This is a genomic window from Planococcus sp. ANT_H30 (genome assembly GCF_008369335.1).
Lineage (GTDB): Bacteria > Bacillota > Bacilli > Bacillales_A > Planococcaceae > Planococcus > Planococcus kocurii.
In genome coordinates, this window is sequence record NZ_VOBJ01000002.1 from 171,502 (window position 1) to 402,187 (window position 230,686).

Here is a 230,686-nt window from a genome sequence, read left to right on the forward strand (position 1 = left end):
GATATTGATGGAACCGTGACTTCTCCAACGTCATTACTTCCTCATATAAACGAACAATTTAACAGTGCGCTGACGTTGGACGATATTAAAGAGTACGATTTGACTGCGGCTCTCCCCCATTTGACACAGGGTGAATTCTATTCCTGGTTCCGTAGTTCTGAGCCAAAAATCTATGCAGCTTCTCCTGTTTCTGAAAATGCCAAGCAGATTTTAAATGACTGGAAAGACCAATACGAACTGTATTATATTTCTGCTAGGGGCGATAATGTTCGCGACGTTACTGTTGATTGGTTTGCAGAGCACGCGATTGCTTACGATCACATTGAATTGATTGGTTCACATAAGAAAATCGAAACTGCAAGACGCCATAATGTTCACTTGTTCTTCGAAGACAAACACGATAATGCTGTCGAAATCGCTGAAGAGCTAAGCATTCCTGTTTTGCTGTTTGATACACCTTATAATCGTCAAGCGATTCCGAGCAATGTTATACGGGTTACTAACTGGCTCGAGGCAAATGAATGGGTCAAAAATGAATTCAGCACTCAAAAAGTCTTGAGTGGCAAATAATTTGTTGATACGAATAAAAGCGAGAGTGGAAAATCCACTCTCGCTTTTATTTACATTCCGGACATTTTCCGTATATTTCAAACTTATGATTGGCAATCTCATATGCCGGTAAAGCCGCTCCAACCAAATCCATTGGGCAGATTGGAATTTCTTTTATTTTTCCGCAATCCATGCAGATAAAATGATGGTGGTGGTGATCGCTTTCACATTGCATGCGAAAATGGCGTTCACCCGATAGTTCTGTTTCTTCTAATATGCCAAGTGACACAAATGTCGCTAGATTGCGATATACCGTATCGTAGCTCATGCTCGGATAGTCTTTTTGCATGACGTCTAGCAAATCTCGTGCCGTCAAATAACGTTCATCATTAGCAAACAATTCCAGAATCTGGTTACGCTTAGAAGTTTCTTTAAAGCCTTTTTCTTTAAGAACCTGCCATGCAGTCGTTAAGTTCATGCAATCGCTCCTTTTTTATATAAAACCATGATTTTTTTATAAGCAAGAACTAGTAGCAACAGGAAAATAGAAGTTACGACAATCGTGCCGCCTGGTGCCAAATCAAAATAAAAGGCTGTTACTAGACCTGTGATGACTGAAATCTCACCAAAAACGATAGATAGAATGATTGTCTGTTTAAAGCTTTTCGTTACACGCATTGCCGTAGCCACCGGAATCGTCATTAGAGATGAGACAAGTAAAATCCCGACAATACGCATAGATCCCGCAATGACCAATGCCGTAACAATCATAAACATAAAATGAATCCATTTTGCAGGTAACCCGGAAGCTCTAGCATATTCGTCATCGAAAGACAAAACAAATAATTCCTTAAAGAAAAGATAAATAAAGGCTAATACAACTAGTGCAACTCCTGCTACAATCAACAAATCTTCTCTGCTAACTGCTGAAACTGAGCCAAATAAATAACCAAACAAATCATTTGAGAAACCTTGTGCTAACGAGATGAAGATGGCACCAAAGCCAATACCAGCCGATAAAATAATGGGAATTGCTAATTCTTCATAATGCTTATAGAGACTTCTCAAGCGTTCAATCAGTACCGAACCGGCGACTGAAGCTGCAATACCGAGAAATAAAGGATTTAACAAGGCGAGTGAAGCGACACTTTGACTCAAATATAAGCTTCCTGCGATGCCAGCTAGTGTTACATGGCTTAAAGCGTCTGCAATGAGCGATAATCTACGGACAACAATAAAGACACCAAGAAGAGGTGCGATTACTCCGATAATTAATCCAGCCGCAAAGGCATTTTGTAAGAATTCGTAGGACAATATGGCTTCAATCATGCGTGACTTCCTCCGATATGGTGAATTTTGCGAACAGAATGACCGTACCATGCTTCACGCTGTTCATCACTCATCGTGTGTAGCTGTTCTTTAAAGCCATGGAAATGGATGGTTTGATTCAAACAAGCGACATGGGTAATGCGATCTGTTACCGTATCTACATCATGGGTAACCAAAACCATTGTAATATGTTTGTCACGGTTGAGTTTAGCCAACATGTCATAAAATGATTGGACATTCTGGTGATCTACACCAACAGTTGGTTCATCGAGGATTAGAATTTTCGGCTTTGCTACTAGCGCTCGTGCGATAAAAATCCGCTGCTGCTGGCCACCCGATAATTCACTGATGCTTCTATCAATAAAATCAGCCATACCAACCGCCTCTAATGCTTCTGCGACTTGTTCATGAGTGGATTTTGGTAACCGGTGAAACAAACCGGTCTTCTTTGCAAGTCCACCTGCCACAACTTCTTTTACAATTGCCGGAAATCCTGAATTAAACGAATTGGACTTCTGAGATACGTATCCGATCCATTCACGTTTCTTAAATTTTTTTGCATCTTCACCGAAAAGTTCAATTTTCCCTGCAGTCGGCTTGATTAGCCCTAGCATGATTTTCAATAATGTCGACTTACCTGAGCCGTTAGGACCCAAAATCGCCAAAAAATCGCCTTCTTCTACTGTCATAGAAATATTATGAAGTGCTTTTGTTTGCTCATATTCAAAACTGATATTTTTAATGTCAATTAATGGCGCAGCCATTGTGCCGCCTCTTTTCTAATTAATAATGATTACGATTTACATTAGAAAAGTATAGTAGAGTTCACTACTAATGTAAATGGATTAGACTTAAATAACTTGAGTGCAACCGTACAAATAAAGCTTCTCCTATGTAGTAAATATGATTTTTAAATTTACGAGTCATCGATTTTGCAAAAATCACATGACTCGTTTAGTTAGCTGACCGTCATTTCGCATACTTTCATCATAAAAAATGAAGACAGTCCCCGATTGCAGGGACTGCCTTCAACTATAACTGATTTCCTTATAAAGGAGATTTCAATTCCTCGATCACGCCTGGTGAAAAGATACCCGCCCTAAACATTTCAATTTCAAATGCATATGGCGCTTTTTTATTTTTAGCATCTAATCCGACGTAAGGCGTTTCAAGGATTTTAGGAACGTGCATCAAATCAGGATGATGAACAATGCCATTTAACGCATCGAATCCGATTTCACCAAAGCCAATGTTTTCGTGGCGGTCTTTACTTGCGCCGCGAATATTTTTACTGTCATTGATGTGCAGTACTTGAAGGCGGTCGATCCCAACAATACGGTCGAACTCTTCTAATACGCCGTTAAAATCTTCTTTGATGTTATACCCGGCATCATGTGTATGACACGTATCAAAGCATACAGATAGGCGTTCGTTATGTGTCACACCATTAATGATTGCAGCAATTTCCTCAAAACTGCGACCACATTCTGTGCCTTTTCCAGCCATCGTCTCAAGTGCGATATTGACTGGATAATCCTGCGTTAATACCTCATTCAAACCTTCGATAATTTTAGCAATACCGGCATCTGCTCCAGCTCCGACGTGAGCACCTGGGTGCAAGACAATTTGTTTTGCACCCAGTGCTGCAGTGCGTTCAATTTCTTTTTGAAGAAATTCCACGCCCAGTTCGAAGGTTTCAGGCTTTTGGGTATTGCCTAAATTGATAATATACGGGGCATGAACCACAATATTCGTTAAATTATTGGCAGCCATATGCGCAAAACCTGCGTCGATATTCAATTCTTCAATTGGCTTGCGACGTGTGTTTTGAGGTGCACCGGTATAAATCATAAAAGTTGTAGCTCCGTAAGAAGCCGCTTCTTCGCTTGCGCCAAGTAGCATTTTCTTACCGCTCATCGAGACGTGAGATCCTAGTAACATGAAACTATCTCCTTACTTTTTGCGATTTTTACGTCGTTCCATTTTTTTGATTTCGTCCATTTTCCACTTCATCTTCTTCTTGTACATCGGTCTTACTTTTTTCGGCTTATGAACCATTGTTTTTGCTTTGGCATCGGCTGCGTCTGTCTTTTTAATGCGCGTTGTCCGGCTGTGACGTTCTTTTAAATCAACGAATTCGCCTTTCACAATATCTTTTTGTTGGAACGGAATGCCCATTTTCTCAATACGAACAATCGCATCGTCTTCCTCTGGCTTGAATAGCGTAATTGCTAGCCCCTTCATCCCAGCGCGAGCTGTACGGCCCACACGATGAATAAAGAACTCCAGGTCTTCCGGCAATTCGTAGTTGATTACGTGGCTGACGCCTTGAATATCAATTCCACGTGCAGCAAGATCTGTCGCTACGATGTATTGATACTCCAAGTCGCGAATTTGACGCATCATTTTGACGCGTTCACGCGGTGCCAAGTCGCCGTGTACACGCCCAACACGAATGCCTTCTTTTGCTAATTGATCGGCAACATAATCGGCGTTTGTACGAGTATTAACAAAGATGATCGCTAAATAAGGGTTGATGACTTTCATCACATCTTGCAAGCGCTCCATTTTCTTCTTACTACGAACGGGGACCAAGTAAAAGTCTAACCCTTCTGCAGTTGGACGTTTATCGCCAATTTTGACATGAACTGGTGATTCCATGTATTTTTTTAAGAACGGTTTTAACTTTTCTGGAATTGTTGCTGAAAAGACATACATTTCCAGGTCTTCTTTCATCTTTCCAGCAACTTGGTCAATTTCTTCGATAAAGCCAAGATCAAAAGCTAAGTCTGCTTCATCAATTACAAGGATTTTACCTGTGTGTACCAACAATGCGTTTTCTTTCACCAAGTCTCTTAACCGACCAGGAGTTCCGACTACGATATGGGGCTGTGTTTTTAATTTGTTAATTGAACGCTGCTTGTCTGTCCCACCGATAAACGATTTTACTTCTATGCCAGATCCAATAACTAGTTTTTGCAACTCATTAAAGATCTGCATTGCAAGTTCACGCGTCGGTGCTGAGATTACCGCCTGCACTTCCTGTTTGCTGACGTCGATACGTTCTACAATTGGGATAATAAAACTATGCGTTTTTCCAGTTCCTGTATGGGATTGGCCAATTGCACTTGTGCCTTTCAATATATGGGGCATCATTTCCTGTTGAATCTTAGTCGGTTCTGTAAACCCGAGTTTTTCTACCGCTTCTAATAGGAACGGTTTGAATGGATATTCGTTGAATTTTGTCATGGGATTAAATTCCCTCCTTACGCTCTAGACATTATAGCATAAAACCGTCTGTTTACGCGATGCAACTTTTGTAAAGCTGTGCCGTCTCCGTTATAATGAATATATGATTTTGAAAGGAGCGCGGTACTTGATGAAAGTTATGAAAATATCGCCAAGAGGATATTGTTACGGAGTGGTCGATGCCATGGTTATCGCAAAGAACGCTGCGATGGATGAAAGTTTACCACGTCCCATTTATATACTAGGAATGATTGTTCACAATAAACATGTCACAGACGCTTTCGAACAAGATGGCATCATTACTTTAGATGGTACTAATCGTCTTGAAATTTTAGAAAAAGTAGAAAGCGGTACGGTTATTTTTACAGCACATGGTGTTTCTCCACAAGTACGTGAGTTAGCAAGACGGAAAGGCTTGGTCTCGATCGATGCGACTTGCCCAGACGTGACTGTTACACACGACTTGATTCGTGAGAAAACGGCTGATGGCTACCAAATCGTTTATATCGGAAAAAGTGGACATCCTGAACCAGAAGGCGCCATTGGTGTTGCACCTGACATGGTTCACTTAGTTGAAAGTGTCGAAGACGTTAATCGTCTAGAACTCGATTCCGAAAAAATTATCGTCACGAACCAAACAACGATGAGTCAATGGGATGTTGTGGACATGATGGAACGCTTAAAAGAAAAATTCCCGCACTCTGAAGTTCACAAGGAAATTTGCTTGGCCACGCAAGTTCGCCAAGAAGCAGTCGCACAACAAGCTGGCGATACCGATTTGTTAATCGTCATTGGGGATCCAATGAGCAATAACTCAAATCGTTTAGCGCAAGTATCACAAGATATTGCTGGAACTCCTGCATACCGTATTTCCGATATCTCTGAACTCAAATTGGAATGGCTAGAAGGTGTTGAAACGGTAGGTATCACAGCAGGTGCTTCCACGCCAACACCAATCGTTAAAGAAGTGATGAAGTTCTTGGATCTCTATGACCCAGCAGACCCAAGTACGCATGAACTAACTCGTTCTGTACCGCTCAATAAAATTTTACCGAAAATTAAGCATCCAAAACCATCGGATCGCATTGAGCCTTATCCAGTGGGCGAATAAGTAAAAGCTGTCACAAAAGTTAAAACCTAACTTTTGTGACAGCTTTTCTTTATGTCTTGCAGTATTCAATTCTAAAGGCATGCGCCAAATACTTTACTCCACTTATCATTTATGGTTATTACAGACGAAAAAACGATTTGAATCGGTTCTTTGTTTCACTTTCCTGTCCAAATAGCTTTCTTTATTCTTATTTATTCAGTTATACATATTTTTATCTTTGATATATAATCAAATCATTACAGTTAGAACAAGTAGATAATTCAGGAGGCAGAGGAATTGATGAATTATTTCGCTATTGCATTAGCAACTTTAGGGTTGAGCATCATTATTTTCTTTATCTTAGGAGGACTTGGCTTTACAGACTATGTGGATGGTCTAATCATGGCCGTAGGATTAATTATCGTCATTTTACTATCCATCATTATTAGTTTATTAATAAAGGTTGATCGAAAACTCAAGAATTGATAACCAAAAATCTCAATTAACCTTACGTCTTTGATGAAAGGTATTTCAACGCTTTGTCCAAGTCTACATCAATTCTTACATGCTCCGATGTCCAAGGAATATGTGTATGAGGTGGTATGCCGACTCCGGTCATGCCTTCATTGGCATCAACTCTAGAGAGACGGGAAGTCGGGTACAGCAATTCAAAACCTTCTTCCCAATCTTTACAGACAAGGTTCGCATAATCATTCAGCCCCATGGTGGGTCTTCCCATCACATGAACCTTTCTAGATTTTTTGCAGGTCTCTACAAACGATTCGCCCGCACTTCCGCAACTATTTTCTGTCAGTACGACAATCGATTTGGGTTGAGTGGTTCCTTTGATGACAGTTTCCGGCATAATATCCTCAAAATTGAATTCCACAAACCCCTTGCCTTTATTTTTCGTCCACTCTCGTTCGAATACGCTTAAAAATTGCTGGGCATTGTCATCTTCTGTTTCTGCACGTTGTTTAACAATCATCGCTAATTCCCGTTCCGTATTTGCAAGGGTACAATTGAAATGCATCTGTTCGTCACCTGCTGCCAGATCTACTCCTTCTTCTGGCATGATAAATGGTAAGAAAGGGAAATAGCTCCCATCGCTCCCCCCGTAATTGACGCGCACATCAATAATCCAAGCATCCGCATTTTCCAGAAGACTTTGATTTTCTTTGATCATCTTAACAATGGCGTCGGGATTCATAAAATCTGTCATCGTCAGTAAAATCGCCTTGTCTAATTGCTGGACCGAATAGGTGGCCACATAGCCCTCTTTAGCATAAGTTTCAAATGAAAACCTTTGCTTCTCGCCTATTTCAGTTTCAATTTCACCAAAATCATAAAGAGAAAAAATCAAATTCCAGTTTTCACGTTCTGGATGATTTTCATTCAGCAGACGCGAATGCTTTTCCTTTAGTTCCGGGATTGTATAGCCCCCGATTGACGTAAAAGCCATTCCTTTCAAAACCCGATTCTCCTGGAATACTGTAGTCACGTATAGCTGATCCTCAAAGCGCCTAACCCGAAATCCCCTATCTTTTCTAATCTCCTCATTTATCCCCTTACTAGCAAAATGAATATGCTGATCCTTAAAATCTAGCAAGTACTCTTTGACCAGTTCTGTGAATTGAGCTTTGTTCAGCCTTCCCTGATTTTCTAAATCTCTCAAGTTCCCAAGGTAATAATCGGGGTTGTCCCAACCTTGTTTATCTTTCCATCCCGCATAGTCGTGCTGCATAATATGGACGATTTCAGTAAATAGGCGTTCCATAATTTTCCCCCTTGTAATTTTCATCACGGATTGAGGTTCCATGAAGTCAGCTCGTTATTTGGTAACTCTTTCTTTTATCCTCTATTTAAGCGTTCCTCTAACAAATTCTTGGAACTTAATTTCTTCTTCCGAAAAGGGATTGTGATTGCTTTCTTCAAAAATCGTGAACTTGGCATTTGGAATCAATTCGGCAATTTCCTCTCCGAACTTTAACGGACATTGTGCATCGTATTTTCCTAAGTAAATATAACTTGGAATATGTATTTCTTTCAGTTCTTCTCTGATATCGAATGTCGGATATTCCATCTTGCTGAAATAATCCAAACGTGAACCGACAATTTTACCGCTATTTGGTTTTTTCATCGATTCTTTCAATTTTTCTTCTGATTGGTATGACATCAAGGCCCATTCGTAACTGATTGCCTGGCGTACTTCAACTGGAGTTGATGGTGCATTCAATAGGTCCATAATTTCAACAATTCGATTGAAATTTGGATTCTTTCTACAATAGATGCTGTTTTCATCTTTTCCGTATTCGTAACTTGCTGCAGCTCCCCCTGCAATTATTTTTGTCAGCGATGCTTGATGGATAATGGCGTATTTTAATGCCAGCATCCCGCCTGTTGAATGCCCGGCAAACGCCCACTTTTTATCGCCTAAGGCTTTTCTGATGGCCTCTAAATCGCTCACTGTTTCCTCCATGCCATATTCATCAGGTGTTGCTGCTTTTACAGAATGTCCAGCTCCACGAAGGTTAATCAAATAGACATGATAATAGTCGGTAAAGGGATCAGCCAGCAAATTTCCCTTCTGATTGAACTCGCTGTAAAGGTGAGTAATGGCTAACGGCTCACCCTCCCCTTTTTCAAAGATTTCAAAGCTTCCCCGATCTGTTTCGACGATGCGCTCTTTCCACATTTCCCATCTCCTACTTTCTGATTTTTCTTTATACACTCATCCAATCATACAATATATGTAAAATAAAAAATACGATAATTACGAATATTCCACTTTTAAATTCAATTTATCACGTGTGTCGATTAATCAACAAATGACAGACTATTCCTGCTGAGCGCAAAATGCTCGTGCAGAAATGTCGTCAGGGCATCCCGCCAAATCAGCGGCAGCGTACCGGTCAATCGCGTATGCTGAAAGGCCAGAAGTGACAAAGCTGGCAATTGAATTGTCGATTTTGTCTTTTGATAGAGCCACCGCATGAGCACATAAGCAATCAATGCCGTAAACAATTGGTTGTAGACGGCGTTGAGTGTTGTGGCTTATATGATTAAAATCAAAATGGAAGATATCGGCTTGCTTCTCATTTGAGAATATGAGAAAATTTTTGATAGTGAATATTCAAAAAACAGTTTATTAAGGAGACTTAAATGTTATCAACAAGACAACTGAACGAGATAGAACAACTTCAAAAAGAAGTCGAAGCATATGATGTACTCGAATTAAAGTTAAATTGGGAAATGCTTCGATCAAGAGATTCTAAACAACTTGATTTTTTCCATTATGAAAGTAATAAACTAATCGCTTTTATCGGATTGTATTCGTTTGGTTCGACTGTTGAAGTAACGGGAATGGTAAAACCGACAGAGCGTCGCAAAGGACATTTCACAAAGCTATTTGAAGAAGCGATGACTTCAGTACAGCAAATTGGTTATAAGAAAGTTTTGTTGAATACACCAGCCCGTGCTAAAGCAGCTCAGGATTTCCTGAAGAATCAAGGAGCCCTCTACAAATTTTCAGAACATCAAATGCAATGGGAACCACAGCCTCTTACTGCTTCAACCGGTTTCATATTACGTCAAGCTGAAAGTACAGATTTAAAAATGAGAATCCGGCTGGATGTGGAGGCATTCGATATATCCTTAGAGGATGCTACGGCAATGGAGAGCAGACTCAACGGAGAGCAAGATACAGAAATGCTGATGATTGATGTAAACAACGAGACCATCGGAAAAATCCGGATACAAAGAAGAGATAGCCAAGCATGGATTTATGGATTTTCAATTCTTCCCGAGTATCAAGGTAGAGGAATAGGACGCAAAGTACTACAACACACTGTTAAACAACAAAGTGAAGCAGGCTACTCGATTCATCTTGACGTGGAAACAAAGAATGCTCATGCCTTAAGATTGTACGAAGCAATCGGCTTTGTAGTTAAGCATGCACAAGATTACTATGTGTATCAAAAGTAATTACCAGAGTGCTCTAAACATGTTATGTTTTGGAGTATTCTTTTTTGTGTAGTAAAACTTCAGAAGTTAAAGGATAGGTAAAGAGTAAGCAGCGGAAAAGGTGGAGCGCTTGAGATATTCAAGTGTTTTTTGATTACCCATAGTTAGTCTTAGTAGAATCAGTTTTCTAATGTAATTATTAAAAGGCGTTCGTAAAATTAGAAAAACATTTAACGAATGAACGCAATTCAACTAAACTTATAAGGCAACTCTATCTTTAGGTATAAATTTTAAAAAGAGACCTATATAAAAAAAGCAGTGGCCGCGGCCACTGCTTTTTAGATGAATCGAAAAGGTTCTGTATTTATTTGTGACGACAAAAACTCACATTGCCAAGTAGGTTGCTGTTTAGACATATGGTCGACAACGCCTTGAATCATCACTTTTTCTACGTGATGGCCAGGATCGACAATATTTAGTCCGATGGCTTGTGCGTCTTGAGCCGTATGGAAATACATATCACCTGTGACATAGACATCCGCTCCAGCACGCTTAGCTTGTTGGAAGTATTTATTGCCATCTCCGCCGAGTACCGCCACCTTTTTAATAACAGCGTCTGGGTCTCCCACGATGCGTAGAGACGAAACATCCAATTGCTGTTTTGTCCAATTGGCGAATTCTACTAAAGTCATAGGTGCTACAAGCGTTCCTACACGTCCAAGTCCCATTACAGCTCTTTTGTTTTCTAAAACAAAGACATCATATGCCACTTCTTCATACGGATGTGCAGAAAGCATTGCTTTGATGACACGGTCTTTTTCGTTTTTGCGAACCACGACTTCTACTTTCGATTCCGCGGTTACTTCCATTTCACCTGCTTCTCCAATAAATGGCTTCGCTTTAGCAGTCGGACGAAAGCGCCCTGTCCCAGATAAGGTATAACTGCATCCTTCGTAATCGCCAATCGTTCCAGCTCCAGCTTTAATAAAGGCTTCACGAACAGTTTCTTCGTGAGTTTCCGGGACGAACACTGCAATTTTCACCAATTCTTCTTCATAAGTTGGCACTAATACTTTCGTGTTTTGTAAACCGAGTGATGCCGCCAATAAATCATTAACGCCGCCAATAGCCACATCCAGATTTGTATGTGCTGCGTATACGGCAATATCCGATTTTATTAGTTTTTCCATTAAACGCCCTTGCGGAAAATCTGTCTGCAAGTTTTTCATTGGTCGAAATATGGGAGGGTGATGTGCAATAATCAATCCTGCGCCTTTGGCTATTGCCTCGTCTACGACCTCTTCGTTCACATCTAACGTTACTAACACACGGTCGATTTTTTTGTTTAACGTTCCTACATGCAAACCAATCGGATCGTTTTCCATGGCCAAATATTTAGGAGACCATTTCTCAAACTCCTCAATAATTTGGTGACCGTTAGGAATTTTCACGTTGCAACACCTCTTCTACCAATTGTATTTTTTTCACTAATTCCTGTTTCTTTTCAATAATTTCGAGTGTTTGTGCAGTGGCTTCCATTGATGCTACGATTTTTTTCCATTGTGCACTTTCACGCATCCATTTTTCTTCAAAAATCACGGTTTGATTTTTTAGTAGCTCAGGACCCATCAATAATTGCTGTGGCGTCCAAAAAATGACGGCTTCCGTTTTTTCAAGCACCACTATTTCGTAAATTTTTTCATTTTCTTTTAGTATTTCTTCTTCTACAATGTCCCATCCATTTACTATAGCCCAATCACGTATTGCTTTCGCGTGAACATTTGGTTGTAAGATTAATCTTTCGATACCTACTAGTTTTTCTTTGCCTTGTTCTAATATCGAACAAATTAACGGGCCGCCCATACCTGCAATGGTGACGGTTGTAATGCCATCTTCTACATCGATTGCATCAAGACCACTTGCTAGCCGGACGTCAATTTGTTCCGCTAATTGTTCTTGCTGAACTTGTTTTTGTGCCGATTCAAAGGGACCTTTGACGACTTCTCCTGCAACGGCTTTATTCACTACGCCAGTTAGTACTAAATAACAAGGTAAGTATGCATGATCGCTGCCAATATCGGCTACGACTGCATTTTGAGGTACATAATGGGCAACTCTTGTTAACCGATGCGATAATTGTTGTGCATTCATCCAGATCCTCCTAATGTAACAGAAAAACCCTTAGCTCTAAAAGAACTAAGGGTTTTTCAGATGCTATTCGAGTGACAATACCCACTCAGCCATTGCCGCTGCGTTCGCCTCTTCAATGAGACCCGCTGGCATAGTGCCTTTACCGTTGACTAAAATATTTTCGATGTCTTCTTGTGGAAGTTCAGTAGCCACTAGTGATGGACCTACTCCGCCTTCATAGCTTGAACCGTGACAAGCGATACAGTTAGCTTGTGCAGTTGCTTCAGGATCGAAATCTCCTTCAGCTGTTTCTCCGCCTTCGCCTTCAGCAGCTTCTCCGCCACTTTCTTCTGTTGCATTTTCTTCTGCGATTTCAGCTTCGTCACTTACTCCTTGTACTGACAAGAAGAAAATTAAACCAATACCGAACGCCATGATTAAGATATAAGGTACAATTGCATTTTTTTGCATCCGTTACCCCTCCCTCTACTAAGTTCTGCTTGATGATATTATTCGTATCATTCATTATTGTACTGTATTATCAATGAAACGAAAAGTCTTAACAGATAACTTTTCCTCGTTTGTGACAAAAACGGTAATTTAATTTTTGCTTGTTGCTGTTAGAGATAGATTTGTCATGAATTTTCGAGAAATTCTTATTTCACAAAATCTTTAAAAGTAGTTTCTTATTAAGAAAAAAAGCCCCGTACGGAACAGGACTCAAAAATTGTTCTTTAGCACCCAATTTGACGCGCAATGACCATACGTTGAATTTCTGAAGTCCCTTCGCCGATTTCTAATAACTTCGCATCACGCATATAGCGTTCAACTTCATATTCCTTCATGTAGCCGTAGCCCCCATGAATTTGAATGGCTTCATCAGCCACTTCCATCGAAATTTCAGAAGCATACAATTTTGCCATCGAAGCTTCTTTAGTAAATGGACGTCCTTGATCTTTTAACCAGGCCGCTTTATAGACCATATTACGTGCCAATTCAATTTTCATTGCCATGTCGGCGAGTTTAAACTGAGTTACTTGGAACTCAGATAAGGTTTTACCAAACTGTTTGCGTTCTTTTGAGTAAGCCAGCGCTTTATTAAAGGCCGCTTGCGCAATGCCTACAGCCATAGCTGCAATACCGATACGTCCGCCATCTAATGTTACTAAAAACTGTTTAAAGCCCTCTCCACGCTTGCCTAATAGATTCTCTTTCGGTACGCGGACGTTATCTAACACTAGTTCTGTTGTATTAGAAGAATGCAGACCCATTTTTTCGTAATTATCGATAATGGTAAATCCTTCTGCGTCTGTGGGTACGATAATAGCACTAATTTCTTTTTTGCCATCAGTCATCCCCGTAATGGCTGTTATGGCTAAATGTTTCGCATGACTGGCATTGGTGATATAAACTTTGGAACCACTAATTAACCAGTCGTCGCCATCTTCTACTGCACGAGTTTCTGTTCCTCCAGCATCGGATCCCGCATTTGGTTCAGTCAATCCAAAAGCGCCAAATGACTCACCCGTACAAATGGGCGTCAAGTATTTTTCTTTCTGGTCTTCTGTTCCAAATAAATTCAGTGGTGCACCACCAAGTGAAATGTGCGCAGAATAAGTAATTCCGGTAGATGCACAGGCACGACTTAATTCTTCTGTCACAATAGCAAAGCTAGTAGTATCCGCTCCAGATCCGCCGTATTCCTCATCAAACGGTAAGCCCATCATCCCCATGTCGGACAGCTGTTTAAAGATTTCAGTCGGAAACGCTTTTGAACGGTCACGATCAATAGCGCCTGGTGCTACTACCTTATCAGCAAATTCCTTGATTGTCTTTTTGATCATCTGTTGTTCTTGTGTCAAATCGAAATTCATTTGTGTACATCCCCTTTGTTTTGAATACGCTTACATCTTTCATTATATAGGGAAAATTAAGACAAGTTCAAGCGTTAACCTTAATTCCTTTTTTAGTATCAACAAAAGAGTCACATTCCGAAAAAATTGGAATGTGACTCTAGCTGTTTTATTTATTCAAGAAAATCTTTTAACCGCTTGCTGCGCGATGGGTGGCGCAGTTTGCGCAAAGCTTTTGCTTCGATTTGACGAATTCGCTCACGCGTTACGCCAAATACTTTGCCTACCTCTTCTAACGTCCGTGTACGACCGTCATCTAAGCCGAAGCGAAGACGTAAGACGTTTTCTTCTCGATCCGTTAATGTGTCTAAAACATCCTCTAACTGCTCTTTTAATAATTCATAAGCTGCATGATCAGAAGGCGATTGGGCATCTGAATCCTCGATAAAGTCACCTAAATGCGAATCATCTTCTTCACCGATTGGTGTTTCTAATGATACCGGTTCTTGAGCAATTTTCAAGATTTCCCGAACTTTTTCTGGTAATAAATCCATTTCTTCGCCGATTTCTTCTGGAGAAGGATCACGACCAAGATCTTGCAACAATTGACGTTGAACACGAATCAATTTGTTAATGGTTTCAACCATATGAACCGGAATACGAATGGTCCGCGCTTGGTCCGCGATGGCACGGGTAATAGCCTGACGAATCCACCACGTTGCATACGTACTGAACTTAAATCCTTTAGAGTAATCAAATTTTTCTACTGCTTTGATCAAGCCCATGTTACCTTCTTGAATCAAGTCTAAAAACAACATGCCGCGACCAACATAGCGTTTTGCGATACTCACAACTAGACGCAAGTTGGCTTCAGCAAGACGTTTTTTTGCTTCTTCGTCACCTTGTTCAATCAATTTCGCTAAGCGAACTTCTTCTTCTGCTTTTAGCAGATCAACGCGTCCGATTTCTTTCAAATACATGCGGACAGGGTCATTGATTTTAACACCAGGTGGTACGCTTAAATCATTTAAATCGAATTTATCTTCTGTCGGTTTCATCAAACGATCCAAATGTTCTTCATCATCAGATTTACGTTCTAATTCGATACCGTGACCTTCTAGTTGGTCAATAAACTCTTCTACTGCATCGGATTCCATTTCGAAAACCGCTAATTTATCAGCAATTTGTTCGTAATTGAGTTCTCCGGTTTTTTTACCTGTTTCGATTAGCTGTTTTTTTGCTTCTTCCACAGTCGCTTCCGGACCTTCAGTAGTCAATGGAACATTGCTTGCTTCAACTTCAGTTTGGCGTTCAGATTTCTCGGCCATTTGACTTCCTCCTTTAAAAAAACCGGAATTAACTTATAGTGATTTGCGTAAAGCAATCACTTCTTGAGCAAGAAGTAAAGCGCGCTTTAAGTCATGCTGTTTTTCCGCTTCTTTTGATTGCTGGATTTTCAGATTAATTTGCTGTTCGACCCGATGTTTGTGCAGATGCTTTAAACAATCGGAAATTTCTTCATCCGCGTGTTCCGGATCGCGTTCAGATAAGGCCGTTTCCATAACTAGTTTACGGAGTTCTGTATCTTGAAGCGTCTCTAAAAACTTGTGAAAATCTGCTTTATCCCATTCCTCATAAAAACCGAGCAATTGAACATACAGCGCCCGGAATTCTTCACTGATAAATGGAATGTCATTGTCTTCAACTACTAATTTCTCCATAACTGATGGATCTGCTAGAGCATGTGACAACAACATCCGTTCTGCTCTGTGCAGTGATGTAACCTGTTTGGGTGCTTTTTTAGCAGTTTTTACTACCGGCGGTTCAGGCCGGTTACGCTCAATTGTTTTGTTTTCTAACTTTCGGTAATGCTGCAGGATAGCTTCCTGAGATAATCCAGTTTCTACTGATAATTGCTTTATATATAAATCTCGCTCTAAAGGCGAAGATCTACCAGCCAATAGTTGTAGCACTTCCTGAATGTATTGCAATAAGTCATTTTCATATTGAAAATTTTTATGTCTTCGGGCATGCATCATCGCAAATGCAATAAATGCATGAGGCTTTCCAATAATCTGTTCTTTAAAGGCTTCTGCACCATTTTCACGAACAAAATCATCAGGGTCCATTTTACCTGGCAGAACAGCTACTTCCACTTTGAAGTTTTCTTCATTCAAGGAAATTGCTGCTCTTTTGGCAGCTTCCCAGCCTGCGTCATCGCCATCAAAACAAATGACCACTTCTTGTGCAAAGCGTTTCATTTGCCGAATATGCTGGGCAGTAAGTGAAGTACCCATAGTTGCTAAAGCATTATCGACTCCTGCTTTACCCGCTGCAATAACATCCATAAACCCTTCAAACAAAATGATTTTCCGATTTTTACGGATGGCACTTCTTGCATGATGCACATTATAGAGCACTTGGCTTTTTTGGAAAATCGGAGATTCTGGGCTGTTCATGTATTTGGCTTCTTGTTTGGTGTGCTCAAGAACCCTTCCCGAAAAGGCAATCACTTTACCTGTTTCGTTCATGATAGGGAACATAATTCTACCACGGAATCGATCGAAATAGCCGCTTGACTGCTCACGAGGAATGCCTAATCCACTTGCTTCTAGCTCTTCTTCGCTAAAGCCTTTTCGCTTTAAGGCAGATGCCATGTAATTCCATTCCGGAAGCGACCAGCCAATTTTGTTTTTCTCAATAATTTCTCGAGTAAAGCCCCTATTTTCCAAATAGTCCAGTGCTGCTTGGCCTTCTTCTGTATTCAATAGAATATGGTGGTACATGTCCGCAGCAAACTCGTGCATCAGAACCAATTGGTGATCGCTTTTTGATTGCACGGGACCCGATTCAGCAGACGACTGTATATCGACATCTATACCTGAGCGACTTCCCAGTCTCGATAAAGCTTCCTGAAACGTTAAATTTTCAATATCCATCAAAAAAGTGATGACATTGCCACCAGCTCCACAACCAAAACAATGAAAAATCTGCTTATCGGCAGTAACAGAAAAAGATGGTGTACTTTCTCCATGGAAAGGGCAAAGGCCGAACCAATTTCTGCCCCTTTTTGTTAGCTGAACATACTCACCGACGACATCCACAATATCTGTGCTAGATCGGATTTTTTCGATCACTTCTTCAGGAACTCGATTGGACATTATTTTCACCATCTTTGTTTGCTTAACTACTTTAATTCGTGATGTAAAGACAAAATCCTTCATTTTTCGACAAAAAGATAAAGCAAACTATTTTATCCACTAGTAAGCTTTAGCCACAATTCTTCATTATAAAACGTTTTTATTAAAAAATCCACAAAAAAAGAAAGAAAAACCGCCCATGAAGGGAGTTTTTCCAAAATCATTTTTGGCGTTTGCTTAATATCAAATTAGCCGTTTCTTCGACAGCCCGATTTGTTACGTCTACTATTTCACAGCCAATGCGATCGACCACTTTATGAAAATGATCGATTTCTTCGTGAATTCGATCGATTTTCGCATAATTAGCGTCATCATTTAACCCAAGAGCAATCAATCGTTCTTTACGAATGTGGTTAAGCTTATCCGGTGAGATAATCAAACCAAAGCATTTTTTTGGATCTACGTGGTAAAGTTCTTCCGGTGGGTCAACTTCTGGCACCAATGGTACGTTTGCAACTTTCAGCCGCTTGTGCGCCAAGTACTGGGATAACGGCGTCTTAGAAGTTCTAGATATCCCGACCAAAACGATATCGGCCATTAAAATGCCTCGCGGATCTCGTCCGTCGTCATATTTAACTGCAAACTCAATAGCTTCGACTTTTTTGAAGTAGTCATCGTCTAGTTTCCGAACCAAACCGGCTTCTTGTAGAGGTCTTGCATTTAGTTCTTGTGCTAGCGCATCCAAGAGAGGACCCATAAGATCGACTGCTGTTACACGAAATTTAGCAGTTTCTACCTGCATATAGTCTCTCAAATCTTGTGAAACTAACGTATAAACGATAAAAGCTTGTTGGGCGACAGCCAATTTAATAATCTCTTGCAAATGCTCGATCGAATCAATGTAAGGAAATCGTTTCAATACCGCATTTTGATCTGCATTTAAGTATTGGCTGATTGCCGCTTTTGCGACGAGTTCGCCTGTTTCACCGACCGAATCGGAAACAATGAACAATCGGAGTGAATTCATAATTGACACCTCACAAATCGTGGTTTTCAGATAGTGATAAAAACGCACGAGTAATATTCGTTTTTGTTAATCTGCCGACAACTTTAAAGCCATCTGGCTGTTCTTCTACTACTGGCAAGGCATCAATCTGCTGATTAATCAACCGATGTGCTGCTTGGATTAAAGACTCATTTTTTGCACAATAAGTGATGTTGGGCATACGCGTCATAATAATATGTACAGGAATACTCGTGAGATTTTGACTACCCAAACTTGCACGCAGTAGATCTTTTCTCGACAGCACACCAGACAAATACGATTTTTTATCTACCACAAAAAGTGTTCCAACATCATCCAAGAACATTTGGCTAATGGCATCGTAAACACTAACATCTTCTCGAACAACAACCGGAATCGACTGAAAATCCTTGACCTTCATGTTGTTCATCGTATCTGTTACGTCTTGCCCTGGTTTTTTACCCGAATAAAAATAGCCAACACGCGGACGGGCATCTAAAAAGCCTGCCATAGTCAGGATGGCTAAATCAGGTCGTAACGTCGATCTAGTTAAACTCAAGCGATCCGCTATTTGTTCGCCAGTAATCGGTCCGTTGCCTTTAACGATTTGCAATATTTCCTCTTGTCGTTTATTGAGTTCGATTGGACTCACCGCCTCAAAATATATATATGTTATACTCAATATCAATTATTATATACTAATGAACGTGATATTGCGAAGAAAACATTGCCGTGGTACAATATGAACGAACTCATATAGAGGCAATGACGGATAGATAAGTACTGTAACTTAAAGCGAGCAGGGATAGTGGAAGCCTGCATCTACAGGAAACGGTGATCCAGAGCCAATGTTATTTTAAAGTGGACTGTCTTTTGCAGTCAATCGAGGTGGAACCGCGGGTCTTAACGTACTCGTCCTCGGACATGGAGACATGTCCGAGGACGAGTGCGATTTTTTATTTTATGGAGGTAATTTTATGTCAATGGAAGATGTAGTAGCATTAGCAAAACACAGAGGCTTTGTATTCCCGGGCTCTGAAATTTACGGAGGATTGGCGAACACGTGGGATTATGGGCCACTTGGCGTTGAACTGAAAAACAATATTAAAAAAGCATGGTGGAAAAAATTCGTTCAAGAATCTCCTTATAACGTAGGACTTGACGCTGCTATTTTGATGAACCCGAAAACGTGGGTAGCTTCTGGGCATGTCGGTAACTTTAACGACCCAATGATCGACTGTAAGAGCTGTAAAACTCGCCACCGTGCGGACAAATTAATCGAAGATGCATTAGATGCTAAAGGCATTGAATTGATCGTGGATGGATTATCTTTTGATCGCATGGCAGAATTAATTCAAGAACATGAAGTAAAATGCCCAACATGTGGTAAACAAGATTATACGGACATCCGCCAATTCAATTTGATGTTCAAAACTTTCCAAGGCGTTACTGAAGCTTCAACAAATGAAATCTTTTTACGTCCAGAAACAGCTCAAGGAATTTTCGTTAACTACAAAAACGTTCAACGTTCAATGCGCAAAAAAATGCCGTTTGGTATTGCACAAATCGGTAAAAGTTTCCGGAACGAAATCACACCTGGTAACTTTACGTTCCGGACACGTGAATTTGAACAAATGGAACTTGAATTTTTCTGCAAGCCTGGTGAAGATTTGGAGTGGTACGCTTACTGGCGCGATTTCTGCAAAAACTGGTTGCTGAACTTGGATATGACTGAAGACAATATGCGCCTGCGTGAGCATGACGAAGATGAACTTTCACATTACTCAAACGCAACTGTGGATATCGAATACAAATTCCCATTTGGCTGGGGCGAGCTTTGGGGAATCGCAGATCGTACCGATTTTGACTTGAAACGCCATATGGAACATTCAGGAGAAGATTTTAATTACATCGATCCTGTAACTAACGAACGTTTTGTGCCTTATTGCATCGAGCCATCTCTTGGAGCTGACCGCGTTACACTCGCTTTCTTAGTAGATGCTTACACAGAGGAAGCACTTGAAAACGACGACAAACGCACAGTATTGAAGTTCCACCCAGCTTTAGCTCCTTACAAAGCGGCAATTCTTCCGTTATCTAAAAAATTAGCAGAAGGCGCAACAGGCGTGTTTGCTGACCTAGCTAAGCACTTTATGGTAGACTACGACGAGTCGCAATCGATCGGTAAACGTTACCGCCGCCAAGACGAAATCGGTACACCCTTCTGTATCACATACGACTTTGATTCCGTAGAAGACGGTCAAGTTACAGTACGTCACCGTGATTCAATGGAGCAAACACGTATGCCAATTGCTGAAGTACAAGCATATATCGAAAAACATATTCAGTTTTAAGTAAGAAAGGCGGAAACGGCCGCTTAGCTCTGACAGGCATAAGACGATCTGGTGAAGCGGCGTCTTTTCAGCCGCACAACCTGATTGGCTTATGACCCGAAGAGCTGGCCGGTGAAGCTAGACACTGAAAAGCGGAAACGGCCGTTTAGCTCTGACAGGCATAAGACGATCTGGTGAAGCGGCGTCTTTTCAGCCGCACAACCTGATTGGCTTATGACCCGAAGAGCTGGCCGGTGAAGCTAGACACTGAAAAGCGGAAGTTCCAAAAGAAGTGGTGGACTGAGTCTATTCCACCACTTCTTTATTTTTTTTAATAGCCGACGTGACTTATTCCTTTCAAAAAAGAGCTGCTCAAAAGACTATTCGTCTTTTGGCAGCTCTTCTTTTTTAGGTAAAAATCCTGGTGTTCGCTCTAATTGTTCGAGAAATTTTCGTGACTTTAAGCGAATCCCTGCTTTTTCCTCATAAATTGTACGAACAATTTGTTTCAGCAAGCTCTTGGATTCTTTTTTCAACGTTAAGGAGCCTACACGGTCAATTGGCACAAAGTAAAAGGTGCGAATCAACTTCACTAACGCTGGACTCAAACGAATAATGTAGCGATCGATATGAAAACAACGATGACAAAGAAATCCGAGTTCTTGAAATGAAAATGCAAATTCTCCTTCTGTCGCTCCACAATTAGCACATTGATGAAGCGTCGGCGTTAAGCCTGCTGTCTGGAGCATTTTCCATTCCACAAACAAAGTAATAGCTTCAGGGTCGTAGCCTTCATCAATTGCATGAAGCGCCTGGAACAGCATATCAAAAATTGCAGGCTGTGGCTCGTCTTGTTCAGTTAGTCGATCAATCAATTCAGTAACGTAACTAGCGTACGCAGTCGACATAATGTCTTCTCGAATATGCCGCAACGATTCTAGCGGATCCCCTGCTTGCAAGGTACCCATGCCTCTTCCTTTGTAAACAGAAAATGTTCCATGAGTAAAAACCTGCGTAATGGCCGCTAAGCGACTAGCGGGTTTTTTTGCACCTCTTGCCATACAAGTAATTTTCCCTGCTTCTCTCGTAAACAAAGTGACGATTTTATTAGTTTCGCCGTAAGGCATCGTACGAATGACAATTCCCTCTACTTGGCTTTGCATGGGAAGGACTCCTTAGTATTCGTCTTCTCTAAAGCCAAAATCACGTAAATGCATGGCTTTGTTACGCCAATCTTTTTGCACTTTAACCCAAAGTTCTAAATACACCTTTGACCCAAGCAAGTTTTCGATATCTTGACGGGCACGTGTACCAATTTGTTTGAGCAAAACACCTTTTTTACCGATAACGATGCCTTTTTGAGAATCACGCTCAACCATAATTGTTGCTTGTATACGAATCATGTCTTTATTTTCGGAATCGGGTGCGATTTTTTCAATGACCACAGCAATCGAATGCGGAATTTCTTCGCGCGTTAAATGCAAAGCCTTTTCACGGATAAGCTCAGAAATGATAAAGCGTTCTGGATGATCTGTAATTTGATCTGCTGGATAATATTGCGGTCCTTCTGGAAGACGTTCGCTAATTTTTGCCAACAAAGTCTCCACATTATTGCCTTCTAGCGCTGAAATCGGAATTGCTTCAGCGAAGTCAAATTCTTTGCTGTACGACTCGATAATTTTCGGTAAATTATCAGGGTGTACTTGGTCGATTTTATTAAGAACTAGAAACACCGGTACATCAATGCCTTTTAACATATCCAGTACATAGCGATCTTCTTTACCAACGCGGTCGACACCACTTGCTACAAACAATAAAACGTCAACTTCTCGGAACGTATTTTTTGCTACTTTCAGCATAAAATCGCCTAATTTATGACGCGGTTCGTTAATGCCTGGTGTATCAATAAAAATCATTTGGTTGTCATTCGTCGTCACAACGCCTTGCACTTTGTTTCTGGTCGTTTGAGGCTTGTCACTCATAATGGCAATTTTTTGACCTACAACGCGGTTAAGGAATGTCGACTTGCCGACGTTCGGACGACCGATGATTGAAATAAATCCTGATTTGAAACCGTTATTCTCTGGCTGCATATTTTAAATCCTCCGTTGAAAATGCGCCGGGAAGCAATTCGCTAATTGTTGTTTCCTGGACGTCACCTTTTAAATTTGTTAAGTAAACTGGCATATCTGGCGGACAGAACTCAGCTAACACTTGTCTACACGCGCCACACGGCGATACAGGACCTGAAGTGTCGGCTGAAACAGCTAATGCCACAAAGCTCTTGTCGCCTTCAGACACCGCTTTAAAAACCGCTGTGCGCTCTGCACAGTTCGTTAACGAATAACCGGCATTTTCAATATTACAACCTAGATATACTTTGCCTTCAGCTGTCAGTAATGCTGCGCCGACAGGAAACTTCGAATAAGGTACGTAGGCATTGCCGCGTGCTTTTATCGCTTGCTCCATCAATTGTTCTTTTTCCATTTTAATCACCTCTGCGAATTTAAAACCATTTGGGTAGAAATATTAGTAAACCAATTATAGCACTTGCCACGGCAAATACCAAAACTGCACCTGCCGCCATATCCTTGGCCTGCTTAGCAAGTGGCTGGAAATCGGTTGTCGCTAAGTCAACTACGCGTTCAATGGCTGAATTCACCATTTCTAATGCCAGCATCCCTGCGATTAATAAAATAACAACGAACCATTCCACATGAGATATTCTTGTCAAGCAGCCAGCAAGTACCACGATGATCGCTGCGATCAAATGAAATCTGATGTTTTGTTCTCGCTTGAAAGCAGTCACTATGCCTGCTGTTGCAAATCGAAAAGAGCGTAAAAACTTACGCATCATCATTCGAATCACGCGTAATTCCAAGTGACAGCAAAATGGCATCTTGACGAGAAAACATTTTCTTTTCATCTTCTTCTGTCAAATGATCATAGCCGAGCAAATGCAAGAAGCCATGAACCGCCAAAAAGCCAAGCTCTCGTTCAAACGAATGGCCATAATCTGTTGCTTGTTTTTTAGTACGATCGAGTGAAATAATAATATCTCCAAGCATACGCGGCTCTGATGAACCAATGATGGCCGTTTCACCTTCACCTAATTCCTCCATAGCAAAAGAAATGACATCCGTCGGTTGGTCTTTCCCCCGGTATTCACGGTTAATATCGCGAATCATTTCATCAGTAACAAATGTTACCGATACCTCAGATTCTCCTACCGCTTCTTCTTTAGCTGCATGCTCCAGTATGTTTTGCACAAAATCCAATTCTGGTTGTTTCAGTGTTTCTGTTTCATCCATAAAATCAATCGCTATCATAATAGTCCTCCTATCAATTAGGTTCTTTCGGATACTCAATACGAGAATGGAAAATGCCATTCAGCGTTTCACACATCACTTTTTTTACCGTTTTCAGTTCTTTTAGCGATAAATCACATTCTTCAAATTGCCCATCTTTTAGTTTATCTTCTACTATGGCATCTACCAATTTTTTTATCTTTTCTGATGTTGGCTCTTTCATTGAGCGAACTGCTGCTTCTAAGCTGTCTGCTATGCAAATAATGGCAATTTCTTTTGTTTGGGGTTTTGGCCCTACGTATCGGTACGACTCTTCTTCAACATCTGAATCGATGTCTTTGGCCTTATAATAGAAAAACTTCAAAAGACTCGTGCCATGGTGTTGCGCTGCCACATCAACGATTTCTTTCGGCATTTTGTACTTCTTCAATATTTGAGCTCCTTGCACACCGTGCGCTAGAATAATATCTCGACTTTTTTCCGGTGGCAAACGATCGTGTGGATTTTCGATATTCACTTGATTTTCGATAAAAAATTGCGGATATTTTGTTTTACCGATATCGTGGTAATAACAACCAACTCTCGCAAGCAATCCATTAGCTCCAATCGCTTCACAAGAAGCGTCCGCCAAATTGGCAACCATAAGGCTATGATGATACGTACCCGGTGTTTCCGTCAAAATTTTCTTTAGTAACGGATGATTCGGATTTGACAACTCGATCAAACGCATCGTTGATAACATACCAAATACCGATTCAAAAAAGGGCAAGAAACCAATGGCTAGTGCACCCGATAATAACCCCGATACAATCGCTGCGGTAAAATAAAAGCCGATCTCTGTCCAATTATACTGTGTTTGGCCAATCAATAGGTAAAAAGCGACAAAAAGCACATTAGCTCCAGCTACCGCTAAACTAACTTGCAACAGACGCCCTCTGCCACCATCTCGTTCAATTAAATAAATCGCAGTTAATCCTCCAAATAAAATATAAAAAGCAATGTCCACTTGCAACGAAGACGAATAGCCGCTTGGCAACATAATTCCTGCTGCTGCACTGACCAAAATCGTGATAAAAACAGCGGCCCGTTCGTTAACGAGCAAACGAACAAGAATACCAGCTAATGCCGTAGGAAAAATAAACGAAATCACTAAATCGAAATTTTCACTGACTGCTGATAATAATTTCATCAACAGCAACGAGATGGTAACAGCTATTAGTATGACAAGCATCTCAGTGACCTTGCCTTTATCATCCCTTTGCGACCGAAAGATAACGGACAGCAAGAGACCCGTAGTAATGATGACAAAAACCAACAAACCAAGCAACGGTTTATAGTTCTGTTGTTCTTCTGTCATGCCCGCTAGTTCTAATTGTCGATAAACTTCTCGATCTACTATTTGACCTTCTTGAACAAGAACTTGTCCTTGTAAAATACGAGTGGGCTCCACGCTGTTGCGCACCTGTTCTATTTGACTCGCTGTGAGCTCTTCATTAACCAATTCATTGGCAATTATACCAAATCGTCCAATGGTTACTGCCGCTTGAACAACCTCATCTGGAATTTGCTGATTCCGGCGAATTTCCTGCTCAATTTCAGTACGACTACGTGCCACTTCTTCTATTCGTATTGGTTCGTTTAAATAGGATGTTAACACCTCATCTAACTGTTCTTGAATGCCAATAAGACTATCGTCTGAAAGAGACACCAAAGACTCCAACATGTCATCTGTTAAACGCAGACCATTTTCACTAGTTTCCAGTAAGCGCAGATCTTCCGTGAGTTTCGCAATCATAGCGTCACGAGAAAGTTTCTCTTGTCCTTTTTCAGGCGCAGCTTTTACGTCTAACAAATAACCAAACAGCGAATCGATTAAGGCTATTTGATTATCGACGATCTCATCCATAAATTGATAGCTTGGCGCTACTTCTTCAGTAAGTCGTTGCCGTTCAATTTCCGTCTTAACCGGGTCCTCGACTGTTTTCTCCGAACGAATGGTTTCAGTCGATAGTTGAAACAGTTGGATATCGTATGTATCGCTTTGGACAGAGTCCATCAAACAAGCATATAGGATTATGCCAGTCAACAAGATGCCAGCCATCATTATTTTCCGGTAACCCAATTTCTCAAAGATTTCTTGTACTCTTTGACGCATGCCAGTACACCCCACATTTCCTATTTCCATCATAACAAGTAAAGAAATAGATTTCACGGTGTTTTTCTAAAAATTTGAAATTATCCCCATATTTATGAGAAATAAGAGGTTGTGAGTCCTTTTTAAAAAAATGCTAAAAAAGATGCAGGGATTTTCGCCCCTGCATCTTTTACATTTAATTAAATCGACTGTTTTTCGTAGGCATCTATGATCTTTGCTACAAGTGGATGACGAACCACATCTCCGCTTTCAAGATACTGAAAATGAATAGTTGGAACATCTTTTAAAATGGTTTCTGCTGCAATCAACCCCGACTCAGCCCCACGCGGCAAATCAATCTGTGTTTTGTCACCGGTAATGATCATTTTCGAGTCAAAACCTAGCCGCGTCAAAAACATTTTCATTTGTGCCTTTGTGGTATTTTGCGCTTCATCGAGAATAACAAAAGCTGCGTCAAGTGTACGACCTCTCATATAAGCAAGAGGAGCAATTTCAATCGTTCCGCGTTCGATAAAGCGATTTGTTTGCTCAAGACCCAACACATCGTGTAAAGAGTCATAGAGTGGTCTCAAATAAGGATCTACTTTTTCTTTTAAATCTCCTGGTAAAAAACCAAGACTTTCCCCTGCTTCCACAGCAGGCCGTGTCAAAATAATTTTCTTTACTTGACCATTTTTAAGCGCCTGAACTGCCATGACGACGGCTAAATACGTTTTACCTGTCCCAGCAGGACCAATTCCAAAAACTAAATCCTTGCTACGCATAGCTTGAATATAATGACGCTGACCTATTGTTTTTGCCCGAATAGACTTGCCATTAGCGTTGCGCGCCACTTCTTCGTCGTAAAGTTCGGCAAAATATTCGATTGTGCCGCTTTTAGCCATTTCAATAGCAGAGATAATATCTCGCTGATTGATGTTAATATTTTTGCGTATAACCCGCAATAATTGTTCTATTAATAGTTTCCCCGTTTGCTTGTCTTCTTCAGAACCTGATAACTTGATGACCTCACCGCGGGTAATAATTTGAATGTTAAAAGCTTCTTCGATTAATGTTAAATGACTATCTGAGATCCCGAGCAGTTGAACCGCTTCATTTGGGTCTTTCACATGTAGTTCTAGTAAGTTGTTTTCTGTCATGTGGACGCTCCTTAGAATCGAGTATTTACTGCTAATTTCACTCTATCATTAAAGATAATCACTTGTAAAATTTTTGTTCTGGATAAATTGATTGAAAAAACTAAATAACAAAAATCGAACAAGAAGAGCAGCTAATAAACGATGTTTCGCTTACGAAATAGCAGTAACTCAAAAACAGTAGTTTAACTTACAACTTTTAAATCTGCTATGTAAATCAATAAGCAGTTTAAACGCCATATAACTTTACATAATATTATTATTAATAAAAAACAGCAACTAGCGGGAACTAGTTGCTGTTTTTTATCTTTTGGATTTGGGCGGTAGTAAAATCTCTGCCATAATAATGCCTCTTCTTACATCTTCACTACTCAACGGCAAAAATTCATGCGATATTTCTTCAGGACTTTGACTAACAGGCTGATCGCGTAGCGGCTTTGATCTATGCGTAGAAATGCGATCTTGGATTTCATGTTGTGCATCTCTAGACGAAACACGACGCTGCACTTCTTGTCGTGCTTCACGAAGAGGTGCACGGTTTACCATTTCTTCCGCTTTTTTCTTTGCCTGCCCTACACGCTCAGAACCTTGATTTTTTTGATTTTGTAGTTCCCCATAAATTTCTTTAGCGTAATCTTCCACCCGTTTGAACCTCCCTTGGTCAGAGCGACCGTCTCGATCAGTTGACGCTTTTGTTGAGACGGGCTTAGCAGGAACATCTCCATCGGGTGAATCTTTTTTGCTTTTATTAAAAAAAGCACTTACCGCCATGATAACAAGTCCAAATATGAGAGCTTCCATACGACAAACCTCCCTTATGACTGCTGCCGATTATTTATCGTCGGATTTGTCCATGCCCGTTTTTGAGATAGACTCTCTCATACCTGTATCTGCTTGGACATTTTTGTAATTGACGTAATCCATAATGCCAATATTGCCGTTGCGTAGCGCTTCCGACATAGCAAGTGGTACTTCAGCTTCAGCTTCTACAACTTTTGCTCTCATTTCAACAACTTTGGCTTTCATTTCTTGTTCACTTGCTACAGCCATTGCACGACGTTCTTCTGCTTTTGCTTGAGCAATTTTCTTATCTGCTTCTGCTTGTTCTGTCTGCAACTCTGCGCCAATGTTTTTACCAATATCAACGTCTGCAATATCAATCGACAGAATTTCAAACGCTGTTCCGGAATCCAGGCCTTTAGATAAAACGGTTTGAGAAATCAAGTCCGGATTTTCTAGAACTTTTTTATGACTAGTGCTCGAACCTAAAGTAGAGACAATCCCTTCACCTACACGAGCAACAATTGTTTCTTCTCCTGCACCACCGACTAAACGGTCAATATTAGCACGAACTGTAATACGAGCTTTTGCTTTCACTTCGATTCCGTCCATTGCAACACCTGCAATAAATGGTGTTTCAATCACTTTCGGGTTAACCGACATTTGAACTGCTTCTAATACGTCACGACCTGCAAGGTCAATCGCTGCTGCACGTTCAAACGGCAATTCGATATTAGCACGATGCGCCGCAATCAACGCATTAACGACACGGTCAACGTTACCACCAGCTAAATAGTGACTTTCTAATTGATTGATGGTTACTGTTAATCCTGCTTTTGATGCTTTAATTAATGGATTGACGATACGTGACGGAATAACGCGACGTAATCTCATTCCGATTAGCGTAAAGATACTGATTTTGACCCCTGCAGCTAATGCTGAAATCCATAATGTAATTGGTACGAATGTGAAGAAAATTGCCAAAACGACGATAATACCAATTATCGCAGCACCTAAACCAATTGTTTCAATTCCCATTTCTCTATTCCTCCTCTTGTTTTTCAAGTTCACGAACGACGATACGTGAACCTTCTACCTTGATTATCTTAACATCTTTACCACTGTCGATAAATCTGCCTTCTGATACAGCGTCAATGCGCTCATCTTCTAATTTAATGGTACCGGAAGGACGGAGCGCTGTCACTGTTTGGGCAATTTTACCGACAAGTTCTGGGCGATTTGTAGTCGATACATAACCACCTGCCGTATCGGTAGCATCCGTCAAGATAATCCGTTTGAACAAATCAAGCCGCTTACCAAAGAATTTCACTACAATCACCATCCCTATTGTTGCTACTATCATTGCAATAAGTACTGCTATGGCGGTGGTTTTAAGATCTCCTCCCGCGAGTAAAACACTTCCTAGGATCGCTGCAATTCCCAGGAATCCAGCAACACCTCCAGGAATAATAAACTCAGCTATTAATAGACCAAAACCAATAACTAATAAAACAATGGACTCATAACCAGCTAACCCTGCTACCAAATGTCCGTAGAAAAACAGCATAAGGAACGTCAAACCAATAAATCCAGGAACTCCAACTCCAGGTGTAAATAGCTCCAGAAGTAATCCAAGACCTGCAATTGATAGAAGAATTGGCACGACAATCGGGTTGGTCAAAAAACGAGCGAGGCTTTCTGAGAACGTTTCATCGACTGTCACGACTGTGGCATCTTCAAGTCCTTTCAAACTAAGTAGCTCGTCTAAGGTAGATACCGTCCCTTGCGAATAGTTCACCTGTTCAGCTTCAGCCGCACCCAAAGTTAACAACTTCCCTTCAGCCGCACCAAGTTCAGGCAAATCTATGGAAGCATCAGCCATCGCTAAGGCAATCTGAGGATTACGACTTGCTGTCTGAGCCGCGTTCTTCATGGATGCCAGCCAAGCGCTATTGGCTTTGTCAGCAGCTGCGTTACCGGCTTGATCAATTACCTGTGCTGCACCCATACGACCATTCGGATGCATATAGATTTCATCATTGTGCAAAGCTAAAAAAGCACCTGCAGACAAAGCATCTTGATTGATGAAAGCTATTTTTTCCAATGACGTTTTGTCCAATAGACGGGCAATGCCATCTGCTGCTGCGACAAATCCACCTGGTGTATCTATCTCGAATATGATTGCTTCGGCTCCAGCGTCTTCTGCTTCTTCAATGCCCCGTTCAATAAAAGCCTGCAGTCCTCTTTCGACCTCATCTTCAATAGGTATCACGTACACAGTCGAAGTATCAGCCTGTATGGCCGGGAGCATGAGCAAAAACGATAGTAGCAAAAGCCCAAAACCAATACAGACTTTGACTCTGCTCAACAGGATCTCTCCTTTCGCATTTCAAATTTACTGTTTGTATCTATACGGATGAACAGGAAATAAGTTTCAAGGTACGTCTCCTATTATAAAGTAAATCTTCAGTAATAACGAAAGAACGCGCTTACAAATAGAATAAATAGAAAAACCACCATCACGATACTCGTGATGGTGGTTTAGGCTGGTCGTTCATATTTTTTAAAAGTCATTATACTGCTTAAGGTCAATTAAAATTTACGTTTACGCGCAGCTTCTGATTTTAGTTTACGTTTCACGCTCGGCTTATCATAGTACTCGCGCTTTCTTACCTCTTGCATTGTTCCAGATTTAGAAACAGTGCGTTTGAAGCGGCGAAGAGCATCTTCAATCGATTCGTTTTTACGAACTGTAGTTTTTGACATCTCTTTTTCCCTCCCTCCGAACACACGTTGAAGCGAAGAACAACAAGTGTTATATACTCAAAAATTATATCGTATTCTAGATGAAAGGTCAATAGTTAATAATCAGAATCAGAAGTTAACCCTTGCATGATTTTGACGCCTGAACTTGCACCGATACGCGTAGCTCCTGCTTTGATCATGGCTTCTACATCTTCAAGGCTACGAACGCCACCAGAAGCTTTAACGCCCAAATCTGGACCTACTGTCTGACGCATTAGTTTGACGTCTTCAACTGTAGCTCCAGCAGTTGAAAAGCCCGTAGAAGTTTTGACAAAGTCAGCTCCTGCTTCTTTGGATAAACGTGAAGCAGTCACTTTTTCTTCGTCAGTCAATAAACAAGTTTCTAAAATCACTTTGACAATCGCCTTGCCTTTTGCTGCATTGACAACCGCTTCGATATCTTTTTTCACATGGTCAGTATTGCCACTTTTAAGTGCTCCAATATTCACGACCATATCGATTTCACCAGCGCCTTTTAGAATAGCATCCGTCGTTTCAAAAGCCTTCGTTTCAGACGTTGACGCACCTAATGGAAATCCGATAACTGTGCAAACTTTCACGTCGCTCTCTGCCAACTCAGCTGCTGCCGTTTCAACCCAAGCCGGATTAACACATACAGAAGCAAATTTGTATTCAGCCGCTTCTTGACAAAGCTGAACAACTTGGCTTTCTGTAGATTCAGGTTTTAATAAAGTATGATCAATGTATGATGCAATTGTTGTCATGACTAAAAATCCCCATTCTTTTTTTAAAATTATTATGCAGTGTTATTCAAATTCATAAGAAATCGCAGATAATGCATACAAAGGTGCCGTTTCTGTCCGTAAAATCCGTGGACCGAGAGCAGTAAAACTCGCTCCAGCGTTTTTTAGAGACGCCACTTCTGCTTGTGAAATTCCACCTTCTGGACCAAAGATGATCAGCACTGAATCTTTATCATACAATGCTTTTAAAATTTCAGCAAACCGAGTCCTATCCTCTTGCCGCGCCTCTTCTTCGTAAGCTACAATGACCGCGTCATACGAGTTGGCTTTATCTAGCAATTGTTTAAAACTGTGAATGCCATGTATTTCCGGGACATGCGTTCTATGTGATTGCTCAGCTGCTTCTTTGGCAATTTTTTGGAGACGTCCAATCTTCTTTTCACTTTTAGCACTGTCCCATTTTACAATAGAGCGTTCTGCCGAAAATGGTACTAATGCATACATTCCGAGCTCTGTCGCTTTTTGCGTGATCAAATCCAGCTTGTCACCTTTTGGCAATCCACAAGCGATGGTCACTTTTTTCGGCAATTCGACTTCCATTCCCAAATCGCTACCGATTTTTACCTCTACGTCAAAATCTGCACTGACTATTTTTGCCTGATACGCTTGATCTTCCATAACTACAATCAAATCGTCCCCAATAGTTTGGCGCATAACTTTGGCGATGTGCTTTGCATCATCGCCAGTTATCGCCACTATTTGATTTTCAGGAATTTTGCCTTCTATAAAATATCGTTGCATTGTGGCACCTCATTACTCAGGTTTTTTTGAAATAATCGTAACCCAATCTTCCATCATCATGACATCTTCAATGACAAACCCAGAAGCTTCAAGCGAGGCTTTAACGTCGTTCTTTTTCGCTTCTATGATACCTGAAGTGATATAGCTACCGCCTGGTTTAACGATATTGAAAGCATCATCTGTAAACGACATGATAACTTCCGCCAAAATATTAGCTACAACTACATCAGCCGGTTGATCTACTTTATCAGTTAGATTGCCTTTTTCAACTGTCACAATGCCTTGAACTTTGTTTAGTTCCACATTATCAATCGCCGCTTTTACAGCAATTTCATCCAAATCCAGTGCATACACTTCTTTAGCAGACAATAATGCAGCACCAATTGCCAATACCCCAGAACCTGTACCAATATCGATGACACGATCAGATGGTCGTACTACTTTTTCTAACGCTTGAAGACTCATAACAGTAGTAGGATGGGTACCCGTTCCAAAAGCCATTCCTGGATCTAACTCAATAATTAATTCGTCACTTGATACCGGATTGTAAACTTCCCAAGTTGGAACAATCGTGAAACGTTCGGAAATCTTTACAGGGTGGTAGTACTTCTTCCAAGCTGTGGCCCAATCTTCTTCGTCCACTTCACTAATTGTCACTTCGTTTTTGCCAAGGTTGATATCAAAAGCAGCTAGATTATTAATCGCCACTTTAATCGCATCGACCGTTTCTCCCAAAAAACTATTGACGGGGAGATAAGCTTTCAAAATCACTCCATCTACTGGAAAATCTTCAGGATCTAGTGAATAAATTTCTCCAAAGCGATATTCTCTTTCTTTCGTTAAGTCTTCCGAGTCTTCAATGACAACCCCGCTGGCTCCTGCTTCATGCATGATGTTAGAGACCGCTTCAATTGCTTCATTTGTCGTATGAAACGACAGTTCTGACCATTTCACTTCCACTCAGCTCCTTTTCGACTTCACAGTCAGTAAGACTCTCGCTTTTCGCCAGAGTCTTCTGTTTGTAAAAATCCAGTTGCTTTAACTATTCATAAAAAGAAAATTTTAACCCCGTAGCTCTTATTAATCGCCTTTAATTGTACGTTTGATTTTTTCAAAAAGAGAACTGCTATGCTCTTCTGGAATATCGCCGCTAATTTCAGCAAATTCACGTAATAGCTGCTTTTGCTTTTCGCTGAGGTTTGTTTGTGTTTTTATTCGAACAATAACATGTTGATCGCCCGTTCCGTAACCATGGACATTTTTAACACCTTTGCCTTTTAGACGGAAACGCGCACCACTTTGTGTGCCGGCCGGAATTTTTAATTTCACTTTCCCTGAAGTTGTCGGCACTTCAATTTCGTCACCCAATGCTGCTTGCGGATAGGTGATGGCAATATCTAAATAAATGTCATCGCCTTCACGTTGGAATTGTTTATGTGATTTCACACGGAAAACAACATATAAATCTCCTGAAGGTCCTCCGTTAACACCTGGTCCACCTTGTCCAGTGACACGCAATTGCTGGCCATCATCGACCCCTGCCGGAATAGTCACTTTGATTTTATTAACTTTGCGAACCTTGCCTTGACCACGGCAAGTTGAACATTTTTCTTCGATAATTTGACCAGAGCCTTCACAATGCTGGCAAGCACGACGATTGACCATACGGCCGAAAGGTGTGTCTTGCGTTACATTTGTTTGACCAGAACCATCACAATATGGACACGTTTTTTTCTTTGTGCCAGGCTTTGCACCGGAACCGTCACAAGTATCACATGTTTCATCTTTAGGAATTTCAATTTCTGTTTCTTTCCCGAACACAGCATCCATGAAATCGATGGTCATCGAATACTGTAGATCGTCACCCTTACGCGGAGCACTTGGATCGCGGCGTCTTGAACCGCCACCAAAGAACGTGCTGAAAATATCGTCGAAACCAAAGCCATCAGCTCCGCCGCCACCAAATCCTTGATTGGGATCTTGGTGCCCAAATTGATCGTATTGTGCCCGTTTTTGTTGGTCACTCAGTACTTCATAGGCATCTTTTACTTCTTGGAATTTCTCCGATGCATAGGCATCTTTATTAATATCTGGGTGGAATTTTTTCGATAAAGTCCGGTATGCTTTTTTAAGCTCTTCTTTAGAAGCAGTCTTAGATACACCCAGTACTTCATAATAATCTCGTTTATTCATGAGTCACTCTCCCTCTAACAATCAACTGTAATTGTACACGGTTTAAATCGCTGTTGCAAAGACATTGAAAGAGCCAAAGCATGTTGCTTTGCTTTGACTCTTCAAGGTCTTACTTATTATCGTCGTTTACTTCTTCAAATTCTGCATCAACGACATCGTCATTTCCCGACGCAGCATTTTCTTCTTCTCCAGCTTGTTGAGCTGCTGCTGCTTGCTCATAAGCTTTCATTGACAATCCTTGCAAGATTTCCTGAAGTTTGTCTTTTTTCTCACGAATGTCGTCGATGTTATCCGACTCCAATGCCGCTTTTAGTTCATCGCGTGCATCTTCCGCTTGTTTTTTCTCTTCTTCTGTAACAACTTCGCCTAGGTCTGCAATTGTCTTATCTGTTTGGAAGACTGCTTGGTCCGCTTCATTGCGAACTTCTACTTCTTCTTTTACTTTTGCATCTGCTTCAGCATTTTCTTCTGCTTCTTTGATCATGCGTTCAACTTCTTCGTCAGTTAAAGACGAATTCGATTGAATTGTAATTGTTTGCTCTTTTTGCGTTCCAAGATCTTTCGCTTTAACGCTAACGATACCGTTCTTATCGATATCAAAGCTTACTTCGATTTGTGGTACACCGCGTTGTGCTGGCGGAATATCCGTTAATTGGAAACGGCCAAGTGTTTTGTTAGCTGCTGCCATTGGACGTTCGCCTTGTAATACATGAATATCTACGGCTGGCTGGTTATCAGCAGCAGTCGAGAATGTTTGCGATTTCGAAGTTGGGATCGTTGTGTTACGCTCGATCAATTTCGTGAATACGCCGCCCATTGTTTCGATACCAAGTGATAATGGCGTTACGTCTAGTAAGACCACATCTTTTACGTCTCCAGTTAATACGCCACCTTGTACAGCTGCACCCATTGCTACAACTTCATCCGGGTTAACACCTTTATATGGCTCTTTGCCTGTTTCTTTTTTCACAGCTTCTTGTACAGCTGGAATTCGAGTAGATCCACCAACAAGAATAACGCGATCAAGATCAGAAGCTGAAATACCAGCATCTTTTAATGCTTGGCGTGTAGGTCCCATTGTGCGTTCAACTAATGAAGAAGTTAACTCGTCAAATTTTGCACGGCTCATTGTAACTTCCAAATGAAGCGGTCCTTCTGCTCCAGCAGTGATAAATGGCAATGAAACTTGAGTTGAAGAAACACCTGACAAGTCTTTTTTCGCTTTTTCAGCAGCATCTTTCAAGCGCTGAGTAGCCATTTTGTCTTTAGACAAGTCAACACCATTGTCTTTTTTGAATTCTTGTACCAAATAATCGATAATCAATTTATCAAAATCATCTCCACCTAGACGGTTATCGCCGGCAGTTGATTTTACTTCAAAAACGCCATCGCCAAGTTCAAGAATCGATACGTCGAATGTACCGCCACCAAGGTCATAAACAAGGATAGTTTCGTCTGTTTCCGTTTTATCAAGACCGTATGCTAATGCTGCTGCAGTTGGCTCGTTAATAATACGTTCTACTTCAAGACCTGCAATACGTCCCGCATCTTTTGTTGCTTGGCGCTCTGCGTCATTGAAGTAAGCTGGAACTGTAATAACCGCTCTTGTTACTTTTTCGCCTAAATATTCTTCAGCGTACCCTTTAAGGTATTGTAAAATCATTGCAGAAACTTCTTGAGGCGTATAATCTTTGCCTTCAGCTGTTACTTTTTCCTGCGTACCCATTAAACGTTTAACGGATTGAATGGTATTCGGGTTAGTGATTGATTGGCGTTTAGCTACTTCGCCGACTTGACGTTCGCCATTTTTAAAAGCGACAACAGAAGGAGTTGTACGGTTGCCTTCTGGGTTTGGAATAATTTTTGGCTCGCCGCCTTCTAATACTGCGACTGCTGAGTTTGTTGTTCCTAAGTCAATACCGATAATTTTGCTCATTGTTAAATTCCTCCAATATTTTTATTCGTTTACTTTTACCATTGCCGGGCGAATAACCCGATCTTTTAACATATAGCCTTTTTGTAATTCTTGTAACACAATTCCCGCTTCTGCAGCTTCGTCTTTTTCTTGCATAACTGCTTGATGGAAATTCGGATCAAATGGTTCGCCGACCGCTTTAATTTCTGCTAGGCCTTCACGGTTCACAGCTTCAATTAACGATTTCTGTACCATTTCCACGCCCTTTAGCAAGGACGCTGACTCTTCACTGCTTGTCGTAAGAGACAAAGCACGTTCAAAATTGTCTAGTACTGGCAGAATATCCGCTAATAGTGATTGTGAACGGAATTTATTGGCGATTTCTTTGTCTTTTTGAGTACGTCTTTTGAAATTATCAAAGTCAGCCAGTAACCGCAAATATTTGTTTTGCTCAGCTTCAAGTTGCGCACGAAGCTCTTCAGTTTCATCCGTTATTGACGACTCTTCCTCACTAGAAGATTCGTCAGGCGCTTCTGCATCTACTAATTCTGGTGACTGTTCAGCTTCAGCGTCTTTTACTTCAACAGCTTCTGGTGCTACATGTTCTTCTGCTTTTAATGAATCATTTTTTTTCGACAAATCTGTTCCTCCTTTGTTCACGTTCCATTAAACAACCGGTTCAGTTCTTTCGATAAATCACCGCTTAGCAAATCCAATATAGAAACGATGCGTTTATAATCCATTCGTTTTGGACCTATTATAGCGATGGAACCGGTCTGTTCTTCTCCGATATCATAAGATACCGTAATGACACTACAATCTTCCATTGCTGTAAGCACATTTTCCGAGCCAATGCGAATATGGAGGCCTTGGCTTCCAACTGGCAAGATCATCGGAATGTGCTTTACTTCTTCCATGACATCCATTAAATTTCTGATTTTTTGAAGATCATGAAAATCTGGTTGTCTTAAGATGTTCAGCTTACCGCCGTAATAAATATTTTCATCCGTATGTGGCAATAAAACGGCTTGCCTAAACGTATGAAACAATTCACCATAGCGTTCAACATGCTGCTGTAAAATCGTCAATGTCTCTTGTTCTAACCGCAGGTGCAGATTGTTTAGCGATACACCAACGAGCCGTTCATTTAGGATATTCGTCATTTTTTCAATATCCGATGGATCGAGTCCAGGCGGAATGGGAAAAATCCGATTTTCCACATGACCAGAATCGGTCACAATAATCGCCACAGCTGTGTCTAAAGTTAAAGGAACAATCGACAATTTCCTAACGATGTGTCTACGTACATCAGGACCCAATAAAATAGAAGTGTAATTGGTCAATTCCGAAAGAATCATGGCAGAGCGTTTGATAATTTCTTCTGTCTCTGTCAGCTTTTCTTCAAAAATTGAACGCAACTGTAAAATGTCCTGTTGTGGTAGTGGTCTTGGTGTCAGCAAGTGATCGACGTAATAGCGGTATCCTTTCTCCGAAGGAATGCGTCCGGAAGACGTATGTGTTTTTTCTAAAAACCCCATCCCCTCTAAATCCGCCATTTCGTTGCGTATAGTGGCAGGACTAAACGGAATATCAGGTCTTCTGGAGAGTTGGTTCGATCCTACCGGCTGAGCTGATTGAATGTAATCATCTACTGTCACCTTTAAAATGAGCAGTTGCCGTTCTGTTAACATGATCATCACCTCTGTTAGCACTCTAAGTACCCGAGTGCTAATACTACATTAAAATTAACAAATAAAATGATCAATGTCAACGGAAGAGCTTTAAGCTAATAAAAATTGCTCAAAAACTTCATTGCCAACAAATCGTCCTTTACGGGTCAGTCTAACAAAATCGCTAGCAACTTCTAAATTTCCTTTAGCCATTTCTTTTTTCAAGATATCTCCGTAAACATCTTGAATCGGTTTTTGAAATTTAATTTGGAAATGAGACAGCGACACCCCGCCTGTTTTTCGTAGCCCTAGAAACATCTCTTCTTCCATTTTTTCATGGAGCGGCACTTGGTGTGTACTCAAAATTGGACGCTCACCTGCATCTAATGGAGACATGTATTTTTTTAAAGGTCCGGCATTGGAATAGCGAATACCATCTACATAACCGTGCGCACCGGCACCAACGCCAATATATTCAACATTGTCCCAGTACAGTAAGTTGTGTCGTGATTCATGACCAGGACGCGCAAAATTGGAAATTTCGTATTGTTTTAATCCACGTTTGTCCATTTCATTCATCAACTTATCGTACATATCGGCTTCTAAATCTTCTGTTACCGTATTTAACTTACCTTTTGTCATTAAGTTATAAAATACTGTTTTCGGCTCAATGATCAAGGAATAGGCTGAGAAATGCGGCATATCAAATGCAAAAGCTCGCTCCAGTGTATCGTCCCATTGTTGCATCGTTTGGCCAGGTAATCCGTACATCAAGTCGAAACTCAAGTTTTTAAAGCCTACTTTGCGAGCAGCATTAACTGCACGTGTAACATCTGAGTTGCTGTGAGTTCGGCCAAGTCGTTTTAAAAGATCTTCATCGAATGACTGAACGCCCATGCTTAGACGGTTGACACCTCCGTCAAATAGCACTTGCATTTTATCTTGTGTCAATTCATCTGGGTTGGCTTCTGATGTCCATTCCAAATTAGCAGCCATTGGGACATAGCGATGAATATGTGCCAGCAATTTCTCTAATTGAACAGGTGTTAACGATGTAGGAGTCCCTCCACCAAGGAAGATTGTTTCCAAAGGATGATCGAGTGCTCCTTGTTCTTTCCATAACGCCAACTCTTTTCCTACGGAATCAATGTAAGCATCCACCGGCTGGTCTTTGAAATATACTTTATTGAAATCGCAGTAAAAACAAATTTGGTGGCAGAATGGAATATGGATATACAATCCTTTTACCATTTTATTTCCTCTTTTCTAATAAGAAAAGGAGGCTAAAATTCCGCCTCCTTTTTTTCGTTTTATTTTGATTGGTCGTCCATTTTTAAAATAGCCATGAATGCTTCTTGTGGAACTTCTACAGATCCAACTTGCTTCATGCGTTTTTTACCTTCTTTTTGCTTATCGAGAAGTTTCCGTTTACGGGAAATATCGCCACCATAACATTTAGCAAGAACGTTTTTGCGTATCGCACTAATCGTTTGACGTGCCACAATTTTTTGACCGATAGCCGCTTGAATTGGCACTTCAAATTGTTGGCGTGGAATTAGATTCTTCAACTTATCGACAATGGCTTTTCCACGTTCATAGGCAAAGTCACGGTGAACGATAAAACTCAAAGCGTCTACTTGTTCAGCATTTAACAAAATGTCCATCTTGACCAATTTAGATTCTTTGTAGCCAATTAATTCGTAATCAAAAGAGGCATAGCCTTTTGTCCCTGATTTTAATTGGTCGAAGAAATCATAAACGATTTCAGCCAATGGCAACTCATAAATAATGCTAACACGTGTATCATCAACGTAATCCATTGTTAAGAAATTACCGCGTTTGCGTTGGCAAATTTCCATAACCGCGCCTACGTAATCATTGGGTACCATAACTGTTGCTTTCACATAAGGTTCTTCAACTAGTTGAATTTTTTGTGCGTCAGGCATCATAGCCGGGTTGTCGATTTTCAAAACTTCCCCGTCTGTCATATGAACTTCATAAATTACACTTGGTGCAGTTGTGATCAAGTCAATATTAAATTCGCGTTCGATTCGTTCTTGAACGATTTCCATGTGCAACAAGCCAAGGAATCCACAACGGTACCCAAAGCCCAGTGCTTGAGAAGATTCAGGCTCGAATTGCAAAGCTGCATCATTCAATTCCAATTTCTCTAGCGCGTCACGCAAATCATTGTATTTAGAAGTATCAATTGGGTACAACCCACAATAAACCATTGGATTTAATCGACGGTAACCAGGCAACGCTGAGCTTGCTGGATTATTAGCAAGTGTAATTGTATCACCGACTGTCGAATCACCCACGTTTTTAATAGCAGCTGTTAAAAAGCCAACATCGCCAACTGTTAATTCTTCGCGAAGAGTTGCATGAGGAGTGAAAACACCTGCTTCAATCACTTCAAATTCTTTTCCAGAAGCCATCATTTTTATACGATCTCCAGGTTTTACAGTTCCTTGAACAATCCGAATATACGCTACAACACCACGATAAGGATCGTAAAGAGAATCAAAAATCAACGCTTGTAACGGCGCACTTGGATCTCCAGTTGGAGCTGGAACTTTCTCAACGATTTGTTCGAGAATTTCTTCAATTCCAATTCCGGCTTTTGCTGATGCCAATACCGCTTCAGAAGCATCCAAACCGATTACTTCTTCGATTTCCTGGCGAACACGTTCTGGGTCAGCGGCAGGCAAATCGATTTTATTGATAACTGGTAGAATTTCTAATTCATTATCTAGCGCCAAGTAAACGTTTGCTAATGTTTGGGCTTCAATTCCTTGTGCCGCATCGACAACAAGTACAGCGCCTTCACAAGCTGCTAAACTGCGTGATACTTCATAGGTAAAGTCGACGTGCCCTGGAGTGTCAATCAAATGCATAATATAAATTTCGCCATCTTTGGCTTTATAATTAAGCTGAACAGCGTTCAATTTAATGGTAATGCCACGTTCCCGTTCAAGATCCATAGAATCGAGGGACTGTGCTTTCATTTCTCGGGAAGTCAGTGCTTCCGTCTTTTCTAAAATTCGGTCTGCAAGCGTAGATTTACCGTGATCGATGTGCGCAATAATCGAGAAGTTGCGAATTCTGCTTTGCCGAGATAATCTTTCCTCATTATTCATTCTCTTCACTCCTATATAAACTACTATGAATTATAGCAGTACAACAAGCATTGAGCAATAAAAGCTCGTGAATTCATTTTTGCTGTCAAGGAAAACTTCTTTGCACGTAACTATTGCAATCCTTCCGCTGATTTGATAAAATAACTCATGTTGTATAGAGACATTAAAGAGTTGGGATGATTTCCTCTCTTTCATATTGTCTAGGAGGTGAAAGATATGCCAAACATTAAATCTGCAATCAAACGCGTGCGTACGAACGAAAGCAAAAACGTTCAAAACTCGCATACGAAATCAGCAATGCGTTCTTCTATTAAGAAAGCTGAAACAGCTTTGACTAACAAAGACGATAACGCTAGCGATACTGTAAAAGCGGCGATTAAACAGGTGGAAAAAGCGGCTTCTAAAGGCTTGATCCATAAAAACACTGCAGCTCGTAAAAAAGCTCGCTTGATGAAACAAGCGTAAAACATAAAAAAAGCCAGATCCTTTAAAAGGATCTGGCTTTTTTTATTCATTTTAACGTTGTTGTTTGATCGCGCGCTTCATCAAGAAAAATTCCAAAATGCGCTCACGATTGCCACTAAGTGTTTTTAGCTGAAGATCGATGTCTGCTAAATCACCAAGTACCTGCAACAGTCGCTTTTCAGAAATCTGTTGGCGTTTTTCCACTAGTAGCTTAACGCGATAGGGATGCGCCTTTAGTTGTTTAGAAATTTGTTGCGCATGATACCCTTTTTTCTGCAAATAATACACTTGAATCATAAAGCGTATTTGCGAAGCCAGTAAAGCCGCTAATGCTACCGGCTCTTCTTTTTGACGCAACAAGTCGTAGTAAACACTTAGGGCGCCGCTAACATCGCCGTCAAGATACGACTGAAGCATTTTAAATGCATCTTGCTCAAGCGTCCGTGCTGTCATTTGTTCTACAAGGTCTACCGTAATGTCTCCTTCTGCTGCCCCGAGATACAGCGACATCTTCTCAATTTCTGAAGACAATAATGTCAGGTCGGTACCTGCCATCTCCATTAATCGCTGAGCCGCTTTCAAATCGATGCCTTTACCAAAATTTTTCGCTTCGTGCATTAGAAAACTTTCTAAGTCATTAGTCTGGAGTGACTTGGCTTCTATTAGTACGGTATGTTGCTTCATCAGCTTGGTTACTTTTTTGCGCTCGTCTACTTTTTCATAAGGCGCTACAAAAATTGTCACCGAACTACTTGGTGGATGTTCTAACCAGGCTTCGAGTGCCTTTAGATCATGATTGATTTTTTCTTTGCCACGCTCTGCTGCTTTTAAAAACGTTGCATTGCGTGCAATAATCAGCTTGCGGTCACTGAAAAAAGGAATGGTGTCTGCCTCATCAATAACGTGGTCAACCGGTACTTCGTCCAAATCAAAAAAAGTTAGTTCTAATTCTCCGCCGTCCGTCAATTTATCTTTTAGCAAATCCAAGGTTTTTTCAATAAAATAGCTTTCTGTTCCCACAATGAGATAAACAGGGTCTATTTGTCCGCTGCGTATGGATTTCCACACGGAAGTAATCATCTTATCAGCCTCCCCTTCTTCTACTATATCGGATTTATACGACTTTGGGTATTTGACAGTTATGTGTCAGTAAAGAATTTCATCCTTTAAACTTTACTTCAATCTAGATTTTTACTTTGTCTTCGCTTATAATTAGAAGGAATTAGGAGGGATTTCAATGAATGAATTTGAACAGAATGTACAGTCCAAACGTAACGATGCAATCGACGCGGGAATGGGCTTTGTCGTATCCTTTGGATTTTTTGCCCTTATCTTCATTATCGCCGGAGTTGTAGAATTCGCTGCACGGTAATTAAATCAAAAAAAGGTTTCGGTTTTCATAACCGGAACCTTTTTTTGTTGCATAGAAATGAGCCACTTCGCCGATTTGCTTTATGCCTGTCAGAGCTATACGGGCGCCTGCGCTTTTCTTTGTCTAGACTCCGGCGCCCAGCTCTTCGGGTCATAAGGCCACTCTGCTGTGTGGCAAAGAACGCCACTTCGCCGACTTGCCTTATGCCGGTCAGAGCTACACGGGCGCCTGCGCTTTTCTTTGTCTAGACTCCGGCGCCCAGCTCTTCGGGTCATAAGGCCACTCTGCTGTGTGGCAAAGAACGCCACTTCTCCGATTTGCTTTATGCCTGTCAGAGCTATACGGGCGCCTGCGCTTTTCTTTGTCTAGACTCCGGCGCCCAGCTCTTCGGGTCATAAGGCCACTCTGCTGTGTGGCAAAGAACGCCACTTCGCCGACTTGCCTTATGCCGGTCAGAGCTACACGGGCGCCTGCGCTTTTCTGAGATCAGCGCATTGTTTCGAGCTTTAACTCTCCTTTATTATAAAGTAATCGGATGGTGCCGTTTTCTGCGGTGTTTAACGTATCAAGTTCCAATTCATCGAACCGGTCAACTACTTCTGGACTCGGGTGACCGTACCGATTATCAACGCCGGTCGAAAAAATTGATACAGCCGGATTGAGTAGCGTTAAAAATTCCTCGCTGCTGGACGTTTTACTGCCGTGATGTCCTACTTTTAATACCGTCAGACCAGCGAGTTCGCTGCTGTAAGTTTCTATTAATGCCTTTTCCCCTGCAGCTTCTAAATCTCCTGTAAATAAGACACGGTAATCACCCGTTTTCATAAATAGCACAAGTGAATCGTTGTTGCCTTCGTAAGTAGCATCTGTTGGAGAAAAATAGCTGAATTGCGTGTCCGCAACGCCCCAATTTGATCCAGCTCCCGGAAACACGATATTGGTTTGCTTTGTATAAGGAGCTAATTGAAGCATCAATGCGTTTGTAGCAGATCCCGGTGTTAGATGGAGCTCTTTAACTGGAAACAACTCGAAAATCTCATCTGCCCCTTCTGCATGGTCAGCGTCTGGATGCGAAAGTACAAAAACATCAATTGAAGAAATGCCATTGCCTTTTAAATAAGGTGCTACAACTTGCCGCCCAATTTCATAAGGCCGTTTCTTCTCTTTAAAAGCTTCTGTGTCAAAGCGCAGCAAGCCACCACTATCGACTAAATACACAGCTTGCCGAAAAGGCAATTCTATTACAGCACTATCGCCTTGACCTATATCGAGAAAAGTTACTTTCAAACGCGGATCGACATAAGGCACAGCCGTAAACAGGAGTGCAGGAACTACTAAAATCAACAACTGACTAAATTGAAATTTTCGCTCAGCGGCGCAGTAAAACAAATAAACACTGGCTGCTAAAAGAAACACGATAAAAAGAGTGGGCTTTCCTGGATTCCAAAGCTGATAAGGCAATTTGACCAGACGGTTCATGAATTGATCGATCAGTCCGCGCAAAGGTTCATAACCATTAAAAACAACATCTGCTACTGGCTGAGATAAAACAGTCAGAAACAATAACAGAAAATTGGCCGGTAAGACCAGCAAAGTAAACAAAGGAACAAAAAGGCTATTGACCACAAATGCAGACAACGACAATTCATAAAAATGAAAAAGAAGTAACGGATATAGTGTCACCTGAGAAATGAATGTTAAGACAAAGCCTGTTTTTATAGCAGACCGGATTTCACTTAGGAACTTTAAAGAGTATATAATGCCAAAGGTTGCACCATAGGACAACTGAAAACCAATTTTGTACAGGACGTATGGATTCCATAGAATAAAAAAGATCATACTAGTTAACATAATACTCGCAATAGGTAACCGGAAGCCAAAAAGCTTGCCTGCTAGTACAGCGCATACCATACTAACTGCTCGCCAAACTGAAGGCGCACCACCAGCTAGAACCGCGTAAAGCGGCAATACAACTAACAAAATGACGAGCGCCATCTCTTTTCGAACATGCAAACGGACAAGAATGCCATAAAGCAGGCCCGATGCAATTCCAACATGCAATCCTGAAATAGCAAACAAATGAGAAATGCCTAAGGTTTGATAGACACGTTGATCTTCAGGATCCATGTTTTCTCGCTCACCAATCAGTAAAGCTTCCGCTTCTGCAACTAGACTTTCTGGGAAATGCTCGCGTATATGATGCTTTAAAGCCTCTCTCCTGCTAAGTAGCCGATTTGTCCACGTATCGTTCTCTGTCACCCCATCTATTGACTGGATGACCAATAACGTGTTTGCTCCATTATGCCGCAAATATTTACTCATATCAAAAGAATAGCGATGCGAGGGAGATGATGGTTGTTCAAAAACACCGCTAACTTGAAATATTGAGTCGTCAACTAGACTTTCTAATTGAAGTTTTTGTTCAGCGGAACTTAAGCGGTGTCGTGCGTAAACGACTGTACGATCTTCTAGTACTGCAAATCCTCTAAGACTATCGCCATCGATGACTGCACCCGTATGAAATATCAGTGTTCCTGAATAAGGATGTAGCTTATTAACTAGCTGCTGACTTCTAAAATCCTGCACCAAATACACCGCACAAGTAAATAAAAAAACTGCGACAATAAGAACTCGCCCTTCTTTTTTCCAACACATCCAACTAAAAAGCAGCGCCATGAACACGAGTTGAACCGCTGTTTCATGCGCTGCATATGTAGCAAGAATGGTAGCTGCTGCTAAATATAGAAAAGGAGTAGTTGTTACACTTCGATTTCTCCGAATAATTGATTCACCCGTTCAGTATAATGGGCCAATTCTTCATCACTTCCACCTTTTTCACGCAACTTTTCCAGGAGTTCCATATAAAGAGCAGATTTTTCGACACTCAAAAAATCAATCTTCCGCTCGTCAAATACTACTTGCACGACTTCTACACCTGCCTGCTCTAATAATTCAATGGCATATTCATGATTTTTGTAGTCTGTCGCGTAATAAAGTCGAGCAATTCCGGACTGGATAATCGACTTAGTACATGGCAAACAAGGAAAATGGCTGACATACATATCCGCGCCACTGACGCTAATGCCGTATTTCGCACATTGCAGTAGCGCATTCATTTCTGCATGGATTGTCCGCACGCAATGTCCATCAACCACATAGCAGCCCTTATCGATGCAATGGTCTCCTCCTGAAATTGATCCATTGTAGCCACCTGCCATAATTCTTCGGTCACGCACAATGGTTGCGCCGACAGACAGTCGTGTACAAGTGCTTCTAAGTGCGAGCAAATGGCTTTGCGCCATAAAAAATTGGTCCCAAGTTATTCGCTTCATTTAATTGCCTCCTGCTCATGTAGTTAAAATAATTGTAGCAGAGGCATCTATTTCGTCAACCGTCTTTTCTTGTACGGCTTTCTATTTGGCAGTAATAAGATCTTTTAGTTGTTCAAAGGTTTTGTCGCCAATCCCAGTAACCTCAGTTAATTCTTCCGGTGTTTTAAATCGCCCTACCTCTTCCCGATAAGCAAGGATAGCAGCGGCCTTAGAAGGACCGATTCCCGGTAGTTCCATCAATTCGGTTTCACTCGCCAAGTTGATATCAATCAAACCGCTACCACTAGCTGAAGCTGTCTGAGACGATGCCGCTGGCAAACTGATTTCTTCGCCCACTACTGGTACGTAAACACTGGTTTCATCCACAATTACGAGCGCCAAATTAATAGCACGACTATCGGCTTTTGTTGTGAAACCACCTGCAGCTTGAACAGCATCTTGCATACGGGATCCTGCCGGTAGCTCGTATACACCTGGATTAACCACTTGCCCTTTCATATCAATCATTAAGGTAGTCTCTATTACGGGAACTTCATTTTCTGGGGGTTCTGTCTGCTGAGGGGATTCAGCGTTGATTAGTTCAAGAGAAGTAGCAGGAGCTGTTTCTGACTTACTTTGAGGAAACAAGAAGTAAATTAGTAGCAGCACAATGACAGCTGTGGGGATCAGCAGCCATGCAAATTTGTTCTGAAGCTCGGAAAATTTCAGTTCGCATTCCTCATTTCTTCAGAAGACAATTAAATAGAAGCTGTTTGAATTATATAATAATTCGGTTGCTGCTGTCTAGCTTTTTTGAATAGACAAAAAGCCACCTGCACGTTGCAGATGGCTCCATCAATTCGCCTCAAACTTTTCTAGCATAGAAGAAAATACGTTCACTTTCTTCATCCGGCACCTGATCTGAAAAATCGGCTGTCACCGACTCTACAGAAAATCCAGCCGCTTCCAACCATTTTGTGTAAGCATCGACAGAAAACGTTCGCTGTTCATGCGTTTCTTCAAAACGTTCGAATAACTCATTGTGACGAACGAAAAAAGTCATGTCGTGAATCACGCTATGTTCTGCTTCTCCAGGCTCAGTATGCCAAATGTACGCAATTTCTTCTGCATCATAAACAAATGGACTGGCCATGTAGACTTTATCCACTTTGACAATGGAATGCACGTCAAAGAAAAAATGACCACCCACATTTAAGGCTTCATAAACTTCTTTAAATGTTTGCTGAACCTGTTGCTCATCCTGCAAATAATTAACCGAATCAATAGCGATCGTCACGATATCAAAATCGGTCAATCCTTCTAAATTATCCATCGACAATTGAAGTACCGGAATTGACTGGTTTGCATCTTGAAAGCGTTGATTGGCAATCGTCAACATGTCTTCAGACAAATCACTCGCTGTTACGTTATAGCCCATTTCAGCAAAAAGCTGTGACAATGTGCCAGTTCCACATGCTACATCCAGCAACTTGCCGGATGCAACATGGGAAGCGACCCACTCCACATACTTTTCGTAAGGAATATCTTCCATCAGTCCATCATAGACTGCGGCAAATTTTCCGTATTTCATATTTCCATTTGCGGAGCTTCTCTCCACAGACGTTCAAGGTTGTAGTATGAGCGCTCGTCTTTATGGAAAACGTGTGCGACTACATCACCAAGATCGACAAGAATCCATCGTGCAGAGTCGAATCCTTCAATGCTTTTCACTTCATGGCCTTCTTCGTGGGCTTTATCCATAATTTCTCTTGCAATTGATTGAACTTGACGATCTGAATTCCCTGTACAGATGACGAAATAGTCAGCTAGCAACGAAATTCCCTCCATATTTAAAACAACGATATCTTCTGCTTTTTTATCTTCTGCTGCGTTATACGCTACTTGTAGTAAAGTTTCTTTAGTCATTCTTTCACTTTCCCTTTCTGTTGCACGAAGTAATTGTAACACTTCAGTGAATCCGGAAATACCGGTTGATTTTTTGATTCTAAAAATTCGATGGAATGTTTGATCGCGGCTTCCATCATAACATCCAATCCTTGATTTTTTAATTGTCGCAATTCTTCAACACCTGAAAATTTGCGGTTTGGTTCGATTAAATCAGCAATATAGACGATTTTTTCCAAATCAGACATCGCTTCACGTCCCGTCGTATGGTAACGAATGGCGTTAAGTACGTCTTCATCGGTAACTCCAAATTCGCTTTTCGCTAAATGAGCGCCTACAGGAGCATGCCAAAGTTCTGCGTGGTATTCGAGTAGTAAAGGATCCATGTTTTCAGAAACGATGACAGATTTCATCCATTCTCGATCTGAAAATTTTGCAACATCATGCAAAATTGCTGCTGTTTGCGCATTGGATTCGGACACTTTAAATGCTTTAGCGAGTTCAGTTGCGGTATCCACTACACCAAGCACATGAGTAAATCGGTTTTCTGGAAGTCGTTCTTTAACGGTCTGAAGCATGTGGTTGTGATCCATACAAGCGCTCCTTTCGAATAAAAGCTTCCACTTTCTCCGGCACCAGAAAAGCGAGGGGTCCGCGTGCAGCAACCCGTTCCCTCAATAATGTGGATGACAATCGCAATTCCGGAGAATCAATCAGCATCACCGGATAAGGTGTCTCTGTAGTATACCCCGGCCGCTTAACACCAATAAAGCGAATCAACTTTACCAACTCATCAATTCGGTGCCAAGAAGACAAACCTTCTACCATGTCGGCTCCAATAATAAAATGGAATTCGACGTCAGGTTCTTGTTCAGACAGTTTTGTTAAGGTATCAAAAGAATAAGAAACTCCACCCTGTTTGATTTCGAAGTCTTCTACTTTAAATTGGTCGTGATCAGAAATCGCGAGCCTAGTCATCGCGAGCCGCTGCTCGGCACTAGCACCTGCAACTTCTTTATGAGGCGCAATATAATTGGGCATAAAACGGACTTCAGCCAATTCGGCCGCGAAAAGCGCTTCACTCGCCATGATTAAATGACCGAGATGAGGCGGATTAAATGTTCCGCCTAGAATCCCAACTTTTTTCATCTTTTAACCGGTAGCTCGATTCGTTTATTATGAACCGATTGTTTGTAAAGTACGACAGTATGACCAATCAATTGAACCAACTGTGATTTTGTGCCTTTAGCAAGAGCTACTGCTACTTCATCTTTGCCATCTTCATTATTTTGAAGAATGCTAATTTTGACCAATTCGCGCTTTTCTAATGCTTCTTTGATTTGAACGAGCATGGCATCACTGACGCCGCCTTTACCTACCTGGAAAATGGGTGCAAGATGATGTGCTTCGCTTTTCAAAAAGCTTTTTTGTTTAGTTGTTAACATAAGTGCCTCCTAGTTTTTCTGTGATCATTTGGATCATTTTTTCAGTATTTGGCTGTATCCCTGTCCATTTTTCAAAAGCAATTGCTCCTTGATAAACGAACATACCAACGCCATTTGAGATAATGCAATTTTTTTCTCGTGCTTTTTTCAAGAAAGGTGTTTCCAGTGGATTATAAATAATATCCGCTACTAAAGTTCCTGATTTTACTCGGTCCAGTGAAATCGGCAACGCTTCACCTGTCGCTAATCCAACAGAAGTCGTTTGAATCACAATTGCAAATTCAGCCAATTGTTGTTCAGATTCAATGAGCGTCATGGCAGAAGCATTTGTTTCTGCCGCTAGCTCTTCTGCACGCCGGTAGGTTCGGTTGGTAATGGTCACATTCGTAAAGCCAGCGCGCTTCAAAGCAAAAGCAATTCCTCTTGCCGCACCACCTGCGCCAATCAGTAACACTTTTGATGTCTTATCGATGGCATGAACAAATAGCGAGCGAACAAAACCGTCACCATCTGTATTCGATCCAACATAATGAGTTCCATCAAAATTCACCGTATTGACAGCATTCATTTGCGAAGCACTTTCTTCTAGTTTTCCTAAAAGCGGAACAATGGATTGCTTGTGCGGAAGTGTAATATTAAAACCACTGATGCCCAATGTTTTCATAGCTTCCAATGACTTTTTCAATTGCGACGGTTCCACATGAATCGGCAGGTAAGCAGCTTCTATGCCATGTTCATCAAACCACGATTCATGCATAAATGGGGATAAGGAATGAGCAATTGGATCACCAATTACTGCGTACCATTTCTTCATCTAAAAACCTCCTAAATCAACGATGGGCGCAAGAGAACTTCCACACCCTTAGGCGCGTGAGCAGCAATAACGGCGTTGCCGTGCTGTATAGTAATCCAACCAAGTCCAGAAAACACAATATCCATTTTTGCATCTTTGACACTAAATTCGTGGCGCACCAACTCCGGAAAATCGTCTTTGTACTCAGCTGACGGTGGTGCTAGCATATCGCCTAGATGTTGCGCGTACAAAGCATCCGCGTTCTCTAGTTTAGTTCGGTGAATCCCTAAGTCATTAGCAATGTGGACAGTGAATGATGAACGCTCACCTTGAATAAAGTCAAATCGTGCCAATCCGCCAACAAATAATGTTTGCCCTGCATTCAATTGGAACACACGAGGCTTAATTTCTTTTTTTGGCATAATTTGTTTGAGATCTGCTGTTTTTAAATGATGAGCCAATTGATGATGATTGATAATTCCTGGTGTATCAAATAATGAACGTTTATCATCCAAAGGAATTTCAATCATATCCAATGTCGTTCCAGGGAAATGTGAAGTCGTAATGACATCTGCTTGCCCTGTCGCTTGCTTAATCACGCGGTTGATGAATGTCGATTTCCCAACATTCGTACACCCTACCACATAGACGTCTTTGCCTTTACGGTATTTTTCGATTGCTTCCATCGCTTCTGGAACTCCGGTTCCTCTGTGAGCACTTACCGTTAATACGTCAATCGGTTTCAATCCTAATTTTTTAGCTTCTTGTTTCATCCAGTTGATTAATTTAGGCTGTTTCACTGACTTCGGTAACAAATCCGCTTTATTGGCAATCAGTAAAATATCATTATTCCCAACAAAACGGTGAAGACCAGGAAGCCAGCTGCCATTAAAATCAAAAATATCGACGATTTTGACGATCAACCCATCGCGTTCGCCCAAGCCGTTTAAAATCTTCAGAAAGTCATCATCCGTTAATGAAACAGGCTGAAGTTCATTGTAATTTTTCAGGCGAAAACAGCGTTGACAAATAATTTCTTCTTTTTCTAACGAAGACGGTGGTGCATAGCCTACCTCTTCTTTATGTTCAGTTTGAATCTGCACACCGCATCCGATGCAAGTTGGCATTTCGCTCACTTTTCTTCCTCCCACATCAATTGTCCTTTTTCTTTCAACTTCTTCATGATTTTACGCTCGACTCTTCGGTTAAAACGAGTAAAAAAGCCATCTGACTGCGCTACTGGCAATACTAGTATGGTATGCATCTTGTTCAAATTGCCTCCGAAGATATCCGTTAACATTTGATCTCCAATAACCACGACTTGATCGCGTTTTGCTTCCATAATGCGCAGTGCTTTTCTAAAAGCGCGGCCCATCGGCTTACGAGCTTGATAAATAAATGGAATTCCTAAAGGATCCGCAAACGACTTGACGCGCAATTCCTTATTATTGGAAACGATTACTACTTGAATACCGGCATCTTTCATCGATTTCAGCCATTCAATCAATTTCGGGGTAGCATCTGGACGATCCCATTCTACAAGTGTATTATCTAAATCCGTAATTATCCCTTTAATATTCTTTTCAATTAATATTTCTGGCTTAATGTCAAAAACGTCTTTTACATACTCACTAGGTACAAAATTTTGATACACTCTAACTCACTCCTGTTTTCCGAACTTAATTCTATTGATTATACCATATTTCCTAGTGCTTCTCCCACCTTGATCCGTTGTCCAGAAGACATATCTTCGACAAATCTAACGGAATTGTTCTCAAAAAACAACACAACCGTTGAACCAAAGCTGAAATAGCCCACTTCGCTGCCTTTTTCCCAGTCACTACCGGTCTCTGTGAGTTTAATAGAATTTACAAACATGGCACCGACTTTGACGACCAACATCTTGCCAAACTCAGTTTCTAACTCCGTAATCATCCGGTAGTTGCCACTGATCGGCGCTTTGCCGTATTGCAATCCAGCTGCGTTAACCGGATATGATTTTTTGCCAAGCACATATTGTCTCTTCACTGTGCCATCAGCCGGACTGTGGATACGGTGATAGTCAGCTGGCGATAAATACAGCACTGCGTATTTCCCGTTTTGGTAGCAATCAGCTAAATCGCTATCCCCTAACAAGTCGGCTAATGAATAGTTGTGTCCTTTCACAAAAAAACGACTATCTTTTCGTAGGTCCCCAATGATTTCAATTTTCCCATCCACTGGAGACACGACAGAAACTTCAGCAATTGGCCGACTACTGCCAGTAAGTTTACGAACAAAAAAATCATGAAGTGTCTGAAAGCTTTCTAAAGGTTTTTCGATTTCATCCGTTGCGATTTGATATGTTTTTATATAGCTCGGTATAAATCTGCGGCTTTTTTGAGAACCGGCAAATTGGCGAATTAAATTAGAAGTAAAAGCTCCGTTCGTTAGTTCTATTGAACGCTGGTACAAATATTTTTTCATCGAGATGCCTCCGTTGCTAAAATAGTCTACCATTATTTTACCTTTCGCAGTATAATAGATTGAACAAGTTTACAAAAAAAGAAGGAGTGTTTTCCATTGTTAATAATCGAAAGAATGGATCACACCATAAAAAAGCTGAAGTCACAGGCCGCAAACTCCATTACGATCGGTAATATGTTGTTTGGCGGGGCTTCTCTTATGGCCACTTTAAATGGATCTTATAGCTATAGCGTGCTATTTATATTTATTGCAGCTTTTTTAGACCGCTTTGACGGTATGGTGGCAAGAAAGTTTAATCAAGAATCTGATTTAGGCAAACAACTCGATTCAATGAGCGATTTGTTGTCCTTTGGTGTTGCACCCGCAATTTTAATTTATCAACTTGTCTTGTCAGACTTCGGTTTTATTGGAATGGTTTTTACTGTACTTTATCTGTCATGTGGCGCTTTTCGCTTGGCGCGTTTTAACATTTCAGACTCGACTGGATACTTTACTGGGTTGCCTATTACAGCTGCAGGTACAGTTATCACTTTATCGTATTTTGCGTTGTCGGTATTTTCACCGGTCGTCTATATGTTTTTATTTGTTCTTTGTTCTTTGTTAATGATTAGTACCTTTACCTTGAAAAAAGTTTAAAAAAAGCTGAGTGACGTTAAGAAAACGTCCCCAGCTTTTTTATTTTGTCTTCACAAAATCAGATACGTGCGGCTAGCTGGCTGATGACACTGAAAACAATTTCTGTTGAATGCTTAGCCGCTACAGGCAAGAATTCTTCAAACGATACCGATGATTCTTTTCCGGCAATATCTGACAATGCACGAATGACAATAAAAGCAACATCAAATTGATAGCACACCTGCGCAACTGCCGCCGCTTCCATTTCAGCTGCTTTCATCGACGGGAAATGTTCCCGCACTTTTGCGACACGCTCTGGATCGTTCATAAATGAATCTCCTGTAGCGATCAATCCAACCGCATAATCGTGCTGTCCCATTTCCTTAACTGCTTTAACGGCTAGCTCAATCAATTCTTTATTAGAAGTAAAAGCTGCTGGCAATTGAGGTACTTGGCCCATTTCATAACCAAAGACAGTTACATCTACATCATGGTGACGAACTTCGTCTGAAATCACGACTGCACCGACTTCTAGTTCCTCATCAAAACCGCCTGCTGAGCCAATATTGATAACAATATCAGGTTTATATTGTTGAAGTAAAATCGTCGTTGACATGGCCGCATTTACTTTACCAATCCCGCTTTTTAACAATATAATTTCCTGTTCTTCGTATGTACCTAAAGTAAATTCGCATTTTGCAATTTCTTCCGTTTGCGGATTTTCCAGTCTACTTCTTAATAATTGAACTTCTTCTTCCATTGCACCGATTACACCGATTCTCATCTTGCCATTCCTCATTTCATCTTAATTTCATTACAATTTCACTTGATAAAAGAAAAAGACGCCTTTATTAATAGGCGCCTTTAAGCGTTTTTAAGACGTCCATTTTTACTGGTTTCCAGCCTTCGCCATCGACCCATTCCATATGGACGCGGTATTTTTCAGATTCATCTTTCGACTGAACAGTCGCTATCGATTTCTGCGGACCACCGCCATTTTTTATCATCATGACATACATATTATTCGGATCAAGGCCCGTCGCATAAGAAACGGCTTGAACTTTTTCGTTCCAGTCAGCTGAATTTTTTTGATAGACAGAAACATGATCGCCTTTTTGCTTCGTGCCAATCGGCTCCCAGCTGGTGTTAATCACGGTTTCTTCGACAATTGGATCGCTCGAGTCTTCCCGTGTAATTGTTCCACCTTTAATGGCAGACTCTTCTTTTTCTTTTTCTTCTTCCGCTTTTTTAGCGGCCTCTTTTTCTTTTTCAGCAGCTTCTTTTTCTTTAGCTGTTTCTTCAGTGCCTTCGCTGTCTTCAGTGCCACTCGTTTGTTCGTCGATTTCAGGCGAACTCGCTACTTGATCCGGATCTTGAGCTTGTTCGTTCCCTCCGCCAAAAAGCATGGAAACTCCAATTATGAGAATCAATGCAAATACCAAGCCAATCAAAATGTTCAAAATCGAATTTGATCGGTTTTTCTTTTTCTTCAAACGAGAGGGATACGGCTTTTCTTCGCTATTCATTGAATGTCCCCCTTTCTTAATAGTTTACCATTAATACACTATGACAAATTTGACGTTTCAGCGTTAAATACGTTTCATTTACAGTTCAACTAATGAGAAACGACCATCCTTTTTAAAGAATGGCCGCTTGATCACGTGATTGAAAGAATCTTGATTTCCATTTCTCCGCCTGGTGTTAATACTTTAACATTTTCACCAATCGTGCGGCCAATCATGCTTTTCGCAATTGGAGAATCGTTTGAAATGCGACCTTCTAAAGGATCTGCTTCTGCTGATCCAACAATTGTATAAGACTCTTTATCGCCATCTGGAACTTCTATGAATGTTACAGTCGTCCCTAAGCGAACGACATCTTTGTTTGATTCATTTTCATTTATGATAACTGCGTTACGGATCATCGATTCAAGTGTTGAGATGCGACCTTCTACAAAAGCCTGATCTTCTTTCGCAGAGTCATACTCAGCGTTCTCAGATAAATCACCAAAATCACGAGCGATTTTGATTCGTTCGACTACTTCTTTACGTTTAATTGTTTTTAAAAAATCCAGTTCATCTTCCAACTTCTGCTTTCCTGCAGCTGTCATTGGAAATTGTTTTTCGTTAGCCATTGTTCCCACTCCTTCAACTGCTGACCTGGATGCCTACATCCGTCAGTCTCGTATCATCATATTATAGTTTCACTATCTATTCAAGAATAGTTTTAATTTTTGTAACCATTAAATCGATTGCCACTTCATTTTGGCCACCTTCAGGAATAATTACATCGGCATACCGTTTTGTCGGTTCAATAAATTGATTATGCATCGGTCGAACAACCGTTAAATACTGTTCAATAACAGAATCGATTGTCCGCCCGCGTTCATTAATGTCACGCAATAGACGACGAATAATGCGCAAATCACCATCTGTATCGACGAATAATTTAATATCCATTAATTCACGCAAACGCGGATCTTCAAGTACTAATATGCCTTCCAGTATAATAACATCTTTTGGCTCGATTACTACAGTTTCTTCTGCACGTGTATGTAAAGCATAATTGTAAACCGGTTTTTCGATTGCACGACGCTCAAGCAATTCGTTGATATGATCAATTAACAAATCCGTATCAAATGCTAATGGATGGTCGTAATTTGTTTCCAAGCGCTCATCAAAAGCCAAATGACTTTGGTCTTTGTAATAATAGTCCTGCTCGATGACGACGACTGAGTTTTCTTTAAAGACTTCATAAATTGAATTCGTTACACTCGTTTTTCCCGAGCCCGAACCCCCTGCGATTCCAATAACGACCGGCCGTTTAGTAGACATATTAGTTAGCTCCCTGTAAATCTCTTTTTAGTGTATTTATTTCTTTCTGCAAATCAGTATGCCATCACCTGAGGATAATAATTCTGTATCATAGCACGGGTGATTGAGCATATGTTCTTTAAAAGTCGCCAAATTGCGAATCATCGTCCGTTTCCTTCTCGGAACGTCCGACAATGGCATATCTGAAAGACCATGCATGGTCATGTTATCGCAATAGATAATACCACCTGTTGGCAATAATGTTTCGTATTTGTCGAAAAAGCGCTCGTATTGACCTTTGGCAGCATCTATAAAAATTGCATCATACTGCGGTTTCAGTTGGGATAGTTCCAGTTCTAGTGCATCTGCATGATAAATACGGATGCGACTCGCTAACTCTGTTTGAGCAATAAATTCCAACGCCTTTTGATACCGTGAGTCATCGCGTTCTACAGTATCCACTGTGCAAGCAGGTAACGCCTCAGCCATTTTAATCGCTGAAAAACCAATCGCTGCACCAATTTCAAGAATCTGTTTAGGCTGTTGAATTTTTAAAAGTTCAACCAGCTCTCCGATACCTTGATCCTCCATGATGGGAATGTGATGCAGAGCAGCATACGTCTGAATCGCTTTAAGCGTCGTTGATAATTGATTGGTCACCATACAAATAAGCTCCTTTTCGACTCAGCAAAAATTACTTCAAATCTTACCATAAAAAGAGAAGGAAAGCGAGGACGCTTCCTTCTAAGTGGTTTACTCTCCAATATACTCGTCTCGATTCTTCAAATGCTCTTCGTAAGTTTTAGCAAAGTGATTCTTGCCTTCCTTGTCCGCTAAGAAATAGAGGTAATCGGTTTTTGCAGGGTCTAGTACTGCTTGAATCGAAGAGCCTCCTGCATTTGCGATAGGTCCCGGTGGCAACCCTTTGTTTTGGTATGTGCTGTACGGGTGTTCAAATTCGTAATCCTTGTTAAACAAACGCTCTTTGTGTTTGCCCATTGCGTAAATTACAGTTGGATCTGTCTGCAATGGCATATCGTCTTCTAAGCGATTGTAAAAAACACTAGCAATCGTTTGGCGATCAGATTGTGCTGTGGCTTCTTCTTCTAAAAGAGAAGCAAAAGTCAATAACCAATGAGGCGACTTTTCGAGTTCTTCTAAGACACCTTGGTATGGTACAACGTTGGATTGTGTCGCATTGAGCATTTGCTCAATAATTAACGTTAACGATGGCTCTTCTTCATACATAGGATAAGTTGCCGGGAATAGATATCCTTCAAGAGGGTGACGAATATTATCACCTCGTATTTCGTCAGTCAATAAATCTGGATATTTAACCATCAACTCTTCAATATATGCAGGGTCATCAATTTGTTTCAGAAATTCTTCTGCCGTATACGATGTTTTTTTAGCGATAACATTTTCAGCGATTTCTTCAATCGTTAAACCTTCTGGAACATTAATGGTAAACAACGGTTCATGATAAACCTTACCCGTTTTCAAACTTTCCGTAATTTCATCCAGCGTCATCGACTGCACCAAATCATAGGTTCCTGCTTGAAACTCAGATTCATTTTTAAATTTGACATAATATTTATAGATGCGCGCGTCTTCAATCACATTATTTTCTTCAAGCAGTGCCGCAATGCTGTCCAGACTCGAACCGATTGGGACTTCAACGGTAATCACTTTTTCTGAGTCGGCATCTACCGGCTCTAAGGCATCAGTGACATAGCTATAGGTTTTAAAACCTGCAATCCCAATGATAATTACTAGGATCAGTGCGACTATTAATACGATGCGTCGGACGACTCTCACTTCCTTCTTTTTTTCTTTCATACGTTCAAACATAATTTCTTTTTTTGATGGTTTCCCCACGGGTTTTCCCCCCAGCTTTTCTGTACTGCAAAAGTTGAGCTAGTTATAGCTCACTTCTACCAGTATACAAGAAAAGTGCACAAAAGAAAAAGGCGGAATCAGCAATCAATTCCGCCCTCATCTTTTTAAAGCTCTTCGTTTTCTTCTTCTTCGTCAAGGAACGTGTTCAACATTTCTTCAATCATGTCCCACTCTTCGTCAGTTTCAACTGGGCGAAGCTCTCCGCCACCTTCAGTTTCATCTGATTCAGGGTTTTCTGTGAATGAAGATGCGTGAATTTCAATTTCGCCTTCTTCATCTTCTTCAGCGCCAATTGGGAAATACAAAACATATGATTTTCCGAAATCTGCTGATTCAAATGTAAACAATACTTCAAATAATTGCTCGTTGCCGTTTTCATCAACGACTGTAATGTGTTCTTGTCCGTGTTCCATTTGCGTCACCTCATTATTTTTTAAAATCAAGATAGCCCTGCAAAATCATGACTGCTGCCATCTTGTCGATCACTTTTTTGCGATTTTTGCGACTGACATCCGCGGAGATTAACATCTTCTCTGCTGCAGACGTTGTAAGCCGTTCATCCCATAGGACCACCGGTATACTATACGCTTCTTTCAGCAAATCTGCAAATCTTTCGGATGCTTGAGCACGTGGCCCAATTGAATTGTTCATGTTTTTCGGGTACCCCACAACTGCTTCAGTCACTTCATATTGTTTGATTAGTTCACCGAGACGGACCATGCCAAATTCCTCGATGGCTTCATTTATTTTGATGGTTTCGATTCCCTGAGCTGTCCAGCCCATCGGATCACTAATCGCGACTCCAATTGTTTTCGAACCAACATCAAGTCCAATTATGCGCATCCTTATTCTCCGTTATTCTTCTTAATATAGAACTTTACAAGTTCCTCTAGAATTTCATCCCGTTCTAGTTTGCGAATCATATTTCGCGCATCCTGATGGCGAGGAATATAAGCCGGATCACCTGATAATAAATATCCGACGATCTGATTGATCGGGTTATAGCCTTTTTCTTCAAGTGCAGCATGGACCTGTAGCATCACTTGCTTCACTTCTTGCTCCATCGACTCATCAGACGAATCGAATTTCATAGTTCGATCAAATGAACTCACGACAAGCACCTCGCTTTCGGATTTTAAATAGGAATAATTGCTCCTGCTGTCTGCTTCTTATTATAACCGATAGCGGCCATTTATTAAACCTATTTCACTAAGCTATAAACGGATTCGAGTGCCGACTCTAACTTGTCGACATCTTTTGCACCTGCCATTGCCATATCTGGCCGGCCGCCACCTTTGCCACCACATTGTTCTGCTACGTGTTTAACGATTTGTCCCGCATGGTAATCTCCACCCGCCAAATCTTTTGTCACGCCTGCTGCAAGCATTACTTTATCTCCGTCTGTCGCACCAAGAACGATTACTGCTTTATCCATTTTCGTTTTCAAGTCATCCATCATTTGACGCAATTGGTTATTGTCTTTTGCTTCGACTTTAACGGACAGTACGGTAATGTCTCCAATTTTTTGAGCTGCATCTAAAATGCCCGCAGATTGAGCGTTAGAGATTTTCGCAAGCAAGGATTCATTTTCACGTTGCAAGGCTTTTATTTCAGCTTGAACCGATTGCGCTTTTTGAATCATCTCTTTCGGAGAAGATTTTAATAATCCTGCCGCCTGTTCTAATACGTGCTCACTGTCTTTCAAGTTTTCATAGGCACCTTTACCTGTTAGCGCTTCGATTCTGCGTACCCCAGCACCTATGCCGCCTTCAGAAACAATTTTAAACAAGCCAATTTCCGATGTATTGAATACGTGAACGCCACCACATAACTCTAGTGAATAGTCGCCAATTTCAACGACGCGTACAACATCCCCGTATTTCTCACCGAACAATGCCATTGCACCCATATCTTTTGCTTCTTGCAAGTTATGGTATCCAGTTTGAACTGCGATTCCTTCCCATACTTTTTCGTTAACGATTTTCTCAATGGTCTCTAACTCTTCTTTCATGACTTGGCCAAAATGAGAAAAATCAAAACGTAAACGATCTGGACCTACATAAGATCCCGCTTGGTTAACATGCGTTCCTAACGTATCTTTTAGCGCTTGGTGCAAAAGGTGTGTCGCTGTATGGTTTTTCACCGTATGACGACGATCTGCTGCGTCTACTTGTGCTGTTACAGACGCCAGTGTTAATTCTCCCGTGTTAATACGAACAGAATGTAAATTTTGGCCATTTGGTGCTTTTTTAACGTTTAATACAGTCGCTTGAACCAAATCATTGCTCAAGGTTCCGCGATCTGCTATTTGTCCGCCACTTTCTGCATAAAATGGTGTTTGATCTAGAATAACTTGAACTTCTTCGCCTTCATGTGCACGGTCAGCAAGTTCACCATCCTTAATAATAACTACTACTTTAGCATCTGAAATAGTCTGGCTATAGCCAATAAATTCACTGGCTGTTTTAATATTACCCAAAACTTCAGATTGAGTTTGCATCGAATTAACGTTTTGACGCGCGTTTCTTGCACGATCACGCTGCGCTTGCATCGCTGCTTCAAAGCCATTATGGTCGATGGTCATGCCTTCTTCTTCCGCATATTCCTCAGTCAATTCAACCGGGAACCCGTATGTGTCATAAAGACGGAATGCATCTTCACCAGGAATTTCTGTTTGTCCGTTCGCTTTTTGTTTTTCCACAACCGAAGACAAAATTGCTAAGCCGTCATGAAGTGTTTCGTGGAAACGCTGTTCTTCTAGTTTCATCACACGAATGATAAAGTCTTGTTTGTTGTTAACTTCTGGGTAAAAGCTCTTCATAATGTCTCCAACCACTGGTACTAGCTCAAACAAGAATGGCTGTTCAACGCCTAATTTTTTCGCATAACGTACGGCACGACGTAATAAGCGACGTAATACATATCCACGGCCTTCGTTAGATGGAAGGGCTCCGTCACCAATCGCAAATGCAACCGTACGGATGTGGTCAGCAATCACTTTAAACGCCATATCCATATCCGCGTCTTCGCCATATGTTTTCCCCGAAATTTCTTCCGTTTTTCGGATAATCGGTACGAATAAATCCGTATCGTAGTTGGTTGCTACATCTTGAGCCACACAAGCCATGCGCTCTAAGCCCATTCCTGTATCAATGTTTTGTTTAGGCAGTAATGTGTAGGTGTGATCCGCGTTGTGGTTGAATTGTGAGAACACCAAGTTCCAAATTTCCAAATAACGATCATTTTCGCCACCAGGATATAATTCAGGGTCAGTCAAATCGTTGCCGTAGCTTTCGCCGCGATCGTAGAAAATTTCAGAGTTCGGACCACTTGGGCCTTCACCGATATCCCAGAAATTCCCTTCCAAACGAATAATGCGCTCCGCAGGTACACCCACTTCATTTAACCAAATTGCATATGCTTCTTCGTCTTCTGGATGAACTGTTATAGAAAGTTTTTCAGCGTCAAAACCGATCCATTTGTCGTCCGTTAAAAATTCCCAAGCCCAGTGAATCGCTTCAGTTTTAAAGTATTCGCCGATTGAAAAGTTCCCAAGCATTTCAAAGAATGTATGGTGACGCGCTGTTTTACCAACGTTTTCAATATCGTTCGTACGAATTGATTTTTGTGCATTTACGATTCTAGGATTGTTTGGAATGACACGGCCATCAAAGTATTTCTTTAAGGTAGCGACGCCACTGTTAATCCACAACAAGGAAGGATCTTCAAAAGGAACAAGCGGTGCACTTGGCTCCTGATCGTGGCCCTTTTCTTTAAAGAAATCAATATACATTTGTCTAATGTCTTCTGCTTTTAAATTTTTCATCTATTTTTCCTCCTTAACATAATAAAAAGCCTTCATCCCAAAAAAGGGACGAAGGCTTTATTTCGCGGTACCACCCTAGTTACACAAAGCAGCATGCTCTGTGTCTCTCGAACACCTTAACGCGGTTCAACGGCAGGAATTAGCTGCACTCCGGAGTAGCTTTCTAAAATCGACTGTCGTCGGAGCCTTTCAGCCTAGGGTCCCGTTTCTTTTCGAATCCGATTTTATACTGTCTCCATCAATGTGTTTGTCTATCAATCTAATTTGAATTATAGAAAAAGCTTTGCGTGATGTCAATAGTGATACTTTAATTGGGCAGTGTTACTGCGTAAACCAACTCCGCTTTCCTGCGGGCTTGCGCCGAACTAACTCGGCCTTAACGCCCGAGTAGATTTCGGCACTTCGCTATCCCGCGGGAGTCTCCGTTGGTTTACTTCGTAACTTACATAACAAGTATTTATATGAAATTTAGTTTCAACACAAACAGGAAACCGCATTCTAAATTACGGTTTCCTTTGCATGTTGTGTAAATTTTAAAGATCTACTCAAGCTTCCATAAACTTTTGCGGAGTAATGCCTTCCATGCCAATCATTGGATGGATGGCGTGGACATTTTCGGCAGTTAAACTGACGGGACCGCATTGTTCTGTCTCGACTTGTTGCTTTGTTTGTTGTTCGGTTTTTGGTTGTTCGGTTGTGACCGCTAGACGGCTTTTTAATGTGGTCATGCGCTGTGCGTCGTCCGTGCGTTCAACTCCGTAACGGAAGACGCTTGGATCTCCACAGAGAATAAGAAAATCCCTACTCCGGGTAATGCCCGTGTAAAGCAAATTGCGGCGCAACATTTTCATGTAGCCCCGAACTACTGGCATGATGACGGTTGGAAATTCAGATCCTTGTGACTTATGGATTGAACAACAGTATGCTAGCGTGAGTTGGTTTAAATCGCTGCGTTCATAAGTTACTTCAATGCCGTCAAAAGATGCCACTAACATGTCTTGTTTTTCAACGGTTTCTTTGGCTTTCATAATAGCGACAATTTCACCCATGTCACCATTAAAGACATTGCTTTCTGGTTGATTGACGAGCTGCAACACTTTATCGCCGATGCGGTACGTAATGTCACCAAATGCTAATTCTTTTCGTTTGCCATCCGGATTCGGGTTGACCATTTCTTGAATCAGACGGTTCAAAGCATCGATTCCGGCTGGTCCTTTATACATCGGAGCAAGCACTTGGATGTCTTTAATCGAATGACCTTTCGACAAGGCACTCCTCACAACTTTTTCAACAACAGCAGGAATTTGGTCGGCTCCCGCTTTGATAAATGAACGATCGGCCGTCTTTACAGTGATGTCTTCAGGCAATTGTCCATTTTTCATTTGATGGGCGAGTTCAATGATGGAGGAACCTGACGCTTGTCGGTAAATATCGGTTAGCTCTACAGTCGGAATCCGTTTTGATTCGAGTAAATCTCTTAGCACTTGTCCGGGACCAACCGGCGGCAATTGATCTTGGTCTCCAACGAAAATTAGCTGTGCGTCTTCTGGTACTGCTTTTAGCAGTTGATGAGCAAGCCACGTATCAACCATCGACATTTCATCGATAATAATTAATTTGCCTTCGATTTCTTTTTCGGTTTCTTCGTCTTTTTCTTGGCCATTAAAGCCTAATAAACGGTGGATTGTCATTGCCGGTAGGTCAGTGGATTCACTCAAGCGCTTGGCCGCACGTCCCGTTGGTGCTGCTAGGATAATGGGAAACGGCTCTTTTTTCTTGGCGTATTCTTTCGGATCGAGTGACAACCCGTGCAGTTCTGCATAGATTTCCACCAATCCGCGGACAACCGTGGTCTTACCGGTACCCGGTCCACCCGTTAAAATCATGACCGATGAATTAATACTGTTTTCAATCGCGTCAACTTGCGTTTCTGCATAATTCACACCAAGACGTTCCTCTGCTTCACCAAGCGCTTTACGAACTTCTGAACTTGGAAACTTTGTGCGATTTTCTTGTTCGGCCAGTAAAGTTTCCAGTTTCGTCGCAATTCCAACTTCTGAATAATACAGCGATGGCAAATAAAGCCGCGTTTCTTCGCCTGCGACTTTACTTTCTTCATTTAATTCGATAGCAGCTTTCGAAATCGCTTCAATCGCAATTTCTCCTTGCTGACGTGATTCGAGCATTTCCTTAACTAGCGGAATCAAGGTTTTAGCGTCTACATAGACATGGCCTTCAGACAGAGAAGCTTGGTTTAGAATGTGCAAAATTGCCGCTTTGATTCGGTCCGGATGACTGCCAGTGATGCCAAGCTTGGTTCCGAGTTCGTCGGCACGTTGAAAACCGATTCCTTCGATTTCTTCAATCAGCTGAAAAGGATTTTTCGTCAAAATTTCAATGGTTTCTTCGCGATAAGATTGATAAATTCGCATGCCCACTTGAGGGCCAAAGCCCCAGTCGTTGAGCTGAATCATCACACGCTCCAGACCGAGATTCATCTGTAAAGTCGCGCGAATGGTGTCTTTTTTATCATCTGACAACCGCGGCACTTTATCTAATGCATCAGGGTCTTCAAGAATTTTCTTGATCGCATCTTTGCCGAGTTTTTTGACGATTGTTTCTGCTGTTTTCCGGCCAATGCCGTTAAACATATCACTGGACAAGTAATGAATAATTCCTTGTTCGGTTTCTGGTACTTCTTTCGTAAACGTTTCTACTTGGAATTGAACACCATAACGCGGATGATTTTTCACGACGCCTGTAAAACGATACTGTTCTTCGAGCGTTAACATCGGAAAATAGCCAGATACAATAATTTCTTTTTCAGTGTACGGGGTGTTGGTTTCTTGAATTTTCACTTTGGCTATGGAGAATAAGTTTTGAGGATTGTGAAAAATCGAGACGACAGGACGCCCTAATACAAACTGTTTTTCTTCTTGAAATAAATCGATTTGTCCGGTCATTTCTGTCGTCTCCTCTTCACGTAGCTATTGTAATGTCGTTGCAATCATATCGTAAGCATATCGTGCCATTTCATTGCGCTCATCTAGCGTATACGCCTGTTTCAAATGATACATAGCGTCTTCTGTACGATTTGTCGAGACTGCGTAAAGAACACCCACATTATAATGAGCATCCGAATGATCTGGTTCGCTGTCGATTACTTGTAGAAATTGAGGTTCTGCTAGTTCAAATAATTCCATAGATGCCAAACAGATGCCATAGCTCAAGCGGGCTTGAACATCCTGTTCATCCAGTTCTACCGCGCGTTGAAAATACGGCAACGCTAGTTTCGGCTGCTCTAGTTTTTCAAAGCATTTACCGATCATAAAATGCGCATCTGCGCCTTCAAGTTCGTATTGCAATGCTTTTTCATATAGCTTTAATGCTTCTGAATAACGCTCTGAATTAAAATACAAATTAGCCAAACCATAGAAAGCCGTCGCTGATGTTTCATCAAGCGTAATGGCTTTTTGGAAAAATCTTTCCGCACGGTCAATTTCGTCCATCGACGTTAAGACATGCCCAAAATTGATATAGCCTAGCGGGTTGTCCGGTTGTTCATCGATTGCTTGTGTGAAAGCTTCAACGGCTTTTTCAGTATTGCCTTCTTGTAATGCTTGTATCCCGATTTCGTTGTAATTCATTGTTGTCTCTCCCATTAACCGACATATTCCAAACGTGCGCCATTTTTAAAGACACGATCGATCGTTCCACCGCCTAGGCATTCTTCACCATCATAAAACACGACAGCTTGACCAGGCGTAATCGCGCGGACCGGCTCTGCAAATGTCACGATGGCTCTTTCGCCTTTGAATTCAACAGTTACACCGACATCTTGCTGACGGTAACGGAATTTTGCTGTGCATTCTAGTATCCCGCTTGGTGCTGTATTTGATGTGAAGCTTAAGTTTACCGCAGTTAAGCTATCTGAGAAAAGCGCATCGTGATGAATGTTTTGTCCCACGTACAAAATGTTCTTTTTCAAATTTTTGCCGATGACAAACCACGGGTCTCCCGCGCCACCAATTCCGAGACCTTGTCGCTGTCCGATTGTATAGTACATCAACCCGTCATGTGAACCCATTTTAACGCCTTCTAACGTTTCCATTTGACCCGGTTGTGCTGGCAAGTATTGACCCAAAAATTCTTTGAAATTCCGTTCTCCAATAAAACAAATACCCGTGGAATCCTTTTTCGTCGCTGTTGCAAGCCCCGCTTCTAGCGCGATTTCACGGACTTTCTTTTTCTCCATATGGCCGATTGGGAACATCACTTTCGACAATTGATGTTGGTCTAGTTGATTTAAAAAGTAAGTTTGATCTTTGTTGTTGTCTTTGCCACGCAACATTTTTGTTTCGCCGTTTTCTGCGTGTTCAACTTGTGCGTAATGACCAGTTGCCAAATAATCGGCCCCCAGACTTAAAGCGTGCTCTAAAAAGGCTTTGAATTTAATTTCTTTATTGCACATAACATCTGGGTTTGGCGTACGTCCTGCTTTGTATTCTTCCAAAAAATACGTGAAAACTTTGTCCCAGTATTGCTTTTCGAAATTTACCGCATAATACGGAATACCAATTTGGTTACAGACGCGAATGACGTCTTCGTAATCTTCTGTCGCAGTGCAGACGCCATTTTCATCGGTGTCATCCCAATTTTTCATAAAGATGCCGATAACATCGTAACCTTGTTCTTTCAATAAATACGCAGCAACCGAAGAGTCAACCCCTCCGGACATGCCGACGACAATACGTGTATCTTGTAATGATTTTGTCATTTTATTCACCTTTTCATTTTAATGCCAAACGCTGGCTGATTTGAGCTGTCTTTTCGGCAGCTTGCTTAATTGTTTCAGACGTCAATCCTAAGCCGAAGCTAAATCGAATAGAATTACGGCTTTCAACAGCCTTATCGCCGTACATGGCAACAAGCACATGAGATGGATCAATTGAACCTGCTGTGCACGCTGATCCGCTTGAAGCTGATATCCCCGCTAAATCCAAGTTGATTAAAAACGACTCAATTTCTATACCTGAAATACTGAGATTTAAAATATGCGGCATAGAATGACTGCCATTTTCTTTATAGTTGACGTTTTGTTTATCCAAAACGTCTTTAAACATCGTTTTGTATTGCTCGTAAGCTGTTGTTTTTTCTTCCATCGTTGCTAACGCAATTTCTGCTGCTTTAGCAAATGCGGAAATCGCCGGTACGTTTTCCGTTCCTGCCCGGCGCTTACGTTCTTGTTCTCCTCCGTACAACAATGGAGTTACCGCCGTTCCTTTGCGTTGGTATAAAAAGCCAACACCTTTAGGTCCGTTTAGCTTATGCGCAGAGACCGATAATAAATCAACGTTTAATACGTTAACATCGATTGGCAATATACCAAATGCTTGAACCGCGTCGGTGTGGAATGTCACATCTGTATCTTTTAACAATTCACCGATTTCGGCAATCGGTTGAATGGTTCCAACCTCATTATTGCCCATCATGACCGATACTAGAATTGTATCCTCACGCAGCGCATTTTTCACGTCTTCTGCTCGCACGCGTCCATTTTCACCCACTGGCAAATAAGTTACGTCGTAGCCTTGTCGCTCTAATTCCTCACAAGCATGCAAAATGGCATGGTGTTCAATCATTGTAGTGATGATATGCTTTCCTTCTTTTTTTGCAGCCGTGCCAAAAATTGCCGTATTGTCCGCTTCAGTACCCCCGCTAGTAAAAATAATTTCATGGTCATGAGCCTGTATGCTGTCAGCTAGCAATTTGCGTGCATCGTCCAGTTTTTTACGTGCCGCTCTACCGGTACCATGGATACTTGAAGGATTGCCGTAAACCGTTCCGAGTGCTTCAGAAAAAGTCGCCACCACTTCGGGATGCATGGGCGAAGTCGCCGCATGATCTAAATAAATTCGATTCATAGTTTGTTGACCCCTTTATATATAGTACATGTAATTTTCAGTTTCACCGTTTTCGGCGTTTGCCAAATCTTCAATCGTTGTGGTATCGAGAACATTTTTTACTGCATCACGAATGCGTACCCATAGCTCACGCTGCGGTTGCTTTTCGTCTTCAATGCCTTCAACAGGTTGGATGGGACCTTCTAAAACACGAATCACATCTCCTGCTGAAATTTCTTTTGGGTGGCGCGTCAACATATAACCGCCATATGCCCCGCGGACACTTTTAACAAGCCCTGAGTTGCGTAGTGGTCCCACTAGTTGCTCTAAGTAAGCTTCAGAAAGGTCATTTTCTGCCGCAATTTTACGCAATGGAATCGGACCTTCTCCGTATTGTTTGCCAAGTTCAATCATAATTGTCAGACCGTAACGGCCTTTGGTTGAAATTTTCATGAGTACACCTCTAAGTTTGATAATTTTCATAAGGTTGGTATTCCGTAAACTAGCTGCGCTTTCCCGCGGGAGTCTCCGCTAGTTTACTCCATACTTGTTTAAAACAAATTATTCTCGATAAAAAATCGAATTTACTCTTCTCGAATACTTCCCTACGTGCGACTAGTTTTATTAACAGAATAATGCTAATAATACATCATAAAATCGCCGTTTTAACTACGTTTATTCTTCAAAACAGTATATCATAATTTGACTTGAATGGACTTGCAATGACTTTTGAAACCTCAAACGCTATACTGATAGAACGAATATCCGAAAGGAGTTTTTTCTATGCACAACGAACCTTTAGCTTTTCGTATGCGTCCTCGAACGATTGATGAAGTCGTCGGACAAAAAGACGTCATCGGACCACATACGGCTTTATATAAAATGATTAGTAATGGACATGTACCTTCTATGCTGCTGTACGGCGAGCCTGGCATCGGCAAAACTTCCATCGCTCACGCTATCGCAGGGACATCGAATTTACCTTTTATCGTGCTGAACGCCACAACTTCTGGCAAGAAAGACGTTGAAGAAGTCGTGACCGAATCACGAATGACCGGTAAAGTATTGTTGTTTCTGGATGAAATTCACCGTTTTAACAAGTTGCAGCAAGATGCTTTGCTGCCGCATGTCGAAAGCGGTTCGATTGTTTTGATTGGTGCGACTACGGAAAATCCATTTCATGACGTTAATCCGGCAATCCGTTCGCGTTGCGGTGAAATTAAGCAATTAAAGCGGCTGTCTCAAGAAGATATTGTGCAGTTGCTAAATAGCGCATTGGCCGAACCCAAACGTGGACTCGGCAGCGAACACATTGCGATTTCCAAAAAACAAGTCGAACGCATTGCAGAAGGTACCAATGGTGACGCCCGTAAAGCATTAACGATGCTTGAATCGATTGTCATTGCTTCTGATGAAATCGATGGTAAATACATTGTGGAAGATCAGATGGTCGAACAAATGATCAAGCGTGTCGGCGTGTTCGGTGATAAAAAAGGATCGCATTTTTTTAATTTATTGTCTGCATTACAAAAATCAGTGCGCGGAAGTGATGTCAATGCAGCAATGTATTATTTGGCGCATTTATTAGAAAATGGCGACTTAACTGCTGTTACACGCCGTTTACTCGTTATGGCTTATGAGGACATTGGACTTGCCAATCCTGCTGTTGGCGGACACGTTCTCTCCGCTTGCCAAGCAGCTGATCGTCTCGGTTTACCGGAAGCCCGCATCCCGCTCGCTCAAGCAGTCGCTGAAATGTGCTTGTCCGAAAAATCCAATTCTGCCTATAAAGCCATTGATGCTGCAACTGCAGCTATTAATAAAGGCGATGTTGGCGACATTCCATTGCATTTGCGCGATACACATTACGCAGGAAGCGCCGAACTGGGGCACGGCGGATACCGCTATCCACACGACACGCCCGTCGGCTCGTTCGGTGGTTGGGCAGATCAAGATTATTTGCCAAAAGAAATAAGGTCAGCCGAGTTTTATAAGCCCATCATTGCTGGTGAGGAAAAGAAATTTGCAGGCATTTACGAAAAACTGAAAAGCTTTCGAAAAAACAAAAAATGATATGAATATCGAGCAAAGGGGCTGTCTTAAAAGTCATAAAAGTGACTTTTAAGACAGCCCCTATTTCTACAAAATTATCCGTTATAACAACAGAAAAAACCGGCTCATAAAAAGAGCCGGTTTTTTGATTAATTCATACGTACCCGTGTAATCGGAATGGATTTGGTAATATCGTTAACTACCCAACTCGCAGCAATCAAGCCCACAGTTGATGGCGTAAAGGCATTTGATGAAGGCGGCATTTGAGCTTTTCGAATGGTTGCATCCGGCTTCCCAACGGTTTCTACTACGTCTTCACGAACAATGATTGGACTTTCATCTGAAAAAATTACCGGAATGCCTTTGTAAATTCCGTTTTTGCGTAATTTTTTGCGAATGATTTTCGCTAATGGATCCGTATGGGTTTTTGAAAAATCCGCAATTTTGAAACGCGTGGGATCAGTTTTATTGGCCGCTCCCATACTGGCAATGATTTTTATGTCACGACGATAACATTCTTCCATCAAATGGACTTTGTAAATCATTGTATCGGACGCATCGATCACGTAATCAGGAGTGTAACTAAAAAATTCTTCGCACGTTTCTTCCGTATAAAACATATGCAATGAAATTACTTTGCATTCTGTATTAATGTCAGCAATCCGAGTTTTCATAACCTCTGCTTTCGATTGTCCAACCGTTGATAAATTCGCAACAAGTTGACGATTGATATTGGTGATGTCTACATTGTCTTTATCAACGAGTATAATCGTACCCACGCCGCTCCGCGCACAAGCTTCTGCTGCAAACGATCCGACACCTCCGACGCCAAGTATCGCGACAGTCGCATTTTTTAATAAATTGATTCCTTCTTTTCCTACAGCTAATTCATTTCTGGAAAATTGGTGTAGCATTCCGTCACTGCCCTTCAAAGTTGATACGCATAATAGGGATTATACACATTAAAAATCCCTCCGACAATAAATTGTCAAAGGGATAAAAATGATTTTTTAATTAAGAATCCCAATCGTGCCGTCTTTGTTGGTGCGCATCGTTTGAACCCGCTGAAAGCAGGTGGGTGACCTCTTCACCACTTATAACTTCCCGTTAAGGCATGTTAGCCATGGTGAAATTCGATCTCCCGACGACATAATGTTGGGTCAAAATCGAATTGCTTAAAACGAACACATCAGGATTCTCTATAGACTTATGTTAGCACACCTTTTTTATTTAAACAAGCTTTTTACTCTGTTACTTTTTTATTATTCTGAATGTTCAAAGATAGGCTCAATTCCTCAAGTTGCGCACCTGATACTTGACTCGGCGCATCTGTCAGCAAGTCGCTAGCGCTGGCAGTTTTGGGGAACGCAATTGTGTCACGCAAGTTCGTGCGACCTGCAAGTAGCATAACAAGACGATCCAAACCAAATGCAATTCCACCGTGTGGAGGTGTTCCATATTCGAATGCTTCCATCAAGAACCCAAATTGCGCGTTCGCTTCTTCTTTGCTAAAGCCAAGCACTTCAAACATTTTCTCTTGAATGTCGCGACGATAAATACGCGACGATCCTCCACCAAGCTCATAGCCGTTTAAGACAAGGTCATAAGCTTGTGCGCGAACGTTTTGTGGCTCAGTTGCCAGTTTGTCTAAGTCTTCTTCGAACGGCATGGTGAAGGGATGGTGAGCTGCATAGTAGCGTCCATCTTTTTCATCGTACTCAAGTAACGGCCAATCGGTAATCCATAAGAATTTATAAACTGAGTTGTCGATTAACGCTAATTCTTTGCCAAATTTTAAGCGAAGTGCGCCTAACGCATCTGCGACTACCGATTTTTTATCTGCAACAAATAATAATAAGTCGCCTGCTTCTGCTTGCGCTCGTTCTGTTAAAGCAGTTGCGGCTTGACCTTCAAAGAATTTAGCAATTGGTCCTTTCACGCCTTCTTCTTCCACTTTCAACCAGGCAAGTCCTTTTGCTCCGTAAACTGCGGCAAAAGCACCTAGCGCGTCAATATCTTTACGAGAATAATTTGCCGCTTGCCCTTTAACATTAATCAGTTTTACTTGACCGCCGTTTTCGATAGCGCCAGTAAAGACTTTGAACGCTGAATCTTTTACTAGATCCGAAACATCCGTCAACTCTAAACCAAAGCGTACATCTGGTTTGTCTGAACCAAAACGGTCCATTGCTTCTGTGTAGCTCATGCGCTGGAAAGTTGGTTTGATGTCGATTTTTTTCACATCTTTCATCATCTGAACCATTAAGCGTTCATTCATACTGATGATATCTTCCATTGACTGGAAACTCATTTCCATATCGATTTGTGTAAATTCAGGTTGACGATCCGCGCGAAGATCTTCATCACGGAAGCAACGTGCAATTTGGTAATATTTATCAAAGCCAGATACCATCAACATTTGTTTGAATAATTGCGGAGATTGAGGCAAAGCGTAAAATTCGCCATCATGAACTCGGCTTGGTACTAAATAATCACGTGCGCCTTCAGGTGTAGATTTTGTCAAAATCGGTGTTTCCACTTCGATAAAACCTTCTTCGTCCAAAAAGCGACGAATCGATTTTGTCACGTCTGAACGCATTTTGAATGTTTCGTACATCGCAGGACGACGCAAATCCAAGTAACGATATTTCAAGCGTAAATCTTCATTAACATCTGTATTGTCTTCGATGGCAAATGGGGGATTTTTCGCAGCGTTTATTACAGCTGCATGATCTACTTGCACTTCAATTTCGCCAGTTTTCATCGCAGTATTAACTTGGCCTTCTGCTCTTTTGACAACCAGTCCGTCAATATGAACGACAAATTCATTACGTAACGATTCGCCAATGGCAGCGGCTTCTTTTGAAATTTCCGGATTAAACACAACTTGCACAATTCCAGAACGGTCACGGACGTCCACAAAGATTAATCCACCAAGGTCGCGACGTTTTTGTACCCACCCTTTTAATGTGACACGTTGTCCAATAGCCGTTTCGTTCACTTCTCCACAATAATGCGTTCTTGACATATTTATTCCTCCAGTGATTTCTTTTTCAATAAGCTTGGTGCGATTTCTTCGAATGCCATTTCCTGTTGCTCACCCGTCGCCATTTCTTTTAATGCCACTTTGCCGCTCTCAAGTTCCGTTTCACCAATAACGACAACAAATGCAGCTCCTTTACGGTCAGCTGATTTCATTTGCGCTTTTACTTTGCGCCCGGCGAAATCCATGTCAGCCGAAATGCCGTTCAAGCGTAAATCACGAACAACAGCAAAGGCTTTTTTCTTCGTCGTTTCGTCCATCGCTACTACGTAAACTTCTAAATTATTGGATTGACCAATTTCGACTTTTTCCATTTCAAGCGCTAGTAACAGTCGCTCAATACTCATCGCAAAACCAATTCCAGGTGACTCGGGTCCGCCAAGGTCTTCAACAAGTCCGTTGTAACGTCCTCCACCAGCTAAAGTGGTAATGGCACCAAAGCCTTCCGCATCGCTCATAATTTCAAAAGCGGTATGGTTATAATAATCAAGTCCGCGCACTAAATTCGGATCCACGACAAATTCAATATCCATGCTTGAAAGGTAAGCTTGCACTTCATCAAAATAAGCTTGTGATTCTTCATTTAAATAATCGGCCAGTGACGGCGCTGTTGCCATTAACGGATGTTGACGGTCTACTTTGCAGTCTAGAATACGTAACGGATTTTTCTCGAGACGCGTCTGGCAATCGCTACAAAATTCATTGATACTCGGTTCGAAATGGGTAACCAAGGCTTTTTTGTGTGCTACGCGACTTTCCGTATCACCAAGTGAGTTGATGACTAAGCGTAATTGCTTAAGCCCGACAGCACGGTATACTTCCATTGCCAGTGAAATTACTTCAGCATCGATTGCTGGATCTTTGGAACCAATTGCTTCTACTCCAAATTGGACAAACTGGCGCATGCGCCCTGCTTGTGGACGTTCGTAGCGAAACATTGGACCGGTATAAAATAGTTTTACCGGCTGGTCCGGCATACCAAATAATTTATTCTCAACATAAGAACGAACGACTGAAGCTGTGCCTTCTGGGCGCAATGTTAACGAACGTTCGCCACGATCTTGGAATGTGTACATTTCTTTTTGAACGATATCTGTCGTGTCACCGACACCGCGCTGGAATAATTCCGTGTGTTCAAAAATTGGCGTGCGTATTTCTTTGTATTGGTAAAGTCTGCAGAGGTTATTTATTTTTTGTTCAACTTCTTGCCATTTAGCAGATTGATCGGGCAGCACATCATATGTGCCGCGTGGCGCTTGAATATTCATCTGTTAGTTCACTCCTTTATTTTTCCATACAAAAAAGCTCTCGCCCCTTGCTTTACGCAAGGGACGAGAGCTCGTATTAGCTTCCGCGGTTCCACCCTAGTTGATGCAAAAAATGCATCCTCTCATTCCGGGTAACGGCCGGTTCCGTTTTTTCCTAATAAGCGGCAAGCGCAGTTCAGAAAAAAGCCTCAAAAGTGTTTTTCGTCGCACTTGTCTGCAGGAAAGTTTACAGCCCGAGACTTCCCCTCTCTTTTCAGCCAAATCATGCAATTACTTTCTTTGTCGTCAGCAAATATATAAGGATAATAAATCAATCTTAATAATTTGCCCGTAGCTTGTCAACCTTTTTGACACAAGCGCTGTAATATTTGATACTATTGAAGAGAAGTTCTCTTAGGGGGTAACGCATGAAACACAAGGGCTTAATTGCAATTATTCTATTCTTTTTATTCATAGCCAGCAGCTTTCCGTTGCTAGATAACAATCATGTTTCGGCCGATGCAGGCACAGTTGAAATTACCGGAACTATGGTCAACGTTCGTTCAGGTCCTGGTTTGTCCTACAGCGTCACGGGTGATTTAGAACAAGGACAGACAGCTTCCGTTATTTCCAAACAAGGTGACTGGTTACAAGTACAGGTCGACCGGCAAGAAGGATGGATTGCTTCGTGGCTAACTGCAGCGTCTGACGAAGACCAAACAGCCACTGGGCAAACAGCCGTCTCTTCTGTCAATGGTCTCAACGTACGTGCGCAAGCTGATTTATCGGCAGCTGTGCTCACCAAAATGGATGCCGGCGATACCGCTGAAATCATTGGCGTGGCGGATGACTGGCTTGAGATTAGTTTCCGTAATACACGCGGATTTGTTTCCAAACAGTATATTGTCTCTAGCGACAAAGACACAACGTCAGAAAAACCGGCAGATTCAGCTGAATCTGAACAAAAGAAAGAACCTATCTCCAAAGTTTCTTCTTTTGAAATCGCAGTCAACACATTAAATATTCGCTCAAAGCCTGACCTCAGTTCAAAAATTCAACAGACTGGCACGAAAGGCGAAGTCTTTCCTGTAATTTCCATGGAAGGCCATTGGGTAGAAATCGAATTGGCAAAAGGAAAAAAAGGCTGGGTTTATGCTTTTCACGGTCAATTATCAGATCAGACAGCAGAGACTGTTACAAGTGACGCCAAAGAAGCTGTCACGATTTTAACGGATGGCACCAATTTGCGGAGCCAAGCTTCGACTGATTCTGAAGTAGTCAGCCGGGCAGATGCTGGAAATCAGCTAGCCGTCGTTGATAAGCAAGAAGAATGGTATCAAGTTCTTCTCGCGGACGGTCAGACTGCTTTTGTAGCAGAGTGGGTCGTATCTACAGAAGAAACATTTTCCCAAAAAGAACAAGTTGATTCTCCTGATCGCAGAAAAGGAACATTGGACGGTCTGACTATCGTTCTAGATCCGGGTCACGGTGGCAATGACGGTGGCACAGTGGGCGTGCGCAAAACACAAGAAAAAGAATTAACCTTAAAAACAGCAGAGATTTTATCGCGTCATTTAAATGCAGCAGGTGCAGAAGTTGTTATGACGCGGCAATCAGATACTTACGTCGACCTTCGCACGCGCGTCGCTGGAAGTCACCAAGCTGGAGCAGACGCTTTTGTCAGCATCCACTATGATGCGACCGACGACAGCAGCGTCTCCGGATTCACATCGTACTACCAACACGATTTCCAAAAAGAACTAGCCGCCTATTTAAATGAAGAACTTGGCAAAAAATTGACCTTGCAAGACCGTGGCGTTCAGCATGGCAATTACTTGGTATTGCGCGAAAACAAACAGCCTGCCGTTCTAGTCGAACTTGGCTTTTTGAGCAATTTTAACGAAGAACGCGTGTTGACTAGCAGTCAATTCCGCGAACAGGCGGCGCTCGGCCTCTATACTGGCCTAATCAACTATTTCGATGCACAGCTTGTTGAGTAATAAAAGCACGGTGGACATGTCCTCCGTGCTTTTTTCTGTGTATGTTTGGCGACCTCCCACTAGACTGCGCGTATCCTGCTCGATCGCGCGTTTTTCCGCTGGACCGCTCTTATCGCGCAAACACCGCCACAGCAAAAAAAGAAGCGCAGGCATATTCCGCCTGCACTTCTCTCAACTGCCTATTTAGATTCAACTAAAATCGTTACGGGGCCATCATTCACTAGCTGAACGTCCATCATGGCGCCAAAAACACCTGTTTCGACAACCAGGCCGTACCTTTGTAACGCTTTGTTAAAAGCTAACCAAAGAGGTTCAGCCGTTTCTGGTCGTGCCGCCGCGATAAAACTTGGGCGACGCCCTTTTTTCACATCACCATACAGCGTAAACTGAGAAATCGACAGGATTTCACCGCCGTGATCGAGAATTGATCGGTTCATCTTGCCTTCTTCATCTTCAAACAGACGAAGTTGTGCAATCTTGCCCGCCAAATAATCCGCGTCTTTTTCGGTATCTTCGTGGGTGATGCCAACGAGTAACACATAACCCGATCGGATCGCGCCAGTTACCGCGCCGTCGACTGTCACCGATGCACTTTTAGATCGTTGCAGAACTACTCTCATTAATTTGTCACCCGTAAAACGGAATAAACATCTGGAATCGATTTGATGCGTTCAACAACACGGTTTAGATGCTTGATGTGAGGAATCATGATCGACAAATTGATCGTCGCGATTTTGTCTTTGTCTGCTCGACCGCTGACCGCTGTAATCGTCGTTTTCGTTTCACTGACCATGTGCATCACTTCATTAATCAATCCGTTACGGTCGTATGCTTGAACTTCAATATCAATTTGGTAGGATTTGTTATCAGGCGATCCTTCATTTTCCCACTCGACGGGAATAAGTCGGTCGTTTTCTCCAGAGTGGACATTTGGACAATCCGTGCGGTGAACCGAAACGCCACGCCCTTTTGTAATAAACCCGATAATATCGTCACCCGGTACCGGGTTGCAACACTTAGACAAGCGAATCATCATATTATCGATTCCTCTAACAATGACACCGGAATCGGTTTGTTTTTTAGGCACGTTGGATTTCATTTCAACAGTGATTTTTTCAATTGCCTCTTCTTGCTCGCGTTTTTTACGCATTTTTTCAGCTAATCGGTTTACAACTTGTTGAGCCGTAATCCCGTTAAAGCCAACAGCTGCATACATATCGTCTTCGCCTGCAAAATTGAATTTTTCACAAACACGTTTGATGTTTTCATTACTCAGTACTTCTTTTAGAACAAATTCTTGCGCTTTTATTTCTTTTTCAATCAAATCTCGACCTTTTTGGACATTGTCTTCACGCAATTGCTTTTTGAAAAATTGCTTGATTTTATTTTTGGTTTGCGTGGATTTCGCGATTTTCAACCAATCGCGACTTGGACCAAAAGATTGCTTCGAAGTTAAAATTTCCACAATATTACCGGTGTGTAACTCCGTATCGAGGGGCGCCATCTTGCCGTTTATTTTTGCGCCAATGGTTTTATTGCCAATTTCCGAATGCACACGATAAGCAAAATCGATTGGACAAGAGCCTGCTGGCATTTCAATGACATCGCCTTTTGGTGAAAATACATAAACCATGTCAGAAAACAAATCGTATTTTAACGATTCCATAAATTCTTCAGCATTATCCGATTCGTTCTGGAAATCCAGAATTTCACGGAACCACGACAATCGTGAATCGACAGAACTTTTCGGCTTGTCGATAATCTTGCCTTCTTTATAGGCCCAATGCGCTGCCACACCATACTCCGCAATGCGGTGCATTTCTTCCGTGCGAATTTGTACTTCAAGCGGATCGCCTTGAGGACCAATAACCGTCGTGTGAAGCGACTGGTATAAATTTTGCTTTGGCATGGCGATATAATCTTTAAAACGCCCTGGCATCGGCTTCCAAGTAGAATGAATAATTCCTAGTACCGCGTAGCAATCTTTAATGCTTTCCACTGTTATGCGGACTGCCAGCAAATCATAGATTTCATTAAACTGCTTGTTTTGAATTGCCATTTTCCGGTAAATGCTGTAAATGTGTTTGGGCCGACCGAAAAGATCCGCTTTAATATCGACTTCGTCGAGTTGTACGCGAATCTCACTCATGACCTTATTCAAATAATCTTCTCGTTCGGTGCGTTTCTTTTTCATCAAATTGACAATCCGGTAATACTGTTGCGGATTCAAATAACGCAACGCTGTATCTTCCAGTTCCCATTTAATGGTATTGATACCGAGACGGTGCGCAATCGGGGCAAAGATTTCCAGCGTCTCATTAGCTTTAATGCGTTGCTTTTCGACGGTCTGGTATTTCAACGTACGAAGATTGTGCAAACGATCTGCCAGTTTAATCAAAATAACACGAATGTCTTGTGCCATTGCGACAAACATTTTGCGGTGATTTTCTGCTTGTTGCTCTTCTTTTGATAAATACTTGATTTTGCTTAACTTCGTCACGCCGTCAACGAGCATGGCAACTTCTTCATCGAAATCACGAACGATGTCTTCACGGCTGACTTCCGTGTCTTCGACTACATCGTGCAAAAAGCCTGCCGCTACTGTAGCCGGGTCCATTTGTAATTCTGCCAGAATCCCTGCCACTTGCACCGGATGCACAATATACGGTTCGCCTGATTTGCGAAACTGACCCATATGGGCGTCGTACGCAACTTGATAGGCCCTCTTGATTGTTTTCACATGTTCGGCATTCATATAAGACGCAACCATCTCGAATACATCTTCAGCTGTTCTCACTAGATCTTTCGCCATAATTGCCCACCTTGCTTTAAATTTTTCCAAAAGTATATCTTTCTATTATAAAAAACAATGGGGTTAAAAGTAAAGCTTTGTTAGCTGTTCTCTAGCACTTTAATAAATTCCCTGAGATAATCTGGTAAATCAGGCGGACGGCGGCTCGATACTAAGTGCCCATCGACCACCACTGATTCATCAAACCACTCGGCGCCCGCGTTGATCATGTCATCTTTTATTCCTGGTGTACTGGTCACTTTTCGATCGGTTAAAATATTGGCGGAAATAAGTACCCAACCAGCGTGACAAATTTGACCAATCGGTTTTTGCTGATCGTCCATACGGCGAACCAACTGTAAAACGTCAGGAAACCTTCGTATTTTGTCTGGTGCCCAACCGCCAGGAACGAGAACGGCATCGTATTCATTGCCAAGCGCTTGTGCATAAGTCAAATCAGATGTCGCTGGGACGCCATATTTACCAATATATTCAACGCCTGATTCTTCTCCTGCAATGTCCACTTGTGCCCCTTCTTCTCGCAACCTTAAAATCGGATACCATAGTTCCAAATCTTCAAAGTCATGATGAATAAAACTCAGCACTTTTTTTCCTGTCAGTCTCATGTAATTGCCTCCTTGTTGATGTATGTTAAAGCAGATGAGAACTCCGCTTTCTAATATTTTCTAAGTAAACCAACTCGCTACCTGCTCCAACAACGACTGCTTGTTCAGCTGAACCGGTGCTGACCAAATTTTGAACGCTTACACTGCTGGCGTGTTGTTCACCGCCAGCTATTGAAAGATCCGTCTCCGCTGTCGTAAACCCTTGAATCTTACCATTACTCAAAGACACACACGCGGCACGGTATTGAACGGCGGAAGCTGGCTGAAGCTTGTAATCATAGTCTGGATCTCCGACAAACAAAAACCGGTTGATCGCCACATTGCGGTAAGCTGAAATGACTAAACTGCGCGGTGCAGAACCTTCGTATAAAGTTGTTTCGATTGGATCAATTGACACTAACCGTTGTGCACGAATAGCAAACGCCGAACGCGATTCGGGATCCTCTTTTTTATGATGACCAATGTGGCGGAAATTAAACGACCGGTTATCGTGAACCGATAAATGTCCCGAAATAAAGACATTTGAGGCTGCTGAAGAATTGGCATGCGCTTTAATCTCAATTCCACCAAAACAACGCGCACTCGAATTATTAACTAACCAAACGTAACGAGATCCATCATCTATTTCAAAGCCATTGGAGTTTGAAAACCCTTGCTGATGCGCGCGTCCACTCGGATCACTAAAATGTGAGTTGGTGACAAAAATATAGTCACTATGATGCGTTGTCAATCCGTCGTCGCCAAAACCAGAACCGCTAACGCCATCAAGCCAGACAAAACGACTGCCACTTTTGCCTCGCAATCCATCTCCTGCGTAATTATAAAGCGGTGACGTAATATCAAAACAATGCAGACCTGGATTTAATGCCTCCACATCTTTGACCCACCCAAATGTTACGTGGGCATAAGTTAAACAGCTGGAATAATTTCCGCCTGCACTGGTTTTTTCGACATCTCCCAAACGTTCTACATGCCAATCAAGCGTCAGCCCTTCTACAGAAATATTGCGGTTACCCATTAAGTAATTGCGGTTGGTCAATAACCGGGTCTTGCGAGAGACTTTAGGATGCAACTTTAAAACAGTTGCTCCTTTTCCAGCACCCGTCAAACGTGTCCATGAAGGCAAACGCAGTCCCTTTACGAGATAAACACCTTTTGGAACCTCTACTTGTACTCGACCTTTGCCAAGTGCTCGTTTAAAAGCATCTGTGCAGTCGGTCTTTCCGTCACCTATCGCGCCATAATCAGTAACGTTGACGCACTGTACAATCGTCGACTCAAGTTTTCGGTACTCGCTGTCTAGTTGCGTTTTCCATGCTGGGTATAGCTCATTGTCAGAAACACAGGTCTCCGAAGAACGTTCATCTTCTACCGAATACTTTTCAGCTACTAAAGACCACATTTTTTCAGTCATGCTTTTTTTAGGCCTCGCATACTTGCTAAAGACGAACTCTTTTCGGATGGCTTGAAAGAATTGTTCCGTTTCGCAGGTGATTTTTTCAAGAGGGGTGCGGTCGTCTAGTAATTGATCTATCCACGTAGCGTTTAATCGGGGGTTGTGTTGTTTGCTCAGCTTCATTTAGTCACCTCCAATTTATGGCCTTACCTTTGTCCATACCCTGATTCAAGAAAAAAATCCCTTCACCTTAAAAAGGCGAAGAGATCCGGTATTAATATTGCATTAAAGTCGTGACATCATAGCCGCCTAAGTTTTTGCGTCCATCTAAATAAGTCAATTCAATCAAAAATGCGCAGCCAACGACAATTCCGCCAAGCTGTTCTACTAAATTAATCGTCGCACCGATTGTGCCACCTGTTGCAAGCAAATCATCCGTGATCAAGACACGTTGCCCCGGTTTGATTGCGTCTTTATGCATCGTTAACACATCTGTCCCGTATTCAAGACCGTATTCGGCTGTGATCACTTCGCGCGGCAACTTGCCTTCTTTACGAACGGGTGCAAAGCCAAGTTCAAGCGCATAAGCGACTGGGCAGCCGATGATAAATCCACGCGCTTCAGGTCCTACAATGACTTCAGCATTTACTGTTTTTGCGTATTCAACGATTTTGTCTGTTGCATACTTATAGGCAGTTCCGTTGTCCATCAATGACGTGATGTCCTTAAAACGAATTCCAGGTTTTGGCCAATCTTCAACAATGGTGATGTACTGTTTTAAATCCATATTTGTTCCTCCTTGGCAGACACTGTCGCATCGAACCACTCTTTTAAATCTTTATAAGACGCATACAAAAGCTTCTGCTCCAGAGCAATCTGCTGCTCACGACGTTTGTAAATCGGCGCTTCTGACAAATCCTGTTTGCTTGGCGATTGCGCAATCTCGGTAATGCCATTGTTAAGTGTAACAAAACCGAGTTCAAAAAACACCTGCAGCATGAAAAATAATGACTCCCGCGTCCAACCTTTGTGTTTGGCCAGTTCGTCACAATGTTTAGTAAAGTCAAAAGTCCCGCGTTTTTTAATAAACGAAAACAGCCATTTAAATTGTTCACGTGTGGGAATCTGTTCAAAATACTGAGAATCTTTCGCATGGAAATGAGCATACACCCGCTTTGGCTTCATATTTGCTAAAACAGATACCAATTGCTCTTCTGATTCCGGTAAATCCAATAACACCAAGTGGTCTTTACTTCCTGACATGGCTTTTACTTGAGCAACAGTGCAAATGGGTTGAGCCAATAGGGACTGGAATAATGCGGGTGTTTCTTCTTTAAACGCTAGGAATACTTGATTTTCTTTCGGGATCAACTTTGACCAACGCGATACTTGGCGAATGCCGCGAATATCAAATAATTGCCATTGATCTGTACGAACATCTTCCACCATCAATTGCGGTTTTTTCCGACCATTCCATTCATTGACCTGTAAATCACCGATAACATCTATTTTGACATCCGGTGTTAATTCATCACCAACCGAACCGAGACCAAAACCAACAGCGTCTATAGAAGCTGCTTGCTGTGTCAGTTCCATCTTCAAGTGATTTTGGGCAGCTCCAATTTTGCGAATGGATGCCACATGGACCCCTTCAAGATAAAATTTCGGCTTAGCAAATCCCATTCCAAAAGGAGCAAGTAAGCGCATGGACTCGATTGCCGTTATGTCGATTTCGTCAAGACGGAGCGGAATATCGATATTGACAACAGGCAATAACTCTTCTTCAGTTAAGCTAATTTCCGCTTGTTTGTTTAAGCGCTCACGCAAATCATCGACGTCACTTGCCGCAAGCGTCATACCCGCCGCCATTGGATGGCCTCCGAAATGAGGCAAAATGTCGCGGTTTTTAGCAAGTTCGTTATACAAATGAAAGCCTTCAATACTGCGAGCAGAACCTTTTGCTTTGTTGGTTTCAGGATCTACCGACAAAACAATAGACGGGCGATAAAATTTTTCTGTTAGTTTCGAGGCAACGATTCCAACAACACCCGGGTTCCAGCCTTCTTGAGCGACCACTAACACATGCGGCACACCGTCCGGATAACGCTGTTCGACTTGCTGCATCGCTTCTTCTGAAATTTTCTTCACAATCGCTTGCCGCTCTTTGTTTAACACGTCTAACCCTGAAGCCAGTGAACGTGCTTCTGCTGGGTCTTCTGTTAAGAACATGCGAACAGCTGGGTCAGCATCTTGCAAACGTCCAATGGCATTAATGCGCGGTCCAAACATAAAGCCGATTGTTTCTTCTGTAATGTCTTGCTGTTTAACGCCTGATACTTCGCACAATGCAGCAATCGCAGGACTCGGTGAATCGATAAGTGCAGCTAGTCCTTCTTTAACAAAAATTCGGTTTTCCCCGTGAAGCGGAACAAGATCGGCCACCGTACCGATCGCGGTTAGTTCAATCAAGTGGTCTGGAATTTCCTCGTACAGTGCGTGTGCTATTTTAAACGCTACACCAACTCCAGCCAGTTCACCAAACGGATAGTGGCCTTGTGGATGACGCGGGTGAACAACCGCTAGTGCATTTGGTAATTGGTCACCGATATCGTGATGATCACTAATAATAACGTCCATCCCTAAAGCGTTAGCAAAATCAACTTGTTCGATTCCTGAAATGCCATTATCTACCGTGACAATTAGTTTCGTACCCTGATCAAATGCTTGTTGAAACAGTTCACTATTCGGTCCGTACCCATGCTTAGAGCGGTTCGGTATCATAAAGGACACATCGGCCCCTAGATCTTGTAATACGGTCATCATGACGGTTGTACTGGTGACACCATATAGTGATAGGTAAGCCTTTGAGTCTATCGCCAGCTTTTCCCCCACTTCACACCGTGCGTGAGACTTTCACCTCACACGGCGTTCCATCGAAAAATTTCAAAACTTTGGTACTCTACATAACTTAACAGAATTCACTTGTTCGTTTGTCTGTCTAATCGTCCAATTGGATACTTTGAGATTATTTCTTCATCGCATTCTTTCTTAAGAAATCAGGTGTTATCACACCTGTTTTCTTAATTCGCCTTTTCATACGATGGTCTTTCATGCATGCATTCACTTCGTATGCAATGTTCCCCATATCTTCGGAAATCATTGTAGCGGTACGGAAATATTGATGAAGTCCTATTACAGTCGAGTTGTAGAGTGCTATTTTTCTTGCTTGGTCGTTAACACCGCTATCATATCGAATCCCGTTTATGATTTGCTTCAAGTTTTTCTTTGTGCGTTGAACTGCTTTGTCGCACATATGACTTTTCACAACCCATTTCTCACCTTTTGGCATTAACTTCATCTTAAACCCTAAGAATTCTGAGTAGTCCTTGTCTGTTATGCATTTATAAGTCTTTGAAATTTCCGACTAGAGCCTATTCCTCCACCAATTATTATCATGGTTTCAAAGGTACTATGGCTCCACTCTCACGAATGGTAAATCAGTTTTAATAGGTTGCCCCTTTATATACCGAACTGCTTCGTAGGTAGATTAATACCTCCACATCCTTCGCTTTCCACGTTCCAATTTCTTTATCCTTACATATATCCTTAGGTTTCTCCTATGGTCCTGTATGCTTGAACTTGCCTATAACAAGTTATGGGGTTTCATAACGCCAGATTTTTACTCGCCCACACATACGATGGCACTGCCACCTGTCACATTTCTGTGACAACTACGTCTAGACCCGTACATTCAGAGATTCGTCAGTGCTTCTGCAGCACATTCTAACCATAGATACTTTATGGACTCCCGGCATATAGGAAACACCGTCCACCTCTGGACAGCTTTCGTTTCAGGTACTCGCTATGCTTTCCCTAACTTACGGTCTCTCTCTGCCGACTTCACCGAGCTTCATACCTTTCAATTTAACCATTGAGAAGGCATGTCGGAAGATCAGAGTAGGCGTTTCAAGGCGTTACCCTATCATTCCACCTATCAAGAAATCAGTTCTCCCAGGGATTTTAATCGACTCCCTAGTGTCTAACCTTTTCAGTTAGAAACGTGTCGCACCTGCGTCGTAATCGCCATAGACAACAATTTTCTCTTGATTATCAATCGCCTGTCGAATACGCTCGACAGCTAGATCCATGTCTTTCATTAAATACGGATCGTGCATGCAAGTTGCGTCCATTTGCATAAATGTCCGAGCCGCGTCAGCTGTATTCAAGCCCCGTGTCACCAAAATTTTAGCCAGCACTGACGATAGGTTTAATTCTTTTTGGATTTCTTGAACTGTTTGTTCATCTGGCGTCGTCAAGCGCCATCTTTTTCTAGATTCAATCATTGGTATCACTTCCTCACCGATCTATTATACAGCAAAAAATCACAGACAAAAACCTTTCGGCGTCTCTACCGAAAGGTTCCTTTTTTAGATTTCATCTTTTCTTGTATCAACTACTGGTTCTTCTCGTAAATCATCGACTACTGGTTCGTTTGTAACAATTTGGGGTTCTGGTTGGATGCCGACTTTTTGGTATGCACCAATTTCGTTTTGTTGTGTAGCGATTAACGTTTCTTTTACCGCCACTTCTTTTTGAAGCGCTTTGATTTTACGTTGCAGCTGGTAATTGCGCATAATAGCTAGCACGCTGCTGAGTAAGAATCCAAGTAATGCTGATGCCAGAATTACCAAGATCAACGGCCATTCGGCTTCGCCAAATACGTAATTGACGGGTACATCCTCCACATTGACAACTGCAAACACGGCGATAATTACTGCGAAAATAAGTCCGATTAAAAGTAGCCATTGTAATTTCATTGCCATTCCCCCTTTAAATTTAAAAAAATGGAACAAGGTCATTGTCATTATACCCTGTTCCATTGCTATTTTAAACTTATACTACAGGCTCATCAGAACCCCATTTAGATTCTTGTTCTTTCTTCTCGATATCAATCGGTCCTTTTTTCTTCAACTCCCCTTTTTTCAGCACTAGCCATAGCTGCGCTGCAATAAAGATCGAAGAATAGGTACCGGCAATCAAACCGATTAATAACGCGATGGAGAAGTTTGTAATCGATGGCGCACCAAAAATTAATAGCGCGATTACGACTAATAATACCGTTAATACCGTATTTACCGATCGACCAAGCGTTTGACGAAGCGATACGTTAACGATTTTTTCCAATTGTTCTACTGAATCAATTTTTTTCATGCGTTTCATGTTTTCACGGATCCGGTCAAATGTCACAATCGTATCATTGATCGAGTAACCGATAATGGTCAATACCGCTGCGATAAAGGTAATGTCTACTTCTAGTCGGAGCATACTGAAAATAGCAACGATAAAGAATGCATCGTGAATTAATGCAACAACCGATGCCACACCCATACGCCATTCAAAACGGAAAGCTACATATATAATTATGCCAAGCGCAGCAATGGACAATGCATACAATGCATTTTTTGCCAATTCCTGACCGACTGTGGCTGACACCGTTGAAACGTTTGGTTCAGAACCAAATTCTTCAATAGCTGTCGCTTTCAAGCTATTGATTTCTTCTTGACTAAATTCTTCATTGTAACGAGCTACACCGATATTCGATTCATCACCTGAAATGACGATATCGTCTGTTTCAAAGCCCGCACCATCTAAGAAGCTTTGTACTTCTTCTTTCGTCAATGCTGCTTCTGAAGCAATTTCAACACGTGTTCCACTCGAGAAATCGATTCCTAAGTTCAAACGGAACACACCAAGAACAGCCATTCCAGCAACGATTAAAACAATCGAAGCCAAGAAGAATTTATTGCGATTGCCTGCAAAATCAAAACGGTCAAAACGAGTTGAAAGATCGGTAATTTCTAAACCTTCTTCTGGTGAGTGGATAACTGATTTTTTTAACCCAAACAATCCGGGTTTGTGGTCGAGTGCTCCGCTGTTGACCCATAGACCAAGCAATAGACGTGATCCCCAAACAGCTGTTAAAAAGCTGACCAAAATAGAGATAATCAATAGCGTCGCAAACCCTTTGACGGAACTTGTTCCGAAATAGAACAAAACAATCGCTGCCAATAAGGTCGTCACGTTGGCATCAATAATTGCCGAGAATGACGAACGTGCCCCGACTTTGAAAGCTTCTTTTACTGACTTGCCGACACGCATTTCTTCACGAATTCGCTCATACGTGATGATGTTGGCATCTACTGCCATCCCGACACCGAGCATGATTGCCGCGATACCTGGTAATGTCAGAACGCCGCCAATCCATTCAAATACCAACAGAATTAAGTACACATACGCTGACAACGTAACCACTGCGACCATTCCTGGTAAGCGGTAATAAATAAGCATAAATAGTAACACTAATGCTATACCGACAGCAGCTGCAACCATCGTCTGATCAAGTGCTTGTTCACCAAACTGAGCACCAACAGAAGTCGAGTAGATTTCTGTCAAACTTACCGGCAAAGCACCTGCATTCAAGATCCCTGATAGATTTTGTGTTTCTTCTACAGTAAACGATCCTGAAATTTCAACAGATGGTGATGAAATACGCTGACTAACACTCGGTGCTGAAACAAATTTCGGATCTGCTTTTAAGCGTTCTTCTGCGAACGAATCGACACCTTCTTCAAAATCAAGCCAGATGACCAAGACATTGTCAGGTGCTGGCATTTGCGAAATACTTTCTGTCACTTCGGCAAATTTTCCTGGGTCATTTAATTCCAATGTGACAATAGGATTGCCATTCGAATCAAAAGTTCCCGTTGCGCCACCTTGCTTCAAGTCATTTCCAGCAAGCAGCAAATTATCTTCCGCATCACGGAACGTTAAATTTGCTTCAGTCGACAGCAATTCACGCGCTGACGATTGATCTTCGACTCCCGCTAATTGAACACGAATGCGGTTGTCTCCTTCAATCTGAATAACGGGCTCACTGACACCGAGTACGTTGATTCGGTTCATCAATGCATCGGTTGTGTCCGTCAACACACTTTCTGTAATTTCTTGGCCGTCTTCAAGTGCTGTCACTTCGTAAAGCACTTCAAAACCACCTTGTAAATCCAACCCTAATTTAATGTCTTTTGCGATGGGTAAACTCGTAGTGCCAATAATTCCTATCAGTGCAATGACTAGTAAGAAAAAGGCAATAATACGACCTCTTGCTTTCATATGTAAATTTCCTCCTCAGGTGTGTAAAACACAGCACTATCATTATGAAACAGCTGCCGAATACTGTCAAATTGCACTTCATGAATTGAAGTTTGTTTCTCTAGTTAGACTGGGTTGATGAAATCACTCAAGCTAGTACTTTGCGGCTAAGCTTGCGCATCGATGCAGGAGCATCCCTTTGCCATTTGCCGCCTTAGGTTCTTGTAAATGTATTTGTACATTTTCAAGCGTCGGCACTTAAAACGATAGACGCAGCAAGAAAATATACATGCTAAAACTGGTTTATTTTTTCGGAGACGGTCTTAAAAGGTGTTCGATATTTTCAAGTGTGCTGACGTCATTCCAACGCGCTTTTTTTAGCGCTTCTACTTGGTGGTAAGCTAAAAAATCCGAAGCAGTCATATCCATAATGTCATTAATCATTTCGTAAAGGTGCATCGTCTCTATATCTTTTTTTCGCCATTTTTTCTTAACACAAAATTCCCATAAATCGGCTTCTGTAAATGTATCGTATTGAAAGTGGTGGAATTCACTGCATTTGCTTTCGAGTGCCGGCAAAACGAATTCAAATTGATGGGGATAACTCGTCATGCGTATACTCCTTTCCGATGTACTGTACCCATTGTACCTTGTAACTGGAAAATTTAGAATAAGGACAGAATGTTTAATTAAAAAAATCGCCTTCAAAATCGAAGGCGAGCTTTTATTTGGTTTAGATTGTTGCTTTTGCTGAATCCACTACACGTGCGATTGCTTGACGCTCAAACTGCAAGCGCGTGCCATCCGCTACGGTGATGAAGATTGTCGCATCATCAACTGCATCCACAAGGCCGTGTAAGCCGCCGATTGTGACAATGCGGTCGCCACGTCTTAGTTCTGTCTGCATGTTCTTTGTTGCTTTTTGGCGTTTTTGGGCAGGACGGATGATGAAAAACCACATTAGCAAGAACATTAATAGTAAAGGTGATAACGCAATTAACGTTTCCATTATTCAATTTCCCCCTTTCACTTTCTCTATTCTCGTACAAACTCAGAAATTTTTAGCATTGGGTTTGTTGAAACCGTACGCTTCGAAAAATTCTTCGCGGAAATCTCCCAGGCGGTCTTCACGAATTGCTTGACGCACCTGTCCCATTAAGTTTAACAGAAATTGCAGATTATGATAACTAGTAAGCCTAATTCCGAATGTTTCGTCTGCGCGAATCAAGTGATGAACATAGGCACGCGAATAATTTGTGCATGTGTAACAATCGCATTTGTCATCAATTGGACCAAAATCACGCTTAAACGCCGCGTTTTTAATGTTCAAACGACCGGTGCTTGTCATCAATGTACCGTTTCGAGCAATCCGTGTCGGTAAGACACAATCAAACATATCAATGCCGCGAATGGCACCGTCGATAAGTGAATCGGGTGAACCAACCCCCATTAAATAACGCGGCTTATCAGCTGGCATTAGCGGTGTTGTATATTCTAACGCACGGTTCATGACGTCTTTTGGTTCACCAACTGACAATCCGCCAATTGCGTAACCCGGGAAATCCAGTGACACAAGGTCTTGTGCACTTTGCTTACGCAAGTCTTCAAATTCGCCGCCTTGGATAATGCCAAATAACGCTTGGTCTTGTGGACGCTGATGCGCTTCAAGGCAACGTTCTGCCCAGCGCGACGTACGCTCTACACTGGATTTCATGTATTCGTGTGTTGCTGGGAAGGGCGGACATTCGTCAAAGGCCATCATGATGTCAGATCCCAAATCGTTTTGAATATGCATAGCCTTTTCAGGACTTAAAAATAATTTATCGCCGTTCATGTGGTTACGGAAATGAACGCCTTCTTCTTTAATGTTGCGGAATTCACTTAGTGAAAATACTTGAAAACCACCAGAATCCGTCAAAATCGGGCGATCCCAGTTCATGAATTTATGCAATCCACCCGCTTCTTTAATGACGTCATTCCCGGGACGCAACCATAAATGATACGTATTGCTTAAAATAATCCCAGCGTTCATGGCTTTTAATTCTTCTGGTGACATGGTTTTAACGGTCGCTTGCGTTCCGACTGGCATAAATGCCGGTGTTTCGAAAGAACCGTGCGGTGTATGGACGATTCCAAGTCGTGCACCTGTTTGTTTACAGGTTTTGATGTGTTCGTACGTAACTGCTGCTGTCATGGGTGAGTCTCCTTTTTCTGTGGTTCAATAAACATCGCATCACCAAAGCTGAAAAAGCGGTAACGTTCATCTACTGCTTGGTTGTAGGCGTTTAAGATATAATCGCGGCTCGACAATGCGCTAACGAGCATGACCAATGTCGATTTCGGCAAATGGAAATTGGTAATTAAGCCGTCTACCGCTTTGAATTCATAACCCGGAAAAATAAAAATATCTGTCCAGCCACTATCTTCTTGTAATTTGCCGTCAAATTTTTGAGCGACCGATTCAAGCGTCCGTGTCGACGTGGTGCCAACCGACACAATTCGTCCACCATTCTGTTTGGTTTTATTGATCATATCGGCTGTTTCTTTTGGTATTCGGTAAAATTCCGAATGCATTTCGTGGTCTTCGATCGAATCGACCGACACCGGACGGAAAGTTCCGAGTCCCACATGAAGTGTGATAAATGCGATGTTCACGCCTTTATCACGAATTTGTTCCAACAACTCGTCGGTAAAATGAAGTCCAGCAGTTGGAGCTGCAGCACTTCCTCGCTCTTTTGCAAAAACAGTTTGATAACGGTCTTGGTCTTCTAATTTTTCGCGGATATAAGGCGGCAACGGCATTTCGCCGAGCTGATCCAAAATTTCGTAAAAAATTCCGTCGTAAATCATTTTAAAATGACGGCCCCCGTGATCTAATATGCCGGTACATTCAGCACGCAACAAGCCATCGCCAAAAGAAACAACCGTTCCGACTTTCACTTTTTTCGCAGGCTTCGTCAGCGTTTCCCACACATCGTCCTCCACTTGCTTTAATAGCAATAATTCGATGTTGGCACCTGTGTCTTCTTTGACGCCCATTAACCGTGCAGGTAACACGCGCGTATCGTTTAATACGAGTGTATCGCCTTTATGCAAATAGTCGATAATGTCACGGAAATGGCGGTGCGACGTCTGTCCTGTTTCTTTATTCATCACCAATAGACGACTTGACGTCCGGTCAAGTAACGGTGTTTGTGCAATCAATTCTTCAGGCAAGTCAAAATCATAATCTTGTATGTTTAATGTTGTGTTTGGTGTAATTAGTTTTGTCATTCAGGCATCTCCATTTTAAAGTGTTCATAGGCAAGTTGGGTGACAGTGCGTCCTCTTGGTGTCCGTTGAATAAAACCAATCTGCAGCAAATACGGTTCGTAGACGTCTTCAATGGTCGTCGACTCTTCTCCAATACTTGCAGCGATGGTATCCAGTCCAACCGGACCGCCGCGAAAGCGTTCAATCATGCCTGTTAATAATTTGTGATCAATGTGATCGAGTCCGAGTGGGTCCACTTGCAGCATTTCAAGTGCTTGTTCCGCCATGTCCATCGTAATCGAACCCGTTCCGCGAACTTGTGCATAATCACGCACACGCTTAAGTAAGCGGTTGGCAATACGCGGTGTCCCACGAGATCGACGCGCAATCTCAACAGCCGCATTCGGATCGATATCGGCTTCAAACAGTTTCGAACTACGGACAACAATTTCAGTCAATGCTTCTGTGTCGTAATACTCAAGACGAGACAATACTCCGAAACGGTCACGAAGTGGAGCTGATAAAGCACCAGCACGTGTCGTCGCACCGATTAACGTAAAGGGTGGTAAATCTAAACGCACCGATCTCGCAGTAGGTCCTTTACCAACGACAATATCGATACAAAAGTCTTCCATCGCCGGGTACAACACTTCTTCAATTGCTCGGTTTAACCGGTGGATTTCGTCAATAAACAAGACGTCTCCGGGCTCGAGTGACGACACAATCGCTGCTAAATCGCCGGGGCGTTCGATTGCGGGCCCACTCGTCATTTTCACATTTACTTCCATTTCATTGGCGATAACAGCAGCCAATGTCGTTTTGCCAAGTCCAGGAGGCCCGTATAACAAGACATGGTCCAAACTTTCTTGACGCATTTTCGCAGCTTCAATGAAAATCTGCAAATTGTGTTTTACTTTATGCTGCCCAATATACTGAGACAAGTATTGGGGACGCAGCGATTGCTCGAAGCGGTCATCAAACTCTGTTACTTCACTGTCTATAATGCGGTCTTCCATGCCGTCCGCCTCCTTTCATCAGTTTTGTTTAAGCAATAGCTGCAGTGCTTTTTTCATAAAGCCTTCGGTATCTAAATCCAACTCGCGCAATTGTGGTTTCACTTTATTGATTTCACGTTCTGAATACCCGAGAGCTCCAAGTGCTAGCATCGCTTCTTCAAGCTCAACCAGGTCGTTTGATAAGAGCGTGGTAGTTTCTTCTGAATCGAATGGATCACCGAAAAACTCAGTCAACTTGCCTTTCAAATCCAAAATCATTTGACGAGCTGTTTTTTTGCCGACTCCAGGGAATTTTACTAAATACGATTCATCTTCGCGTTCGATCGCTTCGATGACGTGTTGCGGTTGTCCACTGGCCAAAATAGCGAGCGCACCTTTTGGACCAATACCCGATACCGAAATTAGCTTACGAAACAATTCACGTTGCTCAAATGTCGGAAAGCCAAATAACAACTGCGCGTCTTCACGCACGTGGTGATGCAAGAACACTTGCAAATCTTCTGTGCCAAACGAATACGGATTGGGTGCGAAAATCTGCCAGCCGATTCCTTGCTGTTCTATCACTAAATATTCAGGCGTTACGCGTGTAACTTTGCCTTTTATGTAATCGTACATGGACAGTCTCTCCTCCAATTCAACTCACTAATTATAGCATATTCGCACACTTAAACGAAATAAACCCACTGTTGTTCAGCACATGTTAAGATGTTCTTAACAAGTTGATAAGCGAGGGATCTTTATGAAAAAACTATTCGGGGAACAACGGCGCCAGTTTCTGTTGGAAAAAATAAAATCGTCAAACGAACCCATGACGGGCAGTGATTTGGCTGCATTGGCAAACGTGTCACGACAAGTGATCGTTGGTGACATGACCTTGCTCAAAGCAAAAGGCGAGCCAATTATCGCCACTAGCCAAGGCTATTTGTTCCTAGCGGAGCGCGTGACTGAACTAGCTACCCGGCGCATCGCTTGCCGCCACCAAGGTGAAGACACCGAACGCGAGTTAAAACTTTTGGTCCGAGCAGGCGTTACCGTAAAAGATGTGTCGATTGAGCATCCGGTATACGGTGAACTAACCGCTGGTATTCACGTAGCAACAGTCGAACAAGTCGAGGCCTTTATGCAACGCGTCCATGACACCGGTGCTAGTTATTTGCTGGAGCTAACAGACGGCACACATCTTCATACTATTACAGCAGCAAATCACGTGACACTTGAAAAAGCCATCAGTGATATGCGAGACAATGGATTTTTGCTAGAGGAAAGCGAATAAAATTTAGTGACAACCCGTCCACCTGAACATAGGTAGACGGGTTTTGCCATAAAAAAGCCCTGCAGCATTTTCCGCTACAGGGCTTGTCGTTGATCATTTGTACGTGTAGTACGATCCGAGTGTTTTAACGGTGCACCCAAGAGCGGCAAGCTCTTCAAAAGCCCCACGCATCATCGCATCTTTTTCTTCTGCTAAGACGTCCGCAATAAAGAAATAATCACCTAGCCCCGTTTTCAATGGACGTGACTCGATTTTACTCAAGTTTAGGCGGCGCCATGCAAAAACAGACAAAATTTGGTGCAAGACACCCGAACGGTCATCATCTGGTGGCGTAATCATTAACGTTGTTTTGATTTGATCGTCATGCGCCGGGTCTGTCAGTTTGTGATCAGACTTTGACAACACGAAAAAGCGGGTATGGTTAAAATGGAAATCGTGAATATCCCGTTGCAAAATATCCAACCCGTATTTATGCGCAGAGAATTCATTGCCAATCGCTGCGATGTTGCGTTCCGGTAATTCCGAAACCATTTTAGCTGCAGCCGCTGTTGAACTGTATTGTTCTAACGGCGTATTTTTGTATGTATAAAAAAGGAATTTGTGGCATTGCGCCAAAGCGTGTGGATGCGAATAAATCGCTTCAAACGATTCCGCGTTGCGGTTTTCAGGGTGCACCAACAAATGTTGTTCGATTGAAGATAATACTTCAGCCGTCACATACAATTGCGCTTCGTGGAATAAATAATCCACAGTCAGTGGAACCGATCCTTCTAACGCATTTTCCAGCGGCACGACAGCGTAATCTACGCTGCCTTCTGCCACTGCTTCTATGCATTCAGGAATGGTTGTAAAAGGTACCAGTGTCTCTCCGGGGAAAACTTTTGTTGCCGCAAGGTGTGTAAATGACGCTTCCGGCCCTAAATATGAAATTCGTTTACTTACAGCGTGTCCAGTCATTTAAACATTCCTCCATTAAGATGCTCCACTTGATACCACATCAGCCGACTCGACAAAATCGAGTTTTTTTAGCTGGTGCAAAAATACGTCCAAATCCCCATCCATTGCTGTTACGTCCAGAGACAAAGTGACGTTTGCCCGTCCTTGAATTGGAATCGTTTGGTGGATGGTCAAAATATTACAGCCATTTTCAGCAACTGCCTGCAAAAGTGTCGCGAGGGTTCCTGAGCGGTCTTCTAATTGTAAGAAAACCGTCAAGATCCGTTCTTTGACAATCGAATGGAACGGAAAAACAGCGTCCCGATATTTATAAAACGCAGAGCGTGAAAGACCTGTTTTGTTGACTGCGTCCATAATGGACATGCGATCGTTTTGCAGCATTTTTTTCACTTCGAGCGTTTTTTGCATCGCTTCTGTCAAAACATCTTCACGCACTAAATAATACCGTTGCTCCGAAATGTCCTTCATTCAAGCTACCTCCGCATCAATCCATAAATTCAAATTCGAATTCAAGCAAGCGAACCGTGTCGCCATTTTCTGCTCCACGTTCACGAAGAGCGTCATCAATTCCCATACCGCGCATTTGGCGAGAAAAACGGCGAATTGAATCTTCACGAGAAAAGTCCGTCATCTTGAACATCCGTTCAATGGCATAGCCAGTCAAGATGAACGCACCATCAGGACCACGCGTGATGTCAAAGCCATCTGCATCCGTTTCGTGTTTGTAAAGAACAGTGCTTTCTGAATCGGCTTCTTCTTCGTCGATCAATGGGAACTCCGGCGTTACTTCAATAACGTCAGCAATAGCGAACAATAAGTTATTCAACCCTTTGCGTGACAATGCAGAGATTGGGAAAATGCGTGCATCTTCCGGTAATTTCTCACGGAATTTCGCTAAGTTCTCTTCAGAATCGGGCATATCCATTTTGTTGGCAACAATCAATTGCGGACGTTCCGTCAAGCGCATGTTGTATTGTTTTAATTCTTCGTTAATCGTTACATAATCGTCGTAAGCGTCGCGACCTTCAAGACCGGACATGTCAATCACGTGAATAATCACACGCGTACGTTCGATATGACGCAAGAATTGATGACCAAGACCAACTCCTTGGTGAGCGCCTTCGATTAATCCAGGAAGATCGGCCATAACAAAGCTGCGTTGATCTTCTGTTTCAACCATGCCCAAGTTTGGAACAATTGTTGTAAAATGGTATTCAGCAATTTTCGGCTTTGCTGCCGAAACGACTGACAAAAGAGTCGATTTCCCGACACTCGGGAATCCAACTAGTCCAGCATCTGCCAATACTTTCAATTCCAAAATAACGTTACGCTCATAACCCGGTTCGCCTTTTTCAGACAATTCTGGTGCAGGGTTTGCAGGCGTCGCAAAACGTGAGTTCCCACGTCCGCCGCGTCCGCCTTTAGCGATAACAGCCGTTTGGCCATGTTCGACTAAATCCGCAATGGTTTCACCCGAATCGACGTCTTTTACTACTGTGCCTGGTGGAACTTTAATAAACGTGTCTTCTGCTTTAGCACCGTGCTGGTTTTTGCTCATGCCGTGTGTTCCACGTTCCGCTTTAAAAATCCGTTTGTAACGGAAATCCATTAGCGTACGAAGTCCCTCTTCAACGATAAAAACGATATTTCCGCCTTTACCACCATCTCCGCCGGCAGGTCCGCCATTTGGTACATATTTTTCGCGACGGAATGCAACCATGCCATCTCCGCCGTCGCCACCTCTAACATAAACTTTTACGTGATCGACAAACATATTATCCCTCCATCTGTGCGCGAACAACAATCATAACGCTGTCTTCGCTGCACTCTTTTGTTACTGTGAATCCAGCTGATTCCACTAGTTCTAAATCTAGCCAACTCCCTGGACCTGTAATGCTTATTTCAAAAAACGAGCTACTGGATGTCAATAAAATTTCGCTACTGTACACCTCATATGGAGTCAGGTGTAGTTTTGCTGATTGAACGAAATCTTCCAGAAAACGCCGCAATTCGGCGTCTTTTTGTGCAGGTGCCTGAACCGCCAAACACATTACCTGAAAATCAAATTCCAGAAAGCGCCAATTTGCCGTCAACAGCCATTCTTCTGTCAGCGGCAGACCGATGTCGGCCAGCCGACTGGCATGCATAGACGCTTCGGCATGCGAACGAATTTTCGCTTGCGCCTCTTGTAGACGGCCAAGATCCAAATTCATTTTGATTAATTGAAGGTCGTTTAAAAAATCATGGCGCGCATGCCGAAGCGATTGTGCCACTGTCATTGGTTTTCCCATACGTCACGTCCCGATTCAGCTTCTTATTTCAGTATACCAACAATTCGCAGCAAACTCCTAAAATAATGTGTTCTGCTCGTCTCGCAGACGGTGCCTATTATTTTCAAAAGAAAAAGGACTGCGAAAGCAGCCCTTTTCGTTTTGTATTAAGCTTCTTGTGCAACTGGATATACGCTAACTTTTTTCTTATCGCGTCCGTAACGTTCAAAACGTACGATTCCGTCGATTTTAGCAAAAAGTGTATCGTCTCCGCCGCGTCCAACGTTCTCGCCCGGATAAATTCTAGTACCGCGTTGACGGTATAAAATTGAACCACCAGTAACTTCTTGGCCGTCTGCACGTTTTGCGCCAAGGCGTTTAGATTCAGAGTCACGTCCGTTTCTCGTTGAACCTACACCTTTTTTGGATGCAAAAAACTGAAGATCTAATCTTAACATTCTGTCCCACCTCCTAAGCTGTGAAGGTTATTTTAATATATTCTTCATAGTCTTGTTCAATCGTTTTTAACGAAACAATCATTGCGCGTACCAGCAGTTGAACCTGCTCGTCCGTCTTGTCATTCAGGTTGTTCGGAAAACTGACTTTTAAAAAGCCGTTGTTTGCCTGCTGAATTTCTGGTTCGATTCCCGTCAGCTCCATGATGGCGTTCACCGCTCCAAAAGAGACAGCAGACGCTCCAGCACATACGAGGTCTTGCCCATGTTCAGCATAATCCGCATGACCTGACATTTCAAAAGACGAAATGCGTTTTAACGTTTCCTTTACAGTTACAAGTATCATTCTTACAGGTTAATCGCATCGATAGTCAATTTCGTGTATGGCTGACGATGACCTTTTTTTCTATGGTAGTTCTTTTTCGCTTTATAAGTGAAAACTGTGATCTTTTTAGCGCGGCCGTTTTTAACAACTTTAGCCGTAACAGTAGCTCCTTCAACAAAAGGAACACCCACTTTAGTATCATCTCCACCTACAAATAGAACTTTATCAAAAGTGATCACGTCACCAGCTTCTCCAGTTAATTTCTCAACGTAGATTTCTTGGCCCGCTTCAACTTTGATTTGTTTTCCACCAGTTTCAATAATTGCGTACATATCCTTGCACCTCCTCTAAGATTAAGACTCGCCTATTCAGGTGACTTGCCGAAGCAACTTCTTAATGTAACCTGATTCGAGCGGTTGCAGCACGGTGCGCTACAAACATAACATTAGAATAATACCATGCGGCAACTAGTCGAGTCAATAGACAATGTTAGTTTTCATGAAATTGCTTGTGCGGCTCGGAGTTTTTATTTGTGTGAGGTGCGGTTATCTCGGCGCGAGGTGCGCTCTTTCGCGTTTGAGGTGCGGTTACCCCGGCGCGAGGTGCGGTCTTTCGCGTTTGAGGTGCGGTCATCCCGGCGCGAGGTGCGCTCTTTCGCGTTTGAGGTGCGGTCATCCCGGCGCGAGGTGCGGTCACTTATAAACGCGACCAAAATAAGCTCTTAGTAAATCACGATTTTCAATAATCTGTCGCTTGCCTCGTACATTACTCTTGGGTGCTGATTTTTCGAGTAGCCGGTACAACACGTATTTGTCTTTGACACCAAGCAGCTGGTACGCAACCCGCGTGTCGAGTTTATTGCCAAACAGCACTGCGTATTCTTGCAGCGTGACTTCGTGTGCATCGCGCGAAGTAAACTCACATCCGTCGCAATGCCATTTACGTTCTTGCCAGACGAGTGGACAGTTGCGGCATGTTGGACAAGTCACACCAAGACGCAGTGAATCGAGCGTGATTTTCTGGCGCTCGAGCCAGTGGCGATTGGTATTGCGCATGGGCAATCCCTACAGCTTTGCTGTTATTGTCGCGACATTAAAAAGTTTCGCTCCGTGCGCTAGTTGCTCTAAATGAAACGGCAAATAATCGAGCGATACGACCGGATACTGTTTTGGCGCCTCCACTACTTTTCCTGAGCGACTCGCCAAAACGATGACGCCGTGTACGGGAACGCCGAGAAATCCAGAAGCTGCCTTTACCGCCCGGTGCAATTGTGCTTCTGGATTACGCATTCCTTCTCTGCGTCCATCAATCATTCGGTGAAACTGAAAATTCACTGAGTCAAAATAAAATTCGCCGATCATGTTCTTTACTTCCAGCACACAAATAAAATCCGCGTGTACGAGCAATAAGTCAATTTGCGCATTTCCTTCTTTATATGGCATATGCACATCACTCAGAAAAATTGCTCCTGGTAAATCCAACTCTCTTTTCAATAAACTTGCCGTACGCTGTTCACCACTTGCACCTGCTAAAGAATTTTTCAGTTCAGACAACACGACTTGCTTTGATTCATGCGCTACACACAAACGTTCCGCCGCGACCATTTGCATCAGTAAAAATTCGTTCATTCGACACCTCCCAAAAGTTTTAAAAAAAGCCTTCGCTCCAATAGCGAAGGCTCAGAATATGTTATTTTGTGAAAACGGCTTTGATTTTTGTAAACAAGCTTGGTGGCGCTTTTTCCATGCTCATTAATGGCACTGATTCTCCGAGTAAGCGGCGCGCAATGTTGCGGTAGCCAAGTGCTGCGGTGTTTGACGGATCCATTACGATCGGTTCGCCTTTGTTTGAGCTCGAAATAACGCGCTCGTCATCTGCGATAATCCCCAAAAGGTCAATCGATAAATGCGTTGTAATTTCATTGACATCTAACGCTTCTCCCGCTTTCATCAAATGTGGACGAATTCGGTTGATAATTAGACGCGGCGCATCAATGTTTTCTTCAAGTTCCAACAAGCCGATGATGCGATCTGCGTCACGAACAGCTGAAATTTCAGGTGTGGTCACGACAATTGCATGATCAGCTCCAGCGACCGCATTTTTATAGCCTTGCTCAATTCCAGCTGGGCAATCAATAATGACGAAATCATAATCGCTTTTCAATTCAGTTACTAATTCTTTCATTTGTTCGGGATTGACGTCATTTTTGTCAGCCGTTTGTGCAGCTGGCAATAAATACAGCATGTCTTCAAACCGTTTGTCTTTAACAAGCGCTTGATGCACTTTGCAGCGACCTTCGAGTACATCAATCAAATCATAAATGATGCGATTTTCAAGTCCTAAAATTACATCAAGGTTACGCAATCCAATATCGGTATCAATCAAACAAACTTTCTTTCCTTGAAGAGCCAATGCAGTGCCGAGGTTGGCGGTTGTCGTCGTTTTACCGACGCCTCCCTTGCCTGATGTTATTACGATAGCTTCTCCCACACTAGCTTCCTCCTTTAAACGTTGAAATTTGCGGACGAATAAACCGCAATTCCTGCAAACGGTCAATGATGATTGTGCCATTTGTATGTAAATAAGCGCATTCCATTTCCGGTTGTTCCGAAAGACTAGACAATTCGTCTGTCATCGTTTCCAATTCGTCGTGAATTTTCAATTGCGTTGCTTCTAACCACGATGCCGCAATAACTGCGTCACGATTGCCCTTTGTTCCTGCATGCGCCGCGCCTTTTAGTCGGCCCAGTACATAGACACTGCCGCCTGCTTCTACCCGACCATTGGGGTTAACATCTCCAATAACGACCAAATCGCCTTCAGCTTTAATCACTTGACCCGACCGAACAATGCCGACATAGGTTTCCGACTGACTTTCAAGAATTTTTTGTTCACTTTCTTGAACTGTCAAGATATCACTTGTCGTTGCGATTACCTTTAAATGAGGATTTGTTGACACCACTTTGCTTAGTTCTTGAATCTGGCTGTCTGTGCAATAGCGTTTGTTCAAATGCACCGTGACTTCGGTATCGCTGTCAAGCGCAGGATCCGATACTTTCGCTGCTACTTCAACCAATAAATCCGCATACGCACATTGATCGTCAAGATACAGCACAAGTCCTTTATTTTTCCCTTTAATCGTAACGAGATTTTTCAAAAAAATGTCACCTGCGCTTTCATTAATATAACCCTATCTTATTGTCACGCTCAGATAATTGCGTGACCATTACCGACTTGAAAACCCAGCCGAGCATCACCAAGAAAATGGAGTTGGCGATCATCGTTGGCCATAACCGCGTCGTGATAAATGTACCAAGCGGCATTCCTGTTAATGAAATAAGCAGGAAGAATTGGTAAAGCAAAAATTCGAACAATGCCAATAAAACAAGTGTCAGCAAGGTTGCCGTCAATAAATTCCGGGGGATTCTTTTGAATGCGAACGCCGCAACCAGACAAATAGCTGGATACAAAAAAGAATATAACCCAATAATATCAATGTAAAAGACATCATACAAGAGCCCGAAAAATAATCCGTAAAACATCGCATGCTTTAAATCATAATAAAGCGTCAAGAAAATCAAGAACATAATTAAAAAACGTGGCACGATGTAATTCAATTCACCGTCAATATTGAGCGGCGAAAAAAGACCGAAAACCGGTTCCATGAAAAACAGGACGAGGCAGATCAACGGGATAAGAAAACGGATCATGATTCATCGTCTCCTGTCACGCCATTGTCTTCACCGTCCACTTCCGGCATCAATCGGTCTGCGATAATTACATGGTTTAAAAGAGAAAAATCCGCAGCGGGCTTAACATAAGCAAGCTTTGTCAACCCAAACTCATCAATCGTCACTTCTGTAATGGTGCCGATTAAAATACCTTTTGGAAAAATACCACCAAGTCCACTCGATATCACTTGATCGCCTTTTTTCAATTCAATATTGGCGTCAATCCGCTTTAACAGAAGTTCACGACGTTCTGCGTCGTATCCTTCAATTAAGCCGAAAACGTCTTTTGCACCACCAACGACCATTGCAGAAACACGGTAATTTGGATTGATCGTAGAAATCAACTCGACAGTTGACGTCGTCGGTGTGGTCAATGTGACTTTTCCAATCAAACCGCTCGCCGTCATAACGGCCATATTTACTCCGACGCCTTGATTTGAACCTTGGTTAAGAATAATTTTTTCTTCCCATTGATCGGGATTTCGCGCGATGACCGTAGCCTGAATTGGATTGTAATCACGCAGCGATTGTTCTTTGCCGGTAATTTTTTTCAATTCTTCGTTTTCAGAACGCAAGTCCTTAACTTCAGCCTGCACTCCTGCAAATTCTTCTAAACGCGTTTTTAGATGCTGGTTTTCTTCAAATGTATTTAATAAAGAATCCACATTTTCAAAAATTCCAGTGACAAAATGAGCAGGGCGTGAAAACACCGACTGCCCCGCTCCAACAGCATCTTTTATAAGTTGTTCCGGAAGCGACACATTGTCACGATCACGGAGCGAAAAAGAAATCAGGGCAACGAGCAGGATGACACCCAACAGCAGCAATATGAGCCGCTTGTTCGTAAAAAGCTGTGGCATATTGCCATCCTCCTTATTTAATTGATAACTGACGTCGGAATTTCTCGATATTTTCCAACGCCTTGCCTGTGCCGAGCGCGACACAATCCAGTGGATATTCGGCAATCGATACGGGCATCAGCGTCTCAGCCGAAATAACACGGTCGAGATTTTTCAAAAGTGCGCCTCCGCCTGTTAACACAATACCATTTTCTAACACATCTGCGCTCAACTCAGGCGGTGTTTTTTCTAAAGTCGCTTTAATACCTGCGACAATAGCGGCTACTGGTTCACTCAAGGCTCCGGCAATTTCTTCGGAAGTTACTTGCAAAGTTTTTGGAAAACCGGTCAACAAGTCACGTCCACGAATTTCCATCGAAGCATCCTTGTCATCGTTTTCCATGATGCGTGCAGAACCGATACCAACTTTAAGTGCTTCCGCTGTTCTTTCACCTATCAACACATTATAGGTTTTTCGGATATACTGCGTGATTTCCATATCTAAGGCATCTCCTGCTACACGAATCGATTCGCTCGAAACAATGCCGCCTAAAGAAATAACCGCCACTTCAGTCGTTCCGCCTCCAATATCGACGACCATACTGCCAACAGGTTCCCAAACTGGCAAATCTGCGCCAATCGCTGCTGCAAAAGGTTCTTCAATCGTGAACGCTTCACGCGCTCCCGCTCCGTGAGCAGCATTTAACACAGCGCGCTGTTCCACTGACGTAATGCCGTAGGGCACACAAATCAGTACCACACCGCTTTTCCATTTACCGCCTGCTGCTTTAAACGCTTCAGCTAAACAATGCTTGATCATCGTCAACGTGGTATCGTAATCGGCGATCACGCCGTCACGCATTGGACGAATCGCGACAATTGAGTTTGCGGTACGGCCCATCATGTTTTTAGCTTGGTTGCCGACTGCCACGATTTCGCCGTTTTTTTTATTTTTAATGACTACAGAAGGCTCGCGAAGAACGATTCCTTTGCCTTTAATATAGACCAATGTATTTGCAGTACCTAAATCAATTCCAACATCTTTTAGACCAAATCCAAACACGTTTTTTCTTCCCTTCCATTACAAGCCGTATTTCGGCAATTGTGTTGACACAATACCACTCATTATAGACGAAAAGAAAAAAAATAAACAGTGCTACATGAACCCCTTTTCTTTCAACGAAATGAATTGGTGGTCACCGATAATGACGTGATCAAGAAGTTCAATGCCGATGATGCTACCGGCTTCGACGAGTCGTTTCGTCACATTGATATCTTCTGGAGAAGGCGCTGGATTTCCTGAAGGATGGTTGTGCGCACAGACAATAGAAGCTGAAGAACGGCGCACCGCTTCACGAAAAATTTCACGAGGATGAACAATAGAGGCGTTTAGGCTCCCAACAAATATAGTTTGGCGATGCATCACTTGGTTTTTAATATTGAGGAATAAGACGACAAAATGTTCTTGCTTGAGGGAAGTCATATCAGCCATCAAATAAGAAGCCGCATCTTTTGGAGAACGAATGGTGAATTTTGTATCCGTTTGTTTCGAAGACAAACGGCGGCCCAGTTCTACCGCGGCAAGCAGTTGAACGGCTTTTGCTTGGCCGATGCCATTGATCGCCACCATCTCTTCGATGGTGGCATTTTTCAATTCTTGAATTTGTTCAAAATGAGTGAGAATCCGATTAGCCAAATGCAATACCGATTCTTGTTTGCTGCCTGTGCGCAGCAAAATCGCAATCAGTTCTTGATTCGACAAAGCCGCTGCACCTTGATTGATGAGTCGTTCACGCGGACGGTCAGAAACATGGACGTCGCGGATCATTAACGATGTTTCGTTTAGCATCTGACACTGCTCCCTTCTAAGTAGATAAATCCGGCACTGACAAGTTTCTGTGTTAATGCAGCAATGGGCAAACCGACGACTGCGTTGTAGTCCCCTTGAATTTCTTTAACGAACAAGCCAGAAAGCGTTTGTATGCCATATGCACCTGCTTTGTCATACGGATCTTCCGTATCGGTATAGGCGTCAATCCATGCCTCTGGCAAATCAAAAAACGTCACTTTAACTGTTTCGTGAAATGTGTGCTCACTGGTATCTTGCACAACCGTAACGGCCGTAATCACTTGATGTGTACGACCCGATAATTTCTGCAAGTAGCCTGTTGCTTGTTCTTTATTTTTGGGTTTCAATAAAACCTCATCACCTAAAACGACAATGGTATCCGACCCGATCACGATGGCGTCCGTGCGTCTGGCCGCAACTTCCTGTGCTTTTTGCGCAGCGCATGCTAAAACATAACCAAGTGCCGTTTGAAACTGCTGCGGATCCGGTTCATCTTTGGTGCTTGGGATAACCTCAAAATCAACACCAAGCATCCTTAAAAGCTCCTGACGACGCGGTGATTGTGATGCAAGAACAACTGGGAAATCAGTTTTAAACTTCATGATGAGAATCGCTCCTTTTTCAAGAATCATATCACCTAACGAATCTCCAAAACAAATGAAGAAAAATGAATTTTGGCCGTATTAAGCGGTTGAAAAATGAGATTTGATCGATTGGATTTGCAAAAAGCGCTGTCTGTAGCTGTTTATAATTGAGATTTACGAGAAACAGAAATTCCCAAGCGCCGGTGTGTCCAGTCGTTAAGCAAAACCGGACGTTCGTTCGCTTACCTCGCTTGTTGCAGGAGCCAAGCGATCGGTGAAGGAGAACTGCCTATTTACGTTTCAAAATAGAAAAGGATGAAGCCTCAGCTTCACCCTAGAAAATTCATATACCACGCAAGCAACCCGTCTCCCCAAAAACAAACGATGACAGCCGCCAACGCGATCGACGGCCCAAACGGAATCGGTGTCTTGCGTCCTTTTTTCGTGACGCGCAATTGGATGATGCCTACGATGGCGCCAATAAACGAAGCGAAAAACAAGGTCATGAGCGTTCCGACGGTCCCGAGCACTAAGCCAATAACGAAGAACAATTTAATGTCGCCACCACCCATGCCGCCTTTCGAAACAACCGCAATCAAAAACAGTAAGCCGAATCCAACAACGGCTCCAAGTAAACTATCCCACCACGGATCTAACGGAACAAACAAACGAAGACCGAGCAACACGACTGCGAACGGCAAGAGCACTTTATCCGGAATGAGCATATACGCGATGTCTGACACGGTGATGATGACCAGTAGCGACACAAACAGGATCGCAACGACAAATTCTGGCGTAAAGCCAAATACCAAAAATGATGCGACGAATAAAACCGCAGTCACGGCTTCCATTAACGGATAAACCCAGTGAATCTTAGCACCACACGTTCGGCATTGACCTCTTAAAAACAGATAGGAAAACACCGGTACCAAATCAATTGCCGTTAAGCGCCGGTCGCAATTGGTGCAATGCGAAGGCGGGTAAGCAATCGATTGTTTTTTCGGCACACGTAAGCCGACAACATTAAAAAAGGAACCAAAAACAAGACCAAACAAGCCAATAAAAACAGAATAAGTCAGTACCATAGAAACCCTCTTTGCTTTAGTTTTTTGGGGGATAGTTAGTGATAGAGTTGAAGAAATCACTGCAGGCGGACGCTTTCCGCGGACGAAGCGCTGAGCCTCCTCGTCGCAGGCTCCTGTGGGGTCTCACCACTCCGTTTTTCCGCAGGAGTCGCCGCCTTACGTTCTTTCTTCTAAGGTTTTCATTCAAAAGTTCGTATTCCACGCTACAAAAAAGACAGCTTGAATTTGGCTGATCATAAATTTTTCTTAGAGTAGATACAAACTTATATTTAAGAGTCCACATTAGAGATATGGAGCAAAACAGCGTAGACTCCCGCAAGCCCACAGGAAAGCGAAGTTGCTTTGCGGAATATCTAGAAGTGAAACTACATAACTCGACTTATACACAAATCTTCAAACCACCTCTACCAAAAAAAGAGAAATCGCAATGATTTCTCTGATTTTTCTTTTTCTTTATTACCGATTTACAGCTTCTGCATTTTCTTGCACTTCTACTTCTACCTTTACTTCGGTTTCAGAATCGTCGGTTGAAACTCCGGTTTCTTCTTGCGTGGTTTCCAGCGCTTCTTCTTCAGGTGCAACTAAGCTAGTGCCGTCATTCTGAGGCAAAGGGTTTACTTTTTTTGCTGGTGCTGGAGAATCAACTTTCAACGATCCATCTGCAAGTTCTATCAAATCCGGTCGGTAAAATGCTGAAAAGGATACGGAAACTGTTAGTGGTTCGCTTATTTGATCGGCTTTTGTCAATTCTGGATTTGCAGTGAAATCAATAGCTCCTACAACCATAATTCGTTCCATCTGCTCGATTTCTTTGATGAAAGTTGCAATACTTTTATAATCTCTGGCATTAAATTCAACAGCCGTAACAATTTCTTGCACGTTCTCTAATCCTTCTACCGGCTGAAGTAATGTCAAAGGTGCCTCCACAAAGTTTACAGACGTCACAAAAGTCTGCGAGATCAATTCAGCTTGCTCAATTTGCAAAAGGATTAAGTCTGTTAATGGCTCAACAGAAACTTTTTGTTGCAAATCCCTTACACTAATTTTCTCAGTTGGAGGTGCTGCTTTTTGCTGCACCTCTAAAGCCATCAACACTTCTTTTTCCGCAGTTAATAATTGCTCGGACTGAAGACGTGCACCTTTCGCTGGTATATACAAAGAAAAATAGGAATACGCTGCACTTCCTGCTAAAAAAATTGCCGCTAACACGATCAAGGCTAGTTCTTTTTGTCGTTTAGTCCAGTTGCTCATTGAACATCCCCCTCAGATTCTTCAGGAACCTTTTCTTCTACCGGCGGGGTGTCTGTAACAGGCGGTTCTTCTACAACAGGAACCTCTTCTGTTTTTGGGGCTTCCGTTATCGTTCCATCAGCATTGACCGTGCCCTCGGCGGCTGGTAAACGTTCATCTATGTAAACCAAACTATACGTAGCTAAATAACGTGGATTTTCTATTAACGCTTCTGGATCCTCAATAGATCCTTCTTCTTCCTCGATCAAATCCAATTCTTCGTTCGTTACAGAATCCAGTGTAGCTGACTCTAAAAATTCAGAAGCCTTTAACTGAGTCAAGTAATAAGCGGCTTCACGAGACGTATCGAATTGAATGGTTAACGTACCTAAGTTCGGTTTAACAAATGAAAACGAATCAAAAAATCCACGTTTGGGTAAACGGGAAACAAGGTCACCAAGCAATGGCACAGTATCAAATTGATAGCCTTCTGCCCACACAACCGTTGCTTGCAATTGCTGCTCATCATTTAACCCAATAGACGCTTCTAATTGTGCACGAATTGCTTCACTTTGACTCGTGACCAATGTGTATTCTGCATCTGTTGCGACTTGCTGCTTGCTCTGTGACTGTGCCATAAAGAAAAAAGTCGCCCATATTAAAACAGCCGCCAATATAATGCCAAGCACCGCAAAAAGGGCGACGGGACGTTCCCGTTCTTTTTGCGGCAATAAATTAATATCTACTAACATGCTTACACCTCTTTCAGGGCTAAACCGATGGCACGGTTAAAACGTTCGGGAACGCTATCGTTTAATTCGGACGGGATGGGTTTCATGACGATCGGATAAACAGGCACGGATAGTCGGTTTTCAAGTCTAGCTTGAAGTTCTGGCCAATTGTCCAATCCATTAAAAATGACTTTCGTAATCCCCGCTTCGCCAGCATTCATACTATAACGATAAAAATTGCCCAATTTTTCAGCTTCTGTTTCTATCTCTTCTATCAATATAGCGGAGTCCAAGAAATCTTCTTCAGCCAACTGGAATTCAACGGGACGCATGAACAGCGGATAATGTTCATGAAAAATTGACACCGTCATTTTTTTTGATTGAAGATCAATCATCATAATATGTTCTTCTTCGGCAAAATCGTGTTGCACGTACGCCAAGCGATATAAAGCGAGCGGCGTAATGTCCGCCACTGCTGCTTTCATCTTCGCTCCGTCAAACAGCTGTTCATAGGAACGGATTACGGATTCTTTTGAAGCGATGATCAACACTTCAGCATTGTCGTTGTAAGGTACAACATCGAACACCGGGTCTTCAAAAGGCAGATACAGCGTCGAACCAATTTCAATAAAGAAATGGCCTTTCAGCTCATCTACTTTAACACCTTGGGGAAACGTAACTTTGCGGATGATAACGAATTCGTCAGGGGCGAGGAATCGGACTGACTTCTTAGAGAGACCCCACTGATGAACAGCCTCATCGAGTAACGAACCAAGCGCTTTCACGTCGACAATTTCACCATCCTTGATAATCCCAGGCGGAAGAGCCATCTCTTCCGCTTGGCTTATATGGAGCGGTTGTGTGGTTTTGAACTCCACATAGCGGATGGCATCTTCTTCTATTGTCATTGTCACCACACGCGCTTTTTTCGTTAAAAACGATAAGGCCATTTTTTCAGCTCCTAAATAAATTGCAACTTTATGATTATTGGTTAATGGTATGTGGTCCCGCTTCACTACCCTTACCAGGATGTGCATTAATTCCATTAACAGATGCTCCTGTAAAAGTTAACTTTTTAGTTCCTGAATATTCTATAGCTGTTGTAGTGATTTTCAAACCTGTAGTAGTTTTTTCAACAAAGTTATTAGTAGGTGCCGTTTCGGTTCCAACTACTGTTACAGGTATTTTCCCTGCATTGTCTAAGAATCCTTGACTTTGCAAAACTGATACTGGCACTTTCGTTTTTTCTCCATTTTCTGTGAAATAAATATTAGCAGCAGATATAACATTTGTAGCATCGGCTTTAACCGCACTATAACGACTATTCTCAATAATATTCCCAATCGACGGAATAGCAATTGCAGCAATAATGGCGATAATAACGATAACAGCTAATAGCTCGATTAAGGTCATCCCTTTTTCGTTATTCAATTTTTTTTGTAAATAGTTCTTCATTTTCTTTTCCCCCTATTTTTTTACTTTTATATACTACTTTGAGTACGTCTCAATTATAACAATAGAACCAATTATAGCAATAGCTTTTTCTTGCTATTTTACAATTATTTTAAAAATAAATGTAAATATTACACTACATACTGTCTACATTATTAAACATTTCAAACATCGGCAGCATAATAGATAGCACTATAGTACCAACTAATGCAGCAAGTAATACAATCATTAAAGGCTCAATTAGCGCTTTCAGTCGATCTGTTTCTGCATCTACTTCACTTTCATAGAACTCAGCCACTTTTAATAACATGTGATCCAGCGAACCCGTTTGTTCTCCGATTGAAATCATATGTGGAATCAGTGGTGGAAATGCCCAGTGATTGCGCATCGGTTCTGTTAAAGAACCACCACGTTCGAGCGAGTCACGTGAAGCGATCAACACTTTAGACATCACCGCATTGCCGACTACTTTTTCGACCATTGTCATCGCTTGCAAAATTGGAACAGAACTTGAAAACATTGAACTCAGCGTTCGAGTCAAACGTGCCAATGCCGATTTTTTGAAAATTTTACCGAATATCGGCATTCGAAGCAACATCGTATCAAGCAGCATTCTGCCTTTTGTGCTTCGTTTCATCGCCCAAAACAAAACACCGATCAATAGCGCGACGATAATGATTACATACCAATATTGAATAACCAGGTTACTTGCTTGCATCACCACTTGCGTTAATAACGGAAGTTCACCACCAAATCCTTCAAACATTTCAACAAACATCGGGACAATTGTTGCTAACAAAAAGATCACAACACCGATAGCAATAACACCAACAACCGCTGGATAAGACATAGCGGAAACCACCTTTTGTCTCGTCTGGTATGCTTTGTCGTAATGAGTCGCCAAACGGTCTAACGATTCGTCGATATTTCCGGACATTTCACCTGCTTTGATCAAATTAATCGTTAGAGGCTCAAAAATTTTTGGGTGTTTTGCTAAACTATCCGATAAGCTATTCCCTTTTCGCAACTCATCTTCTATCATTGCGAGCGTCTTTGCTAATGCTTTTGATTCGACTTGTTGAGACAGAATACGAATGGTATCCACAATCGTCACTCCAGCACGCATCAATGTAGAAAACTGACGCAAGAACATAATAAATTGATCGCGTTTCACCGGATTTCCAATACTAATATCCTTTTGGAGAGTCGTGGTTTCAATTTCTTTAATATCAATTACTTTGATGCCGTCATCACGTAATTTAATAATCGCTTCTCTGCGGTTTCCGGCAGTAATCATTCCAGTTCTTACTTTCTTGGTATCGCGTCCTTCGTATTTGAAGCGTGCCATATTAGTCTTCCCCTCTTAAATAAGGGTGAGCCACTTGACGCGTGATTTTCCCACTCGTTAACAGTTCTTGAATCGACGTTGACATCATGTGCATGCCCGCTGCACGATTGGTCAAAATGACGTTTGGTATTTGGTGTACTTTTTCGGTACGGATTAAGTTCGCAACGGCCGTATTATTAATCATGACTTCTGTTGCAGCGATACGGCCTTTACCATCTGCTTTTGGTAACAAACGCTGTGAAACAACGGCTTTTAATACACCACCCAGTTGCGTGCGGATTTGCGCTTGTTGACCCGCTGGAAACACATCGATAATTCGCTCGATTGTAGATGACGCGCTAGATGTATGAAGTGTTGCCATCACCAAATGTCCTGTTTCAGCCGCCGTAATGGCGGTAGTGATCGTTTCCAAGTCACGCATTTCTCCAACTAAAATAACATCTGGATCTTGGCGCAAAGCCGCTCTCAAGCCATTTGAAAACGAATTGGTGTCAAAGCCAATTTCTCGTTGGTTAATAATTGATGTACCGTGTCTGTGTAAGTATTCAATTGGATCTTCTAACGTAATAATATGCTTCGTCATTGCTTCATTAATATGGCGAATCATTGCAGCCAAGGTCGTCGATTTACCAGAGCCTGTTGGTCCAGTGACTAATATCAAACCTTGATGAGTTTCGGCAAGTGTTTTTAGTATGGCTGGCATTTTTAATTGGTCAATTGTTGGAATTCCTGAAGCAATGGCTCTAAAAGCATGCGATACAGAGCCTCGCTGCTGAAACGAATTGACACGATATCTTGCAACACCAGGTAACGAATAGGCATAATCCATTTCTCCTTTTAACACAAACGTGTCCCATGCTTTTTTGGGAATCAACGCTTCACTGATTTCTCTCGACTGATCTGGCGTTACGATTTGCTCGCCGTATCGCTGAAGTTCTCCATTCATCCGAAAGACCGGTGGGATACCTGCTGTTAAGTGAATGTCTGACACATCTAACTTACTGGCTGCTGTTAATATTTCATCTATATAGGTAGTAGGCATAGGCTTAATCCATCATGGCAACGCGCAGAACTTCTTCTGTTGTTGTCATGCCCTCCTTCACTTTTGATAGGCCATCGTCAATCAAGAAAATCGTTTTGTTTTGCAGTGCAATTTCGCGAATTTCTCCAGCTGTTCCGTTGCGATTGATAATATCTTTTATTTCTTCGTTGACAACAAGCACTTCATGAATCGCCATGCGACCACGGTAGCCCGTCATGTTGCATTGTGAACAACCACTCCCACGCGCAATTGTTTCAATTGTTAAACCTCTTTTTTCAAAAATATGCTTTTCGCGTTCCGTCGCTTGATGGATTTCACGGCAATCTCGACAGACACGACGGATTAACCGTTGTGCAACTACCGCATTTAGAGAAGCCGTTACAAGAAACGGTTCTATGCCCATGTCCATTAAACGCGTAATCGAAGCAATTGAATCATTCGTGTGAATCGTACTCAGCACTAAATGACCTGTAAGTGATGCCCGTATCGAAATATCAGCTGTTTCTTTGTCGCGAATTTCCCCTACCATGACGATATCGGGATCTTGGCGCAGGATAGAACGAAGTCCAGCCGCAAAAGTCAAGCCGACATTGGTATTTACTTGAATTTGGTTAATGCCTTCTAGTTGGTACTCAACCGGGTCTTCTACCGTTATAATATTAACCTCTTCACTATTTAACTTGTTCAAGGCTGCATAAAGAGTCGATGATTTACCTGAACCGGTAGGACCAGAAATCAAAATGATACCATTTGGTTTGTCAATTTCACGCATAAAGCGCTCCATATTCAGTTCACTAAAGCCAAGCTTGGAAATATCAGTTAAGTTTGCACTTAAATCTAAAATTCGCATGACAACTTTTTCTCCGTAGACAGTCGGCAATGAAGAAACCCGCAAGTCGATAGGTCGCATATCTACATTTGTTTTAATCCGACCATCTTGTGGAATCCGGCTTTCTGTAATGTCAAGATTCGCCAAGATTTTAATGCGCGCTGTGATCATCCCTTGCATCGCTTTTGGCAATATACGTTCCGTTCGGAGGGACCCATCAATTCGGTAACGAATCAATACTCGGTTTTCTTGAGGATCCATGTGAACGTCACTTGCTTTTAGCGATACAGCCGTTGAAAGAATCTGACTGACTAAACGGACAATCGGTGCATCTAAGTCTCCCATATCTTCTTGTTGTCCTTGCTCTTTTTCAGGCAAATCAACAATAAACTCATCAAACGATTCTTCGTCATAATACTTAGAAATTGTTTTAGTAACATCTTCTTTTGAGGCGATTACTGGCGCTATCTGAAACCCCGTTGTCAATCGAAGATCATCAATCGTAATATAATCCATCGGGTTTGTCATAGCAATAAATAATTTATCACCTTCTATTTTTAGCGGCACTAGCTGATTGCGCTTTGCCATTTCCTTTGGCACCATATTAAACAAGTTTTTATCGAAAGGATAACGGAACAATGAAACGTGTGGAATGCCTAATTGCACTTCAAGAGTTTCAATCAGCTGTTGTTCTGTAATCAATCCTCGTTGTAATAGCGCATCTCCTATTTTTTGTTCTGGTTTTTTGGTGTTGAGGGCTTCATCAAAGTCTGACTGTGTTAACAAGCCATGGTCGACTAGAATATCCCCCAGTCGCTTACGTATTTTTGCCAAGCTTTTTCCTCCCTCACATCGATTAAGGATTAACTAAATTTCCACCCTTATCATATATAGGTTTATCGGTTTCCGAATTCTTGTCTGAATTTGGAGTTGAATTATTTGTTTCTTTGTCTGTAGAACTACCTGTCTTACCAGAATCAGCTTCAGTTTTACCGTTTTCAGCCGCTTGCTCTTTTCCTGATTCAGAATCAGCTTCGCTCTTTTCGTCTACTGATTCACCCGGTACCTGTTCTTCTTCTGGAGATCCATCTAATCCTGTTTCTGGAACTGCTTCTGCAGGAGGAGCTGTTAATGGATAAAGTTCTATACGATTAATAGGTGGATAGAAGTCAGTAGAGATGGCTTCAACTTTTAGCTCGTCTCCGTTACCCATAATCGACCTGACTATTTCAACACGAACACCTTCGCTCCCTTCTTCTTCTACTGCTTTTCCAGTCGTAACAAAAGCACTGTACTGCTTAATCAATCGAGGATTGACAGTTTCTTTACTAGAAGTTGAAACAGTATAGTCATATACAAAGGGAAAGCCTTCTAATGACGCAGTTAACGAATCACCCGTAAATGCTGTATTTAATGTAAAGGAACTAGCATTTGGATTAGAAAAAACCAAGTCAATGCCAAGCGAACGATTAATGGTTGCTTCTTCGCCAATAGCAATCTTTTCTGGAATTCGATTTCCAATACTACGTTCTTCTATTTTGAAATTTGTCTTGAGTACTACCGCATAAATTGCCGAAGCGATTTCAGTAAGTTCGGAATCTGATAATCCAATAGGTTTTAGTTCATTGATAAAGGTTAAAAAGGAAATTTTTTCACCAGGAGCAATCTGCATACCATTGATGGCTGCCACAACAGCTACTGTGTTTTCATTGATTGATACTTGTGGGAAAGCTACTTTTGATACGGTCTCTTGTTCAACATCAAGAGAATCATCACTAATTGTTACGGTTGTTTTTTCAAGACCTGCTTCAAGCGCTTCTTCTAATTTTACGTTAATTTTTTGTACTTCTGCTTCAGAAAATGCCACTCGCGGGAAATTCTCAGTTAAAAAGCGCTCAGTGGTCTTTTCTGGAAGGTTGTATAAGAAACTATTTTGCATACCGGACTGTGCCTGCTGAGCTGTTTCTTCTAACAGAATTTCTGCATTATCTAACGGATAATTTGCAGTAGCATCTTGATACCTTACTAGTAATTCGGAAGACTGATGCCAATTTTCGAGCGTTCCAGAAAATTGAGCCATAGCTCCAGCTACTTCCATGTTTGAAACATTCGTTGTGCCTATATACGTATCGTCACCAAATTGTTCTTTGGGAAATAACCATTTGTCTACGGCTGCAGCTCCTGCATTGGAAACGCCAAAAAACAACAACCCTGATAAAAAAATTGTTAAAAACGTCTTACCGAAAACTTGATTATTCAACTTTCTGTTCCTCCTTAATCACAGCGATTGTCTGCATACCAAATGGCTTCTCAACTATCGGTTCATGCACTGATTGCTGAATCGGTTCCACATGTTTAGGTTGTTTCAATGACGTGCTACTTTTTTTGTTCCTGCGCTCTTGAATAAGTTGCTGATTTTTTAGTTGTTCTTTTTCAAGGAATTTCGTATAACTCAATGCAACTAGTAAAGAAACTCCAAGTATGCCAGCTATCGAAAGAATTAGTGAAAATGTACTTTGCATAAAAAGTCCAATGGCAGCCACGAATATACCTCCACCTAGTAAGATCATCCTATTTTTTCTAATATCACCTTTTGTAAAAAAATACAAAATAGACAACGTACTTGCAGCAAAAATTATGAATAGTAAAATGCGAATCATTAAAACTCCCCCTGTATAGTCAGTACTTGATACTGCAGTGTTAAAAATGATATTTCCTTTTAATTTGTAAATTAAAGTAATAAGATAGGTTAAAGTATCTCATCTGATATAGCTATAATACAAGATAAATGGTATAAATAGTAGTGAATTGTAAAAATAGTTATCAACACTTATTTCCTATTTAACGTATAATTTATTACATTTTTATGTGGTCAAGTTACAAGTAAAATGATATACATAACAAGATGGTTAAACTTCCTAAGTTATTACTACTACTTTTTACATAAGCGGGTGAAAATACAATGAGGTTTTATATGAATAACGATAGAGGGTTTACACTAGTCGAGGTACTTGCTTCCCTAGTCATTCTTTCTATTGTATTGACGAGTTTCACAGTAGTTTTTGCGAATACAAATCGGTTGGCAGTGACAAACAGTGAGAAACTAGTTGTTATTAATTTAGCTGATTCTTATTTAGAACGAGTCAAATTAACTCCTAACGAATTTATTGATAGTTATCCACCTCTTAAAAATATTGATAGTAAACAAAAGCCTTCTTTTATCCATACAATAAACGAAAAAAATTATGATGTTCTTATAAAGATAAAAAAAGAAACTTCCGCTCCTTTGCTAAGTGTCGTGGTTGTTGTAAAGGCGGTAGATTCTAATGTATCAAGTTCAGTTGAAGGGTTTGTTCCATATGTTATGTCGATCAAATAAACTGAATAACAATAAAGGTGTTACATTAGTTGAGTTGTTGGCAACAATTATACTCGTTAGTATAATAGCTACTCTTGCATATACAGTACTTTTTCAAGGCTATTCCAACTATCAGCGTACGAAAGTTGAAACCGAATTGCGTGATGAGGCAGATTTGATTATGGCTAGTTTAATTTCTGATTTATTTGTCTCCAAAAAATCCGACTTAAAATTAACTGAAACCTGCAAAAACGGGATAGTTGAGTCGCATGTAAAAGTAACCAAAAAAGATGGTTCTAGCTATGAAACTGGGTTTAAAAATAAACAAATACTTATAAAAAATCAGTCTGTACAATTTTTCAATCAATCAGTTTCGTTAGTAAATCCTACTTGTACTGGTAGTTCATCTGAAATTCTAAATTCTAATCTTACTTCAATAGATGGCGTTGCATATACTGTTTCATTCACACTAGAAATAGTAAAAAAACAAAAAAAAATTCAAAAGGAATTTATAAACACTATTGTAGTTATTAATGACTGATTATTTTTTCAATAAGTGTAAAAAATTTATATTCTTTTAAGAATTGGAGGAAGTTCATTTGAACCACATAAAAAAACAGCAGGGCTATGCCTTGTTGTTAACACTTGGGTTAATCGTAATACTTACTATTCTTGGAGCAAGTCTGCTCATGTTAACAAATAATGGTTCCTCTAAGAATGAAGTAAGACAAGATATCACTCGGTCTTCCGACTTATCTCAAAAGGGTATTGATTTAGTTACTACTCAAGTTAATTCTGAGCTTATCACTTTTTTAGGTGACAATGGACGTCCTAGAACTGAATTTATTTTTCAACTAGAAAGAATTTTAGATAGGTATCTCTGTACGGGGAATTCGAGCATCCCAATCAAAGGTGAAACCGGAACATATAAAGCTTGTATTGTATCTTACGTCGATACTGTTGACAAAGACAATCAATCTAATCCTTTAAAAAAACTAGTATCCTTTAAAAGTATTGGGACAGCTGGTGATGCAAATAGAGAAATGATCAGCAAAATTGAAATTGGTGCAGCTACTGCTCCGGAAGCTTTGCGCTATGCTATTGGAACAAATATCGATACAGCCGATGGTCTTCAAAACGGAGAGGGTAATCTTTTGATGCACGGTGGCGTCGAGATTAAAGGAGACTTAAAAGTTGATGGCAATATTGTAACCAGTACCAATGGATACGCACTTTTAGGAGGAGACCGTTGGATTCCAAGCTTAGCTCCTTCTACTCTGCCACTCGAGGGAGCAAAAACAGCAAGGTTATTTTTAGGAAAAAATCCTTATACTTTTAATACAACTTCCAGCTATACAAGCCATATTGCAAGATCAAACTTTGCTACTTCTCCTTACAATTTGAGAACCAATATTTCAGATTTGTTTAGATCTGGTTATGCTCCAACCTTGGTGTCAAGAGAGCCAGTTCAAAGTCCAATAGCAATTACAGAGCAAAAGCAAAACTTTGAATATACAATAAATGGGAGTAGTGTAACCAGTTTATATACAGGTTCAAATAGAATAATTAATAATCAAACATATACAACATCAAAAATTTTTCCAGTCTTTCGTTATAGTCAAGATGAATGCATCGAGTATTATACTTCTGGGAAAAATAAGGGTGAATGCAAGAGAAGTGAAGAAAAATATTACTATGTCGAAACTGGTACTTATACTGTTACAGGTACTAATACATTCAAGCAATTTTCAACAAAGGGAAATGTCGTTATGGCCGGAACAGATACTAAGTTTACAAATGGGCTATATGTCAACGGAGACCTGTCAATCGGAAACAATAGCACGTCTTATGATGTTGATAGATACTCTTCAGTAACCTTAGATGGCCCGATATATGTAAATGGAGATCTTAATATCCAAGGTGCAGATTTACGAAGCAATGCTTTAATCTATGTCAATGGTTCTGTAAACATCTCTCATTCCAGAATGAATGGAAAAATCTTAACAAATAAAAAGCAAGGTTCTTTAATTGTTCTCTCGAAAGGCAATATAAAAATTTCCAATAACTCCGTCAATTATGATGAGCCAAGTTATATCAAAGGATTCTTTTACTCCGAAAAGGATTTTGAAATGTTTGGAGTTGGTTCTAACATGAAAATTGATGGTGGCATTTCAGCAAGAAAAATTGTTCTTAACGCCATACGTGGACGAGCAAAAGACGATCCTTTCAGCGGATCTTACAAAATTCCAGGTAGAAGTGATTATTTTGAGGGTGTCGAAGAACAAAGTAAGCGTAATTCTCGTCTCCAAGTTGTATACGACTTAGAAATTATTTCGACTTATTCAGACTTAAAACAGCAAGAACCTGTTATTTACTCAGTTGACCCACCTACCGAAAAAGAAAGGTCCTATTAAAAAGAGTTAGCAAAAAGGCAGTTGCCTCTTGCTAACTCTTTTTATTTTACATACGCCGCAACCTTGTTCCGTCCTGCCTGCTTTGCGCCAATATACAACGCCCTGTCCGCATTTCGAATGAGCGTCATTCCTTCATCACTGTCGTCAGGTGCAGTTGATACACCCATGCTCATCGTAATGTGGACAATTTGTTGCTGACGATCTGCTCCTAGATCGTTTTCGATTAGAAAATCATGATTTTCAATGCGCTTGCGCAAATTTTCAGCAAGTAACATAGCGAGCTCTTTGCTGTAATTTTGAAGCAATACGACGAATTCTTCGCCGCCGTAACGAGCAATCGTTCCTTCGTCGCCAATCTCTTCTCTTAATATGTCCGCTAGCTGCATGAGGATATCGTTGCCGCTTTGGTGTCCATACCGATCGTTTATGCTCTTGAAGTAATCGATGTCCATCATGACTAAGGACAATTGATCCAGTCGTCCTTCTTTCAGTTCTTTTATGCAGCTTTCTAAGCTTTCATCTAGAAAGCGGTAATTATACAATTTGGTTAAGCCACAGCGTTCGCTTTTGGCAATAACTTTTTGCATATAGCCGGCTTTTTCCAGTGACACGGCAAAATACGTACTGAGGATTTCTAAAATTTGCAGTTGGTGCTTGGCGAAGGCGTATTTCTTTTTAGATGCCAGTACAAGCACCCCTTCTATTTTGTTGTTGCGTGCGATAGGTGTCGCCATGATGCTTTCTGTATCTGCTGGAAAATTGCCTGTCACCAATTTTCCCCAATCTGCTTTTTCATTGTAGATAGAAGATTCACCGGTCAGGATAGCTTGTCCCGCGACTCCCTTTTTATAGGGGACTGGGGCAATGTTACGCGACTCAAATTGATCGTTTTCATAAATTCGCAAAAATTGCTGCAACTCGTTACGGTAATCGATGACATAAGTGTATTCAACTTTAAACATTTTGGCGACTTGTGCGACAAATAAGTCGAGTATTTCGTCTGTCTCTAAACGCGCAGCAAGTTGATGACCGATTACGCCCGCTTTTTTTAAGTCGCTATTAATTTGCTCTGAATGGTTGTACATTTTCATGACCACAGTCATTGTCAAAAACGGTACTCCTAGTAAAACCAGTGCGGCGATACCAATATAGGCTTCGAATAGATACAACGCAATGGCATACGGAAAAACCAGCAGCATTAAAGCGAAGTCCCATATGGCGTCTATCGAAAAGAACTTGCTGCGATTGCCTGTCGTATAATCATATAAGTAATAAATGATTTGATTGCTCAATACGGAAGCTACTTGGAAGATCAGTCCGAAGATGATAACAGTTGTCAGGTTGAGCGAATTAAACTCACCCCCTACTGCGATATATGTTAGGCCAGCAATGAGCGAAACAGCTAAAAACATCATGGAGTTAAAAGGAATTCGCACCGACTGCTCCTCATCTGTCCGACTGCGATACAAAACTATGAGCATGGTCAATTGTGAAACCAGTATTTCAATAAAAATTCCATACTTTAAGAACAGTGCAACTGTCACCCATTGCACTAAAAAAGTCGACGCCCCGTTAATATTCATCGGCATCAAACTCATTAATACAAAAAACAACACATAAGCAAACAAGTTCCAAGGATCCTCTATGGTCGGTGGGAACAACTGATAAGCAATGATTAAACTTATCGGCACCAACAATACCCACAGCATCCAAAGAATTTTTTTCCGTTTATTGTTACCGGCCATAACTTCCTTCCCTTCCTTATGCAGCTATCTATTATTTAACCTATGCCTATGACTGATAACATTGAAAAAATGGAGAAGTAGAATTTCTCAGAACAGTAAGCAGGTAAATCGAACCAGTGACTATAGTCACTTCCTCATTATCTTGTACAGGTAATATATCATACCAATTTAGAATTGTCTTCCTTTTGCTAAAGTTTTCTGAAAATAATATTTCTGCTGGTAACGCTCTGCTGTCATCAAAGTCAACAAAGGTAAAATGATCGCTAACCGTTTCTAATTGACGCAGCACACTCGCGTAGTCTTTCCCTTTCAGTACTCCCATAACAATGTGAATCGTCCGATTCGGAAACAGTTGTTTGATCGTCTCAACCAATGCTTCGGCACTCGCTTTATTGTGGGCACCGTCAAAGAAAACTTCAGGAAAAACTTCTTCAAACCGGTAAGCGATATGTGCAGACGTCAAGCTTTGTAGAGCTTTTTGTTCGCTAAACCTAACGCCAAGCAGTTCTCTCGCAGCTTCTAATGCCAAACTCGCATTTACTAACTGATGCGGTCCTTTAAGTTTTAGTTGAACAGTAGCTAACTCTTGTGGTTGGATTACTTCAGCATGCAAATCGTTCGCAGTGGCTTGAACGATTTCCAATGCTTCACGTGGCAGTTTACCCACTACGACAGGCTTCCACTTTTTAATAATTCCTGCCTTATGCCAAGCGATTTCTTCTATTGTAGTACCAAGAAAGTTCGTGTGGTCCATGGAGATGGATGGGATGATCGCAATTTCTGGATGGATCACATTTGTGCTATCCAATCCTCCCCCCATTCCCGCTTCAATAATGGTAAAGTCAAGTGCATGATTTCGAAAAATCATAAATGCGGCTGCTGTTAACAGTTCAAAATCCGTTAATGGTGTTGTTACCATACTTAACTGTTTCATCACCAGATCAAGTTCATCTGAACTAACCGGATTTCCATCGATTTGAATTTGATCATGAAGATTTTCAATGCAAGGCGAGTAAAAGTTACCGACACTGCGTTCGTGTGCTTGTAAGATCGCTGACAGAAACGTTGCGGTGGATCCTTTGCCATTTGTTCCAGCCAGATGAACAAACTTGCCTACTTTATGTGGATTGCCTAATTCCTCCAGAGCAGACGTGATGGCCTCTAATCCAGGGTGAATGGCTGAGTCTGTCTGTATGTTCCATTTTGTTTTGTATTGTTCTAGTCCGATGATCATAAAGAGCCTCTTTTCTTAGTAAACATGATACACTTTTTAAGTAGGATATTAGCCCGAAGGTGGAATGGATATGACAAGTTGTTGGGTTATTTATAACGGAAGTTTAGTTTCCGATAAGTTTGAAGACCAAGCTAGGCTGGTTGCCGAGGCAGCAGAAAGAGCCAGCATAGATGTAAAAATTATGAAAAATTTTGAGGTTATAATGGATTTATCAGTCAATTTAAGTATACCCGATTTTGCCGTGTTATTGGATAAAGATATCTTACTTGGCTACTTTTTAAAAAGTCGAGGGGTGCCCGTTTACAACGACCCCGCAGTGATTGATTTATGCGACAACAAAGCGACTCAATATGTCCAACTAGCAGCGCACGATTTGCCCATGCCACGGACGATTGTTGCCCCAAAAGTTTATCCGAACTTCTCCATAATGAAATCTGGTTATTTCGAGAAAATTATCAATCAGTTGAAATTGCCAATGATCATTAAAGAAGGTCACGGCTCTTTTGGCATGAAAGTCTATTTAATTGAAACCGAAGCGCAATTTTACGAAAAAGTCGATAGCCTACGAGGTGTCGATTTTGTATTCCAGGAATTTATCGCATCGAGCCGCGGTCGCGACATTCGCGTTAATATTGTAGGAGATCAAATTGTGGCAGCGATGTATCGTCATTCTGAAACAGATTTCCGCGCGAATATAACAAATGGCGGTGTGGCGTCGCCAATCCAACTAACTGCCGTTCAAGAAAAACTAGCGTTGGAAGCTGCTGATGCCGTTGGTGCCACCTTTGCTGGAGTCGATTTGTTGTTTGGTGACAACGATCAGCCATTAGTATGCGAAGTCAATGCCGCCGCGCACATTCGCAATATTTTAAATGTCACAGGCATTAATGTCGCGGACGCCATGATTGCCTATATAGTGGAGGACTTAGCATGAAACTTCTCTATGAAACAGCGGACGCAAAACGCAACCACGAATTTATAGAAGAACTGCAGCGTTTTGGTGATGTTCGTTTGATCCAGTGGGACGATTGGAGTTCAAACGGACTCCAGCTACTCGCGGAAACCGTTAAAAGTGAAACCGTGGTGTTTCGTGCGCGGCGCCCGCAAGCTGCACGATTTCTAGAAGACCAACAGGTTCGACTGGTAAACCGTGCCGAAGTCAACCGTATTGCCAATGACAAATGGCAAAGTTATCAATTGTTTCTATTCCTTGGAGTGCCTGTTATTCCTAGCTACCAAACAGCAACTGAATTTCCGTGTGTGGCAAAAACCGCAGACGGGCACGGAGGTTCCGAAGTTTGGCTGCTCCAAGCCGTTCAAGACATGCCCGTTACCTCTTCGCCACTGATTTTCCAGCCGGTCATTCAGCATCAAGCGGACGTCCGTGCTTATGTAATCGGCAATAAAGTCGTTGGTGCTGTCAAACGCTGCTCTAAAGACTCTTTTAAAGTGAACTATTCTCTCGGTGGTACTGTTGAGAAATACATCCTCACTGCCGCTCAAGAAAAGGATGTCTTACGTATTGCCCGCGCTTTAAAAAGCGACTATGTCGGAATCGATTTTTTGCTATTAGAAGACGGTCAGCACCTGTTCAATGAAATCGAAGATCCTGTTGGGGCCCGGTCATTTTATAAAACACACGAAGAAAACATCGCTGAATTGTTAGTAGAATACCTGCGAACACTGGAACAACATGCACCGTTTGGGCGGGAAGATCGACCGAAATGATTTCTAGTTAAGTTGAACTATTTTTTACCTCTGAATATTCTGCCGGAGTCTGCTTTATTTTTATGTAAACACCGAAAAAATTCGACATTTCTGATTTAGTGAATTTCTTAGCGTTGGCGTGTTCAGGGGCTAAGCGAAGCGAGAGCTATGCCAAAAACGATATGTGAAATGTCCATTCCTAAGTCTAATTTATTAGCTTGTTAACCACAAAAAACCGCTCTCCCATTGGGAAAACGGTTTTTTTCGTTTTACAAGTTCTTTAATTCTTCGATACGTTTTTCAACTGTTGCGTGTTTTTCTAGGTAATCGGCTTGTTTCGCACGTTCTTCGGCGACAACTGCTTCTGGCGCTTTAGACACAAAACGTTCGTTCGACAATTTGCCGCTCACGAGCTTGACTTCTTTTGCCCATTTTTCACGTTCTTTACCGAGACGCGCAAGTTCTGCATCAATGTCGATCAAGCCTTCAAGTGGCATAAACAATTCAGCACCGGATACTACTGCAGACATCGATTTTTCAGGAGCTACCATGTTTTCGCCGATCGTTAAGGTTTCCGGGTTACAGAAACGTTCGATATACGCGGCATTTGCTTCTAGCACGGCATGCGTATTAGCGTCTTTTGCCGAAATCGTCAACGGCACTTTTTTGCTCATTGGCGACTGTACTTCTGCACGGATCGTACGTACAGAACGAATCACATCCATTAACAGCTTCATGCTTGAAGACTGACTTTGGTCTGTTAATGAGTTATCTACTGTCGGCCACGCCGCAATGGTAATCGATTCACCTTCATGCGGCAAGTTCTGCCAAATTTCTTCTGTAATAAATGGCATGAACGGGTGCAATAAACGCATCGTGTTGTCGAGTACGTAAGCAAGAACTGAACGCGTCATTTTCTTCGCTCTTTCGTCCTCACCGTATAATGGCAATTTCGACATTTCGATATACCAGTCACAGAAATCATCCCATATAAAGTTGTAAAGTGAACGGCCCACTTCGCCAAATTCATAGCGTTCTGCAAGTTCCGTTACTTGTTCGATGGTTTCATTCAAACGCGTCAGAATCCATGAATCCGCAACGGACTTTTTGCCTGACAAGTCGATTTGGTCGTACGTCATGCCTTCCATGTTCATCAACGCAAAACGAGACGCATTCCAGATTTTATTGGCAAAGTTCCAAACGGACTCGACTTTGTCGTTTGCGTACCGAAGATCTTGTCCTGGAGACGAAGCTGTTGCGAGGAAATAACGCAGCGAATCGGCTCCGTACTCAGAAATAACGTCCATCGGGTCAACGCCGTTGCCGAGTGATTTGGACATTTTACGCCCTTCAGCATCGCGCACAAGTCCGTGAATCAAGACATCTTTAAACGGTTTTTCACCCGTGAATTCTAAAGCTTGGAAAATCATCCGTGACACCCAAAAGTTAATGATGTCGTAGCCTGTCACTAATACGTCCGTCGGGTAGTAACGGCTAAGATCATCGTTTTCTTCTGGCCAGCCAAGTGTCGAGAACGGCCATAAAGCAGATGAGAACCACGTGTCTAATACGTCTTCGTCTTGTGTCCAGTTTTCAGCGTCTGCCGGTGCTTCGTGACCTACATAGATTTCGCCTGTTTCGTTATGATACCAAGCTGGAATTTGATGTCCCCACCAAAGTTGGCGCGAAATACACCAGTCGCGAATATTTTCCATCCAGTGCAAATAGGTTTTCTCAAAACGATCCGGCACAAAGTTAACACCCGCATCGTTTTTTTGTGCCTCAACTGAAGCAGCAGCAAGTGGTTTCATATCGACAAACCATTGTGTTGATAGGTAAGGCTCAACCACTGCTCCGCTACGCTCAGAATGGCCTACTGAATGCAAATGCTCTTCAATTTTAAATAACACATCCAGGTCTTGCAGATCTTTGACAATTTGCTTCCGACATTCAAAACGATCCAGTCCTTCATACTTGCCAGCGTTTTCGTTCATCGAACCGTCTTCATGCATAACTAGTACGCGTTCTAAATGATGACGGTTTCCAATTTCAAAGTCATTCGGGTCGTGAGCCGGTGTAATTTTTACAGCACCACTTCCAAATTCTCTATCCACGTAATCATCCGCTACAATTTCAATTTCTCGGCCAATAATTGGCAAAATTACTTTCTTGCCGATCAAGTGCTGGTAACGCTCGTCTTTCGGGTGAACGGCAACGGCTGTATCGCCAAGCATTGTTTCGGGACGTGTCGTGGCGATTTCAATATGACCACTACCATCTGCAAGTGGGTAACGCATATGATAAAACGCACCTTGTACGTCTTTGTAAATAACTTCAATATCGGAAATCGCTGTTTTTGTGTTCGGGTCCCAGTTGATGATGTATTTGCCGCGGTAAATGAGTTTTTTCTCATACAGCTTAACAAATACTTCTCTTACTGCTTTTGATAAGCCGTCATCTAATGTAAAACGCTCACGCGAATAATCAAGACCTAGCCCTAGTTTTGCCCATTGCTCGCGAATGTGCCCTGCGTATTGATCTTTCCATTTCCATGATTCTTCAAGAAACGCTTCGCGTCCTAAGTCATAGCGTGAACGTCCTTCTTCTTTCAGCTTGCCTTCCACTTTTGCTTGCGTTGCAATACCGGCATGGTCCATTCCTGGAAGCCATAACGCATCAAAGCCTTGCATGCGTTTCATGCGTGTCATGATGTCTTGTAATGTGGTATCCCACGCGTGGCCTAAGTGCAACTTGCCGGTAACGTTTGGTGGTGGAATCACAATGGTATACGGCGTTTTGCCGCTTTCAGGTTTTGCTTCGAAGAATTTGTTGTTGACCCACCAATCGTAACGCCCTTTTTCAATCGATTGTGGATCGTACTTGGTGGACATTTGTTCAGTCATCGGAATTCCTCCTTTAATTTCTGGTAGAACGCAAAAAACTCCCGTCGTCTGTAAAGGACGAAGGAGTTTTTCGCGGTACCACCTTTATACACAGGTCCACTTGCACACCTGGCTCTCAAGTTTCATAACGGATGTTCAGTCCGGTTCCCGCTACTCGTTTCACGGCAACTGCTCGGAGGTGACATTCAACTGGACGCTCATGAAAACCTCTCACCAACTGGTCTTCTCTCTGAAATGTAACGCACAATTTACTATCCTCTTCAACGCATGAATATCTAATTACTCTTATTGTACTCAATACTTGGTTTTAGCGTCAAGTTTATTTTGTAAGGTTTGATTGAGGTGGTAGTTATTTCTGCTTTCTTATGTCGCTTCAGTCGCTTTGGGCATGGCTCTCGCAATAAGCCCGGAAGTGCGCCGGTCTTTTTGCTTCGCCTAGCCCGTGATCGCTCCTTGCTTAGTTAATGGACATGGCTTTGGTGGTGTAGGGTAGGTAGTTGGTGTTGTTTTCTCACTTCGCTTAACAAATAAATATAGATTTTTTGGTATGAGGTAAGTTAGGCAGCTTCGCTTTCTTATGCCGCTTCGGTCGCTTTGGGCATGGCTCCCGCAATAAGCCCGGAAGTTCACCGGTCTTTTTGCTTCGCCTAGCCCTTGGACGCGCCTCGCTTAGTCAATGGACATAGCTTTGGTAGTGTGGGTAGATAGTTGGTGTTGTTTTCTCACTTCGCTTAACGAATGAATTTCGGCTTTGTAGTGTGATGTAAATAAGGTAGCCTCACTTTCTTATGCCGCTTCGGTCGCTTTTGGCATGGCTCCCGCAATAAGCCCGGAAGTTCACCGGTCTTTTTGCTTCGCCTAGCCCGTGCTCGCTCCTTGCTTAGTCAATGGACATGGCTTTGGTGGTGTAGGGTGGGTAGTTGGTGTTGTTTTGTTACTTCGCCTAGTGAATGAAGATTGATGTGGGGGTGCAAGTTCGATAAAGTAGCTTCGCTTTCTTATGCCGCTTCGGTCGCTTTGGGCATGGCTCTCGCAATAAGCCCGGAAGTTCACCGGTCTTTTTGCTTCGCCTAGCCCGCGACGCGCCTCAGCTAGGGAGTGGTGGTTGCATAAGTGCACCTATTTTATGTGGGAGTAGAGGGTGTAAAGTTCTGGAGACGCTCGGCCGCGGTGGTGCACGCGCCGTCGCTAAGTAAGGTTGCATTGAACTGGGATAATCGTTTTTCTTAGGTTCTATACATCGCTTCGGTCGTGTGGGGTAGGTAGTTGATGTTGTTTTCTTACTTTGTTTAACAAATAAATATAGATTTTTAAGGTAGCTTTGCTTTTTTATGTTGCTTCGGTCGTTTTGAGCGTAACAATGTGAGACGAGATGAATAACTTGGAGCGAGCTTTGGAACAGCAATGCCGATTTTCTATATCTTGCTAATTTTTCACTACTAACTATTGAGATAAAAGCGACTACCTAAACAGATCAAAATCATTCTAAAAAAAGGGCTATCCCAAAGGGTCATTTTTATGACCTTTTAGGATAGCCCTGTCTATTTTTAGCGTGCCAATTTAGCAAATACGGTATGGAATGCTTCTACGGTTTTTGCGATATGCTCTTCCGTGTGGGCAGTCGATAGGAACATGCCTTCAAATTGAGACGGCGGCAAGTAAATACCTTCTGCCGCCATTAAACGGTAATAGTCAGCGAACAAATCGGTATCCGAAGTTTTCGCTGTTGCAAAGTCGATCACGTTTTCGTTTGTGAAGAAAAAACCAATCATCGATCCTGCACGGTTGACTGTGTGCGGGATGTTGTATTTGGTTGCAGCTTCTCGGAATCCTTTTTCAAGCTGGTCGCCGCGTTCGATAAAAGTGTTGTAGCTTTCTTCTGTTAAACGAGACAACGTTTCAAAGCCTGCGCGCATTGCGAGTGGATTTCCAGAGAGTGTGCCTGCTTGATAAATAGAACCACTTGGTGCGACTTGCTGCATAATTTCACGCTTACCACCGAATGCACCGACTGGTAAACCGCCGCCGATTACTTTACCGAGACACGTCATGTCGGGTGTAACGCCGTAATGACCTTGTGCACAATGATAGCCAACACGGAATCCGGTCATGACTTCGTCAAAAATAAGAAGCGTGCCGTTTTCGTGCGTTAAGTTGCGCAGCTCCATTAAGAAGCCTTCGTTTGGCGGAACCACGCCCATGTTTCCAGCAACCGGTTCTACGATAACTGCCGCTAGTTCACTGCCGTATTCTTGGAAAGCCATACGAACGCTTTCTAAGTCATTAAATGGCACTGTAATGGTATTTTTAGCAACTGATTCAGGTACACCTGGTGAATCTGGCAAACCTAAAGTTGCGACACCTGAACCTGCTTTGATTAATAGACTGTCACCGTGACCGTGGTAGCAGCCTTCGAATTTCAAAATTTTATCGCGGCCCGTATAGCCACGTGCTACACGCAATGCACTCATCGTTGCTTCTGTTCCAGAAGATACCATACGAATCATTTCAATCGATGGAACGCGTTCCATAACTAGTTTCGCCATCGTGTTTTCAAGTTCAGTTGGCGCACCGAATGACGTTCCAAGCGCTGCTGTTTCTTGAATTGCGTTGACGACTGCTGGTTCAGCATGGCCTAAAATTAATGGGCCGTATGACAAAACGTAGTCAATATACGAATTGCCGTCAATATCTGTAATTGTGGCACCGCTGCCTGACTTCATGAAAATCGGATCCATATTGACCGATTTAAAGGCACGGACTGGGCTATTAACGCCACCTGGCATTAAAGTTTTTGCTTCAGTAAATGCGGCTAATGATTTTTCGTATGTCATTCTTTTCCCTCCAACCAGCGTGCTGCGTCTTTCGCGTGATAAGTCATAACAATATCTGCTCCCGCGCGTTTCATGCTCAATAAAGTTTCTAAAACAATTTTCTTTTCATCAATCCAGCCATTTGCGGCAGCCGCTTTGACCATCGCGTATTCACCCGATACGTTATAAGCGACAATCGGTACATCAAAATTATCGCGAACTTCACGGATAATGTCTAAGTACGACAAAGCTGGCTTAACAATCATGAAATCTGCACCTTCTTGAATATCAGAAGTTGCTTCACGTAACGCTTCCATACGGTTTGCTGGATCCATTTGGTACGTTTTACGATCCCCAAATTGTGGTGTACTGTGAGCCGCTTCACGGAAAGGTCCGTAATAAGCAGACGAATATTTAACACCGTACGACATAATGGGTGTGTTTTCGAATCCCGCTTGGTCAAGTCCGTAGCGAATTGCAGCAACAAAACCGTCCATCATATTTGATGGTGCAATAATGTCAGCTCCAGCTTTTGCTTGAGAAACCGCAGTGCGTGCTAGTAAATCTAGTGATTCGTCATTTAAAATCACACCATTTTCGATTACGCCACAATGGCCATGATCGGTATATTGGCACAGACAGGTATCTGCAATAACGACTAACTCAGGATGACGATTTTTCGCAAAACGGATGGCTTCTTGAGTGATGCCATGGTCGTGATAAGCTTGTGTGCCAACCGCATCTTTTTCGTTCGGTACGCCAAAAAGAATAACAGAAGGAATTCCAAGGCCCACCACTTCATCTAATTCTTCACCTAATTTGTCCAATGAAAAATGGAAAACGCCTGGCATTGAAGAAATTTCTGTTTTAATGTTTTCGCCTTCTACAACAAAAATCGGATAAATAAAGTCCTCTTTATGTAAGCTCGTTTCGCGAACCATTGAACGGATATTAGCAGAACCGCGCAAACGACGGTGACGGTTAAAATTTAATTCTTTCATTTCGACAAACTTCCTTTCGCTATTTCATTGATAACTTCTATATACGTATATTTTTTAGGCGTGTAATCCACTGTTCCGCCGCTTTTTAGTATCGCCTTTTTCGTAACGTGGCCAATCGCAGCGGTGCGGATATTCGACCAATCTCCACCTGCTTGTCGGTACGCCGACACAGCAGAAGGACTGGCGAAAAGAATAATAACGTCTTTTAGTTGAACGACCAACTTAGCGTTTTCGATATTGAGAATGGTATCGTAAACAACCCACTCATCCACTTGCATCCACATAGAGGCGATGGTGTTTTTCGCCATTTGACCTTTAATAAACAAGCATTTGGCGACGCCAGAAACAGGTGGGAATTCTTCGATAAAATGATCGGCACTAAAAACTTTCGGTATAAAATCAACGCTGTGGCCATGCTGTTGCAACACAGCAGCCGTTTGATCACCTACTGCTGCAATTTTAGCGCTAACGGTTTCATCCAGTTGACAAAACACTTCAGCACTTGTACGGCTAGTAAAAATTAACCAGTCATAGCCTGCAAAATCTGGTTTTTTTGACTGCCGACTTATCGTTTCTACAAGCGGCAAGTAACGTGTTTGGGCACCAAACGACCGTGCATGTTCAAGCGCTTCTATAGGTTCTCTGGAACCTGTAAAAATCACAGTTTGACCTTCGAGCAAATTTTCTTTTTTAGACATTGCTTTCGGCTTTGACGCGCTGAATTAACTCATAGCCGCCTTGTGCACTAATTTTCTCAGCTACGATGCGGCCAGCTTCGATTGGATCGCGACTAATCGCCACTTCTTTGAAAACTTGATCAGCTTCTGGTGAAGAAATTAGTCCAGTAAAAGTGATTTCTCCCTCGTTCACTGTTGCATATCCTGCAATGGGGACTTGGCAGCTGCCATCCATGTCTTTGAGGAATTTACGTTCTGCGTTAACAGCTAATGCTGTATTGTCATCGTTAAGTTTCGCTAATTCAGCCATCAATTCTTTGTCGTCTTCACGGCACTCGATCCCTAATGCGCCTTGTCCGATTGCTGGCAGGCACTCGTCCACTTCCATAAATTCAGTGACTAAGTCATCTTTCCAGCCCATCCGTTTCAAACCAGCCGCTGCTAAAATAATGGCGTCAAAATCGCCCGCATGTAATTTCGCAAGACGTGTATCAATATTGCCGCGAATCCATTGAATATCAAGGTCCGGACGTATTAGTAACAATTGAGAACTGCGACGCAAACTACTCGTTCCAACAACTGCGCCAACTGGCAATTCCATTAATTTTACATGGTCGTTCGCAATATAAGCATCACGCGGGTCTTCACGTTCAGGAATACACCCAATTGCAAGACCTTCAGGTAATACAGAAGGCATATCTTTCATGCTGTGAACAGCAAAATCGATTTCTTTAGCAAAAAGAGCTTGTTCAATTTCTTTAACAAATAAGCCTTTGCCGCCTACTTTTGATAACATTACATCAACGATACGGTCGCCTTTCGTGACAATTTCTTTGATTTCAAATTCAAATGGTACGCCTGCTGCTTTTAACTTATCAATAAACTGATTTGTTTGTGTCAACGCCAACTTGCTTCTTCTTGAACCTACAATAATTTTTCTCAACTAAATCCTACCTTTCTTTAATACCAAAAATGAAATTCAGATAACCGGCTACCCAAAAAGAAATTAATGAGCAACAATAAAAATGCATAGACATGCGCCAACGCATAATTCATCCCGTTTAACGAGCCTTTGCGGTGCCACCAGAGTATAAAGCTATACACCACTAGCAAAATAAACGATCCTACAATCTTCATGTCGAGCAATGAAAACTCTGACAACGAAATATACGCCCATTGCAGACCCAATACGAGTGACACGAATAAAAGCGAAATACCAACCAAAATAGAAATGGTCATAAATTGCTGTGTTTGGCCAAGTGACGGCAAATTTGCCCATTGCTTTGTCCATTTTTTCTTTTTCAACATTCTGTATAAAATCATATGCAGTGCCGCAAAAACAAACGACAGCGAAAAAGCAACATAGGACAAAATGGCAAAACTAATATGGATGAATAATAATTCCGAAACAAGCGTTTCTCCTACCGGTGAACGCTCGATTTGAACCGGTGCAAACGTGTGGATTGTCATAAAAATAAAGCCAATCACATTAATGAAAAAAACCGCAAAATCAAAGCGGTAGAACATCCTAAGAACAATCGACAACGTCACCAATAACCAGGCATAAAAATAAATGCCTTCAAACAAGGTCAATATTGGAAAGCGTTGCGTTTCGAAAATGTACAATCCTAGAAATAGGGTTTGCAAAGCCCAAACAATGCCGAGCAGCGTCATCGCAATCCGACTGGCTTTCTTTTCTTTATATAAGTAATCTATAAAATAAAAAACAAGGCTGACAGCATATAGAATAACCATAGCTTCATGCAGCCTTGCCATTGTTATATCAGCCATCCCATTCCCCTTCATCTCCATAGTTAAAGGCGTTCCGTCTCTACATTTTAACATATAGATTCGAAAACGCCTCTTTTAGAAAGCTTAAAATGAATATCCGGGAGTTTCTGTTGTTGATTGCTGAGTTTGAAGAACGGCTTTATCCGTTTTCTGTTGTGGTGCTTTCGACTGCTTTTCTATTTCTTTTTCAACTTCTTCTTCAATTCCAAAGATTTGCATGAATAGCTCCAGCTGCTCACGAGATTTGGGCGCACCGCCCATTTCTTTAGCCTGTAAAATTGGATCTTTTAATAATTGATTGATAATCGATTTCGTATGCTTGTTGAGAATTTTCTTTTCACGATCTGTTAAATCAGGCATTTTGTTTTCAATGCTCGCCATCGTTTCCGCTTGAATGCCAAGCGCTTTTTGACGAAGGGCAGAAATCACCGGAACAACACCAAGCGTCGTTAGCCAGTCGTTAAACTGCAGAGATTCCTGATTAATCATCGTCATAATTTCACCAGCTGCGCGTTCACGCTCTGCTAAATTCGCTTCAACAATTCCTTGCATGTCGTCAATATCATATAAAAAGACATTCGGCAAATCACTGATACGCGGGTCCATATCACGCGGAACGGCAATATCTACCATAAACAAAGGTTTGCCTTTACGAAGTTTCTCTACAAATTCCATTAGCTCTAGATCAATGACAAAATCTGCCGATCCCGTCGAAGAAATTAAAATGTCTGCTTCTAATAAAGCGCATTGCAATTGGTTTAACGGTTTTGCATTGCCACCAAATTTATCCGCCAACAGTTCAGCCTTTTCAAATGTTCGGTTGATAACAGTTACGCGGTTTGCACCGCTGCCTTGCAAGTTTTTAATGGCCAACTCGCCCATTTTACCGGCACCTAAAATAACTACATGCTTGTTTTTAAGCGTGCCAAAAATCTTCTTGCCTAGTTCAACTGCTGCGTAAGACACGGATACGGCATTTTCACCAATAGCTGTCTCGGAATGCGCTCGTTTCGCCAAGGTTACAGCTTGCTTGAACAATTGGTTAAATAGGGTGCCTGTCGTTCCATGCTGTTGCCCTGCAAGAAAACTACTTTTTACTTGTCCGAGAATTTGCGTTTCACCTAATACCATGGAATCGATGCCAGCAGTAACGCGGAATAAGTGTTCAATCGCCTCATCCTGTTCATGGACAAATAAATAAGGAGAAATCGCTTCTTGCGAAAAACCGAAATAATCGGCGAGGAATTGCTTCACGTAATATTTCCCCGTGTGAAGCTGGTCCACGACCGCATATATTTCCGTTCGGTTGCAAGTGGAAACGATGACGTTCTCCAATATACTTTTTTGCTCTTTTAACGCCTGCATCGCCTGTGGCAGATCCGTTTCAATAAATGATAGCTTTTCGCGTATCTCCACAGGTGCAGAACGATAATTCACCCCAACTACTAATGTGTGCATGGGTACAAAACACCTTTCACGTTCATTATTTCATCTACATTCATTATATCACTTTTCAGCTTATTTATGCCTTTAAATTTGTGAACAAGACATGACGCTATTGCTTCTTTATAATTATTATAAACTAATACTAGCAAAGGAATTTCGTGTCCACAAGTATAACGCTCTTAGTCGGAATTGACTGTTAACTACAAGCTGAATGAAGAAGCCTTTGACGCACAAAGTCCATGATTACATTGAATTTTACTAGATAAGTTGAAGTAAAAAAACCAATTTTTCTATACCGCTTTGGGCATGACTCCCACAGCAAGTGAAGTGTAGCAGCTTCGCGGAATGTCGACAAGTAGCAGGCATGATCAACCTACATAATAAAAAAGCGCAGCCCAAGGGCTGCACTTTTTTACATTCTGCTTTCGATTTCCAACCATGCTTGGTCTTTACCCAGTCCCGTTTCCGATGAAAAGATAATAAGCGGATCATTTTTATCCATATCCAGCGTCGTGCGGACAATTTTCTTATGCTTGTCCCATTTGCCTTTTGGAATTTTGTCTGCCTTGGTTGCGATAATGATACACGGAATTTCAAAATGTTTCATGAACTCATACATCGCGATATCGTCTCTGCTTGGCGGATGGCGCAAGTCAACGATTTGGATAACTGCGCGCAATGGCTCGCGATTCGTAATGTAACGTTCAATCATCTTGCCCCATGCCTCGCGTTCACTTTTCGATACTTTCGCATAACCGTATCCCGGAACGTCAACATAAAACAATTTTTCTTCAATTTTGTAAAAGTTCAATGTTTGTGTTTTACCCGGTTTAGATGAAATGCGCGCCATGCTCTTGCGACCAATCATTTTGTTGATAAAAGACGACTTTCCGACATTCGATCGTCCGGCTAAAGCAAATTCCGGCAACCCATCTTCTGGATACTGATCCGGACGAACGGCACTAATTACTAATTCTACATGATTAACTTTCATTCATTTTCTCCTTCTAAGGCAATTTCCAATGCCTCATCTGCTTGAGAGACCAATTTAAAAGTCAACTCTTCACGGATTGTCTCTGGTATATCTTCCAGGTCTCTTTCGTTATCGAGTGGCAAAATGATGGTCTTTAAGCCAGCACGATGTGCACTCAAAGTTTTTTCTTTAATTCCACCGATTGGCAGAACGCGACCACGAAGCGTGATTTCACCCGTCATGCCGACTTCACGTCGAACCGGACGCTTTGTCAAAGCAGAAACCAAAGCTGTCGCAATGGTAATACCTGCTGAAGGCCCGTCTTTAGGAACAGCACCTTCTGGAACGTGGATGTGAATATCATGTGACTCATGGAAATTCGGATCGATGCCAAGAGATTCTGCTCGCGCTCGAACAAAAGATAATGCCGTCTGCGCAGATTCTTTCATGACATCACCTAGTTTACCCGTCAATTGCAGCTTTCCTTTGCCTGATGACAAAGAAACTTCAATTTGAAGAGTATCTCCACCGACAGTCGTGTAAGCAAGTCCCGTTGCAACGCCGATTTGGTTTTCCGTCTCTGCCATGCCGTAACGGAATTTACGTTTCCCTAGATACGCTTCGACCTCTGCTTCTCCAACAACTACCTGTTCTTTTTCTTTTGAAACAATTTGTTTCGTCACTTTGCGACAAATAGAAGCGATTTGACGTTCAAGTCCACGGACACCTGCTTCGCGCGTGTAATAACGAACGATGTTCAGCAACGCGTCATCTTTAAACTGCAGTTGCTCGATTGATAAACCATGTTCTTTTAATTGCTTTGGTGCTAAATGATTTTTGGCAATCATCTGTTTTTCAACTTCTGTATAACCAGCAATTGAAATAACTTCCATGCGATCACGCAGCGGTCCAGGAATTGACCCTAAATCATTGGCTGTCGCAATAAAAAGCACGTTAGAAAGATCATAAGTTTCTTCAATATAATGGTCGCTAAACGAATTATTCTGTTCTGGATCAAGTACTTCTAACATCGCAGAAGACGGATCGCCACGGAAATCATTCGACATTTTATCAATTTCGTCTAATAGGAAAACAGGATTTACGGTTCCTGCTTTTTTCATCCCTTGAATAACCCGTCCTGGCATTGCACCGACATACGTACGACGATGGCCGCGGATTTCCGATTCATCACGAACGCCACCAAGTGATACACGAACAAAGTTGCGGTCTAATGATTCGGCAATCGATTTTGCGAGAGAGGTTTTCCCGACACCTGGAGGTCCGACAAGACAAAGAATCGGTCCACGCAAGGAATTGGTCATTTGTTGAACAGCCAAATACTCCAAAACGCGTTCTTTGACACTTTCTAAGCCATCATGATCACGATCTAATACTTTTTCTGCATACTTAATATCCAAACGGTCTTCCGTTGCTTCTGACCACGGGATTGTCACTAGCCACTCAATATAGTTACGAATAATCCCACTTTCTGCAGCTGCAGAAGGCAGCTTCTCGTAACGATCAAGTTCTTTTAACGCTATTTTTTCAGTAGATTCCGGCATTTCCGCTTCTTCAATCCGTTTTTTCAAATCAACTACTTCAGCTGATTTGCCGTCTTTATCACCCAGTTCGGTTTGAATGGCTTTCATCTGCTCACGCAAATAAAATTCTTTTTGTGTTTGTTCCATTGCTTTTTTCACACGCAGATTAATCTTTTTTTCAAGATCGACTACTTCTTGTTCGCTGTGTAACCGAGTAATAAGTAGCTCTAATCGTTTACTAACATCAAAAGTTTCCAGTATTTCCTGCTTGGTCGATACTTTCATCGAAAGGTGAGAAGCAACCATATCTGCTAAGCGACCTGGCTCTTCAATATCAGCTACCGTGTTGTATGCTTCTGTACTAACTTTTTTCGAGCTTTTGACGTAATTCTCAAAATGCTCCAATAGCAAACGCATAAGCGCATCTTGTTCTGCATCTCTTTCTGTTTCATCAGCAAAAGGTGTTACTTCAACAATTGTACAGGCTTCAGTTTCTTCGTAATTTTTTAACTGGCCACGTTCCAAGCCTTCTACCAAAACACGAATTGTGCCATTCGGTAATTTCAACATTTGTTTAACGTAGGCCAATGTTCCAATTTTATGAAGATCGGCTCTTTTAGGTTGTTCTATACTCATGTCTTTTTGAGTTGCTAAAAAAACAATATTATCCTCTAACAATGCTTGTTCCAGTGCAGCTACGGATTGCTCTCGACCGACATCTATATGTAGCACCATTGTCGGAAATACAAGAAGTCCGCGTAATGGTAGTAAGGGTACACGTTTTGTTACTTTTCTCTTAGCCATGTGGCAAGTCACCTCCGGGGATATTTTCAATGTGAGTGGATAACACCTAACCTGATAGCTGCTATCATTGTTGTCTAGCTCCACTTAGGCTCCTTGGGTCATAAGCCACTCTGCCTGTGCGGCAAAGAACGCCGCTTCGTCAGATCGTCTTATGCCTTGTCGGAGCTAAACGGTCACTTTCGCTTTTCTTTGTCCAGCTCAAGTGACCAGCTCCTCGGGTCATAAGCCACTCTGCCTGTGCGGCAAAGAACGCCGCTTCGCCAGATCGTCTTATGCCTGTCGGAGCTAAACGGTCACTTTCGCTTTTCTAATAAAAAACAGGCTAACTCAGAACGCGCGGATTCGCACGATCAGAGTCAGCCCGTATCATCCTTTTGATTGGTCTATCCACCACTCAGCAAGTTTGCGCACTGTGTGGATTTCCACTCATTATGCGGATGTTTTCTCATCGTTGTCGTTAACGTACTCTGAACCATCTTCTAAGATAAGTTTAGGTTGCACGCTGTCCGCAACAGTTTCTTTTGTAATGATGCATTCAACAATGTCTTCACGTGAAGGCAAGTCGAACATGACTTCAAGCATCGTGTTTTCGATAATTGAGCGTAGTCCACGTGCACCGGTTTTGCGCTCAATTGCAAGTTTCGCAATTTCAACAAGTGCTTCAGGCTCAAACGTTAATTTGACGCCATCAAGCTCCATCATTTTTTGGTATTGCTTGATTAATGCATTTTTAGGCTCAGTTAAAATTTGGACTAGCGCTTTTTCATCCAATTGTTCAAGGCTTGCCAATACAGGCAAACGACCGATAAATTCAGGAATCAAACCGAACTTCAACAAATCTTCAGGAATCAATTGACTAAGCAATGATTCCTCATCCATTTCCTCTTTGTTCGGATCTGCACCAAAACCGATGATTTTATTGCCAAGACGGCGTTTAATAATTTGATCGACTCCGTCAAATGCACCACCTACGATGAACAATACATTCGTCGTATCGATTTGGATAAATTCTTGATGAGGATGCTTACGTCCGCCTTGTGGAGGTACGCTTGCAGTTGTGCCTTCTAAAATTTTCAGAAGGGCCTGCTGCACGCCTTCACCCGATACATCACGTGTGATCGATGCATTTTCAGATTTACGTGCCACTTTATCGATCTCATCGATATAAATGATTCCTTTTTCTGCGCGTTCAACATCATAATCTGCAGCCTGAATTAGCTTCAAAAGAATGTTTTCCACGTCTTCACCGACATAACCTGCTTCTGTTAATGAAGTGGCGTCTGCAATTGCAAACGGTACATTTAGAATACGCGCTAACGTTTGTGCCAGTAACGTTTTACCGCTTCCTGTTGGTCCGATTAAAACAATATTGGATTTCGATAATTCAACATCATCAATCTTGCTATTAGAGTTCACACGTTTGTAGTGATTATAAACCGCTACAGCTAGTGATTTTTTGGCTTTTTCTTGGCCAATTACGTAGCCATTCAAAATGTCTAAGATTTCTTTTGGCTTAGGCACTTCTTTGAATTCTACTTCTTCATCTGTACCAAGCTCTTCTTCTACGATTTCCGTACAAAGCTCAATACATTCGTCACAAATATAAACACCTGGTCCCGCGACCAGTTTACGAACCTGCTCTTGTGGTTTGCCACAAAACGAACATTTTAAATGCTCTTTTTCGTCATTGAATTTGAACAATGTATTCACCCCTATTCAAGCCATTATCTTACAAGATTATCGTAATTGTAGCAACTAATTGGATCTATCGTCAATTCAGCGGATTCATCTCTGTGAAATCGGTGTTCTATGTAGTGGAAAACAAGGTGCGTCTCCGCACCTTGTTTTTCTTATTACTTATGTTTTACTTATGTGTTATTCAGAAATTTTTGCGTTGTCCACTAGGAACTCCACTGTGTTTTGCATGCGGATATCATTTTCAAGCATTTCAGTTCCACCTAAAGCTGTTTTGATCTGCTCAATGTCCATGTTGAATTGACCAGCCATTTTTTCAAGCTCTTTATCGATATCTTCTGAAGTAACTTTCATGTTTTCAGCTTCAGCAATTGCTTCAAGTGTTAATGAAACGCGTACGCGTGTTTCAGCATCACCGTGCATTTGCTCACGAAGTGCAGCTTCGTCTTGACCTGAGAATTGGAAGTACAATTCAAGGTTCATGCCTTGCTGAGTCAAACGCTGTTCGAAATCACTCATCATACGGTCCATTTCTGAATGGATCATTGCATGAGGAATATCAATTGTTGCGTTTTCAGCAGCTTTTTGAACCAATTCGTCACGAAGTTTTGCATCAGCAGCTGATTTTTTCTCAGCAACTAAGCTTTCTTTCATTTTTGTGCGAAGTGCTTCTAGGCTTTCAACTTCAGGATCGATTTCTTTAGCTAGTTCGTCGTTAAGTTCAGGAAGTTCTTTTCCTTTAACTTCACTTACTTTAACTTTGAACGTTGCAGCTTTTCCTGCAAGCTCAGCAGCATGGTATTCTTCTGGGAAAGTAACTTCAACGTCTTTTTCTTCTCCAGATTTCACGCCTACCAATTGTTCTTCGAATCCTGGGATGAATGAGTTTGAACCGATTTCAAGAGAATAATCATTTCCTTGTCCGCCTTCAAATACTTCTCCGTCAACGAATCCTTCAAAGTCGATTACAGCTGTATCGCCTTCAACGATCGCTTCGTCTTCTTTAACAGTCAACTCAGCTAAACGTTCTTGGTTTTCTTTCAATTGGTTTTCGATATCTTCATCCGTTACTTCTGTATCAGGTTTTGATACTTCAAGACCTTTGTATTCACCAAGCTCAGCAATCGGCTTTACAACTACTTTAGCTGTAAACACTAGCGGCTGGTTTTTTTCGATTGTTTCGATGTCGATTTCAGGACGGTCAACTGGATTGATTCCTGCTTCTTCAACTGCATTTGCATAGGCGTCCGGTAAGATGAAGTCTAATGCATCTTGGTAAAGTGATTCTGCACCGAAACGTTTTTCGAACATTTGACGAGGCATTTTCCCTTTACGGAAACCTGGTACGTTTATTTCTTTAACAACTTTCTTAAACGCTTTATCAAGACCGGCGTTTACTTCTTCTGCAGGAACCTCAACTGTTAATACTCCTGTGTTACCTTCTTGTTTTTCCCATTTTGCTGACATATTATAAGCCCTCCAAACATTTTCTAAAAAGTCATTTTACGTTTTATACGAATTTTGACAACCTACATATTATAGCACACATGCTGTCAGGTTCAACTATTTCTACCCATTACGCATCTCAAACCACAGTTCAGCTTGCTGAATCAGTTCCAGTAGCTTTTCATCTTCATTAAATGACGTCTTTCCATTGAACAAACCTTCTGTATAATCCATATACGCCTGTACAACTTCTTCCACCTTAAAATCATCCCAAACGAATGGATACAAGAGATAGATATGACGTTCGAATAATTCTTTAACCAATTCAAGTCGCGTCGGATCTTTTGCCAAAGAATCTTCTAAGAGATTCGTCATTTGCCTAATACGCTTGTTATTCAATGGATCGGGCAAACTCTCGGTTTTAAATACGCCTGTGTAATGGAATTTTTGAACTTTTACTTGTGCTTCAATTTTTTCTTGAAATAGCATAAATAATATGTATGTCTTCGTCAATAAATCGGCTTCCGGGTGCTCGATGATCGCTAGCAATTTTTTCTTTAACGCCTGGTAGGACGTGGTCGGCAAAGCTAAAATCAACTGTTCTTGCTCAGAAGGATGCAACACCAAAAAGTTTTCAATGGCATAAAGCGATGCATCTACTTTCTCAGTCGCTACATTCGCAGCAATCCGCTCATTCAATTCACGCAATTGGTGAAACTGCTCAAGTCGCTCTTCAGGTAAAACTTTTTCTTCTATTAAGACTTCAATCATTTTTTCTGCTTCTTCAAATTCACGGACTTGCATTAAAATGCTTATGTATAGCTCCATCGTCTCCAAGTAATGGATCGGACCGATTTGCAACAGTTCTCTACACACTTCTAAAGCTTCTACAAACTCTCCAAGTTCATAGAGACAATATGCATAACCACCTAAAGCGGCTGCATGATCAGGTTCATAAGACAGCACCTGGTAGAGGCTATCTCGAGCATCTTCGTATTGTTCTTCTTTTAGGAACGTCATACCCTCTGACAATAACCGATTGACGGTTGTCGGAAAAACAATGACATTTCCTTTGCGTTTCAATTCCCGGTATTTCTTTCGCACAGTACCACCTCTTTTGTGTTTCATCATCATATCATATTCCCTTTACGCAGAAAATAAAAACCTCAGCATTGCTCGGGCAATCTAACTTCACCAAAAAACTTCATGTTCATTGCTCAACTCTAGCAACTTGGGAATCAGTAGTAAAGCACTAGCGAACAATCCGACCATCATAAGAAGTGAAGAAGTTAACGAAAGATCCATAAGTGTAGACAATGGCAAAGGCAATAAAACCACCCAATTTAGTATCATCGTACGTCGCCTTGATTTTGCAGTGGCGTATTGGTCACTTAGACAGTACGGGCAACGCATCGAGCTACTCATTTTCCATGATGCCTTCATTGATTGCTTCCAAGTCCATTGGTTTTTGCAGTGTTTACACGTCGGCACAGAAACACCTCCTTAGCATTACTACGCATTAACTACTGTTTGGTTTCATTAATCGTCATGTAGGAACTAGTAGGAACAATAGAAAAGCAAACAAATCCTTTCCATCCTCTCTCTCAGCTTGGTCTTCTGTTCGCTAACTATTTGTTTCCGCTGCCTGCTCGTACAGTAGTTTTTCAACCAAAGAAAAATAAGCTACCAGCCTCTTACAGGCTAGTAGCTTATGAACGTTTCTACATTACTTTTCTAACGCTTCGAGAATTGGTTTTTCAAACACAGGCGCAAAACTTCGAGAAAACGTAGCCGTTAAGTGATTGGCATCAAAATGAGTAATAACATTTCCGACGACGTAATGACAATACTCACCGTCGCAGAAATAATCCGTCAAATCAATGGTTGTAGCAGTTTCCGGCATATAATCAGCTTGAGTTATCGGGTTGACGTCTCTAACAATTTCTTCTTGTTTTGCTTTACACTGTTCTGGTTCATCTGCGTTCTGACTGAGGCAGGTTAAAACATGTTGTTTATACCAAGGAGTGTCGCGCACCAAAAATAAAGGAATGTCTTGTTTCTCAAAATACTTCCAAGCTTCGATAAAGCCGTCTGAAACTTCGTCAAACTCCTCTTGTTGGCTGCCTACATTTCCCACAGTGAAAATAAGGTCGGGTGTATCTTTCGCAATTTTTGTTTTCACGTTTGTGAACCACTCGGCACATTCTGGAGAACCGGGCACGTCCTCTTCTGTAAACCGACAACTGCTCTTGAGATAAGTGACAATTTTCAAGTTATGCGTTTTAGCCAACTCTTCAAGCATTGGTTGCCAGTGGGCTGAATGGGATCCACCGACCAAAGCGATGGTGTAATCGTAATCTATGAGCTCCCCATATTCACAAACCTTTGCTGCGGTAGTGACTTTCCCTACCATGCAACGCTCTTCGTAAATAACCGACCGGTCTTGTTCTGCAACTTCAAGTCTCGGAATGAACGGCTCATCAAATTCAGCTAGAGGTGTTAAGCGACCATCCTCCAAATAAACGGCTGCTCCTGGATGATCGTTGATTCTCTCACTTAATGTTTCTGAGTCAGCGACAGGTAATGCCAAAGAGCTTTCTTGGTAGATAAATGTTGAAAGCCATATAGCTCCTGAGAAAACAAAAATGATACTTGCTGTTTTCCAAAGGGACAGTTGGATGTTTCGAACAGGTACTTCGAAGCCGTAAATTGTCACATAAGCAAAAATCGCGGCGACGGTCATGATGAGCAATCCACCTATAAGTGACACGGTTTCGACCTCGAACAAAGCATAATAGAAAATCAGGAGCGGCCAATGCCACAAATAAAACGCGTACGAAATACTTCCGAATTTCACTAAAGGCTTCCAGCTGAGCAATCGGAAAGCACTGAAATGGGTCGAATAATTCCCAGCAACGATAATCAGGACAGCGGATAACACTGGCCATAACGCAGCATAACCTGGGAACAGCTGGGATACTTGCAAGACGATACCGCAGCTAATCAATCCGATTAACCCCATCCACCCTAAAACCCAGGAAAGACGTGAGGAAATCACTATTTTATGAATGGTTAACGCAAGGATTCCACCCACTCCAAATTCCCATACACGTGTGAAGGTATGGTAATAAGCAACTGGCTGATTGACAATCGTTAAGTAAACAGAATAGCCGAAAGATGCGATCGCAACTACCGAAATCACGATGATCAGCATACGTTTAATGTGATTGCTTGAGAAAAGTCTTAATAAAGTAATCGCCACAAAAAACAGCAATAACCAAACTAAGTAAAACTGAAATTGAATGCTCAACGCCCAAAAATGCTGAAACGGAGAAGCACTGTTGTTCTGAGCCAAATAATCTACAGAATCGATGGCAAGCCGCCAATTCTGAAAATAAAACGCCGAAGCTAAAAATTCGTTGAGTGTTTGCTGCTTTGTAAACACTGGCAATATGTATAGACCCGCAATTAAAGTTGTAATACTAATTAGCCAAGCTGTAGGCAACAATCGTTTCATCAGTTTGACAATATAAGAAAAGTACAATACTTTGCCATTTTTCCGGTACATAGACAATAAAGATGTTGTGATCAAAAATCCCGATACAACAAAAAAGACATCTACGCCACCTGAAACTCGATTAAACCATATATGATAAATGGCTACTAGTATCGCCGCAATTGTACGCAAGCCTTCCAATTCGGGGCGAATACGCCTTTTGGTTTCCATAAACTTTCGCCACTCCTTATTATTGATAAATAGTTGAATACAATTGTATCATATTCTTAATTTCTCACTTTTTTTCTGTAAATTAGATTTATTCGAGTCGGAAATAGACCTACAAACAGACATGTTGAGCGTCCTTAATACTTTTTCTACACACAAAACCTCCACACCGTTTAATAAACGATGTGGAGGTTTTGTTCGAATTATGTACATTCCTATAATGTCCCAGGAGGGATTCGAACCCCCGACCGACGCCTTAGAAGGGCGTTGCTCTATCCAGCTGAGCTACTGAGACGAAAGCTTTCTTAGAGACTAGACGGTGGCACCTGCAATTGCGGGCGGCTTTGCTTTTCTATTGAAAGACAATTTTAATTATAGAAATGATTTGAAGAAAAGTCAATGCTATTTTAAAAAAACATTAAAATAAATGAATTCAGCTTTGTTTTTCTTCATTTAACCACTTAGGCATGCGCTGTTGTAACTCGCGCAAGGCATTGCCGCGATGGGAAATTGCAGCCTTTTCGTGAGGCAACAATTCAGCCATCGCTTTGCTTTGTGCAGGAACGTAAAAAATGGGATCGTAGCCAAAACCATTATTGCCTTGAGGCGTACTAAGAATAATTCCTTCACAAGAACCCGAAAATGTTTCAGTCTTCTCGTTAGGCGCTGCTACCGCTAGGACACAACGAAAACGTGCTGTACGTCCGTTTTCAGGCACGCCAGACATTTTCTCAAGCACTTTATCAATATTTGCGCTATCGCTCTTAGCAGCACCCGCATAGCGTGCTGAATAGACACCTGGTTCACCGTTCAATGCATCAATTTCTAATCCGCTATCATCGGAAATAACAGGAATACCTAATACTTTCGAAACGGCTTCTGCTTTTAAGATGGCGTTTTCTTCAAAAGTGACACCCGTTTCTTCTACATCCAGGTCTTGTGCTACGTCTAGTAGAGTCAACACTTTATACCCAAGAGGGGCAAGCAACGCTTCAAAATCTTTAGCTTTGCCTTTGTTTTGAGTTGCAATTACAATTTTTTTCATTGTTCCACAACGACCTTTTCTCCAATACGAGCAGCAATATCGCCTAGCGCGCTACGTTGCATCGCAATCAATTGATGAATTCCTGCTTCTCCAAGGTCCAGCAATTCGTTGAGTTGAGCACGTGTAAACGTAGACTCCTCTCCCGTTCCTTGTAATTCCACGAAATGACCTGCCCCTGTCATAACTAGGTTCATATCAACTTCAGCGCTAGAATCCTCAACGTAATTCAAGTCAAGAATGGATCCGTTTTCAGCTGTAACGCCGACACTTGTTGCAGCAAGAAAATCCGTTACTGGAAATGCCGGAAGCTCTAGCTTACTAATAGCCATCGTCATAGCGATAAATGCCCCTGTAATCGATGCTGTACGCGTTCCACCATCTGCTTGGATTACGTCGCAATCGATCCACAATGTACGCTCACCTAGCTTCTCCAGATCCACAACAGCTCGCAACGCACGACCAATCAGTCGCTGAATTTCCATTGTCCGTCCACCAATTTTCCCAGCTGAAGCCTCACGACGGTTTCGGCTGTTCGTTGCACGTGGCAACATGGAATATTCTGCTGTTATCCAGCCCTTGCCTTGACCTCTCAAGAATCCTGGAACTTTGTCTTCAATCGTCGCTGTACAGATTACTTTCGTCTGTCCCACCGTGATTAATACCGAACCTTCTGGGTGAATCAAATAGTCTACGTCCACTGAAACAGGACGCAACTCGTTAGTTTGTCTATTATCTATGCGTGTCATAAAAATCCTCCTTGTATATGCTCAAATAGCTTACCATATTTCGCTGATAACGACAAAAACCTGACAGCATCTGCTATCAGGTTTTGGGAAATCGAATCGAATAGATCATGGGTCTTTCAATGCCTAACCATTTATGAATAATGGAGCCAAAAATCTGAGTAGATCCCGATGTATAAAAGCGATGCACCGGCGGCTTGTTCCAATTTGCAAACTGCTGTTTATAGCTCAAGTATCGCTCGACGTCTTTGGCCGTTTCTTCTGCTGACGACAAAACGTTCACCGTATCTCCAAGAACTTCCTCAATAAAACCTTGTAACAGTGGATAATGCGTACATCCTAAAATTGCCGTATCAAACTCTTCATAGGCAATAGATGCTAATGTATCTTGAACAATTCGATGAGCAAACTCACCTTCGTATTCATCACTTTCTACTAAAGGAACAAAACGTGGACAAGCAAGTTGTACGACGTGTGCAGAAGAAACTAATGATAAAATTGCTTTTTCATAAGCTCCGCTTTGCACTGTTCCTAACGTGCCTAAAACGGCAATTTTTTTAGTTGTTGAAGATTTAATGGCAGCACGAGCCCCTGGAAAAATAACACCAATTACAGGAATTGGCAAATTCTTCTGCAAAGAGTACAGCGCTGCTGCAGTTGCCGTATTGCAGGCGATAACTAACATTTTAATATTTTTCTTCATCAGCGCATCGGCCATTTGCCACGTATACGTCCGTACTTCCGACAGCGGACGCGGACCATAAGGGCATCGCGCATTATCCCCAATATAATAAATTTGCTCATTCGGCAAAAGTTTCATTATCTCTTTTGCGACGGTAAGTCCACCGACTCCTGAATCGATTACTCCGATTGGCGCATTCACACTCATCGCCTCTATCCTATTTCATGTTGGTATGCAATTTTTCAAGTAACGCCGCAAATTTCACAGCCTCGTCTTGAGTAAAATTCTCTAATACGGTTTTCAAGTATTCCTGGCGTTTTTGAATCACTTCTTCAATGACGCGTTCGCCTTCTTTTAACAATTTTATACGAACAACGCGACGATCCTGTTCTTCGCGAATACGGACAACCAGTTCATTTTTCTCCATACGGTCAACTAAATCCGTCGTCGTGCTGAACGCTAAATACATCTTATTCGATAAATCTCCAATGGTCATATCCCCATGCTCAAATAGCCACTGCAATGCGACAAATTGAGGAGGGGTGATCGTATAGGAATTTAAAATCTCCCGACCTTTTTGCTTAATAATCCCCGAAATATAACGTAGCTCTTTTTCCATGAACGCGATGCGCTCCAATTCATGATTGACGCTTTGCTTGTCTTCATTCATTAATCAATCCCACTCCTTGAAAAACCTATCTTATTTCTATAGTGACGGTTTTTTATTGATATAGCAAGAGCTCCTTATTTTTTTGCACTGATCAATTGCTTGCTCTGAAGCATTTCAATCTCTTGATCTGACCAAGGGTGACCTTTTCCCGTGTGTTTCGATATTTGGACAATGGCTCCTCTTCCCGTAAAACAAGTTTCCTCTTTTTCGTTGACAGTCCAGTAATGAACGTCGACAGAAGAAGTTCCGATGCGCGCTATTTTGACGTAAACTTTTAACTTTTCATCAAAGAATACTTGTTGGACAAAATCTACTTGCATATCTGCTACGACGGGAAACAACTCGTTGCCCGTTTTTAACCAGCGCTGCATCAATCCCATTTCTTTCATAAATTCGATTCGGGCAAATTCAAAATAAGCAATCGGCACGGTGTTATTAACATGCCCAAACATATCCGTTTCAGAAAAACGAACTTGAACCGGAGCAGAAAAGATAAATTCCTGCTTCCACTCCTCCAAATTTCCAATGTAATTCGCTGTCATAAGTAACCTCCACTAAATAATTTGATGACTTGAACATTTTTTCCACGCAATGAATAGCACGAGGATCATCGCTCTTGTATGAGCCTGTTAACGGGTTCAGCCTGGAGCGTTTTTTACTACCACTCACTCTAGTCAAAATCTACTTGTCTGTTTCATTTTATTAGTATACCAAATTTTTTATGGAAAGGCAGGTCTATTAAAATAGACAAATTAAAAACCCCGCCGCAGCGGGGTTTTTACTAAATACTAGTCAACCATTCTGTCGCTTCCAAAGAAGTTACGGAACATTTGTACAGTTGTGTCGCGGTTTAGTGCTGCGATTGAAGTTGTCAATGGAATTCCTTTTGGACAAGACTCCACACAGTTTTGAGAGTTACCACATCCTGCCAATCCACCTTCACCCATGATCGCATTCAAGCGAGCATCGCGGTTCATAGAGCCTGTTGGATGCGCGTTCATCAAGCGAACTTGTGACAGTGGTGCAGCTCCGATAAAATCGGATTTATCATTAACGTTCGGGCATGCTTCAAGACATACGCCGCAAGTCATACATTTAGATAGTTCGTAAGCCCATTGACGCTTACGCTCAGGCATACGTGGTCCATCTCCAAGGTCATGCGTACCATCGATTGGCACCCATGCTTTAACTTTCTTCAACGAGTCGAACATCCGACTGCGGTCAATGACAAGGTCACGAACAACAGGGAATGTTTTCATCGGTTGAAGACGGATTGGCTGTTCTAACTGATCAATCAAAGCCGTACACGATTGACGTGCTTTGCCATTGATAACCATTGAACACGCGCCACAAACCTCTTCTAGACAGTTCATGTCCCAGTTTACAGGAGTGGTTTTTTTCCCTTCCATGTTGACAGGGTTACGACGAATTTCCATCAATGCCGAAATGACATTCATGTTCATCTTATATGGCAATTCGAACTTTTCCCAATACGAATCTTCATCCGTAGAGTTTCTGCGTTCGATTTCAAATATTACCGTTTTTGCTGCTTCACCCATGGTAAATTAGCTCCCTTCATAATTATGCTTTTGCTGAATAATCACGTTTACGCGGTGGAATCAACGATGTGTCGACTTCTTCATAATGGAAGATTGGTGCATCAAAGCCATTAAATTTAGCCATCGTTGTTTTCAAGAATTCCTCGTCATTACGTTCCGGGAAATCCGGTTTGTAATGAGCTCCGCGACTTTCGTTGCGCATAAGCGCTCCGATTGTGATTGCTCGAGCTAAATGAAGCATATTGCGCAATTGACGTGTAAACATCGCGCCTTGGTTACTCCAAAGTTGCGTATCTGTAATGCTAATCTGATTGAAACGTTCAAGAAGTTCTTGGATTTTCTCATCCGTCTTCTGTAAACGATCATTATAGCGCACAACGGTTACGTTATCTGTCATCCACTCGCCTAATTCTTTGTGCAGAACGTAAGCGTTTTCTGTACCATTCAATGCCAAAATTTCTTCCCATTTGCGTTGCTCCTCAGCTTCATGCTGATCATAGATCACTGAAGGAAGGTCTTCCGCAAGAACCGCCAAGCCATTTACGTATTCAATAGCATTCGGTCCTGCGACCATACCACCATAAATCGCTGACAGCAAGGAGTTCGCACCTAAACGGTTACCCCCATGCTGAGAATAATCACATTCGCCTGCTGCTAAAACGCCCGGAATGCTTGTCATTTGATGATCATCTACCCATAGTCCGCCCATTGAGTAATGAACAGCTGGGAAAATTTTCATCGGTACTTTACGAGGATCATCACCTGTGAATTTCTCATAGATTTCGATGATTCCGCCCAACTTGATGTCAAGCTCTTTCGGGTCTTTATGAGAAAGATCCAAGTACACCATATTCTCGCCATTAATGCCGAGTTTTTGGTTGACACACACATCAAAAATTTCACGCGTTGCAATATCACGCGGTACTAGGTTTCCGTATGCTGGATACTTTTCTTCAAGGAAATACCAAGGCTTGCCGTCTTTGTAAGTCCAAATACGTCCACCTTCTCCACGAGCCGATTCTGACATTAAGCGCAGTTTATCGTCTCCTGGAATCGCTGTAGGGTGAATTTGGATAAATTCGCCGTTTGCGTAATAAGCTCCTTGTTGATAAACGATAGAAGCCGCTGAACCTGTATTAATAACAGAGTTCGTCGATTTCCCAAAAATAATTCCCGGTCCGCCAGTTGCCATAATAACAGCATCCGCACGGAACGATTTAATTTCCATGGTCGTCATGTTTTGAGCTGTGATCCCTTTACCAACGCCTTGCTCATCAAGAACAAGACCGAGGAATTCCCAACCTTCATATTTCGTGATCAGTCCAGCCACTTCATAGCGACGAACTTGCTCATCTAGTGCATATAATAGTTGTTGACCCGTTGTAGCACCAGCAAACGCTGTTCTGTGGTACATTGTTCCACCAAAACGACGGAAGTCCAATAGACCTTCTGGCGTACGGTTAAACATAACGCCCATCCGATCGAACATCCGAATAATTCCAGGTGCCGCATCTGCCATTGCTTTCACGGGACGCTGGTTCGCTAGGAAGTCTCCACCGTAAACGGTATCATCAAAGTGGATGTCTGGAGAATCCCCTTCACCTTTTGTATTAACCGCTCCGTTGATCCCGCCTTGTGCACATACTGAGTGGGACCGCTTAACTGGAACGATTGAGAATAAATCAGCGGGAGAGCCTGCTTCTGCAACTTTAATTGCTGCCATTAAGCCAGCAAGGCCACCACCGACGATTGTAATTTTGCCCTTCGCCATGTTAGTATTCACTCCTCTTTTAGTTCACCAATGATTGAAACATTCTTAAACGAATGCAAACAATGCTCTGATACCAATAACCGATAACACAATAAATACTAGAAGTGTGAAATAAGTTGCGTTTTTTTGTGCTGCTGCAGATTGTGTAATTCCCCAAGTAACAAGGAACGACCAAAGTCCATTTGCAAAGTGGAAAGTTGCTGCCACTACACCAACAATGTAGAATGCCATCATCCAAGGATTGTCTAAGATGTTTGCCATCATGTTAAAGTCAGCTTCAGCAGCTGCTCCGATTGCAACTTGGAATCTTGTTTCAAAGATGTGCCAAGCGATAAAGACTACTAGGAAGACTCCTGTATAGCGCTGTGCAACAAACAACATATTGCGCATATAGCTATAATGCCCAGGATTGTTCTTCGCAGTAAACGCTATGTATAGGCCGTAGAACGCATGATACAAAATCGGCAGGTAAATGACAAAGATCTCCAGGAAAATGACGAATGGAAGATGTGCCAAAAAGTAAGATGCCTTGTTGAATGCCTCTTCCCCCTGTGTAGCAAAATGGTTGACAATTAGGTGCTGCGTTAAGAATATACCGATAGGAATAATTCCCAACAATGAGTGCAGCCTACGCATAAAAAATTCACGATTGTTATCCAAAATTTTACCCCCCTCAAAACATTAATTGGTAGCGTCCAAGACAGACGTTTCGTATGACTGTACCTGAAGCCACGCACCATCATGATACAATAATATGACATATTTATTGTACTCCCCCCCTCAAGGAGCGTCAAGGCAACATAACTCCTTTAAACCGATAGCGCTTATGGATTTCGCAGGCGATTACCTTCTATCTAGAGGAAATGTATCGAAATAGAATCGATTTAACAGCATTCCGGAAAAAAGCGATTCTCTAATTGAGAATCGCTCCTTCCGACTATTCTAGTACAAACCACTGTGTAGACATCATTACTATATTAGCATTGAGAATTTGAACATTTTGTGAATTTTTTCACTAGCTTTTATCACATAAAGAATTCATTATTTATGAGTGGACTTCTACCGCAGCCAATCCGTACGCTGCATGTAAAGCATTCGCTGATTTGTTCATATCTACTTCTGGTACAACGACTGAAATTTTTATTTCAGAGGTACTAACCATCTTCACCGGAACTTCTTCGCTTCTTAAAATATCGAACATCCGAGCTGCGACTCCAGGATTCGATACCATCCCTGAACCTACAATCGACACTTTCGATAAGCCGACTTCTACATTCAGTGTCAGAAAACCAATGGCATCTTGTGCTTCCGTTAAAACTCGGCGTGTTTCTTCAAGGCTTTCCTGGCTAATAGAAAAAGAGACAGACGGTGGAAATTCATCACTGATGCTTTGAACAATAATATCCACATCAATGTGATTTTCAGCAAGCTTTGTAAAAATAGTAGCAAGAGATCCGTTGAATGGCTTTTTGTAACTCACAGTTACGCGCGCTATTCCTGGTTCGAATGCCACACCTCTAACGATTAAATTTTTCTCCACAGTGATCACCTCTTGTATGATTGTGCCAGGCTCGTCTGAATAACTTGCTCTGACAGATAATGGGACGTTATTGTTTTTTGCGAATTCGACCGCTCTCGGATGTAGTACGCCCGCTCCGAGATTAGCAAGTTCCAACATTTCATCATAAGAAATTTGTTGTAACTTGCGTGCACCTGTTACATACCGTGGATCTGACGTATAGACACCGTTAACATCTGTATAAATCTCACATTTTTCCGCTTTTAGTGCTGCAGCAAGCGCAACGGCAGTCGTATCCGATCCACCGCGACCAAGGGTTGTAATATTACCAATTGTATCCACTCCTTGAAAACCGGCAACCACACAAAGATAACCATTTTCCAACACACGTTCAAGACGTTCTGTATTTATTTTAATGATGCGTGCATTACGTGGTACGGATTCTGTTTCAATTCCTGCCTGCCATCCAGTAAAAGATAGAGCTTCATGACCCAGTTTCTTGAAAGCCATCGCCAATAACGAAATCGTAATTTGCTCACCTGTTGCCAGTAACATATCCATTTCTCGCTTTGGCGGTTCCGCTGATATTTCTCCCGCTAATCCGAGCAACGTATCAGTTGTCTTACCCATCGCCGAAACAACAATGACTACGCGTTTGCCTGCTTGTTTTTCACGAATAGCTCGTTTGGCAACTCCGATAATTTTTTCTGGAGTCGCGACAGAAGTTCCTCCAAATTTCATGACGATCGTTTTCATTCCATCCACTCCCACATTTAGTATGTGGCCCTCAAAATGACTAGCGATCATGCCACTAGACACAAAAAAAGGTAGCTCCCCGCAACCGCGGGAAACTACCTCTTATCATGTACGAAAAAAACGTCCATGTGAGATAGCCCTCCAGAGATTGACTCTGACAGCTCTGCACTTGTTAAATGCAGAACCAGCATGCGTAATAGCAGTCATACGCACACTTCGGCGACCATCCCTTTCACCATCCTTCGTAGATTCTGCAAATCTCCAGATGCTTACTATTGACGTTCGCGCCTCTATCATCACTTTTCCAAGTGATTTACTTATTCTTACTTATTCTTCTACGATACCATGTTACGACTCGCTTGGCAATGTGCCTTGTTTAAAATGCTGTTCAATAGAGATTGCTAGCGCTTCTGGCATTCCTGCCTCTTGGATTTGTTCTACTGATGCTTCTTTGATTTTTTTAACAGAACCAAAATGTTTCAGTAGCTGTTGCTTACGTTTGGGGCCAACCCCTTCAAGCCCATCAAGTGCTGATTGAATTGAATTTTTTCCACGTAACTGACGGTGAAACGTAATAACAAAACGGTGGACTTCGTCTTGAATCCGTTGAAGCAAGTAAAAAGCTTCACTCGTCCGTTTTAGTGGCACAATTTCAGCAGGTGAACCATACAGCAATTGAGAAGTTTGGTGCTTAGCGTCTTTTGCTAGACCCGCAATTGGGATAGATAAACCGAGTTCATCTTCTAAAATTTCACGTGCCGACTCCATTTGTCCTTTTCCTCCATCAATAACAATCAGGTCAGGTAAAGGTAAACCGTCCTTCAATACACGTGAATAACGTCGACGGATAACTTCTCGCATCGCCGCGTAATCATCCGGCTTTGACGCATTCCGAGTCTTGTATTTGCGGTAGTCTTTTTTAGAAGGCTTGCCATCAATAAACGTAATCATTGCAGATACTGCATCAGCGCCTTGAATATGCGAGTTATCAAAAGCTTCGATGCGAAGAGGCACTTCAATATTCATCGCCTCACCCAAATCTGTACACGCGCCAATGGTTCGTTCTTCTTGTCGTTCTAACAATTGGAATTTTTCTTTAATGGCCACTTCCGCATTTTTCTTAGCAAGTGCCACCAGCTCTTTTTTCTTGCCTCGTTGTGGAACGAGTACACGAACGCCTAGCCATTCTTTTAACATATCCGGATCATCCGCTTCAGGAATTAAAATTTCACTCGGTTTCACATGGTTGGCTTTTTCATAAAATTGCCCGAGATACGTTAAAAATTCCTCTTCCGGATCGCGGTACAAGGGGAAAAGCGATACGTCTCGTTCAATTAGTTTGCCTTGTCGCACAAAAAAGACTTGCACACACATCCAGCCTTTATCAACAGCATACGCAAAAACGTCGCGATTGGTAAAATCATTCATCGCCATTTTTTGTTTTTCCATCACCGTTTCAATCATATTAATTTGATCACGGTATTCTTTTGCGCGTTCAAATTCCAGATTTTCTGCCGCTTCCGACATTTTTGCGACCAATTGCACTTTAACTTCACGGAATCCACCGTTTAAAAACTTTGTAATGCCATCAATCATCTCTTGATAGGTTTCTTTTTCAACCGGTTTAACACACGGTGCTAAACATTGACCTAAATGATAATACAGACATACTCGGTCAGGCATGGTATGACATTTCCGCAACGGGTACAAGCGGTCCAGTAGTTTTTTTGTTTCTGCTGCTGCGTAGGCGTTTGGATAAGGCCCAAAATATTTCCCTTTATCTTTTTTTACTTGTCTTGTCGTGATCAGCTTCGGATGACGCTCTCCTGTAATTTTTAAGTACGGGTAGCTTTTATCATCTTTTAGCATAATGTTATACTTCGGATCGTATTTTTTAATCAAGTTCAATTCGAGAATTAATGCTTCTTTATCAGAAGACGTAATAATATACTCAAAATCCTCTATTTCATTCACCAAACGTTGTGTTTTGGTATCATGACTTCCCGTAAAATAAGAACGCACACGATTTTTGAGAACTTTTGCCTTTCCTACATAAATTACCATATTCTGGCGATCTTTCATCAAATAACAGCCTGGTTGATCAGGCAATATTGCCAATTTGTGTCGAATCAATTCGTTTGCCATTTTATCACCCTATTAAAAAACCGGGTACCATCACTGGACCCGGTTAAGAATTATGCGTGTTTTTCAACCAATTCAGCTAATGCTTCTTTTGGTCGGAAACCAACTACTTTATCAACTGTTTCGCCGTCTTTCATCAATAACAAAGTTGGAATTGACATGATGCCATAGTTTCCAGCTGTTTCTTGGTTTTGATCCACATCAACTTTTACGATTTTAACTTTATCGCTCATTTCAGCGTCCAATTCTTCTAGCACAGGAGCAATCATTTTACATGGTCCGCACCAAGTTGCCCAAAAATCTACTAAAACGAGTCCTTCTGCTACTTCTTGTGAAAAGTTCTGATCTGTACCGTGTACAATTGCCATGAATAATTCCTCCTTATGATTAACCAAACTATATTCAAAGTATATCATGCGTTAAAAACACTAGCTATTTTTTTGCCTACTCCTCTATTACCCAGCAGATCAGTGGGCTAAACGAAAACAGATTGCTTCCGTCCTAACAGTTGCTTTCCTACAGCAGTCGCTACTTCTTCAAGCCACTCATTAGTAAAAATCCTCAGACAAAAACAGATGACGAGTTTTTGTTTTTCTCGCCACCTGTTTAAGTTTTAAAAGTAAGCGATTAGCCACTTTTTGTAATTACATTACTTTCTTAAATTCTTCTGTCAGCATGGGAATAACTTCAAACAAATCTCCGACAATGCCGTAATCTGCTACTTTGAAGATATTTGCTTCTGGGTCTTTGTTGATTGCTACGATGACTTTCGAGTTAGACATCCCCGCCATATGTTGGATAGCTCCAGAAATACCAGCTGCGATATATAGGTCAGGTGTTACCACTTTTCCTGTTTGTCCAATTTGAAGTGAGTAATCGCAATAATCTGCGTCACAAGCTCCGCGAGATGCACCGACTGCACCACCAAGAAGATTAGCTAATTCTTGTAAAGGTTCAAATCCTTCTGTGCTCTTGACGCCACGGCCTCCAGCTACGATAACTTTCGCTTCCGAAAGATCGACACCTTCAGTTGATTTGCGCACAACATTTTTAATAATCGTGCGCAGGTTTGTAATATCCACAGCCAACGAATTAACTTCACCTGAACGTTCTTGTCTTTCAAGTGGCGCAATATTGTTCGAACGCACTGTAATAAAGTCAATGCCGTCTTTTAGTTTCACTTTTTCAAACGCTTTACCAGAGAAAATCGGGCGGATAAATACAGCTTCGTCGCCTTCTCCTTCAATGTCCGTAACATCTGAAATTAAGCCAGCTTGTAATTTAGAAGCGATTTTGGGCGCCAAGTCTTTGCCAACTGATGTATGACCAAAAACGAGACCTTCTGGTTTTTCTTGTTCGACAACTGCCATGAAAGCTTGACCATAGCCGTCAGATGTATATGATTTCAAATGCGGATGTTCAACTGTTACGACACGGTCTGCGCCATATGCCACAAGTTCAGCACCAAAATCAGCGACTGCATCTCCGATTAAAACGCCTACTACTTCACCGCCGCCAGAAATTTTCTTAGCAGCTGCAATTGCTTCAAATGAAACATTACGTAATGCGCCTTCGCGCGTTTCGCCTAAAACTAATACTTTCTTCGCCATAGTCTGTTTACCCCCTAAGTAGATGTGAAAAAATGCTATCGTTATATGAGCGTACCGAACGCTTAAAATCATCAACAAACTTGTCGTTGTATCTTTTACTAAGATGCTCGGTCACTTCAAGTTACATTAAATAACTTTTGCTTCGTTACGTAGTAAGCCAACCAGTTCTGTTACCTGGTTTGAGATGTCACCTTCAAGAATACGGCCAGCTGCTTTTTTCGGTGGCAAGTAGATTTCGATTGTTTCTGTTTTCGCTTCTACGTCGTCTTCTTCGATATCTAAATCATCTAATTCCAGTTCTTCAAGCGGTTTTTTCTTCGCTTTCATAATTCCTGGAAGCGATGGATAACGCGGCTCGTTTAACCCTTGTTGAGCTGTCACTAACAGTGGCAATGACGTTTCTAATTCTTCTGCATCGCCTTCGATATCACGAACGATAGTTACAGTTTCGCCATCAATGCTCAAGCTAGTAATAGTCGTTACACAGTTAATGCCAAGTAAATCGGCAACGCGTGGTCCGACTTGTCCAGAACCGCCATCAATTGCTACGTTTCCTGCTAAAATCAAATCAGCTTCTTTGTCCTTTAAATACTCAGCCAATATGTATGCAGAAGTAAATTGATCCATTTCTTCAACGTCGTCTTCTGTATTAATCAATACAGCTTTGTCGGCGCCCATCGCAAGTGCTGTACGCAGTTGCTTTTCTGCTTCTTCATTACCAATTGTAACGACCGTTACTTCTCCGCCGTGTGCATCGCGGACTGTGATGGCTTCTTCAATCGCGTATTCATCGTAAGGATTAATGATGAATTCCGCACCGTCTTCCTGGATTTGTCCACCTGAAACGACGATTTTCTCTTCTGTGTCAAACGTACGTTTTACTAATACATAAATGTTCATGAACGTAAACCTCCCAAGTATTATTTCCCTTTAAATTGCGCTTCCCGTTTTTCCAAAAATGCTTGAATTCCTTCTTTAGCATCTTCTGAAACAAAAACTGTACCAAAAGATTGTGCTTCTGCATTGACACCTTCGTGATACGAAGCAGGTTTTGTATATTGCAACATTTGGATAGCTGCTTTTACAGAAACCGGACTTTTCTTCGCAATTTTACGGGCAATTGTAAGCGTTTCCGAAAGAAGGTCTTCTTCTGGATAGGCACGGTTAGCCAAGCCATATTGCGCTGCTTCCGTTCCTGAGATCGGATCACTCGTTAATAACATTTCAGCTGCTTTTGCTGCGCCTACATACCTAGGCAAACGCTGCGTTCCAGCAAACCCCGGAATCAATCCTAATTGAAGCTCCGGTAATCCTAGTTTAGCATTTTCAGTAACAAATCGCATGTGACAACTCATTGCCAATTCCAATCCACCGCCTAAAGCAGCTCCGTGGATCGCGGCGATAACTGGCTTATGGAACGTTTCAACACGCTCAAAAACTTCCTGACCACTCGCTGACAATTTTGAAAATTCTTCTCCTGAAGATACTTGTGTGAATTCCTTAATATCGGCTCCTGCAGAAAAGAATCTGCCTTCTCCGTGCAAAACAATGACGCGAACTTCCTCATCATTTTCTACTTGGTTTAACAATTCATCGACTTCCAAAATAAGTGAACGCGACAGTGCGTTTGCCGGTGGACGATTAATCGTCGCGATGGCAACTCCATCTTCTTTTTTCCAACTAATAAATTCCATCCAATGAGCCCCTTTCTTTAAGCTTGCATACCTTTTAGCAGCAAACGATGAACTTGTGGCGCGAGTTCGACTAAATCATATTTATGATCATTCATGACCCATGTTGTGATGGTCTCATCCATTGTACCAAAAACCATCTGTCTCGCTAAACGAATATCCATTTCAATGTCAAATTCTCCATCTTCCATTCCTTTTATGAGAATCTTGTCCATTAGCTTTAAATATTCTCGAAGCACATTATTGATTTTAAGGCGGAGATCGTGATTTGATTGGCGCAATTCAAGTTGCGTCACAATGGCTAAGTGAATATCGCTCGCTAATAACTCGAAATGACTCGTGATCATTAACCCCAGTTTAGTTGATGCAGTCAACTCACGCGAGATGATTTCTTCTAGCTTACTGACGAAAATACCCATTTTCTCTTGAAATACAGAGATGAGAATGTCTTCTTTGTTTTTAAAATACAAATAAATCGTTCCGTCAGCAACGCCTGCTTGTTTGGCTATTTTCGAAACTTGCGCTTGATGATAGCCATTTTCAGCAATCACAATAACAGCCGCATTGATAATTTGCTTATACTTTGGCTTATCTTTTTTTACCATACTGTCACCACCCAAAAAAATATGAAAATATGAATGGCGATTCATTCATATTTTCATATTATCGTTTATTCACTAGAGTGTCAAGTTTTTATCCTGTTTACTGACTCAGCAGATTGCAAGTTTGAAACGGGCGAGTTCTTATGACGGAACCGCTTCGTTCTGTTTAGCGACTTCTTCATCCACTAACGATCTTCGTAATATTTTACCAACTGCTGTTTTCGGCAATTCTTTGCGGAATTCGTAAATGCGCGGCACTTTAAATGCTGCTAAATTTTCTCTGCAATGCGTATTGAGTTCTTCTTCTGTTACAGTATAGCCTTCTTTTAGCACGATGTATGCTTTTACTGTTTCTCCACGATACGGATCTGGTATACCAGCTACGACGCATTCTTGAATCGCTTCATGCTCATATAATACTTCTTCAATTTCACGCGGATAAATATTAAAGCCACCAGCGATGATCATGTCTTTTTTACGATCCACGATAAAGAAATGACCTTCATCATCCATGTAGCCAAGATCTCCAGTCAATAACCAGCCATCGACGATTGTTGCAGCCGTCTCTTCCGGTTTGTTCCAATAGCCCTTCATCACTTGAGGACCTTTAATCGCAATTTCTCCAATTTCGCCGTTAGGAACCGGGTTTAATGTACCTGACTGAAAAATTTTACTATCTGTATCTGGATACGGTAAACCAATCGAACCTTTTGTTCGTTCTCCCCAAACTAAGTTTGAATGAGTAACTGGGGCAGTTTCCGTCAATCCGTAACCTTCGACTAGCTTGCCTCCTGTTAGTTTTTCAAACTTCTCTTGCACTTCTGCTGGCAGTGGAGCCGAACCGCTCAAGCAAGCTTCAATAGAAGAAAGATCGTATTTTTCAATATCCGGATGATTCATCAATCCAATATAAATCGTTGGTGCTCCTGGGAATAAGGTAGGTTTTTGCTTGCTGATGGTTTTCAATGCTGTTTCTGGATCGAATTTTGGTAGCAGCACCATTTTGTCACCAAGCATGACAGATAAAATCATGACCGTCGTCAAACCATATACATGGAATAACGGGATGATTCCCATAATGGTTTCTTCGCCTTTTTTACATTTATACAGCCAGCTATCACACATGGTTGCGTTGGAAATGATGTTTTTATGCGTTAACATGACCCCTTTCGGAGAGCCCGTCGTACCTCCTGTATACTGCAACAACGCAAGGTCTTCTTCAAAATCGAAAGGTGGTTTCACGACAGTTGATTGTGCGGTTTTCATAATTTCAGTGAACAAATGATTAATGCCTCGATGTTCCACTTTAACGGTCATGCCGTACTGCTTTTTCTGGATAAATGGATAAACTAAATTTTTAGGAAATGCCAGATAATCTTTAATCCCGGTGACAATGACATTTTCTAAATCTGTTTCTTTTAATACTTTTGAAATCCGTGGGAATAAAATATCCAATCCAATGATGGCTCGTGCACCTGAATCTTTCATTTGATAAGCGATTTCGCGCTCGGTGTATAACGGATTGGTCATCACGACGACGCCACCCGCATAAAGGATCCCATAAAAACTAATGACCGCCTGCGGACAATTGGGCAGCATAATCGATACTCTATCGCCTTTTTTAATGCCTAATTTTTGAAGATAGTTAGCGAACTTCATAGAAGACTGATAAAGTTCTTCATAAGAAAGTTCTTTCCCCATAAAATGGATTGCTACTTTTTGTGGGTACTTCTCATAAGCCTTTGTTAAATATTCCTGTACCGGCATGCTTGGGTATGTCAGTGTATGGGGCACTTCTGGTGGATAATGTGCAAGCCAGGGCTTTTCAGTCATTCTTTTGACCTCCTAATTTTTATTAGAATCGCGCGAATATTCCTACTTTTGATTATAGAGAAGATTGAGAACGCTTTCAAACTTTATTTTAGGACTTCTGAGTAAAGACTAATTTTGCTAATGACCAACTCAATCTTTTTGAGTACCTTTCACTAGAGCAGCCCCATTCGAAACAGCTCTCACCTGTCGATAACTAGCTCTACTTGCGAACTTTTCATCCATATAAAAAAGCCAGCTCCAAGGCTGGCACTGTCCATTAAAAAACGAACAGGAAAATAATTCCGACAATAATAAAAATCGCACAGAAAACAAACAAAATTTTAATAAGATTTTCCACAACATCCAACTCCTATTGAATACTAGCTCCGATGACAAACGATAAGCCAACCGAAATGGTCATTGAAATAAAGCCGACAGAGCGATTATCCCGTTCAATTTCATCATCTACTTTAAATTTAGGTGTCAAAAACTCAAACAAAATATAAGCAAAGATCAACAAGGTAAAACCAAACAGACCCCAGCCCACCATTTCAACTAACGAGTTATGCTGTTCGATGGAAAAGCGGAAGATATTGGTGACCCCAAAAATCTTGCCACCTGTAGCCATTGCCACTGCTAGGTTACCTTTTTTGATTTGTTCCCAATTATTGTACTTGGTCACCATTTCGAAAATTACCATTGCGACGATCAAGCACAATACCACCACACTAAAATAGCCAGCTGATTCGACTAGCGGGTGTGTCCAAAACCCTGTCTCTGTCATTTGTTATTCCCCTTTTTAGAAACTTACTTTAATTCGGCGACGGTCACACCAGAGCCGCCTTCTCCCGCTTCGCCAAAACGATAGCTTTTTACACGTGAATGTTTTTTCAAGTATTGCTGGACTCCTTGGCGCAGCGCACCTGTTCCTTTTCCGTGAATAATTGATACTTGGTGGTAATTTGATAATAACGCATCGTCCAAGTATTTTTCAACACGTGCAAGTGCATCCTCATAACGTTCACCACGTAAGTCTAGCTCCATTTTGATGTGACTGTCACGGTCTTTTAAGGTTGCCATCGTTCGGGTTTCTTTTTGCTTTTCGGGTTTTGTATAAGACAGGTCTGACTCAGGCAATTTCATTTTCAAAATACCGATTTGAACAATCCATTCATTTTTCGATACTTTTTCAACTAAGGTTCCTTTTTGACCGAAGGAAATGACTTTAACTTCATCATTTGGTTTTAACGGTTTTTCTGCATTGTCTTTTGCTGCTTTTTTCAAGATTCGGTTTTGAGGCATCGCTTCTTCAAGCCGCTTTTTCGCATGGATCAGTTCGTGCTCTTTTACCGACGAACCTTGATTAAGCTGCATTTTGCGCAAGTCCGTTATGACAGCTTCCGCTTCTGCTCTTGCTTGGTCAACAATTTTCCGCGCTTTTTCTTTGGCTTTTTCTTCTAGCCGTTCTTTTTGTTGCTCGTATTCTGCTAATTGCTTGGCTAATTCTTTTTTCAATTGCTCAGATTCTAGTAAGACTTCTTGCGTTTGTTCTGCGTCTTGTTCTGCTTGTCGACGACTCTTCTCAAGAGATGCAATCATCGAGTCAACTGCTTTGCTATCTGTTCCTGTAAAGCTCTTCGCATGGCTAATGATGTGATCTGGCAATCCAAGACGTTTTGAAATTTCAAAGGCATTACTCCGACCTGGTACTCCAATTAATAACCGGTAAGTCGGACTCAATGTCTCCACGTCAAACTCTACACTGGCATTCGCTACACCGGGACGATTATAACCATAAGCTTTTAGTTCCGGGTAATGCGTTGTCGCAATAACACGCGCGCCTCTGCCATGGACCTCGTCTAATAGTGATATTGCTAGCGCCGCTCCTTCTTGAGGATCTGTACCCGCTCCCAGTTCATCAAAAATCACCAGTGAATTTTCATCGAACTTGGTCAAAATATCAACAATATTCACCATATGCGAAGAAAACGTACTCAAGCTTTGCTCGATTGATTGTTCGTCGCCGATATCGGCAAAAATTTGATCGAATACCGCAAGTTCTGAACCATCAAGAGCCGGTACCGGCAAACCAGATTGTGCCATCAACGTCGATAACCCAACCGTCTTTAACGTCACTGTTTTACCGCCTGTATTGGGGCCAGTGATGACGATCGCTGTTATATCTCTACCAAATTCGATATCGTTTGGTACGACTTCGTCTTTTGGAATTAACGGATGTCGCGCTTTTCGCAAATTAATATAGCCTTCTGTGTTCATCGTCGGCTTGGTACCTCGATGAGCTGAGCCGTATTTTGCTTTTGCTAAAATTAAATCGATTTCACCGAGTACATCAACTAATAAGAAGAGTTCATGCGCCACTTCTTGGACCTGTGCTGACAACATCAGCAAAATACGATCGATTTCTTCTTTTTCTTTCATCTTCAGACGACGCACTTCATTATTTGCTTGGACGACTGCATCTGGTTCGATAAATAAGGTCTGTCCTGATGAAGATTGGTCATGTACAATGCCTCCATAATGGCTGCGGTATTCTTGCTTGACCGGAATGACAAAACGGTCATTGCGTATCGTCACAATCGAATCCGACAGCATTTTCGAAGCATTTTTGCCACGCACCAAACTTTCTAAACGCTCACGAACACGACTTTCTTGTGTACGCAATTGCTGTCGAATAGTCCGTAGCTCTGTGCTCGCACTATCCAATACCCCACCATTGTCATCAATACAAATATTAATGGCGTGTTCAAGAGCTGTCAGGATGGGCATGGATTCTTTTTTCTCTAGGAAATGCGGAATCTGCACTACTGCTTCTTCTTGAATGGTTTCGAAAAACTGACGCAAGATGCGGCTCGCACGAACAGTCGATGACACTTCCATTAGTTCCATTGGACTTAGACTGCCACCAATTTGTGCTCTTCGTGCGTGAAGGCGAATGTCAAAAATCCCCCCCATCGGCACATTGTTTTTAACACGCAGTACTTGTGCACCTTCGTCCATTTGTTCAAGTAAGCGATTAACTTCATTGATATCTGTGGATGGCAACAGATTATCCACATGGGCTTTTCCAAGTGAAGACGTACAGTAACGTGCCACTTCATCGCGGATTTTGTAAAATTCAAGTGTTCTTAATGCGCGTTCTGCGATCATGTAAGAACCTCCTAACTTTGGCTATAAAATAAATGGTTCTATATCGTTCTTCTGCAAGTGTCTGGATCATTTGTTATTTTGATTTGTTGATAAATTCTTTGAATTTTTCAAGGGACCACGTATTGACGACCGTGTCTTTTTTCAGCCAGGCTTTTTGGGCATGCTTAACGCCGGTTTCCATGACTTCCAATCCTTCAATGGCATGAGCATCTGTGTTGATTGCGACAGGAACTCCTTTTTCTTGAGCCAGTACAAGATAAGGAACAGCAAGATCTAAACGGTACGGACTGGCATTCAATTCAACAATTTTGCCGTATTCTTTTGCCCAATCAAGGATTTGTTCAACATTCGGATTATAGCCATCACGCTGGCCGACAATTCTACCAGTCGGATGTGCAATCATGTGAACATTTGGGTTTTTCATAGCCGTTAAAATCCGTTCCATGATTTGTTCTTGTGGTTGCTGGAAACTTGAATGGATGCTGGCAATGACAAAGTCTAATTGGCTCAGCATGTCATCATCAAAATCCAAGCTAGCGTCTGGCAAGATATCCATTTCTGTTCCAGAAAACACTTCGATTTCCGGGTGTTTTTTATTCGTTTCACGAATTAAGGCGTGTTGCTCTGTTAGTCGTTCAGGGGTTAGGCCATTCGCCACTTTCAAGTACTGGGAATGATCGGTAATAACCATAAATTGATAGGATTTCGCGACACACGCATCAATCATTTCTGTTAAGGAGTTGGCACCATCTGACCAAGTGGTATGCATGTGCAAATCGCCTTTAATGTCTTCAATCGTTACTAATTCTGGCAATTCATCTAAACGATCGAGTTCACGGCCATCTTCACGCACCGATGGCGGTATAAACGGCAAACCAAAATGGGCAAAAAATTCTGTTTCAGATGCAAACGTAGTGACCGTTCCGTCTTCCTGCTCGACACCGTATTCACTAATCTTCTTGTTTTGCGACTTGGCCAGTTGACGCATTTTCACGTTATGGTCTTTCGATCCGGTAAAGTGGTGCAGCGCTGTAACAAATTCTTCAGGCGCGACTAAACGAAAATCTACATCAATCGGTTCTAACACTTCCACAGTTACTGAAACTTTCGTATCTCCTGATGCAATCGTTTCCTTTATAGGTAAAGCCGCAAGTAATTGCTCTTTCACGAGCGCAGGTTCAGCGGTTGCGATAATAAAGTCGATATCTTTACTTGTTTCTTTCGTCCGGCGAAAACTTCCGGCTACTGAAAACTCAGTAACTTCGGCAATTGATGTTAAAACATCTTGAATAAACGCCACGGTTTCTTCCGTTTTCCAAATTGGCTGACGATCCGGCTTGGTTTCAAAGTCATTGATCTCTTTGAGTATCTTTTCTTCTGATTTCGGACCAAATCCTGGAAGTTTCTGGATTTCTTCATTCAAGCAAGCTACCTTCAAGGTTTCCATCGAATCAATGCCCAATTCTTTGTAAAGTTTGGCAATTTTCTTACCACCTAATCCTTGAAGTTTCATCATTGGAATCAGCCCTTTTGGCACTTCTTCTTGAAGCTCTTCGAGAACGGTTGACTTATTGTCATTTATTAGTTCGAGTATAACGTCTCCGGTTCCTTTTCCAATACCTTTTAATTTGGTGACATCTTCGATTTCGTCCAAACTGCGCTGATCGAGTTCCAGCGCTTGAGCGGCTTTTCGGAATGCCGATACTTTAAATGGGTTTTCCCCTTTAAGTTCCATGTATAACGCAATTTTTTCAAGTGTTCTGATGATAATTTTCTTATTCACCAAAAGCCCTCCTCGTTTCGATTAAAAAAACTTCCCTCGTAAGAGAGAAGTTCCTACTATAGATAAATATACCACCATTCTTTTACTTTCTCAGAAAAATAAGGCGTATTCTCAATCATGGATTGAGCAATTCCTGAATTCTCCAATTGGTTCTGCACCACATCAAGCGGAAGCAGCGCGAACACATAGATGAAAATAAACAACAGTATGTAAGCTTCGATAAACCCTAAAATCGCACCAAGAATTTTGCTGAAAAATCCAAGTACTGGTAAGAACTTTAAAAAATCAAACATCGATGCAACCAGTTGCAATGCGAACTTCACAACAAAGAAAATAAGCGCAAAGGCTAATAATTGATAAAAAGTTTGATCCAAGTCTAATTGATCCACTACTAGCGTGAACTGAGAGTTTTCATTTATCGCTGGATAGGGAATCCACAACACAAAGTATTCGGACAGTGGTTTATAGTATTTATAAGCCGCGACTAGTGCAACAACAAACCCAATCATATGAATCAACTGGACAATAAACCCTCTTTTTGCGCCCACGATGATACCACCGACCAGTAAGATGACTAATAGTATATCAAGCATTCACGTCAACCCTTCAGTTTTTTCAATTCATTTTCTAATTGTTCAACTTGCTCTTTCAGTTTAAGATAGTCATGTACCGCATTTGATGCAGTTAAGACGGCAAGCTTTGCTTGATCCAATGATGGATTCAACGCATTGATTTCTCGCATGCGGCTATCGACAATCGATGCAACTAAGCGCATATGACCGGACGTTTCAGTACCAACCATTTTATAGGTGTTGCCATAGATGTCAACGACCGTGTGAATTTTATGTTGCTCTGACAATGCAATATCCCCCTTTGGAATTCTTTACCCATCATACCATGAACACAAGCTGATTGTGAATCAAAGAAAGGTGACCTACTCATGTCAAACGTCGTTCTAAAACTTACAGAAGACAGTCTTCTCAAAGTGATTGCTCATTACGAGAAAAACAAGATCATTTCCAAAAATCCATATGCTCGCTTTAGCGCTAAAATCTCCGATACCGTCGTGACTGTTTACACCTCTGGAAAAGTCATGTTCCAAGGAAATGGAGCTGCACGAGAAGCAGCAAAATGGGGAATTGCCCCTGCAGCTGACAAAATCGTCTCAACCAAAGGAGACAAACTTCCTGACGGTTTTGCCCAACTTTCGGTTCTCGGATCTGACGAAACGGGCACCGGTGATTTTTTCGGACCAATTACCGTCGCGGCGTGTTACGTACCGGCCGACAAAGTTGAACTTGCACGCGAACTCGGTGTGAAAGATTCGAAACAACTGACCGATGCCTGGATGCGCCAAGTTGCCCCCGACCTTAGAGCAACATTTGCGCATAAAGTGCTAACTTTAAAAAATGATAAATACAACAAAGTCCAAAGCCAAGGCTGGTCACAAGGAAAAATCAAAGCCTTGTTGCATAACCAAGCACTCAGATATGTTCTAAACGAGATTGCACCCGAAAAACCAAACTTTATCTTAATCGATCAATTTGCAGAACGCGGCATCTATTATAAGCACATTAAAGAAGAACCAGAAATCATTCATGAGAACGTCTTGTTTTCCACAAAAGCAGAAGGTCTTCACGTTTCAGTTGCCTGTGCGTCGATTATCGCTCGCGTTGCATTTCTTGAAGAGATGGACCGAATGAGTCAAGACGCGGGTATGACTTTGCCAAAAGGCGCTGGAAAAATCGTGGATGAAGCAGCGGCGAAGATTTTGTTGAAGCATGGTGAGGCGTATTTGAAAGGGTTGACGAAGGTGCATTTTGCGAATACGGGGAAAGCTGTTGCAATAGCTGATAAGAGGCGCAAGTAAATTTACACTTAACATTTAATGAAGCTTATTATTTTTATAAAGTAGATATCCAATTTAAAAGTTCTTAAAAAAGTGCTATCCCATAATCTCGAACTCGACGTTTACTTTTTGAAGTCCTAGAGGTGAAATCTTTTGAACAACCAATTGCGCTTAATAGGAGCGAACACACTTTCTACATCTATTTTGCGTCTGCTGTAAAGTTGGGTTACAGATTCATCCTCAAGTGCTGCTTTAGTCTTTACTTTCATTTTACGGAAATAATCTTTTGTTTTAGCTTCAAAATGGATGATGGTACTGAAGACGAATCGGTTGAAGCTATGCCCGCGGAAAACATCCGTCACAATGGATATCATTCTGTTCTTTAACTCGGAAAAGGAGCTGTACCCAAAAGTCATTGTTCATGACCTTTGGGACAGCCCCTTTTTAACCTTGCAATTAAATTCCGTTAACTTCTCAACTCTGCTCCAGCTTCTGTCAAAGCTGCTAATACTTTTTCATGTGCACGGATAACATCTTCATCTGTTAATGTTTTTTCTGGATCAAAGTAAGTTAACGAGAAGGCGACTGATTTTTTGCCTGCTTCCATCTTATCGCCTTCATAAAGGTCGAACACGCGGACGTCTTTCAATAGTTTGCCTCCTGCATTGCGGATGATGGTTTCAATCGTTGCCGCTTCTACCACTTTAGAAAGAACTAATGCCACGTCACGTGACATGGACGGGTAACGTGGTACTGGCATGTAAACAAGTGCATCTGTTGCTTTACTTAACAACACAGCCAAGTTCAACTCCATGACAACCGTAGTTTTCAAGTCGCGCGCTTTTTGTTCAGACGGATGCAACTCACCGATCACACCAATACGCTGACCGCTATGCATGATAAAGGCCGTTCTTCCGGGATGCAAATCATCCATTTGGCCACGTTCAAAAGTCAATTCAACACCAAGTTTATCGCTAAGCCCCTCCACAATACCTTTCAAGACGAAAAAGTCGACGGGCTTTTTCTCACCTTGCCAGCTATGATCGAGCCAAAGACCTGTAATAGCGACCGCTAAATGTTCCTGCTCGTTTAGTAACTCATCTTGACCTTTAAGGAAAACAGAACCGGTTTCATACAAAGCGACCGAATCCATTCTTCTTGCTGTGTTATACGTAACAGATTCCAACAAATGCGGCAACAAGCTTTGACGCAACAAACTACGCTCTTCGCTCATCGGCATTAAAAGACGCGTTGTTTCCGTTTCTTCTAAAGCAAATTGTTTTACTGATTTTGCAGAAGTTAACGAATACGTCGTCGCTTGTAATAATCCAGCACCTTCCATAAGCGAACGAACAATGCGGCGTTTTGCCTGATAGGGAGTCAAGCCACCTGGTGTCGTTTCAGCTTCTGGTAATGTTGCTGGAATTTCATCGTAGCCGTATAGACGAGCAATTTCTTCGACTACGTCTTCAGGAATTTGAATGTCTTGTCGACGTGTTGGCACAGAAATGACCAGTTGGCCATTCGTTGCTTCTGTGTTAAATTTCAAGCGGTTTAAAATATCCCACATGTCTTCAAAGGAAATCTTCATACCCAGACGGCTATTAATGAAATCTGGAGACACTTTAACAATTTTCTCTTCTTTGTTTAATTCATCGAATATGACAGAGCCAGCTAATACTTCGCCACCCGCAAGTTGGGACAACAACTGTGCTGCACGTTCTGCGGCTGGAATGACACGATTTGGATCGACGCCTTTTTCAAAACGTGAACTAGCATCACTGCGTAGGCCATGATCTTTAGAAGTTTGACGAATAGAACCCGATTCAAAATAAGCAGATTCGATGACAACAGTCGTCGTTGTTTCGCTTACTTCCGAGTTAGCGCCGCCCATAACCCCTGCAATCGCCACCGGTTTTTCTCCATTGGTAATCACTAATTGACGGCTAGATAATTTTCGCTCCGCGTCATCTAAAGTGGTAATCATTTCGTCTTCTTTAGCATGGCGAACCGTAATGTTCCCTGTTTCCAATAAATCATAGTCAAATGCGTGAAGCGGCTGACCATATTCCATTAATACATAGTTTGTAATATCAACTACGTTATTATGCGGACGGACACCAGCTGCCATTAAGCGTTGTTGCAGCCACATAGGTGACTCTTGAACTTTAATGTTGCGAACGACTTTTGCGACATACAAAGGGTTGGCTTCAGGCGCATCGATTGACAAGGATAGCATCGAAGCTGCTGTGTCAGATGCTTCTGTATAGCTAATCTCAGGCAGGTTGATTTCTTCTGATAAAATAGCTCCTACCTCATAAGCAACGCCCAGCATGCTCATCGCGTCTGCGCGGTTTGGTGTCAGTCCTAGTTCTAATACAGTGTCATCTAAACCGAAATTTGCAATGACATCAGAACCGGTTTTTGCATCTTCTGGCAGCACATAAATGCCTTCAGCGTAGGCTTTTGGCACAAGCTTGCTTTCAATTCCGAGTTCTTGCAACGAACAAATCATGCCATGCGATTCTTCTCCTCGAAGTTTCGCTTTTTTGATGTTGATGTCACCTGGAAGTTTCGCTCCAGGACGTGCCACGATTACTTTTTGGCCAGCTGCAATGTTCGGTGCACCGCAAATGATTTGTGCCATTTCTCCGCCAACATCTACTTGACAAATCGATAGTTTATCAGCTTCAGGATGTTTAACACAAGATTCAACATAGCCCACTACGACATTTGTCATACCGTGTGACCGGTCGATCACTGCGTCTACTTCAATACCTGAACGCGTTATTTTTTCACCTAATTCAGCGGGTGGTAATTGTTGTGTGTTTACATAGTCTTTTAACCAGTTAATGGATACGAGCATGTTTTATTTCCTCCTTAAAGTTCTGTACATTGGAACTGAGATAAAAAGCGAACATCGTTTGTGTAGAAATGACGAATATCTTCAACGCCGTATTTCAGCATCGCAATCCGTTCTGGACCCATACCGAAAGCGAATCCAGTTAGGCGTTTGGAGTCATAACCAGCCATTTCAAGTACATTCGGATGCACCATTCCAGCGCCTAGAATTTCAATCCAGCCTGTTTTCTTACACACGTTACAGCCACTGCCGCCACATTTAAAGCATGAAATATCCATTTCAACAGAAGGCTCTGTAAACGGGAAAAAACTTGGACGAAGGCGAATTTCGCGATCATCGCCGAACATTTTCTTAGCAAATACTGAAAGCGTTCCTTTTAAATCACTCATGCGAATGTCTTCGCCGATAACCAATCCTTCAATTTGTGTGAATTGATGTGAATGCGTCGCGTCATCACTATCACGGCGATACACTTTGCCCGGGCAAATGATTTTGATCGGCTCTCCGCCTTTTGCTTCCATTGTCCGCGCTTGAACTGGTGATGTATGTGTGCGTAGTAAAATATCTTCTGTTATATAGAAAGAATCTTGCATATCACGAGCTGGATGACCTTTAGGTAAATTCAACGCTTCAAAATTGTAGTAATCTTTTTCTACTTCCGGGCCTTCTGCTACTTCGTAACCCATTGAAATAAACAAGTCTTCAATTTCTTCTACTACACGCGTCAGTGGATGTGCATTACCTGTTTTAACGGGACGTCCTGGTAATGTAATATCAATTGTTTCGCTTTGCAACTTCTCATAGATCGCTTGTTCTTCTAAGATGGCCATGCGTTCTTCGAGTTGCGTTGTAACTTCCTCGCGTACCACATTAACCAAAGCTCCCATTTTCGGACGCTCTTCAGCCGGGAGTTTCCCCATGCCTTTTAATAAATCCGTAATCGGTCCTTTTTTCCCTAAATACGCGACACGAACATCATTCAGTTCTTTAACAGTCGACGCTGTGGCAATTTTTTCGAGTGCTTGTGTTTTCAATTCCTGCAATTGTGCTTCCATTTTTTCTCCTCCTTAGACAGTAAAAAGCCCCGTCCCAGAAAAGGGACGAGGCATTATTCGCGGTACCACCCTAGTTATTGCAAATCGCAATCACTCATTTACATAACGGCTCTTCACCGGCCCATCTTTACAGTATGTCTACTGGTCCCGTTAGGCAGCTCGCGGGGTGAACTTCTGAGGCGTTTACATATCCACACTTCCAGTCAAGGTGCAGAATCTCTGTGATGTAAGGGCGCAACATACTTTTCCCGTTCTTCGCTTTTACTTATTTACTTTCTCATTATACGAAAGTTCTAGACTTTTATCAAACTTAGTTTTTAGGAACCAAGCTATACAAAAGAATCCCTGTCGCCACTGCAACATTCAGTGATTCTGCGCTACCGTATAGCGGGACCATCAAATTCTGATTGGTTTGCTGCAAAAGTACAGCGTCAACGCCACTGCCTTCATTGCCAACAAGTAAAGCAAACTTTTCACATGTCTCAACTTCGTGAACCGGTGTCGAGTTATGAAGCGCTGTTCCAAAGATTTGGATATCATTTGCTTTAGCTTGCGCTGTCCATTCAATCAGCTCGCCTTTAACAACAGGAATCTGAAAATGTGAACCTTGAGCAGATCGAACCGTTTTCGGGTTGTAAGGGTCTGCACAGCCTTTTCCAAGAATGACTGCGTCCATGCCGCTTGCTGAAGCTGTCCGAATCATCGTCCCGATATTGCCAGGATCTTGAACAGCATCAATCATCAATAGCTTAGACCATGTTTTTTGCTCATCTTCTGTAAATTCGGGTTGTGCACAATGCGCGAAAATTCCCTGCGTGTGCTCAGTTTCCGAAATTTCCTTCGCTACTCCTGCCGTGACCGAATAATGAGGAACGCCTTCAATATCCCAGTCTGCTGGGATATCTACGCCTTCGCGGACAATCAATGATTTGACAAGATCTTTTTTACGCAAGGCTTCTTCTGTCAAATGAAAGCCTTCGACTAGGAATTCTGCAAATTTATCGCGTTCTTTTCGTGTCGTTCCAAGCTTTTTCCAATGCTTGACGAGCGAGTTTTGGTTAGATTCAATTCTTTTCATTATAGCTTCACGCCTTTATTTCAGAATAACACCAGTATAACATACCCAAAAGCGCAATCACCTAGAAGTCGATGTCGAGCTATTGCCACTTTACTTATGCAAGATATTTTGACGAACCAACATTTTTCGCCACGTATTAATGAGATCTAAGCAACTTTACCTTCATTTATTCAAGCCGTAAAAAAATCAAATCCAAGCGCTGTCAAAATACCGAATGCTAATGTCCAAGCAGCAATGCTAATCGTCAGCCAAACCGTCGTGTTCTTTTTAGTAGCACCAAGTGTCATCCCGATAAAAGCTGCAATATGTGTACCAATTAAAATAGGTCCAAGCATCGCTAGTCCCGGCAGACCGTACTTGTTCCAAATTCGTTTGGCCCGTTCACTTTTTTTCGAAGTGGCTTTACCTTTTGCTTGTTGTCGTTTTGTGTACCAAAGTTGGAAGCGGTCAAAGCCAATAATTAATGCCAGGACGGTGACCATATTTCCAACAAATGCAAGTACCATCACCCATAACGGGGATAACCCCCAAACAACGCCAAGCGGAATAACCAACGCAATTTCAAACCACGGAATGGCCGCTCCTAAAAAAACGAGAAAATATTCATAGATCATTCATCTTCCTCCTTTAAATGCGCGCGAATTTCTCTGTAGTAAATGACGTATTGAAGTAACGCGACTACCAAAATGGCAAGCACGGTATAAATCCGTGGCAGCGGCGAAAACATTGCAAATACTGCGAGTGCAGGCAAACTCCAAGTCATAAAGGTATAGACTTTTTGAGAAGCAATGCGCGTAATATGTGTCATGCCTTCATCTTGTTCTAAATATTCAGGTGGACGAATTGCAAAAGACGGAATTTTTTGTGTTGGATACAGCTTGTTATGGCGTCTTATTTTCATGTAAAAAATGAACAACATGATCAGGTATAAAATGATTGACCCTACAATAACAAATCCTTGAATGACGCCATACTCAACTAATATGCTTTGTTCTATTTCTGTATTGACAATTTCAGTCGTTTCGGGTGAATTGACTCCGAACAAGAAAATTCCTAACACCATGATAAATCCCATCATCCACAATGGATACTGCATACGAAAATCATTTTTCATGTCCTCCGTCCTCCTCTAACCAAAATAAGTCGTTGATGTTCGTCTGAAGAGCTTTTGCGAGTTTTAACGCTAAGATAATTGAAGGGGAAAACTCCCCTTTTTCAATAAAAGCAATGGTTTGTCGCGTGACATCCACTTGCTTGCCGAGATCGCTTTGGGTAAAGCCGTAACGAGCTCTTAGTTCTTTTACTCGGTTCTTAAGCATCTTCTTCATCCACCCTTTTATGTTCGGTTTATATTACATAATGTATATTATACTTAACATTATGTCAATTATTATGTACATTTTCGAAGCTAGAGACGCTTTATTTGCGGATTGAATGACTTTGTTTGCGCGATAAAATCGGTTGTTTACATTATCTCGCGCTTTGTTTGCGCAAGACGAGACGTTGTTTGCAAAACCAAAAAAAGCTTCTCACTTGAGTGAAAAGCGAACCTTAAAATTAATAGTGCTCCAGAAGCTTTACACAAGAGCGCGACTATTCGTCTACTCTTTATTTGCGGATTGAGCGACTTTGTTTGCGGGATACACTCGGTTCTTTACATTATCTCGCGCTTTGTTTGCGCAAGTCGATACGTTGTTTGCAAAATCAAAAAAAGCTTCTCACTTAAGTGAAAAGCTAGTCTTTTTTCTTTAACTGATAGGTTCGATTGCGCAATGCACCAGCTGTGTCAAATTCGAAAGTCGACAATAAGCGAGACGCTACAAAAGGCGATTCGATATTACAATACTGCCTCAACATCTTATTACTCAGCTGATTATGAACGAGCGAAAAATATTCCCGAATCGTCGTTTCAAATGCATTTATATCTATCGATTGGCACAATTCGCATATCCAGCCACATCGTTTTTTTCGAACCATTCGCAGGCTTTTGCATGAATCTCAAAAAATACCGGTCTGTAGTTCGCCAGGATTTATAGCATACAGCTGACATAAAGGAAGTCGCTTATAAGGAGTTTGATGTTTTTGAAGAAGTTTATCGATTTTCACTAAATTCGGTCGGATATTCGAGTCGGGGAAAGAGGAGAGTATGTTGAGTAAATAATCGATTAGTTGATAAGTTTTACAAACATCGGTGGTTTGCGGTTTCGTAATAAATTCACATTGTTTGGATGTGAATACAACAATTCCTTTGACCGGCAACTGGATTTTATGCAGTTTGAAAAATTTCGTTAAAAAGCGAATGTGTTTATTTAATTGAATCGCGGGATCTTCCATCACGGTCCGCACGCCTTCTACATCTGTTCGAGCAAATTCGCCTGTTTGATTATCGAAATGTAGCCGTCCACTAATGTTTTTCGACTCAATAATAATCACACCACGTTCTGTTAGCAGCAATCCGTCCATTTGGATTTTCCACTCACCAAGTGATAAGCAAACATTCTGCAAAAAGCGGTAGTTTTCTTCAGGGCTGAATTCAACCAGCTTTCGTACCAGTCTAGCTTCTCCTCGTTCTCCAGCAGCGCTTCGGTACAATTCGACTTGAAGAAATTGGCGTTGTGGATGCTGCTCTGGCAACCGGTATAATAACCTTTCGAGCGCTGTTGTTTGAGATAATAAAACGAGTTCTTTTTTGTGCATAGAGCACCTCCTATCAGAATAAATAGAGTATAGCATTCTTTTTAAAACCTGAAAATCTCTAAATGGATGCTTTTCGTAAACGAAAAGCGAAAAACCTTTAGTTGTTTGCGAGATACACGTAGTTCTTTGCGCTATCTCACTGTTTGTTTGCGGCAAGAAAGTCTTTATTTGCGCAAAAGATCACTTTGTTTGCACAACAAAGAAACCCCTCGCCAAAGCGAAGGGTTTCCGGATTTTATTCGAATGTAATACGCGCGACGGTATCTTTATCTAGCTTTTTGATCACTTCGATGATTAATTTCACTGCATTTTCGTAATCATCGCGATGCAAGATTCCAGCGTGCGAGTGAATATAGCGAGTAGCTACGCCGATTGCAAGTGCAGGAACGCCGTTTGCTGTTAAGTGAATGGACCCAGCGTCAGTTCCGCCGCCTGCGATCGTTTCAAATTGGTACGGAATGCCCGCTTCTTCAGCCGTATCGACCACAAGTTCGCGCAAGCCGCGGTGAGATACCATTGAAGCATCGAAAAGCAATAGTTGTGGGCCATCTCCCATTTTACTGTTCGACTCTTTGCTCGTAATGCCTGGTGTGTCTCCTGCAATGCCCACATCTACTGCAAATCCGATATCTGGTTGAATCTTCGCAGTCGCCGTTTTTGCTCCGCGCAAGCCGATTTCTTCTTGCACTGTTCCAACACCGTAAACGACGTTCGGGTGATTGACACCTTTTAATCCTTTTAAAACATCAATCGCAATCGCACAACCAATCCGATTATCCCAAGCTTTTGCCATTAATAATTTTTCGTTGTTCATCACCGTGAATTCAAAATACGGAGTGACCATATCTCCTGGTGTGACTCCCCACTCTTTTGCTTCTTCACGGGAAGAGGCACCAATATCAATAAACATATCTTTGATTTCAACAGGCTTCTTACGCGCTTCTAGTGAAAGAATATGCGGTGGTTTTGAACCAATTACGCCTGTGATTTCTTTACCGCTTCGTGTTGTAATTGTCACGCGCTGCGCTAGCATAACTTGTGACCACCAGCCACCTACTGTTTGAAATTTTAAAAATCCTTTATCATCAATTTGCGAAATCATAAATCCAACTTCATCCAAATGACCTGCTACCATAATTTTAGGTCCGTCAGCTAATCCTTCTTTTCTAGCAATCAAACTGCCAAGACCGTCTGTTTCAATCGAGTCAGCGAATGGTGTTATGTATTTTCTCATGACTTCACGCGATTGACGCTCATTTCCTGGAATAGCGTTCGCATCTGTCAACTCTTTTAGCATTAATTGTGTTTCATCCAAATTAGTCATTCCTTCGACCTCCTAAATAATTCATTGCTCACTTATTGTAAAGGAATCTCCACCAATTATCAAAACATTCGTTCTATCAATAGCCGTTGTTTTGGCGGTCGTAGTTGGTTTGGTTCTTCTGAATATAGGCTTCCAGCACTTCCTCATAGCTAAACTCTAATGCCACCGCTATTCCACCATAACAGCTCCAAATTTCCATAAAATTAGACATTGAATAATTTCTAAGGAATTCTTGAATGGCTTTTTGAGTTCGCAAAAACAACTCGGTCAAGTCTGTTTCACTAATGGGATCTGGCCAATTTTCGAGTGTGTTTAAATGCTTTTCAATACCAAGTGACAGCAAGAAATGGATAGAATCGACGTATTCCTCTAAAATAACAGCCCGACTTGATGGACCTTTTGTGCTCCAAAATTTAAAGCAGCGCGTTTCATTTGCCAGTTCCGCTAACTCTACTAGTAAAGCTAAGCCTTTTTTACGAAAAACATCTTCGTTAATTTTTTGATTGGATTGAATAAAGCGATCTAGTTCTTCCTGCATTTTAAACAATTCATGTAGTTTCATAAAACCTCTCCTTATTTCATTCATTCTTGAAACCAAACTACTTCCTAATCGTATAGTAATGAGTAGGATTATGTAAATCAGGGGGTAATTCATTTGGCTTTTCTCATACGCTTTATTGTATTGGCATTAATTATCTACTTATTTTACCGACTGATCCGTTATGTTGTAGATCCTAAAAGAAAACTCGATAACGCACTTGAATCGGGTGCTTATTATTTTTTAGACGATGTGAAAAATGTGCAAAAAAACTTTTTTATCGCACTTCGTGGCGTGTTGTTTGAAGGCGAAAAATACTTAGGCACAACTGAACACTCTTTTGAAGTCGTCTCTATTTTTGTATGGGTCGAAAAACCTGATCAATTACAGGGATTCACAAAAGCAGATTTTCATTTTCTAGAAAAAGAAATTTTGATGAATTATCCAGAAGCTTGTATAAGTTGGAAAAACCCAATAGAACAGTTAATGAAGCAAAATGGATGAGCATGAGACTCATCCGTTAACAAAAGTTTGATAACTCCACATCAAAATAAGAATATCAAGTAGAGCCAAAATCAGAAAACCAACACGAAAATTAGTATGCTTCGTTTTGTGACGAAATGCCATCATGCCCAAATAAGCCCCAATGCCGCCACCAAAAATAGCGACGGTCCACAAGTTTTTTTCAGGAATTCGCTGACCGTGACGCTGCGCTTGAGATTTATCGACTTTCATCATAACGAAAGCCATCGCTGTTACAATTGCAAAATAACCAACAATAATCAAAAACATCGGATTTTCCTCCATAAGAAAAGACTGACGAAAATTCGTCAGTCTTTTTATTATAGCGTTAAATGCTAGTGCATTGCAGCTTTCTAGTTGTGTGATGTCTATGAACTGCAATGAACAGGCACTTTCGCTTTTATTATCTAGCTGCAATGACCTGCTCCTCGGGTCATAAGCTGCCCTTCCTACGCGGCTAAAGCCACTAGGGAAGTTCATCTTATGCCTATCGGAGCAAAACGGTCATTTCCGCTTTTATTATCTAGCTGCAGTGCCTAGACCCTCGGGACTTAAGTCAGCCCACCTGTGCGACAAAAAACGCCGCTTTGGTGGTCTGTCTTAAGCCTGTCGGGTCTTAACAGGCACTTTCGCTTTTAATTACTTAGTTACTGCTTTTTTTGCTTGGTCAACCAATGATGTGAAAGCAGCTGCATCAGATACAGCGATTTCAGCTAGCATTTTGCGGTTGATGTCGATACCAGCAACTTTTAATCCGTGCATAAGACGGCTGTATGAAATTTCGTTCATACGTGCTGCTGCGTTGATACGCGTGATCCAAAGTCTACGGAAATCACGTTTTTTGTTGCGACGGTCACGGTAAGCATAGTTACCTGACTTCATTACCTGTTGGTTTGCTACTTTGAAAAGGATGTGCTTTGCACCATAATAACCTTTTGCTAATTTAATGACCTTTTTACGACGCTGACGCGTCACTGTTCCACCTTTTACGCGTGGCATATCACATTACCTCCTGCTGAATATAAAAAATTCGATTTTTTGTTACATGTCTAGACTCAAGCACCCAGATTCTCGGGGTCATAAGTCAAAGTGGCTGTGCGGCAAAAAACGCTGCTTCACCTCTTCGCCTTATGCCCGTCGAATCTATACTGGCGCTTTAGCTTTTATTATTTCATGTTATAGATTAATGATTTGATACGTTTTAAGTCGCCTGAAGAAACAAGTTTCCCTTTACGAAGTTTACGCTTTTGCTTTGTAGATTTGTTTGCGAATAAGTGGCTAGTGTGTGAGCTGTGGCGTCTTACTTTACCAGTACCCGTTTTTTTGAAACGTTTTGATGCACCGCTGTGGCTTTTCATTTTCGGCATTTCGAATTCCTCCTAAACAATGATCTCTTATTCTTTTTCGTTGACTGGTGCAAGCATCAAGAACATGCTGCGGCCATCCATTTTCGGGCGCTGCTCAACTGTTGCAACTTCTTTGCACGCTTCTGCGAAACGTTCAAGTACACGTTGTCCAATTTCTTTGTGCGTAATTGCACGGCCTTTAAAACGAATAGAAGCTTTCACTTTGTCGCCTTTTTCAAGGAACTTGATAGCGTTGCGAAGTTTCGTGTTGAAATCGTGATCGTCAATTGAAGGGCTTAAGCGCACTTCTTTAACGATAATCACTTTCTGATTTTTACGGATTTCACGATCTTTCTTCTGCTGCTCAAACTTGAATTTACCATGATCCATGATCCGAGCAACCGGCGGCTTAGCTTGAGGAGCCACAAGAACAAGATCCAAGTTGACACGAGCTGCAATTTCAAGTGCTTCGATACGTGTTTTGATGCCAAGTTGTTCACCGTTTTGATCAATAACTCGCAACTCACGTGCACGAATACCGTCATTTACATTAATGTCTTTGCTAATAGTAATCCACCTCCGGATAGTGTCGCGAATAGCTTAAATGTGTGAACCGGCCGAACCGGTTTACAGGGTTCCGATCAAAACAAAAGCGGATGGACCAATGAGGTCCACCCGCAAATATGACAACACGCGTCTTTCTGCGTGTAAAAGTCAATCGTGTATACCTGCCAACAATCGGTCGATCAGGTGAGAAGCGGGTGCTCCTGCTTGCACATATAAGTATTCTATAACCTTATTCATAATATCACGCGTTGTAAAAGAAGTCAAGTTGTTTAACGAATTTCACTTTGAACCAGTTTAACAAAATCTTCAAACGGCATACTTTCAGATTTTTGTTCGCCGTATTTACGAACATTCACCGAGCCATCTTCTAGTTCTTTATCTCCGATCACAAGCATATACGGTACTTTTTGCATTTGTGCTTCACGAATCTTGTAGCCTAATTTTTCATCGCGCTCATCGATATCTACACGAATTTTATGCGACTGCAGTTTTTCTTGAAGTTCTTTTGTATAAGTACTATGAGCGTCAAGCGATACTGGAATCATTTCCACTTGGACAGGTGCCAGCCACGTTGGGAAAGCTCCTTTGTATTCTTCGATTAAGAATGCAACAAAACGTTCCATTGTTGACACGACTCCGCGGTGAATAACGACCGGACGATGCTGTTTGCCATCTTCTCCGACATAAGACAAGTCAAAGCGTTCTGGCAAAAGGAAATCTAGTTGGACAGTTGACAAAGTTTCTTGTTTACCAAGAGCTGTCTTCACTTGAACGTCTACTTTCGGTCCGTAAAATGCCGCTTCGCCTTCTACTTCCTCATAGTCAATCTCCATTTCATCCATTGCTTCTTTTAACATCGCTTGTGCACGATTCCACATGGCATCATCATCAAAGTATTTTTCTTTATCTGCTGGGTCGCGATAAGACAAACGGAATGAATAATCTTTGATATCAAAATCTTTGTAAACTTCAACAATCAAGTTGACGACTTGTTTGAACTCTTCTTTGATTTGGTCTGGGCGTACGAAAAGATGCGCATCATTCAACGTCATTCCGCGAACGCGTTGAAGACCCGACAATGCACCTGACATTTCGTAGCGGTGCATCAACCCAAGTTCAGCAATACGAATTGGCAACTGACGATACGAGTGAATACCTTGTTTGAAAATCATCATATGATGCGGGCAATTCATTGGACGCAATACCAATTCCTCATTGTCCATTTTCATCACTGGGAACATATCGTCTTGGTAATGATCCCAATGTCCGCTTGTTTTGTATAACTCCACGCTACCCATTACAGGCGTATACACGTGATCGTAGCCTAAGCGCTCTTCTTTATCGACAATGTAACGCTCGATAATGCGGCGGATTGTTGCGCCTTTTGGCAACCACATCGGCAAGCCTTGACCGACCTTTTGAGAGTTCATGAACAAATTCAATTCTTTCCCGATTTTACGGTGATCACGTTCTTTTGCTTCTTCTAGCATTTCAAGATGCGCTTTTAAATCTTCTTTTTTGAAAAAGGCAGTTCCGTAAATACGCTGAAGCATTTTGTTGTCGCTGTTCCCTCTCCAATATGCTCCGGCCACACTTAATAACTTAAACTCTTTTAATTTACCTGTTGATGGTACATGAACACCTCGGCAAAGATCGAAAAAATCACCTTGCTCATAGATAGATACTTGATCATCTTCAGGAATGGCTTCAAGAAGTTCTAATTTGTACGGATCTTCAATCGCTGCAAATCGTTCTTGTGCTTTTGCACGAGTCACGTCATGACGAATAATTTCAACATTTTCATTGATGATTTGCTTCATTTCTTTTTCAATCAATGGCAAATCCTCTGAAGTAATTGCTGACTCTGTATCGATATCATAATAAAAACCGTTTTCAATAACCGGTCCCACACCGAGCTTCGCATCTGGGTACATCCGCTTGATCGCTTGTGCCAATAAATGTGCTGTGCTGTGGCGCAATACTTCTAGACCTTCATCAGATTCTGGTGTGATGATTGCAATATCCCCATCTTCTTTTAAAGGTGCACGTAAATCGACTAATTTATCGCCCATTTTACCAGCCAATGCTTTTTTCCGTAATCCTGGGCTAATTGATTGAGCAATTTCCTCAGTAGTTACGCCTTGTTCAAACTCTTTTACTGCTCCGTCTGGGAATTTCAGTTGAATCATGTTTGCCATGTCAATCTCTCCTTTTAGTTAACTCTGGTCGAAATGTCTAAACCACAGGGTCTGGTAGACATTTCTTTATTCTTGTCTAGCTGCAATGGCCTGCTCCTCGGGTCATAAACTGTCCTTCCTGTGCGGCAAAAGCGCCGCTTCGGAAGTCCACCTTATGCCCGTCAGAGCAAAACGGCCATCTCCGCTTTTCTTTTTTTCCACAGAAAAAAGCCCCATCCCAAAAGGGACGAAGCTTTAGCTCGCGGTTCCACCCTTCTTCTATTTTGAACAGCTGAAACCATTCAAAATGAAGCTCTGCATCGGCTAACGGGCCGGTACCGTCAGCTGCTACTAAAAAACTGTTCACAGCTGCTGCTCAAAGGGGGTAAGCGAAAAAACGATACTTAAGAAGCTCACAGCCTATGCTTCTCTCTCTGAAAGTCGTAAATTCCGCTCATGTCCTTGTCAAGGCATGTAAAATCTTGGTTCGATTGTTATTACTATAAACCGAATTGTTCCAAAAGGCAATAGTTCTCGCACTTAATTTCTTCGATTGCGTCCATCAAGTTTAACTGGACTCGTTAATGCACGAATTCGTTCCATAATGCGCGCCGCTTTTAAATCTTCTTTTTCTCCGCGCTGCGAATAGGTTAAATGGTACTCCAGCTCGGTATAGCTAAAGTTTGACGACATAAATGTTGGCAGTTTTTCAGACATCCGGTAATGGAGAATTGTTCCAAGTACCTCGTCTCGTGTCCAGCTTGACATTGCTTCAGCTCCAATGTCATCTAGCATCAAGACGTCTGCTTTTTTCACATAATCCACTTTTTCCTGCAATGTTTGATCACCAATCGCCTGTTTCATTTCTCGCATAAATTCTGGAACGAACACCAACACAGATTTCACATTGATCTCAGCCAGTTCATTGGCCACTGCGCTCAATAAGTACGATTTCCCAATACCGAATTGTCCATAAAGATACAATCCTTTCTCAGGTAAATTGTCAGGACCCGTTGCTTGATCGAGGAAATCACCAACCGCTCGAAACGCTTCCATGCGACTGTCATCTAATTCAAAGCCGTCCAGTGTCGCTTGCATCACTTCTTTTGGCATATACATGCTATGGATTAAAGAAGATGCATGGCGTTTGTTGTCGTGAATATCCTTTGAGCGACATTTTGTATACGAAATCCCGATAGTTCCACGTTCTAATACAAGATTCGGCTCAAAACCTTTTAAATGATTAATACAGCCATCCAAGCTAGGGCATTTGTTGCAATCATGGGATTGGTCGATGTATTCGTATAACTTGTGAAGCCCTCTATCAATAGTAGGTGCGTCAATTTCATCTGCATGATTTTCCAAGAATTTTTGAACTCCTGCATGCGCCAATACTTCTTTACGCATTTCACCATAACGCTCAGAAAAAGCAGGGGCATTGACTACACGTTTTAAGGTTTCGCTAATCGGTTCCATTTAACCACCTTTTCCTTTCTTCAGCGCAAGTTTCGCAAGAAGTTTTTGTTTTTCTACTTCTAAGCTTTCGTTTCTTGGCTCTGCTTTAGCAACAGGTACATCGTCTTTTTTATGGAACCATTCCGGCAATCGTTCTTCACGCAGCGGCTTTTGATTGCCTGTGAATGGTTTGGCGATAGTCGTTAGCGAGCCTTCAGACTTCCACTTCATATACTGCGTGTGCTCGACACGGGCAATTTCCATTGCATCTTTTGCGGTTGTAATATTCTTGCGTAGCCAGTGCGAAGCGATTTTCTCCACATATGCTTTGGTTAGCTTCATATCGGTTCGTAGCAACACATAGTGAAGCAATACATTTACAACCGCTGTCTCCATCTTGTGGAAAGTGACTAATTGGTTTGCTAGTTCCACATCTGACGGCAACGGTTCGTGACCATCCGCAATATCTCTCAGTACTTGGATAGGAGCTGCAGTCTCTAAATAAACCAATAACTCATCTTCTTTTGTTTTTGACGTTTCGTCTGTTGCTTCAACAGGTTCTGTTGCTTTATGTACAGGAACCAGTTGCGGCGCTGTAGTGGACACTTTCATTTTGTAATGCTCGGTTGCTGCTTTTTTTAAAAGATCAGTCGTCAATTTGTAATTGTCATCAATCGCCATTAAGACAACTGTTTGCATTTCAAGCGGGTCCCAACTATACAAAAAAGCCAATTTGGCAATATAGGCTTTTATGCTGCCCGTTAATACACGTTTGGGAACTAATTGCTCGGAAAGCCCTTGTTGCAATAAACCAAAGTCAAAATCTGATTCCGTGCTGTATCCCCCATTTTTTCGTTCTTGTAAATCTTTTTTCTTAGCGGGATAGCCTGCTTTGGCATGAACTGGTTGAAAAATATCGGTAAAGGTTCTTGACACTTCTTCGTAATCAGTCGGAATCTCCGTTTCGATGGCAAAACGTTTACGAACTTTTCGGTAAGACGTTTCACCAATTTTACTAAATAAAAACATAGACAATAACGGATCCATAAAAAACGTTTTTGGATCGAGTGGCGGACACAGTTCATAGATGAAAGAACGCTCACTGCTTTGATTTTTATACGTTCTAAGCAATCCAATTGCTTCTAACTGGATTCTAGCGTCAAATATTTTCGAAATAGAATTCCCCAACATATTCATCAATGTATAATGACTCGACTCTTCACTAGTCGCTTCTCCTTCAGCCCATAAAGTTAAATACAATGCAATGGCTTCCGCACCAATCATAGGTTGATAGAGCAATGTTAGAAGTTGCCGATCGTAATTTGAAAACGGATAAGGTAAGCGAATTCGAAATGGATCAGCAGGCTGCAACTCTTTATAATATGCAGTCATAAGTCACCGCCTTAATCGATTTTCTTGTCTTCCGGAGTTTTATTTAGCAAATCCTTGAGTTCATCAATAAAAACAGTGATGTCTTTAAATTGGCGATACACTGAAGCAAAGCGAACATATGCTACTTCGTCGATTGTTGCTAGTCGATTCATGACCAATTCTCCGACTTCTTCAGATTTCACTTCTGGGTTACCCGCACGGCGAAGGTCTTTCTCAATCGTAAAGACGACTTCTTCTAACACTTCTAGAGATACCGGCCGTTTTTCACATGCGCGAATAACGCCACGCAAAACTTTTTCACGGCTGAACTCTTCACGCGAGCCATCTTTTTTGACAACAATCAGTGGCATTTCTTCCACTTTTTCAAATGTCGTAAAGCGATAACCGCAAGACTCACATTCTCTTCGCCTTCTGATGGATTTCATTTCGTCTATTGGCCGCGAATCGACAACACGTGTGCCGTTATGTTGGCAAGCTGGACATTTCATTTTTACATCTCCCTAACTTCTCTATCTCGTGTATCTAGTATAACAAAAAATCATTGAAAAAATAGAAAAAGCAGAGGATTTCATCCCCTGCTTACGTGTTTTTGGTTAAATGGATTATGCTGTTACTGAAACTTTGGATTTCTCAACACTTACTGGTCCCATACCGCGTGGTATTTCTACAAGTTCGCGTGATGTTGAACCTAGTGCGTCTGCGATATATTCCGCTGCAATAGTCGGATCTAAATCGCCGCAAGTGTAAACATCTACACTCGCATAGCCGTGTTCTGGAAAACTGTGAATAGTTAAGTGAGATTCTGAGATAATCACAACTCCGCTAACACCTTGTGGTGCGAATTTATGAAAAGCTACCTCTCTTACTTCAGCTCCAGATTTGAGTGCTGCATCAACAAAAGTTTGTTCGATAAAATCCATATCGTTTAATTTGTCAAAATCACACTGCCAAAGTTCTGCAATTACGTGACGTCCCATCGTTTCCATGGTTCGTTTTCCCCCTTTGATATCATTTTGGTTTTTGCGCAAAATATTCAAAGTTGACTACCACGGGGGAAAGTTAGTCCAAAGAGGTCCTAACCCTTTAAGCAGTCATGTGAATAAAAATCTTACGCTCCTAATTCCGAGTTACATGATGGAAATTCAGAAGTGGTAGCCATTTTTCAACTACGATTCATAGTATAAAACGTATTTATCGCAAATGCAATAATAATATCTTATTGATTCAGAATTTTTACGATCACATAGGCAGAGAAAAACCCTGTTTCTCTTTTAAAAAAACTAGAGAACAGGGCATTCAGGCTTATTTAGAAACAAGAACCATCGCATTGGCAACTTTTTTAGTCAAGTCGATTACACGTGCTGAATAGCCCCACTCGTTATCGTACCATGCCAAAACTTTTACTTTGCGATCGCCAATAACCATCGTCGATAATCCATCAACAATTGCCGAATCTGAATTGCTATTAAAATCAACAGAAACCAATGGTTCCATCGTCAAGCTCAAAATTCCTTCTAAGCTATTTTCAGAAGCTTCCTTGAAAGCTCTATTAACTTCTTCAATTGTCACTGCTGTGTTCAAGTCAACAACTAAATCGACTAAGGATACATTTGGAGTTGGCACTCGTAATGCCATACCATGAAGTTTCCCTTCCATCTCAGGCAACACCAATGATAGCGCTTTCGCAGCACCCGTAGAAGTTGGAATAATGGATTGTGCACAAGCACGCGCGCGCCGAAGATCTTTGTGCGGGTTATCTAAGTTCTGCTGGTCGTTTGTGTAAGAATGGATGGTCGTCATCAAGCCATTTTCAATTCCAAATGTATCATTCAGCACTTTTACAACAGGCGCTAGACAATTGGTCGTACAGCTAGCGTTGGAAATGATATCATGCTTATCAATGTCTAGTTTGTCATCATTAACTCCCATAACGATTGTGATATCTTCTTTTTTTCCAGGCGCTGTCAAAATCACTTTTTTAGCTCCTGCTTCTAAATGCAGCGCTGCTTTTTCACGTGAATTGAATTTCCCAGTTGCTTCGATAACGATATCAATGCCCATTTCTTTCCATGGCAAATTCAGTGGATCGCGCTCACTTACCAATTGAACCCGTTTTCCATTAACAATTAAAGCATCTTCTTCTGAAGATACGTCACCCGTAAAGGTACCGTGATTTGTGTCATACTTAATCAAATGCGCCAGGGTCTCAGCTGGATACGAAGCGTTGATTGCTGTTATTTTAACATCATCCATCAATATCGCCTGTCTGAAAACCATACGGCCAATACGGCCAAATCCGTTAATTGCAATAGAAACTGTCATGTAGGAATCCTCCGTTTGTAATTAAGTTATACTCATATTTTTAATTTCTTATATAGTATAACACAATCACCTATTTAGAGAACCTTTAAAATTACATATCTTTTATTCTTTTTCAAGGCTGGTTTGCCAATTTGCTAAAATTCGATTTAATTGGCTTTCCGTCTCGTTCAATGTACCGTTATTGTAGATAACCGCATCCGCTCCATCTTCTTTTACAGACATTGGCAGTTGTGAACTAATACGTGCTCGCGCCTCTTTTTCAGTAAAGTTGTTGCGTTCCACTAGCCGAGTAAATTGATTTTTTTCGGTAACACTGACGACTAAAATTTTATCGACCAAGTGCTGTAGGCGGCTCTCAAATAATAACGGAATATCCATGATGATGGTCTTGAATCCTTGCGCCAAAAAATCCTGCCGCTGTCGGAGCATTTCCTGACGAATTGCCGGATGAATAATATCGTTCAATATTTTGCGACTTGCCGGATCGTTAAAAATGATTTCGCCTAGTTTTGCACGGTCCATCGTTCCGTCTTCGCGCAGTATCTCATCGCCAAATGCTAAAGCGATTTGTCCTAAGGTGTCAGAACCTGGTTCTACTACTAACCGCGCGACAAGATCCGCATCAATAATCGGATAGCCTAAATTTTTTAACATTTCGGATACGGTACTTTTTCCACTGGCAATGCTACCTGTCAATCCAATGATCATTATTCATCCTCATTTCTGGCAAGTTGGGCAATATACAGATGCCCGACCTCCGATTTTCAGCGTCTTCGTCATCGTGCCACAAACCATACACTGTTTTTTTCCATACATACCAAAACGATCTTGCATGCTGCCTGATTCACCATTGATGTTGCGGTAATCCGAAATCGTACTTCCGCCTGCTTCTATGCTTTCTAGCAAAATAGCAACAATTGACTCAAATAGTTCTACTTTTCGTCTCCGACTAATGCGCCTAGCCGCTCGTTTGGGATGTATTTTCGTTTTGAAAAGGGCTTCTGTTGCATAAATGTTACCGCAGCCCGAAATAATTTGGCCGTCCATAATAAGTTCTTTGATTGCTTTGTTTTGGTATTTAGCACTCTCAGCCATCGCCAAAAAATGTTCTCGTGCACCTGGCTCAAAAGGCTCCGGTGCCATCAGCAGTAAAGGAGGGAATTCTGCCTCTTCTTGCAATACCCTCATTTCCCCAAAACGACGAATATCCGAAAACGCTAGTAAGTTGCCATCGCTCAACGTCAAAATAACATGAACGTGTCTCCGGAATTTATCTTCCGGAATAGACTGAAGCTGGTCGACGTAAAACCAAGCTCCTGACATTCCCAAATGATTAACTAATAAAAATTCATGGTCTTTTCGCAATGTAAAGTAAATATATTTGCTGCGTCGCTCGACACGGACAATTTGCGCTCCTGTTAAGCTATCAACAAAACGGTCGGCTTCCATCCGCTTAATGATTGCTTCTTTGCCATTCGCTTTCGATAAGCGAATAATGTCCGATACCGTTACTGCCTCAATTTTTTTACCAATAGAAACAGGGCGGATCTGCCGAACGACACCTTCTACTTCTGGAAGTTCAGGCATATCGTTACCCTCCGATCATTTAGTATCGTACCAAGTTGCACCATTGGCGATGTCTACTTTTAACGGCACAATTAGTTTCACTGCATGTTCCATTACTTCAGGTACTAATTTCATCAGTTTCTCCAATTCTTCAGGTGGTGCTTCAAAGATTAATTCATCGTGTACTTGCAACAGCATACGCGTTTGCATCCCTTCACGCTCGAGTGCTGCATCCATATCAATCATCGCTTTTTTAATAATATCTGCTGCACTCCCTTGAATCGGCGTATTCATCGCTGTACGCTCTGCAAAGCTGCGCAAATTAAAGTTAGAACTCGTAATATCCGGTAAATAGCGTCTCCGGTTCATCAATGTCGTGACAAATCCATCACGCTTTGCGTCTGCCACAATCGTTGTCATATAACTTTTGACGCCAGGAAAACTTGTGAAATAACGTTCAATAAAGTCTGCTGCTTCTTTCCGTGGAATGCTTAAGTTTTGAGACAAACCATAATCACTAATGCCATAAACAATTCCGAAGTTAACGGCTTTAGCAGCTCTTCGCATATCGCCTGTCACTTGTTCTACAGGAACATGAAAAACATCGCTAGCCGTTGTTGTATGAATATCTCGGTCATCTTTAAAAGCTTGCACGAGACGCTCATCTTCCGACATATCTGCCAAGACACGCAATTCAATTTGTGAATAATCCGCTGCGACCATTACCCAGTCCGGCTCTGAAGGAATAAAGGCTTTCCTGATTTTCCGTCCTTCTTCAAGGCGCACCGGGATATTTTGCAAGTTCGGATTAGTTGAACTAAGTCGACCAGTTGTTGTAAGAGCCTGTTGGAACCGGGTGTGGACTTTGCCGTCTTCGTGTACTTCTTTTAGCAATCCTTCTATATAAGTGGATAATAGTTTGCCCAATTGACGATACATGAGAATATGCGAGATGATCTCGTGCTGCCCCTCTAGTTTTTCTAGAACATCTGCTGCTGTTGAGTAACCGGTTTTGGTTTTCTTTAAAGCTGGTAATCCAAGTTTTTCAAACAGGATGACACCTAATTGCTTAGGGGAATTGATATTAAATTCTTGTCCGGCCAGCCCATGTATATCCGATTCAATTTTTTCGAGTTTATGAGACAATTCCTTGCCCATTTCGGACAATTGATCGCGATCGACTTTGACGCCTAGTGACTCCATTTGACCTAAAACTGTCGCCAGTGGCAATTCTAATTTGTCGTATAAATCAAATTGCTCGTTTTCTTCGAGTTTTTCCATAACTAATGGCCGGACTTTCCAGATAGTGCGTGCTTTTCTAGCAATATGCTCGTTTAGAATCGTTTCTTCCGGCACTTTCTTTTTAGCACCTTTGCCGTAGATTTGTTCGTTTGTTGATACGTCTCTATAACCGTACTCTTGGACAATACTCGCCATATCCGTATAAGTTAACGACGGATTCACAATATAAGCACCTAGCATCAAGTCAAAATCGACACCTTTTAATTCAATGCCCATACGTAAAAATGCGGCAGTTGCTGCTTTTGAGTCTGCCATAAATTTCTTTTTCGATGGATCTTTAAACCACTTGTTGAATTCTTCTGATTGCTCAACAACTGTCATTGGAATTACATAGGTTTCTGTCTCCGTCGCTAAAGAAACACCAAGTAAATCACAGCTATGGTAATGTTCATCGTATAACTCTAGGTGAACAGCCATCTCGTCTTTTAATATAGCTGGGTCAATGGCAGTCAGTACCTCGAAGTGCAATTCCTCTTTAACTGTTTCTTCTGCTGTATATTCCATTTTTTCTAGTAAAGATTTAAATGCCAATTCCGTCCATACTTTTACCAATTCGTCTTGATTTGGTCCAGCATAACTCAATTCTTCAATGCTAATTTCAATGGGGGCATGTCGTTCTATGGTCGCCAGTTGCTTGCTGATATAAGCAAGATCTTCATTGGCGACTAGTTTTTCTTTCATCTTGCCTTTTTGCAAGTCAATTGCTTCATAGACACCTTCAACTGAACCGTGTGCTGCTAATAATTTTAGCGCTGTTTTTTCGCCGACACCTGGCACACCCGGAATATTATCCGATGCGTCGCCCATCAGACCTTTCATATCAATAATCTGATTGGGTGTCAGGCCGTATTTTTCTTTAATATGCTCGACTGTGTACTTTTCGATATCCGTGATCCCTTTTCGCGTGATAAAGACGGTCGTCGTTGATGATGCCAATTGCGTCATATCCTTATCTCCAGAAATAATCACAACTTCATCACCCGCTTGTTCTGCTTCAAGACTCAAAGTTCCGATAATATCGTCCGCTTCGTAATTGTCCAATTCATAGCGTTTAATGCCGTAAGCATCAATCACTTTTCTCAGATAAGGAAATTGTTCCGACAACTCAGGCGGCGTTTTTTGTCTCCCGCCTTTATACTCACTAAATGTCTTGTGACGGAAAGTCGTTTTGCCTGCATCAAACGCCACAATCATATGCGTTGGTTTTTCTTCTTCGATTATTTTTTGAAGCATCATCGTAAATCCATAGACAGCATTCGTGTGAATGCCATTTTCATTGGTCAATAGCGGCAAGGCGAAAAACGCACGATATGCCAAGCTATTGCCATCTAATAAAAGTATTTTCTTTGCCACAAAATTACCCCTCTCCATAAAAAAAGCCATCATTCCCTCTATTTTACCACGCGGGCAAATAGAAGAGAAATGACGGCTCTAGCCTTATTCGAAATTACCGGATAAGATTTCTGCGTAAGGTGAATCAGATGGTAAAACGATGACGGTATCATCACCAATTGTTTTCTTATAAGATTCTAGTGAGCGATAAAGCTCATAGAATTCCGGATCTTTTGAGAACGATTCGTTATAAATTTTAGCAGCTGCGGATTCGCCTTCTGCTTGGATTAATGCGGCTTCTTTACGCGCTGTAGCAATTACTTCTTGTGCCTGTCGATCAGCTTGTGCTTCCATTTCACGCTTTTTCGCATCTCCCTGAGATAAGTATTCTTGAGCCGTGGATTCACGTTCTGAAATCATCCGCGTATAAACAGACTGCTCATTTTCTTCAGGTAAATCTGTTCGTTTTATCCGAACATCCATCACTTGAATACCGTATTGATCTTTGTTTAGCAATTCATTCACTTTCGCCGTGACAGCATCGTTCACACTGCCCCTAGAAGAGTTCTCATCATTAATGATTTCATCGTAATCTAACTGGCCCAGTTCTGTACGAACTACCGAGTAAATAAATTCTTCCATTCGGGATTCAGCGTTGACGATTGTCCCAGCATTTGAAATCAAGTCAAGTGGATTGACAACATGCCAAACTGCATAATTATCGATGATGATTCGTTTTTTGTCTTTCGTATTAATTTCCGCTTCTGAAACATCGTAAGTCATTTGATAGTTCGGCAAAGTCGTAACGCTTTGAATAAAGGGTATTTTCATGCGGATGCCTGGCTCTTCTTGAATTTTCACCACTTCACCAAATTGACGAACAACTCGGTATTCATTTTCTTTTACAATATACACATTCGTTAAGACTATTAACAAGAGAACAAATGCTACAACTAAACCGACAATCAATTTCCAGTATTTCTTGAAGTCAACCGGATCTCTCGGTTCTTTTTTCTTTTTTGGCCTATCATAAGGGTTGAATTTTTTCACTTCTCCTAAAGGTTTGTTTGGTTCCATTAGTCGCCACTCCCTTCTTCAGTTTCCGCAACCGGTGGGATAGTTGTCTGCAATCCTTCAAGTGGCAAGTATTTCATCGTTCCACCTTCATCGTTCATAATATACAATTTGGCGTTTGGCAAGACTGTTTCTAAGGTTTCCATAATAATCCGTTGCTTTGTAACTTCTGGATTGTTTTCGTATTCTTTATACAATTTATCAAATAATGCAACGTCTCCTGTTGCTTGTTGAATACGCGTTACTTTTTGACCTTCTGCACGTGAATTAATCGCAGCTTTTTCTCCTAAGGCTTCGTTACGTTTTTGGTTTTCGTATTTTTTGGCTTCGTTGATTTTCGTGTTCATCGTTTCTCTAGCATCTGTTACATTCGTAAATGCCGCGCGCACTTCTTCGTTCGGTAGTTCTACATCTTGGAGTTTGACAGCTAACACAGTTATGCCGATATCGTACTTCTCAATTAAAGAAGCAAGCAGATCGCGTGTGTCCGATTCAATTTCCGCTTTTCCGGATGTTAGTGCGTCATCAATCAGCGAGTTGCCGATAATTGAACGGATAGATGCAGATGTTGCATCATGCAAAATATCTTGAGGAGCTTCTGCATTAAATAGATATTTCTTAGGATCCGTGATTTTCCACTGAACAATTAAGTCCGTAAGAACGATGTTTTCATCTCCTGTAATCATCTTAGTTTCTTTGTCGAATGCCACAATTTCACCTTCGTCGTTTTGGTTGTAGCCGAATTTCAAGCTGTAAGTTTCTTTTGAAAGAATTTCTGCTTTTTGAATTGGCCACGGCATTTTAAAATGTAAGCCAGCTTCAGTATTCGTTTCATTGGCTACACCGAATGTAATAATGATTGCTTGTTCGGATTCATCTACCGTGTACCAAGAAGTAAAAATCGCAATCAGCAGAAGAATTCCCGTAATTGATAAACCAATCACCGCTAGTAGTTTTTTAGTTGTCATGATGGCCCCTCCTTTTTTCTTGTTACTGACTATACGGAATAATAGTGAAATAGTTTCAGAAAAATAGAAAAAGAGTCCGGGGGAAGGACTCTTTTTCAAATTATGCGGTTGAAGGGGGTTCTAGTAAACCTTACCATCCAAGTATGAAGCCAGTGTTAAGCTTCTGTAAATTTACCATTGATTGTTTTTATACTTTTTATAGTAATTCACTTGGCGTGCCAATAAATAAATTTTTCGTTTTAGATGCTTATCTTGTTTGTAAAATAACGGATTACCGTATTGGCCTTTTTTAATCAAGCGCTTAATGTCTTTTAGCACTGCTTTATTCGCGACAAAATTGCGCAAGACTGCTTTTGGTACGACTGTGAACAGGAAATCTTCATTTAAATACGTTATAGGCTTTTCAGTATGATAGATCAAATCATCCACAAAATACTCAGCCATATTATGCCCAAGTGCTGTGACGTAATAGCTAGAACGTCCTTGACGAATGTTCACCTCAAATACTTTAAATGTATTATCGCGCGAATCGTATTTTAAATCGAAATTTGCAAACCCGTTATAGCCGACTGCTTCAAGAAAATTTTGCAGTTTGACCATCACGTCTTTATCAAAGCGTGTAATCAATGCGGTGTAGTTTCCAATTGCCGTAACAGTATGTTCTTGTAACACTACTTGCGCAAAAGTAACGAGTTGTGTTTTGCCTTTCGAATTAGCGTAAATAACCGAATCCCACATAAATGTATCGTCTCCTGGAATATAGTCCTGGATGATCAATTCGTCGCGGTAACCACCTGTTTTAATTTGCTGGATGACGTTGTGCATTTCTTTTGGGCTTTCAACTTTATACACTTTCTGCTGGCCTTCAAACTTGTTTCTGCTGTATTCGATGCCGTTGCTTGGTTTAATAATAACTGGGAACATCATTTCTTCTTCAAACAGCTTGTTCGAATTGCAGCTATAAAAGAACGTTGTCGGTGTGTCAATACCATGCACTTTGCAAAGCTCATAGAAATTAGCTTTCACTTGCAGTTGGTTCATCAAATCTTCGTTGATGTAATTGAAAACATAATGCTCTCGCAAAATTTTAGCATTTTCAATAATCAAGCGCACATAAAGATCGTTAGTACCAATGAGCAAAAGTGTTTTACCAGGTGCTCTATACTTACGTGCAACTTCGATCAGAATGTTAGCAAACTGAGAATCATCCGCTAAACCTGAACGTATTTCAATCGTTTCCGTAATCGAACTTAGTGAAGTAAACGATAAATGTTCTTTACCGACTAAAATGGGCTTAATGCCATATGCCTCGTGAAATGAGATAGCCATATTATAAGCGTTCATGTCTGTACCGATAATAATCGGTAAAAATGGGTGTTTAGTTTCCATACGTTCCTCCTAAATTAGCTAGCTATTGGCAGGCAAATGGTAAATGTAGTTCCGACACCTACTGTGCTATCAACTTCCACTTGCCCATGATGTGCCTCGATTAAATGTTTAACAATAGACAGCCCGAGTCCGGTACCTCCTGAATTTCGACTGCGTGCTCGATCGACGCGATAAAAACGCTCAAACAATCGACTGATTTCAGAACTCTCGATTCCGATTCCTTGGTCTGCCACTTGAATAACGGCTTGATCTTCTTTCGTAAAAAGCCGAATGGTTATTTCAGTATAATTACTAGAGTATGTAACAGCATTAATTAAAAGGTTCATCATCACTTGGATTAAGCGATTTGGATCACCTAGTACTATTACTGGCTGAATTTCTAATTGTAATTGAATGGATTTTTCATTAATTTTAGGCTGAATCATTTCTATCGCTCTTTTAATGACAGCTTTCATATCAGTAGGTTGCGCATTTACTTCAAATCCACTTTGTTCTACGTTCGACAAATCAAGCAGATCATTAATCAGCATTTCCAATCGGTTGCTCTCAGTATGAACAATGTCTAAAAATGACAATAAAGTATCTGTGTCTTTGTAGGCCCCGTCCAGCAGTGTTTCTGAGAATCCTTTAATAGATGTGACAGGCGTACGAAGTTCATGAGAAACGTTGGCAACAAAGTCTTTACGAATCTGCTCCAATCTTTTCAACTCCGTAATATCTTGGAATACGATAACAATTCCTAACCAACGTTCGTGCTCCCCAATAACCGGTGCTCCATAAACGTTTAAATTCCTCTGTTTTGACCTCAATACAAATTCAATCTGAGCACGTGAATGTGTTTCCGTCATAAACACATTTTCGATAAAATTTTCCACCACATTAGGGACTTGTATTTCCTTATAAAACTTCCCCAATATCGCCTCAGGTTTTAAGTTGAATTCATCTAAAAAAGGCTTATTGACAAGCGAAACGGCACCTTGTCTATCAATCATGATCAGTGCGCTTCCCATGTTCTCAATTAACGTTTTTAGTCGTTCTTGTTCCATGACGCGCACAGCTGTAATTTCTTGAAGATTGCGGGCCAGAACATTAATCGTCCTACTCAATTCGACACTTTCTTGGGCATTGGATTCCGTTGCGCGCGCAAGATAATTGCCTTTGGCTAATTCCAAAGCAGTCTCAGTCGCATTTTCAACCGGTTTAATGTTTACATTAATCACGCGGTTACCAACTATGGCTGACAGTAGCAACGCGCTCAAAAATGTCAAAAACAAAATCAGCCAAATATCGGACTTGTTCTCAGCACCTTCATAAATCGGCAGTAGTTGGAGTACGACAATAAACAAACCAGCCAACATCATTCCGATCCATACGAGCAAAGTGCCTAGTAGACGACGACGAAACGATTTCATATGTTTTTCGGCTCCTCGAACTTATAGCCCAGTCCCCGAATTGTTTTAATAAACGTAGGTTTTCTACTGTTTTCTTCTATTTTATCGCGCAAATGGCTAATATGAACATCCACAATACGTGTATCTCCTGCGAAATCATATTTCCATACAGCGCTAAGCAACTGATCACGTGTTAAAACCCGATTTTTGTTTTCCATCAAATACACAAGCAGTTCAAACTCTTTTGGAGTAAATTCCAATTGTTTTTCACTAAGAAAAACTTCAAAACGATCAGGATAAACAGCTAATTCACCGAGTGAAATAGGTACCGAAGAATCTTGCTGTGCAGTGGGAACGTTACTGGCTCTTCTCAGTACTGCCTTAATGCGCGCTACAACTTCTCTTGGGCTAAACGGTTTGGTCATATAATCATCCGCCCCTAGCTCCAGGCCAAGAACTTTGTCAAACTCATCGCCTTTAGCCGTCAACATAATTATCGGTGTATTAATTTTTTGTTGACGCAAGGATTTACACACTTCGACACCGTCCATTGATGGCAACATCAAATCCAACACAATTAATGATGGACTTTCGCTAAGTGCCAAGTCAAATCCTTGTTTGCCATCATTGGCAATAATCGTCTCAAAACCCGCTTGAACCAAATTATAAGAAAGCAATGTCGCAATTGAATGTTCGTCTTCAATGATTAATATTTTTTTCATCATTTTACATCCTCCACACTCAGTTTGAAACCCCCATCTCAAACCGCATTAAACATAATTCGTTGCATGAGCCGTCAGTTATTCCACTATTCGCGGCGGGTTAGCAGCAAGTTGTCCTGCCACTACAATTTCACCGTCTTCATTGATTCCTTCAACCCGAACAACTACCTTATTATGCTCGATATCCACTTCGACAACTTCCAAGTTAAAATCGATCGTTGCGTAATGATGAACAGGTTTTAAGAATTCCAACTGTTGACTGACAATATAAGAGCCAGGACCCGGTATGTATTTTGATACCGCAGAAGTAAGAATACCCGTCAACATAATATTCGGCACGACAGGTTTTTCAAAACTAGTCTGTAAAGCGAAATCATGTTGGATATATAGCGGGTTGCTGTCATTTGTCAAACCCAAATACAAGAGAAGATCTTTGTCTTCAATTTTCTCTGTCAGCTTTAAGTTCTCACCAATCTTGATATCTTCTACTCGCCGGCCTAATTTCCGCTTTTTCCCAAGCAACAAACAACATCCCTCCATTTTCTTAATATCTCTATAGTATCAATTTAGTCAATGAAAGCGCAAGCGACGAAAGAGACAGGAAGAGTAACGTTTATGAATAGCTTGTTCAAGAAAATAATAAATGAGCAGGGAATTCTCCCTACCCATCATCTATTACGTCATGTTAATACCTTCATAACAGCTTTCACTGAATCTGCTGATTGATTTAACAAAGCTTTTTCTTCTTCATTTAAATCGATTTCGATGATTTTCTCAATACCTGCTGCACCTAAAATGGTCGGCACCCCTAGATAAATTCCATCCATTCCGTACTCACCTTCTAAATAAGCAATGGTCGGTAGAATTCGACGCTGGTCTTTAATAATCGCTTCAGCCATCTCTACTAGTGAAGCTGCAGGGGCATAATAAGCTGAGCCATTTCCCAAGAGATTGACAATTTCTGCTCCACCTTTACGTGTACGTGCAACAATTTCATCCAAGCGCTCTTTAGAAATTAACGTTTCTAATGGGATACCGCCTGCATAAGAATAGCGAACCAGTGGCACCATGTCATCGCCGTGTCCACCTAGCACAAATCCTGTAATATCTTTAACCGACACATCGAGTTCCTCAGCAACAAACGTTCTAAAACGAGCTGAGTCTAATACCCCTGATTGTCCAATCACGCGTTCTTTTGGTAAACCAGATGCCTGAAAAACCGTGTAAGTCATGGCATCAACTGGATTAGTTAAAACAATAATTGTCGTTTCCGGAGAGTATTTCACAATATCTGCTGTTACAGCTTTCATTACTTTTTGATTGGTTTGAACCAAATCATCGCGGCTCATCCCAGGCTTACGTGCAATTCCTGCCGTGATAATGACTAAATCAGAGTCTTTTGTGTCTTCGTAATTAGAGGTACCTTTGATGCGCGCGTCAAAACCAAGAACAGGACCTGCTTCAGCCATATCCAAAGCCTTGCCTTTTGCTGGGTCTTCCATTGGTGGAATATCAACTAACACCACATCGCCTAATTCCTTTTGGGCTAGTAAGAACGCTGCAGTAGCTCCGGTAAATCCAGAACCAATTACTGAAATTTTTGTGCGCTTGAATGTCATGAAATATCTCTCCTTTTACAAAATTAGTTTTCTTGTTGTCTCTCCTTGAGTACCCCTAAAATTCACTCTTCTCTTTTGTCGCCTACATTGCCGGGACACTTCAGTTCTAACATAACACATCCCATCAAAACCTAATAATAATGGGCATAAAAAAAAGAGAGGGATTCCCTCTCTTTTGATTTTAGGCTTATAAGTTTTTGATTAATTCATCAGCAAACTCAGAGCATTTCACTTCTGTAGCGCCGTCCATTAGACGTGCAAAGTCGTAAGTTACAACTTTAGAAGCAATTGTTTTCTCCATAGAGTTTGTGATCATTTTAGCAGCTTCAGTCCATCCTAAATGCTCAAGCATTAATACGCCTGAAAGGATAACAGATGAAGGGTTTACCTTATCAAGACCAGCATATTTAGGAGCTGTTCCGTGAGTTGCTTCAAAAATCGCATGTCCAGTATCGTAGTTGATGTTCGCTCCAGGAGCAATACCAATTCCGCCTACTTGAGCAGCCAAAGCATCAGAAACGTAATCTCCGTTTAAGTTCATTGTTGCAACAACATCGAACTCGCTTGGACGTGTAAGGATTTGTTGCAAGAAGATGTCAGCGATTGAATCTTTAACAAGAATTTTACCTGAAGCAAGTGCTTCTTCTTGTGCTTTGTTCGCAGCGTCTGTCCCTTTTTCGTCTTTAATTGCATCGTATTCGTTCCATGTAAATACTTTGTCGCCGAATTCTTGCTCAGCCACTTCATAGCCCCAGTTTTTGAAAGCTCCTTCAGTGAACTTCATGATGTTCCCTTTATGAACAAGTGTCAATGATTCGCGGCCTTCAGTAATTGCGTAGTTGATTGCAGCACGAACTAAACGTTTTGTTCCTTCTTCTGAGATTGGTTTAATACCAATACCTGAAGATTCCGGGAAACGGATGTTTTTAACGCCCATTTCGTCTTGTAGGAATGCAATCAATTTTTTCACTTCATCCGAACCGTTAGCATATTCAATACCAGCATAGATATCTTCAGTGTTTTCACGGAAAATAACCATGTCAGTATCTTCTGGGCGTTTAACCGGTGAAGGTACACCTTCGAAATAACGAACTGGACGTAGGCATGTGTAAAGATCCAATTCTTGGCGAAGTGCCACGTTCAATGAACGGATACCGCCACCGATTGGCGTAGTCAAAGGTCCTTTGATTGCGATTAGGTATTCGCGGATTACGTCAAGAGTTTCTTCTGGAAGCCATTCGCCTGTTTGGTCAAATGCTTTTTGTCCAGCAAGAACTTCTTTCCAAACAATTGATTTTTCGCCGTTATATGCTTTTGTAACTGCTTGTTCTAAAACACGCGATGCTGCATGCCAGATGTCTGGTCCTGTTCCATCACCAATAATATAAGGAATTACCGCATTGTTAGGTACGTTCAAAACACCGTTTTCTACTGAGATTTTTTCGCCGTTAGTCATGTTAAATTTCCTCCTGTAGTCAAAGTCATAGGGCTGCACAGAGTGCTAGCCCTATAAGTTGTATTTTTTTATCTTACAATATAGATAAAAATTTCTTATCGTTCTTCAACTGGCACATACGTTTGCATGCCCGGTCCAATGTATTCTGCACGTGGGCGGATCAAGCGGTTGTTTGAGTATTGCTCCAAAATGTGTGCCAACCAACCCGATGTACGTGACACGGCAAAAATCGGTGTGAACAAATCGTGTTCGATGTTCAAGCTATGGTAAACCGATGCCGAGTAAAAATCAACGTTCGGTGGCAAGTTTTTCTGACCGGCAACGATTTCATCGATTTTCACCGACATGTCGTACCATTTTTCTTCGCCGCGAATTTTGGTCAATTTCTGTGACATGTCGCGTAAGTGCTTTGCACGTGGATCGCCTTTGCGGTAAACCCGGTGACCAAAGCCCATAATTTTTTCTTTGTTGGCTAGTTTTTCGTTGATGACTGTTTCCACGTTATCGACCGAGCCGATTTCCGTTAACATCTTCATCACTTGCTCGTTCGCACCACCGTGAAGAGGGCCTTTTAACGCACCAATTGCCGCAGTGACACCGGAATACACATCCGACAAGGTTGCGACTGCCACGCGTGCCGTAAACGTCGAAGCGTTCAATTCGTGATCTGCATGCAAAACTAATGCTTTGTTAAACGCTTCTTCTTCAATCGCTTCTGGCAATTCACCAGACAACATGTACAAGAAGTTTGCCGCAAAACTCAAGTCTGTTTTCGGTGCAACAGGTTCTCGACCATTGCGGATGCGACCGAAAGCTGTTACCAACGTTGAAATTTTTGCTTGGATTTTAATGGCTTTGCGGTAGTTGGCTTCAGGCTCCATCACTTCTGCTTCTTCATCGAACAAACCAAGCATCGAAACTGCCGTACGTAGTGCAGCCATCGGGTGAACGTGTTTGATGTCGTAGGTTTTAAAATGATCCAACACGGCTTGTGGAACGGCCATGTTGTCCGCTAATTGTTGCTTGAGTTCCGCCAATTCGTTTGCTTTTGGCAGGCGCTGGTGCCACAACAAGTAAATCACTTCTTCAAAACTTGCGTTAACGGCTAAATCATCGATATCGTAGCCGACGTATGTAAGTGTGTCATCAATAATCGAGCTAATGGCCGATTGTGTTGCTACTACACCTTCTAAACCTTTTGACGATGTCATTTAAATCGCTCCTTCTCTAATCTAATTCACCATTCCCAAAAAAAAATGCAGAATGATGTCTCATCTGCGTTTATGAACTTCTGTTTTTTGACCTTACTAAGCTATTATAATCAACTTTGTAGAATTTGTGAATGGAAACGCTTATAGAAATTAAATTTCCTCTCTGAAACGATGGAAATACCCGGCATTATCTTACGATAACCCGGGTGTTTTTCATCTTTTTGTGAATCATTCGGTAAATGAATGGCTTATACATTTTTTGAGTAGGGCTAAAAAGCAGTGTAAATCCCACTGCATCAGAGATAAACCCAGGCGTCAGCAGCAAAACTCCGCCAACTAAAATGAATGCCGCATTCAACAATTGATCACCAGGAGCCTCGAAACTATTCATTCCTGCTTGAATATCTTTTAATGCTTTTAAACCTTGTTTTTTAGCCAGGAAAGCGCCTAACAAGCCCGTTGCCACAATAATTGCCAGCGTAACGAAAAAGCCAAGCTTGCCTCCTGCCCAAATTAACAAAGCCAATTCAAGAGACGGTACAATAATTAAGGCCAAGAAAATCCATTTCATCATTTTGACCAGCCTCCTTGTGGAATTTTACAGAACACTTGCATGGCCGTGATAGACGATGCCTGATTCTGCGTCCATTGTAATATCGTAATTTGTTTTAATTAGAGTAGTTGCTTCTCTAACACCCACGATAACCGGAATTCCAAGACTCAAACCAACTACTGCTGCATGACTCGTTAATCCGCCTTCTTCGGTGATAATCCCTGCACATTTGTTGATGGCTGGCATCATGTCACGATCTGTTCCGATTGTTACGATGATTTTACCTTCTGTATCGATTGCTAGTGCTTCTTCTGCATTTCTAACAACGACAGTTTCTGCAAAAGCAACTGTCTTGCCAATTCCTTGACCTTTAGCCAGGATATCGCCAATAACATGAACTTTCATTAAGTTAGTTGTACCCGCTTGTCCTACAGGGACACCTGCTGTGATAACGACAAGGTCGCCGTGTTTCACATAGCCATGCTTCAAGCTTTCGTCAACTGCATTTTCGAGCAATTCATCTGTCGAATGGACTGACGCACCAATAATTGGTTGTACGCCCCATACTAAAGATAGTTTGCGCGCTGGACGTTCTGAAGATGTTACTGCGATGATTGGTGCTCCCGGGCGATATTTAGAAATCATTTTCGCCGTTGTGCCACTTTCAGTTGGTGCAATAATGGCACGAACCTTTAAGTTCAAAGCCGTATAAGCTACAGCTTGACCAATCGCTTCTGTCATATTCGACTCTTTTTCTTTTCTTCTATTTGAAACAATTTGCTTATAATTTAACGCAGATTCTGTCGTTTCGGCAATGCGATGCATCGTTTCGACTGATTCGACAGGATAAATACCCGCGGCCGTTTCACCTGACAACATAATAGCGTCTGTGCCATCAAAAATTGCGTTAGCAACGTCACTTGCTTCTGCGCGTGTCGGGCGCGGATTACGCTGCATAGAATCTAACATTTGCGTAGCGGTAATAACTGGTTTACCTGCACTATTGCATTTTTCGATCAATGATTTTTGAACTAGCGGAACTTCTTCTGCTGGAATTTCTACACCTAAATCTCCACGTGCCACCATCAAGCCATCGGAAACCATAATGATTTCATCAATATTGTCGACACCTTCTTGGTTTTCGATTTTCGGAATAATTTGTATATGCGAGCCGTTGTTTTTTTCAAGCAAGCCACGGATTTCCATCACATCTGAACTTCTTCTAACAAATGAAGCCGCAACAAAATCAACGTTTTGTTCAATGCCAAATAAGATATCTTGTGCATCTTTTTCAGTAATACCAGGCAATTGAACTGAAACGCCTGGAACGTTAACACCTTTTTTACTTTTTAATGTTCCCGCATTTTGAACTGATGTATGGATAATGCCGTTTTCCATATCGAGACTTTCAACACGCAATTCGATCAAGCCATCATCCAAAAGAATGATTGATCCTGCCTTAACATCTTCGATTAATTGGTCGTAAGTAATTGAAAATCGCTCAGCAGTCCCCAACACTTCAGTCATGGAAACTTCGATTTTCTGACCTGTTATTAGTTCAATCGAATCGTTCTCCATCTGATGTGTACGAATCTCAGGACCTTTTGTGTCCAACAAAATCCCAACAATTTTACCAGCTTTATCAGCTGCTTCTCGAATTCGTTTAATACGTAAAGCGTGTTCTTCGTGATTACCGTGCGAAAAGTTTAAACGAGCTACGTTCATTCCCGCTTCGATTAAGCGTTCTAGTAGTTCAGGTGATTCACTTGCAGGACCGATCGTACATACAATTTTCGTTTTTCTCAATAAACTCACTCCATTTACTATTTTAAATTGCTAATTCTTTAGATAATGTATACAAACTCATATCAGCATTATGCTCTGCAGTAAATGCTTCTGTCATATCATAGTCTACCACTTGGTGATTCTTCATGCCAATAGCCCTGCCTCCGACGCCTTCAAGAAGAACTTCCACTGCCCGTGCACCGAACAAACTTCCTAAAACACGATCTCGCGCAGTTGGTGATCCACCACGTTGAATATGACCCAGTACTGAAACCCGTGTTTCAATATCTGCTTTTTCTTTAATAAGAGCTTTTAGTTCGTTACCATTCATAACCCCTTCGGCCACAATAATAATACTGTGACGCTTGCCACGATTACGGCCTTTTTGTAAACGGTCGATCATGTCATCGATATTGTAGCTTTCTTCAGGAATCAGAATAGTTTCTGCTCCACCCGCAAGCCCGGCCCATAATGCCAAGTCACCTGCATCACGGCCCATCACTTCGACAATAAACGTTCGTTCATGGCTCGTTGCAGTGTCACGAATTTTATCGATTGCTTCGATAACTGTATTCAACGCCGTATCAAAACCGATTGTGTAGTCGGTTCCTGGAATATCGTTATCAATAGTTCCTGGAACACCGACACACGGAAAACCTCTTTCGGTCAAAGCCATCGCTCCTTGGTACGAACCGTCTCCACCGATAACAACCAGTCCTTCAAGACCGGCTTTTTTCATTTGTTCAATTGCTTTTAATTGGCCAGCTTCTGTACGGAATTCTTCGCAACGTGCTGAGAATAACTTCGTTCCTCCACGCTGGATGATGTCACCGACGTCCCCTGCTTCTAGCGTTTTAATAGTGCCCTCGATTAATCCCTGGTATCCGGAATAAACGCCAGCCACTTCAATGCCATGAAAAATTCCTTTTCGAACAACTGCTCGAATAGCAGCGTTCATGCCAGGTGAATCTCCCCCGCTTGTCAAAACTCCAATTTTCTTCATAGTAGCCCTCCTGCAGTCCATTTACTCTTTTTACCTTACCACGACATGGCCTTACTGTCAGTCCTGAAAAGTCGTGAGACATGTTAAGTGTTTATGAAGGTAGTCTGATTTATCCTCCAGAAAAAATATTATTGTTTGTATTGCGGAAATTAAAAAAACCGCCGAGGCGGTTTTTCATCATTCGCTGAATACACCAATTGATTTGAATTTGTTATAACGCTGTTCAATCAGCTCTTCTCCAGACATCCCGTTCAACTCTTCCAATGAACGTCTGATTGCTTCTGAAATGATGGCTGCTTGCTTTTGAGGATTGTGATGCGCACCCCCACGCACTTCAGGAATCATATGTTCAATTATTTTCATTTCCAAAAGGTCAGGCGCTGTAATTTTCATCGCTTCAGCAGCTGTTTGTGCTAACGCAGAATCTTTCCACAAAATGGATGCTGCTCCTTCAGGAGAGATAACAGAGAATGTCGAATTCTCTAGCATTAAAATTTGATTTCCGACACCAAGTGCTAGTGCACCACCACTTCCACCTTCACCGATGACAATTGACAAAACCGGCACTTCAAGTCCAGCCATTTCGACTAAATTACGTGCAATGGCCTCACTTTGTCCGCGTTCTTCTGCAGCTTTTCCAGGATAGGCGCCTTTTGTGTCAATCAAGCAAATGATAGGACGCTTGAATTTTTCAGCTTGCTTCATTAGCCGTAAGGCTTTTCGATAGCCTTCAGGATGAGGCATACCAAAATTACGACGAACATTTTCTTTTGTGTCCTTGCCACGCTGATGGCCGATAATAGTAACCGGCTGACCGTGGAAAGAAGCGATTCCACTAACGATGGCAGCGTCATCTCCGTACAAGCGATCTCCATGCAATTCAATGAAATCGTTAAAAATCATCGGTATGTAATCGAGCGTTGTTGGTCGTTCAGGATGACGAGCCACTTGAACACGGTCCCAAGGTTTCATGTTTTCGTAAATTTCTTCTTCTAGTTTAGAGAAACGCTCTTCTAAAGACTTGATTTCTGAACTCAAGTCTACTTCAGCGTTTGCTGTGTAATCTTTTAGCTCAGAGATTTTTGCACGCAGCTGAATAAGTGGTTCTTCAAAAGGCAATGTTTTTTTACCGTTCTTTTTAACCATTTGTGACAGCTCCTTTCGTGTGAAGGCGCACGATGGTCGCCAGTGTATGTTGCATCGAAGCACGGTGGACAACTGCATCTAATTGACCATGCGCCAATAAAAACTCAGCAGTCTGAAAATCTTCCGGCAATTTTTCGCGGACGGTTTGCTCAATAACGCGACGACCTGCAAAACCGATCAGTGCTTTTGGTTCGGCAATATTGATGTCTCCTACTGATGCAAAACTTGCTGATACACCACCTGTTGTTGGATGCGTCAAGACTGACACAAAAAGTAAACCTTCATTGCTGTGACGCTTTAATGCTACACTGGTTTTCGCCATTTGCATTAGAGATAAAACCCCTTCTTGCATACGCGCACCGCCACTCGCTGTGAAAATGATAAATGGCAATTTGCGTTCTGTAGCCGCTTCAATGGCGCGCGTAATTTTTTCACCGACAACCGAGCCCATTGAACCCATACGGAAATGCGAATCCATTACAGCTAACACAATATCTTGTCCTTGCAGTTTACCAGAACCCGTTAACACGGCTTCGTTCAAACCAGTTTTTTCGCTGTCTGCTTGAACTTTTTCCGTATATCCTGGAAAGCCAAGCGGATTTTGTGATTTCAAATGGTCGTCCATTGACTCGAAGCTGTCTCCATCCAATAAACTATTTATCCGTTCGTAAGCGGTCATTTTAAAATGATGATCGCATTTCGGGCAAACTTTTTTATTTTTTTCTAAATCTTTTGTTAAGGTAATTTCCTTGCAAGAAGGACATTTCGTCATCAAACCTTCTGGTACATCTTTTGCAGATTTTGACGGCATGGTTGCTTCTTTGCTATCTTTATTGCGTTTAAAAATATCACGAATGATTGCCATTGTGTGTTCTCTCCTTTTTTAGCCAGTCACTCCAAGTTCGAAACTCTCGAATAGCTGTATCTGCGTCTTGTTGCTCGATTGCTGCTAGTATACTGTTCATAAAATCAATTTCATCAAAAGAAATGGTTCCATCATATGGGTTGCCACTATATTGCGTAAGCAAAAACCAAATTTTTAACGACAAACGATTGCCAGACAAGACCATTAGTTCTCTAACAAAGTCTTGACGCTGAAAACTTTCATCTTTTAAGCGCAACCGAAAACTGTCCCAAACTTTCATTTGGCTAATGGTTTCATTTCGACAAATTATATGAATAGCAGCGATTTCATGAAGCAACCGAGTTTCCCAGACATCTTCATGTGACCGATTATCCTGTAAAACAAAAGTTGATAGAACTTCAACCAATTTATGGTTTCTGTGATCAGACAAAAAGGTACCTTCTCCTCTACGAGTCTCAATCAACCCCAACAGTTCAAGACTACGAAGCGCTTCTCGCAATGTTGAACGGCCCACTTGCATCGTTTCAGCCAATTCTCTTTCAGATGGAATGCGCTCTCCAGGCTTGATTTTTTCCTGTCGAATCATATCACGAATGTCCCGTACTATATCTAAATAACGTTTCGATTGATTCATGATGGTTCCTCAGTTCCCATTTTTTTGAAAGTGGTCTGGCCACTCATATCCTTTACCTTACAAAAAAAATACTGTTACGTAAAGAAAAAACTGCTTTTCTTTGAGAAAAGCAGTCAAGTTTCTATTGTTTTACAGATAATAGCCGTTTTCTGATTACGATTTTCGACTATACCTTGGATTTCGAGTACAGCATGGAGTTCCAAAAGAGGAGTGTATTTAGCGTATTCCACTGGAAACAACGTAACGGAAGCTGGACCCGTATCGTCCATTAAAGTGACAAATGCCATAGCATCTCCTTTTTTTGTACGAATCCGTTTGACATCTTCTACCATACCTAAAACCGTTACCGATTCCCTATCCCGTTTGTTTTTCAGCGATTTCAGATCTTGATAGGTTTTTTGACGATTTTCTTTCTCACGTTCAATCGGATGCTTCGACAAGTAAAAACCAAGAACTTCTTTTTCATAGTCAAGCTTTAGCGTTTCAGGCATATCTGTAGCCTTCGTGTATTTCGGTTTCATGAAGCTAGAGCCCATATCATCAAACAAGCCAGGATCTTCTGTTGGCTTAACGAGTTCAGCATGCTTAATGGCACTATCAAGCGACGCCAGTAACACTCCACGGTCATAACCAAATTCATCCAGAGCACCTGCTTTAATGAGTGGCTCAAATGATTTACGGTTAAAATGCAAAGCCGAAATACGTTCGGCAATATTAAACAAACTACTAAACGGTCCACTTTCTCTAGCAGCCAGTAACGCTTTAATAGTCGTACCTGGAACTCCTTTTACTACATTCAAACCGATTCGTATTTCGCCAGCTTCTACAGAAAACGAATGACGACTTTTTTGAATAGATGGTGACAACAACGGGATGTTCTTTTCTTTGATTTCTTGCATTAATTGTTTTGTTTTATCGACATTACCCGCACTGTTGGTCAACATTCCGGTATAGAAATAGACTGGATAATGGGTTTTCATATAGCTTAGTTGATAAGAAATTATGCTATAAGCAACCGCATGACTTTTTGGAAAACCGTAATCGGCAAAACGAACAATCAAATCATAAACTTCTGCCGCTTCTGCTTCTGTAAAATTTTTGGCTTTTGCCCCTCGGACAAAGTGTGCACGCTGTTCATCTAGAATTTCTCTTTTTTTCTTACTGACAGCGCGACGTAATAGATCGGCTTGTCCAAGAGAAAATCCAGCCATTTTCGCGGCAATGTGCATAATCTGTTCTTGGTAGACGATGACGCCGTATGTTTCGCTCAAAATTGGTTCAAGAATCGGATGAACGTATTTAACAGATTCCTGTCCGTGTTTCCGTCTCGCATACAGAGGGATAAATTCCATTGGACCTGGTCGGAACAAGGCATTGACAGCAACAATATCACCAAAAGCCGTTGGTTTGATTTGTTGTAGCGCACGCCGCATGCCGTCAGACTCTAATTGGAAAATGCCAGTCGTATCGCCCTTGGCCAGCAGTTGATAGGTTTTAGCGTCTTCTAGTGGAAGGCTTCTATAATCGATTCGCTTTTTGGTATCCCAATAAACCAAGTTACGGATTTGTTCTAATATGGTTAAATTACGCAAACCAAGAAAATCCATTTTCAACAAACCGATGGCTTCGAGTTCTTGCATTGGCCATTGCGTCAAATAGATTCCTTCATGACCTTTTTCAATCGGCACGTGGTCCACTAGCGGCGTCGGGCTTAAAATCACACCTGCTGCATGTGTCGAAGCATGGCGTGGCAGGCCTTCTAATTTTAACGCGGTTTTAAACCAAGATTTGCGTTCTTCTTTTTCAATAATCCAATCGTTAAATGCAGTAGACTCTTTAAGAGCTGAGCGCAATGTCGTTCCTGGACGATTTGGAATCATTTTTGAAATGGCTTCGAGTTCTTCTGCTTCAAAACCAAATACACGGGCAGTATCACGTGCAACGGCTTTCGCTGATAAGGTGCCGAATGTAATAATCTGCGCCGTGCGAATTGCACCATATTTTTTCGCTACATAGTCGACCACTTCGTGGCGCCTGTGATCAGCAAAATCGATATCAATGTCTGGCAGCGTAATTCGCTCTGGATTCAAGAAACGTTCAAATAACAACCCATGTTCAATCGGATCAACATCGGTAATTTTCAGCGAATACGCAACAAGTGAACTTGCCGAAGAACCACGTCCAGGACCTGTTAAAATATCTTGATCTCTGGCATATTTCATAAAATCTGCAACAATCAAGAAATAATCGATAAAGCCCATCTTAGCGATGACCGATAATTCGTAGTCTAAACGCTGCTGATAAATTTCTGAAAATCCGACTTTCCGTTCAGCTAACCCTAATTTGCATAGTTCCGCAATAAAAGTCGCTTTGTCAACTTTATCATCCACAGGAAAAACCGGCAGCAATTGCTGATTCATTGGAATTGTTACGTGACAACTTGCCATCAGTTCTGTTGTACGCAAGAGCCATTCCGGATGATCTACAAACCAAGATTCCAATTCTTTAGGGCTTGGAATATAGGCACTCGTGTGCTCCGGTTCATGCCTTTGCGGATCGTTCATCTTTAGACCTTGACCGATCGCAGATGCCACTTCATAAGCAAATGCATCTTGCTCACGCAAATAACGACTTTCGTGTGTTGCGATAATGGGCAATTGGATGGTGTCGCACAATTCAATAAACATCGACTCGTATTGAGACTTAACACCACCTGGACGTTCAAGACTTCCAAAAGCGCATGCACCAAACAAGTCTTTTACAAATTGGAAAACCTGACTCCGATCAGCTAATAGCCACTCTGCTTTGTTTGGAATGACACAAATCAAGCCTTCTTTATAAGCTTTTAACCATTGTTCAGGTATTGCCTCTTTGTCTCTCGTCGAAAGAGCACTGGAGATTTTCAGTAAGTTGCCATAACCTTTATTGGTCTGGGCATACAAAATGATTGGATAATGCTGCTCTTCGTATTCGATAAAAACTGATAAACCAATTACTCCGTGAATATCTGCACGACGACATTCTTCCCAAAACGGTAAAATGCCATACAATTTTGTATTAACGATTGCGACTGATGTGGCTCCTTGTTCCTTTAAATAAGGGAAAAGTTCGTCAAGGCGCACCGTGCTTTTCAGCAAATCGGCTGATGTGCTTATATGCGGATAAACCATTGACAATAAACTCCCTCCTTAATTTGCAGTTGCACAAATTTCTTTTAGCCGATCAATTACACGGTCAGCCTCTTGCCATGAATACGCAGTTGCCCCAGAAGCCAGCGGGTGACCTCCGCCACCAAATTCTTTAGCCAACTCGTTAATAACTGGTCCTTTCGAACGCAATCGAACTCGAATTTCACGGTCTTCTTCAATCAAAATAACCCACGCTTTTATATTTTTTACATTTCCAAGCGAACCAACCAATAAAGAAGTATCTGTTGCTGTAACATCAAATTCTGTTAAAATGTCTTTGGTGATTTTAACATACGCCGCACCATTTTCATCCATTTTGAAGTTCTGGTACATATATCCTTGCAAATGCAATAATTTACGATCCATTTCGTACATGCCGTTATGCAGCGCATTGCGATCAAAATCGTATTTGATCAACTCACCGGCAACTGAAAAAGTTTTTTGTGTGGTACTTGGAAATAAGAATCGTCCAGTGTCACCAATAATTCCTGCATACAATAAACGAGCTGCTTTTGCTGACATGTTCCAGTCTTCATGTTCACGACCATATGTATAAAGGTCATAAATCAATTCAGATGCTGAACTAGCCGTTGTATCCACAGACACGATGTCTCCATAGGCATCGTCATTTGGATGGTGATCAATTTTGATGAGTTTGTCGCCTGTCTTATAGCGTTGGTCATCCACACGTTCTGTATTGGCAGTATCTGTGACAATTACTAAAGCCCCTTCGAAATCTTGATCTTCGACAGTGTCAGGAAAATCTAAAAAATCCATCGTGTAATCGTGTGAACCGGCAGCTAAAATACGCTTGTCTGGGTAGTTTTGTTCCAGCAAGTACTTTAAACCAAGTTGTGAACCATACGCATCCGGGTCGGGGCGGACATGACGATGAATAATAATGGTGCTGTATTGCTTAATTGTGTCGATGATTTGACTGTTCATTTCCGAGTTCCTCCATTTATAAGGAAATCCATTCGCAATTTTACTCAGTTCTCAGTACAATGATAATGAGTTTTGGAATTCAGGAGGTCCTTATGTTCATTTTTGTCGTTTTAATTATTGTATCATTTGTCATTTATTTTTATAACAAAACAAAGCAATTCCGCACACGCACCGTTTTGCCCATTCGAAAAAAATGGTATGCTGCACGTGCATCGATGGCGTTGGGAAGTTTTGTCGCCTTTTTTGGTGTCAATCAACTATTCGTTTTTCAAACCGTGATTACGTACATCATTTCAACTATTTTCATTGTTCTTGGTCTAGCTTTGGTTTATTACAACTACAAAGCGGCGCGTCATTATCATGTATTTCTGGAAGAAGAAGCAGATTTGAATCCATAAGTGATTTCATTTGTCCGACAGACTAATTAGGCAGCAGGCACACTCGTTTACTGAGTGTGCCTGCTGCCTTTTAGAGGTCTTTTTGCTTTAACGATCTAGTAATTGGAAAGTCAACATGGCTTTTCCGACGATTTCGTTTTCCAAAGATACTTCAACTTCAACTTTGGCAGATTTTCGACTAATGTCCAAAATGGTTGGTTTGACGTACACCAGCACATCCAACTGAACCGGCTTCAAAAAATAAATGGTTAAGTTTTCTAATACACTATCTTTTCGGTTTTTCGTTTTTAATATTGCCGATGCCGCTTCGGTTAAAATCATGGTATACGCACCATGAGAAATCGAACCATAAGCATTCGTCATTTGAGGTGTCACGCGAAACTCGAGCAATAGTTTGTCGCTAGTTTGTTGGTGAAGTTGACTTTTGATGATATCATCAATTGTTTCGCCTTGTTGTGGCTGGCGTTGAGCCGTTTGAATCGCTTTTAACACATCTTGCCTACTAATAACGCCTTTCAATTTGCCAGAGTCATCCGCAACAGGCAGTAAATCAATGCCTTCCCAAATCATACGATGTCCTGCCGCCGCAACACTGGTCTGCATTGAGACGGTAATGGGATCTTTAGTCATGACTTTTTCTATTAATTCCGTAGGCGGATGCCCAATCACATCACGCGAAGTAATAATGCCGACCAATCGATTGGATTGGTCCACTACTGGGAAGCCACCATGTGTCGTTTCTTCATTTAATTCGTGATAACGACGAATGGGTTCTTTAAGATTTAAATGATCGGTTTCTTCTAGCGGAATTAAAATATCTTCAATTAACAAAATTTCCTTTTTAATTAATTGATCGTAAATGGCTCGATTAATCATTGTGGCAACCGTAAACGTATCGTAGCTAGTCGAAATAATCGGAAGCTCGAATTCATCCGCTAATTTTTTTACGCCATCCGATGCTTCAAATCCACCGGTCACAAGTACTGCCGCACCTGCACGAAGTGCATATTCATGTGCTTTATAACGATTCCCAACAATTAGTAAATTGCCTGCTTCTGTGTAACGCATCATATCTTCTAGCTGCATGGCCCCAATAACAAATTTGTTGAGGGATTTGTGCAGCCCAGCTCTACCACCCAGCACTTGCCCATCAACAATATTGACAATTTCAGCATAGGTCAATCGTTCAATATTTTCTTTCTTTTTACGTTCAATACGAATTGTCCCCACACGTTCAATGGTCGACACCAATCGGTTTGTTTCTGCTTCTTTAATCGCGCGGTAAGCAGTTCCTTCACTGACCTGCAAATCCTTCGCAATACGCCGTACCGAGATTTTCTCCCCCACAGCTAAAGTCTCAATATGATCCAGTATTTGTTCATGCTTAGTCGCCATGATTTCACCCATTCTTTCTACGTTCCTTTACCTTACAGTGTAGCATAAGTACACGAAAAGTGGAGACGGGCGTTTTGGTTCGACAGGCATAAGACGCAGTGGCCGAGCGGCATTTCTTCAGCCGCACTGACACTGTGGCTTATGTCCCGAGGAGCAGCCCGGCGCAACTAGACAAATCGAAAAGTGGAGACGGGCGTTTTGGTTCGACAGGCATAAGACGCAGTGGCCGAGCGGCATTTCTTCAGCCGCACTGACACTGTGGCTTATGTCCCGAGGAGCAGCCCGGCGCAACTAGACAAATCGAAAAGTGGAGACGGGCGTTTTGGTCCGACAGGCATAAACGGCATAAAACAACCCGAAAAGTTTTTACTCTTCGGGTTGTTTTATGTGCTACAGTTTAATGCTTTCGCCTGACTGTAAAATGTTTACTTGTGCATCTTTTACTAACGACTTAAAGTACTCAGGATCTTGCTTAATGGGCGGGAATGTATTGTAATGGATCGGAACAACCACTTTCGGTTGTAATAATTCGACCGCATAAGCTGCATCTTCTGGCCCCATTGTAAAATGATCGCCAATTGGTACAAACGCCACATCAATATCATTTCGCTCACCTAACATCTTCATGTCACCAAACACTTCTGTATCACCTGCATGGTAAATTGTTTTGCCTTCTGCTGTAAATAAAATTCCAGCTGGCATGCCACCATAAACGACTTCACCTTCTGCTGTTGTGAAAGAAGAACTGTGAAATGCTTTTGTGAACTTTACCACACCAAACTCGAATTCGTGTGCGCCGCCTAACCCCATACCTACTGCGTTTACACCGAGACTGTCTAAATAATTAGCTAGTTCAAATACAGCTATAACTTGCGCATTACTTTTTTTCGCTAGTTCGACGGTATCGCCAACATGGTCGTTATGGGCATGTGTTAAGAGGATCACATCTGGCCTTTCTTTTTCGACCGTTAAATCAGTGAACTCATTGCCGTTAATAAATGGATCAATTAAAATAGTATATTCACCTGTTTTGATTTTCACAATAGAATGACCATGATATGAGACGTGCATAAAATCCCTCCAATTGATGTTTGAATATAGTGAATTCAAGTCATATAGCTGATTTATACCCTGTTTTTTGATATGCTACACATATAGAGGAGGAATACATATGATAAAAATTAACCAACTACAAGATTACCTGAAACAACATTCAATTGATGCGGCATTTATTACAGATCCCTACAACGTTTTTTACGTTAGTGGTTTCAAAAGTAATCCACATGAACGTCTACTAGGTGTCATGATATTCGCAGAAGCTGAACCCTTTTTAATTTGTCCTAAAATGGAAATTCCAGATGCAAAGAATGCTGGGTGGACAGGCGAAATCGTCGGTCACGAAGACACACAAAATTCCATGGAAATTTTATATAAAACAGCAAAATCGCGTGGCATTGAATTAAAAACAATGGCAATTGAAAAAGCGCATATGACAGTAGATCGCTCCGAAGCGATTCTCTCATTCTTTGAGCCGCGTACAATTGTACAACTAGACGATCAGTTAAATGCTATGCGTGTAATAAAAGATGACGCAGAACTTCGAATATTACGTGAAGCAGCGGCATTAGCTGATTACGCGATTGAAGTAGCTGCAAAAACAATTAAAGAAGGCATTACTGAAATTGAAGTCATGACAGAAATTGAATTAGCGTTAAAAAAACGTGGCGTTACGCATATGTCGTTCGATACAACTGTATTGGCTGGAGACAAAGCGGCTTCACCACACGGTAAAACTGGCGATCGTAAATTGAAAAATGGCGACTTGGTATTGTTTGACCTTGGCGTTGTTCATAAAGGCTATTGCTCAGATATTACCCGTACATTAGCGCTTGGAGAACCTAGTGAAGAGCAAAAGGCTGTATATGATATTGTCTATCGTTCTGAAACAGCTGCTCTTGAAGCGGTCAAACCTGGCGTTACAGCTGCTGAACTTGATCAAATTTCACGTAAAGTAATTACAGATGCAGGATACGGTGAGTATTTCACACACCGTTTAGGACATGGTTTAGGCATCGATGTTCATGAATTCCCTTCTATTCATGGAGAGAATTCGATAAAAATGGAAAAAGGAATGGTCTTTACATTAGAGCCTGGTATTTATATTCCTGGTAAAATCGGCGTTCGTATTGAAGATGACGTCGCTGTAACTGCAGATGGTTACGAAGTACTGACAAAATTCCCGAAAGAACTTCAAATTATCCATAATTAATAGACACAGCGACACCAGAAAAATTCTGATGTCGCTTTTCATTTACCGTAAATTGAACGATTGGTTTAAACCATCACTTTACTGCTAGCTATTTATTTCTATTCATCTAATTACCATGTCAAAAGACGCCTTTAATTAGACAAAAAATTCACGAAATTACATCCAATTTAGCAGGAACTTAGATAGTTTTAGCGAATGTTTACAAAGAGAGATAAAGGAGGAATGTAGGATGACATTAAAATACAGTCAAATTCTTGTAGCAGTCGATGGTTCGAAAGAAGCTGAGTGGGCATTTAAAAAATCAGTTGGTATTGCTGGACGGAATAACGCTACATTAAATTTGGTAAACGTAATCGATACCCGTTCGTTCGCTGCAATTGAAGCGTACGATCGCTCGATTGCTGACCGTGCTCAAAAGTTTGCTGAAGATTTATTAGAAGAGTATAAAAAAGAAGCGTTAGCCGGTGGTGTTGAAAAAGTGAACATTGTTGTCGATTATGGTTCTCCTAAAACAATGATTTCAAGAGATTTGGCACAAAAAGTTGAAGCGGATTTAATTATCTGTGGTGCTACCGGATTAAATGCGGTTGAACGTTTCCTAATCGGTAGCGTTTCAGAACACATTGTTCGTTCAGCAAAATGTGATGTATTGGTTGTACGTACTGAAGAAGCTCAAGACGATGCACCAACAGGTTAATACGTAAAACGAAAAAATCCTTTCACTCATGTGAAAGGATTTTTTCGTTTTATTAAGATTTCACTTTGATAATAATTTTTCCGCGAGCATGATGAGTTTCGCTAAGTTCGTGTGCATCTTTTAACCCTTGCTCACTAAACTCAAACACGTGACCAATCGCAGGTTTAAATTCTCCTGATACAAACAAATTAGCCAGCTGATGTAATTGCTCACCGCTCGGCTCTAACCAAAAGCTGCTTGCTTTTACTTCGTGCTCTTGCGCTTTCTCTGCAGAAGGCTGACCTGCAATCGAAATCAGTTTCCCGCCTTTTTTCAAGACTTTGAAACTTTTATCTAGTACTTCTCCACCCATTGTGTCTAATACTGCATCAAAGTTTTCCAGTAACTCACTAAAATCTTCTTCACTGTAATTAATGACACGGTTTGCACCTAGTGATTTGACCAGTTCATCGTTTTTGTCACTTGCAGTCGTCGCTACATACGCTCCGATGCTGTTAGCAATTTGAATGGCCATACTTCCCACTCCACCGGCTCCCGCATGAATCAATACTTTATCTCCTTTTTTAACTTCGGCAAAGTCGACAAGGCATTGATAAGCAGTTAGCCCAGCTAATGGAATTGCCGCGCCTTCTTCAAAAGTCATGCTTTCTGGCATATGAGCTAATAGCTGTTCTTCTACTGGCACAAATTCTGCATAAGTCCCTTGACGTGTTGTCGCAGGTCTCGTAAAGACACGATCGCCTACTTTGAAATGCTTAACGTTTGTGCCAATTTCAGCAACCACACCCGCTGCATCCCAACCTAAAATAATCGGGAATTCCCAAGGTAACATTTCTTTTAAATAGCCTTCACGTAATTTCCAGTCAATTGGATTTATAGAAGTGGCATGAACTTCAACTAGCACCTGATTTTCGTTGATAGTTGGTTTTTCTACTTCTCTTTCTTTCAGTTGTTCTGTACCACCATAACTGTCGATAATAATTGCTCTCATGTCAAACATCCCCTTTCCTTATTCTATAAATATACCCTATTTCAGAAATAGTACACCTTCCGGAGACTTGCATTTATAGTCTTCTTTTCTGGTACATTATGTTATTATTAACACTGTTCGCTAAAAGAGGTTCGCAAACTCCCTCTCTAAAAAACTAAGGAGTGTTACAGATGAAAAAAGAAAAAGCAGTCGTCGTTTTCAGCGGTGGCCAAGACAGTACCACTTGCCTATTTTGGGCAATCAAGAATTTCAAAGAAGTAGCAACCGTCACTTTTGATTACGGCCAGCGTCATTCGGCTGAAATTGAGTGTGCCAGAAAAATCGCTGAAGAACTAGGTGTATCATTTAAGGTATTGGATATGACTTTGATCAATCAACTCTCAGCAAATGCGTTAACACGTGATGATATCGACGTGACCGCAGAAGATGGTGAATTGCCATCTACTTTTGTACCAGGCAGAAATCACTTATTTTTATCTTTTGCAGCAGTTTATGCAGACGCTATCGGTTGCCAACATTTAATTACTGGAGTAAGTCAAACCGACTTCAGCGGTTATCCCGATTGTCGTGATACGTTTATTCGTTCACTAAATGTCACATTAAATTTAGCAATGGACAAGCAGTTTATCATCCATACGCCGTTAATGTGGCTCGACAAAACCGAGGTTTGGGAACTTTCTGATACACTTGGTGCTTTTGAATTTATTCAAGACAAGACCTTAACTTGCTATAACGGCATCCCGAGCACTGGTTGTGGCGAATGTCCTGCCTGCAAATTGCGAAATGATGGACTTGCTCGCTATCAGGATAAAAAAATGGCTGGTGTTAGAGCATGATGCAGCAATTTTATCCGACAATTCCACACGATTTCCAATTTGAGCTCAATAAGGACTTTCATTTTTCAGCAGCGCATTTTATTCCAAGTGAAGAAGCAGGGAAATGCCAAGTCATGCACGGCCATACGTATCACCTCAACATTACAATCGCAGGTAACGAACTTGACGCCATTGGTTTTCTAATTGACTTTAAATTATTAAAAGAACTGATTCATAAAAAATACGACCACAGTGTCTTGAACGATCATCCGGAATTTGCCACTAAATTTCCGACCACCGAGCTTCTTGCTAAGCAAGTGTGGCAGTCGATTCAAACGATGCTGCAAGCGACCAGCAACCGTCCCAACTGTCTGCAAGTTATCGTTCGTGAAACACCAACCAGTTATGTTGTATTCCGTCCGAAACAAGAGGACTTGTTATGAGAATTCCAGTGATGGAAATTTTCGGTCCAACCATTCAAGGTGAGGGCATGGTAATGGGACAAAAAACCATGTTTGTGCGCACAGCAGGATGCGATTATTCCTGTTCTTGGTGTGATTCTAAATTCACTTGGGATGGCACAGGCACAAGCGTCTCCAAACAACCTACTGAAATCGTTGAGGAACTCATCCAAACCGGTGGCAAGGCCTTTTCGCATGTCACCATATCCGGTGGCAATCCCGCTCTCCATAAAGGTATCGGTGAACTCGTTGATTTGTGCCATTTGCAAGGCTGGAAAGTGGCTGTAGAAACGCAGGCATCTCTTTGGCAAGAGTGGATGATAGAAATCGATGATATTACCTTGTCACCAAAACCACCTAGTTCTGGTATGAAAACAGATGTAACGAAACTAGATGTATTTATAGAAAAACTGCAAAATGCCAATGTCAGCCTGAAAGTTGTTATTTTTGACGAAATTGACTTTGCTTATGCAGAAAAACTTCACCAGCGTTACCCGGCAGTTCCATTTTTCTTACAAACAGGTAACGAAGACACTGCAACGACAGATGATTTGCAGTTAGTGACTACCTTACTTCATAGATACGAACAATTAATTGATTACCATATTCAGTCCCCTATTATGAATGATGCCAAAGTGTTGCCGCAATTGCATACTTTAGTATGGGGCAATAAACGCGGCGTTTAAACAGATAAACACGAAAAAACTCCGTCGACCTCAAAAGGTCGACGGAGTTTTTTTCGTGTTATGCTTTTTTAACAAATTCCGATTTTAGTTTCATCGGACCAAAACCATCGATCTTACAATCAATGTCGTGATCACCATCAACCAAACGGATACTTTTTACTTTTGTTCCAATTTTCAAAGTTGACGAACTGCCTTTGACTTTCAAGTCTTTAATGACTGTTACAGCATCCCCATCTTTTAATACCGTTCCGTTTGCATCTTTGACGATTTTTTCTTTTTCATCCTGTTCAGCTTCAATCGCTAAATTCCATTCATGTGCACATTCAGGACAGACAAACAGATTGCCGTCTTCATACGTATATTCAGAATTACAATTAGGACAATTCGGTAATGTAGTCATTTTCTCCTCCAGCTGATCTTTTAGTCAGTTAATCAGTAATACCAACAATCTTTTTACCAGTATACCAGAACTATCCACTCGTCCGTCTGAGTTATTTTACGACTAGTACGGGACAATGCACGTGATTGACAACTTTCTGACTGACACTGCCAAGTACTAGCGCCGATACTGGCTTTAATCCCCTGCTGCCAATCACAACCAAATCAAATTCCCCTTCATTGGCCATTTCAATAATCACGGGTGCTGGACGACCGTGCATCATTTCAATTTTGTAAAAGACTTCTCCACGTTCTAAAGCTTCTTTGATCGGTTGAATTTTTTTCTTTCGCGACAATTCAAACTCGAGCTGACCACCATCGTGAACCTTTTCATTGCTGTCTTCATCAAAATCAGAAACGTATACGATTGTCACTTCTGTCCCTTTCACTAACGTTGCGAGTTGGGCAGCTTGCTTTCCAGCTCGTTCAGCATTTTCAGAACCGTCTATAGCGACTAAAATTGATTGATACATTTCTCCACCCCTTTAAACTAGTTTCCGTGACTTTGCAATAAGTACCCTCTACTGACACTATTCGACTTTCTATTGAAATTCCCTGCTTCTCTAGAAAAACAGATGACGATAAACGTCAGCTGTTTTCTCTTTATAGTCGTTATTTACTTGTATGTTAGCGTTTTTCCGGTGAATCCAAATAAAATCGTTAGAACAGGCGATAGCAAACAAAAGAATGCGAATGGTAAATACTCCAGTGTCGGAACGCCAATAACACCCGTAATGAAAATTCCACATACGCTCCAAGGAACAAGTGGGTTGACGACTGTTCCAGCATCTTCCATCACGCGACTCAAGTTTTTCCCTGCGAGTCCTACTTTGTCGTAAGGCTCTTTAAATGCCTGTCCCGTCAATAAAATGGACAAGTATTGTTCACCGATCAGAATATTGATACCGATTGCGGTTAATGCCGAAGCCGCAATAACCGACGAAACTTTTCTCAGTACGCTCTCTACTTTAGCTAACAAACATTGAACAATCCCTAAAGTAAATAGCAATCCACCCATACTAAGCGCGAGCAGTACTAAGGCTACCGTGAACATCATGCTCTCCATTCCACCACGTGACAACAAACTATCAATCTCTGTGATACCAGTAGAAGACACATATCCGCTAAATAGCACCTTAAAAATCTCGGAAGCTGTAGACGTTTGATGCAGATAAGAAATCGCAATGGCTGATATTGAACTTAATGCCAGCGTCATTAAAGCAGGTGTTTTCGCCAAGGTTAAAACAATAAGCACGACTAATGGAACAAGCGTATACCCGTGAATCATGCCTGTAGCTAACAGTCCTTCTTTAAAGATCGAGATGTTCTGCACACTAGCTCCCGTCGCCTCCGGAGAAAGCCATACAAACAACCCTAGAGTTATGACAAAAGCGGGAATTGTCGTCCATCCCATATTGCGAATGTGGTCGAACAAATCTACACCGACAATGGTCGAAGATAAATTTGTTGTGTCTGACAATGGAGACATTTTATCCCCAAAAAATGCGCCTGAAACAATTGCACCAGCTGTTATGGCTAATGACAAATCCATTGCCGTCGCCATCCCGATAAAAGCCACACCAATCGTTGCAACCGTCGTGAGTGAGCTACCAATAGACAATCCAATTAATGATGTGACGATAAAGACAATAGCATAAAAAAACGTCATAGAAATCAAGGTAAAGCCTGCGTATATCAACGTTGGAATGGTACCGCTAATCATCCAGCTACTAATGAGCATACCGATAAAGAAAAACAGAAAAACTGCGCTCATTCCCGCACCTGCACCATCAACTAATCCTTTTTCCAGTGTTCGGTAGGACACTTTCTTTAACAATCCATAACCGAATAGCAACAAAACCGAAAATAAGATAGGAAGATGTGGAACTGATTTAAATCGAATAATACTGACACTGATTAATAGAAAGATAGCAGTTGTTATTAAAATAGCTTCTGAAACTCTTGGCGTGATGACTGATTTGATATTATGCATGACAAACTCTCCTTTTTTATAAAAAAAAAAGAGAAAACGCCCGTCCCAATAAAGGGACGAAGGTTTTCTCCGCGTTACCACCCAATTTGATGTTCTAGCTTACCAAACATCCACTCTTTGCGAATCGATCAAAACTGATGACGTATTTCATCCCATTTGCTGCCTGAATTTACACCTACCATTCAGTCTCTTGCTGCTGCACACAAATTGCCTACTAAACCATCGATCGACTTATTTAAACACTTACGTAATGAAAAAATACGGCTTACCACTTTAAATCCAGTAAAGTTCATACTAATCTAGAGCAACGACATAAGAAAATTTTTTCGAACGACTCGACTAGTCATTTTTAAAAGTATATTGAAATAAATTTTACCAGTCTTCTCTGACAAGTCAATACTTTGAGTTAAGTTTTATTTGAAGACATAGGTTTTCGTTAACCAATCATAAAGCGTCTGTTTATTTTTTGTAAAAATAACCATCAAAATAGAAAGAAAAACCCATCCATAAATCCATCCCCAAACTAGATAGTCTAGTAATTCTAATTCCTCAGCTCTTAACTGAATCATTCGATACACCATAAAGTGAGAAAGCTCTCATGGTAAAAACTTCAAAAACGTCCGACTCATTGCTCGACCTATCAACAAAGGCTTTTGGTTCTTAATCTGTTACGACAATACCCATTTTATATTTCCCAAACGATTGCTTACCCATTTTTGAGTCTGCAACGATAAAACAGAGAGAAACAGGTAGCGTAAGCAATATGAAGCCCGTTAGTTGAGCAATAATTCGTGAAGCTTGAAACCCCTGTTGTATGGAAGGAATGAAAATCACGGATACAATAAACAATACTCCCATATCGGAAAAAATCAACACATAATCAAGTGCAAACGCTTTTAAACGAAGCCACAATCCCGCATACATCAAAGACCTCCACCCTCAGTCACTATTCACGACCTAGTTGAAAATAAAGGTTTAACGGCTAATTCTAAAAAAAGAGACAAGGAATAATCCTTGTCTCTTTTAACCCAATCTTAACATCAAGTAACGTGATCGATCACGTACCCATTTTACGGCGGTTATTACTAACTTTCTTTGATTGCTGGCTCTTCATCTTTTTAGTCGATAGTGAACCGTTACCACCAGATAATTTGTCTGAAGCTTGGTTTTTCTTAGCTTCAAGTTGGCGTTTCACAGCTTCTTGAAGACTCACTTTTTTTGGTTCTTCGTTTGACTCAGTCATTGCGCATCCCTCTTTTCGTTAAAAATGGTACATATGGATGTTTTTATACCTTTAGTATAGCATAACTTCCTTGCTCTATTCTTTGTTTTCTTTAAACCAACTAGTAACTTGAGAAAAGAATTGAGACATGGATTCGGGCTTAGACATATTCGGAACACGCGCCAACAAAACTTCTTTCGGCGCTTTAATGCCTTCTTTCTTTTTCTGTAAGACGAGAATCCCTTTAGCATGCGCTGAGTTTTTAAACAAGCTATCTGGCAATTCCATAACGGATTGAATATGCGCATGTTTTTTCAAAAAACTATGCAATTGACTGGCATGCTCGGATTCAAATAACGCTTTCGGGACGATGAAAAACAAATAACCACCATCAGCCGTATGTTTTAACGATTGTTCGATAAACAAATGATGTGCATATGTCATGCCCTCATCTGCTTTTAGTTCATAAGTGGCTGCGGTTTCGTCGTCGGGATAATAACCGACCGGTAAATCTGAAACGACAACGTCTACTGGATCGATCAATAAAGGCTGAAGTGCATCTTGTAGATAGAACGTAATGGGTTGTTCTACTAAATTCCCTGCATTTGAAGCAAGACGCACGAGAAGATCGTCTAGTTCTACGCCTGCTCCTGTCAAGCGGCCGTCCAAGTAATTCATGACTGTTAACAATAGATTACCTGTTCCAACTGCCGGGTCTAAAATGACTGCTTGATCTTTTTTGACAAACAACTCAACCAAATAACCAACCAATAACCCAAGTGCGTCAGGCGTCATTTGATGATGTGGTTGAATGTGCTCTTTCATGCCCTTTAACACAGCTAGCTGAAGTGCTTTACGAACTTCTTCTTTGCTGGCATCCGCTTCTAACTTGATAAGTCCATCCAACCAATTTTCAGTAGTCGTCAATAAACTTTCCAGGTACACGTTTTCTTGTTCTTTCTGAATTTCTGTTGTGTGATTATCAATAAAATTAAACGTTTTTTCCATTGCTGAATTCATAATTCGCCGTCCTCAATAAGGAAACCCACTCTCTCGAGTGGGTTTCTTGTATTATTTTGTTAATTCTTTAACTGCATCTAAAGCCTTTTCGTAATCGGGATGATCTGTTCCTTCAGCTACATACTCTACATAAGTAACTTTGTCGTTTTCATCAAGTACGAAAACTGAACGAGCTAGAAGTCGAAGCTCTTGCATCGTCAATCCGTAAGCTTCACCGAATGACAAATCACGGTGATCCGATAAAGTGGTAATGTCATCTACTTTGTTGATGTCTGTCCAACGTTTTTGAGCAAATGGTAAATCAGCTGAAATGGTCAATACTTCAACATTGTCCCCTAAAGAAGTAGCTTCTTCGCTGAAACGTTTTGTTTGGTCTGAACAAACACCCGTATCCAGTGATGGAACTACGCTAACCAATCGAATCTTACCTGTTGTGTCTTGCAATGTCACCGGTGATAAGTCATTCGCTAAAACTGAAAACTCAGGAGCTTGATCTCCTACTCTCACTTCGGTGTTCGGTATAGTCATCGGATTATTCTTGAATGTAATTTGTACCAATCAATACGCCTCCCTTTCATTAGTCTCTTTATCATACTAAAATGCTTGGGTGTCATGCAACCCAGACCCCTCTATGTGCTTTTTCTTCATCAATCTATTTTTTCTAAAAGACTCTTCATGAACAACTGTCGTGTCAGCAATATAGTCGTGGACGCCTTGTTTTAACGGTGTAAAGCCAACAATCCAGTAGAGCGGCAAAATGGTCACGGAAAGAAAGCGACCAATCCACTCGCGGAACAGGAGCGTCATCCAAGAGATGCTATCGGACTTCAAAGACACTACACGGATCCCCATAACCATCTTTCCGACAGTTTGACAAAAGAATTTTGTCATTAACACAAAATAGCCGTAAAAGAGGATGGCCGATACAATTGCATACGGCGCATACCAAGGAATACTGGTTGTTTCTATTCCTGTTAAAGCAAATATAGGTTTGACTAGAATAGCAGTAAGGCCCGCAATAACCAGTAAATCGATTAGATAAGCCCAAAATCGCACCCAAAATCCAGCCGGTTTCCGTTCGTAAAAAAGAACTTCTTCAAATCCTCCGGTTTCAGGACGCTGTTTCGTGACGGGCACTTCCACTGTGGTTTCATTCGTTTCGTGGTCTGTCATTGTGGTCCCTCCTTATTTTTCACCGTATAAATACATCATACGCGGAGAACTGTATTCAGTTAGCATTTTTGTAATCATTTGTGTTTCGAGATCGTTACCGAAAAACGAATTCATTTTCATGGATAAAAGCGAACCCCAGCCTTGCGAAGCTCCGTATTGGAATACTTGTGCATTACCTAAATCGAAATCAGTTTTTACTTGTGCGATTACGTCTTCCTCGAATCCGAAATCATCCGCTAAATTCGCCTCTACTGCTTGACGCCCATTCATGATACGTCCGTCTGCCACAGCTTTTACTTCTTTTTCTGTCATGTCACGGCCTTCTTCAATTACATCGACAAACGACTCGTATGAATCATCTAGCATTTCTTGAAGAATTACGCGTTCCTCTTCTGTCATGTCACGGGTTGGGCTCATAATATCTTTATATGGACCCGACTTGATCGTCACAAAATCCACACCCAGTTTGTCTGCTAGTTCACCATAATTGACACTCTGCATAATGACACCGATAGAGCCAGTTAAGGTTTCCTTGTTAACAAAAATCTTTTCTGCTGGTGCTGCAATATAATAGCCACCTGATGCAGCTACTGCTCCCATTGATACGTAAAATGGTTTTTTTGTTTCTTCTTGAATTTCAATAATCTTATCGTATATTTCCGCCGACTCCACAACGCCACCACCCGGTGAATTTACGGTAAGTACAACGGCTTTAACCGTAGGATCTTCTTTAACATTTTCTAATTGTTCCATAAAGAAAGAGTGGTTATAACCAGTCGTTCCAAATAGTGAAGCTGCATCTCCCGTGTCTTGAATCACACCATCTACATTTAAAACAGCTACACGGTTATCAAAATCTCCATCTTCTACCACAACTTCCGAAAAACTTGATTGCGTACTCGCTACGAGTTCGTCAACACCTTCAGTAAAACCACCCTGAAGAAAAGCAAATGCTGAGTTGATAACCAATGAAATTCCGAGTACAGCTGCCGCTACAACTAGAGCAATCCATCTTTTTGTATTCATTTATACCATTCCCTCCTTAGTTCTACTCTTACTATACGTGAAACACTCGCAAATGTTTCATCAAAAAAGAAACACTAAACCGAAACTTTCCTGCTTGCCTTTCGAATTCCCCGTGCCTCCAAAATTTTTGAAGAAGTAAACAAAATTAAAGCGCTCCAAATCAACGAGAAAGAAATAATATCGACTGTTGTAAAAGCTTCACCGTAAATGAAAACCCCAATTAGCAGCATTAGCGACGGAGCAATGTATTGCAAAAACCCAATCATGTACATCGGAATCAATGGAGCACCGATTGCAAACAATAACAATGGGAAAGCAGTAACCAATCCACTAGCGATTAACAACACGTCTGTTGTTAGTCCTGTCTCTAAAAAAGAAACGCGATCGACTGACATCAAATAGATATAATAGGCGATTGCAATCGGAAAAACAAAAAGTGTTTCAATTGCCAGTCCGCGCAAAGCATCTAATTGAATGGTTTTTTTGATCAAACCGTAAAAAGCAAAACTGAAAGCCATACCGAGCGCAAGCCACGGCAAAGAACCAAAAGAGAAAGTTAAAATCAAAACACCAGTTGCCGCTAAAAGAAAAGCAATTTTTACCGCTGGAGACAATTTCTCCTTTAAAAAAATAGCTCCTAACAGCATAGAAATTAACGGATTTATGTAATAGCCGAGACTTGTTTCAACAATCCGGTCATGCGAAACCGCATAGACATAAAAAAACCAGTTAGCAGAGATGAGGAACGACGCCAACATCAACAAGAAAAATTTCTTCTTTGATATCCACAGCTTTTTTAGATCAAGCCACAATTGGCGACCTCCTTTAGTTAAAAGAATAAAACCAAAAGTTAATACGAAAGACCATATAATTCTTCCTGCTAGGATTTCGTCCGCTGGAACGTGACTAATTTGTTTCCAGAAAATCGGCATAAATCCCCATAATGTATAAGTCAAAATAATGACCAAAACGCCTTTTTTTGAATCTGTCATTCTACATCGCTCACCATTCTTTATTAAATTTTATATTCCGAAATAATAGTCTCATTATAGGCTTGATGGGAGCAGAAAGTAAATAATGATTCGTTCAATTATAGAAACATTCGTTACCCATTCTTGCTCAAGTTCAAATCAAAAAACGGCAACTCTTTTTTAATAAGAGAAGTGCCGTTTTTGGGGTTGCATTTATTTTTTTGCGTGTTCTTGCTGGCGTAATTCCACACGTCGAATTTTACCAGATGCCGTTTTTGGCAACTCTGCTAAAAAGTCGATTGCCCGAGGGTATTTATAAGGTGCGGTTAATTCTTTTACGTGATTTTGTAATTCTTTTACCAAACTATCTGAAGCCGTATGACCTTCTACTAATACGACAAAAGCTTTGACAATCGTGCCGCGTATTTCGTCGGGTGCACCAATAACAGCACATTCTTGAACAGCCGGATGTTTAACCAGTGCATCTTCTACTTCAAAAGGTCCGATTGTATAGCCCGAAGAAATAATGATATCGTCTCCTCGACCTTCAAACCAAAAATAACCATCTTCATCTTTTGATGCTTTATCACCCGTTACATAATAATCTCCGCGGAATTGCATCTTGGTTCGTTCGGGATCTTTAAAATATTCCTTAAACAAAGCAGGTGTCTCAACATGAACAGCAATATCCCCCACTTCACCAACTGGACACGGGTTACCGAACTCATCAATGATTTCGACATGGTTGCCAGGCGTCGGTTTGCCCATAGAACCAATGCGAGACTCCATGCCTTTCATAACTCCGACCAGCAACGTATTTTCCGTCTGGCCATAACCATCGCGGACTTCTATGTCAAAATGATTTTTAAAAACATTGATGACTTCTGCGTTAAGTGGTTCCCCCGCAGACACTGCGCTGTGCAAAGCGGACAAATGATAGTTGGCTAAATCTTTTTGTTTTGCCATCAACCGGTATTCTGTCGGCGTACAGCACAACACATTGACTTTGCGTGTTTCCATGAGTTCTAAATAAATAGTCGGATCAAATTTACCATTATAAACAAAACCGGTAGCTCCGCTACCTAGTGTCGCTAAGAACGGACTCCAAATCCATTTTTGCCAACCTGGACTTGCGGTTGCCCAAACAACATCCCCTTCTTTTGCACCGAGCCAGTGCTCCGCTGACGTTCGAAGATGTGCATATGCCCAGCCATGGCTATGTACGGCTCCTTTGGGATTGCCGGTAGTTCCTGAAGTATAAGATAAGAACGCCATATCGTCTTTTTTAGTAGGCGCTGCTATGTATTCAGGAGAAGCAGCAGCCATTTCATCAACTAAAGAAATCCATGAATTTCCTGATTTTCCAATGACAAACTTCACGACATTGTCCATTTCCTTCACACCTTCGAATTGATCCATGAACGGCTCATAGGCGATTACCGCTTTTGCATCACTGTGATTTAAGCGGTACGCAATATCTTTTGCCCGAAGCATTTCAGAGCTGGGAATGACCGCTAAGCCCGCCTTTAGTGCTCCGATATACGCAACATATGCTTCGATCAAACGTGGCACCATTACGAGCACGACGTCACCTTTAACAAGACCTGCTGTTTCAAAACTATTCGCTGCACGATTTGCACGCTCTATTAATTCATCATATGTAAGTTGGTGTTTTTCCCCTTGATCGTTTTCCCATAGAATCGCAAGTTTGCCGTCACCTGTTGCGTATCGCTCAATTTCCTCCACCAAATTATACGAATCCGGCGCTAGTAATTCTTCTCTTTTCATGCTGTTTCCCTCCTCTGACTAGAGCTAATTGTTATATCCATATCATTATACATTAAATTTTTAATTATTCATATAATTTCATCTAGTTAAATTTTTAAAAAGAACTCTTATTTTCTGTTGCTGATTGTGTACGTTTAGTCCAGATTTAACTCGCGAACTAAAGTTATGCATCACAAAAAAAGCTGCCTGTAAAAGGCAGCTTAGCTATTATAAAAGATCTTCAAACTGATTCTCTTTAATGCGTGGAAACTTAATAACTTCTCTTTGAGATACTGCTTCACCGATCATTTCATCGAACGAAACAAAGTTCTCGTAGTACTCGACTTTTTCAAGTTTTGGCTTGATTTTGGGATTTGCTGGTGTAAAAATCGTGCAGCAATCTTCAAACGGACGGATAGAAATATCGTATGTGCCTATTTTTTGAGCTGTATCAATAATCTCCAACTTATCCGTCGCAATTAGCGGCCGCAAAATGGGCGTGTTTGTGACCGCGTTAATCGCTTGTAAACTTTCTAACGTTTGGCTTGCTACTTGTCCTAGACTTTCTCCTGTAATGATTGCTCGGCAATTTGTCTCAGCCATCACCAAATCAGCTACGCGCATCATCATGCGCCGCGTCGAAGTCATCGTGATGTTATCCGGCACTTGCTTGTGTACCTCTTGCTGAAGCTGTGTAAACGGAATGATGTGCAAATTGACGGATGAACCAAACTGCGATAGCTTTTCAGCTAAATCAAATACCTTTTCCTTGGCACGTTCATTAGTAAACGGTGGACTAAAGAAATGAATCAGTTCTAGTCTAACGCCACGTTTGAGCATATGATAGCCTGCAACCGGACTGTCTAAACCACCCGATAGCATGAGCAATGCTTTACCGCCCGCTCCCACTGGCAAACCACCTGCTCCTTGAATCACTTCTGCCATCATATAAACAGCTTCTTTTCGAACTTCTATTTTCAAATCAATTTCAGGGTCTTTCATTTGAACTTTTAGATTTGGAAAGACTCTTAATACATGTGAGCTGAGTTCTTTCATGATTTCCGGTTTTTCGTGAGGAAATTCTTTGAATGGTCGTTTTACCGATACTTTAAAACTTTTATCGGTATCTTCAATTTTAGCGATAACTGCTTCTGCTGTTTTTTTCATTGCTTCCATGTCTAATTCACATGCTGTTACTGGACTAAACGATTGGATACCGAATACATGTGGCAAGCGCTCAATCACTTGTGCCAATTGTTGCTCACTGTCTGATGTAATAAACATCCGGTCACGCTCTGCTTTGATTTGGATTCCTTTCAAGTCAGAAAAAGTCTGTCTGACATTATCTCGCAGCCGTCCAATAAATGAACTGCGATTTTTGCCTTTGGTTGATAATTCGCCGTAACGTACGAGAACTTGATTGATTTTCATTTATCGTTAAACTCCTTTAATCATGCGGTATACCCGCTGAAATGCTTTTTTAAGTGCAATAATATCCTGCTCTGTTGTAAATTCTCCAAAACTGATACGGATCACACCATCTTTAAATTCACGCGGCAAACCGATTGCTTGAATTACTCGACTCGTATGACGCGTTTTCGAAGAGCAGGCACTTGAAGTGGAAACAATGACCGATTCTTTTTGCAAACCCGATACCAAAATCTCACCTTTAATGCCTTTTACAGCTACTGCTAGAATGTGAGGAGCAGCTTGTTTTGGGCTAACTATTTTTACGCCGTTAAACCCTGAGAAAAATTGGCGTAACTCTTGATTCCATTGTTTGTGTAGTGGATTTGGTTCTACTAACCTTAATGCTTTTGCTAAAGCGACTGCATTTGGTACAGAAACGGTACCACTGCGTATCCCCGATTCCTGTCCTCCTCCATATTGAATCGTTTCTAATTCAACTCCAGAATATGCTAGAAGCCCACTGCCTTTTAGTCCGTGAATTTTATGTGCCGATAGTGTGATCAAGTCGGGCAAAGCGGTTGGATCAAATGTCAGTTTCCCAATACTTTGCACTGCATCCACATGAAAGAAAATACGTCTTTTTCTTAACAGACGAGCAATATCTGCAATTGGATGAATGGTGCCTATTTCATTATTGACATGCATTAATGAAACTAAAATTGTATCGTTCTGCAACGATTTTTTCAATTCATCAACATGAATACCCCCGGAAGAATCGACCGGTAAACGCGTGATGTTAAAGCCTTGTCGTTCTAGCGCAACAAGGCTATTTAAGACAGAAGGGTGCTCTGTTTCAGCAGTGATGATGTGCTTGCCTCTATGCTGATAACTCTGAGCTGTACCAATCAATGCTAAGTTGTTTGCTTCTGTACCACCAGAAGTAAAGACAACATTCTCCATATGCAACAGATTTTTTAATTGAGTTCGTGCGGTTTCTAGCAAATCTTCTGCTTGGTTTCCGAGCACATGCAATGAAGACGGATTTGCATAAAATTGCTCATTCACTTTCATGTACGCATCGAGCACTTCTTTTTTTGGTTTTGTGGTTGCGCTATTATCCAAGTAAATCATCTGTTCACCTCC

225 protein-coding genes, 1 tRNA gene, 1 other RNA gene, 2 riboswitches and 7 other annotated features (1 of these 236 cut by a window edge) are annotated in these 230,686 nt (G+C 41.6%); of the genes, 24 read left to right on the top strand and 203 right to left on the bottom strand.

Translation table 11 applies throughout. The features are described from left to right. Window positions 1-570, top strand: the 3' portion of a protein-coding gene (locus FQ085_RS06760; protein WP_058385538.1) for a hypothetical protein. The gene continues 21 nt to the left of window position 1, outside the view; 570 of the gene's 591 nt are visible here — the last part of the coding sequence; its start codon lies off the left edge, out of view; it ends in the stop codon at window positions 568-570. 46 nt (window positions 571-616) lie between these two features. Here FQ085_RS06760 and FQ085_RS06765 read toward each other — a convergent pair whose 3' ends face one another. From FQ085_RS06765 to FQ085_RS06785, 5 genes are all read right to left on the bottom strand, one after another. Continuing rightward, window positions 617-1,027, bottom strand: coding sequence for a Fur family transcriptional regulator (locus FQ085_RS06765; RefSeq protein WP_071154379.1), 411 nt, complete (start codon window positions 1,025-1,027; stop codon window positions 617-619). Continuing rightward, window positions 1,024-1,878 (bottom strand): metal ABC transporter permease, encoded by an 855-nt coding sequence (locus FQ085_RS06770; protein ID WP_058385540.1) that lies wholly within the window; start codon window positions 1,876-1,878, stop codon window positions 1,024-1,026. The genes FQ085_RS06765 and FQ085_RS06770 overlap by 4 nt, the downstream gene beginning before the upstream one ends. Beyond that, on the bottom strand, window positions 1,875-2,642 hold the full coding sequence (locus tag FQ085_RS06775) for a metal ABC transporter ATP-binding protein (protein ID WP_058385541.1): 768 nt from the start codon (window positions 2,640-2,642) through the stop codon (window positions 1,875-1,877). Before FQ085_RS06775 ends, FQ085_RS06770 begins: the two co-directional genes overlap by 4 nt. Before the next feature lie 283 nt (window positions 2,643-2,925). After that, the gene (locus tag FQ085_RS06780) at window positions 2,926-3,819 is read right to left on the bottom strand and encodes a deoxyribonuclease IV (protein ID WP_071154378.1); all 894 of its coding nucleotides are present in this window, start codon (window positions 3,817-3,819) and stop codon (window positions 2,926-2,928) included. Window positions 3,820-3,831: 12 nt separating this feature from the next. Next, complete coding sequence (locus FQ085_RS06785; RefSeq protein ID WP_058385543.1) at window positions 3,832-5,127, bottom strand: DEAD/DEAH box helicase; 1,296 nt, start codon at window positions 5,125-5,127, stop codon at window positions 3,832-3,834. Between the two features lie 130 nt (window positions 5,128-5,257). Between FQ085_RS06785 and FQ085_RS06790 the strand changes: the two genes are divergently transcribed. Both FQ085_RS06790 and FQ085_RS06795 read left to right on the top strand, forming a co-directional pair. Then, window positions 5,258-6,238 carry a 4-hydroxy-3-methylbut-2-enyl diphosphate reductase gene (locus tag FQ085_RS06790; RefSeq protein ID WP_058385544.1) on the top strand — a complete coding sequence of 327 codons (981 nt, stop codon included), beginning with the start codon at window positions 5,258-5,260 and terminating at the stop codon, window positions 6,236-6,238. Between the two features lie 276 nt (window positions 6,239-6,514). Then, window positions 6,515-6,703, top strand: coding sequence for a hypothetical protein (locus FQ085_RS06795; RefSeq protein WP_149456255.1), 189 nt, complete (start codon window positions 6,515-6,517; stop codon window positions 6,701-6,703). A 22-nt stretch (window positions 6,704-6,725) separates the two neighbouring features. Here FQ085_RS06795 and FQ085_RS06800 read toward each other — a convergent pair whose 3' ends face one another. After that, window positions 6,726-7,994 carry a S41 family peptidase gene (locus FQ085_RS06800; RefSeq protein ID WP_188074730.1) on the bottom strand — a complete coding sequence of 423 codons (1,269 nt, stop codon included), beginning with the start codon at window positions 7,992-7,994 and terminating at the stop codon, window positions 6,726-6,728. Between the two features lie 81 nt (window positions 7,995-8,075). Continuing rightward, a complete protein-coding gene (locus tag FQ085_RS06805) occupies window positions 8,076-8,912 on the bottom strand; it encodes an alpha/beta fold hydrolase (protein WP_149456257.1) in 837 nt (278 codons plus the stop codon). 467 nt (window positions 8,913-9,379) lie between these two features. Between FQ085_RS06805 and FQ085_RS06815 the strand changes: the two genes are divergently transcribed. Next, on the top strand, window positions 9,380-10,201 hold the full coding sequence (locus FQ085_RS06815; RefSeq protein WP_149456258.1) for a GNAT family N-acetyltransferase: 822 nt from the start codon (window positions 9,380-9,382) through the stop codon (window positions 10,199-10,201). 317 nt (window positions 10,202-10,518) lie between these two features. Here the strand turns inward: FQ085_RS06815 and FQ085_RS06820 are convergent, their stop codons facing one another. The 8 genes from FQ085_RS06820 to ccpN form a co-directional block, all read right to left on the bottom strand. Beyond that, window positions 10,519-11,631 carry a Nif3-like dinuclear metal center hexameric protein gene (locus FQ085_RS06820; RefSeq protein WP_058385549.1) on the bottom strand — a complete coding sequence of 371 codons (1,113 nt, stop codon included), beginning with the start codon at window positions 11,629-11,631 and terminating at the stop codon, window positions 10,519-10,521. Beyond that, window positions 11,618-12,331 carry a tRNA (adenine(22)-N(1))-methyltransferase gene (locus FQ085_RS06825; protein ID WP_058385550.1) on the bottom strand — a complete coding sequence of 238 codons (714 nt, stop codon included), beginning with the start codon at window positions 12,329-12,331 and terminating at the stop codon, window positions 11,618-11,620. The genes FQ085_RS06820 and FQ085_RS06825 overlap by 14 nt, the downstream gene beginning before the upstream one ends. Window positions 12,332-12,394: 63 nt before the next feature. Further along, window positions 12,395-12,781 carry a cytochrome c550 gene (gene cccA / locus FQ085_RS06830; protein ID WP_058385551.1) on the bottom strand — a complete coding sequence of 129 codons (387 nt, stop codon included), beginning with the start codon at window positions 12,779-12,781 and terminating at the stop codon, window positions 12,395-12,397. A gap of 263 nt (window positions 12,782-13,044) precedes the next feature. After that, window positions 13,045-14,184, bottom strand: a complete 1,140-nt coding sequence (locus FQ085_RS06835; protein WP_149456259.1) for an acyl-CoA dehydrogenase — start codon at window positions 14,182-14,184, stop codon at window positions 13,045-13,047. Between the two features lie 152 nt (window positions 14,185-14,336). Continuing rightward, on the bottom strand, window positions 14,337-15,491 hold the full coding sequence (rpoD, locus tag FQ085_RS06840; RefSeq protein ID WP_058385553.1) for an RNA polymerase sigma factor RpoD: 1,155 nt from the start codon (window positions 15,489-15,491) through the stop codon (window positions 14,337-14,339). 33 nt (window positions 15,492-15,524) lie between these two features. Then, window positions 15,525-17,324, bottom strand: a complete 1,800-nt coding sequence (gene dnaG, locus FQ085_RS06845) for a DNA primase (RefSeq protein ID WP_149456260.1) — start codon at window positions 17,322-17,324, stop codon at window positions 15,525-15,527. Window positions 17,325-17,523: 199 nt separating this feature from the next. Continuing rightward, a complete protein-coding gene (locus FQ085_RS06850) occupies window positions 17,524-18,330 on the bottom strand; it encodes a pyruvate, water dikinase regulatory protein (RefSeq protein WP_058385555.1) in 807 nt (268 codons plus the stop codon). Window positions 18,331-18,340: 10 nt separating this feature from the next. Beyond that, window positions 18,341-18,979 carry a transcriptional regulator CcpN gene (gene ccpN / locus FQ085_RS06855; RefSeq protein WP_058385556.1) on the bottom strand — a complete coding sequence of 213 codons (639 nt, stop codon included), beginning with the start codon at window positions 18,977-18,979 and terminating at the stop codon, window positions 18,341-18,343. A gap of 325 nt (window positions 18,980-19,304) precedes the next feature. On the opposite strand from ccpN, the gene FQ085_RS06860 reads away from it, so the two are divergent. Continuing rightward, window positions 19,305-20,681 carry a glycine--tRNA ligase gene (locus tag FQ085_RS06860; protein ID WP_058385557.1) on the top strand — a complete coding sequence of 459 codons (1,377 nt, stop codon included), beginning with the start codon at window positions 19,305-19,307 and terminating at the stop codon, window positions 20,679-20,681. Between the two features lie 359 nt (window positions 20,682-21,040). On the opposite strand, the gene recO is transcribed toward FQ085_RS06860, so the two are convergent. The 20 genes from recO to lepA all read right to left on the bottom strand — a co-directional run bounded on the left by recO (window position 21,041) and on the right by lepA (window position 41,267). Continuing rightward, window positions 21,041-21,823, bottom strand: a complete 783-nt coding sequence (recO, locus tag FQ085_RS06865; protein WP_149456261.1) for a DNA repair protein RecO — start codon at window positions 21,821-21,823, stop codon at window positions 21,041-21,043. 12 nt (window positions 21,824-21,835) lie between these two features. Continuing rightward, entirely contained in the window at window positions 21,836-22,753 is a 918-nt protein-coding gene (gene era / locus FQ085_RS06870) for a GTPase Era (protein ID WP_058385559.1), read from the bottom strand. Next, window positions 22,737-23,147 (bottom strand): cytidine deaminase, encoded by a 411-nt coding sequence (locus tag FQ085_RS06875; protein WP_149456262.1) that lies wholly within the window; start codon window positions 23,145-23,147, stop codon window positions 22,737-22,739. Before FQ085_RS06875 ends, era begins: the two co-directional genes overlap by 17 nt. A 19-nt stretch (window positions 23,148-23,166) precedes the next feature. Continuing rightward, on the bottom strand, window positions 23,167-23,520 hold the full coding sequence (locus FQ085_RS06880) for a diacylglycerol kinase family protein (protein ID WP_058385561.1): 354 nt from the start codon (window positions 23,518-23,520) through the stop codon (window positions 23,167-23,169). Next, window positions 23,507-23,992, bottom strand: coding sequence for an rRNA maturation RNase YbeY (ybeY, locus tag FQ085_RS06885; protein ID WP_281251064.1), 486 nt, complete (start codon window positions 23,990-23,992; stop codon window positions 23,507-23,509). The genes FQ085_RS06880 and ybeY overlap by 14 nt, the downstream gene beginning before the upstream one ends. A gap of 10 nt (window positions 23,993-24,002) precedes the next feature. After that, window positions 24,003-26,123 (bottom strand): HD family phosphohydrolase, encoded by a 2,121-nt coding sequence (locus tag FQ085_RS06890; RefSeq protein ID WP_149456263.1) that lies wholly within the window; start codon window positions 26,121-26,123, stop codon window positions 24,003-24,005. 179 nt (window positions 26,124-26,302) lie between these two features. Next, a complete protein-coding gene (locus FQ085_RS06895) occupies window positions 26,303-27,262 on the bottom strand; it encodes a PhoH family protein (RefSeq protein ID WP_149456264.1) in 960 nt (319 codons plus the stop codon). A 300-nt stretch (window positions 27,263-27,562) separates the two neighbouring features. After that, window positions 27,563-28,060, bottom strand: a complete 498-nt coding sequence (locus tag FQ085_RS06900) for a hypothetical protein (RefSeq protein WP_058385565.1) — start codon at window positions 28,058-28,060, stop codon at window positions 27,563-27,565. A gap of 30 nt (window positions 28,061-28,090) precedes the next feature. Beyond that, a complete protein-coding gene (gene floA / locus FQ085_RS06905; protein WP_058385566.1) occupies window positions 28,091-29,077 on the bottom strand; it encodes a flotillin-like protein FloA in 987 nt (328 codons plus the stop codon). A 4-nt stretch (window positions 29,078-29,081) separates the two neighbouring features. Further along, window positions 29,082-30,407 carry an NfeD family protein gene (locus tag FQ085_RS06910; protein ID WP_082707484.1) on the bottom strand — a complete coding sequence of 442 codons (1,326 nt, stop codon included), beginning with the start codon at window positions 30,405-30,407 and terminating at the stop codon, window positions 29,082-29,084. A gap of 224 nt (window positions 30,408-30,631) precedes the next feature. After that, window positions 30,632-30,805, bottom strand: a complete 174-nt coding sequence (gene rpsU / locus FQ085_RS06915; protein ID WP_006828698.1) for a 30S ribosomal protein S21 — start codon at window positions 30,803-30,805, stop codon at window positions 30,632-30,634. 95 nt (window positions 30,806-30,900) lie between these two features. After that, window positions 30,901-31,569, bottom strand: a complete 669-nt coding sequence (deoC, locus tag FQ085_RS06920) for a deoxyribose-phosphate aldolase (protein WP_149456265.1) — start codon at window positions 31,567-31,569, stop codon at window positions 30,901-30,903. 42 nt (window positions 31,570-31,611) lie between these two features. Continuing rightward, window positions 31,612-32,349: a 16S rRNA (uracil(1498)-N(3))-methyltransferase gene (locus FQ085_RS06925; RefSeq protein ID WP_149456266.1), complete on the bottom strand. Its 738-nt coding sequence runs from the start codon at window positions 32,347-32,349 to the stop codon at window positions 31,612-31,614. Window positions 32,350-32,361: 12 nt separating this feature from the next. Then, complete coding sequence (gene prmA, locus FQ085_RS06930) at window positions 32,362-33,303, bottom strand: 50S ribosomal protein L11 methyltransferase (RefSeq protein WP_149456267.1); 942 nt, start codon at window positions 33,301-33,303, stop codon at window positions 32,362-32,364. 126 nt (window positions 33,304-33,429) lie between these two features. Further along, entirely contained in the window at window positions 33,430-34,542 is a 1,113-nt protein-coding gene (gene dnaJ / locus FQ085_RS06935; protein WP_149456268.1) for a molecular chaperone DnaJ, read from the bottom strand. A gap of 109 nt (window positions 34,543-34,651) precedes the next feature. Further along, on the bottom strand, window positions 34,652-36,478 hold the full coding sequence (gene dnaK / locus FQ085_RS06940) for a molecular chaperone DnaK (RefSeq protein WP_058385571.1): 1,827 nt from the start codon (window positions 36,476-36,478) through the stop codon (window positions 34,652-34,654). Between the two features lie 21 nt (window positions 36,479-36,499). Further along, complete coding sequence (gene grpE / locus FQ085_RS06945; protein WP_149456269.1) at window positions 36,500-37,096, bottom strand: nucleotide exchange factor GrpE; 597 nt, start codon at window positions 37,094-37,096, stop codon at window positions 36,500-36,502. 17 nt (window positions 37,097-37,113) lie between these two features. Further along, window positions 37,114-38,148, bottom strand: coding sequence for a heat-inducible transcriptional repressor HrcA (gene hrcA / locus FQ085_RS06950; protein ID WP_058385573.1), 1,035 nt, complete (start codon window positions 38,146-38,148; stop codon window positions 37,114-37,116). 90 nt (window positions 38,149-38,238) lie between these two features. Beyond that, window positions 38,239-39,378 (bottom strand): radical SAM family heme chaperone HemW, encoded by a 1,140-nt coding sequence (gene hemW, locus FQ085_RS06955; RefSeq protein WP_058385574.1) that lies wholly within the window; start codon window positions 39,376-39,378, stop codon window positions 38,239-38,241. 59 nt (window positions 39,379-39,437) lie between these two features. Beyond that, a complete protein-coding gene (gene lepA, locus FQ085_RS06960; protein WP_058385575.1) occupies window positions 39,438-41,267 on the bottom strand; it encodes a translation elongation factor 4 in 1,830 nt (609 codons plus the stop codon). A 216-nt stretch (window positions 41,268-41,483) separates the two neighbouring features. Here lepA and rpsT point away from each other — a divergent pair, with 216 nt between their 5' ends. Then, window positions 41,484-41,732 (top strand): 30S ribosomal protein S20, encoded by a 249-nt coding sequence (gene rpsT / locus FQ085_RS06965; protein ID WP_058385576.1) that lies wholly within the window; start codon window positions 41,484-41,486, stop codon window positions 41,730-41,732. Window positions 41,733-41,783: 51 nt separating this feature from the next. Here rpsT and holA read toward each other — a convergent pair whose 3' ends face one another. Then, window positions 41,784-42,812 carry a DNA polymerase III subunit delta gene (holA, locus tag FQ085_RS06970; protein WP_058385577.1) on the bottom strand — a complete coding sequence of 343 codons (1,029 nt, stop codon included), beginning with the start codon at window positions 42,810-42,812 and terminating at the stop codon, window positions 41,784-41,786. A 157-nt stretch (window positions 42,813-42,969) separates the two neighbouring features. On the opposite strand from holA, the gene FQ085_RS06975 reads away from it, so the two are divergent. Then, window positions 42,970-43,104 carry a YqzM family protein gene (locus tag FQ085_RS06975; RefSeq protein ID WP_078080335.1) on the top strand — a complete coding sequence of 45 codons (135 nt, stop codon included), beginning with the start codon at window positions 42,970-42,972 and terminating at the stop codon, window positions 43,102-43,104. A gap of 486 nt (window positions 43,105-43,590) precedes the next feature. Here the strand turns inward: FQ085_RS06975 and FQ085_RS06980 are convergent, their stop codons facing one another. The 12 genes from FQ085_RS06980 to FQ085_RS07035 all read right to left on the bottom strand — a co-directional run bounded on the left by FQ085_RS06980 (window position 43,591) and on the right by FQ085_RS07035 (window position 53,024). Next, window positions 43,591-45,690, bottom strand: a complete 2,100-nt coding sequence (locus FQ085_RS06980) for a DNA internalization-related competence protein ComEC/Rec2 (RefSeq protein WP_262499766.1) — start codon at window positions 45,688-45,690, stop codon at window positions 43,591-43,593. Window positions 45,691-45,863: 173 nt separating this feature from the next. Continuing rightward, the gene (locus FQ085_RS06985; protein WP_058385579.1) at window positions 45,864-46,436 is read right to left on the bottom strand and encodes a ComE operon protein 2; all 573 of its coding nucleotides are present in this window, start codon (window positions 46,434-46,436) and stop codon (window positions 45,864-45,866) included. Window positions 46,437-46,517: 81 nt separating this feature from the next. Further along, window positions 46,518-46,943, bottom strand: coding sequence for a helix-hairpin-helix domain-containing protein (locus tag FQ085_RS06990; RefSeq protein ID WP_262499767.1), 426 nt, complete (start codon window positions 46,941-46,943; stop codon window positions 46,518-46,520). Between the two features lie 337 nt (window positions 46,944-47,280). Then, entirely contained in the window at window positions 47,281-48,006 is a 726-nt protein-coding gene (locus FQ085_RS06995; RefSeq protein WP_058385581.1) for a class I SAM-dependent DNA methyltransferase, read from the bottom strand. After that, window positions 48,003-48,341: a ribosome silencing factor gene (rsfS, locus tag FQ085_RS07000; RefSeq protein WP_058385582.1), complete on the bottom strand. Its 339-nt coding sequence runs from the start codon at window positions 48,339-48,341 to the stop codon at window positions 48,003-48,005. The genes FQ085_RS06995 and rsfS overlap by 4 nt, the downstream gene beginning before the upstream one ends. Further along, the gene (gene yqeK, locus FQ085_RS07005) at window positions 48,338-48,913 is read right to left on the bottom strand and encodes a bis(5'-nucleosyl)-tetraphosphatase (symmetrical) YqeK (RefSeq protein ID WP_058385583.1); all 576 of its coding nucleotides are present in this window, start codon (window positions 48,911-48,913) and stop codon (window positions 48,338-48,340) included. Before yqeK ends, rsfS begins: the two co-directional genes overlap by 4 nt. Continuing rightward, window positions 48,882-49,469 carry a nicotinate-nucleotide adenylyltransferase gene (locus FQ085_RS07010; protein ID WP_058385584.1) on the bottom strand — a complete coding sequence of 196 codons (588 nt, stop codon included), beginning with the start codon at window positions 49,467-49,469 and terminating at the stop codon, window positions 48,882-48,884. The genes yqeK and FQ085_RS07010 overlap by 32 nt, the downstream gene beginning before the upstream one ends. Beyond that, window positions 49,466-49,765 carry a ribosome assembly RNA-binding protein YhbY gene (gene yhbY / locus FQ085_RS07015; protein WP_058385585.1) on the bottom strand — a complete coding sequence of 100 codons (300 nt, stop codon included), beginning with the start codon at window positions 49,763-49,765 and terminating at the stop codon, window positions 49,466-49,468. Before yhbY ends, FQ085_RS07010 begins: the two co-directional genes overlap by 4 nt. Beyond that, the gene (gene aroE / locus FQ085_RS07020; protein WP_058385586.1) at window positions 49,752-50,579 is read right to left on the bottom strand and encodes a shikimate dehydrogenase; all 828 of its coding nucleotides are present in this window, start codon (window positions 50,577-50,579) and stop codon (window positions 49,752-49,754) included. Before aroE ends, yhbY begins: the two co-directional genes overlap by 14 nt. Window positions 50,580-50,590: 11 nt before the next feature. Further along, complete coding sequence (yqeH, locus tag FQ085_RS07025; protein ID WP_058385587.1) at window positions 50,591-51,694, bottom strand: ribosome biogenesis GTPase YqeH; 1,104 nt, start codon at window positions 51,692-51,694, stop codon at window positions 50,591-50,593. Beyond that, window positions 51,691-52,212 (bottom strand): YqeG family HAD IIIA-type phosphatase, encoded by a 522-nt coding sequence (locus tag FQ085_RS07030; RefSeq protein WP_058385588.1) that lies wholly within the window; start codon window positions 52,210-52,212, stop codon window positions 51,691-51,693. Before FQ085_RS07030 ends, yqeH begins: the two co-directional genes overlap by 4 nt. A 38-nt stretch (window positions 52,213-52,250) precedes the next feature. Beyond that, window positions 52,251-53,024, bottom strand: coding sequence for a phosphatidylserine decarboxylase (locus FQ085_RS07035; protein ID WP_149456270.1), 774 nt, complete (start codon window positions 53,022-53,024; stop codon window positions 52,251-52,253). 96 nt (window positions 53,025-53,120) lie between these two features. Between FQ085_RS07035 and pssA the strand changes: the two genes are divergently transcribed. Then, window positions 53,121-53,660 carry a CDP-diacylglycerol--serine O-phosphatidyltransferase gene (pssA, locus tag FQ085_RS07040; protein ID WP_058385590.1) on the top strand — a complete coding sequence of 180 codons (540 nt, stop codon included), beginning with the start codon at window positions 53,121-53,123 and terminating at the stop codon, window positions 53,658-53,660. A gap of 58 nt (window positions 53,661-53,718) precedes the next feature. On the opposite strand, the gene mtnN is transcribed toward pssA, so the two are convergent. From mtnN to cymR, 15 genes are all read right to left on the bottom strand, one after another. Then, the gene (mtnN, locus tag FQ085_RS07045; RefSeq protein ID WP_058385591.1) at window positions 53,719-54,423 is read right to left on the bottom strand and encodes a 5'-methylthioadenosine/S-adenosylhomocysteine nucleosidase; all 705 of its coding nucleotides are present in this window, start codon (window positions 54,421-54,423) and stop codon (window positions 53,719-53,721) included. A 67-nt stretch (window positions 54,424-54,490) separates the two neighbouring features. After that, window positions 54,491-55,165, bottom strand: coding sequence for a DUF1510 family protein (locus FQ085_RS07050; RefSeq protein WP_149456271.1), 675 nt, complete (start codon window positions 55,163-55,165; stop codon window positions 54,491-54,493). Between the two features lie 131 nt (window positions 55,166-55,296). After that, complete coding sequence (gene greA / locus FQ085_RS07055) at window positions 55,297-55,773, bottom strand: transcription elongation factor GreA (RefSeq protein WP_071154363.1); 477 nt, start codon at window positions 55,771-55,773, stop codon at window positions 55,297-55,299. 76 nt (window positions 55,774-55,849) lie between these two features. Beyond that, on the bottom strand, window positions 55,850-56,494 hold the full coding sequence (gene udk, locus FQ085_RS07060) for a uridine kinase (RefSeq protein WP_342743354.1): 645 nt from the start codon (window positions 56,492-56,494) through the stop codon (window positions 55,850-55,852). 15 nt (window positions 56,495-56,509) lie between these two features. Continuing rightward, the gene (locus tag FQ085_RS07065; RefSeq protein ID WP_058385595.1) at window positions 56,510-57,115 is read right to left on the bottom strand and encodes an O-methyltransferase; all 606 of its coding nucleotides are present in this window, start codon (window positions 57,113-57,115) and stop codon (window positions 56,510-56,512) included. A 90-nt stretch (window positions 57,116-57,205) separates the two neighbouring features. Further along, on the bottom strand, window positions 57,206-58,330 hold the full coding sequence (mltG, locus tag FQ085_RS07070; RefSeq protein WP_149456272.1) for an endolytic transglycosylase MltG: 1,125 nt from the start codon (window positions 58,328-58,330) through the stop codon (window positions 57,206-57,208). Between the two features lie 125 nt (window positions 58,331-58,455). Further along, complete coding sequence (locus FQ085_RS07075) at window positions 58,456-58,764, bottom strand: DUF1292 domain-containing protein (protein WP_058385596.1); 309 nt, start codon at window positions 58,762-58,764, stop codon at window positions 58,456-58,458. A 13-nt stretch (window positions 58,765-58,777) separates the two neighbouring features. Next, window positions 58,778-59,194 carry a Holliday junction resolvase RuvX gene (gene ruvX, locus FQ085_RS07080; RefSeq protein ID WP_058385597.1) on the bottom strand — a complete coding sequence of 139 codons (417 nt, stop codon included), beginning with the start codon at window positions 59,192-59,194 and terminating at the stop codon, window positions 58,778-58,780. Between the two features lie 2 nt (window positions 59,195-59,196). Further along, window positions 59,197-59,463, bottom strand: a complete 267-nt coding sequence (locus tag FQ085_RS07085; protein WP_058386921.1) for an IreB family regulatory phosphoprotein — start codon at window positions 59,461-59,463, stop codon at window positions 59,197-59,199. A gap of 89 nt (window positions 59,464-59,552) precedes the next feature. Continuing rightward, the gene (gene alaS / locus FQ085_RS07090) at window positions 59,553-62,177 is read right to left on the bottom strand and encodes an alanine--tRNA ligase (protein WP_149456273.1); all 2,625 of its coding nucleotides are present in this window, start codon (window positions 62,175-62,177) and stop codon (window positions 59,553-59,555) included. Window positions 62,178-62,218: 41 nt separating this feature from the next. Continuing rightward, window positions 62,219-62,428 (bottom strand) — a binding site (T-box leader). Between the two features lie 294 nt (window positions 62,429-62,722). Further along, window positions 62,723-65,140 carry an SF1B family DNA helicase RecD2 gene (gene recD2, locus FQ085_RS07095; RefSeq protein ID WP_149456274.1) on the bottom strand — a complete coding sequence of 806 codons (2,418 nt, stop codon included), beginning with the start codon at window positions 65,138-65,140 and terminating at the stop codon, window positions 62,723-62,725. A gap of 24 nt (window positions 65,141-65,164) precedes the next feature. Continuing rightward, window positions 65,165-65,824 (bottom strand): tetratricopeptide repeat protein, encoded by a 660-nt coding sequence (locus tag FQ085_RS07100; RefSeq protein ID WP_071154361.1) that lies wholly within the window; start codon window positions 65,822-65,824, stop codon window positions 65,165-65,167. 14 nt (window positions 65,825-65,838) lie between these two features. Continuing rightward, window positions 65,839-66,954, bottom strand: a complete 1,116-nt coding sequence (mnmA, locus tag FQ085_RS07105; RefSeq protein ID WP_149456275.1) for a tRNA 2-thiouridine(34) synthase MnmA — start codon at window positions 66,952-66,954, stop codon at window positions 65,839-65,841. 13 nt (window positions 66,955-66,967) lie between these two features. Then, the gene (locus FQ085_RS07110) at window positions 66,968-68,101 is read right to left on the bottom strand and encodes a cysteine desulfurase family protein (protein WP_058385602.1); all 1,134 of its coding nucleotides are present in this window, start codon (window positions 68,099-68,101) and stop codon (window positions 66,968-66,970) included. Between the two features lie 15 nt (window positions 68,102-68,116). Further along, window positions 68,117-68,533 carry a cysteine metabolism transcriptional regulator CymR gene (gene cymR / locus FQ085_RS07115; protein ID WP_058385603.1) on the bottom strand — a complete coding sequence of 139 codons (417 nt, stop codon included), beginning with the start codon at window positions 68,531-68,533 and terminating at the stop codon, window positions 68,117-68,119. A gap of 330 nt (window positions 68,534-68,863) precedes the next feature. Between cymR and FQ085_RS07120 the strand changes: the two genes are divergently transcribed. Further along, the gene (locus FQ085_RS07120) at window positions 68,864-70,153 is read left to right on the top strand and encodes a replication-associated recombination protein A (RefSeq protein ID WP_149456276.1); all 1,290 of its coding nucleotides are present in this window, start codon (window positions 68,864-68,866) and stop codon (window positions 70,151-70,153) included. Between the two features lie 128 nt (window positions 70,154-70,281). Here FQ085_RS07120 and FQ085_RS07125 read toward each other — a convergent pair whose 3' ends face one another. The 4 genes from FQ085_RS07125 to hisS all read right to left on the bottom strand — a co-directional run bounded on the left by FQ085_RS07125 (window position 70,282) and on the right by hisS (window position 74,443). Next, on the bottom strand, window positions 70,282-71,046 hold the full coding sequence (locus FQ085_RS07125) for a tRNA threonylcarbamoyladenosine dehydratase (protein ID WP_058385605.1): 765 nt from the start codon (window positions 71,044-71,046) through the stop codon (window positions 70,282-70,284). Between the two features lie 102 nt (window positions 71,047-71,148). Further along, window positions 71,149-71,331: non-coding RNA, 6S RNA (gene ssrS, locus FQ085_RS07130), on the bottom strand. Window positions 71,332-71,375: 44 nt separating this feature from the next. Beyond that, on the bottom strand, window positions 71,376-73,160 hold the full coding sequence (gene aspS, locus FQ085_RS07135; protein WP_149456277.1) for an aspartate--tRNA ligase: 1,785 nt from the start codon (window positions 73,158-73,160) through the stop codon (window positions 71,376-71,378). 2 nt (window positions 73,161-73,162) lie between these two features. Then, window positions 73,163-74,443, bottom strand: a complete 1,281-nt coding sequence (gene hisS, locus FQ085_RS07140; protein WP_149456278.1) for a histidine--tRNA ligase — start codon at window positions 74,441-74,443, stop codon at window positions 73,163-73,165. 56 nt (window positions 74,444-74,499) lie between these two features. Then, window positions 74,500-74,738, bottom strand: a binding site (T-box leader). Window positions 74,739-74,850: 112 nt separating this feature from the next. Here hisS and FQ085_RS07145 point away from each other — a divergent pair. Next, window positions 74,851-76,422, top strand: a complete 1,572-nt coding sequence (locus FQ085_RS07145) for an N-acetylmuramoyl-L-alanine amidase family protein (RefSeq protein WP_149456279.1) — start codon at window positions 74,851-74,853, stop codon at window positions 76,420-76,422. A gap of 179 nt (window positions 76,423-76,601) precedes the next feature. Here FQ085_RS07145 and dtd read toward each other — a convergent pair whose 3' ends face one another. The 16 genes from dtd to ruvA all read right to left on the bottom strand — a co-directional run bounded on the left by dtd (window position 76,602) and on the right by ruvA (window position 93,267). After that, window positions 76,602-77,042 carry a D-aminoacyl-tRNA deacylase gene (gene dtd, locus FQ085_RS07150; RefSeq protein WP_071154357.1) on the bottom strand — a complete coding sequence of 147 codons (441 nt, stop codon included), beginning with the start codon at window positions 77,040-77,042 and terminating at the stop codon, window positions 76,602-76,604. After that, window positions 77,042-79,234, bottom strand: a complete 2,193-nt coding sequence (locus FQ085_RS07155) for a RelA/SpoT family protein (RefSeq protein WP_058385610.1) — start codon at window positions 79,232-79,234, stop codon at window positions 77,042-77,044. Before FQ085_RS07155 ends, dtd begins: the two co-directional genes overlap by 1 nt. An 80-nt stretch (window positions 79,235-79,314) precedes the next feature. Further along, window positions 79,315-79,839 (bottom strand): type 1 glutamine amidotransferase domain-containing protein, encoded by a 525-nt coding sequence (locus FQ085_RS07160; protein WP_149456280.1) that lies wholly within the window; start codon window positions 79,837-79,839, stop codon window positions 79,315-79,317. A gap of 25 nt (window positions 79,840-79,864) precedes the next feature. Next, entirely contained in the window at window positions 79,865-81,418 is a 1,554-nt protein-coding gene (locus FQ085_RS07165; RefSeq protein WP_149456281.1) for a glycosyl hydrolase family 28-related protein, read from the bottom strand. Window positions 81,419-81,509: 91 nt separating this feature from the next. Beyond that, window positions 81,510-82,022 carry an adenine phosphoribosyltransferase gene (locus tag FQ085_RS07170; protein WP_058385613.1) on the bottom strand — a complete coding sequence of 171 codons (513 nt, stop codon included), beginning with the start codon at window positions 82,020-82,022 and terminating at the stop codon, window positions 81,510-81,512. Continuing rightward, window positions 82,013-84,127, bottom strand: coding sequence for a single-stranded-DNA-specific exonuclease RecJ (gene recJ, locus FQ085_RS07175; RefSeq protein WP_262499768.1), 2,115 nt, complete (start codon window positions 84,125-84,127; stop codon window positions 82,013-82,015). The genes FQ085_RS07170 and recJ overlap by 10 nt, the downstream gene beginning before the upstream one ends. A gap of 133 nt (window positions 84,128-84,260) precedes the next feature. Then, a complete protein-coding gene (locus tag FQ085_RS07180) occupies window positions 84,261-84,584 on the bottom strand; it encodes a hypothetical protein (protein WP_058385615.1) in 324 nt (107 codons plus the stop codon). Between the two features lie 703 nt (window positions 84,585-85,287). Further along, window positions 85,288-85,578 (bottom strand): hypothetical protein, encoded by a 291-nt coding sequence (locus FQ085_RS07185; protein ID WP_058385616.1) that lies wholly within the window; start codon window positions 85,576-85,578, stop codon window positions 85,288-85,290. Window positions 85,579-85,662: 84 nt separating this feature from the next. After that, the gene (locus FQ085_RS07190) at window positions 85,663-86,052 is read right to left on the bottom strand and encodes a LapA family protein (protein WP_058385617.1); all 390 of its coding nucleotides are present in this window, start codon (window positions 86,050-86,052) and stop codon (window positions 85,663-85,665) included. 76 nt (window positions 86,053-86,128) lie between these two features. Further along, the gene (gene secDF / locus FQ085_RS07195) at window positions 86,129-88,405 is read right to left on the bottom strand and encodes a protein translocase subunit SecDF (protein WP_149456283.1); all 2,277 of its coding nucleotides are present in this window, start codon (window positions 88,403-88,405) and stop codon (window positions 86,129-86,131) included. Window positions 88,406-88,687: 282 nt separating this feature from the next. Next, window positions 88,688-88,996: a post-transcriptional regulator gene (locus FQ085_RS07200; protein ID WP_058385619.1), complete on the bottom strand. Its 309-nt coding sequence runs from the start codon at window positions 88,994-88,996 to the stop codon at window positions 88,688-88,690. A gap of 121 nt (window positions 88,997-89,117) precedes the next feature. Then, window positions 89,118-89,393, bottom strand: a complete 276-nt coding sequence (yajC, locus tag FQ085_RS07205; protein WP_058385620.1) for a preprotein translocase subunit YajC — start codon at window positions 89,391-89,393, stop codon at window positions 89,118-89,120. A gap of 42 nt (window positions 89,394-89,435) precedes the next feature. After that, window positions 89,436-90,578, bottom strand: a complete 1,143-nt coding sequence (gene tgt / locus FQ085_RS07210; RefSeq protein ID WP_058385621.1) for a tRNA guanosine(34) transglycosylase Tgt — start codon at window positions 90,576-90,578, stop codon at window positions 89,436-89,438. Next, window positions 90,575-91,657, bottom strand: coding sequence for a tRNA preQ1(34) S-adenosylmethionine ribosyltransferase-isomerase QueA (queA, locus tag FQ085_RS07215; RefSeq protein WP_149456284.1), 1,083 nt, complete (start codon window positions 91,655-91,657; stop codon window positions 90,575-90,577). Before queA ends, tgt begins: the two co-directional genes overlap by 4 nt. Further along, window positions 91,654-92,652, bottom strand: coding sequence for a Holliday junction branch migration DNA helicase RuvB (ruvB, locus tag FQ085_RS07220; RefSeq protein WP_058385623.1), 999 nt, complete (start codon window positions 92,650-92,652; stop codon window positions 91,654-91,656). The genes queA and ruvB overlap by 4 nt, the downstream gene beginning before the upstream one ends. Before the next feature lie 18 nt (window positions 92,653-92,670). Next, window positions 92,671-93,267 (bottom strand): Holliday junction branch migration protein RuvA, encoded by a 597-nt coding sequence (gene ruvA, locus FQ085_RS07225; protein ID WP_058385624.1) that lies wholly within the window; start codon window positions 93,265-93,267, stop codon window positions 92,671-92,673. 124 nt (window positions 93,268-93,391) lie between these two features. Here ruvA and FQ085_RS07230 point away from each other — a divergent pair, with 124 nt between their 5' ends. Then, window positions 93,392-93,925 carry a transcription repressor NadR gene (locus FQ085_RS07230; RefSeq protein WP_058385625.1) on the top strand — a complete coding sequence of 178 codons (534 nt, stop codon included), beginning with the start codon at window positions 93,392-93,394 and terminating at the stop codon, window positions 93,923-93,925. Between the two features lie 93 nt (window positions 93,926-94,018). On the opposite strand, the gene pheA is transcribed toward FQ085_RS07230, so the two are convergent. The 26 genes from pheA to FQ085_RS07360 form a co-directional block, all read right to left on the bottom strand. Then, a complete protein-coding gene (gene pheA / locus FQ085_RS07235) occupies window positions 94,019-94,882 on the bottom strand; it encodes a prephenate dehydratase (RefSeq protein WP_149456285.1) in 864 nt (287 codons plus the stop codon). Between the two features lie 15 nt (window positions 94,883-94,897). Next, entirely contained in the window at window positions 94,898-95,350 is a 453-nt protein-coding gene (locus FQ085_RS07240) for an ACT domain-containing protein (protein ID WP_078080323.1), read from the bottom strand. A gap of 16 nt (window positions 95,351-95,366) precedes the next feature. After that, on the bottom strand, window positions 95,367-96,656 hold the full coding sequence (gene obgE / locus FQ085_RS07245) for a GTPase ObgE (protein WP_058385628.1): 1,290 nt from the start codon (window positions 96,654-96,656) through the stop codon (window positions 95,367-95,369). Window position 96,657: 1 nt separating this feature from the next. Continuing rightward, window positions 96,658-97,173, bottom strand: a complete 516-nt coding sequence (locus FQ085_RS07250; protein ID WP_149456286.1) for a Spo0B domain-containing protein — start codon at window positions 97,171-97,173, stop codon at window positions 96,658-96,660. Between the two features lie 146 nt (window positions 97,174-97,319). Beyond that, window positions 97,320-97,610, bottom strand: a complete 291-nt coding sequence (gene rpmA / locus FQ085_RS07255) for a 50S ribosomal protein L27 (protein ID WP_149456287.1) — start codon at window positions 97,608-97,610, stop codon at window positions 97,320-97,322. A gap of 13 nt (window positions 97,611-97,623) precedes the next feature. Beyond that, complete coding sequence (locus FQ085_RS07260) at window positions 97,624-97,953, bottom strand: ribosomal-processing cysteine protease Prp (RefSeq protein ID WP_149456288.1); 330 nt, start codon at window positions 97,951-97,953, stop codon at window positions 97,624-97,626. A gap of 2 nt (window positions 97,954-97,955) precedes the next feature. Next, window positions 97,956-98,264 carry a 50S ribosomal protein L21 gene (gene rplU, locus FQ085_RS07265; RefSeq protein ID WP_058385632.1) on the bottom strand — a complete coding sequence of 103 codons (309 nt, stop codon included), beginning with the start codon at window positions 98,262-98,264 and terminating at the stop codon, window positions 97,956-97,958. A gap of 14 nt (window positions 98,265-98,278) precedes the next feature. Further along, window positions 98,279-98,360, bottom strand: a sequence feature (ribosomal protein L21 leader region). 264 nt (window positions 98,361-98,624) lie between these two features. Beyond that, a complete protein-coding gene (locus tag FQ085_RS18275) occupies window positions 98,625-98,987 on the bottom strand; it encodes a hypothetical protein (RefSeq protein ID WP_262499769.1) in 363 nt (120 codons plus the stop codon). A 9-nt stretch (window positions 98,988-98,996) separates the two neighbouring features. Continuing rightward, on the bottom strand, window positions 98,997-99,560 hold the full coding sequence (locus tag FQ085_RS18280; RefSeq protein WP_262499770.1) for a nuclease-related domain-containing protein: 564 nt from the start codon (window positions 99,558-99,560) through the stop codon (window positions 98,997-98,999). Window positions 99,561-99,621: 61 nt separating this feature from the next. Then, the gene (gene minD / locus FQ085_RS07280; RefSeq protein ID WP_149456289.1) at window positions 99,622-100,422 is read right to left on the bottom strand and encodes a septum site-determining protein MinD; all 801 of its coding nucleotides are present in this window, start codon (window positions 100,420-100,422) and stop codon (window positions 99,622-99,624) included. A gap of 1 nt (window position 100,423) precedes the next feature. Next, window positions 100,424-101,095 carry a septum site-determining protein MinC gene (gene minC, locus FQ085_RS07285; RefSeq protein ID WP_071154347.1) on the bottom strand — a complete coding sequence of 224 codons (672 nt, stop codon included), beginning with the start codon at window positions 101,093-101,095 and terminating at the stop codon, window positions 100,424-100,426. A gap of 16 nt (window positions 101,096-101,111) precedes the next feature. Beyond that, window positions 101,112-101,642 carry a rod shape-determining protein MreD gene (mreD, locus tag FQ085_RS07290; protein ID WP_071154346.1) on the bottom strand — a complete coding sequence of 177 codons (531 nt, stop codon included), beginning with the start codon at window positions 101,640-101,642 and terminating at the stop codon, window positions 101,112-101,114. Beyond that, window positions 101,639-102,523 (bottom strand): rod shape-determining protein MreC, encoded by an 885-nt coding sequence (mreC, locus tag FQ085_RS07295; protein WP_058385637.1) that lies wholly within the window; start codon window positions 102,521-102,523, stop codon window positions 101,639-101,641. The genes mreD and mreC overlap by 4 nt, the downstream gene beginning before the upstream one ends. Before the next feature lie 13 nt (window positions 102,524-102,536). Continuing rightward, window positions 102,537-103,565: a rod shape-determining protein gene (locus tag FQ085_RS07300; protein WP_058385638.1), complete on the bottom strand. Its 1,029-nt coding sequence runs from the start codon at window positions 103,563-103,565 to the stop codon at window positions 102,537-102,539. 93 nt (window positions 103,566-103,658) lie between these two features. Then, a complete protein-coding gene (gene radC / locus FQ085_RS07305; protein WP_058385639.1) occupies window positions 103,659-104,351 on the bottom strand; it encodes a RadC family protein in 693 nt (230 codons plus the stop codon). Then, window positions 104,345-104,953, bottom strand: a complete 609-nt coding sequence (locus FQ085_RS07310) for a Maf family protein (protein WP_149456290.1) — start codon at window positions 104,951-104,953, stop codon at window positions 104,345-104,347. Before FQ085_RS07310 ends, radC begins: the two co-directional genes overlap by 7 nt. A gap of 311 nt (window positions 104,954-105,264) precedes the next feature. Then, entirely contained in the window at window positions 105,265-106,020 is a 756-nt protein-coding gene (locus FQ085_RS07315; protein WP_149456291.1) for a prepilin peptidase, read from the bottom strand. 456 nt (window positions 106,021-106,476) lie between these two features. Continuing rightward, the gene (locus FQ085_RS07320; protein ID WP_149456292.1) at window positions 106,477-107,271 is read right to left on the bottom strand and encodes a pilus assembly protein PilO; all 795 of its coding nucleotides are present in this window, start codon (window positions 107,269-107,271) and stop codon (window positions 106,477-106,479) included. Next, window positions 107,268-108,002 (bottom strand): PilN domain-containing protein, encoded by a 735-nt coding sequence (locus FQ085_RS07325; protein WP_188074731.1) that lies wholly within the window; start codon window positions 108,000-108,002, stop codon window positions 107,268-107,270. The genes FQ085_RS07320 and FQ085_RS07325 overlap by 4 nt, the downstream gene beginning before the upstream one ends. A gap of 2 nt (window positions 108,003-108,004) precedes the next feature. Beyond that, window positions 108,005-108,931 carry a type IV pilus biogenesis protein PilM gene (gene pilM, locus FQ085_RS07330; RefSeq protein WP_149456293.1) on the bottom strand — a complete coding sequence of 309 codons (927 nt, stop codon included), beginning with the start codon at window positions 108,929-108,931 and terminating at the stop codon, window positions 108,005-108,007. Between the two features lie 34 nt (window positions 108,932-108,965). Then, entirely contained in the window at window positions 108,966-109,436 is a 471-nt protein-coding gene (locus FQ085_RS07335) for a type II secretion system protein (protein ID WP_149456294.1), read from the bottom strand. A 133-nt stretch (window positions 109,437-109,569) separates the two neighbouring features. Continuing rightward, window positions 109,570-110,781, bottom strand: coding sequence for a type II secretion system F family protein (locus FQ085_RS07340; RefSeq protein WP_058385645.1), 1,212 nt, complete (start codon window positions 110,779-110,781; stop codon window positions 109,570-109,572). 1 nt (window position 110,782) lies between these two features. Further along, window positions 110,783-111,823: a type IV pilus twitching motility protein PilT gene (locus FQ085_RS07345; RefSeq protein ID WP_149456295.1), complete on the bottom strand. Its 1,041-nt coding sequence runs from the start codon at window positions 111,821-111,823 to the stop codon at window positions 110,783-110,785. Window positions 111,824-111,827: 4 nt separating this feature from the next. Beyond that, entirely contained in the window at window positions 111,828-113,486 is a 1,659-nt protein-coding gene (locus FQ085_RS07350) for a GspE/PulE family protein (RefSeq protein WP_058385647.1), read from the bottom strand. A gap of 22 nt (window positions 113,487-113,508) precedes the next feature. Continuing rightward, on the bottom strand, window positions 113,509-114,912 hold the full coding sequence (locus FQ085_RS07355; RefSeq protein WP_149456296.1) for a VanW family protein: 1,404 nt from the start codon (window positions 114,910-114,912) through the stop codon (window positions 113,509-113,511). Next, a complete protein-coding gene (locus tag FQ085_RS07360; RefSeq protein WP_149456297.1) occupies window positions 114,905-115,312 on the bottom strand; it encodes a hypothetical protein in 408 nt (135 codons plus the stop codon). The genes FQ085_RS07355 and FQ085_RS07360 overlap by 8 nt, the downstream gene beginning before the upstream one ends. Window positions 115,313-115,626: 314 nt before the next feature. On the opposite strand from FQ085_RS07360, the gene FQ085_RS07365 reads away from it, so the two are divergent. Genes FQ085_RS07365 through FQ085_RS07375 form a run of 3 tightly spaced genes read left to right on the top strand, consistent with a single transcriptional unit; the run spans window position 115,627 to window position 118,424 of the window. Continuing rightward, a complete protein-coding gene (locus FQ085_RS07365; RefSeq protein WP_058385650.1) occupies window positions 115,627-116,031 on the top strand; it encodes a type IV pilus modification PilV family protein in 405 nt (134 codons plus the stop codon). Continuing rightward, entirely contained in the window at window positions 115,979-116,551 is a 573-nt protein-coding gene (locus FQ085_RS07370) for a PulJ/GspJ family protein (RefSeq protein WP_149456298.1), read from the top strand. The genes FQ085_RS07365 and FQ085_RS07370 overlap by 53 nt, the downstream gene beginning before the upstream one ends. 58 nt (window positions 116,552-116,609) lie before the next feature. Beyond that, a complete protein-coding gene (locus FQ085_RS07375) occupies window positions 116,610-118,424 on the top strand; it encodes a hypothetical protein (protein ID WP_149456299.1) in 1,815 nt (604 codons plus the stop codon). 41 nt (window positions 118,425-118,465) lie between these two features. Here FQ085_RS07375 and FQ085_RS07380 read toward each other — a convergent pair whose 3' ends face one another. Both FQ085_RS07380 and FQ085_RS07385 read right to left on the bottom strand, forming a co-directional pair. Then, window positions 118,466-120,169, bottom strand: coding sequence for a sensor domain-containing diguanylate cyclase (locus FQ085_RS07380; RefSeq protein WP_071154334.1), 1,704 nt, complete (start codon window positions 120,167-120,169; stop codon window positions 118,466-118,468). Between the two features lie 46 nt (window positions 120,170-120,215). Next, window positions 120,216-121,403, bottom strand: a complete 1,188-nt coding sequence (locus FQ085_RS07385) for a bifunctional folylpolyglutamate synthase/dihydrofolate synthase (protein ID WP_149456300.1) — start codon at window positions 121,401-121,403, stop codon at window positions 120,216-120,218. A 70-nt stretch (window positions 121,404-121,473) separates the two neighbouring features. Between FQ085_RS07385 and FQ085_RS07390 the strand changes: the two genes are divergently transcribed. Then, entirely contained in the window at window positions 121,474-122,337 is an 864-nt protein-coding gene (locus FQ085_RS07390) for an ATP-grasp domain-containing protein (protein ID WP_149456301.1), read from the top strand. Further along, the gene (locus FQ085_RS07395) at window positions 122,334-123,131 is read left to right on the top strand and encodes an ATP-grasp domain-containing protein (RefSeq protein ID WP_058385656.1); all 798 of its coding nucleotides are present in this window, start codon (window positions 122,334-122,336) and stop codon (window positions 123,129-123,131) included. Before FQ085_RS07390 ends, FQ085_RS07395 begins: the two co-directional genes overlap by 4 nt. A 248-nt stretch (window positions 123,132-123,379) precedes the next feature. On the opposite strand, the gene FQ085_RS07400 is transcribed toward FQ085_RS07395, so the two are convergent. From FQ085_RS07400 to zapA, 36 genes are all read right to left on the bottom strand, one after another. Further along, window positions 123,380-126,013 (bottom strand): valine--tRNA ligase, encoded by a 2,634-nt coding sequence (locus tag FQ085_RS07400; protein WP_149456302.1) that lies wholly within the window; start codon window positions 126,011-126,013, stop codon window positions 123,380-123,382. Window positions 126,014-126,063: 50 nt separating this feature from the next. Next, window positions 126,064-126,286, bottom strand: a binding site (T-box leader). A gap of 1,274 nt (window positions 126,287-127,560) precedes the next feature. Continuing rightward, window positions 127,561-128,847 (bottom strand): glutamate-1-semialdehyde 2,1-aminomutase, encoded by a 1,287-nt coding sequence (gene hemL, locus FQ085_RS07405; RefSeq protein WP_149456303.1) that lies wholly within the window; start codon window positions 128,845-128,847, stop codon window positions 127,561-127,563. After that, the gene (gene hemB, locus FQ085_RS07410; protein WP_058385659.1) at window positions 128,844-129,827 is read right to left on the bottom strand and encodes a porphobilinogen synthase; all 984 of its coding nucleotides are present in this window, start codon (window positions 129,825-129,827) and stop codon (window positions 128,844-128,846) included. Before hemB ends, hemL begins: the two co-directional genes overlap by 4 nt. Then, complete coding sequence (locus tag FQ085_RS07415) at window positions 129,824-130,525, bottom strand: uroporphyrinogen-III synthase (protein WP_149456304.1); 702 nt, start codon at window positions 130,523-130,525, stop codon at window positions 129,824-129,826. The genes hemB and FQ085_RS07415 overlap by 4 nt, the downstream gene beginning before the upstream one ends. Then, the gene (hemC, locus tag FQ085_RS07420; protein ID WP_058385661.1) at window positions 130,518-131,447 is read right to left on the bottom strand and encodes a hydroxymethylbilane synthase; all 930 of its coding nucleotides are present in this window, start codon (window positions 131,445-131,447) and stop codon (window positions 130,518-130,520) included. The genes FQ085_RS07415 and hemC overlap by 8 nt, the downstream gene beginning before the upstream one ends. A gap of 17 nt (window positions 131,448-131,464) precedes the next feature. After that, window positions 131,465-132,295 (bottom strand): cytochrome C assembly family protein, encoded by an 831-nt coding sequence (locus FQ085_RS07425; RefSeq protein ID WP_071154328.1) that lies wholly within the window; start codon window positions 132,293-132,295, stop codon window positions 131,465-131,467. A gap of 84 nt (window positions 132,296-132,379) precedes the next feature. Beyond that, window positions 132,380-133,753, bottom strand: a complete 1,374-nt coding sequence (hemA, locus tag FQ085_RS07430) for a glutamyl-tRNA reductase (RefSeq protein ID WP_058385663.1) — start codon at window positions 133,751-133,753, stop codon at window positions 132,380-132,382. Window positions 133,754-134,153: 400 nt separating this feature from the next. Further along, window positions 134,154-134,735 carry a ribosome biogenesis GTP-binding protein YihA/YsxC gene (gene yihA / locus FQ085_RS07435; RefSeq protein ID WP_058385664.1) on the bottom strand — a complete coding sequence of 194 codons (582 nt, stop codon included), beginning with the start codon at window positions 134,733-134,735 and terminating at the stop codon, window positions 134,154-134,156. Further along, window positions 134,732-137,059, bottom strand: a complete 2,328-nt coding sequence (gene lon, locus FQ085_RS07440; protein WP_149456305.1) for an endopeptidase La — start codon at window positions 137,057-137,059, stop codon at window positions 134,732-134,734. The genes yihA and lon overlap by 4 nt, the downstream gene beginning before the upstream one ends. Before the next feature lie 429 nt (window positions 137,060-137,488). Then, complete coding sequence (gene clpX / locus FQ085_RS07445) at window positions 137,489-138,760, bottom strand: ATP-dependent protease ATP-binding subunit ClpX (RefSeq protein WP_149456306.1); 1,272 nt, start codon at window positions 138,758-138,760, stop codon at window positions 137,489-137,491. Between the two features lie 174 nt (window positions 138,761-138,934). Further along, on the bottom strand, window positions 138,935-140,221 hold the full coding sequence (gene tig, locus FQ085_RS07450) for a trigger factor (protein ID WP_058385668.1): 1,287 nt from the start codon (window positions 140,219-140,221) through the stop codon (window positions 138,935-138,937). 102 nt (window positions 140,222-140,323) lie between these two features. Then, the gene (locus tag FQ085_RS07455) at window positions 140,324-141,334 is read right to left on the bottom strand and encodes a tetratricopeptide repeat protein (protein ID WP_262499771.1); all 1,011 of its coding nucleotides are present in this window, start codon (window positions 141,332-141,334) and stop codon (window positions 140,324-140,326) included. A gap of 57 nt (window positions 141,335-141,391) precedes the next feature. Beyond that, window positions 141,392-141,691: a TIGR04104 family putative zinc finger protein gene (locus FQ085_RS07460; protein ID WP_058385669.1), complete on the bottom strand. Its 300-nt coding sequence runs from the start codon at window positions 141,689-141,691 to the stop codon at window positions 141,392-141,394. A gap of 235 nt (window positions 141,692-141,926) precedes the next feature. Continuing rightward, window positions 141,927-143,927, bottom strand: a complete 2,001-nt coding sequence (locus FQ085_RS07465) for an acyltransferase family protein (protein WP_149456307.1) — start codon at window positions 143,925-143,927, stop codon at window positions 141,927-141,929. Window positions 143,928-144,145: 218 nt separating this feature from the next. Beyond that, a tRNA-Arg gene (locus tag FQ085_RS07470) sits at window positions 144,146-144,219 on the bottom strand. Window positions 144,220-144,357: 138 nt separating this feature from the next. After that, window positions 144,358-144,969, bottom strand: coding sequence for an XTP/dITP diphosphatase (locus FQ085_RS07475; RefSeq protein WP_058385671.1), 612 nt, complete (start codon window positions 144,967-144,969; stop codon window positions 144,358-144,360). Continuing rightward, complete coding sequence (rph, locus tag FQ085_RS07480) at window positions 144,966-145,715, bottom strand: ribonuclease PH (RefSeq protein WP_058385672.1); 750 nt, start codon at window positions 145,713-145,715, stop codon at window positions 144,966-144,968. Before rph ends, FQ085_RS07475 begins: the two co-directional genes overlap by 4 nt. Window positions 145,716-145,791: 76 nt before the next feature. Further along, window positions 145,792-146,595, bottom strand: a complete 804-nt coding sequence (racE, locus tag FQ085_RS07485) for a glutamate racemase (RefSeq protein ID WP_058385673.1) — start codon at window positions 146,593-146,595, stop codon at window positions 145,792-145,794. 16 nt (window positions 146,596-146,611) lie between these two features. Beyond that, window positions 146,612-147,064, bottom strand: coding sequence for a MarR family winged helix-turn-helix transcriptional regulator (locus FQ085_RS07490; RefSeq protein WP_058385674.1), 453 nt, complete (start codon window positions 147,062-147,064; stop codon window positions 146,612-146,614). 74 nt (window positions 147,065-147,138) lie between these two features. Beyond that, on the bottom strand, window positions 147,139-147,606 hold the full coding sequence (locus FQ085_RS07495; RefSeq protein ID WP_058385675.1) for an acyl-CoA thioesterase: 468 nt from the start codon (window positions 147,604-147,606) through the stop codon (window positions 147,139-147,141). 246 nt (window positions 147,607-147,852) lie between these two features. Further along, window positions 147,853-148,623 carry a succinate dehydrogenase iron-sulfur subunit gene (gene sdhB / locus FQ085_RS07500; RefSeq protein ID WP_058385676.1) on the bottom strand — a complete coding sequence of 257 codons (771 nt, stop codon included), beginning with the start codon at window positions 148,621-148,623 and terminating at the stop codon, window positions 147,853-147,855. 22 nt (window positions 148,624-148,645) lie between these two features. After that, a complete protein-coding gene (gene sdhA, locus FQ085_RS07505; RefSeq protein WP_058385677.1) occupies window positions 148,646-150,394 on the bottom strand; it encodes a succinate dehydrogenase flavoprotein subunit in 1,749 nt (582 codons plus the stop codon). A gap of 45 nt (window positions 150,395-150,439) precedes the next feature. After that, on the bottom strand, window positions 150,440-151,054 hold the full coding sequence (locus FQ085_RS07510) for a succinate dehydrogenase cytochrome b558 subunit (RefSeq protein ID WP_058385678.1): 615 nt from the start codon (window positions 151,052-151,054) through the stop codon (window positions 150,440-150,442). A gap of 385 nt (window positions 151,055-151,439) precedes the next feature. Continuing rightward, window positions 151,440-152,669: an aspartate kinase gene (locus FQ085_RS07515; RefSeq protein ID WP_058385679.1), complete on the bottom strand. Its 1,230-nt coding sequence runs from the start codon at window positions 152,667-152,669 to the stop codon at window positions 151,440-151,442. Between the two features lie 126 nt (window positions 152,670-152,795). Next, window positions 152,796-152,970, bottom strand: a riboswitch (Lysine riboswitch). 47 nt (window positions 152,971-153,017) lie between these two features. Continuing rightward, on the bottom strand, window positions 153,018-154,814 hold the full coding sequence (uvrC, locus tag FQ085_RS07520; protein ID WP_149456308.1) for an excinuclease ABC subunit UvrC: 1,797 nt from the start codon (window positions 154,812-154,814) through the stop codon (window positions 153,018-153,020). Between the two features lie 50 nt (window positions 154,815-154,864). After that, complete coding sequence (trxA, locus tag FQ085_RS07525) at window positions 154,865-155,179, bottom strand: thioredoxin (RefSeq protein WP_149456309.1); 315 nt, start codon at window positions 155,177-155,179, stop codon at window positions 154,865-154,867. A gap of 276 nt (window positions 155,180-155,455) precedes the next feature. Continuing rightward, on the bottom strand, window positions 155,456-156,421 hold the full coding sequence (locus FQ085_RS07530; RefSeq protein WP_058385682.1) for an electron transfer flavoprotein subunit alpha/FixB family protein: 966 nt from the start codon (window positions 156,419-156,421) through the stop codon (window positions 155,456-155,458). A gap of 126 nt (window positions 156,422-156,547) precedes the next feature. Beyond that, complete coding sequence (locus tag FQ085_RS07535) at window positions 156,548-157,321, bottom strand: electron transfer flavoprotein subunit beta/FixA family protein (RefSeq protein WP_058385683.1); 774 nt, start codon at window positions 157,319-157,321, stop codon at window positions 156,548-156,550. Window positions 157,322-157,341: 20 nt separating this feature from the next. Then, window positions 157,342-158,115 carry an enoyl-CoA hydratase gene (locus FQ085_RS07540; RefSeq protein ID WP_071153207.1) on the bottom strand — a complete coding sequence of 258 codons (774 nt, stop codon included), beginning with the start codon at window positions 158,113-158,115 and terminating at the stop codon, window positions 157,342-157,344. 17 nt (window positions 158,116-158,132) lie between these two features. Then, on the bottom strand, window positions 158,133-158,717 hold the full coding sequence (gene fadR / locus FQ085_RS07545) for a fatty acid metabolism transcriptional regulator FadR (RefSeq protein WP_058385685.1): 585 nt from the start codon (window positions 158,715-158,717) through the stop codon (window positions 158,133-158,135). A 138-nt stretch (window positions 158,718-158,855) separates the two neighbouring features. Next, window positions 158,856-160,547, bottom strand: coding sequence for a long-chain-fatty-acid--CoA ligase (locus tag FQ085_RS07550; RefSeq protein WP_058385686.1), 1,692 nt, complete (start codon window positions 160,545-160,547; stop codon window positions 158,856-158,858). Window positions 160,548-160,896: 349 nt separating this feature from the next. Next, the gene (locus tag FQ085_RS07555) at window positions 160,897-161,310 is read right to left on the bottom strand and encodes a DUF350 domain-containing protein (RefSeq protein WP_058385687.1); all 414 of its coding nucleotides are present in this window, start codon (window positions 161,308-161,310) and stop codon (window positions 160,897-160,899) included. A gap of 23 nt (window positions 161,311-161,333) precedes the next feature. Beyond that, window positions 161,334-163,694, bottom strand: coding sequence for an endonuclease MutS2 (locus tag FQ085_RS07560; protein ID WP_149456310.1), 2,361 nt, complete (start codon window positions 163,692-163,694; stop codon window positions 161,334-161,336). A gap of 73 nt (window positions 163,695-163,767) precedes the next feature. Further along, window positions 163,768-165,477 (bottom strand): DNA polymerase/3'-5' exonuclease PolX, encoded by a 1,710-nt coding sequence (polX, locus tag FQ085_RS07565; protein ID WP_149456311.1) that lies wholly within the window; start codon window positions 165,475-165,477, stop codon window positions 163,768-163,770. Window positions 165,478-165,533: 56 nt separating this feature from the next. Then, window positions 165,534-166,070 (bottom strand): CvpA family protein, encoded by a 537-nt coding sequence (locus FQ085_RS07570; RefSeq protein WP_149456312.1) that lies wholly within the window; start codon window positions 166,068-166,070, stop codon window positions 165,534-165,536. A 5-nt stretch (window positions 166,071-166,075) separates the two neighbouring features. Further along, window positions 166,076-166,336, bottom strand: coding sequence for a cell division protein ZapA (gene zapA, locus FQ085_RS07575; RefSeq protein WP_058385691.1), 261 nt, complete (start codon window positions 166,334-166,336; stop codon window positions 166,076-166,078). Between the two features lie 81 nt (window positions 166,337-166,417). Between zapA and rnhC the strand changes: the two genes are divergently transcribed. Next, window positions 166,418-167,347, top strand: coding sequence for a ribonuclease HIII (gene rnhC, locus FQ085_RS07580; RefSeq protein ID WP_149456313.1), 930 nt, complete (start codon window positions 166,418-166,420; stop codon window positions 167,345-167,347). 445 nt (window positions 167,348-167,792) lie between these two features. Here the strand turns inward: rnhC and pheT are convergent, their stop codons facing one another. The 9 genes from pheT to FQ085_RS07630 form a co-directional block, all read right to left on the bottom strand. Further along, window positions 167,793-170,192, bottom strand: coding sequence for a phenylalanine--tRNA ligase subunit beta (gene pheT / locus FQ085_RS07590; RefSeq protein ID WP_149456314.1), 2,400 nt, complete (start codon window positions 170,190-170,192; stop codon window positions 167,793-167,795). Window positions 170,193-170,206: 14 nt separating this feature from the next. After that, window positions 170,207-171,244 carry a phenylalanine--tRNA ligase subunit alpha gene (pheS, locus tag FQ085_RS07595; protein WP_149456315.1) on the bottom strand — a complete coding sequence of 346 codons (1,038 nt, stop codon included), beginning with the start codon at window positions 171,242-171,244 and terminating at the stop codon, window positions 170,207-170,209. A gap of 38 nt (window positions 171,245-171,282) precedes the next feature. Further along, window positions 171,283-171,509: a binding site (T-box leader), on the bottom strand. A gap of 45 nt (window positions 171,510-171,554) precedes the next feature. After that, window positions 171,555-172,322: a TrmH family RNA methyltransferase gene (locus FQ085_RS07600; protein ID WP_149456316.1), complete on the bottom strand. Its 768-nt coding sequence runs from the start codon at window positions 172,320-172,322 to the stop codon at window positions 171,555-171,557. 170 nt (window positions 172,323-172,492) lie between these two features. Continuing rightward, window positions 172,493-172,936 carry a small multi-drug export protein gene (locus tag FQ085_RS07605; protein ID WP_149456317.1) on the bottom strand — a complete coding sequence of 148 codons (444 nt, stop codon included), beginning with the start codon at window positions 172,934-172,936 and terminating at the stop codon, window positions 172,493-172,495. Then, window positions 172,933-173,436 (bottom strand): hypothetical protein, encoded by a 504-nt coding sequence (locus tag FQ085_RS07610; protein ID WP_058385698.1) that lies wholly within the window; start codon window positions 173,434-173,436, stop codon window positions 172,933-172,935. The genes FQ085_RS07605 and FQ085_RS07610 overlap by 4 nt, the downstream gene beginning before the upstream one ends. Then, window positions 173,426-173,641, bottom strand: coding sequence for a helix-turn-helix transcriptional regulator (locus FQ085_RS07615; protein WP_149456318.1), 216 nt, complete (start codon window positions 173,639-173,641; stop codon window positions 173,426-173,428). Before FQ085_RS07615 ends, FQ085_RS07610 begins: the two co-directional genes overlap by 11 nt. Window positions 173,642-174,320: 679 nt before the next feature. Next, window positions 174,321-175,019, bottom strand: coding sequence for a nuclease-related domain-containing protein (locus FQ085_RS07620; RefSeq protein WP_262499772.1), 699 nt, complete (start codon window positions 175,017-175,019; stop codon window positions 174,321-174,323). Between the two features lie 235 nt (window positions 175,020-175,254). Further along, complete coding sequence (locus FQ085_RS07625; protein ID WP_058385702.1) at window positions 175,255-176,343, bottom strand: M42 family metallopeptidase; 1,089 nt, start codon at window positions 176,341-176,343, stop codon at window positions 175,255-175,257. Between the two features lie 76 nt (window positions 176,344-176,419). Then, on the bottom strand, window positions 176,420-176,905 hold the full coding sequence (locus tag FQ085_RS07630; protein WP_058385703.1) for a dUTP diphosphatase: 486 nt from the start codon (window positions 176,903-176,905) through the stop codon (window positions 176,420-176,422). Between the two features lie 93 nt (window positions 176,906-176,998). Here FQ085_RS07630 and FQ085_RS07635 point away from each other — a divergent pair, with 93 nt between their 5' ends. Next, window positions 176,999-177,385: a sigma-w pathway protein ysdB gene (locus tag FQ085_RS07635; RefSeq protein WP_149456319.1), complete on the top strand. Its 387-nt coding sequence runs from the start codon at window positions 176,999-177,001 to the stop codon at window positions 177,383-177,385. A 9-nt stretch (window positions 177,386-177,394) separates the two neighbouring features. On the opposite strand, the gene FQ085_RS07640 is transcribed toward FQ085_RS07635, so the two are convergent. The 30 genes from FQ085_RS07640 to FQ085_RS07785 form a co-directional block, all read right to left on the bottom strand. Beyond that, window positions 177,395-177,673, bottom strand: coding sequence for a DUF1294 domain-containing protein (locus FQ085_RS07640; RefSeq protein ID WP_058386924.1), 279 nt, complete (start codon window positions 177,671-177,673; stop codon window positions 177,395-177,397). A 369-nt stretch (window positions 177,674-178,042) separates the two neighbouring features. Beyond that, window positions 178,043-178,402, bottom strand: coding sequence for a 50S ribosomal protein L20 (gene rplT / locus FQ085_RS07645; RefSeq protein ID WP_058385705.1), 360 nt, complete (start codon window positions 178,400-178,402; stop codon window positions 178,043-178,045). 167 nt (window positions 178,403-178,569) lie between these two features. Beyond that, on the bottom strand, window positions 178,570-178,770 hold the full coding sequence (gene rpmI / locus FQ085_RS07650) for a 50S ribosomal protein L35 (RefSeq protein WP_008432253.1): 201 nt from the start codon (window positions 178,768-178,770) through the stop codon (window positions 178,570-178,572). A 27-nt stretch (window positions 178,771-178,797) separates the two neighbouring features. Then, window positions 178,798-179,304, bottom strand: a complete 507-nt coding sequence (gene infC / locus FQ085_RS07655; protein WP_038703546.1) for a translation initiation factor IF-3 — start codon at window positions 179,302-179,304, stop codon at window positions 178,798-178,800. 83 nt (window positions 179,305-179,387) lie between these two features. Continuing rightward, window positions 179,388-179,528 (bottom strand) — a sequence feature (ribosomal protein L20 leader region). 57 nt (window positions 179,529-179,585) lie between these two features. After that, window positions 179,586-181,514 carry a threonine--tRNA ligase gene (thrS, locus tag FQ085_RS07660; RefSeq protein ID WP_149456320.1) on the bottom strand — a complete coding sequence of 643 codons (1,929 nt, stop codon included), beginning with the start codon at window positions 181,512-181,514 and terminating at the stop codon, window positions 179,586-179,588. A 219-nt stretch (window positions 181,515-181,733) separates the two neighbouring features. Beyond that, window positions 181,734-181,971 (bottom strand) — a binding site (T-box leader). Window positions 181,972-182,033: 62 nt separating this feature from the next. Beyond that, entirely contained in the window at window positions 182,034-182,969 is a 936-nt protein-coding gene (gene dnaI, locus FQ085_RS07665) for a primosomal protein DnaI (protein ID WP_058385708.1), read from the bottom strand. Continuing rightward, window positions 182,970-184,340, bottom strand: coding sequence for a replication initiation and membrane attachment family protein (locus tag FQ085_RS07670; protein WP_149456321.1), 1,371 nt, complete (start codon window positions 184,338-184,340; stop codon window positions 182,970-182,972). It abuts the gene before it with no gap. Window positions 184,341-184,351: 11 nt separating this feature from the next. Beyond that, on the bottom strand, window positions 184,352-184,828 hold the full coding sequence (gene nrdR / locus FQ085_RS07675; protein ID WP_058385710.1) for a transcriptional regulator NrdR: 477 nt from the start codon (window positions 184,826-184,828) through the stop codon (window positions 184,352-184,354). A gap of 114 nt (window positions 184,829-184,942) precedes the next feature. Next, window positions 184,943-185,326: an adenosylmethionine decarboxylase gene (gene speD / locus FQ085_RS07680; RefSeq protein WP_058385711.1), complete on the bottom strand. Its 384-nt coding sequence runs from the start codon at window positions 185,324-185,326 to the stop codon at window positions 184,943-184,945. 316 nt (window positions 185,327-185,642) lie between these two features. Next, window positions 185,643-186,662, bottom strand: a complete 1,020-nt coding sequence (locus FQ085_RS07685; protein ID WP_058385712.1) for a glyceraldehyde-3-phosphate dehydrogenase — start codon at window positions 186,660-186,662, stop codon at window positions 185,643-185,645. A gap of 102 nt (window positions 186,663-186,764) precedes the next feature. Further along, complete coding sequence (gene coaE / locus FQ085_RS07690) at window positions 186,765-187,370, bottom strand: dephospho-CoA kinase (protein WP_149456322.1); 606 nt, start codon at window positions 187,368-187,370, stop codon at window positions 186,765-186,767. 9 nt (window positions 187,371-187,379) lie between these two features. Next, window positions 187,380-188,249, bottom strand: a complete 870-nt coding sequence (mutM, locus tag FQ085_RS07695; protein ID WP_149456323.1) for a bifunctional DNA-formamidopyrimidine glycosylase/DNA-(apurinic or apyrimidinic site) lyase — start codon at window positions 188,247-188,249, stop codon at window positions 187,380-187,382. A 15-nt stretch (window positions 188,250-188,264) separates the two neighbouring features. Next, on the bottom strand, window positions 188,265-190,901 hold the full coding sequence (polA, locus tag FQ085_RS07700) for a DNA polymerase I (protein ID WP_149456324.1): 2,637 nt from the start codon (window positions 190,899-190,901) through the stop codon (window positions 188,265-188,267). A gap of 66 nt (window positions 190,902-190,967) precedes the next feature. Further along, window positions 190,968-191,939 (bottom strand): protease modulator HflC, encoded by a 972-nt coding sequence (hflC, locus tag FQ085_RS07705; RefSeq protein WP_149456325.1) that lies wholly within the window; start codon window positions 191,937-191,939, stop codon window positions 190,968-190,970. After that, window positions 191,939-192,904 (bottom strand): FtsH protease activity modulator HflK, encoded by a 966-nt coding sequence (hflK, locus tag FQ085_RS07710; RefSeq protein ID WP_078080302.1) that lies wholly within the window; start codon window positions 192,902-192,904, stop codon window positions 191,939-191,941. The genes hflC and hflK overlap by 1 nt, the downstream gene beginning before the upstream one ends. Window positions 192,905-193,075: 171 nt before the next feature. Beyond that, entirely contained in the window at window positions 193,076-194,293 is a 1,218-nt protein-coding gene (locus tag FQ085_RS07715) for a carboxylate--amine ligase (RefSeq protein WP_149456326.1), read from the bottom strand. Window positions 194,294-194,307: 14 nt separating this feature from the next. Beyond that, complete coding sequence (pnpS, locus tag FQ085_RS07720; RefSeq protein ID WP_058385718.1) at window positions 194,308-195,705, bottom strand: two-component system histidine kinase PnpS; 1,398 nt, start codon at window positions 195,703-195,705, stop codon at window positions 194,308-194,310. Next, a complete protein-coding gene (locus FQ085_RS07725; RefSeq protein WP_058385719.1) occupies window positions 195,702-196,409 on the bottom strand; it encodes a response regulator transcription factor in 708 nt (235 codons plus the stop codon). Before FQ085_RS07725 ends, pnpS begins: the two co-directional genes overlap by 4 nt. A 75-nt stretch (window positions 196,410-196,484) precedes the next feature. Then, on the bottom strand, window positions 196,485-196,931 hold the full coding sequence (locus FQ085_RS07730) for a MaoC/PaaZ C-terminal domain-containing protein (protein WP_058385720.1): 447 nt from the start codon (window positions 196,929-196,931) through the stop codon (window positions 196,485-196,487). Window positions 196,932-197,086: 155 nt separating this feature from the next. Next, window positions 197,087-198,025, bottom strand: a complete 939-nt coding sequence (mdh, locus tag FQ085_RS07735; RefSeq protein WP_071153181.1) for a malate dehydrogenase — start codon at window positions 198,023-198,025, stop codon at window positions 197,087-197,089. Between the two features lie 187 nt (window positions 198,026-198,212). Further along, window positions 198,213-199,481, bottom strand: a complete 1,269-nt coding sequence (icd, locus tag FQ085_RS07740; RefSeq protein ID WP_058385722.1) for an NADP-dependent isocitrate dehydrogenase — start codon at window positions 199,479-199,481, stop codon at window positions 198,213-198,215. Between the two features lie 95 nt (window positions 199,482-199,576). Beyond that, on the bottom strand, window positions 199,577-200,692 hold the full coding sequence (gene citZ, locus FQ085_RS07745; RefSeq protein ID WP_149456327.1) for a citrate synthase: 1,116 nt from the start codon (window positions 200,690-200,692) through the stop codon (window positions 199,577-199,579). A 187-nt stretch (window positions 200,693-200,879) separates the two neighbouring features. Beyond that, window positions 200,880-201,266, bottom strand: a complete 387-nt coding sequence (locus FQ085_RS07750) for an FxsA family protein (protein WP_058385724.1) — start codon at window positions 201,264-201,266, stop codon at window positions 200,880-200,882. A 24-nt stretch (window positions 201,267-201,290) separates the two neighbouring features. Further along, window positions 201,291-203,051 (bottom strand): pyruvate kinase, encoded by a 1,761-nt coding sequence (gene pyk, locus FQ085_RS07755; protein ID WP_149456328.1) that lies wholly within the window; start codon window positions 203,049-203,051, stop codon window positions 201,291-201,293. Between the two features lie 22 nt (window positions 203,052-203,073). Beyond that, on the bottom strand, window positions 203,074-204,033 hold the full coding sequence (gene pfkA, locus FQ085_RS07760) for a 6-phosphofructokinase (RefSeq protein WP_058385726.1): 960 nt from the start codon (window positions 204,031-204,033) through the stop codon (window positions 203,074-203,076). A gap of 177 nt (window positions 204,034-204,210) precedes the next feature. Beyond that, window positions 204,211-205,179: an acetyl-CoA carboxylase carboxyl transferase subunit alpha gene (gene accA / locus FQ085_RS07765; protein ID WP_058385727.1), complete on the bottom strand. Its 969-nt coding sequence runs from the start codon at window positions 205,177-205,179 to the stop codon at window positions 204,211-204,213. Then, window positions 205,172-206,044 carry an acetyl-CoA carboxylase, carboxyltransferase subunit beta gene (gene accD / locus FQ085_RS07770; protein WP_058385728.1) on the bottom strand — a complete coding sequence of 291 codons (873 nt, stop codon included), beginning with the start codon at window positions 206,042-206,044 and terminating at the stop codon, window positions 205,172-205,174. The genes accA and accD overlap by 8 nt, the downstream gene beginning before the upstream one ends. Further along, entirely contained in the window at window positions 206,028-206,678 is a 651-nt protein-coding gene (locus FQ085_RS07775) for a FadR/GntR family transcriptional regulator (protein ID WP_149456329.1), read from the bottom strand. The genes accD and FQ085_RS07775 overlap by 17 nt, the downstream gene beginning before the upstream one ends. A 113-nt stretch (window positions 206,679-206,791) precedes the next feature. Continuing rightward, window positions 206,792-209,848: a DNA polymerase III subunit alpha gene (dnaE, locus tag FQ085_RS07780; RefSeq protein WP_262499778.1), complete on the bottom strand. Its 3,057-nt coding sequence runs from the start codon at window positions 209,846-209,848 to the stop codon at window positions 206,792-206,794. Between the two features lie 18 nt (window positions 209,849-209,866). Further along, window positions 209,867-210,811 carry a DHH family phosphoesterase gene (locus FQ085_RS07785; protein WP_149456331.1) on the bottom strand — a complete coding sequence of 315 codons (945 nt, stop codon included), beginning with the start codon at window positions 210,809-210,811 and terminating at the stop codon, window positions 209,867-209,869. Between the two features lie 92 nt (window positions 210,812-210,903). On the opposite strand from FQ085_RS07785, the gene FQ085_RS07790 reads away from it, so the two are divergent. After that, a complete protein-coding gene (locus tag FQ085_RS07790; RefSeq protein WP_058385731.1) occupies window positions 210,904-211,209 on the top strand; it encodes a YtpI family protein in 306 nt (101 codons plus the stop codon). An 87-nt stretch (window positions 211,210-211,296) separates the two neighbouring features. On the opposite strand, the gene FQ085_RS07795 is transcribed toward FQ085_RS07790, so the two are convergent. Both FQ085_RS07795 and FQ085_RS07800 read right to left on the bottom strand, forming a co-directional pair. Continuing rightward, window positions 211,297-212,604, bottom strand: a complete 1,308-nt coding sequence (locus FQ085_RS07795) for a DRTGG domain-containing protein (RefSeq protein WP_058386927.1) — start codon at window positions 212,602-212,604, stop codon at window positions 211,297-211,299. 390 nt (window positions 212,605-212,994) lie between these two features. Beyond that, a complete protein-coding gene (locus FQ085_RS07800; RefSeq protein ID WP_058385732.1) occupies window positions 212,995-213,675 on the bottom strand; it encodes a metal-dependent hydrolase in 681 nt (226 codons plus the stop codon). Between the two features lie 100 nt (window positions 213,676-213,775). Here FQ085_RS07800 and FQ085_RS07805 point away from each other — a divergent pair, with 100 nt between their 5' ends. Both FQ085_RS07805 and FQ085_RS07810 read left to right on the top strand, forming a co-directional pair. Then, window positions 213,776-214,873 carry a M24 family metallopeptidase gene (locus FQ085_RS07805; protein ID WP_058385733.1) on the top strand — a complete coding sequence of 366 codons (1,098 nt, stop codon included), beginning with the start codon at window positions 213,776-213,778 and terminating at the stop codon, window positions 214,871-214,873. Between the two features lie 229 nt (window positions 214,874-215,102). After that, window positions 215,103-215,570 (top strand): universal stress protein, encoded by a 468-nt coding sequence (locus tag FQ085_RS07810; RefSeq protein ID WP_058385734.1) that lies wholly within the window; start codon window positions 215,103-215,105, stop codon window positions 215,568-215,570. 52 nt (window positions 215,571-215,622) lie between these two features. Here FQ085_RS07810 and FQ085_RS07815 read toward each other — a convergent pair whose 3' ends face one another. Next, the gene (locus FQ085_RS07815) at window positions 215,623-216,561 is read right to left on the bottom strand and encodes an NADP-dependent oxidoreductase (RefSeq protein ID WP_058385735.1); all 939 of its coding nucleotides are present in this window, start codon (window positions 216,559-216,561) and stop codon (window positions 215,623-215,625) included. 120 nt (window positions 216,562-216,681) lie between these two features. Next, a riboswitch (PreQ1 riboswitch) is annotated at window positions 216,682-216,725 on the top strand. Window positions 216,726-216,731: 6 nt separating this feature from the next. Between FQ085_RS07815 and queC the strand changes: the two genes are divergently transcribed. From queC to queE, 3 genes are read left to right on the top strand one after another with little or no spacing between them, the layout of a single operon-like run. Beyond that, window positions 216,732-217,397: a 7-cyano-7-deazaguanine synthase QueC gene (queC, locus tag FQ085_RS07820; RefSeq protein ID WP_058385736.1), complete on the top strand. Its 666-nt coding sequence runs from the start codon at window positions 216,732-216,734 to the stop codon at window positions 217,395-217,397. Continuing rightward, window positions 217,394-217,819: a 6-carboxytetrahydropterin synthase QueD gene (gene queD, locus FQ085_RS07825; RefSeq protein ID WP_058385737.1), complete on the top strand. Its 426-nt coding sequence runs from the start codon at window positions 217,394-217,396 to the stop codon at window positions 217,817-217,819. The genes queC and queD overlap by 4 nt, the downstream gene beginning before the upstream one ends. Further along, window positions 217,816-218,523, top strand: coding sequence for a 7-carboxy-7-deazaguanine synthase QueE (gene queE / locus FQ085_RS07830; RefSeq protein WP_058385738.1), 708 nt, complete (start codon window positions 217,816-217,818; stop codon window positions 218,521-218,523). The genes queD and queE overlap by 4 nt, the downstream gene beginning before the upstream one ends. Window positions 218,524-218,581: 58 nt before the next feature. On the opposite strand, the gene FQ085_RS07835 is transcribed toward queE, so the two are convergent. The 14 genes from FQ085_RS07835 to FQ085_RS07895 all read right to left on the bottom strand — a co-directional run bounded on the left by FQ085_RS07835 (window position 218,582) and on the right by FQ085_RS07895 (window position 230,674). Further along, on the bottom strand, window positions 218,582-218,923 hold the full coding sequence (locus FQ085_RS07835) for a zinc ribbon domain-containing protein YjdM (RefSeq protein WP_058385739.1): 342 nt from the start codon (window positions 218,921-218,923) through the stop codon (window positions 218,582-218,584). Window positions 218,924-219,014: 91 nt separating this feature from the next. After that, a complete protein-coding gene (locus FQ085_RS07840) occupies window positions 219,015-219,434 on the bottom strand; it encodes a universal stress protein (protein WP_058385740.1) in 420 nt (139 codons plus the stop codon). 143 nt (window positions 219,435-219,577) lie between these two features. Beyond that, window positions 219,578-220,954, bottom strand: coding sequence for a Na+/H+ antiporter NhaC (gene nhaC, locus FQ085_RS07845; protein ID WP_058385741.1), 1,377 nt, complete (start codon window positions 220,952-220,954; stop codon window positions 219,578-219,580). 413 nt (window positions 220,955-221,367) lie between these two features. Continuing rightward, window positions 221,368-221,523: a hypothetical protein gene (locus FQ085_RS18025; RefSeq protein ID WP_156423924.1), complete on the bottom strand. Its 156-nt coding sequence runs from the start codon at window positions 221,521-221,523 to the stop codon at window positions 221,368-221,370. Window positions 221,524-221,614: 91 nt separating this feature from the next. After that, on the bottom strand, window positions 221,615-221,878 hold the full coding sequence (locus FQ085_RS07850; RefSeq protein WP_058385742.1) for an RDD family protein: 264 nt from the start codon (window positions 221,876-221,878) through the stop codon (window positions 221,615-221,617). 133 nt (window positions 221,879-222,011) lie between these two features. Further along, a complete protein-coding gene (locus tag FQ085_RS07855; RefSeq protein ID WP_058385743.1) occupies window positions 222,012-222,197 on the bottom strand; it encodes a hypothetical protein in 186 nt (61 codons plus the stop codon). Between the two features lie 75 nt (window positions 222,198-222,272). Further along, window positions 222,273-223,196, bottom strand: coding sequence for a class I SAM-dependent methyltransferase (locus tag FQ085_RS07860; protein ID WP_149456332.1), 924 nt, complete (start codon window positions 223,194-223,196; stop codon window positions 222,273-222,275). 51 nt (window positions 223,197-223,247) lie between these two features. After that, window positions 223,248-223,754, bottom strand: a complete 507-nt coding sequence (gene tpx, locus FQ085_RS07865) for a thiol peroxidase (protein ID WP_149456333.1) — start codon at window positions 223,752-223,754, stop codon at window positions 223,248-223,250. A gap of 36 nt (window positions 223,755-223,790) precedes the next feature. Beyond that, window positions 223,791-224,369 (bottom strand): RDD family protein, encoded by a 579-nt coding sequence (locus FQ085_RS07870; protein WP_149456334.1) that lies wholly within the window; start codon window positions 224,367-224,369, stop codon window positions 223,791-223,793. Between the two features lie 12 nt (window positions 224,370-224,381). Beyond that, entirely contained in the window at window positions 224,382-225,395 is a 1,014-nt protein-coding gene (gene sppA / locus FQ085_RS07875) for a signal peptide peptidase SppA (RefSeq protein ID WP_149456335.1), read from the bottom strand. A gap of 74 nt (window positions 225,396-225,469) precedes the next feature. After that, window positions 225,470-226,387: an EamA family transporter RarD gene (gene rarD / locus FQ085_RS07880; RefSeq protein ID WP_149456336.1), complete on the bottom strand. Its 918-nt coding sequence runs from the start codon at window positions 226,385-226,387 to the stop codon at window positions 225,470-225,472. Between the two features lie 192 nt (window positions 226,388-226,579). Next, a complete protein-coding gene (gene mbcS / locus FQ085_RS07885) occupies window positions 226,580-228,154 on the bottom strand; it encodes an acyl-CoA synthetase MbcS (protein ID WP_149456337.1) in 1,575 nt (524 codons plus the stop codon). Between the two features lie 207 nt (window positions 228,155-228,361). Beyond that, on the bottom strand, window positions 228,362-229,564 hold the full coding sequence (thiI, locus tag FQ085_RS07890) for a tRNA uracil 4-sulfurtransferase ThiI (RefSeq protein ID WP_149456338.1): 1,203 nt from the start codon (window positions 229,562-229,564) through the stop codon (window positions 228,362-228,364). 6 nt (window positions 229,565-229,570) lie between these two features. Continuing rightward, window positions 229,571-230,674, bottom strand: coding sequence for a cysteine desulfurase family protein (locus FQ085_RS07895; RefSeq protein ID WP_149456339.1), 1,104 nt, complete (start codon window positions 230,672-230,674; stop codon window positions 229,571-229,573). Window positions 230,675-230,686: the final 12 nt, after the last annotated feature.

What these genes read in the sequence shown, in the direction of transcription:
- FQ085_RS06765 (WP_071154379.1), bottom strand. Translation starts at nt 1,027, where the DNA reads ATGAACTTAACGACTGCATGGCAGGTTCTTAAAGAAAAAGGCTTTAAA.
- FQ085_RS06770 (WP_058385540.1), bottom strand. Translation starts at nt 1,878, where the DNA reads ATGATTGAAGCCATATTGTCCTACGAATTCTTACAAAATGCCTTTGCG.
- FQ085_RS06775 (WP_058385541.1), bottom strand. Translation starts at nt 2,642, where the DNA reads ATGGCTGCGCCATTAATTGACATTAAAAATATCAGTTTTGAATATGAG.
- FQ085_RS06780 (WP_071154378.1), bottom strand. Translation starts at nt 3,819, where the DNA reads ATGTTACTAGGATCTCACGTCTCGATGAGCGGTAAGAAAATGCTACTT.
- FQ085_RS06785 (WP_058385543.1), bottom strand. Translation starts at nt 5,127, where the DNA reads ATGACAAAATTCAACGAATATCCATTCAAACCGTTCCTATTAGAAGCG.
- FQ085_RS06790 (WP_058385544.1), top strand. Translation starts at nt 5,258, where the DNA reads ATGAAAGTTATGAAAATATCGCCAAGAGGATATTGTTACGGAGTGGTC.
- FQ085_RS06800 (WP_188074730.1), bottom strand. Translation starts at nt 7,994, where the DNA reads ATGGAACGCCTATTTACTGAAATCGTCCATATTATGCAGCACGACTAT.
- FQ085_RS06805 (WP_149456257.1), bottom strand. Translation starts at nt 8,912, where the DNA reads ATGTGGAAAGAGCGCATCGTCGAAACAGATCGGGGAAGCTTTGAAATC.
- FQ085_RS06815 (WP_149456258.1), top strand. Translation starts at nt 9,380, where the DNA reads ATGTTATCAACAAGACAACTGAACGAGATAGAACAACTTCAAAAAGAA.
- FQ085_RS06825 (WP_058385550.1), bottom strand. Translation starts at nt 12,331, where the DNA reads ATGAATGCACAACAATTATCGCATCGGTTAACAAGAGTTGCCCATTAT.
- cccA (WP_058385551.1), bottom strand. Translation starts at nt 12,781, where the DNA reads ATGCAAAAAAATGCAATTGTACCTTATATCTTAATCATGGCGTTCGGT.
- FQ085_RS06835 (WP_149456259.1), bottom strand. Translation starts at nt 14,184, where the DNA reads ATGAATTTCGATTTGACACAAGAACAACAGATGATCAAAAAGACAATC.
- rpoD (WP_058385553.1), bottom strand. Translation starts at nt 15,491, where the DNA reads ATGGCCGAGAAATCTGAACGCCAAACTGAAGTTGAAGCAAGCAATGTT.
- dnaG (WP_149456260.1), bottom strand. Translation starts at nt 17,324, where the DNA reads ATGTCCAATCGAGTTCCTGAAGAAGTGATCGAAAAAATCCGATCTAGC.
- FQ085_RS06850 (WP_058385555.1), bottom strand. Translation starts at nt 18,330, where the DNA reads ATGAATTCACTCCGATTGTTCATTGTTTCCGATTCGGTCGGTGAAACA.
- FQ085_RS06860 (WP_058385557.1), top strand. Translation starts at nt 19,305, where the DNA reads ATGTCAATGGAAGATGTAGTAGCATTAGCAAAACACAGAGGCTTTGTA.
- recO (WP_149456261.1), bottom strand. Translation starts at nt 21,823, where the DNA reads ATGCAAAGCCAAGTAGAGGGAATTGTCATTCGTACGATGCCTTACGGC.
- era (WP_058385559.1), bottom strand. Translation starts at nt 22,753, where the DNA reads ATGCAGCCAGAGAATAACGGTTTCAAATCAGGATTTATTTCAATCATC.
- FQ085_RS06875 (WP_149456262.1), bottom strand. Translation starts at nt 23,147, where the DNA reads ATGGAAAAAGAACAATTGATGGAGCAAGCGATAAAAGCACGCGGCAAT.
- FQ085_RS06880 (WP_058385561.1), bottom strand. Translation starts at nt 23,520, where the DNA reads ATGATGATGCGTAAGTTTTTACGCTCTTTTCGATTTGCAACAGCAGGC.
- FQ085_RS06890 (WP_149456263.1), bottom strand. Translation starts at nt 26,123, where the DNA reads ATGCGTCAAAGAGTACAAGAAATCTTTGAGAAATTGGGTTACCGGAAA.
- FQ085_RS06895 (WP_149456264.1), bottom strand. Translation starts at nt 27,262, where the DNA reads ATGACAGAAAACAACTTACTAGAACTACATGTGAAAGACCCAAATGAA.
- FQ085_RS06900 (WP_058385565.1), bottom strand. Translation starts at nt 28,060, where the DNA reads ATGGAAGCTCTCATATTTGGACTTGTTATCATGGCGGTAAGTGCTTTT.
- floA (WP_058385566.1), bottom strand. Translation starts at nt 29,077, where the DNA reads ATGGGAATTGAAACAATTGGTTTAGGTGCTGCGATAATTGGTATTATC.
- rpsU (WP_006828698.1), bottom strand. Translation starts at nt 30,805, where the DNA reads ATGTCAAAAACTACAGTTCGTAAAAACGAATCGATTGAAGATGCTCTT.
- deoC (WP_149456265.1), bottom strand. Translation starts at nt 31,569, where the DNA reads ATGACAACAATTGCATCATACATTGATCATACTTTATTAAAACCTGAA.
- FQ085_RS06925 (WP_149456266.1), bottom strand. Translation starts at nt 32,349, where the DNA reads ATGCAACGATATTTTATAGAAGGCAAAATTCCTGAAAATCAAATAGTG.
- dnaJ (WP_149456268.1), bottom strand. Translation starts at nt 34,542, where the DNA reads ATGAATAAACGAGATTATTATGAAGTACTGGGTGTATCTAAGACTGCT.
- dnaK (WP_058385571.1), bottom strand. Translation starts at nt 36,478, where the DNA reads ATGAGCAAAATTATCGGTATTGACTTAGGAACAACAAACTCAGCAGTC.
- hrcA (WP_058385573.1), bottom strand. Translation starts at nt 38,148, where the DNA reads ATGTTAACAGAACGGCAACTGCTCATTTTAAAGGTGACAGTAGATGAT.
- hemW (WP_058385574.1), bottom strand. Translation starts at nt 39,378, where the DNA reads ATGGTAAAAGGATTGTATATCCATATTCCATTCTGCCACCAAATTTGT.
- lepA (WP_058385575.1), bottom strand. Translation starts at nt 41,267, where the DNA reads ATGAATAATGAGGAAAGATTATCTCGGCAAAGCAGAATTCGCAACTTC.
- rpsT (WP_058385576.1), top strand. Translation starts at nt 41,484, where the DNA reads ATGCCAAACATTAAATCTGCAATCAAACGCGTGCGTACGAACGAAAGC.
- holA (WP_058385577.1), bottom strand. Translation starts at nt 42,812, where the DNA reads ATGATTACTTCCGTGTGGAAATCCATACGCAGCGGACAAATAGACCCT.
- FQ085_RS06975 (WP_078080335.1), top strand. Translation starts at nt 42,970, where the DNA reads ATGAATGAATTTGAACAGAATGTACAGTCCAAACGTAACGATGCAATC.
- FQ085_RS06985 (WP_058385579.1), bottom strand. Translation starts at nt 46,436, where the DNA reads ATGAAGCGAATAACTTGGGACCAATTTTTTATGGCGCAAAGCCATTTG.
- FQ085_RS06990 (WP_262499767.1), bottom strand. Translation starts at nt 46,943, where the DNA reads ATGATTGATATGAAAGGGCAAGTGGTTAATCCAGGTGTATACGAGCTA.
- FQ085_RS06995 (WP_058385581.1), bottom strand. Translation starts at nt 48,006, where the DNA reads ATGAAATACGGAAAATTTGCCGCAGTCTATGATGGACTGATGGAAGAT.
- rsfS (WP_058385582.1), bottom strand. Translation starts at nt 48,341, where the DNA reads ATGACTAAAGAAACTTTACTACAAGTAGCGTATAACGCAGCAGAAGAT.
- yqeK (WP_058385583.1), bottom strand. Translation starts at nt 48,913, where the DNA reads ATGGATCACAACCACATGCTTCAGACCGTTAAAGAACGACTTCCAGAA.
- FQ085_RS07010 (WP_058385584.1), bottom strand. Translation starts at nt 49,469, where the DNA reads ATGAAAAAAGTTGGGATTCTAGGCGGAACATTTAATCCGCCTCATCTC.
- yhbY (WP_058385585.1), bottom strand. Translation starts at nt 49,765, where the DNA reads ATGTTAACAACTAAACAAAAAAGCTTTTTGAAAAGCGAAGCACATCAT.
- aroE (WP_058385586.1), bottom strand. Translation starts at nt 50,579, where the DNA reads ATGAAGAAATGGTACGCAGTAATTGGTGATCCAATTGCTCATTCCTTA.
- FQ085_RS07035 (WP_149456270.1), bottom strand. Translation starts at nt 53,024, where the DNA reads ATGAAAAAATATTTGTACCAGCGTTCAATAGAACTAACGAACGGAGCT.
- mtnN (WP_058385591.1), bottom strand. Translation starts at nt 54,423, where the DNA reads ATGAGAATCGGTGTAATCGGTGCAATGGAAGAAGAAGTTCAATTATTA.
- FQ085_RS07050 (WP_149456271.1), bottom strand. Translation starts at nt 55,165, where the DNA reads ATGAATAGCGAAGAAAAGCCGTATCCCTCTCGTTTGAAGAAAAAGAAA.
- greA (WP_071154363.1), bottom strand. Translation starts at nt 55,773, where the DNA reads ATGGCTAACGAAAAACAATTTCCAATGACAGCTGCAGGAAAGCAGAAG.
- FQ085_RS07065 (WP_058385595.1), bottom strand. Translation starts at nt 57,115, where the DNA reads ATGGTGACCAATCAATTATCAACGACGCTTAAAGCGATTCAGACGTAT.
- FQ085_RS07075 (WP_058385596.1), bottom strand. Translation starts at nt 58,764, where the DNA reads ATGGAACACGGACAAGAACACATTACAGTCGTTGATGAAAACGGCAAC.
- ruvX (WP_058385597.1), bottom strand. Translation starts at nt 59,194, where the DNA reads ATGCGCATAATTGGACTTGATGTTGGTTCGAAAACAATTGGAGTCGCG.
- alaS (WP_149456273.1), bottom strand. Translation starts at nt 62,177, where the DNA reads ATGAAAAATTTAAAAGCAGAAGACATTAGACAAATGTATATTGATTTC.
- recD2 (WP_149456274.1), bottom strand. Translation starts at nt 65,140, where the DNA reads ATGACCGGACAAATCGATTTATTTCAAGAAGAAAAACAGTTTGTATTA.
- FQ085_RS07100 (WP_071154361.1), bottom strand. Translation starts at nt 65,824, where the DNA reads ATGAATTACAACGAAATCGGGATACAAGCATTACAAGAAGGCAATACT.
- mnmA (WP_149456275.1), bottom strand. Translation starts at nt 66,954, where the DNA reads ATGACAAAATCATTACAAGATACACGTATTGTCGTCGGCATGTCCGGA.
- FQ085_RS07110 (WP_058385602.1), bottom strand. Translation starts at nt 68,101, where the DNA reads ATGAATCGAATTTATTTAGATCATGCGGCGACTTCGCCCATGCATCCC.
- cymR (WP_058385603.1), bottom strand. Translation starts at nt 68,533, where the DNA reads ATGAAAATTTCAACCAAAGGCCGTTACGGTCTGACAATTATGATTGAA.
- FQ085_RS07120 (WP_149456276.1), top strand. Translation starts at nt 68,864, where the DNA reads ATGCACAACGAACCTTTAGCTTTTCGTATGCGTCCTCGAACGATTGAT.
- FQ085_RS07125 (WP_058385605.1), bottom strand. Translation starts at nt 71,046, where the DNA reads ATGCTACACCAATTTTCCAGAAATGAATTAGCTGTAGGAAAAGAAGGA.
- aspS (WP_149456277.1), bottom strand. Translation starts at nt 73,160, where the DNA reads ATGTCAAGAACGCATTATTGTGGAGAAGTGAACGAAACGGCTATTGGA.
- hisS (WP_149456278.1), bottom strand. Translation starts at nt 74,443, where the DNA reads ATGAATATTCAAGCGCCACGCGGCACATATGATGTGCTGCCCGATCAA.
- FQ085_RS07145 (WP_149456279.1), top strand. Translation starts at nt 74,851, where the DNA reads ATGAAACACAAGGGCTTAATTGCAATTATTCTATTCTTTTTATTCATA.
- dtd (WP_071154357.1), bottom strand. Translation starts at nt 77,042, where the DNA reads ATGAGAGTAGTTCTGCAACGATCTAAAAGTGCATCGGTGACAGTCGAC.
- FQ085_RS07155 (WP_058385610.1), bottom strand. Translation starts at nt 79,234, where the DNA reads ATGGCGAAAGATCTAGTGAGAACAGCTGAAGATGTATTCGAGATGGTT.
- FQ085_RS07160 (WP_149456280.1), bottom strand. Translation starts at nt 79,839, where the DNA reads ATGAGACTGACAGGAAAAAAAGTGCTGAGTTTTATTCATCATGACTTT.
- FQ085_RS07165 (WP_149456281.1), bottom strand. Translation starts at nt 81,418, where the DNA reads ATGAAGCTGAGCAAACAACACAACCCCCGATTAAACGCTACGTGGATA.
- FQ085_RS07170 (WP_058385613.1), bottom strand. Translation starts at nt 82,022, where the DNA reads ATGGATTTAAAACAGTACATCACCATTGTTGAAGATTGGCCAAAACCT.
- FQ085_RS07180 (WP_058385615.1), bottom strand. Translation starts at nt 84,584, where the DNA reads ATGCCAAAAGGTGAGAAATGGGTTGTGAAAAGTCATATGTGCGACAAA.
- FQ085_RS07185 (WP_058385616.1), bottom strand. Translation starts at nt 85,578, where the DNA reads ATGATTGAATCTAGAAAAAGATGGCGCTTGACGACGCCAGATGAACAA.
- FQ085_RS07190 (WP_058385617.1), bottom strand. Translation starts at nt 86,052, where the DNA reads ATGAAATTACAATGGCTACTTTTAATCGGACTTATTTTCGCAGTAATT.
- secDF (WP_149456283.1), bottom strand. Translation starts at nt 88,405, where the DNA reads ATGAAAGCAAGAGGTCGTATTATTGCCTTTTTCTTACTAGTCATTGCA.
- FQ085_RS07200 (WP_058385619.1), bottom strand. Translation starts at nt 88,996, where the DNA reads ATGACGAGTTATCCCCATCAATTTGAATTCGTTTTGCCGGCACTCGAA.
- yajC (WP_058385620.1), bottom strand. Translation starts at nt 89,393, where the DNA reads ATGGAAACGTTAATTGCGTTATCACCTTTACTATTAATGTTCTTGCTA.
- tgt (WP_058385621.1), bottom strand. Translation starts at nt 90,578, where the DNA reads ATGACAGCAGCAGTTACGTACGAACACATCAAAACCTGTAAACAAACA.
- queA (WP_149456284.1), bottom strand. Translation starts at nt 91,657, where the DNA reads ATGACAAAACTAATTACACCAAACACAACATTAAACATACAAGATTAT.
- ruvB (WP_058385623.1), bottom strand. Translation starts at nt 92,652, where the DNA reads ATGGAAGACCGCATTATAGACAGTGAAGTAACAGAGTTTGATGACCGC.
- ruvA (WP_058385624.1), bottom strand. Translation starts at nt 93,267, where the DNA reads ATGTACGATTACATAAAAGGCAAAGTTACACGCGTAACGCCTGAATAT.
- FQ085_RS07230 (WP_058385625.1), top strand. Translation starts at nt 93,392, where the DNA reads ATGAAAAAACTATTCGGGGAACAACGGCGCCAGTTTCTGTTGGAAAAA.
- pheA (WP_149456285.1), bottom strand. Translation starts at nt 94,882, where the DNA reads ATGACTGGACACGCTGTAAGTAAACGAATTTCATATTTAGGGCCGGAA.
- FQ085_RS07240 (WP_078080323.1), bottom strand. Translation starts at nt 95,350, where the DNA reads ATGAAGGACATTTCGGAGCAACGGTATTATTTAGTGCGTGAAGATGTT.
- obgE (WP_058385628.1), bottom strand. Translation starts at nt 96,656, where the DNA reads ATGTTTGTCGATCACGTAAAAGTTTATGTTAGAGGTGGCGACGGCGGA.
- FQ085_RS07250 (WP_149456286.1), bottom strand. Translation starts at nt 97,173, where the DNA reads ATGGGAAAACCAATGACAGTGGCACAATCGCTTCGGCATGCGCGCCAT.
- rpmA (WP_149456287.1), bottom strand. Translation starts at nt 97,610, where the DNA reads ATGTTAAGATTAGATCTTCAGTTTTTTGCATCCAAAAAAGGTGTAGGT.
- FQ085_RS07260 (WP_149456288.1), bottom strand. Translation starts at nt 97,953, where the DNA reads ATGATACTTGTAACTGTAAAGGAAACGTTAAAACGCATTTCGTCTTTT.
- rplU (WP_058385632.1), bottom strand. Translation starts at nt 98,264, where the DNA reads ATGTACGCAATTATTGAAACTGGTGGAAAACAAATCAAAGTTGAAGCG.
- FQ085_RS18275 (WP_262499769.1), bottom strand. Translation starts at nt 98,987, where the DNA reads ATGCGCAATACCAATCGCCACTGGCTCGAGCGCCAGAAAATCACGCTC.
- FQ085_RS18280 (WP_262499770.1), bottom strand. Translation starts at nt 99,560, where the DNA reads ATGAACGAATTTTTACTGATGCAAATGGTCGCGGCGGAACGTTTGTGT.
- mreD (WP_071154346.1), bottom strand. Translation starts at nt 101,642, where the DNA reads ATGATCCGTTTTCTTATCCCGTTGATCTGCCTCGTCCTGTTTTTCATG.
- mreC (WP_058385637.1), bottom strand. Translation starts at nt 102,523, where the DNA reads ATGCCACAGCTTTTTACGAACAAGCGGCTCATATTGCTGCTGTTGGGT.
- radC (WP_058385639.1), bottom strand. Translation starts at nt 104,351, where the DNA reads ATGCTAAACGAAACATCGTTAATGATCCGCGACGTCCATGTTTCTGAC.
- FQ085_RS07310 (WP_149456290.1), bottom strand. Translation starts at nt 104,953, where the DNA reads ATGAAGTTTAAAACTGATTTCCCAGTTGTTCTTGCATCACAATCACCG.
- FQ085_RS07315 (WP_149456291.1), bottom strand. Translation starts at nt 106,020, where the DNA reads ATGGTACTGACTTATTCTGTTTTTATTGGCTTGTTTGGTCTTGTTTTT.
- FQ085_RS07320 (WP_149456292.1), bottom strand. Translation starts at nt 107,271, where the DNA reads ATGAGCAACTGGACTAAACGACAAAAAGAACTAGCCTTGATCGTGTTA.
- FQ085_RS07325 (WP_188074731.1), bottom strand. Translation starts at nt 108,002, where the DNA reads ATGTTAGTAGATATTAATTTATTGCCGCAAAAAGAACGGGAACGTCCC.
- pilM (WP_149456293.1), bottom strand. Translation starts at nt 108,931, where the DNA reads ATGGCCTTATCGTTTTTAACGAAAAAAGCGCGTGTGGTGACAATGACA.
- FQ085_RS07335 (WP_149456294.1), bottom strand. Translation starts at nt 109,436, where the DNA reads ATGAAGAACTATTTACAAAAAAAATTGAATAACGAAAAAGGGATGACC.
- FQ085_RS07340 (WP_058385645.1), bottom strand. Translation starts at nt 110,781, where the DNA reads ATGGCACGCTTCAAATACGAAGGACGCGATACCAAGAAAGTAAGAACT.
- FQ085_RS07345 (WP_149456295.1), bottom strand. Translation starts at nt 111,823, where the DNA reads ATGCCTACTACCTATATAGATGAAATATTAACAGCAGCCAGTAAGTTA.
- FQ085_RS07360 (WP_149456297.1), bottom strand. Translation starts at nt 115,312, where the DNA reads ATGATTCGCATTTTACTATTCATAATTTTTGCTGCAAGTACGTTGTCT.
- FQ085_RS07365 (WP_058385650.1), top strand. Translation starts at nt 115,627, where the DNA reads ATGAATAACGATAGAGGGTTTACACTAGTCGAGGTACTTGCTTCCCTA.
- FQ085_RS07370 (WP_149456298.1), top strand. Translation starts at nt 115,979, where the DNA reads ATGTATCAAGTTCAGTTGAAGGGTTTGTTCCATATGTTATGTCGATCA.
- FQ085_RS07380 (WP_071154334.1), bottom strand. Translation starts at nt 120,169, where the DNA reads ATGGCCGGTAACAATAAACGGAAAAAAATTCTTTGGATGCTGTGGGTA.
- FQ085_RS07385 (WP_149456300.1), bottom strand. Translation starts at nt 121,403, where the DNA reads ATGATCATCGGACTAGAACAATACAAAACAAAATGGAACATACAGACA.
- FQ085_RS07390 (WP_149456301.1), top strand. Translation starts at nt 121,474, where the DNA reads ATGACAAGTTGTTGGGTTATTTATAACGGAAGTTTAGTTTCCGATAAG.
- FQ085_RS07395 (WP_058385656.1), top strand. Translation starts at nt 122,334, where the DNA reads ATGAAACTTCTCTATGAAACAGCGGACGCAAAACGCAACCACGAATTT.
- FQ085_RS07400 (WP_149456302.1), bottom strand. Translation starts at nt 126,013, where the DNA reads ATGACTGAACAAATGTCCACCAAGTACGATCCACAATCGATTGAAAAA.
- hemL (WP_149456303.1), bottom strand. Translation starts at nt 128,847, where the DNA reads ATGACATACGAAAAATCATTAGCCGCATTTACTGAAGCAAAAACTTTA.
- hemB (WP_058385659.1), bottom strand. Translation starts at nt 129,827, where the DNA reads ATGAAAGAATTAAATTTTAACCGTCACCGTCGTTTGCGCGGTTCTGCT.
- FQ085_RS07415 (WP_149456304.1), bottom strand. Translation starts at nt 130,525, where the DNA reads ATGTCTAAAAAAGAAAATTTGCTCGAAGGTCAAACTGTGATTTTTACA.
- FQ085_RS07425 (WP_071154328.1), bottom strand. Translation starts at nt 132,295, where the DNA reads ATGGCTGATATAACAATGGCAAGGCTGCATGAAGCTATGGTTATTCTA.
- hemA (WP_058385663.1), bottom strand. Translation starts at nt 133,753, where the DNA reads ATGCACACATTAGTAGTTGGGGTGAATTATCGTTCTGCACCTGTGGAG.
- yihA (WP_058385664.1), bottom strand. Translation starts at nt 134,735, where the DNA reads ATGAAAGTTAATCATGTAGAATTAGTAATTAGTGCCGTTCGTCCGGAT.
- lon (WP_149456305.1), bottom strand. Translation starts at nt 137,059, where the DNA reads ATGGCTAAGAGAAAAGTAACAAAACGTGTACCCTTACTACCATTACGC.
- tig (WP_058385668.1), bottom strand. Translation starts at nt 140,221, where the DNA reads ATGTCAGCAAAATGGGAAAAACAAGAAGGTAACACAGGAGTATTAACA.
- FQ085_RS07455 (WP_262499771.1), bottom strand. Translation starts at nt 141,334, where the DNA reads ATGATGATGAAACACAAAAGAGGTGGTACTGTGCGAAAGAAATACCGG.
- FQ085_RS07465 (WP_149456307.1), bottom strand. Translation starts at nt 143,927, where the DNA reads ATGGAAACCAAAAGGCGTATTCGCCCCGAATTGGAAGGCTTGCGTACA.
- FQ085_RS07475 (WP_058385671.1), bottom strand. Translation starts at nt 144,969, where the DNA reads ATGAAAAAAATTGTAATTGCAACTCAAAACAAAGGCAAAGCTAAAGAT.
- rph (WP_058385672.1), bottom strand. Translation starts at nt 145,715, where the DNA reads ATGACACGCATAGATAATAGACAAACTAACGAGTTGCGTCCTGTTTCA.
- FQ085_RS07490 (WP_058385674.1), bottom strand. Translation starts at nt 147,064, where the DNA reads ATGAATGAAGACAAGCAAAGCGTCAATCATGAATTGGAGCGCATCGCG.
- FQ085_RS07495 (WP_058385675.1), bottom strand. Translation starts at nt 147,606, where the DNA reads ATGACAGCGAATTACATTGGAAATTTGGAGGAGTGGAAGCAGGAATTT.
- sdhB (WP_058385676.1), bottom strand. Translation starts at nt 148,623, where the DNA reads ATGGGTGAAGCAGCAAAAACGGTAATATTTGAAATCGAACGCAGAAAC.
- sdhA (WP_058385677.1), bottom strand. Translation starts at nt 150,394, where the DNA reads ATGGCGAAGGGCAAAATTACAATCGTCGGTGGTGGCCTTGCTGGCTTA.
- FQ085_RS07515 (WP_058385679.1), bottom strand. Translation starts at nt 152,669, where the DNA reads ATGAAAACGATCGTCATGAAATTTGGAGGAACTTCTGTCGCGACTCCA.
- uvrC (WP_149456308.1), bottom strand. Translation starts at nt 154,814, where the DNA reads ATGGCAAACGAATTGATTCGACACAAATTGGCAATATTGCCTGATCAA.
- trxA (WP_149456309.1), bottom strand. Translation starts at nt 155,179, where the DNA reads ATGGCAATTGTACACGGTACAGATCAGAACTTTTCACAAGAAGTAGCA.
- FQ085_RS07530 (WP_058385682.1), bottom strand. Translation starts at nt 156,421, where the DNA reads ATGGCGAAGAAAGTATTAGTTTTAGGCGAAACGCGCGAAGGCGCATTA.
- FQ085_RS07535 (WP_058385683.1), bottom strand. Translation starts at nt 157,321, where the DNA reads ATGAACATTTATGTATTAGTAAAACGTACGTTTGACACAGAAGAGAAA.
- FQ085_RS07540 (WP_071153207.1), bottom strand. Translation starts at nt 158,115, where the DNA reads ATGGAATTTATTAGTTGGAAAAAAGAAGATGGAGTTGCCATCGCGACG.
- fadR (WP_058385685.1), bottom strand. Translation starts at nt 158,717, where the DNA reads ATGGTAAAAAAAGATAAGCCAAAGTATAAGCAAATTATCAATGCGGCT.
- FQ085_RS07550 (WP_058385686.1), bottom strand. Translation starts at nt 160,547, where the DNA reads ATGACTGAAAAGCCCTGGCTTGCACATTATCCACCAGAAGTGCCCCAT.
- FQ085_RS07555 (WP_058385687.1), bottom strand. Translation starts at nt 161,310, where the DNA reads ATGACAGAGACAGGGTTTTGGACACACCCGCTAGTCGAATCAGCTGGC.
- FQ085_RS07560 (WP_149456310.1), bottom strand. Translation starts at nt 163,694, where the DNA reads ATGATCGCAGAACGCGCATTAAGAACACTTGAATTTTACAAAATCCGC.
- FQ085_RS07570 (WP_149456312.1), bottom strand. Translation starts at nt 166,070, where the DNA reads ATGCTTGATATACTATTAGTCATCTTACTGGTCGGTGGTATCATCGTG.
- rnhC (WP_149456313.1), top strand. Translation starts at nt 166,418, where the DNA reads ATGTCAAACGTCGTTCTAAAACTTACAGAAGACAGTCTTCTCAAAGTG.
- pheT (WP_149456314.1), bottom strand. Translation starts at nt 170,192, where the DNA reads ATGCTCGTATCCATTAACTGGTTAAAAGACTATGTAAACACACAACAA.
- pheS (WP_149456315.1), bottom strand. Translation starts at nt 171,244, where the DNA reads ATGGAAGCACAATTGCAGGAATTGAAAACACAAGCACTCGAAAAAATT.
- FQ085_RS07600 (WP_149456316.1), bottom strand. Translation starts at nt 172,322, where the DNA reads ATGAAAAGAATTGAATCTAACCAAAACTCGCTCGTCAAGCATTGGAAA.
- FQ085_RS07605 (WP_149456317.1), bottom strand. Translation starts at nt 172,936, where the DNA reads ATGATCTATGAATATTTTCTCGTTTTTTTAGGAGCGGCCATTCCGTGG.
- FQ085_RS07610 (WP_058385698.1), bottom strand. Translation starts at nt 173,436, where the DNA reads ATGAAAAATGATTTTCGTATGCAGTATCCATTGTGGATGATGGGATTT.
- FQ085_RS07615 (WP_149456318.1), bottom strand. Translation starts at nt 173,641, where the DNA reads ATGCTTAAGAACCGAGTAAAAGAACTAAGAGCTCGTTACGGCTTTACC.
- FQ085_RS07620 (WP_262499772.1), bottom strand. Translation starts at nt 175,019, where the DNA reads ATGCACAAAAAAGAACTCGTTTTATTATCTCAAACAACAGCGCTCGAA.
- FQ085_RS07625 (WP_058385702.1), bottom strand. Translation starts at nt 176,343, where the DNA reads ATGACTAATTTGGATGAAACACAATTAATGCTAAAAGAGTTGACAGAT.
- FQ085_RS07630 (WP_058385703.1), bottom strand. Translation starts at nt 176,905, where the DNA reads ATGAAACTACATGAATTGTTTAAAATGCAGGAAGAACTAGATCGCTTT.
- FQ085_RS07640 (WP_058386924.1), bottom strand. Translation starts at nt 177,673, where the DNA reads ATGTTTTTGATTATTGTTGGTTATTTTGCAATTGTAACAGCGATGGCT.
- rplT (WP_058385705.1), bottom strand. Translation starts at nt 178,402, where the DNA reads ATGCCACGCGTAAAAGGTGGAACAGTGACGCGTCAGCGTCGTAAAAAG.
- rpmI (WP_008432253.1), bottom strand. Translation starts at nt 178,770, where the DNA reads ATGCCGAAAATGAAAAGCCACAGCGGTGCATCAAAACGTTTCAAAAAA.
- thrS (WP_149456320.1), bottom strand. Translation starts at nt 181,514, where the DNA reads ATGGCAAACATGATTCAACTGAAATTCCCAGACGGAGCAGTAAAAGAG.
- dnaI (WP_058385708.1), bottom strand. Translation starts at nt 182,969, where the DNA reads ATGGAACCGATTAGCGAAACCTTAAAACGTGTAGTCAATGCCCCTGCT.
- FQ085_RS07670 (WP_149456321.1), bottom strand. Translation starts at nt 184,340, where the DNA reads ATGACTGCATATTATAAAGAGTTGCAGCCTGCTGATCCATTTCGAATT.
- nrdR (WP_058385710.1), bottom strand. Translation starts at nt 184,828, where the DNA reads ATGAAATGTCCAGCTTGCCAACATAACGGCACACGTGTTGTCGATTCG.
- speD (WP_058385711.1), bottom strand. Translation starts at nt 185,326, where the DNA reads ATGGAAACGATGGGACGTCACGTAATTGCAGAACTTTGGCAGTGTGAT.
- FQ085_RS07685 (WP_058385712.1), bottom strand. Translation starts at nt 186,662, where the DNA reads ATGACAGTTTCTATTGCAATTAACGGATTTGGCCGTATTGGCCGTATG.
- coaE (WP_149456322.1), bottom strand. Translation starts at nt 187,370, where the DNA reads ATGATCATTGGATTGACAGGTAGCATTGCCAGTGGAAAAAGTACCGTA.
- mutM (WP_149456323.1), bottom strand. Translation starts at nt 188,249, where the DNA reads ATGCCTGAACTTCCAGAAGTAGAAGGTGTCGTTCGGCAGATCCGCCCT.
- polA (WP_149456324.1), bottom strand. Translation starts at nt 190,901, where the DNA reads ATGGAGAGGGGTAATTTTGTGGCAAAGAAAATACTTTTATTAGATGGC.
- hflC (WP_149456325.1), bottom strand. Translation starts at nt 191,939, where the DNA reads ATGGAACCAAACAAACCTTTAGGAGAAGTGAAAAAATTCAACCCTTAT.
- hflK (WP_078080302.1), bottom strand. Translation starts at nt 192,904, where the DNA reads ATGACAACTAAAAAACTACTAGCGGTGATTGGTTTATCAATTACGGGA.
- FQ085_RS07715 (WP_149456326.1), bottom strand. Translation starts at nt 194,293, where the DNA reads ATGGAAACTAAACACCCATTTTTACCGATTATTATCGGTACAGACATG.
- pnpS (WP_058385718.1), bottom strand. Translation starts at nt 195,705, where the DNA reads ATGAAATCGTTTCGTCGTCGTCTACTAGGCACTTTGCTCGTATGGATC.
- FQ085_RS07725 (WP_058385719.1), bottom strand. Translation starts at nt 196,409, where the DNA reads ATGATGAAAAAAATATTAATCATTGAAGACGAACATTCAATTGCGACA.
- mdh (WP_071153181.1), bottom strand. Translation starts at nt 198,025, where the DNA reads ATGACATTCAAGCGCACAAAAATTTCAGTAATTGGTTCTGGATTTACC.
- icd (WP_058385722.1), bottom strand. Translation starts at nt 199,481, where the DNA reads ATGACTAACGGCGAAAAAATCTCAGTAGAAAACGGTGTTTTGAACGTA.
- citZ (WP_149456327.1), bottom strand. Translation starts at nt 200,692, where the DNA reads ATGACATCGTCAAAAGGTTTAGAAGGTGTAGTAGCAACACAATCGGCC.
- FQ085_RS07750 (WP_058385724.1), bottom strand. Translation starts at nt 201,266, where the DNA reads ATGATGAAATGGATTTTCTTGGCCTTAATTATTGTACCGTCTCTTGAA.
- pfkA (WP_058385726.1), bottom strand. Translation starts at nt 204,033, where the DNA reads ATGAAGAAAATTGGAGTTTTGACAAGCGGGGGAGATTCACCTGGCATG.
- accA (WP_058385727.1), bottom strand. Translation starts at nt 205,179, where the DNA reads ATGGTTAAAAAGAACGGTAAAAAAACATTGCCTTTTGAAGAACCACTT.
- accD (WP_058385728.1), bottom strand. Translation starts at nt 206,044, where the DNA reads ATGGCAATCATTCGTGATATTTTTAAACGCAATAAAGATAGCAAAGAA.
- FQ085_RS07775 (WP_149456329.1), bottom strand. Translation starts at nt 206,678, where the DNA reads ATGAATCAATCGAAACGTTATTTAGATATAGTACGGGACATTCGTGAT.
- dnaE (WP_262499778.1), bottom strand. Translation starts at nt 209,848, where the DNA reads ATGGTTTATCCGCATATAAGCACATCAGCCGATTTGCTGAAAAGCACG.
- FQ085_RS07785 (WP_149456331.1), bottom strand. Translation starts at nt 210,811, where the DNA reads ATGAACAGTCAAATCATCGACACAATTAAGCAATACAGCACCATTATT.
- FQ085_RS07790 (WP_058385731.1), top strand. Translation starts at nt 210,904, where the DNA reads ATGTTCATTTTTGTCGTTTTAATTATTGTATCATTTGTCATTTATTTT.
- FQ085_RS07795 (WP_058386927.1), bottom strand. Translation starts at nt 212,604, where the DNA reads ATGGCGACTAAGCATGAACAAATACTGGATCATATTGAGACTTTAGCT.
- FQ085_RS07800 (WP_058385732.1), bottom strand. Translation starts at nt 213,675, where the DNA reads ATGCACGTCTCATATCATGGTCATTCTATTGTGAAAATCAAAACAGGT.
- FQ085_RS07805 (WP_058385733.1), top strand. Translation starts at nt 213,776, where the DNA reads ATGATAAAAATTAACCAACTACAAGATTACCTGAAACAACATTCAATT.
- FQ085_RS07810 (WP_058385734.1), top strand. Translation starts at nt 215,103, where the DNA reads ATGACATTAAAATACAGTCAAATTCTTGTAGCAGTCGATGGTTCGAAA.
- FQ085_RS07815 (WP_058385735.1), bottom strand. Translation starts at nt 216,561, where the DNA reads ATGAGAGCAATTATTATCGACAGTTATGGTGGTACAGAACAACTGAAA.
- queC (WP_058385736.1), top strand. Translation starts at nt 216,732, where the DNA reads ATGAAAAAAGAAAAAGCAGTCGTCGTTTTCAGCGGTGGCCAAGACAGT.
- queD (WP_058385737.1), top strand. Translation starts at nt 217,394, where the DNA reads ATGATGCAGCAATTTTATCCGACAATTCCACACGATTTCCAATTTGAG.
- queE (WP_058385738.1), top strand. Translation starts at nt 217,816, where the DNA reads ATGAGAATTCCAGTGATGGAAATTTTCGGTCCAACCATTCAAGGTGAG.
- FQ085_RS07835 (WP_058385739.1), bottom strand. Translation starts at nt 218,923, where the DNA reads ATGACTACATTACCGAATTGTCCTAATTGTAATTCTGAATATACGTAT.
- FQ085_RS07840 (WP_058385740.1), bottom strand. Translation starts at nt 219,434, where the DNA reads ATGTATCAATCAATTTTAGTCGCTATAGACGGTTCTGAAAATGCTGAA.
- nhaC (WP_058385741.1), bottom strand. Translation starts at nt 220,954, where the DNA reads ATGCATAATATCAAATCAGTCATCACGCCAAGAGTTTCAGAAGCTATT.
- FQ085_RS18025 (WP_156423924.1), bottom strand. Translation starts at nt 221,523, where the DNA reads ATGATTCAGTTAAGAGCTGAGGAATTAGAATTACTAGACTATCTAGTT.
- FQ085_RS07850 (WP_058385742.1), bottom strand. Translation starts at nt 221,878, where the DNA reads ATGTATGCGGGATTGTGGCTTCGTTTAAAAGCGTTTGCACTTGATTAT.
- FQ085_RS07855 (WP_058385743.1), bottom strand. Translation starts at nt 222,197, where the DNA reads ATGACTGAGTCAAACGAAGAACCAAAAAAAGTGAGTCTTCAAGAAGCT.
- FQ085_RS07860 (WP_149456332.1), bottom strand. Translation starts at nt 223,196, where the DNA reads ATGAATTCAGCAATGGAAAAAACGTTTAATTTTATTGATAATCACACA.
- FQ085_RS07870 (WP_149456334.1), bottom strand. Translation starts at nt 224,369, where the DNA reads ATGACAGACCACGAAACGAATGAAACCACAGTGGAAGTGCCCGTCACG.
- sppA (WP_149456335.1), bottom strand. Translation starts at nt 225,395, where the DNA reads ATGAATACAAAAAGATGGATTGCTCTAGTTGTAGCGGCAGCTGTACTC.
- rarD (WP_149456336.1), bottom strand. Translation starts at nt 226,387, where the DNA reads ATGACAGATTCAAAAAAAGGCGTTTTGGTCATTATTTTGACTTATACA.
- mbcS (WP_149456337.1), bottom strand. Translation starts at nt 228,154, where the DNA reads ATGAAAAGAGAAGAATTACTAGCGCCGGATTCGTATAATTTGGTGGAG.
- thiI (WP_149456338.1), bottom strand. Translation starts at nt 229,564, where the DNA reads ATGAAAATCAATCAAGTTCTCGTACGTTACGGCGAATTATCAACCAAA.
- FQ085_RS07895 (WP_149456339.1), bottom strand. Translation starts at nt 230,674, where the DNA reads ATGATTTACTTGGATAATAGCGCAACCACAAAACCAAAAAAAGAAGTG.